Annotated in this window: 215 protein-coding genes, 1 tRNA gene, 8 pseudogenes and 1 riboswitch (1 of these 225 cut by a window edge); of the genes and pseudogenes, 91 read left to right on the top strand and 133 right to left on the bottom strand. The window is 63.3% G+C overall.

Going from position 1 to position 226,024, the window contains the following annotated elements; genetic code table 11:
• Positions 1-36 precede the first annotated feature (36 nt).
• The 22 genes and pseudogenes from BMW89_RS37380 to pncA all read right to left on the bottom strand — a co-directional run bounded on the left by BMW89_RS37380 (position 37) and on the right by pncA (position 28,315).
• Positions 37-1,062: a catalase gene (locus tag BMW89_RS37380; protein ID WP_143062788.1), complete on the bottom strand. Its 1,026-nt coding sequence runs from the start codon at positions 1,060-1,062 to the stop codon at positions 37-39.
• 4 nt (positions 1,063-1,066) lie between these two features.
• Positions 1,067-2,953 (bottom strand): di-heme-cytochrome C peroxidase, encoded by a 1,887-nt coding sequence (locus tag BMW89_RS18940; RefSeq protein WP_143062789.1) that lies wholly within the window; start codon positions 2,951-2,953, stop codon positions 1,067-1,069.
• Positions 2,954-3,543: 590 nt separating this feature from the next.
• Positions 3,544-4,587, bottom strand: a pseudogene (locus BMW89_RS18945) (IS630 family transposase); the annotation flags it as partial.
• Between the two features lie 467 nt (positions 4,588-5,054).
• A complete protein-coding gene (locus tag BMW89_RS18950) occupies positions 5,055-7,109 on the bottom strand; it encodes a tetratricopeptide repeat protein (RefSeq protein WP_143062790.1) in 2,055 nt (684 codons plus the stop codon).
• 62 nt (positions 7,110-7,171) lie between these two features.
• A complete protein-coding gene (locus tag BMW89_RS37385; protein WP_143062791.1) occupies positions 7,172-8,239 on the bottom strand; it encodes a hypothetical protein in 1,068 nt (355 codons plus the stop codon).
• 29 nt (positions 8,240-8,268) lie between these two features.
• Positions 8,269-9,486 carry a S1 family peptidase gene (locus tag BMW89_RS18955; protein ID WP_143062792.1) on the bottom strand — a complete coding sequence of 406 codons (1,218 nt, stop codon included), beginning with the start codon at positions 9,484-9,486 and terminating at the stop codon, positions 8,269-8,271.
• An 811-nt stretch (positions 9,487-10,297) separates the two neighbouring features.
• Positions 10,298-11,495, bottom strand: a pseudogene (locus tag BMW89_RS18960) (IS3 family transposase).
• Positions 11,496-11,852: 357 nt separating this feature from the next.
• Positions 11,853-11,993, bottom strand: coding sequence for a hypothetical protein (locus BMW89_RS37950; RefSeq protein WP_177196164.1), 141 nt, complete (start codon positions 11,991-11,993; stop codon positions 11,853-11,855).
• A gap of 96 nt (positions 11,994-12,089) precedes the next feature.
• Complete coding sequence (locus tag BMW89_RS18965) at positions 12,090-13,085, bottom strand: DUF4062 domain-containing protein (RefSeq protein ID WP_092028535.1); 996 nt, start codon at positions 13,083-13,085, stop codon at positions 12,090-12,092.
• Between the two features lie 252 nt (positions 13,086-13,337).
• Positions 13,338-13,817, bottom strand: a complete 480-nt coding sequence (locus tag BMW89_RS18970) for a hypothetical protein (RefSeq protein ID WP_092028536.1) — start codon at positions 13,815-13,817, stop codon at positions 13,338-13,340.
• Complete coding sequence (locus BMW89_RS18975) at positions 13,814-14,284, bottom strand: hypothetical protein (protein ID WP_092028537.1); 471 nt, start codon at positions 14,282-14,284, stop codon at positions 13,814-13,816. Before BMW89_RS18975 ends, BMW89_RS18970 begins: the two co-directional genes overlap by 4 nt.
• A 717-nt stretch (positions 14,285-15,001) precedes the next feature.
• Positions 15,002-15,328 (bottom strand): hypothetical protein, encoded by a 327-nt coding sequence (locus BMW89_RS18980; protein WP_092028538.1) that lies wholly within the window; start codon positions 15,326-15,328, stop codon positions 15,002-15,004.
• Positions 15,329-15,549: 221 nt separating this feature from the next.
• A complete protein-coding gene (ilvD, locus tag BMW89_RS18985) occupies positions 15,550-17,400 on the bottom strand; it encodes a dihydroxy-acid dehydratase (RefSeq protein ID WP_092028539.1) in 1,851 nt (616 codons plus the stop codon).
• A gap of 291 nt (positions 17,401-17,691) precedes the next feature.
• Entirely contained in the window at positions 17,692-18,552 is an 861-nt protein-coding gene (locus BMW89_RS18990; RefSeq protein WP_092028540.1) for an ABC transporter permease, read from the bottom strand.
• Complete coding sequence (locus tag BMW89_RS18995; RefSeq protein WP_177196165.1) at positions 18,549-19,478, bottom strand: ABC transporter permease; 930 nt, start codon at positions 19,476-19,478, stop codon at positions 18,549-18,551. Before BMW89_RS18995 ends, BMW89_RS18990 begins: the two co-directional genes overlap by 4 nt.
• Entirely contained in the window at positions 19,478-20,470 is a 993-nt protein-coding gene (locus BMW89_RS19000; protein ID WP_092028542.1) for an ABC transporter ATP-binding protein, read from the bottom strand. The genes BMW89_RS18995 and BMW89_RS19000 overlap by 1 nt, the downstream gene beginning before the upstream one ends.
• Complete coding sequence (locus tag BMW89_RS19005; RefSeq protein WP_092028543.1) at positions 20,467-21,450, bottom strand: ABC transporter ATP-binding protein; 984 nt, start codon at positions 21,448-21,450, stop codon at positions 20,467-20,469. Before BMW89_RS19005 ends, BMW89_RS19000 begins: the two co-directional genes overlap by 4 nt.
• A gap of 3 nt (positions 21,451-21,453) precedes the next feature.
• Positions 21,454-23,091, bottom strand: coding sequence for an ABC transporter substrate-binding protein (locus BMW89_RS19010; protein WP_092028544.1), 1,638 nt, complete (start codon positions 23,089-23,091; stop codon positions 21,454-21,456).
• Between the two features lie 30 nt (positions 23,092-23,121).
• Positions 23,122-23,937: a sugar phosphate isomerase/epimerase family protein gene (locus tag BMW89_RS19015; RefSeq protein ID WP_092028903.1), complete on the bottom strand. Its 816-nt coding sequence runs from the start codon at positions 23,935-23,937 to the stop codon at positions 23,122-23,124.
• Between the two features lie 454 nt (positions 23,938-24,391).
• Entirely contained in the window at positions 24,392-26,425 is a 2,034-nt protein-coding gene (locus BMW89_RS19020) for an NAD(+) synthase (protein ID WP_092028545.1), read from the bottom strand.
• 130 nt (positions 26,426-26,555) lie between these two features.
• Entirely contained in the window at positions 26,556-27,671 is a 1,116-nt protein-coding gene (locus BMW89_RS19025) for an alpha/beta fold hydrolase (protein WP_092028546.1), read from the bottom strand.
• A gap of 17 nt (positions 27,672-27,688) precedes the next feature.
• Positions 27,689-28,315, bottom strand: a complete 627-nt coding sequence (gene pncA / locus BMW89_RS19030) for a bifunctional nicotinamidase/pyrazinamidase (RefSeq protein ID WP_092028547.1) — start codon at positions 28,313-28,315, stop codon at positions 27,689-27,691.
• A 268-nt stretch (positions 28,316-28,583) separates the two neighbouring features.
• Between pncA and glk the strand changes: the two genes are divergently transcribed.
• From glk to BMW89_RS37955, 3 genes are all read left to right on the top strand, one after another.
• The gene (glk, locus tag BMW89_RS19035) at positions 28,584-29,570 is read left to right on the top strand and encodes a glucokinase (RefSeq protein WP_092028548.1); all 987 of its coding nucleotides are present in this window, start codon (positions 28,584-28,586) and stop codon (positions 29,568-29,570) included.
• A gap of 148 nt (positions 29,571-29,718) precedes the next feature.
• Entirely contained in the window at positions 29,719-29,922 is a 204-nt protein-coding gene (locus BMW89_RS19040; protein WP_092028549.1) for a hypothetical protein, read from the top strand.
• Positions 29,923-30,069: 147 nt separating this feature from the next.
• Positions 30,070-30,225, top strand: a complete 156-nt coding sequence (locus BMW89_RS37955) for a hypothetical protein (protein ID WP_177196166.1) — start codon at positions 30,070-30,072, stop codon at positions 30,223-30,225.
• A gap of 81 nt (positions 30,226-30,306) precedes the next feature.
• Here the strand turns inward: BMW89_RS37955 and BMW89_RS19045 are convergent, their stop codons facing one another.
• Both BMW89_RS19045 and BMW89_RS19050 read right to left on the bottom strand, forming a co-directional pair.
• On the bottom strand, positions 30,307-30,684 hold the full coding sequence (locus tag BMW89_RS19045; protein WP_092028550.1) for a response regulator: 378 nt from the start codon (positions 30,682-30,684) through the stop codon (positions 30,307-30,309).
• 111 nt (positions 30,685-30,795) lie between these two features.
• Positions 30,796-31,599 (bottom strand): Spy/CpxP family protein refolding chaperone, encoded by an 804-nt coding sequence (locus BMW89_RS19050; protein WP_092028551.1) that lies wholly within the window; start codon positions 31,597-31,599, stop codon positions 30,796-30,798.
• Between the two features lie 488 nt (positions 31,600-32,087).
• On the opposite strand from BMW89_RS19050, the gene BMW89_RS19055 reads away from it, so the two are divergent.
• The 6 genes from BMW89_RS19055 to BMW89_RS37960 all read left to right on the top strand — a co-directional run bounded on the left by BMW89_RS19055 (position 32,088) and on the right by BMW89_RS37960 (position 38,211).
• The gene (locus tag BMW89_RS19055) at positions 32,088-33,428 is read left to right on the top strand and encodes an ABC transporter substrate-binding protein (protein WP_092028552.1); all 1,341 of its coding nucleotides are present in this window, start codon (positions 32,088-32,090) and stop codon (positions 33,426-33,428) included.
• 137 nt (positions 33,429-33,565) lie between these two features.
• Positions 33,566-34,504, top strand: a complete 939-nt coding sequence (locus BMW89_RS19060; protein WP_092028553.1) for a carbohydrate ABC transporter permease — start codon at positions 33,566-33,568, stop codon at positions 34,502-34,504.
• Positions 34,504-35,415, top strand: a complete 912-nt coding sequence (locus tag BMW89_RS19065; RefSeq protein WP_092028554.1) for a carbohydrate ABC transporter permease — start codon at positions 34,504-34,506, stop codon at positions 35,413-35,415. The genes BMW89_RS19060 and BMW89_RS19065 overlap by 1 nt, the downstream gene beginning before the upstream one ends.
• A 6-nt stretch (positions 35,416-35,421) precedes the next feature.
• The gene (locus BMW89_RS19070; protein WP_092028555.1) at positions 35,422-36,522 is read left to right on the top strand and encodes an ABC transporter ATP-binding protein; all 1,101 of its coding nucleotides are present in this window, start codon (positions 35,422-35,424) and stop codon (positions 36,520-36,522) included.
• A gap of 34 nt (positions 36,523-36,556) precedes the next feature.
• Positions 36,557-37,546 carry a hydroxyacid dehydrogenase gene (locus tag BMW89_RS19075; protein ID WP_092028556.1) on the top strand — a complete coding sequence of 330 codons (990 nt, stop codon included), beginning with the start codon at positions 36,557-36,559 and terminating at the stop codon, positions 37,544-37,546.
• Between the two features lie 170 nt (positions 37,547-37,716).
• Positions 37,717-38,211: a hypothetical protein gene (locus BMW89_RS37960; RefSeq protein WP_177196167.1), complete on the top strand. Its 495-nt coding sequence runs from the start codon at positions 37,717-37,719 to the stop codon at positions 38,209-38,211.
• Here the strand turns inward: BMW89_RS37960 and BMW89_RS19085 are convergent, their stop codons facing one another.
• A complete protein-coding gene (locus BMW89_RS19085) occupies positions 38,212-38,709 on the bottom strand; it encodes a DUF1993 domain-containing protein (RefSeq protein ID WP_092028905.1) in 498 nt (165 codons plus the stop codon).
• A 127-nt stretch (positions 38,710-38,836) separates the two neighbouring features.
• On the opposite strand from BMW89_RS19085, the gene BMW89_RS19090 reads away from it, so the two are divergent.
• The 5 genes from BMW89_RS19090 (at position 38,837) to BMW89_RS19110 (ending at position 43,564) form a co-directional block, all read left to right on the top strand.
• Positions 38,837-39,619 (top strand): transporter substrate-binding domain-containing protein, encoded by a 783-nt coding sequence (locus BMW89_RS19090; protein WP_092028557.1) that lies wholly within the window; start codon positions 38,837-38,839, stop codon positions 39,617-39,619.
• 1 nt (position 39,620) lies between these two features.
• On the top strand, positions 39,621-40,115 hold the full coding sequence (locus BMW89_RS19095; RefSeq protein ID WP_092028558.1) for a hypothetical protein: 495 nt from the start codon (positions 39,621-39,623) through the stop codon (positions 40,113-40,115).
• Between the two features lie 191 nt (positions 40,116-40,306).
• Positions 40,307-41,197, top strand: coding sequence for a DUF2147 domain-containing protein (locus BMW89_RS19100; protein ID WP_092028559.1), 891 nt, complete (start codon positions 40,307-40,309; stop codon positions 41,195-41,197).
• Positions 41,198-41,325: 128 nt separating this feature from the next.
• Positions 41,326-43,116 carry a glycosyltransferase family protein gene (locus BMW89_RS19105; protein WP_143062793.1) on the top strand — a complete coding sequence of 597 codons (1,791 nt, stop codon included), beginning with the start codon at positions 41,326-41,328 and terminating at the stop codon, positions 43,114-43,116.
• 97 nt (positions 43,117-43,213) lie between these two features.
• Positions 43,214-43,564, top strand: coding sequence for a hypothetical protein (locus BMW89_RS19110; RefSeq protein ID WP_092028561.1), 351 nt, complete (start codon positions 43,214-43,216; stop codon positions 43,562-43,564).
• Between the two features lie 70 nt (positions 43,565-43,634).
• On the opposite strand, the gene BMW89_RS19115 is transcribed toward BMW89_RS19110, so the two are convergent.
• Both BMW89_RS19115 and BMW89_RS19120 read right to left on the bottom strand, forming a co-directional pair.
• Positions 43,635-44,039, bottom strand: a complete 405-nt coding sequence (locus tag BMW89_RS19115; protein WP_092028562.1) for a (R)-mandelonitrile lyase — start codon at positions 44,037-44,039, stop codon at positions 43,635-43,637.
• A gap of 46 nt (positions 44,040-44,085) precedes the next feature.
• Positions 44,086-44,784: a ribonuclease activity regulator RraA gene (locus BMW89_RS19120; protein WP_092028563.1), complete on the bottom strand. Its 699-nt coding sequence runs from the start codon at positions 44,782-44,784 to the stop codon at positions 44,086-44,088.
• Between the two features lie 246 nt (positions 44,785-45,030).
• Between BMW89_RS19120 and pxpB the strand changes: the two genes are divergently transcribed.
• The 3 genes from pxpB to BMW89_RS19135 are packed head-to-tail and all read left to right on the top strand — an operon-like array spanning position 45,031 to position 47,598.
• Entirely contained in the window at positions 45,031-45,762 is a 732-nt protein-coding gene (gene pxpB, locus BMW89_RS19125) for a 5-oxoprolinase subunit PxpB (protein WP_092028564.1), read from the top strand.
• A complete protein-coding gene (locus BMW89_RS19130) occupies positions 45,759-46,796 on the top strand; it encodes a 5-oxoprolinase subunit C family protein (RefSeq protein ID WP_092028565.1) in 1,038 nt (345 codons plus the stop codon). Before pxpB ends, BMW89_RS19130 begins: the two co-directional genes overlap by 4 nt.
• Before the next feature lie 31 nt (positions 46,797-46,827).
• The gene (locus tag BMW89_RS19135; RefSeq protein WP_092028566.1) at positions 46,828-47,598 is read left to right on the top strand and encodes a LamB/YcsF family protein; all 771 of its coding nucleotides are present in this window, start codon (positions 46,828-46,830) and stop codon (positions 47,596-47,598) included.
• A gap of 112 nt (positions 47,599-47,710) precedes the next feature.
• On the opposite strand, the gene BMW89_RS19140 is transcribed toward BMW89_RS19135, so the two are convergent.
• The 5 genes from BMW89_RS19140 to BMW89_RS19160 all read right to left on the bottom strand — a co-directional run bounded on the left by BMW89_RS19140 (position 47,711) and on the right by BMW89_RS19160 (position 53,549).
• The gene (locus BMW89_RS19140) at positions 47,711-47,863 is read right to left on the bottom strand and encodes a hypothetical protein (RefSeq protein ID WP_014495196.1); all 153 of its coding nucleotides are present in this window, start codon (positions 47,861-47,863) and stop codon (positions 47,711-47,713) included.
• 214 nt (positions 47,864-48,077) lie between these two features.
• Positions 48,078-49,685, bottom strand: coding sequence for a sulfite reductase subunit alpha (locus BMW89_RS19145; RefSeq protein ID WP_092028567.1), 1,608 nt, complete (start codon positions 49,683-49,685; stop codon positions 48,078-48,080).
• Positions 49,682-51,463, bottom strand: a complete 1,782-nt coding sequence (locus BMW89_RS19150; protein ID WP_177196168.1) for a NirA family protein — start codon at positions 51,461-51,463, stop codon at positions 49,682-49,684. The genes BMW89_RS19145 and BMW89_RS19150 overlap by 4 nt, the downstream gene beginning before the upstream one ends.
• Before the next feature lie 335 nt (positions 51,464-51,798).
• Positions 51,799-52,962 (bottom strand): CmpA/NrtA family ABC transporter substrate-binding protein, encoded by a 1,164-nt coding sequence (locus BMW89_RS19155; RefSeq protein WP_092028569.1) that lies wholly within the window; start codon positions 52,960-52,962, stop codon positions 51,799-51,801.
• The gene (locus tag BMW89_RS19160) at positions 52,959-53,549 is read right to left on the bottom strand and encodes an ANTAR domain-containing response regulator (protein WP_092028570.1); all 591 of its coding nucleotides are present in this window, start codon (positions 53,547-53,549) and stop codon (positions 52,959-52,961) included. Before BMW89_RS19160 ends, BMW89_RS19155 begins: the two co-directional genes overlap by 4 nt.
• 111 nt (positions 53,550-53,660) lie before the next feature.
• On the opposite strand from BMW89_RS19160, the gene rimO reads away from it, so the two are divergent.
• Positions 53,661-54,986 carry a 30S ribosomal protein S12 methylthiotransferase RimO gene (gene rimO / locus BMW89_RS19165; protein ID WP_092028571.1) on the top strand — a complete coding sequence of 442 codons (1,326 nt, stop codon included), beginning with the start codon at positions 53,661-53,663 and terminating at the stop codon, positions 54,984-54,986.
• A 99-nt stretch (positions 54,987-55,085) separates the two neighbouring features.
• On the opposite strand, the gene BMW89_RS19170 is transcribed toward rimO, so the two are convergent.
• Positions 55,086-56,057 (bottom strand): hypothetical protein, encoded by a 972-nt coding sequence (locus BMW89_RS19170; RefSeq protein ID WP_244547627.1) that lies wholly within the window; start codon positions 56,055-56,057, stop codon positions 55,086-55,088.
• Between the two features lie 464 nt (positions 56,058-56,521).
• Between BMW89_RS19170 and BMW89_RS19175 the strand changes: the two genes are divergently transcribed.
• Positions 56,522-57,718 carry an acetylornithine transaminase gene (locus tag BMW89_RS19175; RefSeq protein ID WP_092028573.1) on the top strand — a complete coding sequence of 399 codons (1,197 nt, stop codon included), beginning with the start codon at positions 56,522-56,524 and terminating at the stop codon, positions 57,716-57,718.
• Positions 57,719-57,867: 149 nt separating this feature from the next.
• Here BMW89_RS19175 and BMW89_RS19180 read toward each other — a convergent pair whose 3' ends face one another.
• From BMW89_RS19180 to pcsA, 3 genes are all read right to left on the bottom strand, one after another.
• On the bottom strand, positions 57,868-58,842 hold the full coding sequence (locus BMW89_RS19180; protein ID WP_092028574.1) for a quinone oxidoreductase family protein: 975 nt from the start codon (positions 58,840-58,842) through the stop codon (positions 57,868-57,870).
• A 79-nt stretch (positions 58,843-58,921) separates the two neighbouring features.
• Positions 58,922-59,647, bottom strand: a complete 726-nt coding sequence (locus tag BMW89_RS19185; RefSeq protein ID WP_092028575.1) for a TerC family protein — start codon at positions 59,645-59,647, stop codon at positions 58,922-58,924.
• Positions 59,644-60,381: a phosphatidylcholine synthase gene (gene pcsA / locus BMW89_RS19190; RefSeq protein ID WP_244547628.1), complete on the bottom strand. Its 738-nt coding sequence runs from the start codon at positions 60,379-60,381 to the stop codon at positions 59,644-59,646. Before pcsA ends, BMW89_RS19185 begins: the two co-directional genes overlap by 4 nt.
• 129 nt (positions 60,382-60,510) lie before the next feature.
• Between pcsA and BMW89_RS19195 the strand changes: the two genes are divergently transcribed.
• Both BMW89_RS19195 and BMW89_RS19200 read left to right on the top strand, forming a co-directional pair.
• Positions 60,511-61,695, top strand: a complete 1,185-nt coding sequence (locus BMW89_RS19195; RefSeq protein WP_092028577.1) for a UbiH/UbiF family hydroxylase — start codon at positions 60,511-60,513, stop codon at positions 61,693-61,695.
• Positions 61,696-61,873: 178 nt separating this feature from the next.
• Complete coding sequence (locus BMW89_RS19200) at positions 61,874-62,413, top strand: hypothetical protein (protein WP_143062794.1); 540 nt, start codon at positions 61,874-61,876, stop codon at positions 62,411-62,413.
• A 36-nt stretch (positions 62,414-62,449) separates the two neighbouring features.
• On the opposite strand, the gene BMW89_RS19205 is transcribed toward BMW89_RS19200, so the two are convergent.
• Positions 62,450-63,403 carry an AEC family transporter gene (locus tag BMW89_RS19205; protein WP_092028579.1) on the bottom strand — a complete coding sequence of 318 codons (954 nt, stop codon included), beginning with the start codon at positions 63,401-63,403 and terminating at the stop codon, positions 62,450-62,452.
• A 106-nt stretch (positions 63,404-63,509) separates the two neighbouring features.
• Here BMW89_RS19205 and hspQ point away from each other — a divergent pair, with 106 nt between their 5' ends.
• Complete coding sequence (gene hspQ, locus BMW89_RS19210) at positions 63,510-63,842, top strand: heat shock protein HspQ (RefSeq protein WP_092028580.1); 333 nt, start codon at positions 63,510-63,512, stop codon at positions 63,840-63,842.
• Between the two features lie 77 nt (positions 63,843-63,919).
• Here hspQ and BMW89_RS19215 read toward each other — a convergent pair whose 3' ends face one another.
• Complete coding sequence (locus BMW89_RS19215) at positions 63,920-64,747, bottom strand: invasion associated locus B family protein (protein WP_092028581.1); 828 nt, start codon at positions 64,745-64,747, stop codon at positions 63,920-63,922.
• Between the two features lie 272 nt (positions 64,748-65,019).
• Here BMW89_RS19215 and BMW89_RS19220 point away from each other — a divergent pair, with 272 nt between their 5' ends.
• The 3 genes from BMW89_RS19220 (at position 65,020) to BMW89_RS19230 (ending at position 69,682) form a co-directional block, all read left to right on the top strand.
• On the top strand, positions 65,020-66,846 hold the full coding sequence (locus tag BMW89_RS19220) for an extracellular solute-binding protein (RefSeq protein WP_177196210.1): 1,827 nt from the start codon (positions 65,020-65,022) through the stop codon (positions 66,844-66,846).
• 23 nt (positions 66,847-66,869) lie between these two features.
• A complete protein-coding gene (locus tag BMW89_RS19225) occupies positions 66,870-68,372 on the top strand; it encodes an AMP-binding protein (RefSeq protein WP_092028583.1) in 1,503 nt (500 codons plus the stop codon).
• Between the two features lie 86 nt (positions 68,373-68,458).
• Entirely contained in the window at positions 68,459-69,682 is a 1,224-nt protein-coding gene (locus BMW89_RS19230; protein ID WP_092028584.1) for a hypothetical protein, read from the top strand.
• Between the two features lie 67 nt (positions 69,683-69,749).
• Here BMW89_RS19230 and BMW89_RS19235 read toward each other — a convergent pair whose 3' ends face one another.
• The gene (locus tag BMW89_RS19235) at positions 69,750-70,877 is read right to left on the bottom strand and encodes a tetratricopeptide repeat protein (RefSeq protein WP_177196169.1); all 1,128 of its coding nucleotides are present in this window, start codon (positions 70,875-70,877) and stop codon (positions 69,750-69,752) included.
• Between the two features lie 131 nt (positions 70,878-71,008).
• On the opposite strand from BMW89_RS19235, the gene BMW89_RS19240 reads away from it, so the two are divergent.
• Both BMW89_RS19240 and BMW89_RS19245 read left to right on the top strand, forming a co-directional pair.
• Positions 71,009-71,476 (top strand): GNAT family N-acetyltransferase, encoded by a 468-nt coding sequence (locus BMW89_RS19240; RefSeq protein ID WP_092028586.1) that lies wholly within the window; start codon positions 71,009-71,011, stop codon positions 71,474-71,476.
• A gap of 12 nt (positions 71,477-71,488) precedes the next feature.
• A pseudogene (locus BMW89_RS19245) lies at positions 71,489-71,839 on the top strand (GGDEF domain-containing protein); the annotation flags it as partial.
• Between the two features lie 13 nt (positions 71,840-71,852).
• On the opposite strand, the gene BMW89_RS19250 reads toward BMW89_RS19245, so the two are convergent.
• The 4 genes from BMW89_RS19250 to BMW89_RS19265 all read right to left on the bottom strand — a co-directional run bounded on the left by BMW89_RS19250 (position 71,853) and on the right by BMW89_RS19265 (position 77,480).
• Positions 71,853-72,980: an acyl-CoA desaturase gene (locus BMW89_RS19250; protein ID WP_177196211.1), complete on the bottom strand. Its 1,128-nt coding sequence runs from the start codon at positions 72,978-72,980 to the stop codon at positions 71,853-71,855.
• 196 nt (positions 72,981-73,176) lie between these two features.
• Entirely contained in the window at positions 73,177-73,386 is a 210-nt protein-coding gene (locus tag BMW89_RS19255; RefSeq protein WP_092028588.1) for a cold-shock protein, read from the bottom strand.
• Between the two features lie 288 nt (positions 73,387-73,674).
• Positions 73,675-77,193 carry a transcription-repair coupling factor gene (gene mfd / locus BMW89_RS19260; RefSeq protein ID WP_092028589.1) on the bottom strand — a complete coding sequence of 1,173 codons (3,519 nt, stop codon included), beginning with the start codon at positions 77,191-77,193 and terminating at the stop codon, positions 73,675-73,677.
• Positions 77,190-77,480, bottom strand: a complete 291-nt coding sequence (locus tag BMW89_RS19265) for an FAD assembly factor SdhE (protein WP_092028590.1) — start codon at positions 77,478-77,480, stop codon at positions 77,190-77,192. Before BMW89_RS19265 ends, mfd begins: the two co-directional genes overlap by 4 nt.
• 185 nt (positions 77,481-77,665) lie before the next feature.
• Between BMW89_RS19265 and recG the strand changes: the two genes are divergently transcribed.
• From recG to BMW89_RS19280, 3 genes and pseudogenes are all read left to right on the top strand, one after another.
• Positions 77,666-79,774: an ATP-dependent DNA helicase RecG gene (recG, locus tag BMW89_RS19270; protein WP_092028591.1), complete on the top strand. Its 2,109-nt coding sequence runs from the start codon at positions 77,666-77,668 to the stop codon at positions 79,772-79,774.
• A gap of 33 nt (positions 79,775-79,807) precedes the next feature.
• A complete protein-coding gene (locus BMW89_RS19275; protein ID WP_092028592.1) occupies positions 79,808-80,962 on the top strand; it encodes a hypothetical protein in 1,155 nt (384 codons plus the stop codon).
• A 123-nt stretch (positions 80,963-81,085) separates the two neighbouring features.
• Positions 81,086-81,394, top strand: a pseudogene (locus tag BMW89_RS19280) (ATP-dependent DNA helicase RecG); the annotation flags it as partial.
• Here BMW89_RS19280 and panE read toward each other — a convergent pair.
• The 3 genes from panE to BMW89_RS19295 all read right to left on the bottom strand — a co-directional run bounded on the left by panE (position 81,391) and on the right by BMW89_RS19295 (position 83,733).
• A complete protein-coding gene (gene panE / locus BMW89_RS19285) occupies positions 81,391-82,320 on the bottom strand; it encodes a 2-dehydropantoate 2-reductase (protein WP_092028593.1) in 930 nt (309 codons plus the stop codon). The pseudogene BMW89_RS19280 and the gene panE overlap by 4 nt on opposite strands.
• A 94-nt stretch (positions 82,321-82,414) precedes the next feature.
• Positions 82,415-83,242 (bottom strand): helix-turn-helix domain-containing protein, encoded by an 828-nt coding sequence (locus tag BMW89_RS19290; RefSeq protein ID WP_092028594.1) that lies wholly within the window; start codon positions 83,240-83,242, stop codon positions 82,415-82,417.
• A gap of 101 nt (positions 83,243-83,343) precedes the next feature.
• Positions 83,344-83,733: a hypothetical protein gene (locus BMW89_RS19295; protein WP_092028595.1), complete on the bottom strand. Its 390-nt coding sequence runs from the start codon at positions 83,731-83,733 to the stop codon at positions 83,344-83,346.
• Positions 83,734-83,907: 174 nt separating this feature from the next.
• Here BMW89_RS19295 and BMW89_RS19300 point away from each other — a divergent pair, with 174 nt between their 5' ends.
• The gene (locus tag BMW89_RS19300) at positions 83,908-84,438 is read left to right on the top strand and encodes a P-loop NTPase family protein (protein ID WP_092028596.1); all 531 of its coding nucleotides are present in this window, start codon (positions 83,908-83,910) and stop codon (positions 84,436-84,438) included.
• Between the two features lie 302 nt (positions 84,439-84,740).
• Here BMW89_RS19300 and BMW89_RS38415 read toward each other — a convergent pair.
• The 4 genes and pseudogenes from BMW89_RS38415 to glmS all read right to left on the bottom strand — a co-directional run.
• A pseudogene (locus tag BMW89_RS38415) lies at positions 84,741-85,469 on the bottom strand (serine hydrolase domain-containing protein); the annotation flags it as partial.
• A 133-nt stretch (positions 85,470-85,602) separates the two neighbouring features.
• Entirely contained in the window at positions 85,603-86,460 is an 858-nt protein-coding gene (locus BMW89_RS19310) for an NAD(P)-dependent oxidoreductase (RefSeq protein ID WP_092028598.1), read from the bottom strand.
• Positions 86,461-86,566: 106 nt separating this feature from the next.
• The gene (locus tag BMW89_RS19315; RefSeq protein ID WP_092028599.1) at positions 86,567-87,337 is read right to left on the bottom strand and encodes a DUF502 domain-containing protein; all 771 of its coding nucleotides are present in this window, start codon (positions 87,335-87,337) and stop codon (positions 86,567-86,569) included.
• Between the two features lie 89 nt (positions 87,338-87,426).
• Positions 87,427-89,253, bottom strand: a complete 1,827-nt coding sequence (glmS, locus tag BMW89_RS19320) for a glutamine--fructose-6-phosphate transaminase (isomerizing) (protein WP_092028600.1) — start codon at positions 89,251-89,253, stop codon at positions 87,427-87,429.
• 220 nt (positions 89,254-89,473) lie between these two features.
• On the opposite strand from glmS, the gene BMW89_RS19325 reads away from it, so the two are divergent.
• The gene (locus BMW89_RS19325; protein ID WP_092028906.1) at positions 89,474-89,704 is read left to right on the top strand and encodes a hypothetical protein; all 231 of its coding nucleotides are present in this window, start codon (positions 89,474-89,476) and stop codon (positions 89,702-89,704) included.
• A gap of 9 nt (positions 89,705-89,713) precedes the next feature.
• Here the strand turns inward: BMW89_RS19325 and BMW89_RS19330 are convergent, their stop codons facing one another.
• Entirely contained in the window at positions 89,714-89,899 is a 186-nt protein-coding gene (locus tag BMW89_RS19330; RefSeq protein WP_143062796.1) for a hypothetical protein, read from the bottom strand.
• A gap of 44 nt (positions 89,900-89,943) precedes the next feature.
• The gene (glmU, locus tag BMW89_RS19335) at positions 89,944-91,311 is read right to left on the bottom strand and encodes a bifunctional UDP-N-acetylglucosamine diphosphorylase/glucosamine-1-phosphate N-acetyltransferase GlmU (protein ID WP_092028602.1); all 1,368 of its coding nucleotides are present in this window, start codon (positions 91,309-91,311) and stop codon (positions 89,944-89,946) included.
• A gap of 175 nt (positions 91,312-91,486) precedes the next feature.
• On the opposite strand from glmU, the gene BMW89_RS19340 reads away from it, so the two are divergent.
• The 3 genes from BMW89_RS19340 (at position 91,487) to BMW89_RS19350 (ending at position 93,949) form a co-directional block, all read left to right on the top strand.
• Complete coding sequence (locus BMW89_RS19340; RefSeq protein ID WP_092028603.1) at positions 91,487-92,845, top strand: hypothetical protein; 1,359 nt, start codon at positions 91,487-91,489, stop codon at positions 92,843-92,845.
• Between the two features lie 126 nt (positions 92,846-92,971).
• Positions 92,972-93,472 carry a hypothetical protein gene (locus BMW89_RS19345; RefSeq protein ID WP_177196170.1) on the top strand — a complete coding sequence of 167 codons (501 nt, stop codon included), beginning with the start codon at positions 92,972-92,974 and terminating at the stop codon, positions 93,470-93,472.
• Between the two features lie 96 nt (positions 93,473-93,568).
• A complete protein-coding gene (locus BMW89_RS19350) occupies positions 93,569-93,949 on the top strand; it encodes a hypothetical protein (protein ID WP_092028605.1) in 381 nt (126 codons plus the stop codon).
• On the opposite strand, the gene BMW89_RS19355 is transcribed toward BMW89_RS19350, so the two are convergent.
• Entirely contained in the window at positions 93,909-95,468 is a 1,560-nt protein-coding gene (locus tag BMW89_RS19355) for a glycoside hydrolase family 17 protein (protein WP_143062797.1), read from the bottom strand. The genes BMW89_RS19350 and BMW89_RS19355 overlap by 41 nt on opposite strands.
• Before the next feature lie 339 nt (positions 95,469-95,807).
• Here BMW89_RS19355 and BMW89_RS19360 point away from each other — a divergent pair, with 339 nt between their 5' ends.
• The 5 genes from BMW89_RS19360 (at position 95,808) to BMW89_RS19385 (ending at position 100,536) form a co-directional block, all read left to right on the top strand.
• Positions 95,808-96,404, top strand: coding sequence for a beta-1-3, beta-1-6-glucan biosynthesis protein (locus BMW89_RS19360; protein WP_092028606.1), 597 nt, complete (start codon positions 95,808-95,810; stop codon positions 96,402-96,404).
• A gap of 215 nt (positions 96,405-96,619) precedes the next feature.
• Positions 96,620-99,283, top strand: a complete 2,664-nt coding sequence (locus tag BMW89_RS19365) for a glycosyltransferase (protein ID WP_092028607.1) — start codon at positions 96,620-96,622, stop codon at positions 99,281-99,283.
• A 326-nt stretch (positions 99,284-99,609) separates the two neighbouring features.
• A tRNA-Lys gene (locus BMW89_RS19370) sits at positions 99,610-99,685 on the top strand.
• Positions 99,686-99,955: 270 nt separating this feature from the next.
• Positions 99,956-100,186, top strand: a complete 231-nt coding sequence (locus BMW89_RS19380) for a type II toxin-antitoxin system HicB family antitoxin (protein ID WP_092028608.1) — start codon at positions 99,956-99,958, stop codon at positions 100,184-100,186.
• Between the two features lie 56 nt (positions 100,187-100,242).
• A complete protein-coding gene (locus BMW89_RS19385) occupies positions 100,243-100,536 on the top strand; it encodes a hypothetical protein (RefSeq protein WP_092028609.1) in 294 nt (97 codons plus the stop codon).
• 13 nt (positions 100,537-100,549) lie between these two features.
• Here the strand turns inward: BMW89_RS19385 and BMW89_RS19390 are convergent, their stop codons facing one another.
• Positions 100,550-101,200, bottom strand: a complete 651-nt coding sequence (locus tag BMW89_RS19390) for a hypothetical protein (RefSeq protein ID WP_177196212.1) — start codon at positions 101,198-101,200, stop codon at positions 100,550-100,552.
• Between the two features lie 288 nt (positions 101,201-101,488).
• On the opposite strand from BMW89_RS19390, the gene BMW89_RS37965 reads away from it, so the two are divergent.
• The 4 genes from BMW89_RS37965 to BMW89_RS19410 all read left to right on the top strand — a co-directional run bounded on the left by BMW89_RS37965 (position 101,489) and on the right by BMW89_RS19410 (position 103,449).
• Positions 101,489-101,659, top strand: coding sequence for a hypothetical protein (locus BMW89_RS37965; protein WP_177196171.1), 171 nt, complete (start codon positions 101,489-101,491; stop codon positions 101,657-101,659).
• Positions 101,660-102,320: 661 nt separating this feature from the next.
• On the top strand, positions 102,321-102,563 hold the full coding sequence (locus BMW89_RS19400; protein ID WP_092028910.1) for a hypothetical protein: 243 nt from the start codon (positions 102,321-102,323) through the stop codon (positions 102,561-102,563).
• Between the two features lie 164 nt (positions 102,564-102,727).
• Positions 102,728-102,967, top strand: coding sequence for a hypothetical protein (locus BMW89_RS19405; RefSeq protein WP_092028911.1), 240 nt, complete (start codon positions 102,728-102,730; stop codon positions 102,965-102,967).
• Positions 102,968-103,164: 197 nt separating this feature from the next.
• Positions 103,165-103,449: a hypothetical protein gene (locus BMW89_RS19410; protein WP_092028611.1), complete on the top strand. Its 285-nt coding sequence runs from the start codon at positions 103,165-103,167 to the stop codon at positions 103,447-103,449.
• 65 nt (positions 103,450-103,514) lie between these two features.
• Here the strand turns inward: BMW89_RS19410 and BMW89_RS19415 are convergent, their stop codons facing one another.
• The 3 genes from BMW89_RS19415 to BMW89_RS19425 all read right to left on the bottom strand — a co-directional run bounded on the left by BMW89_RS19415 (position 103,515) and on the right by BMW89_RS19425 (position 105,976).
• Entirely contained in the window at positions 103,515-103,904 is a 390-nt protein-coding gene (locus BMW89_RS19415) for an NUDIX hydrolase (RefSeq protein WP_177196172.1), read from the bottom strand.
• A 100-nt stretch (positions 103,905-104,004) separates the two neighbouring features.
• Complete coding sequence (locus BMW89_RS19420) at positions 104,005-105,090, bottom strand: AI-2E family transporter (protein WP_092028912.1); 1,086 nt, start codon at positions 105,088-105,090, stop codon at positions 104,005-104,007.
• Between the two features lie 166 nt (positions 105,091-105,256).
• On the bottom strand, positions 105,257-105,976 hold the full coding sequence (locus BMW89_RS19425) for an outer membrane protein (protein ID WP_177196173.1): 720 nt from the start codon (positions 105,974-105,976) through the stop codon (positions 105,257-105,259).
• Between the two features lie 262 nt (positions 105,977-106,238).
• Between BMW89_RS19425 and BMW89_RS19430 the strand changes: the two genes are divergently transcribed.
• The gene (locus tag BMW89_RS19430) at positions 106,239-106,466 is read left to right on the top strand and encodes a hypothetical protein (RefSeq protein ID WP_092028613.1); all 228 of its coding nucleotides are present in this window, start codon (positions 106,239-106,241) and stop codon (positions 106,464-106,466) included.
• Positions 106,467-106,780: 314 nt separating this feature from the next.
• Here the strand turns inward: BMW89_RS19430 and BMW89_RS19435 are convergent, their stop codons facing one another.
• The gene (locus BMW89_RS19435) at positions 106,781-107,275 is read right to left on the bottom strand and encodes a hypothetical protein (protein WP_092028614.1); all 495 of its coding nucleotides are present in this window, start codon (positions 107,273-107,275) and stop codon (positions 106,781-106,783) included.
• A gap of 116 nt (positions 107,276-107,391) precedes the next feature.
• On the opposite strand from BMW89_RS19435, the pseudogene BMW89_RS37390 reads away from it, so the two are divergent.
• The 3 genes and pseudogenes from BMW89_RS37390 to BMW89_RS19460 all read left to right on the top strand — a co-directional run.
• Positions 107,392-107,487: pseudogene (locus tag BMW89_RS37390) on the top strand (IS5/IS1182 family transposase); the annotation flags it as partial.
• Between the two features lie 762 nt (positions 107,488-108,249).
• Positions 108,250-110,298, top strand: a complete 2,049-nt coding sequence (locus BMW89_RS19450) for an acetoacetate--CoA ligase (protein WP_092028616.1) — start codon at positions 108,250-108,252, stop codon at positions 110,296-110,298.
• A gap of 442 nt (positions 110,299-110,740) precedes the next feature.
• Complete coding sequence (locus BMW89_RS19460) at positions 110,741-111,043, top strand: hypothetical protein (RefSeq protein ID WP_092028618.1); 303 nt, start codon at positions 110,741-110,743, stop codon at positions 111,041-111,043.
• A 5-nt stretch (positions 111,044-111,048) separates the two neighbouring features.
• On the opposite strand, the gene BMW89_RS19465 is transcribed toward BMW89_RS19460, so the two are convergent.
• Together BMW89_RS19465 and BMW89_RS19470 are read right to left on the bottom strand one after the other, a co-directional pair.
• Positions 111,049-111,282, bottom strand: coding sequence for a hypothetical protein (locus BMW89_RS19465; protein WP_092028914.1), 234 nt, complete (start codon positions 111,280-111,282; stop codon positions 111,049-111,051).
• 339 nt (positions 111,283-111,621) lie between these two features.
• Positions 111,622-111,906, bottom strand: a complete 285-nt coding sequence (locus tag BMW89_RS19470) for a hypothetical protein (RefSeq protein WP_092028619.1) — start codon at positions 111,904-111,906, stop codon at positions 111,622-111,624.
• A 194-nt stretch (positions 111,907-112,100) separates the two neighbouring features.
• On the opposite strand from BMW89_RS19470, the gene BMW89_RS19475 reads away from it, so the two are divergent.
• The 3 genes from BMW89_RS19475 (at position 112,101) to BMW89_RS19485 (ending at position 113,712) form a co-directional block, all read left to right on the top strand.
• Positions 112,101-112,688 carry a formyltransferase family protein gene (locus BMW89_RS19475; RefSeq protein WP_092028620.1) on the top strand — a complete coding sequence of 196 codons (588 nt, stop codon included), beginning with the start codon at positions 112,101-112,103 and terminating at the stop codon, positions 112,686-112,688.
• Positions 112,689-112,871: 183 nt separating this feature from the next.
• Positions 112,872-113,222 carry a hypothetical protein gene (locus tag BMW89_RS19480; RefSeq protein WP_092028621.1) on the top strand — a complete coding sequence of 117 codons (351 nt, stop codon included), beginning with the start codon at positions 112,872-112,874 and terminating at the stop codon, positions 113,220-113,222.
• Positions 113,167-113,712: a hypothetical protein gene (locus BMW89_RS19485; RefSeq protein ID WP_177196174.1), complete on the top strand. Its 546-nt coding sequence runs from the start codon at positions 113,167-113,169 to the stop codon at positions 113,710-113,712. The genes BMW89_RS19480 and BMW89_RS19485 overlap by 56 nt, the downstream gene beginning before the upstream one ends.
• 53 nt (positions 113,713-113,765) lie before the next feature.
• Here the strand turns inward: BMW89_RS19485 and BMW89_RS19490 are convergent, their stop codons facing one another.
• Positions 113,766-114,164, bottom strand: coding sequence for a RidA family protein (locus BMW89_RS19490; protein ID WP_092028623.1), 399 nt, complete (start codon positions 114,162-114,164; stop codon positions 113,766-113,768).
• Positions 114,165-114,313: 149 nt separating this feature from the next.
• Here BMW89_RS19490 and BMW89_RS19495 point away from each other — a divergent pair, with 149 nt between their 5' ends.
• Together BMW89_RS19495 and BMW89_RS19500 are read left to right on the top strand one after the other, a co-directional pair.
• Positions 114,314-115,189 (top strand): DMT family transporter, encoded by an 876-nt coding sequence (locus BMW89_RS19495; RefSeq protein ID WP_092028624.1) that lies wholly within the window; start codon positions 114,314-114,316, stop codon positions 115,187-115,189.
• Between the two features lie 195 nt (positions 115,190-115,384).
• Complete coding sequence (locus BMW89_RS19500) at positions 115,385-116,818, top strand: caspase family protein (protein WP_092028625.1); 1,434 nt, start codon at positions 115,385-115,387, stop codon at positions 116,816-116,818.
• Between the two features lie 54 nt (positions 116,819-116,872).
• On the opposite strand, the gene BMW89_RS19505 is transcribed toward BMW89_RS19500, so the two are convergent.
• A complete protein-coding gene (locus BMW89_RS19505; protein WP_349516532.1) occupies positions 116,873-117,838 on the bottom strand; it encodes a LysR family transcriptional regulator in 966 nt (321 codons plus the stop codon).
• Positions 117,839-117,957: 119 nt separating this feature from the next.
• Between BMW89_RS19505 and solA the strand changes: the two genes are divergently transcribed.
• The 5 genes from solA (at position 117,958) to BMW89_RS19530 (ending at position 122,461) form a co-directional block, all read left to right on the top strand.
• Complete coding sequence (gene solA / locus BMW89_RS19510; RefSeq protein ID WP_092028626.1) at positions 117,958-119,127, top strand: N-methyl-L-tryptophan oxidase; 1,170 nt, start codon at positions 117,958-117,960, stop codon at positions 119,125-119,127.
• Between the two features lie 76 nt (positions 119,128-119,203).
• Positions 119,204-120,016 carry a transporter substrate-binding domain-containing protein gene (locus tag BMW89_RS19515; protein ID WP_092028627.1) on the top strand — a complete coding sequence of 271 codons (813 nt, stop codon included), beginning with the start codon at positions 119,204-119,206 and terminating at the stop codon, positions 120,014-120,016.
• 98 nt (positions 120,017-120,114) lie between these two features.
• Entirely contained in the window at positions 120,115-120,858 is a 744-nt protein-coding gene (locus BMW89_RS19520; protein WP_092028916.1) for an amino acid ABC transporter permease, read from the top strand.
• Between the two features lie 116 nt (positions 120,859-120,974).
• The gene (locus BMW89_RS19525; protein WP_502686398.1) at positions 120,975-121,697 is read left to right on the top strand and encodes an amino acid ABC transporter permease; all 723 of its coding nucleotides are present in this window, start codon (positions 120,975-120,977) and stop codon (positions 121,695-121,697) included.
• Positions 121,698-121,708: 11 nt separating this feature from the next.
• Positions 121,709-122,461, top strand: coding sequence for an amino acid ABC transporter ATP-binding protein (locus BMW89_RS19530; RefSeq protein WP_092028629.1), 753 nt, complete (start codon positions 121,709-121,711; stop codon positions 122,459-122,461).
• Between the two features lie 57 nt (positions 122,462-122,518).
• Here BMW89_RS19530 and BMW89_RS19535 read toward each other — a convergent pair whose 3' ends face one another.
• A complete protein-coding gene (locus tag BMW89_RS19535) occupies positions 122,519-122,758 on the bottom strand; it encodes a BrnA antitoxin family protein (protein WP_092028630.1) in 240 nt (79 codons plus the stop codon).
• 3 nt (positions 122,759-122,761) lie between these two features.
• Complete coding sequence (cysK, locus tag BMW89_RS19540; RefSeq protein ID WP_092028631.1) at positions 122,762-123,739, bottom strand: cysteine synthase A; 978 nt, start codon at positions 123,737-123,739, stop codon at positions 122,762-122,764.
• Positions 123,740-123,961: 222 nt separating this feature from the next.
• Between cysK and BMW89_RS19545 the strand changes: the two genes are divergently transcribed.
• Positions 123,962-124,180 (top strand): hypothetical protein, encoded by a 219-nt coding sequence (locus BMW89_RS19545; RefSeq protein ID WP_092028632.1) that lies wholly within the window; start codon positions 123,962-123,964, stop codon positions 124,178-124,180.
• A gap of 13 nt (positions 124,181-124,193) precedes the next feature.
• On the opposite strand, the gene tgt is transcribed toward BMW89_RS19545, so the two are convergent.
• Positions 124,194-125,357 carry a tRNA guanosine(34) transglycosylase Tgt gene (gene tgt / locus BMW89_RS19550; RefSeq protein WP_092028633.1) on the bottom strand — a complete coding sequence of 388 codons (1,164 nt, stop codon included), beginning with the start codon at positions 125,355-125,357 and terminating at the stop codon, positions 124,194-124,196.
• Between the two features lie 230 nt (positions 125,358-125,587).
• Here tgt and BMW89_RS19555 point away from each other — a divergent pair, with 230 nt between their 5' ends.
• The 4 genes from BMW89_RS19555 to BMW89_RS19570 all read left to right on the top strand — a co-directional run bounded on the left by BMW89_RS19555 (position 125,588) and on the right by BMW89_RS19570 (position 129,753).
• Positions 125,588-126,745 (top strand): patatin-like phospholipase family protein, encoded by a 1,158-nt coding sequence (locus BMW89_RS19555; protein WP_177196175.1) that lies wholly within the window; start codon positions 125,588-125,590, stop codon positions 126,743-126,745.
• Positions 126,746-126,873: 128 nt separating this feature from the next.
• Positions 126,874-127,617: a TetR/AcrR family transcriptional regulator gene (locus BMW89_RS19560; protein ID WP_092028917.1), complete on the top strand. Its 744-nt coding sequence runs from the start codon at positions 126,874-126,876 to the stop codon at positions 127,615-127,617.
• A 252-nt stretch (positions 127,618-127,869) separates the two neighbouring features.
• Positions 127,870-128,472 carry a PepSY domain-containing protein gene (locus tag BMW89_RS19565; RefSeq protein WP_177196176.1) on the top strand — a complete coding sequence of 201 codons (603 nt, stop codon included), beginning with the start codon at positions 127,870-127,872 and terminating at the stop codon, positions 128,470-128,472.
• A 243-nt stretch (positions 128,473-128,715) separates the two neighbouring features.
• The gene (locus BMW89_RS19570) at positions 128,716-129,753 is read left to right on the top strand and encodes an aspartate-semialdehyde dehydrogenase (protein WP_092028636.1); all 1,038 of its coding nucleotides are present in this window, start codon (positions 128,716-128,718) and stop codon (positions 129,751-129,753) included.
• A gap of 119 nt (positions 129,754-129,872) precedes the next feature.
• Here the strand turns inward: BMW89_RS19570 and BMW89_RS19575 are convergent, their stop codons facing one another.
• The 7 genes and pseudogenes from BMW89_RS19575 to coaD form a co-directional block, all read right to left on the bottom strand.
• The gene (locus BMW89_RS19575) at positions 129,873-130,268 is read right to left on the bottom strand and encodes a type II toxin-antitoxin system VapC family toxin (RefSeq protein WP_244547632.1); all 396 of its coding nucleotides are present in this window, start codon (positions 130,266-130,268) and stop codon (positions 129,873-129,875) included.
• Positions 130,268-130,576, bottom strand: a complete 309-nt coding sequence (locus BMW89_RS19580) for a type II toxin-antitoxin system VapB family antitoxin (protein ID WP_244547633.1) — start codon at positions 130,574-130,576, stop codon at positions 130,268-130,270. Before BMW89_RS19580 ends, BMW89_RS19575 begins: the two co-directional genes overlap by 1 nt.
• Complete coding sequence (gene queA, locus BMW89_RS19585) at positions 130,573-131,646, bottom strand: tRNA preQ1(34) S-adenosylmethionine ribosyltransferase-isomerase QueA (protein WP_092028638.1); 1,074 nt, start codon at positions 131,644-131,646, stop codon at positions 130,573-130,575. Before queA ends, BMW89_RS19580 begins: the two co-directional genes overlap by 4 nt.
• A gap of 48 nt (positions 131,647-131,694) precedes the next feature.
• The gene (locus BMW89_RS19590) at positions 131,695-132,159 is read right to left on the bottom strand and encodes a peptidylprolyl isomerase (RefSeq protein ID WP_092028639.1); all 465 of its coding nucleotides are present in this window, start codon (positions 132,157-132,159) and stop codon (positions 131,695-131,697) included.
• A gap of 38 nt (positions 132,160-132,197) precedes the next feature.
• Positions 132,198-132,404: pseudogene (locus tag BMW89_RS38420) on the bottom strand (UCP034077 family protein); the annotation flags it as partial.
• Between the two features lie 37 nt (positions 132,405-132,441).
• A complete protein-coding gene (locus tag BMW89_RS19600; protein ID WP_092028640.1) occupies positions 132,442-133,017 on the bottom strand; it encodes a peptidylprolyl isomerase in 576 nt (191 codons plus the stop codon).
• Positions 133,018-133,054: 37 nt separating this feature from the next.
• Positions 133,055-133,552 carry a pantetheine-phosphate adenylyltransferase gene (gene coaD, locus BMW89_RS19605; RefSeq protein WP_092028641.1) on the bottom strand — a complete coding sequence of 166 codons (498 nt, stop codon included), beginning with the start codon at positions 133,550-133,552 and terminating at the stop codon, positions 133,055-133,057.
• Positions 133,553-133,823: 271 nt separating this feature from the next.
• Here coaD and BMW89_RS19610 point away from each other — a divergent pair, with 271 nt between their 5' ends.
• The gene (locus BMW89_RS19610) at positions 133,824-134,084 is read left to right on the top strand and encodes a hypothetical protein (protein WP_092028642.1); all 261 of its coding nucleotides are present in this window, start codon (positions 133,824-133,826) and stop codon (positions 134,082-134,084) included.
• Positions 134,085-134,297: 213 nt separating this feature from the next.
• On the top strand, positions 134,298-136,151 hold the full coding sequence (locus tag BMW89_RS19615; protein WP_092028643.1) for a potassium transporter Kup: 1,854 nt from the start codon (positions 134,298-134,300) through the stop codon (positions 136,149-136,151).
• A 56-nt stretch (positions 136,152-136,207) separates the two neighbouring features.
• Here BMW89_RS19615 and gyrA read toward each other — a convergent pair whose 3' ends face one another.
• Together gyrA and BMW89_RS19625 are read right to left on the bottom strand one after the other, a co-directional pair.
• Positions 136,208-138,952, bottom strand: a complete 2,745-nt coding sequence (gene gyrA, locus BMW89_RS19620; RefSeq protein WP_092028644.1) for a DNA gyrase subunit A — start codon at positions 138,950-138,952, stop codon at positions 136,208-136,210.
• A gap of 357 nt (positions 138,953-139,309) precedes the next feature.
• Entirely contained in the window at positions 139,310-139,807 is a 498-nt protein-coding gene (locus BMW89_RS19625) for a single-stranded DNA-binding protein (protein WP_092028645.1), read from the bottom strand.
• 446 nt (positions 139,808-140,253) lie between these two features.
• Here BMW89_RS19625 and BMW89_RS19630 point away from each other — a divergent pair, with 446 nt between their 5' ends.
• The 3 genes from BMW89_RS19630 (at position 140,254) to uvrA (ending at position 145,191) form a co-directional block, all read left to right on the top strand.
• The gene (locus tag BMW89_RS19630) at positions 140,254-141,015 is read left to right on the top strand and encodes an outer membrane protein (protein WP_092028646.1); all 762 of its coding nucleotides are present in this window, start codon (positions 140,254-140,256) and stop codon (positions 141,013-141,015) included.
• A 249-nt stretch (positions 141,016-141,264) separates the two neighbouring features.
• The gene (locus tag BMW89_RS19635; protein WP_092028647.1) at positions 141,265-141,933 is read left to right on the top strand and encodes an outer membrane protein; all 669 of its coding nucleotides are present in this window, start codon (positions 141,265-141,267) and stop codon (positions 141,931-141,933) included.
• Between the two features lie 282 nt (positions 141,934-142,215).
• Complete coding sequence (gene uvrA, locus BMW89_RS19640; protein ID WP_092028648.1) at positions 142,216-145,191, top strand: excinuclease ABC subunit UvrA; 2,976 nt, start codon at positions 142,216-142,218, stop codon at positions 145,189-145,191.
• A gap of 28 nt (positions 145,192-145,219) precedes the next feature.
• Here uvrA and BMW89_RS19645 read toward each other — a convergent pair whose 3' ends face one another.
• Together BMW89_RS19645 and BMW89_RS19650 are read right to left on the bottom strand one after the other, a co-directional pair.
• Entirely contained in the window at positions 145,220-145,570 is a 351-nt protein-coding gene (locus BMW89_RS19645; RefSeq protein ID WP_092028649.1) for a DUF5615 family PIN-like protein, read from the bottom strand.
• 3 nt (positions 145,571-145,573) lie between these two features.
• A complete protein-coding gene (locus BMW89_RS19650; RefSeq protein ID WP_092028650.1) occupies positions 145,574-145,795 on the bottom strand; it encodes a DUF433 domain-containing protein in 222 nt (73 codons plus the stop codon).
• A gap of 72 nt (positions 145,796-145,867) precedes the next feature.
• Between BMW89_RS19650 and BMW89_RS19655 the strand changes: the two genes are divergently transcribed.
• Complete coding sequence (locus BMW89_RS19655; protein ID WP_092028651.1) at positions 145,868-146,518, top strand: HAD-IA family hydrolase; 651 nt, start codon at positions 145,868-145,870, stop codon at positions 146,516-146,518.
• Here BMW89_RS19655 and BMW89_RS19660 read toward each other — a convergent pair.
• From BMW89_RS19660 to BMW89_RS38425, 4 genes and pseudogenes are all read right to left on the bottom strand, one after another.
• Positions 146,515-146,742: a hypothetical protein gene (locus tag BMW89_RS19660; protein ID WP_092028652.1), complete on the bottom strand. Its 228-nt coding sequence runs from the start codon at positions 146,740-146,742 to the stop codon at positions 146,515-146,517. The genes BMW89_RS19655 and BMW89_RS19660 overlap by 4 nt on opposite strands.
• A 120-nt stretch (positions 146,743-146,862) precedes the next feature.
• Positions 146,863-147,816 (bottom strand): YVTN family beta-propeller repeat protein, encoded by a 954-nt coding sequence (locus BMW89_RS19665; RefSeq protein ID WP_092028653.1) that lies wholly within the window; start codon positions 147,814-147,816, stop codon positions 146,863-146,865.
• Between the two features lie 2 nt (positions 147,817-147,818).
• On the bottom strand, positions 147,819-148,388 hold the full coding sequence (locus tag BMW89_RS19670) for an SRPBCC family protein (RefSeq protein ID WP_092028654.1): 570 nt from the start codon (positions 148,386-148,388) through the stop codon (positions 147,819-147,821).
• Between the two features lie 265 nt (positions 148,389-148,653).
• Positions 148,654-148,866, bottom strand: a pseudogene (locus BMW89_RS38425) (AAA family ATPase); the annotation flags it as partial.
• 270 nt (positions 148,867-149,136) lie between these two features.
• On the opposite strand from BMW89_RS38425, the gene BMW89_RS19680 reads away from it, so the two are divergent.
• The gene (locus BMW89_RS19680) at positions 149,137-151,209 is read left to right on the top strand and encodes a DUF1217 domain-containing protein (RefSeq protein WP_092028655.1); all 2,073 of its coding nucleotides are present in this window, start codon (positions 149,137-149,139) and stop codon (positions 151,207-151,209) included.
• A gap of 117 nt (positions 151,210-151,326) precedes the next feature.
• Here the strand turns inward: BMW89_RS19680 and BMW89_RS19685 are convergent, their stop codons facing one another.
• Positions 151,327-152,190, bottom strand: a complete 864-nt coding sequence (locus BMW89_RS19685; protein ID WP_092028656.1) for a PCC domain-containing protein — start codon at positions 152,188-152,190, stop codon at positions 151,327-151,329.
• A gap of 9 nt (positions 152,191-152,199) precedes the next feature.
• Positions 152,200-153,807, bottom strand: coding sequence for an acyl-CoA synthetase (locus tag BMW89_RS19690; protein WP_092028657.1), 1,608 nt, complete (start codon positions 153,805-153,807; stop codon positions 152,200-152,202).
• Positions 153,808-153,985: 178 nt separating this feature from the next.
• Between BMW89_RS19690 and BMW89_RS19695 the strand changes: the two genes are divergently transcribed.
• The 3 genes from BMW89_RS19695 (at position 153,986) to BMW89_RS19705 (ending at position 155,242) form a co-directional block, all read left to right on the top strand.
• Positions 153,986-154,348: a hypothetical protein gene (locus BMW89_RS19695; protein ID WP_092028658.1), complete on the top strand. Its 363-nt coding sequence runs from the start codon at positions 153,986-153,988 to the stop codon at positions 154,346-154,348.
• A gap of 91 nt (positions 154,349-154,439) precedes the next feature.
• Positions 154,440-154,955, top strand: a complete 516-nt coding sequence (locus BMW89_RS19700) for a DUF3828 domain-containing protein (RefSeq protein ID WP_092028659.1) — start codon at positions 154,440-154,442, stop codon at positions 154,953-154,955.
• An 11-nt stretch (positions 154,956-154,966) separates the two neighbouring features.
• Positions 154,967-155,242, top strand: a complete 276-nt coding sequence (locus tag BMW89_RS19705; protein ID WP_092028660.1) for a GNAT family N-acetyltransferase — start codon at positions 154,967-154,969, stop codon at positions 155,240-155,242.
• A gap of 19 nt (positions 155,243-155,261) precedes the next feature.
• Here BMW89_RS19705 and BMW89_RS19710 read toward each other — a convergent pair whose 3' ends face one another.
• Entirely contained in the window at positions 155,262-156,191 is a 930-nt protein-coding gene (locus tag BMW89_RS19710; protein ID WP_092028661.1) for a tetratricopeptide repeat protein, read from the bottom strand.
• Between the two features lie 103 nt (positions 156,192-156,294).
• Here BMW89_RS19710 and BMW89_RS19715 point away from each other — a divergent pair, with 103 nt between their 5' ends.
• The gene (locus BMW89_RS19715) at positions 156,295-156,570 is read left to right on the top strand and encodes a GNAT family N-acetyltransferase (protein ID WP_092028662.1); all 276 of its coding nucleotides are present in this window, start codon (positions 156,295-156,297) and stop codon (positions 156,568-156,570) included.
• A gap of 51 nt (positions 156,571-156,621) precedes the next feature.
• On the opposite strand, the gene BMW89_RS19720 is transcribed toward BMW89_RS19715, so the two are convergent.
• Positions 156,622-157,017, bottom strand: a complete 396-nt coding sequence (locus tag BMW89_RS19720) for a DUF3597 domain-containing protein (RefSeq protein ID WP_177196177.1) — start codon at positions 157,015-157,017, stop codon at positions 156,622-156,624.
• A gap of 335 nt (positions 157,018-157,352) precedes the next feature.
• Between BMW89_RS19720 and BMW89_RS19725 the strand changes: the two genes are divergently transcribed.
• Positions 157,353-158,261 (top strand): DUF2189 domain-containing protein, encoded by a 909-nt coding sequence (locus BMW89_RS19725; RefSeq protein ID WP_092028664.1) that lies wholly within the window; start codon positions 157,353-157,355, stop codon positions 158,259-158,261.
• A gap of 135 nt (positions 158,262-158,396) precedes the next feature.
• The gene (locus BMW89_RS19730; RefSeq protein ID WP_092028665.1) at positions 158,397-159,221 is read left to right on the top strand and encodes a lytic murein transglycosylase; all 825 of its coding nucleotides are present in this window, start codon (positions 158,397-158,399) and stop codon (positions 159,219-159,221) included.
• A gap of 73 nt (positions 159,222-159,294) precedes the next feature.
• On the opposite strand, the gene BMW89_RS38430 is transcribed toward BMW89_RS19730, so the two are convergent.
• Positions 159,295-159,702, bottom strand: a complete 408-nt coding sequence (locus BMW89_RS38430) for a hypothetical protein (protein WP_244547634.1) — start codon at positions 159,700-159,702, stop codon at positions 159,295-159,297.
• A 644-nt stretch (positions 159,703-160,346) separates the two neighbouring features.
• Between BMW89_RS38430 and BMW89_RS19740 the strand changes: the two genes are divergently transcribed.
• From BMW89_RS19740 to BMW89_RS19760, 5 genes are all read left to right on the top strand, one after another.
• Positions 160,347-160,499 (top strand): DUF1127 domain-containing protein, encoded by a 153-nt coding sequence (locus BMW89_RS19740; RefSeq protein ID WP_092028666.1) that lies wholly within the window; start codon positions 160,347-160,349, stop codon positions 160,497-160,499.
• A gap of 126 nt (positions 160,500-160,625) precedes the next feature.
• Positions 160,626-162,053 (top strand): methylenetetrahydrofolate--tRNA-(uracil(54)-C(5))-methyltransferase (FADH(2)-oxidizing) TrmFO, encoded by a 1,428-nt coding sequence (gene trmFO, locus BMW89_RS19745; protein WP_092028667.1) that lies wholly within the window; start codon positions 160,626-160,628, stop codon positions 162,051-162,053.
• A gap of 7 nt (positions 162,054-162,060) precedes the next feature.
• Complete coding sequence (locus BMW89_RS19750; protein WP_177196178.1) at positions 162,061-163,155, top strand: serine/threonine protein kinase; 1,095 nt, start codon at positions 162,061-162,063, stop codon at positions 163,153-163,155.
• Between the two features lie 69 nt (positions 163,156-163,224).
• On the top strand, positions 163,225-163,809 hold the full coding sequence (locus BMW89_RS19755; RefSeq protein WP_092028919.1) for a CAP domain-containing protein: 585 nt from the start codon (positions 163,225-163,227) through the stop codon (positions 163,807-163,809).
• A gap of 76 nt (positions 163,810-163,885) precedes the next feature.
• Positions 163,886-165,064, top strand: a complete 1,179-nt coding sequence (locus BMW89_RS19760) for an aminotransferase class V-fold PLP-dependent enzyme (protein ID WP_092028920.1) — start codon at positions 163,886-163,888, stop codon at positions 165,062-165,064.
• Between the two features lie 13 nt (positions 165,065-165,077).
• On the opposite strand, the gene BMW89_RS19765 is transcribed toward BMW89_RS19760, so the two are convergent.
• From BMW89_RS19765 to yajC, 6 genes are all read right to left on the bottom strand, one after another.
• A complete protein-coding gene (locus BMW89_RS19765) occupies positions 165,078-166,322 on the bottom strand; it encodes a threonine ammonia-lyase (RefSeq protein WP_092028669.1) in 1,245 nt (414 codons plus the stop codon).
• Positions 166,323-166,367: 45 nt separating this feature from the next.
• Positions 166,368-167,231: a phytoene/squalene synthase family protein gene (locus BMW89_RS19770; protein ID WP_092028670.1), complete on the bottom strand. Its 864-nt coding sequence runs from the start codon at positions 167,229-167,231 to the stop codon at positions 166,368-166,370.
• Positions 167,228-167,611, bottom strand: a complete 384-nt coding sequence (locus tag BMW89_RS19775) for an Mth938-like domain-containing protein (protein WP_092028671.1) — start codon at positions 167,609-167,611, stop codon at positions 167,228-167,230. Before BMW89_RS19775 ends, BMW89_RS19770 begins: the two co-directional genes overlap by 4 nt.
• 61 nt (positions 167,612-167,672) lie before the next feature.
• Positions 167,673-168,704, bottom strand: coding sequence for a protein translocase subunit SecF (secF, locus tag BMW89_RS19780; protein WP_092028672.1), 1,032 nt, complete (start codon positions 168,702-168,704; stop codon positions 167,673-167,675).
• A 10-nt stretch (positions 168,705-168,714) separates the two neighbouring features.
• Positions 168,715-170,319, bottom strand: a complete 1,605-nt coding sequence (gene secD, locus BMW89_RS19785) for a protein translocase subunit SecD (RefSeq protein WP_092028673.1) — start codon at positions 170,317-170,319, stop codon at positions 168,715-168,717.
• Positions 170,320-170,366: 47 nt separating this feature from the next.
• Positions 170,367-170,744 carry a preprotein translocase subunit YajC gene (gene yajC, locus BMW89_RS19790; protein WP_092028674.1) on the bottom strand — a complete coding sequence of 126 codons (378 nt, stop codon included), beginning with the start codon at positions 170,742-170,744 and terminating at the stop codon, positions 170,367-170,369.
• A 182-nt stretch (positions 170,745-170,926) separates the two neighbouring features.
• Here yajC and BMW89_RS19795 point away from each other — a divergent pair, with 182 nt between their 5' ends.
• Complete coding sequence (locus tag BMW89_RS19795; RefSeq protein ID WP_092028675.1) at positions 170,927-171,919, top strand: ATP-binding protein; 993 nt, start codon at positions 170,927-170,929, stop codon at positions 171,917-171,919.
• Between the two features lie 171 nt (positions 171,920-172,090).
• Here the strand turns inward: BMW89_RS19795 and BMW89_RS19800 are convergent, their stop codons facing one another.
• Together BMW89_RS19800 and BMW89_RS19805 are read right to left on the bottom strand one after the other, a co-directional pair.
• The gene (locus tag BMW89_RS19800) at positions 172,091-173,494 is read right to left on the bottom strand and encodes a LysM peptidoglycan-binding domain-containing M23 family metallopeptidase (protein ID WP_092028676.1); all 1,404 of its coding nucleotides are present in this window, start codon (positions 173,492-173,494) and stop codon (positions 172,091-172,093) included.
• A gap of 109 nt (positions 173,495-173,603) precedes the next feature.
• On the bottom strand, positions 173,604-174,254 hold the full coding sequence (locus BMW89_RS19805) for a protein-L-isoaspartate(D-aspartate) O-methyltransferase (RefSeq protein WP_092028677.1): 651 nt from the start codon (positions 174,252-174,254) through the stop codon (positions 173,604-173,606).
• 234 nt (positions 174,255-174,488) lie between these two features.
• Between BMW89_RS19805 and BMW89_RS19810 the strand changes: the two genes are divergently transcribed.
• Positions 174,489-174,860 carry a response regulator gene (locus BMW89_RS19810; RefSeq protein WP_092028921.1) on the top strand — a complete coding sequence of 124 codons (372 nt, stop codon included), beginning with the start codon at positions 174,489-174,491 and terminating at the stop codon, positions 174,858-174,860.
• 3 nt (positions 174,861-174,863) lie between these two features.
• Here the strand turns inward: BMW89_RS19810 and surE are convergent, their stop codons facing one another.
• Positions 174,864-175,631 (bottom strand): 5'/3'-nucleotidase SurE, encoded by a 768-nt coding sequence (gene surE / locus BMW89_RS19815; protein ID WP_177196179.1) that lies wholly within the window; start codon positions 175,629-175,631, stop codon positions 174,864-174,866.
• Positions 175,632-175,801: 170 nt separating this feature from the next.
• On the opposite strand from surE, the gene BMW89_RS37395 reads away from it, so the two are divergent.
• Positions 175,802-176,530 carry a hypothetical protein gene (locus BMW89_RS37395; protein ID WP_143062798.1) on the top strand — a complete coding sequence of 243 codons (729 nt, stop codon included), beginning with the start codon at positions 175,802-175,804 and terminating at the stop codon, positions 176,528-176,530.
• A 94-nt stretch (positions 176,531-176,624) separates the two neighbouring features.
• Here the strand turns inward: BMW89_RS37395 and BMW89_RS19825 are convergent, their stop codons facing one another.
• The 12 genes from BMW89_RS19825 to BMW89_RS19880 form a co-directional block, all read right to left on the bottom strand.
• The gene (locus BMW89_RS19825; RefSeq protein WP_092028680.1) at positions 176,625-177,416 is read right to left on the bottom strand and encodes an outer membrane protein; all 792 of its coding nucleotides are present in this window, start codon (positions 177,414-177,416) and stop codon (positions 176,625-176,627) included.
• Positions 177,417-177,635: 219 nt separating this feature from the next.
• Positions 177,636-178,010, bottom strand: a complete 375-nt coding sequence (locus BMW89_RS19830; protein WP_092028681.1) for a hypothetical protein — start codon at positions 178,008-178,010, stop codon at positions 177,636-177,638.
• 96 nt (positions 178,011-178,106) lie between these two features.
• Entirely contained in the window at positions 178,107-179,438 is a 1,332-nt protein-coding gene (gene serS / locus BMW89_RS19835; protein WP_092028682.1) for a serine--tRNA ligase, read from the bottom strand.
• A 212-nt stretch (positions 179,439-179,650) separates the two neighbouring features.
• A complete protein-coding gene (tatC, locus tag BMW89_RS19840; RefSeq protein WP_092028683.1) occupies positions 179,651-180,463 on the bottom strand; it encodes a twin-arginine translocase subunit TatC in 813 nt (270 codons plus the stop codon).
• Complete coding sequence (gene tatB / locus BMW89_RS19845) at positions 180,460-180,978, bottom strand: Sec-independent protein translocase protein TatB (RefSeq protein WP_092028684.1); 519 nt, start codon at positions 180,976-180,978, stop codon at positions 180,460-180,462. Before tatB ends, tatC begins: the two co-directional genes overlap by 4 nt.
• A gap of 88 nt (positions 180,979-181,066) precedes the next feature.
• Positions 181,067-181,303: a twin-arginine translocase TatA/TatE family subunit gene (locus BMW89_RS19850; RefSeq protein ID WP_092028685.1), complete on the bottom strand. Its 237-nt coding sequence runs from the start codon at positions 181,301-181,303 to the stop codon at positions 181,067-181,069.
• Positions 181,304-181,469: 166 nt separating this feature from the next.
• A complete protein-coding gene (scpB, locus tag BMW89_RS19855; RefSeq protein ID WP_177196180.1) occupies positions 181,470-182,231 on the bottom strand; it encodes an SMC-Scp complex subunit ScpB in 762 nt (253 codons plus the stop codon).
• Positions 182,232-182,252: 21 nt separating this feature from the next.
• Positions 182,253-183,092: a segregation and condensation protein A gene (locus BMW89_RS19860; protein WP_092028687.1), complete on the bottom strand. Its 840-nt coding sequence runs from the start codon at positions 183,090-183,092 to the stop codon at positions 182,253-182,255.
• Positions 183,089-184,117, bottom strand: a complete 1,029-nt coding sequence (gene nagZ, locus BMW89_RS19865; protein ID WP_092028688.1) for a beta-N-acetylhexosaminidase — start codon at positions 184,115-184,117, stop codon at positions 183,089-183,091. Before nagZ ends, BMW89_RS19860 begins: the two co-directional genes overlap by 4 nt.
• Positions 184,118-184,169: 52 nt before the next feature.
• A complete protein-coding gene (locus tag BMW89_RS19870; RefSeq protein WP_092028922.1) occupies positions 184,170-185,696 on the bottom strand; it encodes an SPOR domain-containing protein in 1,527 nt (508 codons plus the stop codon).
• A 141-nt stretch (positions 185,697-185,837) separates the two neighbouring features.
• On the bottom strand, positions 185,838-187,628 hold the full coding sequence (argS, locus tag BMW89_RS19875) for an arginine--tRNA ligase (protein ID WP_092028689.1): 1,791 nt from the start codon (positions 187,626-187,628) through the stop codon (positions 185,838-185,840).
• A gap of 9 nt (positions 187,629-187,637) precedes the next feature.
• Positions 187,638-188,834 (bottom strand): deoxyguanosinetriphosphate triphosphohydrolase, encoded by a 1,197-nt coding sequence (locus BMW89_RS19880; RefSeq protein ID WP_244547635.1) that lies wholly within the window; start codon positions 188,832-188,834, stop codon positions 187,638-187,640.
• A gap of 161 nt (positions 188,835-188,995) precedes the next feature.
• On the opposite strand from BMW89_RS19880, the gene erpA reads away from it, so the two are divergent.
• Positions 188,996-189,340: an iron-sulfur cluster insertion protein ErpA gene (gene erpA, locus BMW89_RS19885; protein ID WP_092028691.1), complete on the top strand. Its 345-nt coding sequence runs from the start codon at positions 188,996-188,998 to the stop codon at positions 189,338-189,340.
• Between the two features lie 5 nt (positions 189,341-189,345).
• Here the strand turns inward: erpA and BMW89_RS19890 are convergent, their stop codons facing one another.
• On the bottom strand, positions 189,346-191,676 hold the full coding sequence (locus tag BMW89_RS19890) for an ATP-binding protein (RefSeq protein WP_092028692.1): 2,331 nt from the start codon (positions 191,674-191,676) through the stop codon (positions 189,346-189,348).
• 134 nt (positions 191,677-191,810) lie between these two features.
• Here BMW89_RS19890 and xth point away from each other — a divergent pair, with 134 nt between their 5' ends.
• Complete coding sequence (xth, locus tag BMW89_RS19895) at positions 191,811-192,608, top strand: exodeoxyribonuclease III (protein ID WP_092028693.1); 798 nt, start codon at positions 191,811-191,813, stop codon at positions 192,606-192,608.
• 33 nt (positions 192,609-192,641) lie between these two features.
• Here the strand turns inward: xth and BMW89_RS19900 are convergent, their stop codons facing one another.
• The 3 genes from BMW89_RS19900 to BMW89_RS19910 form a co-directional block, all read right to left on the bottom strand.
• Positions 192,642-193,463: a tetratricopeptide repeat protein gene (locus BMW89_RS19900; RefSeq protein WP_092028694.1), complete on the bottom strand. Its 822-nt coding sequence runs from the start codon at positions 193,461-193,463 to the stop codon at positions 192,642-192,644.
• Positions 193,450-195,174, bottom strand: a complete 1,725-nt coding sequence (gene ilvD, locus BMW89_RS19905; RefSeq protein ID WP_092028695.1) for a dihydroxy-acid dehydratase — start codon at positions 195,172-195,174, stop codon at positions 193,450-193,452. Before ilvD (BMW89_RS19905) ends, BMW89_RS19900 begins: the two co-directional genes overlap by 14 nt.
• Before the next feature lie 370 nt (positions 195,175-195,544).
• The gene (locus tag BMW89_RS19910) at positions 195,545-195,943 is read right to left on the bottom strand and encodes a MerR family transcriptional regulator (protein ID WP_177196181.1); all 399 of its coding nucleotides are present in this window, start codon (positions 195,941-195,943) and stop codon (positions 195,545-195,547) included.
• An 85-nt stretch (positions 195,944-196,028) separates the two neighbouring features.
• Between BMW89_RS19910 and BMW89_RS19915 the strand changes: the two genes are divergently transcribed.
• Positions 196,029-196,469 carry a hypothetical protein gene (locus tag BMW89_RS19915; protein ID WP_143062799.1) on the top strand — a complete coding sequence of 147 codons (441 nt, stop codon included), beginning with the start codon at positions 196,029-196,031 and terminating at the stop codon, positions 196,467-196,469.
• On the top strand, positions 196,469-196,690 hold the full coding sequence (locus tag BMW89_RS19920; RefSeq protein WP_092028698.1) for a hypothetical protein: 222 nt from the start codon (positions 196,469-196,471) through the stop codon (positions 196,688-196,690). The genes BMW89_RS19915 and BMW89_RS19920 overlap by 1 nt, the downstream gene beginning before the upstream one ends.
• 19 nt (positions 196,691-196,709) lie before the next feature.
• On the opposite strand, the gene BMW89_RS19925 is transcribed toward BMW89_RS19920, so the two are convergent.
• The 5 genes from BMW89_RS19925 to BMW89_RS37980 form a co-directional block, all read right to left on the bottom strand.
• On the bottom strand, positions 196,710-197,288 hold the full coding sequence (locus BMW89_RS19925) for a hypothetical protein (protein ID WP_092028699.1): 579 nt from the start codon (positions 197,286-197,288) through the stop codon (positions 196,710-196,712).
• A gap of 130 nt (positions 197,289-197,418) precedes the next feature.
• Positions 197,419-197,676 carry a hypothetical protein gene (locus BMW89_RS37975; protein WP_177196182.1) on the bottom strand — a complete coding sequence of 86 codons (258 nt, stop codon included), beginning with the start codon at positions 197,674-197,676 and terminating at the stop codon, positions 197,419-197,421.
• A 42-nt stretch (positions 197,677-197,718) separates the two neighbouring features.
• Positions 197,719-198,318: a cytochrome b gene (locus tag BMW89_RS19935; RefSeq protein WP_092028700.1), complete on the bottom strand. Its 600-nt coding sequence runs from the start codon at positions 198,316-198,318 to the stop codon at positions 197,719-197,721.
• A gap of 198 nt (positions 198,319-198,516) precedes the next feature.
• A complete protein-coding gene (locus BMW89_RS19940; RefSeq protein ID WP_092028701.1) occupies positions 198,517-198,729 on the bottom strand; it encodes a hypothetical protein in 213 nt (70 codons plus the stop codon).
• A gap of 236 nt (positions 198,730-198,965) precedes the next feature.
• Positions 198,966-199,142 carry a hypothetical protein gene (locus tag BMW89_RS37980; protein WP_177196183.1) on the bottom strand — a complete coding sequence of 59 codons (177 nt, stop codon included), beginning with the start codon at positions 199,140-199,142 and terminating at the stop codon, positions 198,966-198,968.
• Between the two features lie 164 nt (positions 199,143-199,306).
• A riboswitch (cobalamin riboswitch) is annotated at positions 199,307-199,514 on the top strand.
• Positions 199,515-199,787: 273 nt separating this feature from the next.
• On the opposite strand from BMW89_RS37980, the gene BMW89_RS19945 reads away from it, so the two are divergent.
• Complete coding sequence (locus tag BMW89_RS19945) at positions 199,788-202,103, top strand: TonB-dependent receptor (RefSeq protein ID WP_502686399.1); 2,316 nt, start codon at positions 199,788-199,790, stop codon at positions 202,101-202,103.
• A gap of 12 nt (positions 202,104-202,115) precedes the next feature.
• On the opposite strand, the gene BMW89_RS19950 is transcribed toward BMW89_RS19945, so the two are convergent.
• Entirely contained in the window at positions 202,116-203,852 is a 1,737-nt protein-coding gene (locus BMW89_RS19950) for an adenylate/guanylate cyclase domain-containing protein (protein ID WP_177196184.1), read from the bottom strand.
• A gap of 324 nt (positions 203,853-204,176) precedes the next feature.
• Between BMW89_RS19950 and BMW89_RS19955 the strand changes: the two genes are divergently transcribed.
• Positions 204,177-206,366, top strand: a complete 2,190-nt coding sequence (locus BMW89_RS19955; RefSeq protein ID WP_092028703.1) for a lytic transglycosylase domain-containing protein — start codon at positions 204,177-204,179, stop codon at positions 206,364-206,366.
• A gap of 110 nt (positions 206,367-206,476) precedes the next feature.
• Here BMW89_RS19955 and BMW89_RS19960 read toward each other — a convergent pair whose 3' ends face one another.
• The 15 genes from BMW89_RS19960 to BMW89_RS20030 form a co-directional block, all read right to left on the bottom strand.
• A complete protein-coding gene (locus BMW89_RS19960) occupies positions 206,477-207,448 on the bottom strand; it encodes a tripartite tricarboxylate transporter substrate binding protein BugD (protein ID WP_092028704.1) in 972 nt (323 codons plus the stop codon).
• A gap of 178 nt (positions 207,449-207,626) precedes the next feature.
• Positions 207,627-208,868, bottom strand: coding sequence for a threonine synthase (locus BMW89_RS19965; protein ID WP_092028705.1), 1,242 nt, complete (start codon positions 208,866-208,868; stop codon positions 207,627-207,629).
• A 25-nt stretch (positions 208,869-208,893) separates the two neighbouring features.
• Positions 208,894-210,315, bottom strand: coding sequence for a dihydrolipoyl dehydrogenase (gene lpdA, locus BMW89_RS19970; RefSeq protein WP_092028706.1), 1,422 nt, complete (start codon positions 210,313-210,315; stop codon positions 208,894-208,896).
• Between the two features lie 131 nt (positions 210,316-210,446).
• The gene (locus BMW89_RS19975) at positions 210,447-211,790 is read right to left on the bottom strand and encodes a pyruvate dehydrogenase complex dihydrolipoamide acetyltransferase (RefSeq protein ID WP_092028707.1); all 1,344 of its coding nucleotides are present in this window, start codon (positions 211,788-211,790) and stop codon (positions 210,447-210,449) included.
• Positions 211,791-211,852: 62 nt separating this feature from the next.
• The gene (locus tag BMW89_RS19980) at positions 211,853-212,305 is read right to left on the bottom strand and encodes a nucleoside deaminase (RefSeq protein ID WP_092028708.1); all 453 of its coding nucleotides are present in this window, start codon (positions 212,303-212,305) and stop codon (positions 211,853-211,855) included.
• Between the two features lie 2 nt (positions 212,306-212,307).
• Positions 212,308-212,610 carry a DUF5076 domain-containing protein gene (locus BMW89_RS19985; RefSeq protein WP_092028709.1) on the bottom strand — a complete coding sequence of 101 codons (303 nt, stop codon included), beginning with the start codon at positions 212,608-212,610 and terminating at the stop codon, positions 212,308-212,310.
• Between the two features lie 3 nt (positions 212,611-212,613).
• Positions 212,614-214,011 carry a pyruvate dehydrogenase complex E1 component subunit beta gene (locus BMW89_RS19990; protein ID WP_092028710.1) on the bottom strand — a complete coding sequence of 466 codons (1,398 nt, stop codon included), beginning with the start codon at positions 214,009-214,011 and terminating at the stop codon, positions 212,614-212,616.
• A 29-nt stretch (positions 214,012-214,040) separates the two neighbouring features.
• Entirely contained in the window at positions 214,041-215,063 is a 1,023-nt protein-coding gene (pdhA, locus tag BMW89_RS19995) for a pyruvate dehydrogenase (acetyl-transferring) E1 component subunit alpha (RefSeq protein ID WP_092028711.1), read from the bottom strand.
• Between the two features lie 255 nt (positions 215,064-215,318).
• Entirely contained in the window at positions 215,319-216,674 is a 1,356-nt protein-coding gene (locus BMW89_RS20000) for a glycerophosphodiester phosphodiesterase family protein (protein ID WP_092028712.1), read from the bottom strand.
• Positions 216,675-216,886: 212 nt separating this feature from the next.
• Positions 216,887-218,404 (bottom strand): aldehyde dehydrogenase, encoded by a 1,518-nt coding sequence (gene adh / locus BMW89_RS20005; RefSeq protein WP_092028713.1) that lies wholly within the window; start codon positions 218,402-218,404, stop codon positions 216,887-216,889.
• 279 nt (positions 218,405-218,683) lie between these two features.
• A complete protein-coding gene (locus tag BMW89_RS20010; protein WP_177196185.1) occupies positions 218,684-219,643 on the bottom strand; it encodes a helix-turn-helix domain-containing protein in 960 nt (319 codons plus the stop codon).
• Positions 219,644-219,859: 216 nt separating this feature from the next.
• A complete protein-coding gene (locus BMW89_RS20015) occupies positions 219,860-220,177 on the bottom strand; it encodes an FtsB family cell division protein (RefSeq protein WP_092028715.1) in 318 nt (105 codons plus the stop codon).
• A 227-nt stretch (positions 220,178-220,404) separates the two neighbouring features.
• Positions 220,405-220,956 carry an NADPH-dependent FMN reductase gene (locus tag BMW89_RS20020; RefSeq protein ID WP_092028716.1) on the bottom strand — a complete coding sequence of 184 codons (552 nt, stop codon included), beginning with the start codon at positions 220,954-220,956 and terminating at the stop codon, positions 220,405-220,407.
• A 395-nt stretch (positions 220,957-221,351) separates the two neighbouring features.
• Positions 221,352-222,350, bottom strand: coding sequence for an MBL fold metallo-hydrolase (locus tag BMW89_RS20025; protein WP_092028717.1), 999 nt, complete (start codon positions 222,348-222,350; stop codon positions 221,352-221,354).
• Positions 222,351-222,467: 117 nt separating this feature from the next.
• Positions 222,468-223,460 (bottom strand): AraC family transcriptional regulator, encoded by a 993-nt coding sequence (locus BMW89_RS20030; protein WP_502686395.1) that lies wholly within the window; start codon positions 223,458-223,460, stop codon positions 222,468-222,470.
• 51 nt (positions 223,461-223,511) lie between these two features.
• On the opposite strand from BMW89_RS20030, the gene BMW89_RS20035 reads away from it, so the two are divergent.
• Positions 223,512-224,249 (top strand): SDR family oxidoreductase, encoded by a 738-nt coding sequence (locus tag BMW89_RS20035; protein ID WP_092028718.1) that lies wholly within the window; start codon positions 223,512-223,514, stop codon positions 224,247-224,249.
• 29 nt (positions 224,250-224,278) lie between these two features.
• Here BMW89_RS20035 and BMW89_RS20040 read toward each other — a convergent pair whose 3' ends face one another.
• The gene (locus tag BMW89_RS20040) at positions 224,279-225,415 is read right to left on the bottom strand and encodes a zinc-binding dehydrogenase (protein WP_092028719.1); all 1,137 of its coding nucleotides are present in this window, start codon (positions 225,413-225,415) and stop codon (positions 224,279-224,281) included.
• A 34-nt stretch (positions 225,416-225,449) separates the two neighbouring features.
• Positions 225,450-226,024: the final stretch of a phosphopyruvate hydratase gene (gene eno, locus BMW89_RS20045; protein WP_092028720.1), read on the bottom strand. 709 nt of this gene lie beyond the right edge of the window; 575 of the gene's 1,284 nt are visible here — the last part of the coding sequence; its start codon lies beyond the right edge, outside the window — the gene reads right to left on this strand; the stop codon is at positions 225,450-225,452.

The raw sequence follows: 226,024 nt of genomic DNA on the forward strand, positions 1-226,024 counted from the left end.
TCTGATGCTGGCCTCCGATCCAGCCAGCATCTTGAATCACAAACCGCCGCCCGACGGAATCCCTCCCGATTCAATCAATCGATGAACCGCTCTAGGAAGGAAATAGCGCTTTAATCCCTCCGAATTGCCGGTCAGCGCACCGGCATGCGCGAAGTCCTTATAGTCCGCGACATCAGGTGAGAAAAAAGCCGGATAGTCGATCAAAAGAATGTCGTGTGGCGGTCGCCCCCGCACTGGTGAATCACCTTCGGGCTCGGCGTCGATGATCTTGATTGCCATTCCACGGCCATCGTATCCCGTATCGGGACCCGGTTCGAATGCGCCATTGGAATATCGAATAAGGGCCCTGAACCGCTGTCCCGGTTGGGCAAAGGTACCGACCCGAAGTTGGTCGGGAATATCGGCGTCGATCGCAAATGTCGCCTTGACGCATCCATGCGCCTTGGCATGTGCATCCCGCCGCACCAGCGTCTGATTGCCTTCCGGGTAACGCGCTTTGAGCTCCGACAGCGCTCGCGCGCGAATTTCGGCGATCGACTGCTCTTCGTCGGCGGGCTGCCGCTCCAGTCCTTGAGCACTCGCAATGCCCTCCGACGACGCCAACACGATTTTCAAGGCCATGCCACGGCCATCCATGCCGTTATCAGACCCGGGCTCAAATGGCCCATTCGAAAAACATCCCCACGCCTTGAACTGTTGGCCAGGCTTCGAAACTAGACCGCCCCGAAGACGAGAAGAAATATTGTCACCAACGCCGAATACCGCCTTTGCGCAACCGTGAGCCTTCGCGTGCGCATCACGTCGCACCGAGGGGGCGCCGGACGAATATCGCTTACCAAGCTCGCCCAGCTCCAGCGAAACGATCGATTTGATTGCTTGCTCTTCCAACGGAATTTTTTCTAATTCCAACGATTTGGAACTGCTCAATCCTGCATCCGCCAGGATGAAGAGTAACGCCAACGCAACCGTCACGCGACCGAGCAAGTGTGAACGCAGCCCAAGTCCTTTATTTCGCCGTTTACATCGGCCGACATAGCTCATCCAAATGGCGCGCTTGCTCATTCGATTACAGTGTCTTCAAGTATTCAATAATCTTTCGTCTATCGCCCGGCTCGATCCGACCATAGTTGTGCCCGTCATTCGAATTTCCATCGATAACGCTGCCGTCCGGATAGCGAGTTTGGTAGAGAAAGCTGTTGCCCGGATTCAAGATTTTACCGTCTACCACCTCCTCCTTTTTTCTGACAAATCCAACGTCCTTTGGATCATATTCGCGCGTTCCGACATAAAATTCGGTGCTACGCTCCTCCGGCGGGCTCAACAACTCGTACAGCGTCGGAACAGAACCATTGTGCAGGTAGGGGGCGGTGGCCCAAATGCCGTTCAATGGCCGGCTCGTATATCCCAGGAAAAGCGAGGCTCGCGAAAAACAGGTTTGAAGTTGCGCCGCCTTCTCCGGCGAACGATGCGGATGACCATCGGGCGGGAAAGGAGCGGCAGCATCAACAATGGGCGGACGAGGTATTCTGAAGAATTCTGCCGCCGCCTCTTTGCTTAGAGCCCATTTCTTTCCAACTAACGTGCCTGCGACGGACACTTTTAACAGATCGGAAATTGCGTGCGTTTTCGACAACGGGTCGCCGGTGAAATACGATGAGGGAAAACCCTCGAGAACTCCCGATACCGTTTTACGGTCATATGCATTGCACGCCATCCACGGGTCTGTTCCCGGCGGGGGAATCTTTTGTCCAGTTGCATTAGATCTGCCGCTTCCGTCAAAAAGCGCCATCTCTATCTTTATCGGATTTTCAATGTTAGTGCGATCCCTGACGGCATGGCAACTTTCGCAATGAGCTTTATACAAATCACGTCCTGCATTCGCCAAATCAGCATCGACCGCACCAAAAACCGAAGCCGGCCATTTCGGCGGCAATAGCATTCCGAGCTGCTTTTCCAATGCAACGAGATTACCGACGTTGACGCTCGAATCAAAACCTGAAAGTCCAGGATTAACTTTAGTTTTGACGTCGCCGAAAACGCCGATGACCTCACCTGTGTTGCGTCCCAAGCCCCCGACGTCAATGCCCGCCACCACGTATTTCGAGGCCATGCCGTTGTATTGAACCCGATCAAGCTGCGGAGCGCTCCAGATGAACGGGATGCTCACCGGTGCATCGGATGGATTGCGCCTCGGATTTGACGCGCCGACCAGCAATGCCACCTTGTTATAGATGTGACCGAACGCATCGACGCGCCCGAAGCCGTATCGCAACTCGGTCTTATTCATATTTTCTTCGCGCTCCTGCCATTCTGCAAGTTGCTGGAGCGCAGACTTCAGGTTTTTCCGGCTGTCAGATTTATTCTTGTCCTGAAGAACCCTCTGAGCAAATCGGTCCCATTTATCCGAATCCGAAACGGTCTGCTTAAGAGCTTTATTGAGTTGTTCGATAAAGGACTGGAAATCAGCAAGAGCGGGGCCCCCATCAACGCGAATTTTCCGCCCCTTGTACGATAGTTCAGAGGTGTGACAGGCAGAACAGGTCATGCCGACCCAAGCTTCTGTTTCCGTCTGACCGGGCTTCCATCGCAACTTGGTGCGCTGCAAATCCTTATCGCTGCCTCGGTCGATGACAAATCCCACCGCGAGTTGTTCTCCCCCGGCGGTCTTTCGCGGCAGATAGCCGAATTGGGCTATGTGCTCCGGCTGCATAAAAAGCGCCGGATTACCGGGCTGCTCCAACGCCCGGAGCCAATCAAATGGAATTAGGCGAGAACCTTGCGTTGCCTCGTACCAGAGGACCTGCTGATTCTTCCCCCAGCGCTGGTCCAGTTCAGCCATCGGCGGATCATCTTGCGAGAACGCCAATGGAACCATTTTAGTTTCGATGCAGAGGAGGGCTGCAAATGCCGCGAATAACCTAGCCCGCCGGGAAAAATGAACCTGTCTGGCCATCAAAATATCCCTGCCCTTAAATGGAAATCGCATCCTTTCGAAAAGCGCGTGCAACAAGACTTAAGATCGCACCAGCTAGCCACCGAAGCTATGACACTCGAGCCGCAGTTGTTCGGGTGAACATATACACTCATATCATCTCTGATTGCGCAAGAACTGATTGTGTCGGAAGCCGTTGCGCAGCGCCTTGGCCTGTTTGCGGCGAGAAGTTTGCGGTGTAGACCGCGGGCGCCGGCCAACCGATGTGCGAATGAGGCCACACAGGGTTGTATTCGCATCGCCAATCTTCCAGCGCCAGACGGGCCTACATCAGCGACGTGAACAAGGTCTCGTTCAAAAACTCGTCGCGCATCCGGCCATTGATGGGGAATACGGCCCCGCTCTCTCGGCGCCAGCGCTATGCTGGCGACATCCGTCCCGCTAGCCGGAGCAAGCATCATGTAAGCCGCAACAGTATCGACATGCCCGGTTGCAGCTCGTTGACAACCAGGAGCTTCTCCGTTGTAAACCGCCGCCGGCGGATAACGCTTGGTGATCACTTCCACCTTCAAAACGTCTCGGACATAGCGTATGCCTAGTGGATGGAATCTAACGCTTTGGTGCCCTCTTTTGACGGCGGCGATGATTTTCTTGCGGTTGGCGGTCCATGTGAATGGCTTCGGATCGGCGTTGGTCTCGGCGACGCAGCGGTTGATGGCGGCCTGTGGACGACGGACGACAGCGCGTTTCAGTCGACCGCGGCTGAGCTTGGCGAAAAATCCCTCGACGGCGTTGAGCCGGGAGCACGAGGTTAGTGCGAAGTGGAAGACGAAACGCGGACGGCGATCGAGCCAGGCGCGAACGTTTGGATGCGTGTGAGCGGCGTAGTTATCGAGAATGACGTGGATGATCTTGCCGACCGGCACCTCCGACTCGATGATGTTCAGAAATCGAATGAATTCCTGATGACGATGGCGCTGCATGTTGCGGCCGATCATCGTGCCGTCGAGGACGTTGAGTGCGGCGAAGAGCGTCATGGTGCCATGCCGCCTGTAGTCATGGGTCATGGTTCCGAGCCGGCCCCTCTTCAACGGCGGGCCCGGCTGAGTGCGATCGAGGGCTTGGATCGTCGACCGACAGCACGATGGAGTGAGCGGGCGGATCGACATACAGGCCGACAATGTCGCGCAGCTTGGTGACGAAGTCTGGATCGTTCGAGAGCTTGAACTGTCGGCATCGATGAGGCTGGAGCCCATGCGCCTTCCAGATCCGGCGGACCGCGCTGGCACTGATGCCGCTCGCCCGTGCCATCAGGTCGGCCGTCGAACGGTTGTCTCGATTGGCGGGTGGGCCAACGTCAGCGCGACCACACGCGCGGCCACCTCCGGGCCGAGCCCCGGGATCCGCGAGGGTCGCATTTTGTCTCGCAGGAGGCCGGCGACACCTTCTTCCATGAACCGCTGCTGCTAGCGCAAGACGCAGGTCATGGACGTGCCGGTCTGGCGCATGATCTAGTTAGTGCCGACGCCGTCGATCCTCTGAAGCACGATGGCCGCTCGCCAAGCATGCTTCCGCGCAGAGTTACGGTCTTTGGCGATCGCTTCAAGTCGACGGCGATCCGGACGTGTCATCTTGATGGAAATCCCGGTGCGCATGCGCCAGACCCGCACGCCAGCCAAAGCAATCCCTACACGGGCTCTTACGTTAGGTGGTAGTGACCACTAGGACTATGCCTAGCTCCCCTGCTAACGCCGGTGTCCGATCAAAAGCAGTTCAGTACCCAGTCGTCTGGTCCTCCTTCAGGGCCAGACTCCAGTTCGGCCTGGATAAAACCGCGGGGATAACGTCAATCTTTGACGCTCAGGTCAAATCAAATAGCACTCTGGACAATAGAACACGATCGTTAGGACCGACCCGCCGACCTAACTCTGCCACACGCAGGCAGAAACCAAAGTGTACGCGGTTCAGCAACCGCCTGTTCCTGAGCAGCCGGCATATGCCGGCACTATCTCTACCGCGGCAAAAGCCGCCACTAGTGCTAACGCGACCACGAGAATCTGCCAATAACGCAGCATGGCTATCGCCCTCATCCGAAACAACAAAATACTATCACGTTTTAGCACTACTTCAAGACCTTAGGCTTTCGCCAGACCCGTCCTCTTAGCTCCTCGACGAATTGAATCCTGTCGGCATCCGTAACCTTTTTCGCAATGATTCCATTGACTTGTTCGTTAGACCAATCGAAGCGTTGTGCGGAAGCTCCGTCTGGGACACCTTCAAAATCGCGATATGGTGGTTCCTTCTTCAACGATTCGATCGATTTTTCCGGCTGCGCTAACAAGCTCCCAACGATGCGGATATACGACGCGAGCAAACGCGCATCCGGCAGCCAACGCAGGAAGCTAGACGCATCCTGTCCGCGCTGTTCGAGCAGGTCGTATTCACCCATGATAAGATAACATTCAAGAAGATTAAGCCAACCTGAGGCCGCTACAGTGAGATCCGCAGCATCACTAGGGAGTTTCACCATTCGCTCGTATTGAATGGCGGCGTCGCGATAATCGCCCTGTTGAGCGGCGGCAAGTCCTGTCAGGTAGAAAAGCACACCGCTCTCGTGGTAAGTAGCCGCAAGACCAAAGTTTTCGCGAGCGTCCGTGTAGCGACCAGCAACAAAGTCCTTTCGTCCTAAGGTTTCGTAGGCACCGGCGAGTTGGTCCCTTGCCTCAGCGTCGTTTGGTTTGAGCTCTAGGGCCGAAAGTAGAACCTTTGTCGCTTCCAAGTCCTTCTCTGAGAGCCTCAAATAAATGCCAAGTTGTCTCAGCGACGCCAGATCTTTTTCAAGACCGGGCTGCCGGCGCATTTCTAGGATAGCTTCCGACTTTTTGCCCTCCTGGAATAGCGCACTCGCGATTCCCCGAGTCGCACGCGCCGCATCCGCGTTCCTACTAAGCTCCAGATACAATCTGCGCGCAGTGACAAAATATTCACGCTGTTCCTCTTGCTCTTTGGCCACACTGCCGAGTGCCATGTTCAGTTCAGCACGGTCAACAGGCGTCAACGAATCCTGAGATTCCTTAGCTTTCAAAAACCGGAAACGAGCCAAGTCTGCTGCCTGCTTGCGCAAGAGCACTTTACCAAGCCCTAAGTTAGCGCTCCCGTTCGCAGGATCCTTTGCGAGCAAATCGAACGCCTCAAGTGCAGCGCGTTCATCGGATCGGCCCGATACTACCTGAGCCGATAGAACATCGTCACTCGCTGGCGTAACGGCAATAAGGAATTCGCTAACCTCGGCGGCAAATTCTGAAGTCAACTTCGAGAAAAATGAAACTGACAGTGAGGCGATTTTATACTGCAGTGGCGCTAGACCCCTCTCATAAGAGGGTTGCATCAGCATTACTTTCGGTTGGACCTCAAATTGAGAGTCCGCCAGCCTGACACTAACATTACCGGTCACTACCACCGCAATGTCTGCGTCAAATTTCGAACTCAGCTGACTACAGGATGAAGTGCGTATCGGCAGCTTCGTGGTTACAGCCAGAGATGACGCGATCTGATCCCGTACGAGTGTAGAGAGTTCTCTGGCCGCCCGCTCAAACGGCTCTGGTAACGCGGGGGGCCAAGTGAGGCACCGCACTTCGACCGCTCTTTGTCCAGCCCCCTTCCTTCGCAGGTATGTGAGCGTCTGAGCGGCGAAAGCATCAGCCAATTTGAGTACCGATTGTGTGTCTCCGTTCAAAGGTGCGAACGGACGCTCAATAGATCTACTCTCAACGTCAAGAACATAAGGCTCCACGTTGAGAACGTTGCCCTCTCGCGAAATCCTTCCGCCCAATAAATATTGGCAATTGCTCGCCGCCAGCTCAGTGCGCAGCTGTTCCGCACCGCTCGATTCGCTCAACCTCACCGACGCAGAAGGCAATCTAATATTGAATGCTTTTTCTATAAGCTGCCGCGAAAAATCGGAAGAAACGCTCGTTAGCCCGAAGACCGAAAAATCCGCTTGCTGAGATAGGCTGTATTCCACATTGGCCGCGAAAAGCTGATCGAAATTATTGCGCAAGTTCTGATCGAAATCGCCAAAGTAAGGAAATCGCCCCACGAGCACACGGATCTTTGCATTTGACGGCGCCCCACAAATTTTAAATGATTTCGGTTCCGCAGATTGTGCGTCCGTCAAGCTTCCACAAAACCAGGCACAGCCCGCAGCGAGCACGCCTAGGAGAGAAATGCATCGAACCTTCATCTGCCAGCGCCACATTTCCAATCCTCGGTCAGCGCCGCATCTTGCTTGGTTTTGAAAGCGAAGGCTTGGATATAGTCCACTAGTTTTCCAATTGTCGTTACTTCTAGCATTGCACCAGGATCAGCACAGAAATCCTCAAGTGCAACACTCGAGACTTCTTCAACTTTTCCTACATACAGTTGACGCATGTCCGGCAAACGATCTTCAACTATCACACTCGGCTTTACCTTGCGGCCTATACTTCCCGCCCAAGTGAGATAACCTCTAATTAGGAAATCAGCGTCTTCATAATGATAATCGGGCTTCGACCTGTACCGAGCATCTGTATCCTTGCAAATCTCCTCTGCTTGAGACTGTAGTAGCCGCGCAGTTGATGACCAACCTTTTGTTTGCAGTCGATCCGACAAGTATGACATTAGGTACGTACCTGCTCCCTTGAGCGGGTCATATTCCAAACTCTGTTGAAAGCATTCAACAAAGAATTTATTTTTGATACGAAATTCTGGAAAGAGGTGATTTAGTGCTTTGACTAGCCTCTCGCTCGTATCGACGTCGGGATCCCAGTCTCTTTCTCCCTTGATCACCAGCGCTGTGGGCGAGTATTTCGCAACCCCATCTTCGATAGCCAATTTCGGTACAAAAATAAGACGTCTCGGGCTTCCTGGCTGGTCGCGCAACACTCCATGAAACGACGCTGAATCGGGCAGCAACGAACCGACATACCATTTCAATTGTAGTGCGGATGACGTCCCCTCGCCTACAACTTTAGGTTCGACTATAAGGTAATTGGTAAATCCGAGACGCTGGAGTTGTTCACGGTCGGTAAGCGTGTCCTTCCAATCAGGAACATCCCCAAGGCCGACGTCTATGTCGTTTGGTAATATGTCCCGAATAGTTGTCAGTAAGTCTTGTAGAGCCACAAAAGCGCGCAGCTGCCGATCGCTCGTCTGGTCGAGATGATGCGTTGCCCCCAGAAACATTCGCACTTTTTGCCTTGAGTCACGAGCCTCAGCATGAATCGGCCACAAGATGATGACAATGAGAATTAGAGCAATGCTTGGCATTGTGACCTCGCTGAATGTACGCCAGCGTCTTACCTATTACGGCACGCCTGTGCGGCTTCGTCTCTTACCGCTTTACTGTCGAGCCGACGCAAGAAGCCGTTAATTCGAACTGTTACGTAGCCCTCTTCATTATCCGCTCGATCAAAGGAAACGTTACAATCGACCGGAACTTCCACTACGAAAACATTCGTTCCGTCTAAGCTATATCGCAGCATTCCAGCAAAGCCGTTGCGAACTTGGTCGATGTGCGAGACAAACCCCGCAATTGCATAGCCAGGCCTGCTCAGTCTCGCGTCATATCTAAGCACATCGGAGAATACCTTCTGCTTCGGCCCACACGTGATTCTTCCCTCGTGTGAGAAAGGCTCGCGCTTATCGAGAAGTGCTCGCATCTGCCCGTCAAAGCACAAGTCGCTACTTGCACTTGTTGCAGGTTGATCAAGCACCAATAGGCTTTGCAGGGCGGTTCGAAGTCGCCATATTGGCTTAGCGTAAGGATATCCAGCCGTATAGCGACCGCCACCCAGGTGGATACCAACGACATTGCCTTGAGTATCGAGATACGGACCGCCGCTCATGCCTTCGGCAGTCAAGATTTCCGTTATAATCGTCTCTTCGGGCCCATCCAAACTTGTTACCTTGCCAGAACGGGTCACCCGAGGGTTGCCAAGCGGAAATCCAGCGATAGAGAGCAGCTCGTCCTTCGCAACATTTCGCGTCGATAACGCCAACACGTGATAGCTTTCATCCCGCGGATTTAACTGGATCAGCGATACATCTTGGCCGACATGGTAAACGCATTTCGGAGACAGATCTTTTCCTCCCGCGTTATTCTCTTGTAGCCGTGTCTTCGTCAGAAGGTTTGCGCAACCAGATGGGGGCGCTTTGTCATTACTGAGCTCCGGCAGAACGACGTGCGACGATGTCAGGACATAATGACTGCCAGATAGTCCTTTGACTATGAAGCCTGTTCCGACGCTTGGATCCGCAGCCGCTGACGTTTGCACCTCGATGCGAACAATGGCCGCCGTACGGTCGGACGTCCAAGGATCGCTGAGGGATGCGACATCGCCGGAGAATGCGACGGCGTTGGGCAAGAAGGTTCCCAAGGCAGTCGCCAGAATTACGGTTCTCCGAGCTGTATCCATTTCGAAACCTGAAGAAATTAAGGTCTTCGATAAAATCGACCAAGTACAAACAGATCCCCGCCGCTCAACTTGATTGGCTTTCGATAGATATTCGTACAATAGTTCATATGCGAGTCTGGGTCATAAGCCGTCGTGCCATACTCGGGGCTGAACCCTCCAAAATCGGAATTGCCCGAAAATCGCTCCTTGCATTCTTGTGGAGCATCATCGCGCAATTGCTCGTGCAAGAATCCGACGGCATGAAGAAATTCGTGCACTCCTATGGCGCGTATGCAGTGCTCCTTGTCTGACCTGCACGTTCGAAAACTCTTCTCGAACGTAAAGTTGAGAGTCATGAGAGTTGGCAACTGGACGAACTGAGCAGAATTATCTTGTATCCTGCTACCGTCAGCGTTGCGCTTCCATTGACGCCCAACGTTGCTATGCGGAGTCTCGTCTGCCACGGAAATTTCGATACCGGCCGGCTGGGAGCATTCACCCCAACGGAAGGAGATCGAAGATACACCTGAGACATATTTCTCAACTGCGCCTTGAACCCATTCGATCTCTTCAGTGAACGGCTTGGCGCTCGGATTCCAACAAACTGGAATGGTTGCAGGTGAGTCCCAGATACCGCCAAGATCGACATACCCTTCCGGAGCAATGGTTTGCCTACCCTGTGCCAGCGTTGAATGCGTGGCTCCAACAAATATTAACCAGCAAACGATCGCAGAGATAACGCATTGCTGCGAAATATTGCATGGCAGCATCGCTCGGCAATGTCGGCCGTTCGGCATGACAAACCAAACATCTAAAATGACAGCACTGATATGCTAGTACAGATCGATCATCGGTGACAAGATTACTTTTGGTTGATACGGGCGGGAGCGTCGTAGCTGCCGGACATGTCGGCTGACCTGAGCCCCAAGTTTCATCCAGCGATGAGCAGAACCCTTTGGTTATTTGAGCCTGTTTGGCTCGGTGATGCAACTGGACGGGGCGCGGAGCCCTCGACACAGCGCAGCGTCCCGTCCCGTTGCATGTCGGACGCTGTTAGCCTGGCATAGGTCGATGGCGGCAGGTCGCCGATCCCGCTGTGCGGACGAATGGTGTTGTAATCATCCTGCCATTCGCCAAGCAGTTCGCGAGCATGATCGAGTGTCGAGAACAACGTCTCGTTCAACAACTCGTCGCGCAGTCGTCCATTGAAGCTTTCCACGAAGGCGTTCTGCTGCGGTTTGCCCGGTGCGATGTAGTGTCACTCGATCCGGGTGAGCTGCGACCAGCACAGGATGGCCATGCTAGTGAGCTCGGTCCCGTTTTGTCGCTTACGATCATCATTGGCCGACCTCGCCGGGCGATCACGGCATCGAGTTCACGACCTACCCGAGCACCTGCCAGGGAAGTGTCGGCGACCAATGCGATGCACTCCCGAGTGAAGTCGTCCACGACAGCCAGGATACGAAATCGCCGGCTGTCGGTCAGCGTGTCGCTGACGAAGTCCAGTGACCAGCGCTGGTTCGGTCCCTGCGGCAACGCCATGGGAGCCCGTGTTCCCAGAGCTCTCTTGCGTCCGCCGCGCCGACGAACCTGCAGCTGCTCCTCGGCATATAGCCGCCTCAGCTTCTTGTGGTTGATCAGCACGCCTTCGCTGCGGATCATGAGAAGCAGACGGCGATAGCCAAAGCGCCGGCGTACCGACGCCAGCTCACGCAGCCGGACGCGAATGGTCGCGTCGTCCGGCCGAAGGCTGAGATAACGCACGGAGGACCGATCAGCCCCAATCACTTCACACGCCCGCCGCTGACTGACCTCAAAACTCGAACAAAGGTGAGCCACAGCCTGCCGCCTTGCGACGGGCGTCACCATTTTTTTGAGTTGAGATCCTTCAGCATGGCGTTGTCGAGCATCGCCTCGGCCAACAGCTTCTTCAGCTTCGCATTCTCGTCGGTCAGGATCTTCAACCGACGAGCTTCCGACACATCGAGCCCGCCGTACTTAGCCTTCCACTTGTAGAACGTCGCGCTGCTGATCCCATGCTTGCGGCAAACATCACCGGTCTTGGATCCTGCCTCGTGCTCCCGTAGCACCGTAATGATCCGCTCTTCCGTGAACCTCGACTGCTTCATCTCCGTCTCCCTCAAAGGTGACGGATTCTACTCATTTTTGGCGGAAGTTCAGGGGCTCAGGTCATCCGTCTAAGCTAGCGGTCGTGGCGTACTACCGACTTTACTACCGAACTCGCTGGCACGGGATGAAACGCAACGATACCATCCAGTACGGCAGCTCGCGTTTTGTCCTACTAAACAAGCCCAATCGAGCAATTTCGATACCAGCCGACACGGCGATTCCAGAATTTCAAGACCGGTGCCTTAAACCACTCGGCCACCCTTCCAAGTCAATAGATTCAACCGCTTAGCGGCAGGCCCCGTCGAACGCAATGCGAACAGTCCGCGGTTTGGGGACATGTCGGGGACAAACGTCTCTTAAGGCTTGAGGAAGTCCACCGCAAGCGTGGTCAATGTGCTCGCGAGCCTCTCCTTGGCGGCAGGGCCGCGCTTGCGCTTGGTGTAGTTCCGAAGGAGCACGGCGGGATCGTCGCCGAGGCGCAGAGCGATGCCGATCAAGGTGACGCATTCGGGGATCGTCAGGGTGCCGCGCTATTCCTTTCAAATCTAAATGGAATGATCCGACGATAGTCTTACCTTGGCTGCCGTGAGGAGCTAGCCGTTCGGCTCGCCTTTTCGCCTTGCATTTTTCAGAGCGGCGAACTTCCTCCCTTTGTCTGTGGTCGTCCACGATATGAAAGTCGCTCCGGTGCCACTTCGCCCAGAAATTGGCATCAATAGACCAAGCGCTTCCAACTGCTGTCTAAGCGCAACCACGCTTTCTGGCTCAATCATATAGCTTTGGTTTGCGGTCCATATGTTGGCTAGTTTCGCTGCGGCGTGGCCGAGATGGTGGCGCATTTGTCCTTCCGGAAGCTCCGCCAAGAGTTGATCATAAACAGCAATAAATAAGTCGCCGATGGCGACTTCTAACTTCGTAGGTGATTGCTGACCGGAAACTAGTACGCTCAGGGGCATCGTGTCGTTTGGACCAACGAGCGTTGGATCGAACCCCACGGGCTCCCCTAAGAACTCTGCCAGGCTCGCGCGCAACTCAGCGTTTTCAATTCGCAATCGCTGCATGTCTTGCAGGACCTTTGGATCGACTGCTTGGTCACCTCGTATCCACCCGACGCGCGGCTTTAGATTTGCAGAGTTCGCAACGGCGATTAGCACGTTGGTGGAAAGATCGCTGCTGGCAGACCAAAACTCGACTAGTCTTCCCGTTTGAAGTCGTTCTCGAAATTCTTGGAGACGAGCAGCCTTGGCTGGGTCTTCATCGGTCTTCTCCACCGCGAGTCCGCGCGGGTTCGAGTGCAGAAAGGCCAAGATCGGAATTCCTTTGGAATGCGCATACTCGAATTCCTTCTCGGTAAAACTTTTTCCGTCGCCGGCCGTCGATCCATATCGTCCAGCGACAATCACGACGTAGTAATCGCTGCGATCAATGACACGCTGAATGTACTCTAGTTGTTGCTCGTCGCTTGCGGGAAATAACTCCATACCGGCAGCGAGATATCCCGCTTTCGCGAGGGTATTGGAGACTTGTTGCCTCTCTTTCTTGAGATCGGCAAACGTTGAGCTGATGAAGACTTGATAGACCTTGTCCATATCAACCTATCCGCCGTGCAATCTCAATTCCTGAGGCGCGACCTATTCGAGCCACAACGCTGACACTCGCAAGAATGAACATTGCGAACAACTTTCGCGCGAGGGTCGCTGATCGGTAGAGGCGCGGCTTCATCGACTGGATTTACGGTGACGCAGCACTAAATTCATCACGATAGCCCGATAGCCGCCGACTGCGGCTTCGGTCACTGTTGGGGCGTAGCAATTAAGTGCACCGTAATTCCGAACTCCATGTTACCCCGGCGAGCCCTTTTCGAAGACAGCTTCAACGACTTGATCTTTCGGCTTTTCCGTGACTCGGACCAGCTTCCAGGCTTCATAAAAAGCGAAGGAAGGTGTTGTCGCTGCGACGCCCTTCCCTGTTTCCAGATCGAAGAGCATTTTCCACTTGCGCGTGCGAACCACGATCCCAGCAGTGCCATTCCCAAAACTGACGGAACCAGGGGGCACATCCTGGATCGACCCTGCCACTTTGGGAGAGCCAACGAGACGGCACTCGAGATCCGCCGGTATCACAAAAGAATCCAACAAATGCTCTGCCGACTCAAGCTCAAAGGCGCTGCTGCCTTCGAGATACGTCAGATACGGGTGCTCATTGTCGTACTCCTCGAGGCGCAGTGCGAGCACAAGTGCCGATCCTTTGATGACGTAGAAGAGGTCTCCCACGTTGAGAGTGCTCAGTAATACGGGCGCCGCGGATTTCAGTATCTTCATACTTTTTCTCCCAGCGCAGTCGAATTTATCAATGCGCGGTGCGTTTCTACAAACCAACGTATTTCGTTGAATGTCTCTTTCGTCTGGAGGAGCGACACCAACCTTTGGCCGGCGAGTTCGCTGTCCTGAATCACACGAAATTGGTGAACTAAATAGTGTTTGAGCAAGTTCTTTGAGTGCCCAAAGAACACCCCGTCGCGGAACACTGCGCACGCGATCTCAAGGGCATTGGCAAGATCGGCAAATGCGTGCCGCTTCTGCGCGTCACTTGTGGCAGCGACAAATGCTGACCAGTTCTGTCGAAATGCCTCGCTGAGCGCGATCAGAGAGGCACCGGATCCGGCCTTTTGTGCCAGCGATAACTGCCGCGCGGCATAGAAGAAAGCCAAAATAGCAATTGGCAGACCGAAGATCGTCGCGACACCGGACCAATATTGAATCGCGTCCGATGATGGCAATTCGATCATTCCTTGCCCGACTGCCCTGAGCCCGAGCTTGCCGGAGGAGTTACCGGCTGCTGCTGTTGAGCGGGGACGTGCGGGCTTTGACTCCCTTGTTGGAGGGCCTCGCTCAGATGAGCTGATGTCAGGTGCTTTTGCGCCAACTGCTCTTGAGCGCTAGACTGACCGGATAATTGACTAAACTCGTCTCGAAGATGAGCCGCCGTCATGTGGTGCCTCGAAAGACTAGTGTCGTCGTCCTTTGACATGCCCTACCTCCATCAAATCCATGAGTTCCTTGGACCCAAGGTTAGACCCGAATCAACTGGAACTAGAACGTAATGGCCTGGATCTAACAGGACAAGCCCGCCGAAAAATTCGATCTAATTCAGACACATAGAAACTAAATTGGATAAAGCGGAAGAGCGCGGGCAAATTTCAAGACCGGTGCCTTAAACTGCTCGGCCAGCCTTCCAAACTAGGAATGGTTGTCGCCTAACGTAGTCGACAGCGCGAAGTTGGCGTCCTGCCCCAGACACTCGAGCTGTCAGGCGGGCGTCAGCCTGTTCCCTTAGCCTATCCCCTCGGCAATCCCGGATACCGGCGACAGCTCCCAGGCCGTTGCTGGTTGCGAGGCCCGGTTTGGATTCGCCTCCGTTTCCGGGCCTCGTTTTGCTGTTCCGCAAAAGAAAAACGGCGCCCCGTGAGGAGCGCCGCTCGAGCCCGTTCGTAGCTTCGGTCGCCTCAGTAGCCGCCGCAGGACGCGCAGCCCGTCTGCACCGGGGCGTAATAGGAATATCCCGGCGAAACCATCTCGGTGCGCTGGCGCGTCGCGTATTGCGGCGGGATGCGCTCGTATTGCACGCTCGGTGGCGCCACCATCACGGTCTGCGGCACCATCACGGTGCGGTACTGCGCGGGCGAGCGGTGCGCGACGGTCGCGCCGGGCGAGACCATCACGGTCTCATCGACGGTGCGGTATTGCGGCTGCACATATTGCTGCTGGTAGCAGGTCTGGCACGGCGGCGGCGCGTAGCAATTGTAGCAGCCGGCGGACGCCGCGCCCGTCATCGAAATCGCAGCGACGGCGGTGGAGAAAACAACAGCAAGAGTACGAGACATTATGTGGTGCCCCAGTTGCCCGAAATGGATTTGCGAAGGTCGCTGGCAGCATACGCCGCAAAACCGTGAGCCGCTGAAGTTCGTTGAGGCATCCTTAATGCGAACGGCCGGCTTTCGCCGGCCGTTCAGAACTTGTTGACCATGCGCGCGTGGTGCGAACGCAGCAGCGCTTACTTCCCGCGTCGCTTCACCTCGCGCACCGCGCCGCGCGCGGCGCTGGTGGTGAGTGCGGCGTAAGCTTGCAGCGCGGTCGAGACGTTGCGCTTGCGCGCAGCGGGCTGCCAGGCTGCATCGCCCTTGGCCTCTTCCGCGGCACGGCGCTTGGCGAGCTCCTCGTCGGAGACCTCCAGGCTGATGCTGCGGTTCGGAATGTCGATGGCGATGCGGTCGCCGGTGCGGACGAGACCGATGTTGCCGCCTTCGGCCGCTTCCGGCGACAGATGGCCGATCGACAGGCCGGACGAGCCGCCCGAGAAGCGTCCATCGGTGACGAGCGCGCAGGCTTTGCCGAGGCCCATCGATTTCAAATAGCTGGTCGGATACAGCATCTCCTGCATGCCGGGGCCGCCGCGCGGGCCTTCATAGATGATGACGACGATCTCGCCGGCGACGACCTTGCCGCCCAAGATGGCTTCGACGGACGCGTCCTGGCTTTCGAACACGCGCGCGGGGCCGGAGAATTTCAGGATCGAGGCATCGACGCCGGCGGTCTTCACGATGCAGCCGTCCTGCGCGAGGTTGCCGTAGAGCACTGCGAGACCGCCGTCCTTGCTGAAGGCGTGCGCGAGGTTACGCACGACGCCCTTCTCGCGGTCGGCATCGAGCTCGTCGTAACGGCGCTCCTGGCTGAAGGCGACCTGGGTCGGGATGCCGCCGGGCGAGGCGCGGAAGAAGGTGCGCACCGACTCGCTCTTGGAGCGCTTGATGTCCCAGCGCTCCAGCGCGTCGTTCATGGTCGGCGCATGCACGGTCGAGACCGAGGTGTCGATCAGGCCGGCACGGTCTAGCTCGCCCAAAATGCCCATAATGCCGCCGGCGCGATGCACGTCCTCGACATGCACGTCGGCAACTGATGGCGCGACCTTGCAGAGCACGGGGACGCGGCGCGACAGCCGGTCGATGTCCTGCATGGTGAACTTCACCTCGCCTTCATGGGCCGCCGCCAGCAGATGCAGCACGGTGTTGGTCGAGCCGCCCATGGCGATGTCGAGCGTCATCGCGTTCTCGAACGCCTTGAAGTTGGCGACATTGCGCGGCAGCACCGAGGCATCGTCCTGCTCATAGTAGCGCCGCACGATATCGACGATGGTGTGGCCGGCCTCGACGAACAGGCGCTTGCGGTCGGCATGGGTTGCGACCACCGTGCCGTTGCCGGGCAGCGCCAGGCCCAGCGCTTCGGTCAGACAGTTCATCGAATTGGCCGTGAACATGCCCGAGCAGGAGCCGCAGGTCGGGCACGCCGAGCGCTCGATCACCTTGACGTCCTCGTCGCTGACCTTGGAGTCGGCGGCAGCGACCATGGCGTCGATCAGATCGACTGCCTTGGTCTTGCCCTGCAGCGTAACCTTGCCGGCTTCCATCGGCCCGCCCGAGACGAACACGGCGGGGATGTTGAGCCGCAGCGCGGCCATCAGCATGCCGGGCGTGATCTTGTCGCAGTTGGAGATGCAGACCATGCCGTCGGCGCAATGGGCGTTGACCATGTACTCGACGCTGTCGGCGATCAGCTCGCGCGACGGCAGGCTGTAGAGCATGCCGTCATGGCCCATGGCGATGCCGTCATCGACCGCGATGGTGTTGAACTCCTTGGCGACGCCGCCGGCCTGCTCGATCTCGCGCGCCACCAGCTGGCCGAGGTCCTTCAGATGGACGTGGCCGGGCACGAACTGGGTGAAGGAGTTGACGACCGCGATGATCGGCTTGCCGAAATCGCCGTCCTTCATGCCCGTCGCGCGCCAGAGGCCGCGGGCGCCCGCCATGTTGCGGCCGTGGGTGGTGGTGCGGGAGCGATAGGCTGGCATGGCGGTTTCCGTCCTCGGGTTTGGTCGGCCGGGCGGGAAAATATCGAAGCCGCCTCAGGCCTTTGTGGCCGGATAGCGCACGGGGTGGGTTGGCGCAACGGGAACTTGGGCCGGATGGGGCCGGATCGGCCTATCGCAGGCCTCCCCTGCTCCCGGCGCGGGCTGTGGCGGTGCCCCGGGCGCAGCGCAGCGTGAAACGGTGCGCTGCGCCCGGGGCCCAGGAGCCGTGGAGGTATGGGTCCCGGCTCTGCGGTGCAGCGTTACACGCTGCGCCGCGTCCGGGACAGGAGACTACTGAAGGGTCGGATCGAGCCGGTCGCGCAGCCAGTCGCCGATCACGGACACTGCCAGCGTGGTGATCACGATGGTCGTGGCCGGCGCCAGCATGATCCAGGGCGCCCGGGTCAAATACTCGCGGCCATAGCCGACCATGTTGCCGAGGCTGGTCATCGGCGGCTGCACGCCGAGGCCGAGAAAAGACAGGCCCGATTCCATCAGGATCACCTCGGGGAAGACCAGCGTGGTCGAGACGATCAGGGTCGAGGCGATGTTGGGCAGGATGTGCCTGAGGTAAATCCGGGCCGGCGTCGCGCCAAGCTGGCGGACCGCGGCTGCGTAGCCTTGCGCGTTGGCGGAAATCGCAAGGCCGCGGGCGATGCGGGCATAGCGCTCCCAGCCGAACAGGCCCATCAGGCCGACCAGCAGCGGCAGCGAACTGCCGAAGAAGGCGAGCACTGCGAGCGCCATGATCAGGAACGGCATGCTGGCCTGGAAGTCGGTCAGCATCAGCACGAGTTGCTCGACGGCCCCTCGGAAATGCGCGGCGAGGAAACCGAGCGTGGTGCCGACGATCGCCGAGATCGCGGTCGCACCGAAGGCGATCAACAGCGAGATGCGGATCGAGACGAGCAGCCGCGACAGCACGTCGCGGCCGAGTTCGTCGGTGCCGAGCCAGTGCGCGACATTGCCGGGCGGTGAGAGCCGGTTGCGCAGGTCGAGCTGGGTGAAGCTGTAAGGGGCGATCTTTTCGACGAAGGCGGCGATGACAAGCATCGCGACAATCCAGCCGATTGCGAGCGCGACCGAGACCGGGATCGCGGGCATGCTGATGCGACGGCGAATGGATGTGTCCTTCAGCGTCGCGTCGGTCATGCGTGCGCTCCTTTGGCGCGCAGGCGCGGATCGAGGAAGCCGTAGAGGAAATCGACGACCAGATTGGACGTGACCATGGTCATCGCGACCAGCAGCAGGATGCATTGCACGACGGCGAGGTCGCGATTGGCGACGGCGACGACGAGCAGGCGCCCTACCCCCGGCCACGAAAACACGCTCTCGACAACGACAGCACCTGCGATCAGCGTGCCCACCATGAAGCCCAGGATGGTGACCGTCGGGATCGCCGCGTTCGGCAGCGCATGCGACGTCACCACCTTGCGCCACGGCACGCCTTTTGCGGATGCCGTGCGGATATAGGGCTGTCCCAGCACCTCCAGCATGGCACTGCGGGTGAAGCGCGCAAGTACCGCTGCACCGCCGAGGCTGAGCGTTACGATCGGCAGAATGGCGTGGCGCCAGCTGTCCTGCCCGCCCGAGGGCAGCCAGCCGAGTTGCACGGCGAAGACGAGAACCAGCAGCAGCGCAAGGACAAAGCTCGGCACGGTGAAGCCGGCAACCGCCGTCATCATCACGGCCCGGTCGATTCCCGATCCCCGATGCAGCGCGGCGTAGATGCCGGCCGGAATGCCGAGCACGATCTTGAAGAAGAAAGCCGGCAGCGTCAGCGCCAGCGTTGCCGGAATCCGCTCCAGCACCAGCTCGATTGCGGGCCGCCCGTCGCGCATGGAGCGGCCGAGCTCACCTTTAGCGATGGCGCCGAAGTAATCGAGATACTGGAACCAGATGGGATCATCGAGGCCCCAGGCCTTGCGGAAGGCGGCGAGCACTTCCGGCGGCGCTTCCGGTCCCAGGATCATCAGCGCGGGATCGCCAGAGAGACGCAGCACGACGAAGGCGAAGGTGACGACGAGCACGATCGTCAGCGCCGCGCGGCCGATCCGAATGGCGAAATAGCGCCCCATCACGCCGCGTCCCGCGTTTGAGCTTGCGGCCCCGTCACGAGATGGCAGGCGACCTGCCGGTCGCCGCCGACAGCTGAGAGCGCCGGCACCTCGCTCGCACAGCGCGCGATCGCGCGCGGGCAGCGCGGATGGAAGGCGCAGCCTTGCGGCCGGGCAGCCGGGTTGGGCGGATCGCCAGCGAGCACGATGCGGCCGGCGCTGCGGCGGCCGGGTGCGGGCGAGGCCGAGACCAGCGCCTGCGTGTACGGATGTTGGGGCTGCGCAAAAAGATCGTCGGCACGGCCGATCTCGACGATGCGGCCGAGATACATGACGGCGACCGAATTGCTGATCTGCCTCACCACGCGCAAATCGTGGCTGATGAACAGGAGTGTAAGCCCAAGTTGGGCTTGCAGATCGCAAAGCAGGTTCACCACCTGCGCCTGGATCGAGACGTCGAGCGCGCTGACCGGCTCGTCGCAGACCAGGAAATCCGGCTTCGTCGCCAGCGCTCGCGCCAGCACGATGCGCTGGCGCTGTCCGCCCGAGAGCGCGCCCGGATAGCGCGCGCCATGTGCCGGCGTCAGCTCGACGGCGCGCAGCAATTCGCGAACGCGATCCTCGCGCTCGGCGGGCGTGCCGAGACCGTGAATGTCCAGCGGCTCGCGGATTTGCGTAGCAACCGGCAACCGCCGGTCCAACGCGCCCAGCGGGTCCTGAAAAATCATCTGCATGCGCGCCCGCTGCGCGCGCCACGCTCGCGTTCCCGGCGCAGCCATCGGCTTGCCGTCGAACCTGACATCGCCGTGATCGGGCGGCTCCAGACCAAGCACGATGCGACCGGTGGTCGACTTGCCCGAGCCGGACTCGCCGACGAGGCCGAGCGTTTCGCCCTTGCGGATCGTCAGCGACACGCCATCGACCGCGTGGACGGCCGTAGCTCGCCCGAACATCCCGGAGCGCATGGCGTAGCTGCGCGCGATCGTGGACACCTCGACGAGCGGCGCGCTCATTCGGCGGCGATTCCGAGCAGCGCGCGGCGCGAGGCTTCGGCGCGGATGCAGGCGACGGCGCGATCGTCCGCGATCGGCGCCAGGGTCGGCGTCGCAAGGTCACAGGGTTCGGCCGCGAGTGCACAGCGCGGCGCGAAGGCGCAGCCGCTGGGCATGTGCGCGGGATCCGGCACGGTGCCGGGAATCGCGGTGAGACGGCGGCGCGGTCCATCGAGCGGCGGCAGCGCGCCGATCAGGCCCTGGGCATAGGGATGCACGGGATCGGCGAAGAGCTGATTGGCCGGCGCCTGCTCGACGATGCGGCCGGCATACATCACCGAGACGCGGTCGCAGTTTTCGGCGACGACGCCGAGGTCGTGGCTGATCAGGACCATCGCCATGCTCGTCTCGCGGCGGATCGTGGAGAGCAGCTCCAGAATTTGCGCCTGGATGGTGGCGTCGAGCGCCGTCGTGGGCTCGTCCGCGATCAAGAGATCGGGGTTTCCGGCCAGCGCCATCGCAATCATGATGCGCTGGACCTGGCCGCCGGAGAATTCGTGCGGATAGGCAGAGAGCCTGCGCGTCGCATCGGGAATGCCGACGAGATCGAGCAGCCGTCGCGCTTCCGCCTTCACCGCCTCGCCCGAGAGATCGCGATGCAGCGCCAGCGTCTCGCAGAGCTGCCTGCGGATGGTCAGCACCGGGTTGAGCGCGCTCGCCGGATCCTGGAAGATCATCGCGACCCGCCCGCCCCTGACATGGTCGAGCTCGGATGCTCGCGCGCCGAGGATCTCACGGCCATCGAGCCGGACGGAGCCCGAAACCTTCGCGTGCCGCGGCAACAGGCCCAGCGCGGCGAGCCATGTCACCGACTTGCCCGAGCCGGACTCGCCGACGAGGCCGAGGGCCTCGCCCTTCTGCAAGCTGAGATCGACGCCACGCAGGACCGGCACGCCGTTGAAGGCGACGCTGAGGCCCTCGATGCTGACCAGCGGCGTCACGGCCTAGACCTCGAAATTGCCGGCGCGGAAATCCATCGCGAACGCCGGCGACGCCTTCCACTTGATCGATTTCGGCTTCGCCGTAAACGTCGCGTTCTGGTGCAGCACCGTGTAGGCGGGATCCTCGCGCTCAGCGATTTCAAGCATGCGGGCGAACGCCTTCTTGCGCGCCGCGCGGTCGATCGAGGTCTCTAAAAACTCCGAGAGCGTGTTCAGCTCGGCATTGGTCCATTCGCCGATCTGCTGCTGCTGGCCGTTCGGGCCGTGCTGGGCGACCAGCGACGACACGGGGTCGTTGAAGGCGGCGGAATTCGACCAGTCGCGCACCGCGCGGGTCGGCGCGCGTTCCATGATCTGCGACCAGTTTTCCTTGGTCTCGATCTGGACGTTGAGGCCGACCGACTTCCACATCTCGACCAGCACCTGCGCGGTCGCGACCTGGTTGGTGTAGTAATTGTTGAGCAGGCGATACGGGATCGGATCGCCTTTGTAATTCGCCTGCTTCAACAGATCCTGCGCGAGTTTCGGATCATAGGCCGGTACGCTCCAGTCGGCGTTGAACATGTCGCCGTAGAATTCCCACTGCAGGCCCTTCGGCACCCGGGTACGACCGGCCCACAGGCTGTCGACGATCGCCTGGCGGTCGATGGAATGGGTGAAGGCGCGCCGCACCAGCGGATTGGCGAGCTGGGCGTGGTTCTTGTCGAACACGGTCAGGCGGTGATTGAGGATGGTGCCGCCCTGCACTTCGAACGCGGAATTCTTCTCGATGCCGGCGATCTGGTCCGGCGGGATGTCGCAGGCGAACTGATACTCGCCCGACAGCAGCCCGTTGATGCGGCTCGCGACCTCGGGCACTTCGAGGAAGCGGATGCGCTTGAGCGGCGGACGGCCGCCCCAATATTCGTCATGGGCTTCCAGCGTCAGCGACACGTCGGGCTTGAGCTCGACGACCTTGTAGGGGCCCGTCGTAACAGGCTTGCGCGCCCAATCGAGATAGCTTGCGGATTCGGCCCATGCGCGGCGGTTTGCGATGTCGGAGCCGTAGCGCGACAGCCGGCCCTCGATGGTGACGTCGGGCGTCGCGTTGTAGAAGCGCACCGTGTATTTATCGACGGCGTCGACGCGGACGAGGTCCGGCCAGATCCGGCGGGCAACGGCGGGCACATCAGGCGGCAATTCCTTGCCGGGCTTCGGCATCGGGATCTTCTCAAAAGCCTGGATGGTGGAACGGCTCTTGGCCTCGGTCTCGCCGAACATGCGTTCGCGGCTGAAGGTGAAGACGACGTCTTCGGCGGTCAGCTCGTCGCCATTGTGGAACTTGACGCCCTGGCGCAGCTTCACCTCGACGGTCTGGTCGTCGATGCGGCGCCATTCGGTGGCAAGGCCCGGCACGGCTTCGAGGCTGCCGCGCCAGTTTTTCGAGATCAGGCCTTCCCAGATCGATGAGAAGAACACGCGCTCGCCGACATTGGACTGCTCGCGCAGCACGTCGAGCACGTTCGAATTGGTGACCTTCTGCACGGCGATCGTCACCGACGGACGGTTGTCGGCCTGCCCAATGGCAAAGCGCGGCAGCAGAAGCGTGCCCGCGACAGCGCCGCCGGACTTCAGGATGGTACGACGGGTGAGTTTGCTCATGGCGATAGGCCCTGACCTTTGTGATGCCGGTTATTCAGCGAGACCAAGCGCGGCGAGATGGGCTGCGCCGGCGCGGACGTTGTCGTGGTTGCGGAGTTCGAGGATCAGCCGCGGGTTCGACGTCAGCCGGCCCAGCGCGCGGAACACGGCGACCCAGGGGATGTTGCCCTCGCCCGGCGCCCAGTGCCGGTCGGCAAAGCCGTCGGTGTCCTGGAGGTGGACATGCGTCAGCATGTCGCCGGCGGTCTCGACGTAATAATCGACCGGCGGCGCGCCGGTGGAGATGTGCGCGTAGTTGGCATGACCGGTGTCGAGGGAGACGCGGACCTTGCTGCTTTCAAGCGCCTTGGCGAGCCGCACGCGGTCGCGCGGGTCCTTGTCCTCGATGTTCTCGATGACGATCTCGCAGCCGATGGTTTCGGCGCGCGCGATCACCTCGGCGAGCGTCGCCTTGACGCGTTCGACGATATTGCCGCGATTGTCAGGATAGAGATCGAGATTGTTGTGATCCCAGGTCGTGAACGGCGAATGGATCACCATCTGCGTCGCGCCGAGGAATTCGGCTGCGTCCAGGCCCTGAAGCAGGCGCTTGGTCACCGCCTGGCGGATCAAGGGATCATGGCTGTCGATCTTGAAACCCCAGAACGGGCCGTGGATGCCGAGCCGGCCAGTGTGGCCCGAGAGCATCTGCTTGATCTCGCTCGCGGTGCTGCGCCAGTCGCTGTCGAGCAGGTCGGCGCGGAAGAAGTCCTGGATTTCGAGATCGCGCTGCTTGTCGAGGAGCCAGTCACGATGGGCGGGGATCGATCTGATGGATAGTGCGGCGCCCAACACCGGCTTCGACATGGCTTGCTCCTTGACCGTCAACGATGACAAGGGCAGCGCTAGACCAGTTCAGTGACAGGCCCGTGAAATGCAGGTTCCGTAAGCCGGACGAGATGTGGACATCCCGGGGATCACTTGCATCGATTTCAGGCAGCAGCGAATGCAGCGCGTGCAGGCGCATGCGTCAGCGCGCAGGATCAAGCGATTTTGAGTCCGTAGTGATCCGGAATGGAATCCTAACCATATGTCGCGTACATCGCGGACATCGATCGGCGGCCTTCCAAGGGCATCACCTTCTGATCGCGCACCACGGGGTTGGGGGACCACCTGGGGCGGGGGGTCTAAAGGCTGGGGCAAGGTTACGAGGTCCGGACTCCTAGGCACTCCGGACCTCGTGCTTTCTAGATTGAACGTGATTTCGCGCCGCCGGCCTCATGAGCCGCGCGGCGCGATCTCGTTTAGACCCCCTGCCCGATCACTTCGGCACGTTCCGCTCGAGATCCTCGAGCCAGGCCGCCGCGCTCGAATCCGACGGCGCGCGCCAGTCGCCGCGGGGCGACAATGAGCCGCCGGACGAAACCTTCGGGCCGTTCGGCATCGCCGAGCGCTTGAACTGGCTGAAGGCGAAGAAGCGGCGCAAAAACACCTCCAGCCAGCGGCGGATCTCGGGAAGATCATAGGCCCTGCGCTTGTCGCTTGGGAATGCCGGCGGCCACTCGCCCTTGGCGACATCCTTCCAGGCGTGCTGCGCCATGAAGGCGATCTTGGACGGGCGCATGCCGAAGCGCAGCGTGTAGAACAGGTTGAAGTCCTGGAGCTCGTAGGGACCGACGGAGGCCTCCGTGCTCTGCGGCTTCTCGCCGGGCTTGACCGGAACCAGCTCGGGCGAAATTTCAGCCGACAGGATCGAGGTCAGCGTCTTGTTGACGTCGTCGCTGACTTGCTTCGAGGCGATCACCCAGCGGATCAGGTGCTGGATCAGCGTCTTCGGCACGCCGGCATTGACGTTGTAATGCGCCATCTGGTCGCCGACGCCATAGGTGCACCAGCCGAGCGCGAGTTCGGAGAGATCGCCGGTTCCGATGACGATGCCGCCGTGATGGTTGGCGAGCCGGAACAGATAGTCCGTGCGCAGGCCCGCCTGCACGTTCTCGAAGGTGACGTCGTAGACCTGCTCGCCCTTGCCGAAGGGATGGCCGATGTCCTTCAGCATCTGCGTCGCCGTGGTGCGGATGTCGAGTTCCTGCCACTTGGTCTGCAACGACTTCATCAGCGCCAGCGCATTGGTCTTGCTCTCGCTGCCGGTGGCAAAGCCCGGCATGGTGTAGGCCAGAATGTTTTCGCGCGGCAGGCCGAGCAGGTCGACGGCCTTGGCGGCAACGATCAACGCATGGGTGGAATCGAGCCCGCCCGAGACGCCGATCACGACGCGTTTGGTGCCGGTCGCGCGCATGCGCTGCACGAGGCCGGCGACCTGGATATTGTAGGCCTCGTAGCAGTCTTGCTCGAGCAGGCTCTCGTCGCTCGGCACGAACGGGAAGCGCTCGATCTTGCGCAGGAAGCCGATATCGGCGGCCGGCGGCTTCAGGGCAAAGCTGATCCTGCGATAAAAGCCTTCACGCTGCCGGCGGTTGTCGTCGAACGTGCCCATCAGCGCACGCTCCTGCCTGAGCAGGTCGAGGTCGACGTCGGCAGTGGTGATCTGGCCGCCCTGGCGGAACCGCTCGCCCTCGGCCAGCAGCCCGCCATTCTCGTAGATCGAGGTCTGGCCGTCCCAAGCGAGATCGGTGGTGGATTCCCCAGCGCCTGCCGCGGAATAGACATAGGCAGCAAGGCAGCGCGCCGAGGTCGATTGGCACAGCAGCGCGCGCGAGCGTGCCCGGCCGATCGTGATCGGGCTGCCCGAGAGATTGATCAGCACGCTGGCGCCGGCAAGCGCGAGCTCCGAGGCCGGCGTCACCGGAATCCACATGTCCTCGCAGATCTCAACGCCGATGGTCAGGCCCGGGACATCCTCGGCCGCAAACAGGAGGTCCGTGCCGAACGGGGCATGCAGGCCGCCAAAGGCGATCGTCTCGCCGGCGATGCCGGTGCCGGAGGCAAAATGCCGCCCCTCGTAGAATTCGCGGTAGGTCGGCAAATAGCTCTTGGGCACCACGCCAAGCACGTTGCCGCGATGGATGACGACCGCGCAATTGTAGATGCGATGGCCGAAGCGCAGCGGCGCACCGACGATCAGGACGGTCATCAGTGTCGCAGAGGCCTCGACGATCGCGGCGAGCCCGCGCTCGACCGCATCAAGCAGCGGATCCTGCTTCACCAGATCCTCGATCGCGTAACCGGACAGGCACAGCTCGGGAAACACGGCGACCGCCACCGACTGCTCGTGGCAGGCATTGGCCGCCGTCAGCACCGCCTTCGCATTGGCCGTGGGATCGGCCACATGAGAGGTGGTGACGCAGGCCGCCACGCGCGCAAATCCGTGGGCATAGATCGAGTGGAAAGTCATCGCGTACCCTTAACCTCTTCCCGGCCGGCCGTAGCCGTCAGCTCCGGACCATATGTAACCCATTATGTAGTCCATGGACCTCGCCCCGTGCAGGCCATCCGCCGTCATGCATAACGGATTTGCGCGTCGGTCAGGCGCTGCGGGCGAGCACGCCGGACAGATCGTCCCGCAGCCAATGGGCAATCCGCGGCCAGGCCTGCGCGTGGGTCCGCGCGCCCATGAACAGGCCGAGATGGTTGCTCGGCTCGGAGGCCGCAGCCATGAAGGCCGGCGGCGTGCCGACAAGCCCTGATGTGGCGAGCGCCTGCGTCGCCGGCACCACATCGTCATCGAGCCCGGCCAGCAGGAAGATCGGCGCCTTGACGTCTTTCAGGTCAATCCGGCGGCCGAGCGCGATGAAGTTGCCGACGGCGATCCGGTTCTCCCGGAAAATCCAGTTGACGATCTCCAGATAATAAGTGCCGGGCAGATCGAGGGGCTCGACGTTCCATTGCTCGAAGCGCGCGAGCAGCGCCGCGCCCTCTTCGTTCGAGAGCTCCTTCTGCAAAGCGGCAGCGATATCCTCGCGGCTTGGCGTTTTCGACCAGACGCGTAGCATCTCTTTGCCGCTGACATTGCCGCCGCCGCGCGCCACGAGCTGGTCGTAGACCATGCCGGGAGCGTTGCGGGCGAGCCGCGCCATTGCCGAGTCGATCGATAAATCGACCGGCGCGCCCACCAGCACCAGCCGACGCACCTTGGCGGGAAAGCGAGCCGCGTAGAGCAGCGACAGCCAGCCGCCCTGGCACAGGCCGACGAGATCGACCTGCGCGCCGATCTCATCGATGGCGACGTTGAGATCGGACAGATAGCTGTCGATCGAGAGATAGCGCATGTCAGGCGAGGCGGAGCGCCAGTCGGTCAGGTAGACCCGGTCCACGCCGCCATTTTGCAGCGACTGCACCACGCTGTGCCCGGGCGCGAAGTCGGCGATCAAGGCCCGATGCAGCGCATAGGGCGCGCAGACCAGCGCCGGCTGGCCCGACCGCGCCCGTGAGCAATCGCGCAGGCGCATGGTCGCAAGCTCCAGCGCCACCGTGCTCGGCGTCGTCCACGGCAGGCCACTGTCGCCGGGCTCGGGCGTCCCCCGCTCCATCCACCAGAAACAGGCATCCATGGCGAGCCGCGCCGCCGCAAATGGCCACAGCAGCGGCTCGTCAGCGACGTGATCCGCTTCGTCCAGCTGTCTGCCTGTCTTCTGCGCCACGGTCTATCTCGCACCTCTCACAAGAATGCCTCGAAGCTGATCACCGACATGCCGAGCTCGGCAAAACTGCGATGCGCGGCGGCCACCGATCCGTCGAGATCGATGCCGCGGCAGGCATCCTCGATCACCACGATTTCGAACCCGGCCTTGCGGGCATCTTCCGCCGAGAAGCGGACACAGAAGTCGAGCGCGAGACCCGCGACGAAGACGGTCTTCAGCTCGCGCTCGCGCAAATAGCCGAGCAGGCCCGTCGGCGTCCGGTGGTCGTTCTCGAACAGCGCGGAATAGGAATCGATGCCGCGGCGAAAACCCTTGCGCACCACGAGGTTTGCCCTGGCGACATCGAGCCCTTCGTGGAATTCGGCGCCGGCCGTGCCCTGCACGCAATGCGTTGGCCAGAGCACCTGGGCGCCATAGTCCAGCTCGATGGTCTGGAACGGCTGCTTGCCCGGATGGTTCGGGGCGAAAGAGACGTGATCGCCCGGATGCCAGTCCTGGGTCAGCACCATATTGCTGAATTTTTGGGCGATGCGGTTGATCGCGGGCACGACCTTCTCGCCGCCGGGCACCGCCAGCGCGCCGCCGGTGCAGAAGTCGTTCTGCACGTCGATCACCAGCAGCACGTCGCGGTCGGAAATCTTCATTGCAAGGCCCTGTTCAGCCGTCCGGCGCGACAGGCGCCGAAACGCTTCAGTCCATTGTCGATCTTCCCGCGATGCTTCGCAACACCGACGACATGCGGCGATATCGCGCGAACGGCCATCGATCGTCAGGATGCAACGGTTTGGCTTCGTCCGTGTTGACTAGGGGCAATCAAGCGAGGATTCTCAGAGCCGTCCGCAAACTGCGGGTCGGATCAGGAGTGGAGGAAAGGTTCCCGAAGGCCGGCATGGCCGCGGCAGCCACAAGGTCATGAGTATCGGCAAGACAGGCAAAATTCTTCTCGCCGATATCGGCGGCACCAATGCGCGCTTTGCGTTAAGCCAAGGCGAATCGGACAGCGGCGACCAGCTCGGCCCCATCGACTATGTGAAGGTCGCCGACTTCCCGACCGTCCGGGAAGCCATGGCCGACGTTCTCGCGCGCCGCGCCGATGGCGATCAGCCGAAAAGGGCCGTGCTGGCTGTCGCGGGTCCTGTGACCAACAACCGCTGCGTCATGACCAACAGCCCATGGGTCATCGACGGCAACGAGCTTCAGCCGGCGCTCGGCTTCGACAGCGTCCATGTGCTCAATGATTTCGAGGTGGTGGCTTGGTCCCTGCCCGCCCTGGAGCCCGCCGATCTGATCCCGCTCGGCGGTCAGGATGGCCTCCCCGGCGAACCGCTGCTGGTGGTTGGACCCGGAACCGGCTTTGGCGTCTCCTGCCTGGTCGAGCGCCATGGCGCGCGGCTCGCCGTCGTCACCGAAGCGGGACACGCGACGCTGCCGGCGGAGAACGAGCGCGAAGAGCGCGTGATCGCATGTTTGCGCAAGCGCTTCGGCCATGTCTCCATCGAGCGCGGCGCACTGTCCGGCTCCGGCCTGCAAAGCCTCTACGAAGCGCTGGCCGAGGTCGACGGCGCCGAGGTGCCGCACCGCGACGCGGCCGCCATCACCAAGGCGGCGCTGGACGGCAGTTGTGCGCACAGCCGCGCAACGCTCGATATGTTCTGCGCCGTCCTCGGCTCCGTCGCGGGCAATCTCGCGGTGACCTTCGGCGCCCGCGGCGGCGTCTACATCGCCGGCGGGATCGTGCCGCGCTTCCCCGAGTTCCTTGCAGCCTCGGCCTTTCGCGCGCGCTTCGAAGCCAAGGGACGCTTCCAGGACTATTTGCGCAACATCCCGACCCGGCTGGTCACCAAGCCCGATGCGAGCTTCGTCGGCCTGAAGATGTTCGCCGACCACAATCCGGATTGAGGCGCGGCCGGCTCTGACGTCGTCCGGTCCGTTAACTATGCACAGCTGATTGCACCGAAGGCGGGGTTCCACGCAGGATCGTGCTTGCCCGACTGTTTCCGTTGGGAAACAATTCGCTCAGTGTGTGGCGTAGTTGCGGGGGCGTGGCATGCGTAAGCAGGATCTGGGTTTCGACTATCACCGCTATCACCGTCTGCTGCTCGAGGCGGACGACGAGGACAAGCGGCAGGCGCTGATCGAGCTCTTGATCGAGGAAAAGGCGCGTGACCGGCTGGCCGCGCAGCGCGCCTCGGATCGCGCCGCCATGACGGCGCACACAATCGCTAACGTGCTGAAGAACGGCCGCAACTGAGACTTGCGGGACCGCCCATCACTCGCGGCGAACACGCAAGCGATTGCGATTGCGTTAACGATCCCTCGAAAGCTCGCGTCAAACTTTTTGCTCTAAAAGTTCCCTCACCTGATGCAATTCAGGATCAACACAAAGGGGGGAATGAACATGAGCATGATTTCGCTCGCCGCGATGCCGGCTGCCGTCGAAACGCGTTTTGCCGATTCTGCCTTCAAGACCATCGTGCTGTTCTGCTGCGTGGGCCTGGTCGCCTCGTTCGGCCTGATGGCGCGCGGCATCGATCTCAGCGCCGGCCTGATCTGAGACCGCATCAAGTTCTTCCGTGAAGTGGCCGCCCCGAACGGGCGGCCATTTTCGTTGATAATGTCAGCGTTGCGCCGTCGCTCAGTGAGGCACCTTGGCGATCGCGTCCGGAAACAGCGTGTCGATCATTGCCTTGAGCTGATCGAGGGAAATCGGCTTGCGCAGGATCGGCCTGCGGCGGAGCAAGGACGGCAGCAGCTCCGGCCCGTAGCCGGTGGCGAACAGGAACGGCTTGCCGCGGCGCTCGATCAGGTCAGCGACGGGATCGACGTAAAGTCCCTTCAGATTGATGTCGAGGATGGCGAAATCATATTGCGCGGTCATCGCAAAGGCGCTCGCGTCCCGAACATTGTCCGCTTCCGCGGCGACGTGGTGGCCGAGCTCTTCCACCATGTCCGCCATCATCATCCGGATCAAGGCTTCGTCTTCGACCAGGAAAACGGAGAGTCTGTCCGCCATATCAACCCCGCAATCAGCGTACGAAGCTAATCATACCCCAATTGCGGAGAGGATTCACGAATTCGTGGCGGGCGCCGTTAATTCAGGCGTCCGCCATCCGATTCAACTTGATCAATCCAATCCGCGCTCGTGGCTGAGGCGCACCATCTCCTGGACGAAGACCTGCTTCTGCTTGTCATCGAGGCTCGAATAAAGCGGCTCGGCGGCGTCGGCGACATTGCGCTGGTCGGCGGCGCGGTCGATCAGGAATTGCGATTCGTTGCGCATCTGCTCGATGATGTCATCAGGCGGATCCCGCTTGGCGCGGGTAACCCGCAGGTTGAGCCGCTCTGCACCATTGTGCCCCAAGTAGTGCATAGCGCTCGAGAAGCCGAACCAGTGCTTCTCCTGATCGGGCGTCAGGTTCAACTCCGTCTTGATCCGCTCGATATAGGAATCGCTGTTGGCAACGATCTGCTCTGCGGTCTGTTGCGGCGCGCCGGCCTGGGTGAGGACGGGGACGTCCTTGTTCTCCTGCGGCGCATTCTTGGCTTCCTTGCTCGCCTTGGCGCCCTTGCCCGCCTTTGCGTTCTCCTTGGCACTCTTGGTATCCTTGTCCTTGCCAGCGCCCGGCTGCTTGGAATCCTTGCTGGCGTCCTTGCTCGCATCTTTGGCGGCCGGCGCCGGCTGGCTGCCGCTGTTGTTGTTGACGCCGAGCACGCCGGTGAAGACACCGACCACGCCGCCGATTGCGCCGCCCAGCACGCCGCCGACGGGCCCGGCCGCCTTGTTCCCGGCTGCGGCGCCATCCTGAACGCCCTTGACGAGGCCCTGAGCATGCGCGACCGCGGCTGCGCCGAGCAGCAATCCCACCACGGAGCCCAGCGCGATCCATCGCCGCAGGTGAAGCCGCGCGGGCGGCGCCGGGTTGATCATTCTGGTCTCCATCATCGATCTGATTGGCCTGTCGGGGTGGGAGCCACCCGTCGGTTGCAACTCTATCGTTTCCGCCACTCCGAGGTCCAGACGCAGTCAATCGCTGTCCACGCCCGAAAAGTCTTTCGCGCGAAGCGGTTATGCAGGCTTATTCGAAACTGCGGCGTAATTGCGCACGGATCGTTCCAGGCCGGCCCGCGCGAAGTGTGCGTCGCAAAAGAAGAACGCGCGGTTCATCTCCGGCGCGCGACGCGCGAGGCCCTCCGCGGTCTCAGGCACAACGTTAGTTCTAGACGATAGCCATTCGGATTTCTCGACAGACGCAATCAATCATGATCTGATCGCGCTACCAATTTGCCGCGCCTCGCGTGATTTGCCGCCGGGGCGACGGTGCCAAAAAGAAACTCCGAACGACAAAATCAAAAACAAGAACTCCGAAATGCCAGAGGAAACGCCAGAACAATAAAACACCCAAGCGAGGAAACGAGATGTCACGCAAGACACTGACGCGACGTCAATTTGTGGCTGCCACTGCAATGTCCTCCACGGCGCTGATCGCGGCGCCCTATGTCCGAGGCGCCTACGCCGCCGGCAAACTCTCGATCGGCTTCTGGGACCACTGGGTGCCCGGCGCCAACGATGCCTCCACCGCCCTCGTCAAGGAATGGGGCGAGAAGGAGAAGGTCGAGGTTTCGATCGACTACATCACCAGCAACAACAAGAAGATCGAGCTCACCGCGGCGGCCGAAGCCCAGGCCAAGTCCGGTCACGACATTCTTCAGATGCCGAGCTGGTGGCCGCATGCCTATTCGGAGAATCTCGAGCCGCTCAACGACGTCATGGAGCCGCTCATCAAGCAGAACGGCGAAGTGAACGGCACCGTCAAATATCTCGGACAGTCGGGTGGCAAATGGCTCGCGGTGCCGGCAACGCCGGGCAGCCAGATCAAGGGCCCCTGCTCGCGCATCGATTTGATGAAGAAGCACGCGGGCATCGACGTTCAGGAAATGTATCCAGCAGGCGCGCCGCCGAAGGCGGACAACTGGACGTTGGAGACGTTCCTGAAGGCGGCGGAAGCCTGCCACAAGGCCGGCTTCCCCTTCGGCATCGGGCTCGGCGAGACCACCGACAGCGTCGACACGGCGGGCGCGATTTTCCAGTCATTCGGCGCCGAACTCGTCAATGCCAAGGGCGACGTCACCGTCAAGACCGACGAGGTGCGGCAGGCGCTCGAATTCTACAAGAGGCTGATCGCCGTGCTGCCGACCGATGCGCCGTCCTGGGACGACGCCTCCAACAACAAATGGCTGATCTCGGGCCGTGGCGCGATGATCATGAACCCACCGAGCGCCTGGGCCGTCGCCAAGCGCGACGCACCGCAGGTCGCCGAGCAATGCTGGACGCACGGCTTCCCCTCCGGTCCGAAAGGACGTTTTGCGCCCTTCCTGCCCTACTTCTGGGGCGTCTGGGCCTTTGGCAAGAACAAGGAAGCGGCCAAGAGCTTGCTCGTTCACCTGTCCTCGCCAGCGGCGATCGAGAAGTTCGTCGCGGCGAGCGGCGGCTACGATCTCCCGGCCTACGCGAACATGACGAAGTTCAAGACCTGGGCCGAGGAAGGGCCGCCGAAGGGCACGCTCTTCCACTATCCGGACCCCTACAAGCAGCAGACGATGTCGATCGCCGCGTCACCAGCACCGCCCAAGATCGCGCAGCAGATCTATTTCCAGGCGACGCTGACCAAGATGGCGTTGCGCTTCGCGCAAGGAGAAAAGCTGGACACGGCGCTCGCCTGGGCCGAGGGCGAGTGCGAGGGCTTCATGCGGACCTGAGCCGGGTGTGTGCCATGGCGGTTCATGCCCTCTCGCATGAGCCGCCGAGGCATCCCTCGATCGATCCGCATGCCGAATGAAGCCGAGCGCTGTACCGGCTTCGCCGTTCTACAAGTCCCTGCAAAAAGGCTCACGCCATGGCCGATATCGTCGTCGAGCAAGGTCGTCTCGTCCGTGCTGCGAGCCCGCGCAAGCGGGCCAGCCTCCAGAATGTGCTCGGGCGCAAATCGACCGTGGCGTTCTTCCTGACGCTGCCGCTGATCCTGCTGATCGTGCTGCTGGTGCTCTATCCCGCCTTCTATTCGGTCTATTTGGCGACGCTGAACAAGGCGATGACGAAATTCGTCGGCCTCGGCAATTTCACCTTCCTGTTCAAGCGCGAGACGTTCTGGATGGTGGTGAGGCAGTCCTGCATTTTTGCGATTACCGCCGTGGTCTTCAAGGCGCTGATCGGCTTCATCGTCGCGCATTTCGTCCACAACATTCCGGGCAAAAAGCAACGCAAATGGCGCGGCATGCTGCTGGTGCCCTGGGTGATCCCGCCGGCGATGAGCACGCTGGCCTGGCTGTGGTTGTTCGATCCCTCCTATAGCGCCTTCAACTACACGCTCTCCTTCTTCGGTGTCGGTCCGATCCCGTGGCTCGGTGACACCTTCTGGGCGCGCTTCTCCGTCATCCTGGTCAACGTCTGGTACGGCGCGCCATTCTTCCTGATCATGTATCTGGCCGCGCTGAAATCCGTCCCCGATCAGCTCTATGAGGCGGCGTCGATCGACGGCGCCAATTGGTGGCAGAAGATCTGGCACATCACGCTGCCGATGATGCGCAACATCATCGCGATCACCACGCTGTTCTCGTTGATCGTGACTTTCGCCAATTTCGACATTGTGCGCATCCTCACCTCCGGCGGCCCGCTCGATCGGACCCATCTGTTCGCCACCTGGGCGTTCCAGGTCGGCATCCAGAGCAGCGACATCCCGCTCGGCGCCTGCGTCTCGCTGTTCATGGTGCCGATCCTCGCCGTCGCCGCGATCTTCATCCTGCGCGATGTCAACAAACGTGGGAACGAAGCCTGATGAGCACGCTCGCAATCGACAAGGCGGGACCGACGCGCAAGGTCAAACTCAGCAGCATGAGCCGGGACCGGACATGGGCGCTGCGCTGGTCCTACTTCTTCCTGGTGCTGTTCGCGATCTTCTTCCTGACGCCGCCTGCCTACATGCTGATCACATCTCTCAAGAGCAGCGCGGAGATTTCGGCGGCGACCAATCCGTGGTGGGTGTTTCATCCCACTCTGTCGAACTATGTCGAGCTGCTGACCTCGAACCAGTTCCTGCGTTTCTTCTGGAACTCGTCGATGATCTCGATCATCGTCGTGATCGTGACGATGCTGATCAGCATCCCCGCGGCGTTCGCACTGGCGCGGATGAAGTTCTGGGGCTCTGCCACGCTCGCGACCGGCGTCTTTCTCACCTACCTGGTCCCGGACAGCCTCCTGTTCATTCCGCTGTTCAAGATGCTCGCGGTGATCCAGGAGTTCACCGGCGTCACCCTGCTCAACCGATGGTACGTGCTGGTGTTCATCTATCCGACGCTGACCGTGCCGTTCTGCACCTGGATCATGATCGGCTATTTCGCCTCGATCCCGAAGGAGCTCGATGAAGCCGCCATCATCGACGGCGCCTCATGGCTTCAGACCCTGACGCGAATCTTCATTCCCGTGGCGCTGCCGGGGCTGATCGCCGCGACCATCTTCGCCTTCACGGTGTCCTGGGCCCAATTTCTTTATCCGCTGGTGTTCACGACATCCATCGATCAGCTGGTGCTGCCGGTCGGCATCACCACCACCCTGATCAAGGGCGACGTCTTCAACTGGGGGCAGATCATGACCGGCGCGCTGCTCGGCGCGGCCCCGCCGCTGGTCATCTACGCCTTCCTGATGGACTACTACATTGCCGGCCTCACCGCCGGCGCGACAAAGGGTTGATGTCTCATGGCTGACGTTACGTTGCGCAAGGTCGTCAAGCTCTACGACGATGTCGAAGCCGTGCGCGGCATCGACCTCGATATCTCCGACCATGAGTTCATCGTGCTGGTCGGCCCCTCCGGGTGCGGCAAATCGACGACGTTGCGCATGATCGCAGGGCTCGAGGATATCACCGACGGCGACATCATGATCGGCGGCGACGTCGTCAACGACGTGCCGCCGAAAGACCGCGACATCGCCATGGTGTTCCAGAACTACGCGCTCTATCCGCACATGACCGTCGCGGAGAACATGTCGTTCGGGCTGCGGCTGAAGCACTATCCCAAGGCCGAGATCAACGCGCGGGTGACTGAAGCCGCCCGCCTGCTCGACATTACCGACCTGATCAATCGCAAGCCGAAGCAGCTCTCCGGCGGCCAACGCCAGCGCGTCGCGATGGGGCGCGCCATCGTGCGTAATCCCAAAGTCTTCCTGTTCGACGAGCCGCTGTCCAATCTCGACGCAAAACTGCGCGTGCAGATGCGGATCGAGATCAAGAAGGTGCACCAGAAGGTGCGCACCACCACGGTCTACGTCACCCACGACCAGGTCGAGGCGATGACATTGGCTGACCGCGTCGTCGTCATGAACAAGGGCCGCATCGAGCAGATCGGTACGCCTAACGAGCTCTATCACAAGCCGGCAACGCGCTTCGTCGCCGGCTTCATCGGCTCGCCCGCGATGAATTTCATCCCGTGCCGGCTCGAGGACGTTGCCGGCACAGTTCAGATTCGTCTCACAGACCGTATCGCCTTCCCGCTGCCGCCGGCTCGCGCCGCCCGCTACAACGCGCTGCCGCGCAGCGAGAAGCTGCTGCTCGGCATCCGGCCCGAGCACCTCACGGAGTGGCATGCGCATCTGGAGCCCGGCGTCGAGACCTTCGACACCGTGCTCGACGTCACCGAGCCAATGGGGATGGAGACGCTGGTCTATTTCGGGCTCGACGGCACGCCCGTCTGCGGCCGCGTCGATCCCAACGCAGGCGCTGCGGACGGGGCTCCCATGCGTTTGGCGATGGACCTCAACAACATGCACCTGCTAAACGATGAGACCGGTGTCGTGCTGTGATGCCGGTCCAAGAAACGCAAGCAGGCGGGGAGCAATGGCGACCAACAAGAAGAAGATTTTCGTTACACAAACTTTGTCGCAGGGGGCACGCGCCCTTCTCACCCAGCGGGACGATATCGAGCTCGTCGAGTTTCCCAACCTGATCTCGGCCAAGGATTTTGAGGCCCTGCTGAAAAGCCATGCGCCGGTCCATGGCGTGGCGCTCGGCGCCACCGCGTTCGGCGAGACCGAGCTTGAAGCGTCCGGGGACATGAAAGTGGTGACCCGCATCGGCGTCGGCTACGACGCCGTTGACGTGCCTGCCCTCTCCCGCCGCAAGGTGCCGCTGATGGTTGCCGGCAGCGCCAACTCGCCCTCGGTCGCCGAGCAGGCGCTGTTCATGATGCTGACGCTCGCCAAGCGCGCGCAGGAGATGCACGCCTGCGTCAAGGACGGCCAATGGGCCAACCGGCTCGGCATGCTGCCGTTCGATCTCTACGGCAAGACCGTGCTGATCATCGGCTTCGGCCGTATCGGCACCCGCACCGCCAAGCGTTGCCAGGCGATGGAGATGAAGGTGCAGGTCTACGATCCCTACAAACCCGCCGCCGACATCAAGGCGGCCGGCTGCGAGCCCGTCGCTGATCTCGACGCCGCTCTGCCCAACGCGGATTTCGTCACCATCCACTGCCCGAAGACGCCGGAGACGATCGGCCTGTTCGACGCTGACAGGATCGGCCGGATGAAGCCGAAGTCCTATCTCATCAACACCGCGCGTGGCGGCATCGTGAAGGAAGCGGCGCTGTACGACGCGCTGACGTCCGGAAAACTCGCCGGCGCCGGCATCGACGTGTTCGAGGTGGAACCGCCGCCGGTCAGCAATGCTCTGTTCGCGCTGCCCAACGTCATCATGGCCCCGCATGTTGCGGGCGTCACCGTCGAGGCGGTCCAGCGTATGAGCGAGCAGACCGCGCGCAACATTTTGAGCGTTCTGGACGGCGATCCCATCCGGCAGAACATCATCAATCAGGACGTGCTGGGCTGAGCCGACCGAAGGCCGGGCGGCCTCATCCGCCCGCCTTCGGAACGCCAGAATGCGTCCCATTTTGGTGCAGATCGAGCCCCAACTCAGCCTTAATCAAACCCGCGTAATAAGCCCAGCCGCGGCGGCAGTGGGACAGACTTGCCGGCCGCGTCGAGCTGGAGGATGGACCCTTGTCAGAGATCGACCCGACCGACCAAACGCTGGCGGCTATCGCCAGCATTTTGGAGCACCCCGAGCCTGCTCTCGTCGTTCGTGACAGCGAGGCCGAGACCGAGACGGCGGTCGCTGATGAGCACGTCACTGATGAGCATCAGGCCGCCGGCGAGCACCTGGAGGTCAACGAGCACGAGCATCCCGTGGTCGATGAGCAGCCGCTTGTGCCTGATCACACCGATGCCGACGGTTACAGCAAGGTCGGCCCCGGGCCCATGGTGGCGATCCGCCTCAAATGGACGGTGCATCGCGGCGATGATGGCCAGTACTACGTCCACGAGACCATCGGCGAGCAATCCACGCCCGTGGTCAGCGGCCCCATGACGAGCGAGGCCGCCGTCCATTTCGCCGACGCTCACGCGGACGAAGCACACCATCGCTTCGAGCTGCTGCGCAGCGAGATCTCCGGCCGCAGCTCGCTCGCCGACTACGAACGCAAGGGCGAAGCGTAATTACTTCCTGCCCAGAAAATCCTTCTTCACGAGCTCGACGCCTGCGTGCCGCAACAAATCGTAGGCTGTCGTGACGTGAAAGAAGAACTGCGGGACGCTGTTGGTGAGCAGCAGCGTCCGCCCGGTGAAGGGCATCTCGGTGCCGTTCTTGAGCCTGAAGAAGACCTTCAGCTCCGCTGACGCATCGATCTCGGCGCGCGGCAGGCTCTCAATGAATTCGATCGACGTCGCAATCCGCGCCTGAAGCCCGGCCATGTCGTGCTCCAGCACCGGCAGCGCCACCGGCTCGCACTGCGCCAGCAGGGCCGGCGCGACGGTGGCGTGGCGGCAGGCCTCGCCGATCTGCTGCGCCAGATCATACATGTTCGGCGCCATGCGCATCCCCAGCAGGACGTTCGGGTTGAACTTGCGGGCCTCGGCATAGGCCACGCCCTTGTCGAGCAGGACGGACATGTTGCGCAGGTAAGGCACGAAGAGGCCGACCGAGGCCTCGTACATCGAGATCGTCACCTGAGGGCTTCCTTTCAATTCCGCCTCGCCAGCGGCGGGCATCTGGTCTAAATCCAAGTCTCAAGTGCTGCACAATGACAGCTCGGGCTTGGGTGGAGAAGAGATGATCGTTCGAATGACCGTTCGAATCCTGGCGGCTTTGGCCGTGGTGTTGCTGGCAAGCCTTTCGGCCCACGCGCAGCAGGCGGCGCCCTCGCGCCTCGACGATATCATGAAGCGCGGCACTCTGCGCGTCGGCATGACCGGCGACTACAAGCCCTTCACCTATCTGGACAAGACCACCCAGCAATTCAGCGGCTTCGACGTCGACATGGCCGAAGCCCTCGGCAAGGCGCTCGGCGTCAAGGTCGAATACGTGCCGACGGCCTGGCCGAAACTGATGAAGGATTTTGAGGCCGACCAGTTCGACATCGCCATGGGCGGCGTCTCGGTTACACTCGACCGGCAGAGGAAGGGCTTCTTCTCGATGCCGATCATGCGCGAGGGCAAGACGCCGATCGCGCGCTGCGCCGACACGGCCAAGTACCAGACGCTCGCCGACATCGACAAGAAGGGCACCCGAATCATCGTCAATCCCGGCGGCACCAACGAGCGCTTCGCCCGCGCCAACGTCAAGGAGGCCGACATCACCGTCTTCCCCGACAACACCGTGATCTTCGACGAGATCGCCAAGGGCAATGCCGATCTGATGATGACGGATGCCTCCGAGACCCGCTACCAGCAGAAGCAGCATTCAGGCGTGCTCTGCGCGGTGCATCCGGAAAAACCGTTCGACTTCTCCGAGAAGGCCTACTGGCTCCAGCGCGACATGGCGCTGAAGGCCTTCGTCGACCAGTGGCTGCACATCTCGATGGAAGATGGCAGCTACAAGAAGATTTACGCCGCCTGGTTCGACTAAGATGCGGAGGAAATTGGTGCTCGCGGCCGCGCTCGCAATTGCCGGCAGCGCGTTAGGACAGCCCATTTTCACGCCAGCGAGCGGGCCGGGTTGCAAGGACCAATCCAAGGCTGAATTTGGCCTGTGGACCTGCCCTGGACCGGCCGACTACGTCGTCCGCTTCACCGACGAAGGCAACATCGTCTCGCTCACGATCGCACCAAAGCGTTCGATCGAGAAGGTGCAGGGACCGACGGCGCAATGGCGCGGCGGCGGCAAGGCCTTCGGCGACAAGGTGCAATGGATCGTGCGCTCCGGTGTCCCGAAAGCCGCCGTGATCCGAACCTGGCGCCGGCCGGATGACGATGAGCGCGAAATCCAGGAGCTCTCGGTTTTCGCGATCAATGGCGAGAAGGCCTGCCTCTTTGGTGCGGTCGAGATCCACGCCGACAAGGCCAACGAGGCCGCCCTCGCCCGTGCCGAGCAGGCCGCGGAGGCGCGCTGTCGGGAGAAGTAGCCGGCGGAGCTCACCTCGCGGCGGCTGGTCGCACCGGACCGCCTCGCCCAACTGTGAACCCAGTTCGGCGTTATTGAACCCGAACCCGAGGGAGGACGACTCATACGGACAACAGTGATCTAGATCACTTTCTGCGTTCGAACCGGGGCGTAAGCGTCGGCGCGGGGACCACCTTGTTCAGGAGATGCAAGATGAGGAAGCTGTTGGCCACGGTCGCATTCCTTTTGGCGAGCACCGCAGCGCAAGCGCAGTACAGCTTCGACTATGGCGGGCGCACCATCCGGATCGATCCCGACCGCGGCACAGTGTCGATCCCCGGCGTCTACGACAACACCGGCCAGGGCAAGGCCAGGAAGGCCAAGAGCGACGCCAAGGGCGGCGCTCCGAAGGCAGACCCGCAACAGGCCAAGGTCGACCCGCAACAGCCGGCCAATCCTGCACCGCCCCCCGCACCTGTCGCCGCGCCTCCGGTGGCCGAGCAGGCTCCTGCCCAAGCTCCCGTGGCCGTGGCGCCTCCTGCTCCGCCGGCACCTCCGGCCACTAGCGCAAACAATGCGCCGGCCGAGGAGGCCCTTGTGCCGCCGCCTCAACCCGCTCCAAGCGCTGCCCCGACGGTCGCCGCGGTACCGCCCGCACCGCCGCCGCCGGCAGCCCCGACCGTGGCTGCCGCGCCCCCGGCGCCGCCGCTTCCACCAGCTCCGGCCCCTGCCCCCGTCCAGGCAGCCGCCATTGCCCCGCCGGCTCCCGCAGCGGCCGCCACGCGCGATCTCAATTCACCGCTTGGCGTGTGGCTCACCGAGGAAAAGGAAGGCAAGGTCCGCATCGAGCAATGCGGAGCCAATCTCTGCGGCTATTCGGTCGACAGCAAATCGAACCAGAACGGCGAGCAGGTCCTGATCAACATGAAGCCGGCCAAGGACCAGAACAAGGAACAGAAATGGTCCGGCCGCATCCTCGACCCCAACAACGGCTCGACCTATGATTCCACGGTCACGCTGAAGGGCACCGACCGGCTGCGGGTGCAGGGCTGCGCCTTTGGCGGCATGTTCTGCGGCGGGCAGACGTGGACGAGGCTGAACTGAGTTCGGACTCACACGCACGAGGCGATTTGCGAACACCCGTTCGCGGTGGCAACCTGACAGATATCTTCCTGAGCCCCGGCGATTAGCGTACAGGTCGACAAACGCACGCGCGTTTGTCGAGACCCGTGATGACTTTGCCGCCCCCTCGAAACACCCCCGCCGTGCCCAGGATCGTCATTCCGGGATTTGCGGCCTTCGGTGTTTCGGGCCACTCGTTCAACGAGCTTCTGCATTTCAAGAACGAAAGTCTGAGTATCGGCCTGACGCCCCGGATCCTGGTGCCGCGCGCGACCGACGAACGCATTGCGGCGGAAATCGGTGCGGAGCGTGTGCTGGACATGCTCCCTGCGTTCGAGGTCAACGCCGAGAACTTCGTGTTCTCGACGGCGACATTCGCGGACACCGCCCGTTTTTTTGCTCCGCTGCGCGCCTGGCTGGATGCGGAAGGTCTTGATAGATCCGACATCATCTACTTCCCGCGAGGACACCCGATCCTCATCCGCGGTATCGGCAGGTGGCTCTCGGAGCGGCCGGACGACAAGCGTCCCGCTGTGTTCTTCCGCATCATCGGGGACGAATTGACGGACCTCGACACCGGGCGATTCAAGCCTCGCGCGGCCTTTTACCGGCTGGCGTCGGCCGATCTCGCCGATATGCCAGGCCGAGACTGCGTGTTCTTCCTGGTGAACTCGAAGGCCAAAGCGCGCTCGGTAGCCCGCGTGCTTCGCCGGCGTTCCTTCATGATGCAGCATCATTTCGGCAGGCCGCCCGATACGACGCAGGCGACGGAAGCGAGCGGCCCGACCGTCTATGTGCACGTCAACGGCAGGTCAGGCATATGCCTGACCAATCTCGGCGAAGCGATCAAGCGCGTCCACGCTGTCGAACCCACCGCAAGATTTCTGATCAAGCCTGCCGGCGACATCGCCGAAACAATGGCCGCCCTCGATCTGGTCGATCGTCCTCTCGTCGAAATCCTTCCGTTGCAGGCGACCATGGCGGAGTACTTTGGCAATCTCGCGCGATCTACGCTGGTGATGCTGGCATACGAAGCCCAGCCTTATCGGTTTCTGACCTCCGGCGTTTTCACGGAGGCCGCCAGTCTGGGCAAGCCCGTGATCGTGCCTGATGGCACCTGGATGGCCGAGAAGATCGCGGAGGGCTACGGCGTCGGCCTGTCGTTTGCTGACCATTCGGCGCAAACACTGGCTGAAATCATCTTGGAGGGCCTTCAGCACTCGCACCAACTCGCTTCCGCTGCACAACAACTCGCTCCGCGCCTCGCGGAGGAAACCGGTTTGCGGCGATTTATCGAAACCATGATGTCCCTCTCCCGGACCTCGCCCGACATGGAGCCGGGTTACCAGATTGGCGACGAGATCAATTTCAGCGATGCACTCGATTCACGCGGCTTCGTGGGGAATGGCTGGAGCGAAACCGAACAATGGGGCACATGGACCATCGGCAGCCGCGCTGAACTGTCGGTGAAACTCGGCGCGAAACCGGACAGGCAACTTTTCCTGAATGCTTTCGCCTTCGCCCATTTGCCGCGGCAGAATCATGAGGGCGTGAGTGTCCGCGTCCACTGCGGCGATAGGCAAATAACCGAGTGGACATTCACGCCCGCGGAAGCACAGGGCGGTCAACCGCGCTGGTTCTCGGCGCCGCTTCCCGCTCCCGGGCATCTTGAAGCGGTCTTGAACTTTTCCTTCGAAATCGAAGGCGCGAGCTCGCCCTTTGCCGAGGGATTGAGCCACGACAAGCGGATGCTCGGGTTGGGTGTTTGCAAGCTGTCGATTGCCGAGGTGGCGGAAGGCTCCACGAGCGCGATCGAGCAAGCGGTCGAGCAGGAGCCATCACCACCCGAACCTGAGAACGCCGGCCTGCTCTCCCGGCTGCTGACTCGGGTGCGAGGGTGAGCCACCTCACAGAGGCCTCCCGGGACGTGACCGCTCTCACATCGACCGCTCCAAGCCCATGACAAGGTGCTCGCAGATTCAACCGCAGGGGCTCGTCATGAACGGCTTTCGCAAGTGTCTGTTAGCAACCATCGTCGCCATCGCGTTGCCGGCCGCGCAGGCCAGCGCCAGTACCTTTGACGGCGCTTGGAATGTCCGCATCTCATCCTCGAGCGACACCTGCGGCAACGGCTCGACGGTCTCGATCGGCATCAACAACGGTCAGATCGCGTCGAGCAATGCGATGGTGACAGCGTCCGGCCGCGTGGCCGATGCCGGCAGCATCAACGTCACCCTGAGCACCGGCATCAAGCGCGCGGTTGGCTTCGGTCGACTCAGCGGCACCTCCGGCTCCGGCACCTGGCGCGGCACCATGTGCACGGGAACGTGGACGGCGGAGCGGATGTGAGTTCTCTCCCTGCACCCCGGATCGGCAACGCATCGCCAGAAGGCGATGCGTCTTGTCCGGGGCACGAGAACTAGCCCAGTGCCGCGCCGTAATCTGCGTCCGTCACCGGATCGAGCCAGGTCGAGAACACGCCGTCGAGCGCTTCCTGCATGGCGATATGGCACATGCTATTGTTCGGCGAAGCGCCGTGCCAGTGCAACTCGCCCGGCGGAATCCAGACGGTGTCGCCGGGACGGATTTCCTGCACCGGCCCGCCCTTGGTCTGGACGCGGCCAACGCCCGAAATCACATACAGCGTCTGCCCGAGCGGGTGATGATGCCAGTTGGTGCGCGCGCCCGGCTCGAACGAGACGCGCGAGCAGTTCAGCCGTGCCGGCGCGGGCGCCATAATCACGGGATCCTGCAACACGGTGCCGGTGAAGTGTTCCTTGGGCGCGCGGCGGGTCGGCCGCGTGCCTGCGACGGTGATTTCCATGGGGTCCTCGTTTCCTTGCCGGTTTTCTTGCCTGTTTTGTGGCCTGTTACTTCTTGCTGGCCGCGTAGCGCGCCTTGGTTTCGGCGTTCATGGGATAGAGGCCCGGCAGCGCGGCGCCGTTTTTCACCTCGTTGACGATCCAGGCTTCCATCCGTTCCTGCTCGACGCCCTCATTGAGCACGTGCTCGAGCATCGCCTGCGGGATCAGCACGCAGCCGTCCTGGTCGGCGACAACGATGTCGTTGGGGAACACGGCGACGCCGCCACAGCCGATCGGCTCGCCCCAGCCGACGAAGGTGAGGCCCGCAACGGAAGGCGGCGCGGCATAGCCATCGCACCACACAGGAAGATTGGTGCCGAGCGTGCCCTCGACGTCACGTACCACGCCGTCGGTGACGAGCGCAGTGACGCCGCGCTTCATCATGCGGGCGCAGAGGATGTCGCCAAAAATGCCGGCATCGGTGATGCCCATGGCGTCGACCACGGCGATGCAGCCTTCCGGCATCGCCTCGATCGCAGTGCGGGTCGAGATCGGCGACGACCAGGATTCCGGCGTCGCCAGATCCTCGCGCGCCGGCACGAAGCGCAGCGTGAAGGCCGGTCCCACCAGGCGCGGCATGCCTGGACGCAGCGGACGCGCGCCGCGCATCCAGATGTTGCGCAGGCCCTTCTTCAGCAGGACCGTGGTGATGGTGGCAGTGGTGATGCCGGCGAGGGTCTTGCGGGCTTCGGGGGACAGCGACATGGACGAGAACGAGCTCCGGATGGGCGGGAAAGAACGCGCGCATCTTGCGAGCCGCACGCGTTGCGTCAAGGGCCAAAGGGCCGGCAATAACGCAGGTCCGCAAGGCCGTTATGCGGCACGATAACAAGGCTTTATCGCTTGCCCCAGCATTAATTTATTGGACTTGCGGGCGCATTTACGCGAAGCAGGGACAAAGCGGAACTCAAGGTCGAGCCCCGCATTCCTCAAGGCCCGTTTCGACAGCTCATGGCCGCGACGCTTCCCCCGCCCCGCCTTCTGCCCAGTGGCGACAGTGCCGTCACGGTCGAGTTCAGCCGCACCATCGACGACGCCGCCAATGAGCGCGTGCTCGCGCTCGACAAGGCGCTCGCGGCAAACCCCATCGACGGCATCACCGAGACCGTGCCGACCTATCGCTCGCTGCTGGTGCACTACGATCCCGGCAAGATTGGCTTCGATGCGCTTGGCGAAAAGTTGGTTCCGACTGCAATCCAGCCGCTGCCCCCGGCCACGAAAGCACGGCGCTGGCGCATTCCGGTGGCCTATGGCGGCGAGCATGGCATCGATCTGGAGGACGTCGCCAAGGCGTTGAACACCACGCCCGACGACATCATCGCCCGCCACACCGGTGGCGACTATCGCGTCGCCATGATCGGCTTCACGCCGGGCTGGTCCTATCTCAGCGGCCTCGACAAATCCCTGCAGATGTCGCGGCGGCAGAGCCCACGGCTGTTCACACCATCAGGCACGATCTCGATCGGCGGTATCCAGGCCGGCATCCAGTGCCTGGCCGCCCCGAGTGGCTGGCACCTGCTTGGCCGCACGCCTGTCAGAACCTATCAGCTCCACCGGAATCCGACCTTCCTGACCGAACCCGGTGATCGCGTGACGTTTTTCGCCATCGACCACAAGACCTTCGAGGAACTGGACCGCGCCGCCGAGGCCGGCGAGATCATCGCCGAGCAGGTGACCGCATGAGCCGGCTTGTGATCGCCAGCATCGGACCCGCAAGCTCCGTGCAGGACGGCGGCCGGTTCGGCGCGCAGCGATACGGCCTGACGGTCAGCGGTGCGATGGACCGTCTGTCGCTGGCGGCTGCGAACACGCTGGTCGGCAACGAGCCGTTCGCAGCCGTGATCGAGATCGGCCCGTTCGGCGCCACGTTCACAGCCAAGGACGGCGCCGTGCGCGTCGCCATTGCCGGTGCGCCGCGCAATGCCGACATTGCCGGCAAGCCCGTGGCCATGGACAATTCGGTGACGCTCAAGGACGGCGAGACGCTGACGCTGGGCTTTGCCCGCGGCGGCGCGTTCACCTATCTGGCGATCGAAGGCGGGATCAAAGGCGAGCAGGTGTTCGGCAGCCTCGCGGTGAACGCCCGCGCAGGGCTTGGCAGCCCCTACCCGCGCCCGCTCCAGGCCGGCGATGAATTCACTGTCGATGCCGCGAGCGGCGCGCCGGAGTTGCGCATTGAATTGCTGAAGCCTTCGACAGGCCCAATCCGCGTCTTGCTGGGCCCGCAAGACGACGAGTTCGACGACGCCAACAAGGCGCTGTTCCTCGACAGCGAGTGGAAGATCTCAGCGACCTCCGACCGCATGGGCTACCGGCTCGAAGGCCCCGCCATCAAACATCTGCACGGCCACAACATCGTCTCCGACGGCACCGTCAACGGCAGCATCCAGGTGCCCGGCAACGGCGCGCCGATCGCGCTGATGATGGACCGCGGCACCTCCGGCGGTTATCCCAAGATCGCAACCGTGATCACGGCTGATGTCGGCCGCCTCGCGCAGACCACGGCGGGAACGGCGTTCCGCTTCGAGGCTGTCACCATGGCCGCGGCGCAGGACGAGGCACGCAAATTCGCGCAAGCGATCAAGAACCTGCCCGATCGCCTGCGTTCCTCCGACACCGTCGAGCTCAACATCGAGGCGCTCAGCGATGCCAACGTTGCGGGCTATGCGGTGAGCGCTGTGGACGCCGGGACCTGGCAGGTCACGGCGGAGCCGTAAACCTCAAGACGACCAGACGCGGAGAGCAACCATGAAGACAGTCGATCTCAATTGCGACCTCGGCGAAGGTTTCGGCGCGTGGGAGATGGGCAACGACGCCGCCATGATCGACCTTGCGAGCTCGGTCAACGTTGCCTGCGGTTTTCATGCCGGCGACCCCGACATCATGCGACGGACGGTGGAGCTCGCGAAAGCGCGCGGCGTCTCGGTCGGCGCCCATCCCGGTTACCGCGACCTGCACGGCTTCGGCCGTCATCCGATTGCGGGCCTGAAATCTTCCGAGATCGAGAACCTCGTCGCCTACCAGATCGGCGCGCTGCAGGCGATTGCGACTGCGGCCGGCCACAAGGTCACGCATGTAAAGGCACACGGCGCGCTCTCGAATGTTGCCTGCGAGGACGATATGACGGCCAAGGCCATCGCCGCCGGCATCAAGGCGGTTGATCCGAGCCTGATCTTCGTCGTGCTCGCCAATTCGAAGCTGGTGAAGGCCGGCGAGGACGCCAATCTGCCGCTGGTGCACGAGGTGTTTGCCGACCGCGCCTATGAGGACGACGGCAATCTCGTTTCGCGCAAGAAGCCCGGCGCGGTGCTGCACGATGCCAAGGCGATCGCAGATCGCGTCGTGCGCATGGTGCAGGATGGCGCTGTGGTCTCGGTGACGGGCAAGGTCATCAAGATGCGCACGGATACGGTCTGCATCCACGGCGATACGCATGGTGCCGTTGATATTGCGCGGAGCCTGCGTCAGGCGCTGAAGGATGCTGGGATCGAGGTCGCGCCGTTCAAGCGCCGGGTGTGATCAGAACGGGTGCCGTAGGGTGGATTAGCGAAGCGTAATCCACCATGCTTCAGCGAATGCCGGACGAAGTTGGTGGGTTACGCCTTCGGCTAACCCACCCTACGCGGTCAAGCTAGAACGGGTGCACCGAAAGCGTGCCGAACACGATCGCGGCGATGACGGCGAACGCGCTGTAGAGGCCAACATGATGCATGCTCGCCCCGGTCCGACGCGAGAGCGAGCGTGCGTAGAAGTGCAGCCTGGCTTCCGCCGATAGTTCGCGCATGGTCGATCTCCAACGCCCCATTTGCGGGATTATGAAGGATCGACCCGGGTAGCTGGCAAGACGCCGGCGGAAATAGCGATGCGCCTTCTCTGAAGGCGCCGCATTGCAGGCGCAAATTCTCCTCACGCAAGGGTTCCGAGAATCTTATTCGTTAAGATCCGAGCCAGTTGGAACCGGCTCGGATGACGGCGGGATGACAGCCCGGACTCGGAGCTTAGTACACGTCAGCCTGGAAGCGGCCGGTCTTCTTAAGCTCGGCGACAAAACTGACGGCTTCATCCGTCGAACGCGCGCCGAACTGGGCGACGATGTCGACCAGCGCACGCTCGACGTCCTTGGCCATGCGCTTGGCATCGCCGCAGATGTAGAGATGCGCGCCCTCGGCGAGCCAGGTCCATAATTCGCGACCGACCTCGCGCATGCGGTCCTGCACGTAGAACTTCTTGTCGCCGTCGCGCGACCAGGCCAGCGACAATCGCGTCAACTGACCTGACGTCTTCATGGCGTTGAGTTCGTCCTGGTAGAAGAAGTCGCAATCGCTGCGCTGGTGGCCGAAGAACAGCCAGTTCTTGCCGGGCGCGCCGGTCGCCTTGCGGTCGTGCAGGAAGGCGCGGAACGGCGCAATGCCGGTGCCGGGGCCGATCATGATGACAGGAATCTTCGGGTCCTCCGGCAGCCCGAAGCCGTGAGCCTTCTGCACATAGACCTTGAGCTTGTCGCCCTCGTTGATGCGTTCGCCGAGGAAAGTCGAGGCGACGCCGAGGCGCTTACGCTTGCCGATGATGTAACGCACCGAGTCGATCGTCAGTGACAGCTTTCCGGGCGTCGCATTGTGCGACGACGAGATCGAGTAGAGCCGCGGCTGGAGCGGCTCAAGCGCCTCGACGAAGGCTTCGGGATGCGGTCGCGTGCCCGAAAACTTCTGCAGCGCCGCCATGACGTCGAGCGTCGCGGCATCGCCATCGGGATCCTCGCCCTGCGCCAGCGACCGTGCCTTCTCGCGCTGCGCGCCGCCGGTGATGAAGGAGAGCAGCTCGAACAGCGTATCGGGCGCCGGCGACAACGAGACGTCGTCGATCAGCACCTCGCGCAGCGTCTTTCCGTTGACTTTGGTGGTGTGGGAGGCGCCCAGCAGCGCGATGATCTGGTCGACGAGGCCGACCTCGTTGCGTGCGAACACGCCAAAGGAGTCACCGACCACATAATCGAGCTTGCTCTCGGAGAGGTCGAACTCGACGTGATAGGTTTCCTTCTCCGACTTCCCCTTGTTGAGAAGACGGCGCGACAGGAAGGTCGCGGCGACAGGGTTGTCGCGCGAGCGGCCGGGCTCGGCGATCGTCACCGTCACCGCGGGGGCCGCCACCGCATCCGCCTTGTCGGGCGCCTTGGCCGCCGGCGCCTTGTCGAGATCTTCGTACAGCGACTTCAGCATCCGCGCGGTTTCCTTGCCGCCGGGAACGCAGAGGTTGAGCCGCGCTTCGCTGCGGCCCGCGATCGCCTCCGAATAATCGTTGCAATTGTAGCCGCACTGGCCGCAATCCTGCTGCGCCATCGCCGCCATCATCTTGCGACGGACGGGGCGGCCTTCGGCGAGCTTCATCCGGTCGGCGATCGGCATGGTCTGGTCGTGCCACGGCGATTCACCGTCGTCGCCGTCACCGGCTTGCATGACGGCCGCGCCCTGCTCCGCCGATAGCGGCGTTGCGACATCAGGCGACAGCAGTCCGGCAAAGAAGCCGTTCAGCCAGGAGCGCTGCGCATCGGAGAACGGCGCGCTGGCGGGAATGATGTCGAGTTTCGGCGGGGGTGTGATCTGGTTCATGCGGACACCTGTGCATCGGCAAGCTTGCGCAGCGTCTCGCCGTCATGGCGGCGCGCAAAGGACAGGAAGGTCTCGTCGGGTGACGAGCGATGGGCGATGTAGGCCTTGAGCAGTCCTTCGACCGTCTTCGGCGCGTCTTCGGCCTTGAGGTCGTGATAGACCTCCTGCCCGACGTCCGCATCGGGACCGAACCCGCCGCCGGTGAAGAGATGATAGCCCTCCACCGTGTCGTCTTCATTGATCGGCACGCGCGCGCCGATCAGGCCGATATCGCTGATGTAATGCTGGGCGCAGGAGTGATGGCAGCCGGTGACGTGGATGTTGACCGGCTTGTCCATCTCGACGCGCGGCTCGCACCAGTCGCCGATCTCGGCGGCGTTGCGCTTGGTATTGGACGCGGCGAAGCGGCAGCCGGCGTTGCCGGTGCAGGCGATCAGGCCGGCGCGGATATGCGAGGCCTCGACCGCGAGCCCGATCTGCTTGATGGCAGCAATGGCGAGCTCGACATTCTCGTCGCGCACGCCTGAGATCAGCAGGTTCTGCCAGACGGTCAGGCGGATCTCGCCGTCGCCGAGGTCCTGCGCGACTTTGGCCAGACCCCGCATCTGATCGCAGCTGATCTTGCCGAGCGTCAGCGACACGCCGATCCAGTTCAGCCCGTCCTGCTTCTGCTTGTGCACGCCGATATGCGCCATGCGATCGGCGACAGGCCGCGGCAGAAATGCCTCTTCGGGCACGCGGGTGAACGGCGTCTTCAGCCGCTCCTCGACCAGCTTGAGGAAACCGTCATGGCCCATGGCGTCGAGCACGTATTTCAGCCGCGCCTTGTTGCGGTTGGTGCGGTCGCCGTGCTCGATGAACACGCGCACGATCATGTCGGCGACGGCAGTCGCGTGCTCCGGCTTGACGATGATGTTGGAGTATTTTGCGAAATCCTTGTGCCCGGTGATGCCACCGAGACCGAGGCGGAACCAGATGCCGGGCTCGACACCAAATCCGTCCTTCACCTCGAACGCGGTGAAGGCGATGTCGTTGGTCTCCTCCAGCACCGCGATCTTGCCGGCGCCGTCAAAGGCGACGTTGAACTTGCGCGGCAGCCCGTAGAGCGTGCGATCGTTGAGGATGTGGTAGTGCCACTCGCGCGCATAGGGGCGCGTATCGATCAGCTCCTGCGGGTCGATGCCTGCCGTCGGCGTTCCCGTCACGTTGCGGATGTTGTCGGCGCCGGAGCCGCGCGAGCACAGGCCGAGGTCCTGGATGCCCTCGATCAGCAGAATCGCGTTCTTCGGCGGGATCTCGCGCAGCTGGAGATTGGCGCGCGTGGTGGCATGGCTGTAGGGACCGCAGAGATCGTCGGCGAGATCGGCAAGGCCGGACAACTGCCAGTGCTTCATGATCCCGTTCGGAATCCGCAGCCGGCACATGTAGGAATCCTGCGTCGGCGCGACATAGAAGATGCCGTAATAGCGCCAGCGGAAATTATCCGCAGGGCTCGGCGGCGAATTGTCGGCCGCCTGCTGGCGCAGCCGCGGATAGGCATCGAACGGATGCTCGTCGCGCTTGATTTTTTCCTGGTCGTTGAGCTTCTTGCCGGACGCGATGACCTTGTCCTGCGCCTTGATGTGCAGGGCATCGGGGCCGGTGGGCTCGGCATTCGCCTTGCCGGCACCGCCGCCAAGACCGCGACCGACGCGGCTGATTTGCAAGCCGCTCGTGAAGCCTTCGAGATAGCGTTTCTGCTCGTCGGTGAAGTCGACTGAGACTGTTTCGAGTTTCATGGTCGGTAACGAAGCTCCTGCGGCCACCTGGGTGGTATCGACGGAAAATTGTGCGACCCGCGAGGCACTCGGCTGGCTCTGGATCCAGCTTCGCTACCCAACGGTCCAATCAGCTTCGTTGCTGTGGGACTTGGCGCAGCAGGCAACAATGACAAGCTGGCCGCACTGCAACATACAAGTTGCGTGCCAGCTTCCACGAAATGAAAATATTAGTTATTTCATGTGGTTGAGGGCAGCACCGGAAAACCCCGGTGCTGGAACTCTCACGAAATTCGAGCAGCCCGCTCAAAATTTAGACGAGGGTCCCGAGCGCTCAAAAACGATGCAGGGGCGAATCAAGCCTTCCAGCGCCCGACCTCGAAAGCCTTCAGATGCCCCGAAATGTTGGCGGGATCGAAGGTCGGGCCGGCGAATGCTCCGAACGCCGCGGGAGCCTCATCGGGCGGCCGCTGCCCCAGGGCGGCATCGTAGAGATCGGGCCTGAACACGGCCATCGCGGTCTTGACGCCATCCGGCGTCAGCGCCGTCTGCCCCCAGCGCACCATCTGCGCATAGAGCCAGGCGGCCTGGACCGGATCGGGACGCCCTGCCCCTTCGCGTCCGACCAGCAGATAGCGGCCGCTTTCGCGGAAGGTGCCGTCCGGCGAAATCTTCAGACGCCCGGTAAGCGTTCGCTGGATCACCTCGGCATCGACGCCGATCCGCTCCGGCTGCGCCAGGATCCGCGCCGCCTCGGTCCGGTTCTCCGGATGCTCGATAAACTCGGCCGCCTTCACGGCCGCGCGGACCAGCGCGGCAACCACGTCAGGGTTCGTGTCGGCCCAGGTCTGGCGGACCGCCAAAACCTTCTCCGCCGCGTGCTCGAGAATGTCCGAGACGAAATGCAGGATGTGGCCGATGCCGAGATCGACCGCGATCGAATTCCAGGGCGCGCCGACGCAGAACGCATCGACATGGCCATTGGCGAGACTGTCGACCATGTAAGGCGGCGGCAGCACCACGAGGCGCACGTCCTCGTCGGGATCGACGCCGGCGGCCGCCATCCAGAACCGCAGCTGGTAATTGTGGGTCGAGAACGGGAAGGTCATGCCGAAGGTCAGCGGATCGGCGCCCGCCTTGCGCCGCCTGGCCACCACCTTCGCCAGCGCCTTGGCGGTCGCGAGCGGATCGAAACGGTCGCCGTCGATCTCCTCCATCAATGCGGCATGGAGCGCCGGCGAGACCGTAATCGCATTGCCGTTGATGCCGAGATTGAAGGGCGCCGCGATCGGCACCTTGACGTGGCCGAGCCCGAGCGAGGACGCGATCGCGACAGGCGCGAGCAGATGCGCGGCGTCGAACAGGCCGATATTGAGCTTGTCGCGGACGTTGGACCAGGAGACCTCGCGCACCAGCTCGACGTCGAGGCCTTCGGCGCTGGCAAAGCCCTTGTCGACGGCAATGATCAGCGCGGCGGCATCGACCAGCGGAATGAATCCGATGCGGAGGGGAGCGGTCATTTCAGCATCTCCGACGCGGTGATGATCGACTGGGCGATCTCGCCGATTTTCTTCTTCTCGCGCATCGCGGTGGAGCGCAGCAGTACATAGGCCTCGTCCTCGTTGAGGCCCTTCACCTTCATCAAAATGCCCTTGGCCTTCTCGATGACCTTGCGGTCCTCGAGCTGCGACTTGGTGCGCTCCAGCTCCTCCTGGAGTTTTGCAAAGGCATTGAAGCGGGACACGCAGAGGTCGAGGATCGGCTTGATGCGCTCCTTCTTCAACCCGTCGACGATATAGGCGGACACCCCCGCTTCGACGGAGGCCTGGATCGAGGATGAATCGCTCTGGTCCACGAACATCGCGATCGGCCGCCGCACGGCGCGGCTGACCTGGAACATCGCTTCCAGCACGTCGCGGCTGGGGTTTTCGAGATCGATCACGATGATATCGGGGTCGACCGCATAAATACGGGCGAGCAGGCTCTGCATCTCGCTGATATGGACGATCTGCGTGAATCCGGCTTCCCGCAACCCCTCCTCGAGGATCGCGGCCCGGATCGGGCTTTCGTCGACAATCACGATTTTAGGCGACTGTTCGGCGCTCATTGCTCACTCACCACCCGTGATTCATCCATAGCATGCCGGAGGGGGATGCAAAGGGTTGTAATTATGGGCAATTGGGACTAGCTCAGGCCTGTCAATCAGGCAGATTTGGATATGGATCAGACGGCTGCGCCCAAGGTCAGCTTCGTGTCGCTCGGGTGTCCCAAGGCATTGGTGGATTCCGAGCGCATCGTCACGCGCCTGCGCGCCGAGGGCTACGAGCTCGCCCGCAAGCATGACGGGGCCGACATCGTCATCGTTAACACGTGTGGCTTCCTCGACAGCGCCAAGCAGGAATCGCTTTCGGCGATCGGCCAGGCCATGGCCGAGAACGGCAAGGTGATCGTGACGGGCTGCATGGGCGCCGAGCCCGAGCAGATCGAAGAGGCCTATCCCGGCGTGCTCTCCATCACCGGCCCGCAGCAATATGAGAGCGTGCTCGACGCCGTGCATCGCGCGCTGCCGCCCGCCCACAATCCGCATCTCGACCTGGTGCCGCCGCAGGGCATCAAGCTGACGCCGCGGCACTACGCCTATTTGAAGATCTCCGAGGGCTGCAACAACCGCTGCACCTTCTGCATCATTCCAAAACTGCGCGGCGACCTGGTCTCGCGTCCGGCCAATGACGTGCTGCGCGAGGCCGAGCGGCTGGTCGACGCCGGTGTGAAAGAGCTGCTGGTGATCTCGCAGGACACCTCGGCCTATGGCGTCGATCTCAAATATGCCGAGAGCCCGTGGAAAGACCGCCAGGTCCGCGCCAAATTCCTAGACCTCGCGCGCGAGCTCGGCGAGTTCGGCGCCTGGGTTCGGCTGCAATATGTCTACCCCTATCCGCATGTCGACGAGGTCATCGCGCTGATGAACGAGGGCAAGGTGCTGCCCTATCTCGATATCCCGTTCCAGCATGCGAGCCCGGATGTGCTGAAGGCGATGAAGCGCCCGGCGGCGCAGGACAAGACGCTGGCGCGGATCAAGCGCTGGCGCGAGGAATGTCCGGATCTCGCGCTGCGCTCGACCTTCATCGTCGGCTTCCCCGGCGAGACCGACGCTGATTTCGCCTATCTGCTCGACTGGCTCGATGAGGCCGAGATCGATCGTCTCGGCTGCTTCAAGTATGAGCCGGTTGCGGGTGCGACGTCGAATGCGATCGAAAATCCGGTGCCGGAAGAGATCAAGCAGGAGCGCTACAACGCGCTGATGGCGCGCCAGCAGAAGATCTCGGCGCGCCGGCTGAAGCGCAAGGTCGGCACGCGCCAGCAGATCATCATCGACGAGGTCGGGCCGACGGTTGCGAAGGGCCGCTCCAAGGCCGATGCGCCGGAGATCGACGGCGCGGTCTATCTCACCAGCCGCCGCCCTTTGCGCGTCGGCGAGATCGTCACCGCGAAGATCGAGCGCGCCGACCAGTACGATTTGCACGGCAGCGTCGCGGGGTTCTAGGACACTCCGTCATTGCGAGCGTAGCGAAGCAATCCAGAATCCCTCCGCGGGGACAGTCTGGATTGCTTCGCTACGCTCGCAATGACGATGTGGAGACAATCACACCAGCCATTTCGGCACCCAGCGCTCGGGCCGTGGTGCCCGGGCAAGATCGGCCTGCGCTTCGGACAGTTTTGCCGGCTCGCCGTCGATGGTCGGGTGCACATCGTATTCGAAATTCGGCATGACGCGGCCGTCGGCATAGAGGCCGAATTTCATCGCGTACCACAGCCCGAGCTCAGGCTGTGCCTTCCGCATCTCCTCGCGCAGATCGCGCAGCAGGGATTCGATCGAGGCGGCCTCCTCGAACGGATGCGGTCCGCGCGACAGGACACGCGCCTCGTATTGCTTGCCGACGATCGCGACCTCGAAATGGGTCTTGTCCCAAGGCTTCTTGCCCTTCGGCAGATGGGCGGCGAGCCGCCAGCCGAGCTCGGCCATCAGGCGGTGATTGGCCCAATAGTCTTCGCGATCCCGGCTCCATTTTTCCATGAAGCCGCGGAAGTCGGGCATATCAGGCGCGCCGTCGTCGCACGTCATGGGCTCGCCGACCGGCCGCCCGGCGAGCCATTGCGCGAGCTCGACCGTCTGGCACTCGACCTCGTCATGCGGCTTCAGATCGCTCCAGGCCTTGTCGAATTGCTGCGACGTCAGTTTCTCCAGCAAGGCATCGAGGCTCGGCGCCAGCAGCTCGTAGTCGCCTTCGGAGCCCAGACCGACGATCGGCGGATTGTCTCGATCAAGACCCGCACCATACCAGCCGCCGACGGCCGAGCCGTCCGGCAGCCGCATGAACAGCGAAAACCTGTCGCGCAACGGACTGCCGTCGAAGATCGGCGCCTGATCCGAGAACTGGCCTTGCAGGGAGAAGCAGCCGACGCTGCCCCAGGGGCGCCCGTTCAGCCAATCGGCAAAATCGACCAACAGCAATGGCGCCTCGATGCCCGGCGGAAATGCGCCGCGAATGCTGTCGAGATCGATCGGGTAAGGGGTATCGGACAAGGCTGAAAACTGTCTGGTTGGTCGCGCCATTCTTGGTCTCCACCGTCCGGCGTCCGGTTCGAACCAATCTGCGTCCCTTGATCACAAACGCGCTAGAGGCTCAATGGTTTCGGCGCGGCCATCGAATGAATTGCGATCACAAGGCAGATATCGAGCACGGTTTGCCAGGCTGATCCATGCCGACATTGCCGGCGCATTCGTGCCGTGGAAGCCGCGCATATGAACTGACCGATGCACGCTCGGCGGGTGTTCTGTCAAACGACTGCTTGACAAGGCCCGCCATTCGGCTGTACGGACCCGCCCCATGATCAACTCTCGGACCAACCTGCGCCAAGCCATGCGTCGTCGCTCCCGCGACGATGACGGGTTGCGCCATGTCCGACGACGCCGCTGATCTCCTGACATCAGCTTAGTTTTCGAGAAGGCCGCACCCGCAAGGTGCGGCCTTTCTGCTTTTTGCGCCCCAATTCCACCCGCCTCCAGAGGAGTTCGACATGACCACCGCCACCCATCCGTATGACGCGCTGATGGACATCACTGCACGGCCCAAGGCCGTGTTCGTCCGCGGCGCCGGCTCCTACCTCTGGGACGACAACCGCAAGCGCTATCTCGATTTCGTGCAGGGCTGGGCCGTGAACTGCCTCGGCCACTCCCCGCCCGCAATCGCCGACGTCCTCGCTGCGCAGGCAAAACGGCTGCTGACGCCCAGCCCAGCGTTCTACAACGAGCCGAGCTTGAAGCTTGCCGAGATGCTGGTCGCGAACAGCGCGTTCGAGCAGGTGTTCTTTGCGAACTCCGGTGCGGAGGCCAATGAGGGCGCGATCAAGCTCGCGCGCAAATATGGCAGCCTGCACAGGAACGGCGCGTTCGAGATCATCAGCTTCGAGGGCGGCTTCCACGGAAGGACGCTGGCGACGATGTCGGCCTCGGGCAAAAAGGCGTTCGAGCCGCTGTTCGAGCCAAAAGTTGCCGGCTTCAAGAAGGCGAAGCTGAACGACATCGCCTCGGTCGAAAGGCTGATCAACGACAACACCGTCGCGGTAATGCTCGAGCCGATCCAGGGTGAATCAGGCGTGTGGCCGGCGACCGACCAGTTCCTGAAGGAGTTGCGCGCGCTCACCGAGGCGCATGGCCTGCTGCTTATTTTTGACGAGATCCAGACCGGCATGGGCCGGACCGGAAAGCTGTTCCACTACGAGCACACAGGCATCGCGCCCGACATCATGACGCTTGGCAAGGGCATCGGCGGCGGCGTGCCGCTGGCGGCCCTGCTTGCGACCGAGCGCGCATCCTGCTTCGAGCACGGCGATCAAGGCGGCACGTTCAACGGCAACCCGGTCATGTGCGCGGCGGGATTGGCAGTGCTCGAGGAGGTCGGCAAGCCGGAGTTCCTGAAGGCGGTCACCGAGACCGGCCTGCTGCTCGAAAGCGAGCTGCAGAAAATCTCGGCCCGGCACGGCCTCGGCGGCGTGCGGGGACGCGGCCTGTTGCTCGCGCTCGACCTCAAGCTGCCGATCGCGCCCGCGATCGTCGCGCAGGCGTTCGAGGCCGGCGTGCTCCTGAACGCGCCGCAGCTCGACAGCTTGCGCTTCATGCCGGCGCTGAACGTCACGAAGGGAGAGATCGTCGAGATGATCGATTGTCTCGACGGGATTCTGACGAAAGCGGGTGCGGCACGAAGGGTCGCGTAGGTCTCGTGCCCCGGACGCAGCGCAGCGCGTAGCGGTGCGCTGCAGAGCCGGGGCCCATCTCTCCGCAGCGTCCCGTGCCTCTTCTGGGTCCCGGCTCTGCGCAGCAGCGTTTCACGCTGCAGCGCGTCCGGGACAGGAGAGCGGAAGACCTACGGCTTCAGGATCGACGCGCCCGTCGTCTTGCGGCTTTCGAGATCGATATGCGCTTTCGCGGCGTCTTTCAGCGCGTAGGCGTGGTTGATCGGCACGTGCAGCTTGCCGTTGATGACGGCGGAGAACAGCGTGTCGGCGCCTTCCAGCAGTTCTTTGCGGGTGCCGACGTAATCGTTGAGCTTCGGCCGGGTCGCAAACAGCGAGCCGTGATTGTTGAGCTCGGCGATCGAGAACGGAGGCACGGGCCCCGAGGCATTACCAAACGAGACGAACATGCCGCGCGGCTTCAGGCAGGACAGCGAGCCCGGGAAGGTCGCCTTGCCGACGCCGTCATAGACGACGTCGCAACCTTCGTTGCGGCTGATCTGCTTCACGCGCGCGACGAAGTCTTCCTCGTTGTAGAGGATGACGTGGTCGCAGCCATTGGCCTCCGCAAGTTCGGCCTTTTCGCGCGAGCCGACCGTGCCGATGACGTGGGCGCCGAGCGCCCTCGCCCATTGGCAGGCGAGCAAGCCGATGCCGCCCGCGGCCGCATGGATCAGCACGCGGTGATGCGGCTCGACCTTGAAGGTCTTGTGCAGGAGATACCAGACCGTCAGCCCCTTCAGCATCAGCACGGCGCCCTGCTCGTGGGTGATGTGGTCGGGCAGCTTGACCAGCTTCTCCCAGGGGATGTTGCGCTCGCCGGTATACGCGCCGAGATTGTGGTAATAGGCGACGCGATCGCCGGGATGGAAATTCGTGACGCCCGGCCCGACCGCCATGACCTCGCCCGAGGCCTCGTTGCCGGCGATGAAGGGCAGCCCCGGCGCCTTGTAGAGGCCGGTGCGGTAATAGACGTCGATGAAGTTCAGCCCGACCGCATGCTGGCGGAGGCGCACCTCGCCGGGGCCGGGCGCCGGCACATCGATGCTCTCATAGACGAGGGCTTCGGGGCCTCCGACCTTGTGCACACGGACGGCTTTGGTCATCACCTGACCTCCTCTTCAGCAAGGCTGAGCGAAAGACATCGCGCCCGGCTTGTCAACTCGACGCCCCGAATGGAACGGGCTATTTGCCGGTTTTCCTGCGATTGCGCTTGGCCAGCACGTTGAAGAACTCCACCGCCGCCGAGAACGCAATCGCGAAATAGATGTAGCCGCGCGGAATGTGGAATCTGAATCCGTCCGCAACCAGCGCGACGCCGATCAGCACCAGGAACGCCAGCGCGAGCATTTTCGTGGTCGGATGTTCCGCCACGAATCGCGACACCGGCCCGGACGAAATGTACATGATCAGGCAGGCGATCACGACCGCCGCGATCATGATCTCGATGTCCTGCGCCATGCCGATCGCGGTGATGATCGAGTCCAGCGAGAACACAATGTCGATCACGATGATCTGGACGATCACCCAGAAGAAGGCGCGGCCGGCGGATTTCTGATCGCCCTCGCCGTCATCGGCTTCGACCTCGGCGTGGATCTCGTGCGTCGCTTTCGCGATCAGGAACAGGCCGCCGCCGATCAGGATGAGATCGCGCCACGAGAAGTCGTAACCCGAAAACGAGAACACCGGCGCGGTCAGGCCGATCAGCCAGACCAGCACGCTGAGCAGGATGATGCGGAAGATCAGCGCCAGCGCGAGTCCGATCTGGCGGGCGCGGTGCGCCTGCGGCTCGGGAATGCGCGAGACGATCACCGACAGGAAGATGACGTTGTCGATGCCGAGCACGATCTCGAGCGAGGTCAGGGTCAGCAGCGCGGCCCAGGCCTCTGGGCTGGTGATCAGATGCATCATGCCAAGGATCTTGCCAAGGATCTTGCGAAGCGGATCAACGCGTCGCTGAAGCTGATCCAGAGCGCGATCGCGCACAGCGCAACCGTCACGCCGGTGTCGACGCGAAAATCCATCTTCAGTGCGTAGAGGGAGAGCACGGCCCAGACCGCGATCAGCGACATGGTCAGCCAGCGCAGCCGCACGACGCGGACCGGATGCAGCACATGGAACGGCACGAAGGTCAGCACCACCAGGGCTGCGACCAGCAGCGTCGACCATAGCGGCGGCCAGTGCAGCAGGAACAGGTAGAACGCCGCCGCATTCCACAGCGCCGGAAAACCGCGGAAATGATTGTCGTCCGCCTTCATGCGCAGATCGGCGAAATACAACGCGCTGGTGACGATGATGGCGATGCCAAGCAAGGGTGCCGCGACCGGCAGCAGCAAGCCGCTGGCCACGATCGCATAGGCCGGCACGAAGACATAGGTGACGAAGTCGACCACGAGATCGAGCACATCGCCCGACCAGTTCGGCTGTACATCCTTGACCCTCAGCAGGCGCGCGATGGGGCCGTCGATCGCGTCGATGATCAGGGCGACGCCGAGCCACTGGAACATCCCGGCCCAGTGCTCGCGCACGGCCTCCAGCATCGCCAGCAGCGCGATGGCCGCGCCGAAGGCGGTGAAGACGTGCACCGAGAAAGCCGCCGCGCGCATCGCCGGTCTCGGCTTCAGGGAATCCTCGTGGGTATCCATGGCTCCTGCTATCAGAACGAGACCAGTTTGCACATAAGCCATTGCGGCGCCCGGTCGCACAATTCGTCATAAAATCAGGGAAATATAGGTGGGCTTGAATTTGCCGCTGGGCGTGTCAAATGTCGTTCCATGACAGACGCATCGACACTTTTTGACGCAGCCGTGATCGGCGGCGGACCGGCGGGACTTGGCGCGGCCATTGCGCTGGCCCAGGCGGGCGCGCGGACAGCGCTGGTGGCGCGGCGCCTGCCCTATGCCGACAACCGCACCACCGCGCTGTTGGGCGCCTCCGTCGATCTGCTGGAAAGCCTCGACGTCTGGCCGCGCTGCAAGGACAAGGCGGCAGCGCTCGAGGTCATGCGGCTCGTCGACGACACCGGCCGGCTGTTCCGCAGCCCCGAGGTGCGGTTCTCCTGTCACGAGATCGCGCTCGACGCGTTCGGCTACAACATCGACAACCGCTCGCTGATGCTGGCGCTGGAAGAGCGCGCCGCCGAGCTGCCGGGGATCGTCCGTTTCGACGACGAGGCCGAGAACGTCGTCATCGAGGCCGACGACGTCGCGATCCGCACGACGTCCGGGCAATTCCTCACGGCCCGGCTCGTGGTCGGCGCCGATGGCCGGCGCTCGCTGTGCCGGGAGGCCGCCGGCATCGCGGTGACGCGGCGCGAGCTGACGCAAACCGCGCTGACCTTCAATGTCGGCCACGCGCGGCCACATCGCAATGTCTCGACCGAGTTCCACACGCCCCACGGTCCCTGCGTGTTCGTACCCCTGCCCGGCGACCGCTCCAGCGTCGTCTGGGTCTCGGCACCCGCGGAGGCCGAACGGCTGCGTGGATTGAGCGACGCGGAGCTGGCAGCCGCGGTCGAGAAGCAGTCGCATTCGATCCTCGGCCGCATAAGCGTCGCGCCCGGGCGCAACCTGTTCCCGCTGGCGATCGAACGTCCCAAATCCTTTGGCCGCGACCGTATCGCGCTGGTCGGCGAAGCCGCCCACGTGGTGCCGCCCATCGGCGCCCAAGGCCTCAACCTCGGCCTGCGCGATGCCGCCGATATCGCGCGCCTTGCGGGAGAAGCTATCGCTGCCGGCGAGGATCCCGGCGCGGACGACGTGCTCAAGCGCTACGACCGGGCACGGCGGCCCGACATCCTGAGCCGGACCTTTGCGATCGACATCGCCAACCGCTCTCTGCTCAACGATTTCCTGCCGCTCCAGCCGGTCCGCGCCGTCGGCATGCACCTGCTCGGCGCCATCGGCCCGCTCCGGCGCTTTGCGATGCGCGAAGGCCTGACGCCGACCTGGCGGAAGTGATCAGGCGGCACCGGCGAGGTACGAATTTCGGTCGGATCGATCTGGCCGCAGGCTCGTCCGACCTTCGGCTTGCGGGACTTGGCCAAGTCCGCAAATCCCGATTGATGCGCAATCACAATCCATCTAGTAACAGTTGCATTGTCATAAACAACAGCATTTTTTGCTTGTTGAGGGCGGTGTGCGTATCCCTAAAATAATCATCGCTAGGCAGAAATCGGGTGGGTCATCGCTTTCAGCCAAAGAGCAGATCGAAGAAAACCAGCTTCGTCAGATACATGACTACACTAGGCACAGCTTCCAAACATTTGTTAGCTGGTTCACGGTGTTTGCGACGGTCAACTACGTCGCCTTTGGCTGGATGGTCTCGGTGTCAAACTCGAGCTCATCGACGTCCCCGTTGGTTTCTCCACTGGCTTTGCCCGTTGCTTCGGTTTTCGCCCTTCAAAACGTGCTGGCCTACCTTGGGGCAAATCGAGCCAAGGAGGCCCTTCGGGGGCTGGATCGGAAGGCGAAGGATCTGGAGCATCACGGTGAGATAATTCCGATCGACTCCTATGTTCGCCTGATAGTCCTGATGCGAAGCGGCATTGCCGCCACGGGCATTCTTTGGCTTGGAGTTATCCTTTTCGCGTGCGCGGACTTGAGATTGCATTGGCCGCCGGGATGGCTTCCGGTCGTGATGGAAGTTTGGCAGCCGTTGCGGTCGCTGTTTCACTGACGCCTGACGCTCGATTGTCCTAGCTCTGCGACGCGCTCACGGAAAAGCCAGCCGCCCCGTCTGGATCGCCCACATCACGCTGGTCAGCGTGACCACGGACGCAAACGTCCCGAGCAGAACGGCGACAGATGCGGATTCGATCCAGGCATCGTTTTGCCGGGCGATCACGAACACGTTCAACGCCGGCGGCAGCGACGCCATCAGCACGGCGGTCGCGGCCCAAGGCTGCGCGAACGGACCGAACGCCAGCATCAGGCCGAACGCCGCGAGCGGATGGATCAGGAGTTTTACTGCGATCACGCCCGGCACTTCCCAGGGCACGCGATCGAACGGGCGAAGCGCCACGGTGACGCCGAGCACGAACAATGCGGTCGGAGCCGCCGCGTTCTGGAGGAAGGTGATGGTGCGGTCGAGCGCGACCGGCATCTGGATATGCAGCGACGCGAAGGCCGCGCCAAAGCAGGCCGACATGATCAGAGGGTTGAGCACGATCTGTTTCAGCACGATGCCGAAGGCGTGCACGATCGAGGGATGGTCGCGGTCGGACAGCTCGATCAGCAGCGGCACGATCGTGAACAGGAAGATGCTGTCGCAGCAGAAGATCAGCGCGGTCGGCGCCGACGCCTTGGTCCCGAGCACGGCGAGCGCCAGCCCGGGGCCCATATAGCCGATATTGCCGTAGCCGCCCGAGAGGCCGGCGAGCGTCGCCTCGCGCAGCGTCAGACGGCCAAGAATCTTGCCGACGACGAGCGCGAGCGTGAACGCCGTAACCGTCGCCAGCGTGGTCGCGACCAGGAACGGCGGGTTGTTCAATTCCGAGAACGGCGTCTTCGACATGATCGCAAACAGCAGTGCCGGCAGCGACACGTAGAGCAGGAAGAAGTTCATCCAGGCGAGGCCCGATTCCGGCAGGGATTTGACCTTGCCGCACGCGAAACCAACGAAGATCAAGCCGAAATAAGGTAGTGCCAGATTGAGGATATCGACCATTGATGAAGCGTTTTCTGAAGTTTTGGGGGCTATCCGCCCCTTAAGCGCAGGCTAATTCCAGATGAGGGCACTAGCATCGGCCACAATCCTGGTCTATCGACGGAGGATGATTAAAGCGCGGACCGCCAAATTCCAGATCGGACAGGTCGTGCGTCACCGGATCTTCTCGTTCCGGGGCGTGATCTTCGACATCGATCCGGAATTCAACAACACCGAGGAGTGGTGGCTGTCGATCCCCGAGGAGGTGCGGCCCCACAAGGACCAGCCGTTCTATCACCTGCTCGCGGAGAACGCTGAGTCCGAGTACGTCGCCTATGTCTCCGAGCAGAACCTGCTGCCCGACGAGTCCGGCGAGCCGATCCGCCATTCCCAGGTCGCCGAGATCTTCATCAAGGACAAGACCGGCGGTTATCGCCCACGCAACCCGTCGTTGAACTGAGATTCGCCGCGGGCAAGCGGCCAGCAAAAAAGGCGCTCGAAATGAGCGCCTTTTTCATGTCCGGGATTTGGTCCCGATTACTTCGGTGCGGTCGGAGCGGCGCCGGGGACACCACCACCCTGCTCGAGCTTCTTGCGCTGCTCGTCAGCTTTCTTCTGAAGCTCTTCCTGGAGCTTCTTCTGGTTTTCCTCGAACACCTTCGGATCGGTCGGCGGACCGTCATAGGCCTTCTGGAATTCGCCGGCGAGCGGCAGCGGCAGCGTCAGCGGCGCGCCGTTGGCATTGATCGCCTGAACAACCAGGTTCTGGCCCTTCTTCATGCTGGCGATGAACTCGGGCGTGGCCTCGTAGTCGGACATGCAACCGTTCTGGAAGCAGATCACATACGGGCTCTGCAGCGGCGGATTGCTGTCCACGATGATGCGGGTGCCGTGCACGAGCTGCATGCCGAGCGGCAGCGTCACGCGCAGGATCTTCTTGGGCTCGCCTTCCGGCTCGATGATGACGGCGGCGATGACCGGCTGGCCCGACTCGATGCGGCCGTCCTTGCCGGTGAAGCAGACCTGCTTGGCGTTGGCGTCCTGGCCCTTGAGGCAGAACTTGGTCCAGGGGGCGTAGATCAGCTGGATCTGCTGGTCGGCAGGCTGGGCTGCGCCCTGCTGAGCCGGGGCGCCGGCGGGGGGCGCCTGCTGGGCGGGAGCCTGAGCGGCCGGTGCCGGTGCCGGCGCCTTGGGCGCAGCCTTGGGAGCTGCTTTCGGGGCCGCCTTGGGCGCGGCGGGCGCGCCCGGAGCCGGCGCGGGGGTCTGGGCTTCGGCGGCAAACGGAACGGCCAACACCGTCGCCGTCAACAGGGCGAGAAGTCGCCCGCGCGGCCGGACGGACGCGGCCAAATAACGGAAATTCATTGCAGAAAACCCTTTCTGAACGGGAAGCGCCCGAACCGCTCCGAAACGCCGAACCAAGCCGCTTGGGCGCGGCTCTCTCCCCGTCAATTGAGGCAGATAAGTGACGGGCTCGGCGCTCTTGCGCGATTGCGTGCCTTCTTAACGTGGCCGACGAAAAGATCAATGCCGACAAGCGTCTTTGACCGCGCCTTGAACCGCTCCTTGGCCTGCTCCCAGTAAAACTCCCTGTGATAGGATTCAGGCGCCGCCGATCCTCGAATCACCGTGTGCCGATGTTCATGTTCCAGCGCCTCGTCGAGGGCCCCGGTATCCGCCTTTGCGTCCTTGCCTTCGCGCTCGCGGCTGGGCTTCCGGCTGGTGGCGCGCGCGCCGAGCCGGCCCATGCCATCGCCATGCACGGCAAGCCGGCGCTATCAGCCGATTTCACCCACATGCCCTACGCCAACCCGGATGCCCGCAAGGGCGGCCGGCTGACCTGGGGCATTCTCGGCACCTTCGACAGCCTCAATCCCTTCATCGTGAGGGGATTGGCCGTGCAGCAGATGCGGAGCTACGTCGTCGAAAGCCTGCTGGCGCGCGGCCAGGACGAGCCGTTCACGCTCTACGGCCTGCTCGCCAAGTCGGTCGAGACCGACGACGATCGGACCTTCGTCACGTTCCACCTTGACCCCCGCGCCCGCTTCTCCGACGGCGGACCCGTGCTCGCCGAGGACGTGCTGTTCTCCTGGCAGCTCCTGCGCGACCACGGCCGCCCGAACCTGCGGCAATACTATGCCAAGGTCGCCAGGGCCGAGGCGACCGATCCGCTCACCGTCCGCTTCGACCTCACCGGGGCCAATGACCGGGAGCTGCCGCTGATCCTCGGCCTGATGCCGATCCTGCCGAAGCACGCGGTCGATGTCGCGACCTTCGAGGAGACGTCGTTGACGGGCCCGATCGCCTCGGGTCCCTATCGCGTCACAGCGGTGAAGCCCGGCGCCAGCGTCACGCTGACGCGCAATCCCGATTATTGGGGCCGCGATCTGCCGGTCAATCGCGGGCTCTACAATTTCGACGAGGTCAGGCTCGACTATTTTCGCGAGGCCAACGGCCAGTTCGAGGCCTTCAAGCGCGGCCTGTACGATTTCCGCGTCGAGAGCGAGCCGCTGCGCTGGCACGACGGCTACGATTTTCCCGCGGCGAAGAATGGCGAGGTGATCCGCGACACCGTCAAGCCCGGCGTACCGCAGCCGTCCGAATTCCTGGTCTTCAACACCCGCCGTCCAATCTTCGCCGACATCCGCGTACGCCAGGCCCTGACGCTGCTGTTCGATTTCGAGCTGGTCAACCGCAACTATTTCTTCTCGCTCTATTCGCGGGTCGCCGGCTATTTCGCCGGCTCGGACCTGTCGGCCTATGGCCACCCAGCGGACGCGCGCGAGCGCGAGCTGCTCAAGCCGTTCGCCGCGCAAATTGCGCCCGATATCATGGACGGCAGCTATCGACTGCCTGTAACGGACGGATCGGGGCGCGACCGGACCACGCTGCGCGCGGCGTTAAAACTGCTGTCGGAGGCCGGTTATGACCTGGACGGCACCGTGCTGCGCAACCGCGTGACGAAAGCCCCCTTCGCCTTCGAGATGCTGGTGACGACCCGCGACCAGGAGCGCGTCGCGCTCGCCTTCCAGCGCGACCTCAAGCGCGCCGGCATCGAGCCGAGCGTGCGCGCGGTCGATCCCGTCCAGTTCGACCAGCGCCGGCTCGCCTACGAATTCGATATGATCCAGAATCGCTGGGACCAGTCGCTGTCGCCCGGCAACGAGCAGTATTTCTATTGGGGCAGCGCTGCCGCCGGCAATCCGGGCACCCGCAACTACATGGGCGCCAGGGATCCGGCGGTCGATGCCATGATCGGAGCCCTGCTGGAGGCCCGTGATCATACGGCTTTCGTCTCGGCGGTGCGGGCGCTCGACCGCGCCTTGATCGCGGGCTTCTACACAATCCCACTGTTTAACGTATCCGAGCAATGGATCGCGCGCTGGAATCGGATAGAACGGCCAGAGGCTACCGCGCTGTCCGGCTATCTGCCGGAGACCTGGTGGTCGAAGGGGGAGCCTTAGGGCCAGTCAAGCGAAGTGACGCCGTGAACCAGCCAGCAATATCGCCGACGCTCGACACGCTGTTCCAGCGCACGCTGACGCGGCAGCCGCATGCGCCCGCTTTGCTCGATCCCCTCAACAAGGCGCGCGTGACCGGGCACCAGCCGCGGCGCCTGAGCTATGCCGAGGCCGATACCGCCATCGAGGCGCTGTCGGCCTATTTCGTCGAATCGGGTCTGCCGGCCAATTCGGTCATTGCAATCCAGTTGCCCAACACGGTCGAGTTCGTGCTGACCGTGCTCGCCGCCCATCGCGCCGGCCTCGTCGTCGCCGTGCTGCCGCTGCTGTGGCGCCATGCGGAACTGACCGCCGCGCTCAACCGCACCGCGGCGCGCGCCATCGTCACCATGAGCAGGGTCGACGGCGTCAGCTATGCCGACCTCGCGATGCATGCCGCGGCGGAAGCTTTTTCGATCCGCCATGTCTGCGGCTTCGGTACCGACCTGCCCGAAGGCATGGCCGCGCTCGACGACGTCCTGGCCCGCCCGCCCGGCACCACGCGCGCCGTGATCCAGGACGGACGCAAGGCGGCGATGATCTCCTTCGACGTCACGGCGGAGGGTTTTCGTCCGGTGCCGCGGCCGCATTTCAGCCTGATCGCCGGCGGGCTCGCGATGTCGCTCGAAGCCGACATCAAGCAGGGTGCGACCGTGATGACGGCGTTCACGCCGATGTCGTTTGCGGGGCTCGCCTCCTCGCTCGCGGTGTGGCTGCTCTGCGGCGGCACGCTGGCGCTGCATCATCCGTTCGAGAACGACGTGCTGGAGCAGCAGATCAACGAGCATGAATGCGAGGTGCTGATCGCGCCCGCTCAGCTTGCGCTGCGGCTCGGCGATTCCGACCTTGCGGCGCGGATGCCGAGCCTGCGCAACGTCATCGGCCTATGGCGCGCGCCCGAGCAGGTGGCAACGAGCGAGGCCTGGACCGCGCGGCATGCGCCGCTGACCGATGTCTATCTGTTCGGCGAGGCCGGCTTGTTCGGCGCCCGCCGCGGCGAGGACGGAATGCCTGTGCCCGTCATGCCCGGGGCGCACGGTGCCCCGCGTGAGCAATCGGGCTCCTCCATCGCCGGCGAGATCCTGCTGACGCCGAAGGGCACGCTCGGCCTGCGTGGAGCGATGGCGCCGATCGCGGCCTACGCGCCGCCGCAGCCGGTCGGCGACACGCTGATCGCGCAGCCGCCGCGCGACTATGTCGACACCGGCTATGCCGCGCGGCTGGACCGCCCGAGCGGCGCGATCTGCATCACCGCGCCACCCTCCGGCATCATGGCTGTCGGAGGCTACCGCTTCCTGTCCAACGACCTGCAGGAATGGGCGCGCCGGCTCGGCCAGGGTGCCCTGCTCACCGCGCTGCCCGACCGCCTCTCCGGTCACCGGCTCGCAGGCCGGGCCCAGGACAACGCCCGCGCCCGCGAGGCGCTCAACGAGCTCGGGCTTAACCCCCTGATGGTCGAGGCTTTTCGCGACCGCTCCGGGCCGGTCTAGGCGCAGTTTCGACCCATCCATTGACGCTGCATTAAGGCGACCGGACTAGATTGCGCGGCATCTGTTGCGTGATCAGAGTGTCCTTGATGTCCCAGGCGGGCCCGATCCTGTTTGTGTCCAATGTCGAGCGGCCGCCCTTCATTGCGGCGCTGGACGAGGCTCGACTTTTCCCCGTGGTCGACACCGACTGGGCCAGCGCGGCGCGTGCGGTCGAGCAGGTGCAGCCGGCCGCGGTCCTTGCCGCCATGAACAGTGGACATGAGCCGTATCTGGCCCTGCTCGCCAGGAAGATCGCCGATCAATCGCCTTACCTTCCCTTCGTGGCGTTGGACGCGGCGGGGATGCTGCCGCACAACGCCCTGCCCTTCACCTCACGCGGCGGCAATTCCGATCGCCTGATCGCGCGGCTCCGCGCCGCGCTGCGCATCCGCACCCTTCATGCGACCGTGCTGCGACGGCTGCCGGAAGTGAAAGTCGCGCTGCCCGAGAGCGATCCCGCACGCGACGCAACCGTGCTCCTGGTCGGCCGCGGCGCAGCCTATCCCGCGCTCTCCGTCGCGCTCGGCGAACGCGTCGGCGTCGTCGGCGCGCTCTCGATCGAGGCCGCCGCAAAACATCTCAACACCCGCGATCTCGACGGCGTCGTGCTCGCCGAAGGCTTTACCCCGCGCGTCACCGATGCCTTCCTCACGGTGCTCGCCGAGGACACCCGTTTTCGCACTCTCCCCGTGATCGTCACCGCGCACCAGCTCACGCAGAGCTACGATTTGCCCAATCTCGAGCTGATCCCGGGCGAGCCGGCAAGGGTCGCCGCCAACGCGCTGCCGCTGATCCGCCAGCACGCGATGGAATCCCAGCTGAGCCGCACGCTGCGCTCGATCGATGCCGGCGGCTGGCTCGATCCGCGCAGCGGCCTGCTCACCACGGAAGCCTTTGCCCGCGATTTTGCCAAGGCAGTCGAGCAGGCGCTGGCCCGCGGCGGCGGCCTGTCGGTGGCGCGCTTCGCCTTCGATCCCAATAATCCCCGCGCCCAGCTCGATGCCGCGCGCATTCTCAGCCGCCTGATGCGGCAGATGGATTTTGGCGCGGCCGAGAGGGACGGCTCGGTGATCGTCGTGTTCGCGGAGACCGATTTCCGAACGGCGCACATGATCGCTCGCCGCCTCTCCGCGGTGATGCGGCACACCTCCAACGGCAAGCACGAGATGCGCAGCGATCCCGTGGTCAGCGTGGACTCGCTGTCGCCGTCGGACACGGCGCGGTCGCTGCTGGCCCGGCTGTCGGCCGACGCATCGCGCGCGGCGTCCTGAAGCAGTCGTCAACGAACCTTAGCTAAGTTCAACCCTCGTCCGACCGCTCCGGGCGGATAGCCAAGCGCTAATCAACATACTGATTACATATACGCACGAATTCCCCATCGAACGACCAGTCCTTCCGCCATTCCTCGTTGGCGCTCCTGAGTTGTGAGCGCACGGCCTCATCTTTCAGCCCACATTTGACCTTGATCAAATTGAGAGCGATTAGACTACTGTTTGGGAAATCCAGATTCAATTTGCTGAGAATTTCTTTGGCCTCCGCGTACTGGCCAGCCCTGAAGTATGCATAACCTAAGAAATGTTTCGTTTCAGCGTCGTCATCGGCTAGCTGCAATGACTTTATGTACTGAGAAATAGCGCCCTCAATATTATCTCCAATAAGCTTGTTTCTACCGTTTTGTTTGAGTTGCTCCGCCTCGTTGGGCGCAAGTTCGACTTTCAGGGGAGAAGCCATTGCCTGCACTGCAAAGTAAAGTGCAGTCTCCGGTGCTCGTATGCCGTAAGCTTCAATTGGCTCCCTGACTCTGAGGGAAAATTCTATCGACCGAAATCCCGGAGTGTCGATCTGAATCCTAAACAGCCTTCCGTATGTTTGAACAAGCGGAATACGAAAACTTCTGATCCTGAAAATTGAAATCGGCTCGTATGACCGCTCGTTTCGAATTGTCACAATGGATTCTGGCATTACAGCCATATTTTGTAGATTCTTGAGAACCACGTACGCTGTGCCTGCTGGAGCAGCATCATCTTCGGGTTGGCCATTCGCGGCAAAGGCGCTTTCGAAAATTAGCGAGGAAGACTTTTGCTTTGTTAGCAACGTTCCGCCCTGTACCGCGGTCACATCCGCGATTTGATTGATCGTGCCCGGAGTGACAACACTAAATGCTGCCAGCAAAGCGCAAGATCTCAGGAAAGCTTCTGCTCGATCTTTGAGCTCGAACAGCCAGCAAACAAACAAACTTGCTAGAACGACGAAGAAGATTGCGATTAAGATAGGGCTCGGTCCAGGCGGAGGGGATCCGCTTGGAAAACACAATTTTCCCAAACCATTTGCGAGCTTGAATATAGTTCCGTCATTCGGATTCTTTGTAAAATCGATAATGCTTATAAGGGCACCGGAGCCCGCGCCAGCCGCAACTAACTCCCACCTCGTAGGCTTACGCGGCGACTGCGCAACAACATCTGACATTTCAGCCCCAAAAACGAAAAAGGCTCGTTGAACCTTCCGTATCCAACACCCTGTAATAAACATCGTAACACTAGCACTACGTCCGTAGACAATGCCATATCCTCCGACTGCGCAAAAGAAGGGTGGTCACTATGGACATGCTTGTAAAGCTCTACAGCCTCCCGAAATCCGATGAAGCCTTCGCAGCTCTAACCCGCACCGGAATCGGTATTCGGCGTTCCCTGCCCCCGGAGAAGCATAAAGTCGTTAGCTGGGTGCTGAAGCAATTCGGTCCAGGATGGGCAAGTGAGGTGGAGATTGCCTTCTCTCACCAACCTGTCGGCTGTTTTGTCGCTTACGAAAGGACTAAGTTGCTTGGCTTCGCCTGCCACGATGCAACTTGCGCAAATTTCTTCGGTCCAACAGGCGTCGATCCGTCGGCTCGAAATTGTGGAATTGGCAAAGCGCTGCTATTTGCATGTCTGGGGGCGATGAAACATCAAGGTTTTGCGTACGCTATCATCGGAGGCGTGGGGCCGACAGAGTTTTACTCGAAAGTTGTAGGAGCGATCGCCATCGAGGGGTCTGAGCCTGGCATCTACAGTGGACTGTTGTCATAGGTGCAAATCGCTCAGCAGGCGCTGGCCCGCGGCGGCGGCCTGTCGGTGGCGCGCTTCGCCTTCGATCCCAATAATCCCCGCGCCCAGCTCGATGCCGCGCGCATTCTCAGCCGCCTGATGCGGCAGATGGATTTTGGCGCGGCCGAGAGGGACGGCTCGGTAATCGTCGTATTCGCCGAGACCGATTTCCGCACGGCGCACATGATCGCTCGCCGCCTCTCCGCGGTGATGCGGCACACCTCCAACGGCAAGCACGAGATGCGCAGCGATCCCGTGGTCAGCGTGGACTCGCTGTCGCCGTCGGACACGGCGCGGTCGCTGCTGGCCCGGTTGTCGGCCGACGCATCGCGCGCGGCGTCGTAGTCATCCGCCGGCGCTAGCCGCCATTCGTCCCTGGTCGCGCGTTGGTCGCCAGAGCGGGCGTGGCGAGTAGAAAGCCAACGGTCTCGCTCAGGCGTTCGTAGGCACGGTCGACGATGTCGTCCAGGGATATCGTCTTGGCAAACATTCGTTGTGCTTCAGCCAGCAGCTGGTCGCGCGTCGGCATGCTCGACAGACGCAGATCGGCACGTTGCTGCAACAGCGCGATCGCGTCCCGCACCGACAATTCGGTCTCGTGGATCGACGTCCTGATCGCAAGCGCGATGTGTTCCGGATTGAAGCGAGCGGCGAGCTGCTCGGCCGCCTGCTTGACGACGCGCGATCCCAACCGATGCTCGTTGCGCAGGACCTGACTGGGCGGCATCTTCAAATCCCGGACGATCCCGAGCCAGGACAGGGCCACCAGGATATAATAGGTGAAGTCAATCTCGTACCAGTAGAAGCCCTGCCGGGCGCTGGCCTGATAGGCGTGGTGATTGTTGTGCCACCCCTCGCCCATCGTGAAGAAAGCGAGCAGCCAGTTGTTGCGGGAATCGTCACCCGTCACATACCGCCTGCGCCCATGAACATGTGCGAGGGAGTTGATGCAGAACGTGGCGTGATACACCAGCACGGTGCTCCAGAGGAATCCGACCACGAGTCCCGACCACCCGGCGATCAGGAAACAGAGACCCGCGAGCACGAATGCCGGAAGAAGCTCCAGCCTGTGCAGCCACATCAACTCGGGATAGGCCGCCAGATCCGACACTTTCACGAGATCAGTCGCATCATGCTGCCGGTAGAAGATCCAGCCGAGATGACTGTAGACGAAGCCCTTGTGCCGGGGCGAATGCACGTCATGCGCCGTATCGGAATGAAGATGGTGATGGCGATGTTTGGCAGCCCACCAGAGCACGCTCTTCTGGGCGCTGCTCTGGGCAAGGAAGGCGAGGATGAATTGAAACACCCGGCTGGTCGCATAAGCCCGATGCGAGAAGTACCGATGATATCCGGCGGTGACCGCAAACATGCGCAACCAGTACAGAACCGCGCAAATTGTGACGGCCTGCCACGAGATGCCCGACCAGATCGCCGCGACGCATCCTGCGTGGACCAATATGAACGGCAGAACCTGCGGATACATGACGTCGTCGTGTTCGTCGTCGTGGCTCTGGCCTGAATCGATATTGACAGACACGCTCGCGACCTCAGCTGTCGGCGGGCCACCCCGCAATTGGTGTAAAAAAACCCGCGACCGGTAAACCAGACGCGGGTCGAAACAACCAGAAGCTCTGCCAGTACATCCGTGGTCAAAGCAACATAGTGCTGATTGCGGCAGCCTATTCGGCGCGCAGATTATCGGCAGCAGACTTGCCGGTCCGGCGGTCCGCGACGATTTCGAAGGAAACCTTCTGCCCCTCGTTGAGGGTGCTCAAACCGGCGCGTTCAACGGCGCTGATATGAACGAAAACATCCTGGCTTCCCTGGTCCGGCTGAATGAAGCCGAAACCCTTTTGGCTGTTAAACCACTTCACAGTTCCCGTCGTCATGGGGTCGTCCTTTAAGAAAGATATGGTTTTAGAACTGCACTCAAGAGCACAGTCGGAGAATTCGAGATCTGGAGGGAGGGTCGTCAGTCAGGCACGCTATAAGCGGCCAGGCCAAGTCGTTCGGCCGAAACTCGATCGGGCTAATATGCCTGCTGTTCGCTCATTCCGCAAGGGGCCATATGTCGCTGTTTTCGGACCCAGATACCGCCTCGATGCCCTGGAGGTCAGGGTTTTGGCTCTGCGGGGCGGGATTTCACGCTGCGCTGCATCTGGAACCGGATGGCTCGGCTATGCCGCCTTCTTGCTCCCAGCGAGCTGCGCCAGTTGCCGCATGATCTCGGTGGTGCCGGCGAGGCGCTCTTCCGGCGTCTCCCAGTCCTGCAGGAACACCACCTTCATGTCGGGCCGCACCTTGGCAGCCTGGCCATGGCTCTTGATGAACGACACCAGCCGTTCGGGATCGGCGAAGGAATTGTCGCGGAAGGAGATGACGGCACCCTTCGGGCCGGCGTCGATCTTGCCGACATTGGCCCGGCGGCAGAACGCCTTGATCGCGGCGACCTTGAACAGATAGCGCACCTCGTCCGGCAGCACGCCAAAACGGTCGCGCATCTCCGCGCCGAAATTCTCGATCTCTTCCTCGCTGTCGAGGTCGGCCAGACGCCGGTACAGCGACAGCCGCACCGAGAGGTCGCCGACGTAATCCTCGGGGATCAGCACGGGCATGCCGATCGTGATCGACGGCGACCAGCGGTCGGCAGCGGGCTCGGAGACGCCGGCCTTGAGGTTGACAATCGCCTCCTCCAGCATCGACTGATAGAGCTCGAAGCCGACCTCCTTGATGTGGCCGGACTGCTCCTCGCCGAGCAGATTGCCGGCGCCGCGGATGTCGAGGTCGTGCGAGGCAAGCTGGAAGCCGGCGCCGAGCGTCTCCAGCGATTGCAGCACGGTGAGCCGGCGCTCGGCTTGTGCCGTGATCTTCTGCTGCGCCGGCAGCGTGAACAGCGCATAGGCCCGCAGCTTGGAGCGGCCGACGCGGCCGCGCAACTGATAGAGCTGGGCAAGGCCGAACATGTCGGCGCGGTGCACGATCAGCGTGTTGGCGTTGGGGATATCGAGGCCGGATTCCACGATGGTGGTGGACAGCAGGATGTCGAACTTGCCGTCGTAGAACGCGGTCATGATGTCCTCGATGACCGCGGGCGGCATCTGCCCGTGCGCGACCGCGACCTTCATCTCCGGCACGTTCTTGTCGAGGAAATCCTTGACCTCGGCGAGATCGTCGATGCGCGGCACCACGTAGAACGCCTGGCCGCCGCGATAACGCTCGCGCAGCAGTGCCTCGCGGATCATCAAGGGATCATGCGGGGCGACGAAGGTGCGGACCGCGAGGCGATCGACCGGCGGTGAAGCAATGATCGAGAGCTCGCGGACGCCCGTCAGCGCCAATTGCAACGTGCGCGGGATCGGCGTTGCCGACAGCGTCAGCACGTGCACCTCGGCGCGGAGCGCCTTCAGCCGCTCCTTGTGAGTGACGCCAAAATGCTGCTCCTCGTCGACGATGACGAGTCCGAGGTCGCGGAACTTGATCGCCTTGCTCAGCAGCGCATGGGTGCCGACGACGATGTCGACCGAGCCGTCGGCGATCCCCTTCTTGACCTCGTTGAGCTGCTTGGTCGGAACCAGGCGCGACGCCTGCGCCACGTTCACCGGAAAGCCCTTGAAGCGCTCGGTGAAGGTCCGGTGATGCTGGCGGGCCAGCAGCGTGGTCGGCACCACGACAGCGACCTGCTTGCCTTCGAGTGCAACGGCAAAAGCCGCGCGCAACGCCACCTCGGTCTTGCCAAAACCGACGTCACCGCAGATCAACCGGTCCATCGGACGACCGAGCTCGAGATCCTTCAGGGTGGATTCGATGGCGCCGAGCTGGTCCTCGGTCTCGTCGTAGGGGAAGCGCGCGCAGAACTCGTCGTAGACGCCCTGCTGCACCGGCATTTTTGGCGCCTCGTGCAGATGGCGCGCGGCGGCGATCTTGATCAGCTCGCCCGCGATCTCGCGGATGCGGTTCTTGAGTTTTGCCTTGCGAGTCTGCCAGCCGGAGCCACCCAGGCGATCCAGCTCGACCGTGGTCTGGTCGGAGCCGTAGCGCGACAGCAGCTCGATGTTCTCGACCGGCAGGAAAAGTTTTGCGTCCGCGGCATAATGCAGTTCGAGGCAGTCATGCGGCGCGCCGGCAACGTCGAGCGTCTGCAAGCCGATGAAGCGGCCGATGCCGTGGTCGGCATGGACGACGATGTCACCGGCCGTGAGGCTCGTCACCTCCGAGATGAAATTGTCGAGCTTGCGGCTGGCCTTGCGCGGCCGCACCAGGCGGTCGCCAAGGATGTCCTGCTCGCTGATCAGCGCAATCTCGTCGGTCTCGAAACCGCTCTCCAGGCCGAGCACGGCAAGCATGGTCTCGTTGCGCGGGGTTGCCTGCACCGTCCGCCAGCTGTTGACGCTGGTCACGGGGGTGAGCTTGTGGTCGCGCAGCATCGAAATCATACGGTCGCGCGAGCCTTCGGTCCACAGTGCGATCACGACCTTCTTGCGGCTCGTCAGCAGCCCATGCACATGAGCGACGACGGCCTCGAACACGTTGACCTTGCTGTCGTTGCGCTCCGGCGCGAAATCGCGGCCCTTGCGCGCGCCGGCATCGACGACATTGGCGCCATCGGCCGGCACCGAGAACTGCGTCAACCGCGCCAGCGGGATGTCGCCAAGACGCTTGCCCCACTCCTCTTCGGTCAAATAGAGCCGGTCGGTCGGCAGCGGCTTGTAGATCGCCCCGCCTGCCCGATGCTCCAATGCATCACGCCGGGCCTCGTAATAATCCTCGATCTGCTTGAAGCGCTCGCGGACGGCGTCCTCGGCCTGCGGCTCGATCGCGACAGCTGCGCCTTGCAGATAGTCGAACAGCGTGTCCATCCGATCCTGGAACAGCGGCAGCCAGTGCTCCATGCCGGGATGGCGTCGGCCTTCGCTGACGGCCTCATACAGCGCATCGTCCCGCTCGGGCGCACCGAACTCGGCGACATAGCCCATGCGAAAGCGGCGGATGGTGTCGGTGACGAGCTGGAATTCCGAGATCGGCACGAGATTGAGCGCGCGCATGTCCACCAGCGTGCGCTGGGTCTCGGCATCGAAGGTGCGGATCGATTCAAGGCTGTCGCCGAAGAAATCGAAGCGGACGGGCTGTTCGAGGCCCGCGGGAAAGAGGTCGAGAATGCCGCCGCGGACGGCGTATTCGCCGGGCTCGCGGACGGTCGAGGAGCGGTTGTAGCCGTTGTGTTCGAGCCAGGCGACGATGGTGTCCATCGGCACGACGTTACCGGGCGCGACCGACAGCGCCTGCGCCGCGACAAGCTCGCGCGCGGGTACGCGCTGCACGATTGCGTTCACCGTGGTCAGCACGATCAGCGGCTTATCGCTGCCGGTGAGCGAGGCCAGCCTCGCCAGCGTCGTCAGTCGCTGGGCGAGAATGCCGCCATGCGGGGAGACGCGGTCATAGGGCTGGCAGTCCCAGGCCGGAAAGGTCAGCACCGGCAGATCCGGCGCGAAAAATTGCAGCGCGCGTTCGAGCTGCTGCATCCGCGCACCGTCGCGGCAGACCACCGCAAGGCTGACAGCCGGCTTTTTCGGCCGCGCCGCAAGGGCACGCGCCAGATCGGAGACGACCAGGCCCTCGGCACCTTCCGCGACATTGGCAAGCGTCAGCGCGCGGCCGGGCGTGAGCAGCTCGGCCGGCGACTTCAAACCCGGTTTCATAAATTGCCGTCCGTAATCGGGAACGCCTTGATGCGGGCAAACAGTGCGCCGGTGACATCAGGTGGCAACAGCTTGTCACCAATGATGGCAGCATAGAGGTCCGGATCGGGCTCTTCGAGCAGGGTCTCGAGCTCGGTCAGCTCGTCATCCGACAGATTGCCGATCTCGGCATCGGCGAAACGGCCGAGGATCAGGTCCATTTCGCGCGTGCCGCGGTGCCAGCAGCGGAACAGCAGCCGCTTGCGGCGGTCGTCCAGCCCGTTGCTCGAACGTGTCGTTCCCGTCATGTCTCAGATCCAGTCAAACGCCGAAAGCCCGGGCGTGCCGGGCGGGGGTGATATAGCCATTGGAACGGCCGGTGTCAGCCCTCGATTTGGCATGGCCCGATACCCGCGTGCGGGCACGAAAAAAGCCGTGGATGCCCGGCAGAAAGCCGGGCATGACGGGGCGAAACGATCCTAGATTCGCATCCATGCGCCCGAGCCTCCTCAATCCGCTGTTTGCTCCCGTGACCAGCCTGCCCGGCGTCGGTCCGAAGCAGGACAAGCTGTTGCAATATCTGCTCAGCCGCAACGAGACGCCGCGGCTGGTCGATCTGTTGCTGCATCTGCCGAGCCAGGTCATCGACCGCCGTGCCAGGCCAAAGATCCGCGACGCGGTCCAGGGAACCATGGTGACGCTGGAGGTCACCGTCGATCGCCATCGCCCGCCCCCGCCGCGCAATTCGCGTGCGCCATATCTGGTCTATGCCAGCGACGATACCGGCGACGTGGTGCTGACGTTCTTTCGTGCCAAGCCGGGCTATGTCGAGAAGCTGCTGCCGATGGGCGAGAAGCGTTACGTCTCCGGCACGCTCCAGACGTATGACGGCATTCCCCAGATCGTGCATCCCGACCGCGTGCTGGACGAGGAGGCGATCTCAAAGCTCTCCGGCATCGATCCCGTTTATCCGCTGACGGAAGGCCTGGCACTCGGCTCGCTCCGCCGCGCGGTCTCGCAGGCACTCCTGAAGCTGCCGGCGTTGCCGGAATGGATCAGCCCGGAGGTGATGCGGCGCTGCAATTTTCCGCCGATTGCTGAGGCGCTCAATCGCGTGCATCAGCCGGTCGAGCTGACGGACATTCTGCCCGAAAAACCGTTCTGGTCGCGTCTCGCCTTCGACGAGCTGCTCGCCGGCCAGCTCGCACTCGCCCTGATCCGCGCGCAGCTGCGCCGTCCGGCCGGCGTGCGCAACGCCGGCGACGGGCATCTGCGCAACAAGATCATCGACGCCCTGCCCTATGCGCTGACGTCATCCCAGCGCGACGCTGCCGCCGCGATCGCCAGCGATCTGCAACAACCTGTGCGCATGCTGCGCCTGCTCCAGGGCGACGTCGGCTCCGGCAAGACCGTGGTGGCGCTGCTCGCTGCTGCCGCCGTCACTGAGGCCGGCAAGCAGGCCGCGCTGATGGCCCCGACCGAAATCCTGGCGCGCCAGCATATCAAGACCATCGCGCCGCTCGCCGAGCGTGCCGGCATGCGGGTCGCGATCCTCACCGGCCGGGAAAAGGGTAAGGAGCGGCGCGAGCTGTTGGCGCAACTCGAAGCCGGCGAGATCAATCTCCTCGTCGGCACCCATGCGCTGATCCAGGACGATGTGATTTTTCGCAATCTCGCGCTCGCCATCGTCGACGAGCAGCACCGCTTTGGCGTGCGCGAGCGCCTTGCGCTGACGTCCAAGGGCGAAGCCGTCGACGTGCTGGTGCTGAGCGCGACGCCGATTCCGCGAACGCTGGTGCTGACCTATTTCGGCGACATGGATATCTCCGAGCTCCGCGAAAAGCCCGCGGGTCGCCAGCCGATCGAAACCCGCACCATCTCGATGAGCCGGCTCGGAGAGGTCACCGACAGCATCGGCCGCGCCTTGGAGGCAGGCAAGCTGGTCTACTGGATCTGCCCGCTGGTCGAGGAATCCGAGGCCGAGGGCACCGAGCACCTGACCAACGCGACCAAGCGTTTCGAGAGCCTGCAAAAACGTTTTGGCGACCGCGTCGGCCTCGTTCACGGCCAGATGAAGGGCACCGAGAAGGACCGCGTGATGGGCCAGTTCGCCGCCCACGAGATCGGGCTGCTGGTCGCCACCACCGTGGTCGAGGTCGGCGTCGACGTGCCGGCCGCGACCATCATGGTGATCGAGAACGCCGAACGCTTTGGCCTCGCCCAGCTGCACCAATTGCGCGGCCGAATCGGGCGCGGCTCGGAGGCCTCGACCTGCCTCCTGCTCTACTCGGAGCCGCTTGGCGAGATGTCGAAAGCGCGGCTGAAGGTGATCCGCGAGACCACCGACGGTTTTCGCATCGCCGAGGAGGATCTGAAGCTGCGCGGCGAAGGCGACGTGCTGGGTGTGCGCCAGAGCGGCTTGCCCGGCTACCGCATCGCGCGCCCGGAAGTCCATGACCAGCTCATCACCCAGGCCCGCGACGAGGCGCTGCGCATCCTCAAGGACGACCCGAAGCTGAAGGGCGAGCGCGGCGAGGCGCTGCGGTGCCTGCTGTATCTCTACGAGCGGGACGAGGCGATCCCGCTGATCGGGGCGGGTTGAGCTGATACGGCTGTGGATGGGGAGACGTAAGAAATGCTGAAGGTGCTGGCAGGCAATCTCTCCGCCCCACTCAACATCGATGGCTTACATTTAGCTAGGTATCTTGAGCGCAGCGACGCGATATTTCAGTCGCTATGTGACCACCTCTTGCTCCATGACAAGATCCTGATCCCGGTACAAGATTATCTTGCGGCCACCGGCTTGCTAATGCTGGTAGGAGAAGCAAATCTCGCGACATTGATCGCCGAGGACAGAATTGGATTCGTCCGCCTGCGGGGCTCTCTTGGCTATGTACAAGGAAATGGCGACGGAACCGTTGTTGCATACATGGATCCGAGTGGGCAACGACCGGACTGTTCACCCGTGCCGGAGTCCATATCCGCGGCGCTTACTCACGCGCAGTGTCCCCCCAAGAATCGACAGCGACTCATAAACGTTATCTTCGCTGGCACAAGCGAACTTGAAATGGCAGCGGTATCGGGTGCCACTCAGCTGGACACCATTTCAGATCTAAAGCAAACGTCTCTGTGGAAGGATGAGTTTGCCACCGCCAATCCAGCGCTCTTAGACCTACCCGGAATGCCCTCCATGCAAGTTCGCGTGCTTGGACCGGGTACCAAGGTTGAAACCGACCCAATCGATGCTTGCCTGGCACTTCATCTTGTAAACATCGAACTGTATCTCGCGCGTCACTTTCAATGCGAGAGCACGCATACCGCATCGCCGATAGCAGACTCGATCGCCTTGAAGCTGGCTCGTTTAACAAATGGCCAAGCATCTGGTGAGTTAGCTTGGCGTTTTCTAAGCTATTCGAGCGTCCCGTCGATTTCACGAGCGATTATCGATGATGAAGCCGCCTTCGCGAAGTTTATCAAGCTATCCGGCAGCCAGCACGCACGAGCGTTTCGACAGTGGTTTCACAGCCATCGGAACCTAAGTGAGAAGGAACTGGTTACGGCTTACGTCGATATCCTGCAGGATACGCCAATGGCTCAAACGCCTACTGCGAAGACCATCAGAATTGCCGCTTCGCTTGGTTTGGGCGCTATTGGCTTGGGAAGTTTGATGGATGTGGCCAGTAGCGTGACGGACAACTTTGTCATCGATAAACTCCTTCGAGAGCCAAGCGTGCGGTTTTTTGTTCAAGACCTCAGGAAATTCTCCAACCGCATTAGCCGGCGGCAATGATCAAGTCTGTTTATATGGGAGTGCCTTGGAAAAGAGGCTGACGTCGCCCAACGGAGAGGCCCACGGCTTCTCCTCGATGGTTAAGTGAGATCGAGCAGAATCTCGCGGCTCGAGAGGCTGCGGCCGCTTGGCGAGATGTCGAAAGCGCGGCTGAAGGTGATCCGCGAGACCACCGATGGTTTTCGCATCGCCGAGGAGGATCTGAAGCTGCGCGGCGAAGGCGACGTGCTGGGCGTGCGCCAGAGCGGCCTGCCCGGCTACCGCATCGCGCGCCCGGAAGTCCACGGCCAGCTCATCGCGCAGGCCCGTGACGAGGCGCTGCGCATCCTGAAGGAAGATCCAAAGCTGAAGGGCGAGCGCGGCGAAGCGCTGCGCTGCCTGCTGTATCTCTACGAGCGGGACGAGGCGATCCCGCTGATCGGAGCGGGTTAGCCGGCCGCTCTCTGCCGCCCGACTTCGTAGGCCGCCACATGCGCCCGGGCCAAATCCAATAGCGGCGTGTCGATGCCGAGCGCACGGGCGCGATTGGCCATATCGCCCAGGATATGCTCCGCCTCGGTCATCGAACCGCGCTCGATATCGCGCAGCATCGAGGCCTTGAGCGGCGAGTCCAGGGTGGTGAACAGTTTTCGGTCAAACTCGATGAACGGAGCGCGTGGCTCAAAACCTGAAGCCGTCGCGACGGCGCAGCATTCCGCGAACAGGCGGAAGATCGATTGCTCGCCGTTCGGCACGGCCAGGATGTCGCCGACACTCGCGCGCATCAGGCAGGTGATGCCCGCGAGCGTCGAGAGCTGGACGAACTTCTCCCACATGTCCTGCATGATCGTTTCGCTGGCGCGCACGTCGATACCGGGGACATGGAGCAGCGCTTCCAGAGCCAACGTGCGCTCGCCCAGCGAACCCGTGATCTCGCCGAAGACAATCGTCTGATTGGCCATGAACTGAACGACACGACCATCCCCGTCGAGCCCGGCACTGACATTCGCGAGGCCGCCAAGGACGCAGCTCGCGCCAAATCGCGCGATCAGGGCGTCAATATGTTTCAATCCGTTGAGTATCGGCAGAATCATCGTGCTGGCGCCTACGGCCGGGGCAAACTGGCTCATCGCGTCGTCCAGCGAATAGGATTTGACGCCGACGAGCACGACGTCGAACGTCTCCTTGAGGTCGTTCGCCACGGCGATTTTCGGCTGCACGGCAAAGTCGCCATGCGGGCTCACGACCTGCAAACCATTCTGCCGCAATTGCTGCGCCCGCTTCTCGCGCACCAGAAAGGTCACGTCGCCACCCGCTCGGACCAGACGCGCTCCGTAATAGCCGCCAAGCGCGCCCGCGCCGATTACCAGAACTCTCATTCGAACTCCCATTGCATGCGGCGACCATTCTTGTCATTGCGAGCGCGGCGAAGCAATCCAGAATCTTTCCGCGGAGGGACTCTGGATTGCATCGCTACGCATGCGCGCGCAAGAACCTGCCGTGCTCTGCCTCGGTCGCATCGTTGGCGGGAAACATGCACTCGAGCCGCAGCTCTTCCGCCGTCACGGTCTGCGGCGTTCCGACCGTCGTGATCAGGGAGAAATAGTCGAGTGTCACCCCATCCTTGACGAAACTGAGCGGGATCATCGGCATCGCATCGGAGGCCGACGGCGCGCGCCATTCCGGCTTCACGCCGGGGTATCGCGACAGCTCCTCCAGCAGCGCCTTCGTCCTTAAATCGACGACATGCCCGACCGCCTCGCGATGGACCCGTGCCAGCAGGCCGCGGGCGGTCTGTGGCCAGTTCGCGATGAAGGGACGCATGCCATCGGGATCGAACATGAGGTGCAGCAGGTTTCGCGGAACGGGACGTGCCGACATGTCGATGAAGCAGTTGAACAGCTCAGGCGCGGCCTCATTGGTCATCAGCACGTTCCAGTAGCGATCCATCACAATCGCTGGAAACGGCTCATGCTGGCGCAGCATCCGTTGCAGGGCGCGGTTGATGCTCATCATGGCGGGCGCCTCGAGCGCGGGATCGGAGTAAGTCGGCGCGTAGCCGGCAGCCAGCAGCAGCTCGTTTCGCTCGCGCAAGGGAACGTCGAGGGCCTGGGCAAGATCGAGCAGCATCTGCCGGCTCGGGATGCTGCGGCCGCTCTCGACGAAGCTGATGTGCTTCTGCGAAACGCCGGCATCGAACGACAGATCGAGCTGGGTCTTACCGCGAATGTCCCGCCATTGACGCAACAGCGCGCCCGCAGACGTCGCGCGTGCCCTGAGGGCGCCGGCGGTCGCTTTCATTGTCGAACGATCCTTCCCTTGGACGGTGCCGTGCCGTCAACGCGCGAGCGTCGGTGCCTCGGATCACCCGAGGCACCATTTGGGTTGCCGATGGCGGACAATCAACCGAAGGCGACGGGCCCCACTGCACCCACCCAGTGCCGCACCTTGGTGTCGTCCCGCTCGTCCATGTAGAAAAAGTGCGTCATCGTCGGATGCACCGTCTTCATGGAACCATCGTTGGGCGTCATGTCCACGACGCCGCGAAACACCTTCAGCCAGCCCGCATCCCAATATTCGGTGACGTGATGCCGCGCAGTGAAGCCGGTGTCGATGAAGGCCTTCAGATTGGCGCGGATCGCCTCGCGCCCCTTCCAGTCGGCGACGCCGAGATTGCAGACGGCGTCCTCCACGAAGCAGTCGAAACCCGGCCCGAAGGTCTTGTCATCGATCTCCTTCCACATGTCGAGCAGCCATTGCGGCGGCTCCTTCTTCGTAAACACGGCTTGCATGTCTCTCTCCTCATGCTGTGACACACGCCCGGCAGGAACCTCGAACGCGTCCCGGCGGGTGGATGAGCGGGAGACTAGTCAGGCTGCGGATCGGCTCAATTACATGCGAGGTAATAAAGCGAGTCCGGAAGGCCTGACCTTTCGCTGATGCCAATTTCGTGAAACCTTCCCACCATGCGCCGGATCATCGTCGTTGGCTCCCAGGGAAGCGGAAAGACCAGCCTCTCCCGGAATCTCGGACGAAAGCTCCGATTGCCCGTGGTGCATCTCGACGTGCTGTACTGGCAGCCGGGCTGGAAGCCATCCGACACGGCAAGCTTTCGGACACGCGTTGCGGAGGCGACCTCGGGCGATGCATGGGTCGTCGACGGCAGCTTCTCTGGGCTGGCGTTCGACCTCACACTTGCGCGTGCCGAGCTTCTGGTCGTCATCGACCGCCCGCGCTGGCTCTGCCAATGGCGCATTCTCTGGCGCTCGGCCTTCGATCGCGACACGACGCGGCCCGATCTGCCCGAGGGGGGCCCGGAACAGTTCGACTGGAGATTGATGAGGGAGGCGTGGCGCTACGAGGTGGCGCGCGCGCCCGTCATCGAGGCCGAACGCGTGCAATACGGCCCGGATGTTCCGGTCGTGCGCCTGAGACGGGACCGGGACATCGCGAATTTTCTGGATTCCGTTTCAGCGCAGCTCAGAGACTGTCCGTGATGCATCCTTTGAAGTCGCGGGCAAAATGTATCGGTCCAGGAGGTCCAGCTCGGGAGCGACCATGTATTTGGATTGCCGGGACGCGTTGAAGACGACAACCATGTCGAGCGAGCGGATGACGATGATCTTCTGGGAATTGAAGCCCTTCGCAGCAACCCATTGAACGTCGCGGTCCTTGTCCGGTGATCGACCAAGCCACCACTGATATCCATAGCCACCAGAGAGCGGCTCATCCGTCTCGATCTGCTCAGCCGTCGATGATCTACCCAGGACGCCGGAACGATCTGCTGCCCCTCCCAAACGCCACGGTTGAGAACAAGCTGGCCGATTTTCGCCCAGTCGCGAGGGCGTAGACTCAGCCCGTTGGCCGACGCCGGAAGACCGCTGAACGGATCTTGACGCCAATTCACATCTTTGATGCCAAGCGGCGCGAACAGGTTTTCCTGAGCGAGAACATCGACGGTCTTTCCCGTGACCTTCTTCAGGATAGCTCCAATAAGCTCCGTTTCCCCGTCGCTGTACGCGAAAGAGATACCGGGAGCTTTGCTGGAGCCCAATCCCGCTGACATCGTCAGGAGATGGCGAAGGGTGATGGGGTCCTTGTCGGGCATACGGAGATCGGCATTGTCCGGAAAGTACGAAACAACCGGCGTGTCCAGATCCTTGATCAGGCCGCGATCCATGGCGATTCCGACCAGCAGCGAGACCACGCTTTTGGTCATGGAATAACCGTTGTGCCGAGTAGTCGCGTCGAAACGCGAGTAGTAGCGCTCGTAGACGAGCACGCCGTGACGAACGATGACGATGTCGTCCACGTTGGCGAGCTTGCCGCCGCTGATGCCGTCGTCCATCGCGCAGAGCAGTGTCGCATTCAACCCCTGCTTTTCCGGCGCGGTCATCGTCCATCCGTCATGGATGTCCGCGGGAATGCCGCAGCTCGATGCGGCTTCGGCTCCCGACGCGATCTGAACTCCGACAGGACTCAAAGTGAAGGCGCACAACGCCGCGACGACACTACCCCATGCCCGCATGTGAGATTCTCCGCGACCATTCCCCGCGACGGCCAATCAAGAGTTGGCGTTGCGCCTGTGTCCCTTTTGCGGCGCCGTGGACTTAAAAGGTGCTCAAACTGGCTGCGCAACGCCTGATTGTTGAGCAGCTGTCCTAGGCTTTTTTCTTCGCGATGCTCGCGGCAAACGCTTTCATCAGGTCAGCATCGATCGCTTCGCCTTTCGCGTCCGCGGCGAGGTGCTCGAACCATTTCGCAAAGCCCTCGTAGATCTGGCTCGCCGGATGATCAGCGCCGAGGAAGCCGGAAATCTCCCGCATCTCCGCAACCCAGCGATAGGCTTTTGGAAGCATGTCCGGCAGCGCGACTTCGAGCCGCGCCAGAATCGCGGGCTGGCTCAGCGCGAGCTCGTCGCGCAGCGCATCCGCGGCGCCTGCTTTCGTGGCCGCGACCACCATGGCCGAGCTGATTCCGGCGAGGCCCTTGACGATACCGGCGTAAGACATTTTGAGCGCCGAGGCTGCACCGACCGGACCTTCGACGATCCGCACGTCGAGGCCGAAATCTTTCAGCACCGCGACGTCTTTGGCGTGCTCGCCGGACACATAGAAAGCCGGGCTCTTACCGCCGGGCTGCGGCGGGAAGCCGATGATGCCGCCATCCACGAACGGCGCCTGTGCCGAGCCGATGATCGCCTCAATCCGCTGCACCGTGTCGACGTTGACCGCGTTGCAGTCGACCACGAGCGGCTTGCTGGCGCGCCGCACGATCAGCGCGGCCAGGCGTTCGGCCAAAGCCACGGCTTCGCCCGGCGGCACGATCGAGAGGATGATGTCGGCGTCCGCGATCGCCTCGTCCTCGGCGCCGACCATGCCGGCATCCGCGGCGCGTTTCAGCGTCGCTTCGCTCCGCCCCTTCAACGACGTCAGCACGCGCGCGCCGTTTTCGCTCATGCGACGGGCCACGGCGCTGCCCATGGCGCCGGGGGCGAGAATCGCTATGGTTTTGGACATCGTGCACTCCAGGTCGAATTCCGAGCGAGGCGCTCAATTCAACCGGAACACTAGCAGAGGACGAAACTGCTTTGCGTGAATGCGGCCATCCCGCAGGGGAATGGCCCTACTCCACCTTCGCAGGCTGGGGCCGGAGCGCCGACGCATTGGCGATGCGCGCGGCATTCGCCATGCCCGCGAGTGCGGCTGCCTTTTTCGGATCGGGCGCCGCGCCCGGCTGCACCACGCCGGCCGACATGATCAGAGTCGCGGCATCCTCGGTGCTCAAGTCGACCTCGACGATTTTGCTTTTGGGCACGTAGAAGAAGAAGCCCGTGGTCGGGTTGGGCGAGCACGGCAGAAACACCGAGACATGCTCCTCCTGTCCCGGCAGGCTGCGCGCGACCTCTTCGTTCGGCGACTGCGAGATCAGCACAATCGACCACATGCCCGGCGAGGGAAATTCGACCAGGCCGACTTTGCGGAAGCTCGAGCCCTTGCCCGAGAACAGCGTCTCGAACACCTGCTTCAGGCCGCGGTAGATGGCGCGCACCGCCGGGATGCGGCCGAGAAACGTCTCGCCGACGTCGACCAGCGTCCGGCCGATCAGATTGGCGGCGAGGAAGCCGACCAGCGTCAGCGTGAAGAACGCGACAATCAGTCCCCAGCCGGGAATGACGTAGGGCATGTAGGTTTCGGGCCGATAAGCCAGCGGAATGAACGGCCGCACCACGCCGTCAACCCAGGTGACGAACCACCAGACCAGATAGACGGTGATCGCGATCGGCCCCGTCACGACGAGGCCGGTCAGAAAATAGTTGCGGAAGCGGCCCATCAGGCCGGTATGCGGTTCCGGCGCGGGATCAAGCGGCGCAGGCGCGTCGTCGCGGGTGGTCATTCTGGTTCCAGGTCGGTCGCAGCACTCAAGCTAGGGTCTTCTAGCAGGTTTTGAAAGAGTACCTAGCGTTCCGGCCTGATCCCTTGTGCCTATTCCACGGTCACCGATTTGGCGAGGTTGCGCGGCTGATCCACGTCGGTGCCCATGATAACAGCCGTGTGATAGGCGAGCAGCTGCACGGGGACGGCATAGACCATCGGCGTGAAGGCTGCCGCCATGTCGGGCATGACGATGGTGACGAGGGACTCGACGGTCGCCTCCTCCGCGCCCTTGGCGTCGGTCATCAGGATGATCCTGCCGCCGCGGGCGGCGACCTCCTGCATGTTCGAGACGGTCTTCTCGAACACGCGGTCGTAGGGCGCGATGACGACGACCGGCATGGTCTCGTCGATCAGCGCGATCGGGCCGTGCTTGAGCTCGCCGGCGGCATAGCCTTCGGCGTGGATGTAGGAGATCTCCTTCAGCTTCAGCGCGCCTTCGAGCGCCAGCGGGAAGCTGGTGCCGCGGCCGAGATAGAGCACGTCGCGCGATTTCGCGATCTCGCGCGCCAGCTTCTCGATCTGAACCTCGGTGGTGAGCGCGGCCGACATCAGACGCGGGATTTCGACGAGGCCATGAACCAGCTTGGTCTCGTCCTCGTCGGACAGTTCGCCGCGGGCCTTGCCGGCTGCGATCGCAAGATTTGCCAGCACCATCAGCTGGCAGGTGAAAGCCTTGGTCGAGGCAACGCCGATCTCGGGGCCGGCCAGCGTCTGCAGCACGGTCTCGCTCTCGCGCGCGATCGTCGAGGTCGGCACGTTGACGATGGCCACCGTGTGCACGCCCTCGGCCTTGGCGTAGCGCAGCGCAGCCAGCGTGTCCGCGGTCTCGCCCGATTGCGAGATGAAGATCGCAAGATCGCCCTTGCGCAAGGGCGCCTCGCGGTAGCGGAATTCGGAGGCGACATCGACCTCGACCGGCACCCGCGCAAAGCGCTCGAACCAGTATTTTGCGACGAAGCCGGCATAGCTCGCGGTACCGCAGGCCGTGATGTTGATGCGCTGGATGTTCTTGAAGTCGAACGGCAGCTTGACCGGCAGCGAGACGCGCTCGGTCGCCATGTCGACATAGCGCGCCAAGGTGTGGCCGACCACTTCCGGCTGCTCGTGGATCTCTTTCGCCATGAAATGACGGTAGTTGGCCTTGTCGACCAGCGAGGTCGAGGCGGCGTGCTTGATCTTCTCGCGCTGGACGGCGTGGCCGTCCTTGTCGAAGACCGTGGCGCTCGTGTGGGTCAGCACGACCCAGTCGCCGTCTTCCAGATAGCTGATCGTGTCGGTGAACGGGCCAAGCGCAATGGCGTCGGAGCCGAGATACATCTCGCCGTCGCCATAGCCGATCGCAAGCGGCGGGCCGTTGCGGGCGCCGATCATGAGGTCGTCTTCGCCGGCGAAGATGAAGCCGAGCGCGAAGGCGCCGCGCAGCCGCGCCAGCGTCAGCTTCACCGCTTCCACGGGCTTGTTGCCGCGTGTCAGCAGATCGTCGACGAGATGCAGCACGATCTCGGTGTCGGTCTGAGTGTGGAAGACCGTACCCTTCTTCTCGAGCTCCTCGCGCAGCTCGCGGAAATTCTCGATGATGCCGTTGTGGACCACGGCGACGCGCTCGGTCGCGTGCGGATGGGCGTTGTTGACGGTCGGCTTGCCGTGGGTGGCCCAGCGGGTGTGACCGATGCCGGTCGTGCCCTTGAGCGGCTCGGCTTCCAGCCGCTTCTCCAGATTCTTCAGCTTGCCCTCGGCGCGGCGGCGCTCGAGATGCTTGCCTTCGAGCGTGGCGACGCCCGCGGAATCGTAGCCGCGATATTCAAGACGTTTGAGCGAATCCACCAATTGCTCTGCAACCGGTTCGCGCCCGAGAATGCCGACAATCCCGCACATGCGGATCAATATCCCCCAAATCGTCGAAAAATCGCCTAAACGACGCGCTCGGTTTTTAGCGAAGTTCCTAAGGAACCAGATACTCAATAATTATTGCTGATTGAGACAGCGCGGGCTCGCGTCCTGCGTCGACTGCGTCGATTTGGTCGGCGTTAAACCGCGTGGATTAACTTGTTGTCAACAAATTTGGCCAACGATTTCCCCTGAGGGAGATATGGCCATGAAAGGCTCGTCCGACCGCAAGGGTCTGTCATCGACGTTGGTGCGCGCAAGCGAGACCACAGGCACGCACCTTGCGCATTGGCCGCCGCCACAGCGCGCCATGGAGCGAGGCAAGGAAAGCAAGCCTGTCCTCATGACGCAGGCAGCCGGCGAACCGGTAAAGCGCGCCAGGCCGCGCGGCTGGCGCTTGACGCGCGCGATGGTCTCGGACGTCGCAGACGACGACTAGCGGCGCGCCTCACCACCCCAGCACCAGGGCAAAGACGAGGAAAACGACGAACGCCCAGAACGCTATTCCGGTGAACAGCGATGCGATCTCGTTTGGCCGGCGCTCGCTGAACTGTTCCAGCACCCATTGTCCCGGCGGCGTGATGACGCGATTGACGAGGAATGTGATGGTATCGTCGATGAAGTCGTCGTCCACGAGCACGCCCCTAGCGACACCGATCAGGGATCGGCACGCGCCGCTCATTTCTCCGGCTTCTTTTCCAGCTTCTTGCCCCGCGTCTTCATCTCGCGATAACGCGCCGCGCCGCCTTCCCTGATGGTCTGCGGGCTGCGCTCCAGCGCCATCGCGTCGTCGGGCACGTCGCGCGTGATCACCGAGCCCGAGCCGATATAGGCGCCGTTGCCGATTTTCACCGGTGCGACCAGCGAGGAGTTGGTGCCGACGAAGGCGCCCTGCCCGATGACCGTCTGGTGCTTCCTGAAGCCGTCGTAGTTGCAGGTGATGGTGCCGGCGCCGATGTTGGAGTTGGCGCCGATGGTGGCGTCGCCAATGTAGGAGAGATGGTTGACCTTGACGCCGGCCTCCAGCGTCGCCGCCTTGGTCTCCACGAAATTGCCGATCCGCGCGCCGTCGCCGAGCGAGGTGCCGGGCCTTAAGCGCGCATAGGGGCCGATCGAGACGTTCTTGCCGAGCGTGGTCTGCACGATGTGCGAGAAGGAATGGATCACGCTGCCGTCGGCGATGGACACGCCTGGGCCAATCACCACGAACGGCTCGATGGTCACGTCTTTGCCGAACGATGTGTCGGCGGACAAGTAGACAGTCTCAGGGGCGATCAGTGTGACGCCGGCCTCCATCGCCGTCTTGCGCAGCCGCGCCTGCATCACGGCTTCCGCTTCCGCAAGCTGCGCCTTGGTGTTGATGCCGCGCACCTCGTCCTCGCTGGTCTCGATCACCACGGACTCCCATCCCTGCTCGCGGACGATGCCGACCGCATCCGTCAGATAAAATTCGCCCTTGGAATTGGCATTGCCGATCTTGTCGAGGATTTCGAGCGCGCGGCGTCCGTCGATCGCCATCACGCCGGCATTGCACAGATTGATCTTGCGCTCGGCATCGTTGGCATCAGCCTGCTCGCGGATCGCGACCAGGCGGGCGCCCTCGACGATGAAGCGGCCGTAGCCGGTGGGATCGGCGGCACGAAAACCGAGCGCAGCAATCGCAGCGCCCCTGGCGAGCGGCGCGCGCAGCCGCGCAAAAGTCTCGGCCGAGATCAGCGGCGTGTCGCCGAAGGCGATCAGGAGATCGTCCACACCGCGCGCGATCGCCTCGCGCGCCGCCAGCACGGCATGCGCGGTACCGAGCCGCTCGCTCTGCACGAAAGTGAGTGCGTCGGGCCGAATGCGCTTCGCCTCGTCCGCGACGGCCTGATGGTCGGGACCGATCACGACGGCCAGCGACGTGCCGGTTCCCTTAGGTGCGGCGGCGAGCACATGGGCGAGCAGCGTCTGGTGAGCGACCGGGTGCAGCACTTTCGGCAAGCTCGATCGCATACGCGTGCCTTCGCCGGCGGCGAGCACGATCGTGAGGCTGGAACGGGCGGTCATCGAAATCCTGTCAGATACGGCCGAATCAATGGGCGCGGCAGGCGGAAGGCCGCCCTCATGCTTGCTGCCTTGCTACCCCCGCAAACGCCCGGAGTTCAAGTGCGACACGCTTTTCCTGTTAATGTTCCTTGATTGATTCGGGGGAAGCCGGACAGGGGCTGGGCACTTAACGTTCATGGCAAAGGATTCCGACCCACTGGCGGACGCCTTCGGCGACAAGGAGACCGGCGGGCTGTTCTCCGGACTTTTGGCCGAAGAAAGCTCGTTCGACCGCCGCATGATGTGGCGGCTGGGCTCGTGGGGCGTGGCCGCCGTCGGCGCCGTCGTGCTCGCGGTGTTCGCCAACCAGGCCCAACTCGGCTGGCGCCGCGACCAGGTCGCCTCCGCCGATCTCGCGCGCCAGGCCGACCGGTTGCAGATGCTGACCAAGGAGAGCCAGAACGAGGCTCGACGTCTCGCCTCCGCGATCGAGACGCTGAACACCGATCGCGACCGGCTCTATTCGCGCGTCACCGTGCTGGAGCAAGGGCTCGATTCCGCCACCGGCGCGATCGCGAAACAGAACGCAGTGACGCCGCAGGCCTCCGCAGCGAAGCCGCAGGACGCCCCCGGTCTGGTTGGACCGCCAGCCCCCACTATCGCGCCGGTCGCCTCGACGCCGGCACCAGCGAGCGACAAGCCGCGCGCGGAGGCCGCCAAGGAATCATCGAAGGAAACTTCGAAGGACGCCGCCAAGGAGCCGGCAGGCCCGCCGCCGCAGACTGCGGCTGCCGCTTCGCTCGTGCAGCAGTCACCCATGACGACGTCGGCGCTGCCGATGCTTCCGCTGGTGCCGTCCAAGTCGATCATGGCGCCGCCCGATCCGGCCGCGTCGAAACTGGTTCAGCCCGATACGAGCGAGAAGAAGCCCGAGCCGGCGCCCGCCCCGACCGAAGTCGCAGCCGTGCCAGCCAAGCCGCCGGAGGCAGCCGAGAGCGAAGCGCCTTCAATTGCGGTTCAACAGACTCGCTTTGCGATCGATCTCGGCGGCGCCAACTCGCTCGATGGCCTGCGCGCGCTCTGGCGCGGCGTGAGCAAATCCAATCCGGAAATAGCGGCGCTGCGGCCGATCATCATGATCAAGGAAGGCACCACCGGCCTCGGCATGCAGCTTCGCCTGGGTGCCGGCCCGCTGATCAACGCCGCCGCCGCGGCAAAGCTCTGCGCCGGCCTCGCCGAAAGCGATCGCCATTGCGAGACCACCGTGTTCGACGGCCAGCGCCTGTCACTGCGCGGCGGATCGGACAAGGGACAAGAAAAGTCTCAGGACAGGGTTTTGGAGAAGAACTCCGAGAAGACCCAGGATTCGGTGCCGCAAGCCGAGACGGCGCCTGCGCCCGCCGCCAAGCCGGACAAGCATCGCCGCGGTTATTCGTCAAAGCGCTCATCGAAGCGCGAAGAGCCGGCGCCGGCACCAGCGGCGCAGCCGGCAGCAGCAGCCAAGCCGGAGACGGCGTCTGCGGGATCGACATTGTCGTCGTTCTTCAGGCGATAGAGAATTCGCAATTTGCGGAACGATTGATCGCAGGCCCCAATTCAGCGTCTTCTATTTTTAAGTCGCCCATTTGAGAAGGAATTGCTTTCAATGCGCGGATTGAAATTGTTTGTCGTCGCTGCCGGAATGACCATTGCATCGAGCGCGCAGGCAGCCCCCCAGAGCTTTTACGGCAAGACGTTGCGTGTCAGCTGGAATGAAGCGCGGAGCCAGCGCGTACAAGGCGAAGGCGCCTTCAAGTCGGTCTCCATCCCGCTCTCGTTCACCGTCTATGTCAGCACCAAAGGTCAACTGTTCAAACGCCTGACCTCGACGACGGCGAACGGACGCACCTCGGGGTCGAAGGATCGTGTCGGCGACAGCGGAAGCGGTGCCGACGGCGCCGGTGCCGTGACCTTCCAGGGCAACACCCTGATTTCGACCGCCAACAATCACGGGCTCGGCCGCCGGATCCGCGTCACGTTCGACGGCGGGTCGTCATGCAGCGCCGAAGTGCTGACTGGCAAGTCCGGCGGCGGCGCGGCAACGGTGCGCAGCAACGCGACCGGCAAGATGCTCGAGTTCGAATCCGTTTCGGCAGGACCGGCATCCTGCTCGGTTCAGGAGGGCAACGTCTTCGCCAACTAGACGGCGATAGCTTTGCTCCGGTTTGGTCCACACGGGTCAGGAGAATTATCGACCTCCCCTGTTGCCCCCTCCCTTCTTCCCGACCATATTGCGCCCATGACAAAAAAGCCCTTCCGCCTCACGCCCTACCAGGTGCAGTTCCTGCTCGTCGTCGGCTTCGCATCCGTCGGCTATGCGCTCTATCTGCGCTATCTTGGCATCGAGAACTCGACCGTCGGGCTCGCCTGCGACGCCGGCCTCCAGACGTTGATCTGCAAGGCGCGCTCGGTCTCGACGGTGCTGTTCAAGAATTCGGTGTTCGGGATTGTCGCGCTGGTGGCGGCGACGCTGAACCTGATGCGGCCGTCGATCGTGCTCCTGACCGTCGGCATCATCGCCGCCGGCCTCGGCATCGTGCTCTACAATGTCTTGCTGGCGGGCCTTGCGATCGGCCTGTTCATTCTTGGATTTGCTCGGCCCGCGCCCGCCACAGCGTGAACGCGAACAAGAGATAGATCGCGCAGGTCCACAGCGACTGCCAATTGTCGCGGCCTTCGTTGATCAGCACAAAGACCGCCGACAGCGCGAGCACGCCCGCAAACACCGCTTCCGCGATCGGACGCTGGCCGATCTGCGGCCGGTTCAACATCAGCAACGCGAACGGCACCACCGCCATCGTCAGCGAGGCGTAGGGGAAGTCGTGGTAGCGCGGGTCGAACACGAAGCCGAGCGCGGTCTCCGCCGCGATCACCGCGCTCACCGCCAGCGTCAGGCCGAGCACGGCCGTGAGCTTCGACCATTTGCGGCCCTCGCGCGGACCGAGCAGGTCGAGGAAGGTCGGCAAGCTCCGGCCGATCACCATCGCCTGCGCGCAGAAGATCGGCGATAGGATGCCGGCCAGCAGCAGCGCTCCCCAATGCAGCCAGCCCGCCCAGCCGTAGCTCTCGTAATACATCTTGTCGGCGCCGATCCCGAGCAGGATGCCCGCCGACGTCGCCGAGATCGCCACCCCGAGCCAGGCCGAGAAGCGCGGCGTCCACGGCCGCCTGCGCAGCGTCAGGCCGGCGACCGCGAACACCAGCACGCACAGGCTCATGCCCGCGCCCATGTACCATTTCCAGTAAGGGAAATTGCTGATCGGCTGGCCGGGCGGATATTTCAGGTTCCGGCGCACCGAGTCATACAGACCCCAGTAACCGCCGACAGTGCCTTCCAGCTTGCGCTTCCATGGCTGGTCGTAGGACTCGATCAGATTGACGCGGAATTTCTGCGCCTTTGCCAGGCTGAGGATTTCCGAGACCACGCGCGCCTGGTTGGTACGCGACGGCAGCGCGCCCTCGCGCATGCGTCCTTCGCTGGGCCAGCCGGTTTCGCCGATCAGGATCTCTTTGCCAGGGAATGCCACCGCCATGCGCTCGCGGATCGCCTCGACATGGCTTGCTGCGAACTTCGCCTTGACCGGAAAATCCTCCCAATAGGGCAGGATGTGGATCGTGACGAAGTCGACGGCGTCGTAGACCTCGCGATTCCTGAGCCAGTACTCCCAGACGTCGGCATAAGTGACGGGCACGCTGACCTGGGCCTTCACCGAGCGGATGATGGAGACGAGGTCGGTGGTCGTCATCTCGCCGCGCAGCAGCACCTCGTTGCCGACGATGACCGCGGTGATGATTCCGGGGAAATCCTTGGAGAGGCGGACCGCCAGCGCAGCCTGCTCAAGATTCTTGGAGCGGTTGCTGGAGAGCCAGATGCCTTGCAGCACCTTCAGCCCGCCGATCCTGGCGGCGATCGCCGGCACCTGGTCGAGCCCGTTCTCCATCGAATAGGTGCGGACGCAGTCGGTGATCTCCTTGAGCTGGCGCAGATCCTGCTCAATCTGGTCGGCCTCGATATGGGTCCATGCGTTCAGCGGCGACTGCTCGCCGCGGAACGGCGCGTAGGAGACGCACTGAACCTTGTCGGCGGGATCAATCGGGGCGCGCGCGAGCGTGATCGGCGTGGCCAGCCACCACCACACGGCAGCAATCGCACCCAGTGAAACGAGCAGAAGCGCCAGTGGCGTACGAAGAGAAATAGGTTCCGTCCTCCCGAGGTGCCGTCGATTACCTGCTCGCACGCCGTCTGCCAAGGGGTGTCACCGGGGTGGCGCCCGCTCCCCCAAGGAATTTACCTGAGCAATTTACCTGCGGCCGTTCGACAGAGGCCTAGGATCGTGACTTTGCTGGACAAAATTCGAAATACAGGTCATGGGATTTTGCGGGACTTTTCCGCCGCATTGGAGACCCATTTGGACGCCATCAGCTAGCGCGTCCGCGGGATCCTGGCGCCGGCGGTGAGCGGAGAAATTGGGGAATTCATGCGGCAACGGGTGCGTCAGTCACGAAATGCGGTCCTGCGGCAGTTCGCCGCCACCTTGGCCGTCTCCTCCCTTCTGGCTCTGGCCGGCCTCGCTAGCGCCTCCGCCCAGAGCGGCACGCCCGCCCCCGACCAGAGCAAGGCAGCCGCCCAGCCTGCCGACGCCGCCGCCAAGGACGCCGCCCAGAACCAGCGCCGCACCGACGAGTTCGCCGAAGCCGCCCAGGTCATCAACGGCCCGGCCGGCAATCCCGAATGCGTCTGGCTCGGCCGGCGCGTGGTCCGTCTGATGTGGCGGGATGACCTCGATACCGCGTTCCGACATCTCGACCTCTATGACCGCTTCGGCTGCCCCGGCGGCCACATCCAGGCCGCCTTCCGCTGCCTGACCCGGTTCGGCGGCCAGATCGATCCCAAGGTCGCCGAGACCCTGGACAGCCGTGTGCACGCTTGCTGGATTAATCCGGCCTCCCAGCCGCAGCAGGCGGCGGCCGCGGCCTCCCAGCCGGCAGCGCCGACCACAGGCAATTCGCAAGCCCCGCAGCCGGCCGCGAGCCCCTCGCCCGCGGCAAGCCCATCGCCGGCGCCCCCGAAATAATTGCGGATCGTTTCAGCTGCCGTTCAGGAACGATCGGCGATAGAGACGGTTGGCACTGCCGCACACTCCGAAACTGTCATGCCCTCATACGGTCATGAGGCCATGACAGTTGTGAAACCGCGCGGCAGAGGTATGCTCCCTTTGCCGCGGACTCGGTCGGATCTCGGGGTCGGATCCGCTTCCCTGCCACCTCAGCCCCTTTTGGTTTAGCCGCGATGCGCGTTGTCGCCGCCGTTCTGTTGCTCGTGTCCCTGCTTCACGCCGGGCTGTGGGGAGTCCTGCGCGACAAGGAGCCCGCGCCTGACTTCAAGGGCCTGTTGCCGAGCCTCTCCTACACTCCGTTCGAACCCGGCCATGTCGTCGACAACAACGTCGATCCCGACAAGATTCGCGCCGACATGAAAAAGCTCTCCACCATCACGCGTGCCATCCGCTCCTACTCGGCGACGGAAGGCAACGAGTTGGTGCCGCCCATCGCCGCCGAATTCGGCATCAAGGTCACGGTCGGCGCCTGGATCGACAAGGACCCGGATCGCAACGAGCGCGAGATCAAGGCCGCCATCGAGCTCGCCCGCAAGAACAGCAACGTCAACGGCGTCGTCGTCGGCAACGAGGTGATCTACCGCGGCGAGCAGAAGGTCGAAGACCTCATCGACATGATCAAGAAGGTGAAGGGCGCGGTCCGCGTGCCCGTGACCACCGGCGAGATCTGGAACATCTGGCGCGACAACCCCGACCTTGCCTCCAACGTCGACTTCATCGCCGCCCACGTGCTGCCCTATTGGGAAAACTTCCGCTCCGACCAGGCGGTCGACCAAGGTGTCGACCGCTACAATTTGCTGCGCAATCTGTTCCCCGGCAAGCGCATCGTGATCGCCGAGTTCGGCTGGCCGAGCCAGGGCTATAACCTTCGCAGTGCCGATCCGGGTCAGTTCCAGCAGGCGCTGACCTTGCGCAATTTCGTCAGCCGCGCCGAAGCCATCGGCATGGAATACAACATCGTCGAAGCGATCGATCAGCCCTGGAAATACTTCGAAGGCGGCGTCGGTCCCTACTGGGGCATCCTCAACGCCAGCCGCGAGCCGAAATTTGCCTGGACCGGCCCGGTCGAGAACCCCGACTATTGGAAGCTGATGACGATTGCGCTCTTGGTCGGCGTCCTCTTGTCGCTGCCGATCCTGCGGCTGGAGCAGCCGACCGCGAGGCAGGCATTTTTGCTGTCGGCGACTGCTAACGGCGTCGGCACCTGGGCTGCCATCGTGTTCGCGTTCTGGAACGGGCACTATTTCATCTTCGGCTCGGCGTTCGCGCTCACGCTCGGCATGATCCTGCTTGTTCCGCTCGTGCTGATCGCGATGGCGCGCATCGACGAGATCGCGGCTGTCGCCTTCGGCCGGCCGCCGCAACGGCTGCTCGCCAAGAGCAAGCCGGTCGAGAACGTCCCCGAGAATTACTATCCAAAAGTCTCGATCCACATCCCCGCTTATTTCGAGCCGGTCGAGATGCTGAAGCAGACGCTCGATGCGCTGTCGCGACTGAACTATCCGAACTACGAATGCGTGGTCATCATCAACAACACGCCCGATCCGGCCTTCTGGCAGCCGATCCAGGACCATTGCCGCGCACTCGGTGAACGCTTCAAGTTCATCAACGCCGAGAAGGTGCAGGGTTTCAAGGCCGGCGCGCTGCGCATCGCGATGGACCGCACCGCCGTCGATGCCGAGATCATCGGCATCCTCGATGCCGACTATGTCGTCGACCCCGATTGGCTGAAGGACCTGGTGCCGGCTTTCGCCGACCCGCGCGTCGGCCTCGTGCAGGCGCCGCAGGAGCATCGCGACGGCGATCTGTCGATCATGCACTACATCATGAACGGCGAATATGCCGGCTTCTTCGACATCGGCATGGTCCAGCGCAACGAGGTCAACGCCATCATCGTGCACGGCACGATGTGCCTGATCCGCCGCGCCGCGATGGACATGGCCGGCGGCTGGTCGAGCGACACGATCTGCGAGGACTCAGATCTCGGCCTTGCGATCCAGCAGCTCGGCTGGACCACGCACTACACCCGCCACCGCTACGGCCAGGGCCTGCTCCCCGACACCTACGAGGCCTTCAAGAAGCAGCGTCACCGCTGGGCCTATGGCGGCCTCCAGATCGTGAAGAAGCACTGGCGCAACTTCCTGCCCGGCAAGAGCCGGCTGACGCCCGACCAGAAGCGCGAATACGGCCTGGGCTGGCTGAACTGGCTGGGCGCCGAAAGCCTCGGCGTGGTCGTGGCGCTGCTCAACCTCGTCTGGGTGCCGATCGTCGCCTTCGCCGACATCGCCATCCCCGACAAGATTTTGACGCTGCCGATCATCGGCGCCTTCGTCGTCTCGCTCGCACACTTCCTGTCGATGTACCGCGCGCGCGTCGCGATCAAACCCGGCCAGATGCTGGGCGCCATGATCGCCGCGATGAGCGTGCAATGGACGGTGTCGCGCGCGGTGGCGCAGGGCCTCATCACCGAGCACATCGCGTTCGCGCGCACCTCCAAGGGCGGCCTCAGCAGGATGTCGATCGAGTTCCAGGCATTCTGGGAGGCCGTGATCGGCACCTTGCTCCTGGTCGGCGCCGGCGTGCTGGTCGCCTCCAACAGTTTTCGGCAGATCACCGAGATCTACATCTTCGCAGGCGTCCTGGTGCTGCAAAGCCTGCCGTTCCTGGCCGCGGTCGCGATCGCCATCCTCGAGCTCAGCCGCATCAACTCGTTCCAGTTCTGGCGCGACAGCGCGATCCGCACTGCCGAGCTGATCGGCCTGCGCCCGGTCGCGCTGCCGACCCCCGGCAGCACCGCACAGCCGGTGCCGAGCGAGGTGCGGCGGGAGGCGAACTGACGGCAGGACGGCCCTCCGGCGCGAGCAAGACGTTCGCGCTGACACACCAATGCCGCTGTTCGACGTGGATAGCTGCCCGCCAATCGGGTTGAGCATCCGGGCCTAAGCGGCGGATAGCGCACGCAAATCCCCGCTCCTGCCACGAGTTTCGGCAGCCACTCCCGCTATTGACCTCCGCAGCCACTCCCCCTACACAGCGCGGGCCGAAAGCATGATCCGGAAACAGCCGGTTTTTCCCCGCGACGCAAGTTACGCGCAGCGGCAAGACATGCTTCTCAAATGTCCGAACACGATGGCAACCTCTTCGAAGCCATCAGCGGCCATGGGAGCGCGTAGCTCAGCCGGTAGAGCACGTGACTTTTAATCACGGGGTCCTGGGTTCGAGCCCCAGCGCGCTCACCAAATGCCTTCTCTCAAGTGGAAGGGATACTTGTCGACGTGAGCCGTACCACCTTGGAGGACATGGAGCGAAACCCGTCTGGATGGCGTATCCAGGATGTGGATGCGATCTGCGTCGCGCACGGCGCGAGATGTGTGCCCCCACGGGGCGGTGGCTCCCACTACAAGATATCGAAACCAGGCAAGGTTGAGATTTTGACAGTACCTTTCAAGCGACCGATTAAGCCGATATATATCAAGAAGCTGGTGGCCTTCCTGCGAGACTGAGAACCGATGGGCGAGCGTCCGCACTACAAGATCATTATCGAACCGCTCTCAGAGGAAGATGGCGGCGGATTCGTTGCGACCGTTCCTGATCTCCCCGGCTGCATGTCTGATGGCGCAACCGAATTTGAGGCTGTGCAAAACGTCCAGGACGCGATCACATGCTGGATTGAAGCGGCCGAAGAGAACCACCGTCCGATTCCCGTTCCATCGCACTTGCGACCAGCTGCGGCGGGTTAGAAGTTCGCTTTCAATCGGCGCGATGTTATGCTCGTCGCAGAACCTGGAGTGTCTCGATGCGCAAAATCGTTGTCGCCGTCATGCTTGCCCTGATCGCCGCCCCCGCGCTGGCGCAGGACCATGTTCAGCAGTATGGCGAACAGCCCAAGGAGAAGACGGAGACGGAGAAGGCGGACGACGCTCGGGCTGAGCGCGCCTATCAACGCTCCCTCAACAATGTTCCGGACCAGAAGGCGGTCGATCCGTGGGGAACTGCCCGCGGCGATGATACATCGAAGAAGTCGGCCGCGCCGGCCAAGCCGGCGGTGAAGCATTCGTCCAAGGCCAAGAGCGGCAGCACCGCCAATTAGTCTCGACGCGCCCTCAGCTCTCCGGCGCCAACACCGCAGCCGGCACACTCAGCGGCGCCCCCCCAACCGAAACAGGCCCGGCAGACTTCGGCTGCCGAACCATCCGCTTGCGCATCGCTGCGGAGAATCCATAGCGCGCATGCGCTTTTCGGATGGAGGACGTGACGTCCGACATCATTGCGCTCTGCAGCGTATCGATCTTCGCGATGAGCGTGGACAGCTGCGAAGATATCTTCCTCACATCGACCCGTTCGTCCGTGATGCTCTGTCGCAGAGACAGCAGCACCATTGAATCCTGCTGCACGAGAGCCGCATTTTGCTGCAACGCTTGGCTGTTCTCCTGCAGCGAAGCGGTGTGTTGCTGCTGGGCCGACTGAATGTCCTTCAAGGCAGCGACAACCGGATCCGGTTTTGGCGCGGAAGCTTCCAGGCGCGGCAACAATTCAGCCCAACTGCTGACATTCAGCGACGTAAAATCGGATGGCGATGTATAGATGGCCGCCGAGCCATTGATGGCCAGGGCACACACCGACAGTGCCAGGACCGATTTCCGGCTGGACCGCTTGATCGGTACTGGAGCTTCCGCGGGTTCCGGCGCTGCGGCTGCGAGCGCCAGTGCTGCGGGGTCGAATTGTTCGACGAGGCCTTGCGCTTCCGATGTCATGGTCACGTGTATTGACCCCAAATGAGCGAGCAAAAGGAAGCCGACGCCGGAACGTCCTCGCGACGACCCCTTTACGCAGCACCCACCTACACAACTGTTTAAAATTGTGGGCTTTTTGGCTTAATTCCAGGTTAGCGAAATGGCCGCCTGGCATGCCCACCCATCCCGGCCGAATACGGGGTCTGCGCGATGGAACTGGAAATGGGGACAGCCTGCTCGAAGTGCCCCAAAAGCCGCAAGACAACGCCCTCAAAAGGTGTAGGATTCGAGAAAATCAGGAGGAGCGGCATGTTTGAAATCAACGGTTTCGACACGGCAGGCGTCGTCAGCCTCAAGCGGGCTTCACTCGCCGCCGCCCTGAAGAAGGCCAGAGAGCTTATCCAGGACGGTTGCTGGGACGTTCAGATCGTTGATCCCATGGGCCGGGTTTACACCTCGTTTGAGGAGCAAGCGGCTTAGCCGCCCGACCTTCGCAGCCTTTCAGAAAGCCGCCATCCGATCGCGCTTCGCGCGCTCTGGCTGTTGCGGTGATCCAAACGAAAACCCCAGCGCTTGGTGGAGCGCTGGGGCGTTTTCAAAATATCAATCGGTAAAGCAATGAGGCGTTGTTAGCAGCGGTCTCGACAATTGCTTGTGAACTGGTTCACACGGCTCCGCCGATCTTGCGACTTCCCGGTGGCTATCCGCCTCGGCCGACACTGGACGAGGCGCTGTTGAGCCAGCGCTGCGTTGCTTCGTCGCTCCAGCCGGGGACGGCGAAGCGCGCGCGAGAATTCACGTCCGTGCCGCGACCGGTGACCGGAGGATGGCGTTTCGCGGAATCGCGCGCACGAGCCTGATGCACCGTTGCGGCGCTTGCGGACGTGCACAGGACGATCAAGAGGCCCATGGCCAAGACTGAGCGCATCCTATCGGCTCCAATCGAGCAACTGTTCGGGCCTATGTGATGCGCCAGCCGTCCCACCGCAATCTGACGCGGCTTCACACCTCAGGGAGCGAAGGCAACGCGATTGCGAAGCCGCGAACCGCCGCTCCACTTCCGCGCGCCATGCCGTTGCCAATCAACCCGTTTGGGAGCACGCTCTCTCCAGGCGCGCAGACGCCGCTCAGGGAGAAAGTCATGAAGGAACCGGGCCTGGATGGTCGCCACCGGGACAAGGATGGCGCGATCAGCAAGAAGCACGGCAACACGCTGGTCGGTACGTTGCGCAAGATCTACGGCAAGGGTTTTGCGGCCGGCTATCCGGACACGAGCCAACTCAGCGAAGTCTTGCAACAATTGAACGAGACGTCGCTGAGCCAGTTGCGTCGCGATCACGACACCGGGCATCTCGGGCACAAGATCGACCACGCCCCGAAGTAACGGCTTTTCGCCCGGCCCAATATCAGGTGGTTGAAACCAGCTCCGCTGCTTGTCACCGATGGCACCTTGGTGCCTGAGGCGGAAGCAGATACCGGCAAGCTCTCAGCCACCGTTTGAGCGTTCGGGCACGCAGCGCTAGGATGAGCCTTTTTCCGGAGGCTCATTTGAAACAGCTCATTATCATTGCCGCCGTTGCACTCGCCGTGACGGCTCCCGCCCGCTCACAGGCGCTGGTCGATCCCAACAAGGTTGCCCCCGAATACCGCGAGGCGGCCGAGAAGCGCCGGGCCGAGCAGATACGTCAGCGCGAATGCGCGCTGAAGGCCGATCTGGAGAAGGTGCTGCCGAGGGATCGCACCGCCTATCTCACCCATTGCCTGGACACGATCGCGGCCAAGCAATAGCGGCGGCGAAATCAACGCCGGCGTTGCCGCTGCCGCCCATTGCGGCGGACCGGTGATGCTTGTCGTCCGTTCTCTCGAACAAGCCGATCCCATCTGGTGCAGCAGGCCTGCCATTCAATCCGCTGGAGCATTCAAGCTTTCTTCAGGATTTTGGGATCAGCTGGCCGTCCATTTTCAGCAATCATTGTCGATGGCGCATGAGCTTCGTCCAGATCCAGTGCACGCGGTGCAAGGGCATGTTCCGCGATCGCGCCGGGCTGTTGCAGGACGGCTATTCCCGACAATGTCCGAGCTGTGAGGTCGTCCTGTTCTTCGCCGAGGACGCACCGCATCCCTTCATCAAGCGCGCGATGCGCAATGCGCGCAAGGCCCGCAAGGAGCAGCGCGAGGCCGAAGCCGCGAGGCTCGCCGCGCCGCAGCCGCAAGCAGCCCCGTCGCGGCGATTTGCCGGACGTGCGCGCACGGCACAGAGATCGGATTAGAGGCCGGACGAGCGCGGTCACCTCGGGCAAAGCTTGCGCGATTTGTCGCACCCACGCCGCGAGCTTCAGCGCCCCTGCTTCCGCGGAAACAGGCGATCACGGATGTAGCGCGAGGTCGGCGTCAGCCGGAGACCGCGCGGCTTCTGCCAGGCGGCGCGGTCGATCTCGTTCTTGTCGCCGATCGCGAGCCTGCCCTTGGCGCCCTTGGCGATGAAGATTGCGTCGCTCATCTTGCGGCCGGAGCGCTTGTTCCTGGCCGTGACTTCCTTCCAGAGGCTGATCCGGCCGAGCTTCAGCTTGGGCAGCTCTTCCTTGATCTCCCGCCGCAGGCAGTCCTTGTCGGACTCGCGCGCGCGTTTGCGGCCGCCAGGGAACATCCACAGGCCGTCCGACCGGCGTCTGACCAACAATACCTTGCCGCGCTTCGCTGCAACCAGCTTGGAAGACTTCGCCATTACTATTCGTAGGCTCGAAAATAGAATCTCGCCTATCGTAACTTGTCTAGCTGAATAGACAAGTTCGGCCGGGGCCTTGATCACAGCCCGTGCAGAGCGCTCAGCCCTCGCTCGCCCCCGCCCGGTCCTCCGTCCTGATCCAGGCCATCATCATCTCCCAGGCCACCGACAGGATGATCGGCCCGATGAACAGGCCGACGATGCCGTGCGCGAGCGTGCCGCCGATCACGCCGACGAAGATCACGATGGTCGGCGTGGTCAGGCCGCGCCCCATCACCAGCGGCTTCAACATCGTGTCGAGGAAGCCGACGACGACCAGAAACACGGTGAGTAGCAGCGCCGTGGTGACGTCCTTGGCGGTCCAGATCCAGATGATGACAGGCAGCAGCACGAGGAAGGCGCCGATCTGCACGATAGAGAGCAGCAGCACGATGAAGGCGAGCAGGCCGGCGCTCGGCACGGCCGCGAGCTTGAAGCCGATGCCGGCAAGCAAGGCCTGCACGATGGCGACGCCGATCACGCCTTGCGCCACAGCGCGGATGGTCGCGCCTGCGAGCCCCAGAAAATGCTCGCTCTGCTCGGGCACGATGCGAAACAGGAAGCCGCGGCCGGCCGCGACCAGCCTCGGCCCATGCGGGAACAGGAAGCCGGCCACGAACACCGAGACCAGAAACTGGAGCGTTCCGAGGCCGGCGTCGCCCGCGAGCGACAATAACGGCCCCGCCAGCGGCTGGAGATAGGGCGCCACCTCGCGCAGCACCGCGCGGATGTTGTTGTAGGCCTGCTCCCAGAGGTCAAAAAGCCAGGGACCGACCAGCGGCCACGATTTGAGCTGCTCCGGCGCCGACTGCAGCGCGAGATCGCCGGTGCCGAGTTGGCGCGCCAGCTCGTGCACGCCGTCGACCGCGCTGATGCCGAGCCAGGTCGCCGGGCCGATGACTATCCCGAGCGTGATCAGGGTGAGGATGACCGCCGCGGTCTTGGGCCGGCCGCCGAGCAATTTGGCGACCCAGCTGAAGGCCGGGTAGAAGGCGACGGCGAGCACACCGCTCCAGGCCAGGATCGGCACGAAGGGGCGGATGATCAGGAACGTCCAGATGATCAACAGGCCGAGCAGGCCGAGCCGGATCACGAGCTGGATGATGTCCTGTCCCGTCAGGAGCTGGCGGAGGCTTTTCACGGGCAGGGCTTTCCTTGCGGCATCACGCGGACTCCGGCACTGGCACAGCCCCGGGTTATTGCCAGCCCCGCCCCCGCCGTCAAGACGACGGGGCTCCTTGCCGCTTTCACGCCATCGGGCCGCTGCGCCGCCCGGCACGGCGTCCGGCGCCGCCGGGCGGGCTGATGGCCCCCTAGAAGTGATAGTTCACGCCCACCGTTCCGGTCTGAATGTTCAGCTTCACATTGGCGGGCGTCGCCACGAGGTTGCCGGTCGTCACCGGCTGCTCGCTGATCGCACCAAAGCCCATGTAGTTGTATTCGGCCCGCACCGACCAGTTCGGCATGAACATCCACTCGACGCCGCCGCCGGCAAGCCAGCCGGTGCGGTTGAAGCTGCCCGAGGCCGAGCCGGCGAGCGCGCCGGCAAGGCCGTTATTGACGTAGTATTTGTCGCGGGTGAAGGCTGCACCGCCCTTGGCGTAGAGCAGCACGCGGTCGAAGGCGACACCGAAGCGGCCGGCGACCGTCGCGATATAGTCGTTCTTCAGCGAGAACACGAAGCCGGCGCCGCCGCCGAACGGGCTGTTGCTGCTCAGCTTGACGCTCGACCAGGCGCCGGTGCCTTCGAGGCCCACCACGAAATTGCTGATCTGGTAGTTGCCGCCGATCTGGCCGCCGGCCACACCGCCACTGGCCGTGACCGAGCTCCAGGTCGCCGCCGGATCGGTCGGGTCCATGCCGGACCATTTACTCCACGCGCCGCCGCCATGGGCGCCGATATAGAAGCCGGTCCAGCTGAAGATCTGAGCCGCCACCGGCGCCTTCACCGGCGCTGGCGCAATGATGTCAGCGGCAAATGCCGGCGTTGCCAGCGACAGCAGCGTAGCCGTCAGAACAAGCTTCTTCCCCATGACCCTAACCCCCATTGACTTGCACCCGCCCGAACGGGGCGACGGGTGAAATCTAGCTGCGGGATCGGAGGGGCGCTTGGACCGGTCGGCGGTGCGATCAGGACTGACGGGCGCTGCATAAACCGGGAAAATCCTGCAATGCCCGCGACCCGAGCCGGGTTTGCCTAACACCCATTAACCGGATTTTTGTGGGCCGGTTTACGCCGATGCAAAGGCTCGTATCTACCTTTGGCGTCGAGGTCCCAAAAACACTTTCGGTACAATGGCCAACAGCATCTGGACGACCGAAGAATTCACCTGCCCGGGTTGCAGCATGAACTACGCCGCGACAAGGGAGGAGCACAGCGAAGCGCATTCCGGCAGCTTCAAGTGCAGCATCTGTAGCGGCGTGGTGCACAGCTGGTCGGGGAAGCATCATTTCTTCGGCTGGCAAGCGGTGAAGACGAAGCCGCTTGTTTTCGGAAGGCGCTGGGCGGGAGTGGAGTGGTAGGCTGAGGCAGAGCAAGAGCTAAGCTTCGAGACAGCTGCTCAGCCAAGCCGATCCCTTTCCGATCTCATGGCGAACGAAATCGGACAACACTTGCCGCATGTCGTGATCGTTGCGCTTACGACCTCCTCTTCCAGCCAGAGCCAGCCAAGCGATGTGTCTGTGTCGAAGCGTGTCGAACGCCACGCGGCTCGGCATGCCCCAGCGTTTCGGCGCGTCGCGATGTCCGCTTTGCTCCGATACCGACCGCCTTTGCGCAGCCACAGCGAATGTCGCGATGGGCCAGAAGCGGACCCACCTCGAATATTGGGCTTAGTCTATTCTGGACCAATACCAGGTAGGCGGCACTCACGAGCCCCGAACTCGTTTTTGAAGCACTTTGTAGCATCATGAATTGTCATTTGTTTTGCGAAGAATTCTTTGGACCAGTCGAGCGCGTTGGCTTTCTGGATTGCTTTCAACACAACCCCATGCTGCGGATCGTTTCCAAGCGTTCCTAGAACAATCCCCTGCCCAATGCCGACGCCAACCTGGGGGCAGTCTAATTTGGTCACAAATATCTTCACATACCTGGCATCGATCGATCCCTTGATCACTCGATCCACTCGCGCCTGTAGCTCATTTCCGCTATCTCCGTAGATCGTCGCTTCGACGACAATCGGCGCGTCGATGTCGGTCGGGACACGCTCGAAGAAGATGCCGGTCTTGTATTCTACTGTACCGAAACAAGCCACAGCGCTAGTGCAGGCAACGCAATAAGCGATGAAACATACAGCCCATGTGCGCATATTGCGAAGCCCGTTGCTGATCATCGCGCGATGATGCTCATTCTCCGCAATATCCGCAATGGGTCACTCTCGACGGTTTCGGCTAAGTCTGTAAGTTGGTGTCCGCTTCTGTCCAAGACCGCCGAATCCCAGACCTGGAACTGCGGTCTCGCCTGAACGCTGGGTCAATGCTGCTTGCAGATCGTAGCTACGACGCCGACTGGATCAGAGAGCCTGCTATGAACAAGGGCGCGTGGAAATACACGGAGGGTCCACGAGTTAGCCGCCCGTCGGGCAAAACACCCGCGCAAATTCTCCACCCCGCTTGTCAATCCTCCCCAGCAAATATATTCCACTTTACCGAAATTCGGATTTATCGTATCGACGAAACACCATGGCCCGAGACAAGGGGCGGATCGCGATCGTCACGAACCGTGGGCCAGGGAGCGATGGACGCGACGGCGTCGGGCGTGGCGAGCTTTGCAGGGCGGGAAACCGTGAGCAGGAGCTCTCGCGCCGACGACACGGCGCTGACAGCGCCTTCGCATGGCTTCGGGCGTGAGCACACGCCAGCGCTCGAAGTCCCAGCGAAGACGTGCGCGGACGGCCAAGTCGTGTGGTCCTGACGCCCGGGGTCTGTGCGTCAAGTCCTGTGGTGATGTAGCCGCCCGACCGGGCGCGCGCATCAGCCATCCGCAGGGCGACGGGGGCAATAGTGCATCGCTCCCCGGGGAGAGCACGAAGTACGCCGTAAACCATCGCGCAGGGAAGGCCGAGCATCGGCTGAGCCTGTGGTCCACCCCGTGTGCATTTTTACGGCGCACGGATCGCGGGTGCCGCCGGCGCCCGGCCTTCCCTGCGCCCTTGTTTCGACAGGGGCAAAAGGACAACGCAAGACTCGGGCGAAACATGCCGCGAGAATGCGATGTCATGTCTGCAATTCGGTCATCAACGCGCGACTTCTGTTACACCGCGACACCGGATAAACTCCCCCTCCCCGCAACTGAAGTCGACACGCAATGACTGCTCCCTTCGTTCCCCAGATCGCCCTCTACCGCAACTGGCTTGCCACGCAGCGCGGCCTCTCCTTCGCCAATTACGAGGAGATGCGGCAATGGTCGGTGCGCGATCTCGATGCGTTCTGGCGCAGCATCTGGGACTATTACGATCTGCAATCGCCGACGCCGTTTGCGGCCGTGATCACCGAGCGCAAGATGCCCGGCGCGGTCTGGTTTCCCGGCGCGCAGGTGAACTACGCACGGCAGGTGTTTCGGCATGTGGACGCGGCGCATGCCGCCGGCCTGCCCGCGATCGTCAGTTGTGGCGAGGACGGCAAGCTCAACGAGACGAGCTGGCCGGAGCTGCGGCGAAAGGCGGCTGCGCTCGCGCTGCATCTACAGGAGAAAGGCATCAAGCCCGGCGACCGCGTCGCGGCGTACCTCCCCAATATCCCCGAGACCATCATCGCCTTCCTCGCAAGCGCCAGCATCGGCGCGGTCTGGAGCGTCTGCGCGCCCGACATGGCCGCGCCCGCCGTGATCGACCGCTTCAAGCAGATCGAGCCAAAGGTGCTGATCGCCTGCGATGCCGTCACCTATGCCGGCAGGCGCCATGATCGGCACGATGTCGTCGCTGAACTGCGACGATCACTTCCCACGGTCGCGCATGTCATCCTGCACAGTGAGGCTGGTGCGGTCGCCGCGCCCGATGCCCTGCTCTCCGATATCACCGCGAAGACCGGCGCTGCGATCGACGCGTTCGAGCCAATGTGGCTGCCGTTCGATCATCCGCTCTGGATCGTCTATTCCAGCGGCACCACCGGCCTGCCGAAGCCGATCGTGCACGGCCATGGCGGCATCGTCATCGTGGTGCTGGCGCTGCTCGGCCTGCACAACGACCTCGGCTGCTCCTATCACCCAAACTCGTTCGGCGAGCGCTATCACTGGTACTCCTCGACCGGCTGGATCATGTGGAATTCGCAAATCGGCGGCCTGCTCAGCGGCACCACCTGCTGCATCTTCGATGGCAGCCCCGGCGGCGCCAGAGACAAGCCGGACTGGACCACGTTGTGGCGCTTCGTCGCGCAGTCGAAAGCGACCTTCTTCGGCGCGGGCGCAGCGTTCTTCGCCAATTGCGCCAAGGCCGAGATCGACCTTGCTGCCGCCGGCGATCTGTCGCTCCTGCGCTGCCTCGGCTCGACCGGCTCGCCGCTCAGTGCCGACACGCAGGCCTGGTTCAACGAGCGCTTTGCGGCGCTGTCGAAGGTGAACGGCAGCACGGCACAGGCCGACATCTGGTGGGCGAACATTTCAGGCGGCACCGATTTCGCCGGCGCCTTCATCGGGGGTAACAGAGAATTGCCGCAGACGCCGGGCGCGATGCAGTGCCGTCTGCTCGGTGCCGCCGTCGAAGCTTTCAGCGAACAGGGCCGCGCCGTCACGGGCGAGGTCGGCGAGCTCGTCTGCACCGAGCCGATGCCCTCGATGCCGCTCTATTTCTGGAACGACCAGGGAGATGCGCGCTATCGCGCCAGCTATTTCGAAACCTATCCGGACAATTTTGACGGCAGCGGCCGCGGGCCGGTGTGGCGGCACGGCGACTGGCTCAAGGTCGACCTTGATGGATCCTGCATCATCTACGGCCGTAGCGATGCCACCATCAACCGCCACGGTCTGCGGATGGGCACGAGCGAACTCTATTCCGCGATCGAGGCGCTGCCGGAGGTGCTGGATTCCCTCGTCGTCGATCTCGAATATCTCGGCCGCGACAGCTACATGCCGCTGTTCGTGGTGCTGCGCGAAGGCACAGCCTTCGACGCTACGATGCAGGCAAAGATCAACAAGGCGATCGAGGCCGGTCTGTCACGGCGCTTCCTGCCGAACGAGATTTTTGCCGTCGCCGAGATCCCGCGCACGCTTTCCGGCAAGAAGCAGGAGTTGCCGATCAAGAAGCTGCTGCTCGGCCAGCCCGTGGAAAAGGTCATCAACAAGGAGGCGATGGCCAATCCCGCCTGCCTCGACTGGTATCTCGCCTTCGCGCGCGATTATCTCGCCAAAACTGCGGCATGAAAGACCGCGCCGTGAGCCTCGATCAGGCGCCTCCGAAATTGGACGGGTCGAGATTCCTGTTCTCCGACGGCGGGATCGCTGGGTGGCCGGGAAACTTGTACCAGCCGGGCGGCACCGGCGCGTCCTCGGCCGGACGGACAACAATGGGATGACGCGGGTGAACGCGATGTGCCGGCGCCGCAGCGGCCGGCGCCCACGCTGAAATCAACAAGACCAAGACCAGGACAGACCGCATTGCATCGGCTCCAAACGTCCACCCAAGCGGTCATGTGGTGCGGGAACCACGCGGTGCCCACGCATTCGCGGCGTCACGATCGGTCACATCGACGGCATTGCGGATGCCGAGAGCGCGCCGGATCGACCCAATTGCGCCAATGGCGTTTGCACTCCGTTCACCGATCGCCGCTAGATCAGGATAGTTCCTCCGCGACGAACAGCTGACATGGCCGACCTCAACGCCGTCCTCACCAGGCTCAACGACCGTCTGCTCCGCCTCGAGGGCGAGCTGTTCGTGCTACGCTCGCTGGCGCGTGCGACGCTGACGGCGGGCGACGACCATGCGACGCGGATGCGCAAGCTGGTCGAGGCCGCAAAGATCGCGCTCGACGACGAGGCCAAGCGCGAGCTCGACAAGCCCACACGCAAATATGTCGATGCGGCAACCGCGCTGGTGGAAGAACTGCTGGTGGAGCCGACCCAGGCGCGACCGTTGTTCACCGTCATCGACGGCGGCCGGCGCGACTGAACGCTTCAGATCGGACGTGTCGAACTGAAATTCGCGGCTTCGGCCTTCAACCGGCTGAGGCCCGCCTCGATGATTGCGATCTCCTCGTCGATCTTGCCGATCGGCAGGCTGAAATCATAGCCCGACCTGCTCTTCAGATCGACCGCGAGCCGCTGCCTGTGCATCATCAGCTCGTCGAGCCCACGGCGGTTCTTCAGACGCACATAGGCGTCCACGATCTGCTCAATTGCGCTCGGCATGAAATCGGTCCCGGCGAAAAAAACCGCGCGGCGCACCCACGCCGGCGGGATATTTTCGGTGTCGCGGTACGCAATACAAATCCGCGACGGATTCGTCGATACGCCCGGTTAGTTGAGAACGTATTACCGTCTGATGATTTCGTGATGCGCGGCATGAAAAAGCCGCTGGCGTGATCACGCCAGCGGCCAAAGCCGGGTTCGAAAACGGATCCGGAATGAAATTTGGCCAGCCCCGGTGTGCGCACGTTCTAACCGCACACAGCGGATTCATCTGTTAAAAATGAAACAGAGGAACCGGCGAATCCATCATTTGCTACCGACCGTGGCCGCGCGGCAACGCTAATCGACAACGCAAAAATACTTGCGCGGCACCCTGCGGTAGGCGCTGTAGCGGTAGTACGGCCTGTAGGCGTAGCCGCGATAGAGCGCCGGCGGCTCCTCGCCGTAATAGGCGCGGTGGTAGAAATTGTAGGGAACCCCTTCAGTGCAGCGATAGGCATCCCAGGTCGGACCGATGAAGGGCGCGACCCCGGTCTCGGGCGGGACCGCAGGGTACGGCCCGCCGGCGTGGGCCGGAGTGACCGCGATCAGTGCGACGAAAAGGACAAACAACGCGCTTCGCATGCACTTGCTCCCAAAGCCGGTGCCGTGCGCGCATGGAAGCACCGGAACGGCCGGCCGTGCAATCGCGGAGTTCGGCGCGCCGTACGCGCGCCCCGCGCATTGTTGATAACCGGCGCAAACGGCGCGCGGGTGGTGACAGGGCGTACCGACGTGTTATCGGGGGTTGACGCAGTTGCGAGACGGATTGGACACCCATGCGCATTACCCTTGTCGGCTCCCGCCATTTCGGCGTGACCACCCTGAACATGCTCCGGGAACACAGCGTCTCGATCGTGCGGGTCGTGGTGGCCGATGCCGAGGATCGCCTCGCCGCAACCGCCAGCGCGGCCGGCATCGAGGTGGTGGTCCAGGCCAATCCGAAGCTGGTGATGGCCTCCGAGATCGCGCCCGACACCGACCTGATCGTCACGGCGCATAGCCACGCCCGGATCGGCAAGGACGCGCTCGCTGCGGCGAAGCTGGGCGGGATCGGCTATCACCCCTCGCTGCTGCCGCGCCATCGTGGCAAGGCCGCGGTGGAATGGACCATCAAGGAAGGCGATCCGATTGCTGGCGGCACGATCTACCATCTCGCCGACCGCATGGATGCCGGCGCCATCGCCGCCCAGGAGTGGTGCTTCGTCAAGAAAGGCGAGACGGCGCGGGAACTTTGGGAGCGCGCACTCGCCCCACTTGGGCTCAAATTACTGGCCGATGTGATCGACTACGCCAAGGTTCACAAGGCGCTCCCGTCCAAGACTCAGGACGAGCAATTCGCGACTTCGGCGCCAAGCCTGTCCTGAGTCTCTCCTGAAGTTTACCCTTAACGTGAAGCCGCGTTGATTTTGCTTCGAAAATTGGAGCCGGAAACGCAAATAAACCATTGTTTCCACAGGAACAATTTTCGCTTTGGCATTGCAACAAATTTCCGTCACATTTGGTCCAGATAAGCGACAGCATATCAGACACATTCAAGGACGGAATTCATGCGTTTTGCTCGCATTGCGGCGTTCTGTGCCGCTTCAATTTTCTCCGGCACCCTCGCCGCTCCCGCCTTCGCCCAGACCCCGTATGACGGCAATTGGCAGGTTACAATTGTCACCAAGAGCGGCACCTGCGAGCCGACCGCAAGTTCCTTGCTGACGGTTGCCGACGGCAGGATCACCGCCCCCGGCGCTAACGTTTCCGGCACCATCGGTAGCGGGGGACTTGTGAAAGTTTCGATCAATGGTGCATATGCAAACGGTCAACTCAGCGGCAACGCCGGATCGGGGAAGTGGAATGGAGCATCTGCAGGCATACCGTGCAGCGGGCGGTGGGAAGCATCGCGCCAATAAGCAATTCGGAACCAGCGTCCCAGGCCGGCGGCTGCTGATTGCGGCCGCCGTTTTGTTTGCGGCGGGATTCGCCAACTCTGAAAGCAACGCCCAGTCCAGCCCGTTTGCCCCACTCGCCGGCAGCTGGAGCGGCGCCGGCACCGTCACGCTGGACGACGGCTCGACCGAGCGGATCCGCTGCCGGGCCAAATACAGCCCGATCGGACCGACCATGGAGATGTCGCTGACCTGCGCCAGCGATGCCTACAAGTTCAACCTCGGCGCCAACGTCAGGGCTGAAGGCGGGGCCGTCACCGGCAGTTGGTCCGAGGCCAGCCGCAATATCTCCGGCTCGCTCCAGGGCCGCGGCGCCGGTGGAAACTACGAGCTGCTCGCCTCGACCGCCGGCTTCAACGCCAACATCGCGCTCAAGACCAGCGGCAGCAAGCAGAGCGTGACGATGCGCGCGGACAGCCAGTTCCGCGGCGCCAACATCCAGCTGTCGAAATAAGACGACGGCACCGTGACGCGATCAAAAGACCCGGCGACCTCGCCGGGTCTTTTTTATGCGCTGGGCACGAACGCCGTAACTTCGATCTCGACCTTGGCCCGGTCGTCCACCAGACCGCCGATATAGAGCAGCGTCGAGGGCGGGAAGTTGCGCCCGAGAGTCTCCTTCCACGCCGCGCCGATGCCAGCACCCGCGGCCTCATATTCACTGCGGCTGGTCAGGTACCAGGTCAGACGAACGATGTGCTCGGGACCGGCGCCGGCCTCGCCCAGCAGCTTGATGATCCGCTTCAGCGCGGCCCCGACCTGCGTCGCCATGTCGGGCGCGTAATTGCCGGTCTCGTCGCCGCCGGTCTGCCCGGCCAGCACCACCCAGCGGCCCGGACCTTCCGCCACGACGCCGTGAGAAAAGCCGCGTGGTTTTTTCCATTCGGCCGGCTGCAAGATTTGCATGAGCGAAGATCTCCCGATTTTCTCGTTGTTCGACGACGGCTTAGCACGCCGCGCTGCATCGCTGCATCCGTAGATTTGGCCGTTGCAAACGGCAGTGATGTCGCCGATACCGGCCTCCCCTCAGGATTTTCGCTCTCACATCTTTCCCGATGAGCACGACACCGTCCAAATCGATGGCCGCACTGTGGATGGCCGGCTGGCTATCGCTGACGCTCGTCATGGCCGTCGCGGGACGCGAAGCCGTGCGCGAAATGAACGTCTTCCAAGTGATGGAGGTGCGTTCGCTGGTCGGTCTCTGCCTGCTCTATCCGATGATCCGGCGCGCCGGCGGCTTTGCAAGGCTCCAGACCCGGCGACTGCCCCAGCATATCGCGCGCAATTTGATCCACTATGTCTCACAGCTCGGCTGGTTCTTTGCGCTGACGTTGATCCCGATCGGCCAGGTGGTGGCGATCGAGTTCACCATGCCGATATGGACCGCAATCCTCGCTGCGAGCTTTTTGTCCGAACGCATGACGTCTTGGAAAATCGCAGCGATCCTGCTCGGGCTCGTCGGGGTCATCGTCATCGTGCGGCCTTCGACCGGCGAGATCAATCAGGGACAGTTGATCGCACTCGGCGCGGCGATCGGCTTCGGCGTCTCGATGGCGCTGGTCAAATCACTGACCCGCACCGAGAGCGCGCTCGCGGTCCTGTTCTGGATGCTGGTGGTGCAGTCGGTCGCGGGAGTCCTGCCGGCGCTCTACGTCTGGGCCTGGCCGCCCGGCCACATCTGGGGCTGGGTGATGGTGATCTCGGTCTGCGGCACGTTCGCGCATTACTGCCTCGCCAGTGCGATGCGCTATGCCGACGCCACCGTCGTGGTTCCCATGGACTTCCTCCGGGTTCCACTGACCGCGACCGCCGGCTGGCTGCTGTATTCCGAGCGGCTCGACGCCTGGACCGTGCTCGGCGCGGCGCTGATCCTGTGCGGCAATCTCCTGAATTTGAAACCGGCGCCGCCGGTTCCCGCCCGCGCGCAGTGAACCCGCGCACGGCCTCGCGCGACAAACAAAATGGTCGAGCGTGATTTGGATCACGTTGGAGGGGCATCCCAGCGTGCAACACTCGGCCGCAAAGCAATATGTGGCTGTGTTTTGCTTGCACGGGGCCGGGCGATTTCGTGTAAGTTTGGTGCCAGTTTGTTGCTGCCTGCAATTCGATTCTGTTGGGGATTTCAGATGCGCACTCTCACCCTCCTCGTTTCGCTGATGTGCATGGCGCTGTCGGTCAGCGCCGCCAAGGCCGACCGCCGCGTCGCTTTCGTCGTCGGCAACGGCGCCTACAAGAACGTCGCGCAATTGCCGAACCCGCCGATCGACGCCAAGGCGATGGCATCGACGCTGCGCAATGTCGGCTTTGAGGTGATCGAAGGATCCAACCTCACCCGTGACCAGATGACGGAGAAGCTGCTCGACTTCGGTCGCAAGGCCCAGGGCTCAGATGTCGCGGTGTTCTATTACGCCGGCCACGGCATCGCCGTCGGCGGCTCCAACTATCTGCTGCCGGTCGATGCCGACATCAAATCGGAAATGGACGTCAAGCTCGGCGCCGCCATCAACATCGACCTGACGCTCGACCAGACCATGGGCGACGCCAAGGTCAAGCTCGTGTTCCTTGATGCCTGCCGCGACAATCCGTTCGCCGCCAAGATCAAGTCGAACTCGGCAACCCGCAGCGTCAACGTGCAGAGCGGCCTGGCCGAGATGAAGTCCGGCGAAGGCACGCTGATCGCATTCGCCACCGGCCCGGGACAGACCGCGCTTGACGGCCAGGAGGGCAACAACAGCCCGTTCACCCGCGCGCTGATCGACAACATCACCAAGCCCGGCATCGAGATCCAGCAGGCGATGACCTCGGTGCGCGCCCAGGTCAACGAGGAGACCCACAAGGGCCAGCTTCCCTGGGGCCACACCAATTTGATCGGCGCGGTCTATCTCAACCAGGCGCCGACGACCCAGGTCGCCAACGCGGCGCCGACCGCGGCGAGTGTCGTGCCGCCGGCTGCAACCAGTGCCAGCTCGGATTCGGCCAATGTCGAGCTCGAGTACTGGCGCTCGGTGAAGGAGACCAACAAGCCGGAAGAGCTCAACGCCTATCTCTCCTCCTATCCGAACGGCCAGTTCAAGGCGCTGGCGCTGGCCCGTATCGCCGCGATCCAGAACGGTCCGTCGACCACGACCCGCAACCTCAATGCTGGCGTGGATCCCGCCACCTTCACCGATGACGCATCCCAGCTCACCGAAGACCAGATCGGCCTGGACAAGGGCCAGCGCCGCGACGTGCAGCGCCGCCTGACCGGGCTCGGCTTCGACACCAAGGTCACCGGTGCCTTCAGCGAGGATACCCGTACGGTGCTCAAGCGCTGGCAGGCCGCGCGCGGCTATCCGTCGACCGGCTACCTCAACAAGTTCCAGCACAAGGCCCTGCTCACCGAGATCGTGGCGACCGCGCCGGCCACCGCGAGCGAGGACAGCGGCGAAAAGCGCGCTCCCCGCCGTGCTGCCGCACCGGCCAACAATGGCGGTGGCGGCCATCGTGGCGGCGGCGATCCCGGCGCGGCCTTCATGGGCGGCGTCGTCGGCGGCATGATGGGCGGCATGTTCCGCCGCTGAGGCAAAGGCCTCGCTCCCAAATAAAAGCCCGGCTCGCGCCGGGCTTTTTGCTTGCTAGTAATCTTGGGTGAACCAGGGCACGAGCGTCCGGATGCGCGGCATCGCCTGCGTCGTAATGCTCGACCGAGCCATCTCTGCGATGCGCGGCGCCAGTGATGAGAGATCGCCACGGCGTGTCACCAGAAGCAGCTCACGAAAAAATCCGGGGCCCGGCAGAGGGAGAGCGCTGACTTGACCAGCGTGAGCGAGCCCTTGCAACAGACACAGCGGCGTCGTGATCGCCACGCCCATCCCGGTGGCGACCATGGCGACCAGGCTGTCCGAGGTGTCAAACTCAAAGGCCCGCGGCGGGCGAATGCCCAAACGGCTCAGGTGGCGCTCGACCTGAGCACCTGCATAGGAACGCTCGCTGTACCGGACCAGGCGATGCCGGGTCAGGATCTCCCGCAAATCAAGGTCAGCAAATTCGGCTTCCAATCCGCGCGGCACCACCAGCAGATTTGGCTCGCGGTAGAATGGGAAGCGCTCGATATCATACAGGTCATCCATCGCATCGCATGTGATCGCCGCGTCGATCGTTCGGTGGACCAGCGCCTCGGCATGCGAGTGAGCAAGGCCCGACCAAACGGACAGACTCAGTGCGACCTCGCCCGTCATGAGCTCCTTGACGAGGTGTGCGCCGACCGTGGCGGCATAGGAGTCGATGAGGCCGAGCCTCAGATCGACGCGTTCAGGCAGTTTCGCTGCGTCCCGGAGTGCGCTGAGTAATGCGTCAAAGTCGCGATTCAGGTCGCGAACACGGCCAGCAAGGATGCGGCCTGCCCGCGTCAGTGTAAGCGGCCTCCGGCTGCGGTTGAAGAACGCGACACCGATCGAAGCCTCGGCCCGCCGCACAGCCTGAGAGACCGCTGATTGCGTCATCCCGAACTGACGGGACGCCTGAAGCATGCTGCCGGACTCCGCGACGGCCGCGACAATCTGCAAGCTTCGCAAGTCTGGAATGGGTGGCGTCATATCCATAACTTAAGCAGAAGTCATATTAACATGCAAATTGGCTTCATCATATGAATTATCCTTGTAGGAGAGCCGCATCCGAAAGCAGAATTCCGACCGTCCTAACAATTAAGCAGTCCCGATCGATGAGCGAGAAAGCGGATATTCTGGTGATCGGCCTCGGTGCCATGGGCAGCGCGGCGCTCTATCAACTGGCCAAGCGAGGGGTCAAGGCGGTCGGCCTCGATCGCTTCGCCCCACCCCACACGATGGGATCCAGCCACGGCGAAACCCGCATCACCCGGCAGGCGGTCGGCGAAGGCCGCGACTACGTGCCCCTGGTGCTCGATACCCACCGGATCTGGCGTGAGCTCGAAGCCGAGACGTCTGCCGAGCTGCTGAACCCGTGCGGGCTCGTCGTCATGGCGCCCGGCGTCGGCGAGACGTCGCACCACGGCAAACCCGATTTCGTCGCACGCTCGATCGCAGCCGCCCGGGACTTCGGCATCACGCATGACGTGATCGACGGGCGAGAAGTGGCTCACCGCTTCCCGCAATTCCTGAACCTCGAGGGCAACGAAAAGGCCTATTACGAGCCCGGCGGCGGATACGTTTTTCCGGAGCGCTGCATCAAGGCGCAATTGACGCGCGCGGAGCAGCTCGGCGCAACGATACGCAACGGGGTCGAAGTTCTCTCAATCGCGCAGAAGGGCTCCATTGTTGAGGTGGAAACGTCGTCGGGCAGGTTCGAGGCGGACCAGGTCGTGGTGTCCGCAGGAGCATGGAACGCTCATCTGCTCGGCGCGCCGTTTGACCGCGTGCTCTCGGTGAAGCGGCAGGTGCTGCATTGGTACGAGCTCGACGACACGAGCGCGTATCGCGCCAACGCCCCCGTGTTCATCTGGATGCATGGTGCGACGGACGTCGACTACCTCTACGGCTTCCCGCCTTTGCCTGGCGATCATCGCCTCAAGGTCGCGACCGAGCAGTACGAGACCAGCACGACGGCCGACACCATCGACCGCACCGTCGATCCGAAGGAGTCGGCTGCAATGTACCGGAAGCACGTCGAGGGGCGGCTGGCCGGCGCCACGCCGCGCGTCGCGCAGGCGGCCGCCTGTCTCTACACTGTGACGCCCGATCGGGGCTTCATCATCGACCGGCATCCCGACCAGGACAGAGTCTTCGTCGTCTCGGCCTGCTCGGGCCATGGCTTCAAGCACTCGGCCGGAATCGGAAACGTCGCGGCCGCGATGATGACCGACGGTCGAAGTGCGATCGACCTCACTCCATTCTCCGTGTCCCGATTTTCCTGACGTTTGGCACGAACTTTGTATCGCAGAAGAGTACGCTCAACGCTTGTCATGATTGCAATTCTGGAGGTGTCTTCCGATGAAGAATCTGGTCCGTTCCATGATGGCAGGTGCCGCGGCGCTGCTGATGCTCGGCGGCGCTCAAGCAGCTGACGGCGTCGATGCCATCAAGCAGCGCGGCACGTTGAATGTCGGCGTCAAGGCTGACTACAAGCCCTTCGGCTTCCGCGATCCCACGGGCAACGTGGTCGGCATCGAGCCGGATTTTGCCGCGGACATTGCCAAGCGCCTCGGCGTCAAGCTCGAGCTCGTTCCGGTCGCAGCCTCGAACAGGATCGAGTTTCTTCAGCAGGGAAAGATTGACCTGCTGATCGCGACCATGTCCGACAGGCCGGAACGCCGCCGCGTCGTTCAGGCCATCGAACCACTGTATTATTCGGACTACGTGAATATCCTTCTCAACAAGAAGGCCGGCATCAAGGACTGGGCCGACCTCAAGGGAAAACCCGTCTGCGCCACGTCGGGAGCCTGGTACAACAAGGACGTCGCCAAATCCTACGGCCCCGAGATTGTTGCGTTTGACGGCTCGGAGAAGCCTCTGTTCGCCATGAAGCAGGGCAACTGCATCGGCTATGTCTACGATCAGACCTTCCTGCAAGGCAAACTGCTCGAAGACGAGTGGAAGACCGACTACGACCTCCCGCTAAAAGGCGTTCTGCCATCGCCATGGATGATCGCCGTCGCGCTCGACAACACCAGCCTTCAGAAGCTTCTCGAAGATACGACGAAGGACTGGATGAAGACCGGATTCATCGTGGCAGCTGAAAAGAAGTGGGGTATTACGCCGACCGAATACTCGCTCTCCATGCACGAGCAGTACAAAGACAAATAGACGCGTGAAGCGGAGCGCCAGGACCACCTCGCGCTCCGAACAAGTCGAACCAATGCACTGATACGAGGCATCGCCTCAACACCTCGGTGTCGCGCAACATGCAGGCAATCGGCGACTGGTTTCAGCGGCTCTACGAGACGACGGGGCTGAATTTTTCCGTTTTCTACGATGCGTACGATTGGGGCCGCTACGTCGGCGGCCTCAAGATGACGCTGCTTCTGAGTATCACGACCATCGTGCTGAGCCTCATCATCGGCGCGGTTGGCGCCTTGATGCAGGGCAGTCCGTCGATGTTGCTGCGGCTGCCCGTCAATGCTTTCGTCGTGGTGTTCCGCAACACGCCCCCGCTGGTCCAGCTTTTCTTTTTCTATTTCGGCCTCGGCACCATGCTTCCGGCCGTCGAGGCGGCGGGCATGCGCGTTCCGCTGCTGAGCAACGTTCAGTGGGCCATCATTTCGCTGTCGCTGTTTGCGGCCGCCTTCAACGTCGAAATCTTCCGCTCCGGAATTGAGGCGGTGCCGAGGACGACGATCGAAGCCGCGGAGGCGCTCGGGTACACGCGCCTCAAGGCTTACGTTCATATCGTCCTTCCCCTGGCCATTCGCGTTTGTCTTCCCGCACTGAACAACAACCTCGTCAACCTGCTCAAGACGACCACCCTCGCCTACGCGATCGCCGTTCCCGAAACGCTGTACGCGGTCAAGCAGATCTGGTCGGAATCGCAGAATGTTTTCGAAATGATGGTCGTGTTGCTTGCGACCTACGGCATCCTCGTCGGGATCCTCGTCTGGCTGATGCATCGCTGGGAGCGGGCGATGCATATCCCCGGTTATGCGCGATGAAGACAGCCGGCTCCGAGCAGAGGCTTGCCGTCCTTCTACCGTATCGTCCCGCGCCGACCCGGATGTCCATTCGGATCGGCCCGCTGCCCGCGGCGATCCTCTGTTTCTGCGCCGTCATGGCTGCATCCACGGCGTGGGCGCAGACCGGACCGACGATGCTGTCGCCGCTGCAAGTCATCGTGAAATGGTCGCCGCTGTTATTGCGCGGGTTCGCCTTCAACATCCTGATCTCCCTGATGGCCATGCTGCTGGGGACCATCGCCGGGCTTGGCCTGGGTCTCGCTTTGTTATCGGAGTCCCGGCTACTCGCCGCCGCCAGCTGGCTCGTCACGCAATTCTTCCGCAACGCGCCGTGGCTGGTGCTGCTGTTCTTCGTCATGTTTCTGGTGCCCTTCCAGGTCACCCTGTTCAAGACGACCATCCCCTTGCCGGACTGGATCAAGGCGACGGTCGGCTTCGCCCTGCCCGTCATGGCAAATGTCGCCGAGGTCGTGCGCGGCGCGGTCCGCTCCATTCCGTCGACGCAATGGGAGGCGGCGGAATCGCTCTCGTTCACGCGGCGGCAGACGATGTGGCTGATCATGCTGCCACAGTGCATCAAGCGCATGCTGCCGCCCTGGATGAACATCTATGCGATCGTCGCGATGTCGACGGTGCTCGCATCAATCGTGGGTGTTTCAGAAATGCTCACCCTGACGGCGCAGGTGCATGCCGCCGAAGGCGGCAGACCGGAGTTGTTCGCGCCGCTCTACGGCTTCGCGCTGCTATGCTTCTTCCTCTACTGTTATCCGATCAACATCTGGACCGCTCGTCTCGAGCGCCGGTTCCGCGTACGCTGAGGAAACAGAGCATGGCCACGAGCTGGACTCCGGATCAGCCCATCGTTCAATGCGTCGATGTCAGAAAGTCATTCGGCGCCCTCGAGGTCCTGAAGGGCATCAGCCTGTCGGTCCGGAAGGGCGAGGTGATCTGTATCATCGGTCCGTCCGGATCGGGGAAATCCACGCTGATCCGCTGCATCAATGCCCTTCAACCGATCTCGTCCGGCAGCATTCAGATCGAAGGCATCGAGGTGTCCGATCCCAGACTCGACAAGCTGGCGCTGCGCCGCAAGGTCGGGATGGTGTTTCAGCAGTACAACCTCTTCCCGCACAAGACCGCGCTTCAGAACGTGATGATGGCGCCGATCCATGTTCTCGGCCAGAAACGCGCCGAGGTCGAAGCGCGCGCCCGGGCGCTCCTCGCCAAGGTGCGGCTCGCGGGGAAGGAGGACACCTATCCCGGTGAACTCTCCGGCGGACAGCAGCAGCGCGTCGCCATCGCCCGCTCGCTGGCGATGCGGCCGGACATCATGCTGTTCGACGAGGTGACCGCCGCCCTCGATCCGGAAACGGTCAAGGAGGTTCTGGTCACCATCCGGGAGCTTGCCGAGGACGGGATGACGTGCATTCTCGTCACCCATGAAATGAACTTCGCCCGCGAGGTCGCCGATCACGTCTACTTCACCGATCGCGGTGTGATCGTCGAACACGGGCCGCCGGCAACTTTGTTTACGGCGGCCAAGGACGAGCGAACGCAGCAGTTTCTGTCGCAGGTCCTCTGAGTTCGCCGCCAGGATTCCCGAGCGCGCCGGCTTTCGGCGCACTCTGGCAAGCTTACGCTACTTCCCCGCAGCCTTGCGCAGCGCCTCGTTGATGCGGTCCTGCCAGCCGGGACCGCCCGCCTGGAAATGCTCCAGCACGTCCTGATCGATCCGCAGCGTGACCTGCTCCTTGATCCCCGGCGCCACGTTCGGCTTCGGCGGCGCCACGGCGACCTTGGCGGTCACCTTCTTGAACGCCGCCTCGGCCTCCGACCGCGCATCGCCAAGCGTACGCGGTCGCCTCGGTTGATCCGCCATATCCTAGATTCCCTCAAACAGAGCCGTCGAAAGATACCGCTCGGAGAAGGACGGCACGATAGCCAAAATGGTTTTTCCCGCAGCTTCCGGCCGCTTGCCGATCTCAAGCGCGGCCGCGATCGCCGCGCCCGAGGAGATGCCGCCGGGAATGCCCTCATGCCGCGCCAGCGCGCGCGCGGTCTCGATCGCCGTCGTCGAGTTGATCTTCACGATCTCGTCGATCACCGAGCGGTCGAGGATGTCAGGGACGAAGCCCGCGCCGATGCCCTGGATCTTGTGCGGCGTGTGCTGGCCGCCCGACAGTACCGGGCTCTCCTCCGGCTCGACTGCGACGACGCGCAAGGAAGCCTTGCGCGGCTTCAGCACCTGGCCGACGCCGGTGATGGTGCCGCCGGTGCCGACGCCTGCGACGAAGAAGTCGATGTTGCCGCCGGTATCGTTCCAGATTTCCTCGGCAGTGGTGCGACGATGGATCTCGGGATTGGCGAGGTTCTTGAACTGCTGCGGCATCACCGAGTTCGGCGTCGTCTTCAACAACTCCTCGGCGGTGGCGATCGCGCCCTTCATGCCTTGCGCCGCCGGCGTCAGCACCAGCTCGGCGCCGAGAAACGCCAGCATCTTGCGCCGCTCGATCGACATGGATTCCGGCATCACCAGCTTGAGCCGGTAGCCGCGCGAGGCCGCCACGAAGGCGAGCGCGATGCCGGTATTGCCGGAGGTCGGCTCGATCAGCACGGTATCGGGCTTGACGATACCGGCCTTCTCCATGGCGATGATCATGGCCGCGCCAATGCGGTCCTTCACGCTCGCGGCCGGATTGAAATATTCAAGTTTTGCCAAAATCGTCGCGTTCACGCTGTGCATGGCCGGCAGGCGGCGCAAACGCACGATCGGCGTGTCGCCAAAAGCATCGACGATCGAGTCATAGATCCGACCGCGGCCGGGTTGGTGCGCTGCACCCGTGGGGGACGATGCGTCCATGATGAACTCCCTGTGACGATGATTTGCGCTTCTATCGCAGCCTTCCCGCAGTTACGGACAGCTTGCGGCGACACGCAAGCGACAATGCGGCACATGTTAAATACGCTGCATCGCAAAATCGCGTGAGCTTTAATTAGCAGAAAACCAACGCATTTGTGTTGCGACCTCGTCAACTGATTCTGCTTATGTTAGACTTACGTCTCAAGCAGGGAGGTCACCACGATGTCAGCGATTGCTGAAGTGTTGTCGACCGTCGCGCCGACCCGCGATCCGCGTTGTAGCGAGTTGCCCACCTGTCCCGTCTGCGCCGACTCCATGGTCGCCGCCGAAGCTTCTGCGTACGTGTCGGACCACGTGATCAGCTACCTCTGGACCTGCGACACTTGCGGCTACGGCTTCGTGACCAAGCACGCTGTCAAGCAACGGATTGTCTGCAACTGACGCCTGTCACGCCTTAGCGCGGGGCGATGTCGCCCCTCGCCCAGTCCTCGCGCGTACGCTGATAGAACTCGCCGAACGTTCCGTGTGCGATCGCGTCCCTGATGCCCTGCATCAGGAACTGGTAATAAGCGATATTGATCTCGGACAGCAGCATCGCCCCCAGCGTCTCGCCCGCCTTGACGAGATGATGCAGATAGGCGCGCGCGTAGTTGCGCGTCGACGGCCATGAGCTGTCTTCGTCGAGCGGGCGCGGATCGTCGGCGTGGCGCGCGTTGCGCAAATTGACCTGGCCGAAGCGGGTGAAGGCGACGCCGTGGCGGCCATTGCGCGTCGGCATCACGCAATCGAACATGTCGATGCCGCGTTTGACGGCTTCGAGGATGTCGTCGGGCGTGCCGACGCCCATCAAATAGCGCGGCCGCTCTTTCGGCAGCATCGGCGCGGTCTCGTCGATCATCGCCAGCATCACCGCCTGCGGCTCGCCGACGGCAAGGCCGCCGATCGCATAGCCGTGGAAGCCGATCTCGACGAGCCCCTCGGCGCTGGCATGACGAAGCTGCGGGATGTCGCCGCCCTGCACGATGCCGAACAGCATGTAGCCGTCGGGGGCGCTCTCGAACGCGCGTTTGCTGCGCTCGGCCCAGCGCAGCGACAACCGCATCGCGCGCTCGATGTCGTCGCGCTCGGCCGGCAGACGCACGCATTCGTCCATCTGCATCGCGATATCGGAGCCGAGGAAGCGCTGCACCTCGATCGAGCGCTCCGGCGACAATTCGACCTTGGCGCCATCGATATGCGAGCGGAAGGTGACGGCGTGCTCTGTGACCTTGCGTAGATCCGACAGCGACATCACCTGGAAGCCACCGGAATCCGTCAACATCGGCCCGTTCCAGCCGGTGAATGTCTGCAAGCCGCCGAGTGCTGCGATCCGCTCGGCGCCGGGGCGCAGCATCAGATGATAGGTATTGCCGAGCACGATGTCGGCGCCGGCATCGCGCACCTCGCGCCAGTGCATGCCCTTCATGGCGCCGGCGGTTCCGACCGGCATGAAGGCCGGCGTCCGCACCACGCCATGCGGCGTCGTCAGGCGCCCGGTGCGCGCGGCGCCATCGGTGGCGAGCAGCTCGAAATGATTGGGAAGATCGGTGTTGGGCAGATCGGTGTCAGGGAGATTCATGGCGGTGCTTATTGCGTGTCGGCAGAGGCCGATCAACCCGCTCGCAGCGGTCCTGCGTCAGACTGGGACACATTTGGCGCGGACTTGATGGCTGCCAAGGCTTGTTAAATAAAACGATACAGTGTAGTTTTATGTCGGGGGCTGGATGAGATGCCGCGGCGCGTTGCCGGCGGCGGTAGATGCGTGATCGCCAGCCACCGACAATGCCCCCCGCTTCATGTTCGACTGAGATGTCCGGCCCCTCGCATGGCTGGATAAGACAGACAGGCACCCGTCTGACCACATGGCTGGTCCTGACCTGCATCCTTGCACTCGGCGCCTGCACCTCCCTGCCCCGCACGCCCTACACGGCCGCTGAGGCCAGTACATCGCGCGTGCTCGATATCGACGGCCTCAGGCGCTACGCCGACGATCCGATCACCAAATTCAGCTTCGAGAAGGACACCAGCACCGCCACGAAGTCCTACCTCGCGCTCTCCGGCGGAGGCGCGGACGGCGCCTATGGCGTCGGCGTGCTCAACGGCTGGAGTGCCGCCGGCACCCGCCCGAGCTTCTCCGTGGTCTCCGGCGTCAGCACCGGCGGCCTGATCGCGCCCTTTGCGTTCCTTGGACGCCAATATGACGACACGCTGAAGGACGTCTACACCAGCGGCATCGCGGAGAGCCTCCTGAGCGATCCCAGCATCATGCGCGTGCTGTTCGGCTCCGGCCTGTTCGGCAATACGCGGTTGCGCGAGCTCGTCGCACGCTATGTCGGGCCGGAGATCCTGGCGCAGGTCGCGCGCGAAAACGCCAGGGGACGAAGGCTGCTGATCGTAACGACCGATCTCGACACCCAGCGCACCGCGATCTGGGACATGGGCAAGATTGCCGCGGTCGGCACACCCGAAGCGCTCAAACTGTTTCGCGACGTGATGGCGGCTTCGGCAAGCATTCCGCTGGTATTCCCGCCGATCATGATCGACGCCGAAGGCCAGGGCCGCAGGTTTCAGGAGATGCACGTCGACGGCGGCGTGACATCGCCGGTGCTGACGTTGCCGGAGGCCCTGCTGTTCCAGGATAGCCGCCTTCCGGGCACCGCGAAGATGGACATCTACATCCTCGTCAACAAGAAGATCGAACGCAATTTCGAGCTGGTGTCCAACAGCACCATCGACGTTGCCTCGCGCAGCCTGTCGGCGATCACGCAGTCGCAGACCCGCTCGATCATCTTCTCGACCTATGATTTCGCCAAGCGCAACCGGCTGGGTTTCCACCTCTCCTACATCGCGCGCGATTATCCCGCGCCGCCCTCGGAAGGGTTCGACACCGCCTATATGCGGGCGCTGTATCAGTACGGATATGAGAAGGCCGCATCCGGCCAGGCGTGGGCTTCGACGCTGCCGTGAACGCTCGTGACGGAACGAGGCCCTGCTGATACCGTTGACGATACGGCCAATTCGGCCAGATTCGCGATGACGCCCCCGCTCCTGCGCGATATAGAGCAATGACGAGCAACGCGCAGGAATCAATGGGCATGGGATTGACTGCGACGAGGACAAAACCGGCGGCGCGGCGCGAGCTGCCGAAATCGCGCGGCGGCCGACCGACCAAGTCCGCCGCGATCGAGCGCGACCAGCGGCTGATTGAGGTCGCCACCCGCCTGTTCCTGGACCGCGGTTTTGATGCGACCTCGCTCGATGCGGTCGCAGAAGCAGCACGGGTGAGCAAGCCGACCGTCTATTCCCGTTATGGCGACAAGCGCGGCCTGTTTGCGGCCGTGCTGAGGCGCGAGATCGCGCGCTGGCTCGCGCCGCTGTCGGCGGCAGCTGAGACGCAGCTCTCCAGCGCCTCGGACATCTCCGTCGAGCAGCGGCTGGTCGAGATCGGGCGCGAGATGCTGACCTTCACCTGCGGGCCTGACGCCGTCGCGTTCAGCCGCATGATGACGTCACAGGCCATCAACTTCCCCGACATCGCCAAGCTCGGCAAGGAAGAAGGTTGGCTGAAAGCCGTCGCCACCACGGCGCGCTTCTTCGACCGTCTGGTAACGCAAGGCGCGCTCGACGTCGACGACACGACGATCGCGGCAGAGGTCTTTCTCGATGTCGTCGTCGGTCACACCCACCGCATGGCGACGTTCGGGACGGCGCTGGAGCTGAAAGACGCGGAAAAGCGGATGCGCGCCGCGATCAAGCTGTTTCTGGCCGGTGCGCTGGGTCCGGCCGACCGCGTCCAGCCTCCCCCCAAGAGCACACCGCGCCGGCGTTCGTCCCGCTGACAATTCCGTGAGGTTGCGATCTATCCCCTGGGGGAACACGCCCTCGCAATTGACCAAAATAAAACGATACGGTATGGTTTAGTTATAGGCGGCACGGACCGCTTTTTTCACCAGCCCCAAAAGAGGTCCGTATCGCTGAGATCGCCGCGGCGGGTACAGCCCGCCACGACGCTCCGCGGCCGGCCGACGCCCAAGGTCGGCCGCGAATTCTTTACGATCATCCGGCACACTCGTTGGCCGAGGGTTTCGAGCATGACGACCGCCAAACGATGGACTTCGCAACTGCTTGCGATCGCCTTGCCCGCGCTGCTGTTCGCAGCGCCCGCGCAGGCGATCGTGACCACGGGCACGCCGACCGCGCTTCGCAGCGACACAGATGGTGACACCGAGGCGGACCGCCAAGCGGTCAGCCGCGAAATCGAACGATTCCGCAGCTCCTCGATCTCGATCAGCCAGGCCATGGCGATTGCGGAAGCCCGCCACGCCGGCGCCACGACGGCAGATGTGAGTTTCGACGGCGCTTCGGGCGTGCCGGTCTACCGGGTGAAAACCCTGCACAACGACCGGATCTGGCGCCACACCATCAATGCCACGACCGGCGAGCTCATCGGCGGCGAAGCCGCCCTTCCCATCGCCGAGCTCGACCTCGACGATCGCAACAACCTCGCAGCGCTCGGTGCGATCAGGCACCGCCTCGCGGATGCCGTGCATGTTGCCGAGCGCGCCGCTTCGGGCAAGGCGATCAGCGGTGGCCTCGTGCGCGAAGGCGGCCGGCTCAATTTCGCGATCGTCGTGATCAGCGGCGACGACCTCAAGGAGGTCATCCTTGAGCCGCCGGGCGCCCGGACGAAGTAGCGACGGGTCCCGGCTGGGCGGCCACAATCTCGCCGAAAAGCCATTGACGGGCGCAAAACTCTCCCGCATAAGTCGCCGCCATGTTCACGACCACCAAACGCGCGACCAAAACCACCACGGCCTTCGGGGCCCGGGGAGGCGTGCGCGTGTAGTCGTCGACTAAAACGCACTAGCTCTACCGAAGCCCCGCCTTAAAGGTCCGGGGCTTTTTTGTTGTCTAAATCTCAGCTCAACCGAAATGGAATGGAGGACACAGTGAGTAACGATCCCGTCGTCGCGATTGTCGGCGTCACCGGTGCGGTGGGCGCCGAATTCATCGCCACCATGGACAAGCGCGGCTTTCGCGTCGGCAAGCTCAAGGCGCTCGCAAGCGCCCGCTCAGCCGGCAAGACGGTGTCGTTCCGCGGGCAAAACATCGTCATCGAGGAGCTGACCGAGCGCGCCTTCGAGGGCGTCGATATCGCGCTGTTCTCGGCCGGTGGCAGCATCTCGAAGAAGTTCGCACCGATCGCGGTCAAGGCCGGCGCCGTCGTGGTCGACAACTCCTCCGCCTTCCGCATGGATCCGAACGTGCCGCTGGTGATCCCCGAGGTCAACGGCAACCGCATCCGCGACCACAAGGGCATCATCGCTAACCCGAACTGCGCCGCGATCACCGCGCTGGTGCCGCTCTGGCCGATCCACCAGAAGAACCGCATCAAGCGCGTGATCATCTCGACCTACCAGGCAGCCTCCGGCGCCGGCGCCGCCGCGATGGAGGAACTCGTCGAGTCCACCCGCGCCAACCTCAACGGACAGGTCTATACGCCCAAGGTGATGCCGCACCCCTACGCCTTCAATCTCTTCAACCACAACACCGCGGTCGATCCGGAGACCGGCTACAACGACGAAGAGACCAAGGTCATCCAGGAGACCCGCAAGATTTTCGAGGACGACAAGATCGCCATTGGCGTGACCTGTGTCCGTGTGCCGGTGCTACGCGCCCATTGCGAGGCCATCACCTTCGAATGCGAAAAGCCCATCACCGAGGACCAGGTTCGCGCCATCATGGCACGGGCGCCCGGCGTGAAAATCGTCGACGATCGCGTGAAGAACTACTTCCCGATGCCGATCGACGCCTCGGGCCAGGACGACGTCCTGGTCGGCCGCATCCGCAAGGACCTCAGCGATCCCTCAGGGCATTCGATCTCGATGTTCGTGGCGGCCGATCAGCTACTCAAGGGCGCGGCGCTGAACGCCGTGCAGATCGCCGAGCTGCTGCCGCAGCGCGTGATGGCGTAACGCTGGAGTCGTATGGTGGGCAAAGGCACGCAAGCGCCGCGCCCACCATATCTCTCCAGCCTTCAAGAACGATGAGGGGCACGCCTCGCTTTGCCCACCCCGGACTTGACTGCACAAGGTCAGATAAGCGCCGGTGCAATATCCGTTTGGCTAAAATCGCTGCCCTTGAACAGCAGTGGCTGGGAATGCGCCTTTGCCAGCGCATAGGCGGCACAATCGATAATGTTCAGCTGCGCTGGATGCCCGCTGCCTTTGCCAAAGCGCCGAAACGCATCAAAGGCGACTTGCGCCATGTCTCGGTCAAACGGTACCACGACGATCCCCGAGGTCTCGAGCAACTGGTCAAAAAACTCCACGGCCTCCGACCCGAAGCGAGCGGAGAGCACGATTTTAGTTTCGAGTGCAGCCACTGCCGACATCGAAAGTTTGTCTGCATTTAGCATGGCGTCGCGATAGCGAGCCCCATCCGGCTCATTGGTGATCGTCGCAATTATCGCAGACGTATCTAAGACCATCAGGACGGCAATCCGAACTGGTCATATCCAACGATTTCTTCCGCTGGCCGGGGATCGAGCACATGCAAGCGGGATGTTCGCTCAAAGAAGGAATTCGAGGCAGTTCGCCTGTCCGCCGAGGCTGGCCAAGCCACACGAGACAGACGCTCCTCGATGGCGCGCTCCAATGCCGTCTCGATATCTTCGCCAGTAAGCCGGGCGAGACGCTGGGCAAGTTCATCAACCTTCGCAGAACGGATATTCATCGGCAGCTCGGTTTTCGTACCCGCAACGTCCAGTAATGTACCACAACTGTCCCGCCCGGTCACTCCCGTTCCCGGAACAACAAACACGCATCACCATACGAATAAAACCGGTAGCCGTTCGCGATCGCGTGCGCATAGGCCTGCTGCATCGTCGCGAGGCCCGCGAAGGCCGACACCAGCATGAACAAGGTCGACTTCGGCAGATGGAAGTTCGTCATCAGCACGTCGACGGCACGGAAGCGATAGCCGGGGGTGATGAAGATCGAGGTCTCGGCCGCGAAGGGCTCGATGGTGCCGTCCTCAGAGGCGGCGCTTTCGAGCAGCCGCAACGACGTCGTGCCGACGGCGATGATGCGGCCGCCATTGTTCCGCGCGGTGTTGAGCCGCTCCGCCGTCTCGACCGAGATCGTGCCCCACTCGGCATGCATCCTGTGGCCTTCGGTGTCGTCAACCTTCACCGGCAGGAATGTGCCTGCCCCGACATGCAGCGTGATGCGGTTGATGCCGACGCCGCGCTCGCGCAACGCTTGCTCCAGCGCTGGCGTGAAATGCAGGCCCGCGGTCGGCGCTGCAACCGCGCCTTCATTGGCCGCGAACATGGTCTGGTAGTCGGCGAGGTCCTGATCGTCGGGCGTGCGCTTGGAGGCGATATAGGGCGGCAGCGGCGGGCTGCCGAGATCCGCGATGGCCTGATCGAGCGCCGGGCCGTGGAACGAGAATGACAGCGTCACCTCGCCCTCGGTGCCCTTGGCCTCGACCTCGGCGTCGAGATGGCCGAGCAGGCAGACCTTTCCTTCATTGCCGAAACGAATGCGGTCGCCGGCTGTGAGCTTTTTCGCTGGCTTCACCAGCGCCTGCCAGCGCGAGCCATCGAGACGCTTGATCAGCGTCGCCTCGATCTTCGGCTCGGTCTCGCGGCCGATGCGGCGGCCCTTGAGCTGTGCCGCGATCACCTTGGTGTCGTTGACGACGAGCTGATCGCCGGCCCTCAACCATTGCGGCAGGTCGGCGATGGTCTGGTCGCGCAGCGCGCCGGTCTCCACGACCAGCATTTTTGCGGAGTCGCGCGGCTGCGCTGGGCGCAAGGCAATGCGCTCGGGCGGCAGGTCGAAATCGAAGAGGTCAGTGCGCACGGTTGGTACCTTGTCGTGCCCCGCCGGAGCGGGGCACAACGGCAGGCGTTACTCGGCGTCCGCGGCCATCCGCGCCTTGACGATCTTGTCCGGGTTCTGGACCGGCTCGCCGCGCTTGATCTTGTCGACGTTCTCCATGCCCTCGGTGACCTTGCCCCACACCGTGTACTGGTTGTCGAGGAAGCGGGCGTCGTCGAACACGATGAAGAACTGGCTGTCGCCGGAATCCGGGCTCGCGGCACGGGCCATCGAGGTGACGCCACGCACATGCGGCTCCTTGTTGAACTCGGCCTTCAGCTTCTGGCCCGAGCCGCCGGTGCCGGTGCCCTGCGGGCAGCCGGTCTGCGCCATGAAGCCCTCGATCACGCGGTGGAACACGATGCCGTCGTAAAAGCCCTCACGGACCAGCTCCTTGATGCGCGCGACATGGCCGGGCGCGAGGTCGGGGCGCATCTCGATGGTGACGGGGCCCTGCGTGGTCTCGAGGATCAAGGTGTTTTCGGTGACGCTCATGCTCGTCTCTCTTGTGTTGGAGGTGAAGTCTTGTCAGGTCAAACTTTGCGGCTACGGAACTGGATCGCGAACGGACGTCCCGCGGCGGCGCCGGCCATTGCATCGGTAAATGGCATCGGCGTGCAGCGTTGCAACGCCTCCATCACCGCGATCCGGTATTGCAGCCGGTCGTTGTCGGAGGCCTCCGCGGATTGATAGGTAATCCTCGGACGGCCCAGAATGTTTCCGGCCCGGTTAAAGCTCAGGCGTCACGGCGCGCCATGAGCCTCTCCTTGCCCTCTCCTATTTGATGTCGGAGGCGACCTGCACCTTCACCATCTTGTCGGGATCGGTGACGCTGCCGCTGGGCGAGCCGGCCGGTGCCTTCTTCAGCTTGTCGACCACGTCCATGCCCTGCACGACCTCGCCAACCACGGTGTACTGGTTGTCGAGGCTGCCGCCGTCGGCGAACATGATGAAGAACTGCGAGTTGGCGGTGTCGACGCTGTCGCCGCGCCGGGCCATGCCGACGATGCCGCGTGCAAAATGCACCTTGGAGAATTCCTGCTTCAGGTTCGGGTATTTCGAACCGCCGGTGCCGTTGAACTTCTCGCCGTCGCCGGTCTGAGCCATGAAGCCGTCCATCACGCGGTGGAACGGCACGTTGTTGTAATAGCCCTCGCGCGCGAGCTGCTTGAGGCGCTCGGCGTGCTGCGGCGCCAGATCGGTGCGCAGCTTGATGACGATGCGGCCCTTGGTGGTGTCGATGACGAGCGCGTTGGCCTTGTCCAGGTTCGCCGGCAGCTGCTGCGCGACCGCAGGGACCGCACTGAAGAGCGCGACAAACATCGTGGCAAGAATTGCGAGACGACGGATCATGAGAACTCCGGATCAGATGAGATGAAGAAGAGCGCCGTTATCCGGCGAATTTGGCCTTGAGCAGGCTTGCTACGAGCGGCGGCACGAACGTCGAAACATCTCCGCCCATCCCTGCGATCTGGCGCACCAAAGTGGCGGTGATCGGGCGGACCATGGGAGAAGCCGGCAGAAAGACCGTGTGCACCTCCGGCGCCATGGCCTCGTTCATGCCGGCAAGCTGCATCTCGTAATCGAGGTCGGTGCCGTCGCGTAAGCCCCGAATCATGATGGTCGCGCCATGCTTCCGCGCCGCGGTCACGGACAGATCGTCAAACGTCACAGCTTCCAGCGCACAGCCGGCCTGGGCCGCCACCGGCCCGCAGACGTCCAGGAGCATCTTCAGCCGCTCCTCGGTCGAGAACAGCGGCTTCTTGCCGGGATGGACGCCGACCGCGACCACCAGCCTGTCGCACAGGGGAACGGCATGCCGGACGACGTCCAGATGGCCGTTGGTGATGGGGTCGAAGGAACCCGGATAAAAGGCGATGCGCGGCATGGCCACCCTCCTACCGCGCCCGGCCCGGCCCGGCAAGCCGGGGAGGTTCCTTGCCGGTTTCTTGTCGGTTTCTTGCCGATTTTTCCGCCAATCCCTGTCGGAAGGGCCCGGATTGTTTCGTCCTAGGGGCAGCCACGAAACAAACCGGACCGCGAACGAAACCATTTCCCGTATCCGCGAAGACGTCCGGAAACTGGCCATGGTTACTAATCTGCCCAACGAACGACGGGCCGCGCACTGGGCGTAGCGGCCGCATCACAGGGGACCGTCAATGATCAAGGCTCTTTCAGCGATCGCAATTGCTGCGTGTGTTGCTACTGCCCTCACCCTCCTGCCGGGCTTTGCACCGACCGTGGAAGCCAGCGTGCCGCAGCCGCTCGCCAAGGCCGACCGGCTCGACATTCGCACCATTGGCAAGGACTGCTCGCAGCAGGCTTGGCCGAATTTCGAAGCGTCCTGCCTGCGCCGTGCCGGCACCAAGACCAACGCTGTCCGCGAGGCTCGCCTCGTGACCGCCGACCGCACGCCGTAGGCTCTGTCAGTTTCGCGTCAGGTACTCCCCGATATAAAACCCAAGACAAAACCCAAGACAAAACCGATGGATATTTGCGACGTCCCGTCGCAGAGTGGGTGATGCTCGCGCTCGTCGGAATGGCCCGGCGGGCGCGATCCCATCGGGGGGTCGCTTTTGTCCAGTACGCCCGCAGTCGCTTCCGGCCATCACCCTGATCCGCTGCCGATTGCCATGACGATGGGCGCCCTCGGGGTGGTCTATGGCGATATCGGCACCAGCCCCCTCTACGCCCTGAAGGAAGCCGCCAAGGCGGCTGCCCATGGTGCGACAGTCGCTCCGGAAGCTGTCCTGGGCGTTGCCTCGCTGATCCTCTGGGCCCTGCTGCTGATCATCTCGCTGAAATACGCGCTGCTGATCCTGCGCGCGGACAACCGCGGTGAAGGCGGCATCGTCGCGCTGCTGGCGCTGCTGCATGCGCGCCACGCGCAGCCCGGCACCTGGCGCGCGCATCTTCTGGTCGTTGGCCTCATCGGCGCCGCGCTTCTCTACGGCGACGGCGCGATCACACCGGCGATCTCGGTGCTGTCAGCCATCGAAGGTCTCAAGGTCGACGCCCCCTCGCTCGCGCCTGTGGTGGTGCCCATTACCATCGCCATCCTGGTCGGGCTGTTCATGATCCAGAAACAGGGCGCCGGCTTCATCGGCCGCATCTTCGGGCCTGTCATGCTGGCCTGGTTCATCGTGCTCGCCGCGCTTGGCATCCACGGCATCGTCAAGGCGCCGGCGGTGCTGGCGGCGCTCAGCCCGCTCTATGCCTTCGACTTCCTGATCCACCAGGACTTTCACGTCTCCTTCGCGATCCTCGGCGCCGCCTTCCTCGCCGTGACCGGGGGCGAAGCCATGTACGCCGACATGGGCCATTTCGGCCGCCTGCCGATCCGGCTCGCCTGGTTCGCGATCTGCCTGCCCGCGCTGGTGCTGAACTATTTTGGGCAGGCCGCACTTCTGATCACCGATCCGACGATGATCGAGAACCCGTTCTTCCAGCTCTGCCCTGATTTTCTGCACTATCCGCTGGTGGCCTTCTCCGCGGTCGCAACCGTGATCGCCTCGCAGGCAATCATCTCCGGCGTGTTCTCGCTGACCCAGCAATCGATCCAGCTCGGCTTCCTGCCGCGAATGCAGATCCGCCACACCACCAGCGATGCGATCGGCCAGATCTACGTGCCGCTGGTGAACTGGCTGCTCGCCGCCGCAACGCTCGGCGCGGTCCTCAGCTTCGGCACCTCGGAGGCGCTGGCCGGCGCCTATGGCATCGCGGTGTCGCTGCTGATGGCGATCACCACATTGCTCGCCGCCCTGGTTGCCATCCAGTGGGGCTATTCGCCGTGGCTGGTCGTCGCCGTCAACGGCTTCTTCTTCGTGATCGACGTGATCTTCTTCTCCGCCAATTCGATCAAGCTGTTTGAGGGCGGCTGGTTTCCGCTGCTGCTCGCAGCCCTCGTCGCCTTCATGATGATGACCTGGCGCAGCGGCGTGAAGCTGGTCGAAGCCGCACGCGGAAAACTGCGGCAGCCCGAGGAGGACCTGATCGAGACCGCGGTGAACAAGTGCAGCGCCAGGCTGCCGGGCACCGCCGTGTTCCTGGCGTCGGCGCCGAACGGCGTGCCGCTGGCGCTGACGCAATTCGTCAAGCACAACCACGTCCTGCACGAACGCATCATCCTCGTCACAGTGCTGATCGAAGAATCCCCGCACGTCACCGAGACGGACCGCGCCGAGGTGATCGAGATCATCACCGGCATCACCCGCGTGGTCCTGCATTACGGCTTCATGCAGAACCCGACGATTTATGAGGGACTGACGCTCGCTTGCCGCCAGGGCAAGCTGCCCGGCATCGACCTCTCCGACATCACCTATTATGTCGGCCGCGAGACCATCATCCCGAGCGAGGACATTCCCGGCATGTGGGTCTGGCGCGAAGCCCTGTTCGCCTTCCTCCAGCGCAACGCCGAACGCTCGGCGGCGTTCTTCGGCGTGCCGACCAAGCAGGTGGTGGAGTTCGGCACGGAGTTGGAGATTTAGAGAAGTTCGTAGCCCGGATTGAGCTGCGCTCCATCCGGGTTACGAGGGGTGACGTATCACTCCCCGTTTGACTCGCCACTCGCCCCGTTCCCGCTCTCCGCCTCTTCCGTGATGTGCTCGACCGAGACGACGTGCTCGTCCTCAGCCGTGTCGAACACGATCACGCCTTGCGTCGAGCGGCCGGCGACGCGGATGCCTTCGACCGGGCAGCGGATCAGCTGGCCCTTGTCGGTGACCAGCATGATTTGATCGGCATCCTCGACCGGGAAGGACGCGACCAGGTTGCCGTTGCGGTTGTTGACGCTCATGGCGACGATGCCTTTGCCGCCGCGGCCCGTGGTGCGGTATTCGTAGGACGAGGTCCGCTTGCCGAAGCCGTTGACGGAGACGGTGAGCACGACCTGCTCGGCCGCCGACATCTCGGCATAGCGCTCCTGGGCGAGCTGGAAGCTGCCGGAGGTCTCCTCGGCCTCGGCATCCGCCGTCGGCTCCTCGGCCACAGCTTCGCCGGCGACCGCGCGGCGCATCTTCAGGTAAGCCGAGCGCTCGTCCGAACTGGTCTCGACGTGGCGCAGGATCGCCAGCGAGATCACCTTGTCGGCGTCGGCAAGCGCGATGCCGCGTACGCCCATCGAGGTGCGCCCGGTGAACACGCGCACGTCGGTGACGGGGAAGCGGATGCACTGGCCGGCGGCGCCGGTCAGCAGCACGTCGTCGCGCTCGGTGCAGATCTGCACGTCGACGATCGCTTCGTTGTCGTCGAGCTTCATCGCAATGATGCCGGAGCGGCGGACATCGACGAAGTCGGACAGCTTGTTGCGCCGGACGTTGCCGCCTGTCGTGGCGAACATCACATCGAGGTTGCCCCAGGTGGATTCGTCCTCCGGCAGCGGCATGATGGTGGTGATGCGCTCGCCCTGCTCCAGCGGCAGGATGTTGATCAGCGCTTTGCCGCGCGCGTTCGGCGCGGCCATCGGCAGGCGCCAGACCTTCACCTTGTAGACCTGACCGCGCGAGGAGAAGAACAGCATGGGCGTGTGCGTGGAGGCCACGAACAGGCGCGCGACAAAATCCTCGTCGCGCGTCTGCATGCCGGAGCGGCCCTTGCCGCCGCGGCGCTGCGCCCGATAGGCCGAGAGCGGCACGCGCTTGACGTAGCCGGCGTGCGAGACGGTGACGACCATGTCCTCGCGCTGGATCAGGTCCTCGTCCTCGACCTCGCCTTCCTGCTCGATGATGACGGTGCGGCGCGGCGTCGCGAACTCGGCCTTCACCTCGGCGAGCTCGGTCTTGATGATATCAAGCACGCGGGCACGCGAGCGCAGTATGTCGAGATAGTCGCTGATCTCGACGGCGAGCTTGGAGAGCTCCTCGCCGATCTCGTCACGGCCGAGTGCGGTGAGGCGCTGGAGGCGCAGATCGAGAATGGCCCTCGCCTGCTCCATCGACAGCCGGATTGTGCCGTCTGCGCTGATGCGGTGACGGGGATCGTCGATCAAGGTGAGCATGTCCTCGACATCCCGGGCCGGCCAGTCGCGCGACATCAGGGTGTCGCGGGCCGTGCTCGGGTCGGGCGAGGTCCGGATCACGCGGATCATCTCGTCGATATTGGCGACCGCGATGGCAAGACCGACCAAAATATGCGCGCGATCGCGCGCCTTGGCGAGCAGGAACTTGGTGCGCCGCGTGACGACCCGCTCACGGAAATCGACGAAGATCGCCAGCAGGTCCTTCAGATGCATGATCCGCGGACGGCCGCTGTCGAGCGCCACCATGTTAACGCCGAAACTCGTCTGCAGCGGCGTGAATCGATAGAGCTGATTCAGCACCACGTCGGGCACGGCGTCGCGCTTCAACTCGATGACGACGCGGTAACCGTCGCGGTCGGATTCATCGCGCAAGTCGCCGATGCCCTCGATCTTCTTTTCCTTGACCAACTCGGCGATGCGCTCGACCATCGTCGCCTTGTTCACCTGGTAGGGAATCTCGGAGATGATGATCGCCTCGCGCTCCTTGCGGATGGTCTCTATCGCGACCTTGCCGCGCATCATGACCGAGCCGCGGCCGAGGTGATAGGCGGCGCGAATGCCCTGCCGTCCGAGGATGACGCCGCCGGTCGGGAAATCCGGTCCCGGAACGATGTTGATGAGCTCGTCGATGGTGAGCGCAGGGTTGTCGATCAACGCGACGCAGGCGTCGATGACCTCGCCGAGGTTGTGCGGCGGGATGTTGGTGGCCATGCCGACCGCGATGCCGCCGGCGCCGTTGACGAGCAGGTTCGGGAACTTGGCCGGCAGGACCGACGGTTCGGTCTCGTTGTTGTCGTAGTTCGGCTGGAAGTCGACGGTGTCCTTGTCGATGTCGGACAGCAGAGCCAGCGCCACCTTCGTCAACCGCGCTTCGGTGTAACGATAGGCAGCCGGGGGATCGCCGTCGACCGAGCCGAAATTGCCCTGACCGTCGATCAACGGCACGCGCATGGAGAAGTCCTGCGCCATCCGGACCATGGCGTCGTAGATCGATTGGTCGCCGTGCGGATGATATTTACCGATGACGTCACCGACCACGCGCGCCGACTTGACGTACTTCTTGTCGGGCGTGTGCCCCTGCTCGTTCATCGAGTAGAGGATGCGGCGATGCACCGGCTTCAACCCGTCGCGCGCATCGGGCAGCGCACGCGCCACGATCACGCTCATGGCGTAATCGAGGTACGACTTCTTCATCTCCTCGTAGATGGAAACGGGGCGAATGTCGGAGGGTTGCGCCGGCTGGTCGCCGGGCTTGTTGTCGTCGTCGGCCAAAGGGGAATCCGGTGAAATTTTATCTGGGAATCATATAGCGCATCGAGACCCTGATAACCACCCTTGCAAGCTCTTGGGAAGCGGTTTTTCCGTTTGTTTTTCCAACAACTTAAGGCCTTGCAAGCGGCGCTTGGACGGCCCCGGAAGCGTCCCTCCGAAATCACCTTGGACACCCCGGTAAATCGCGCGTCGAATGCATCCCGTCAGCCCGTTTGCCCTGGCACAATCCAAGCTCACCCCCAACATGAAGCGGGCCCGGAAATCCCGAGCCCGTCCTGCCGATTAGTTGGATTTGCTCACACGACGTGAGAAGCGCCGCCCAATCGAGCAGGCGCGTTCCCGTCGTTTGGTCCGTTCTCAGAACGGGATGTCGTCGTCCATGTCGTTGCTGCGGCCACCACCGCCGCCAGCGGCCACGGCGCGGCGCGGCGCGCTGCTGACGGGACCGGAGGAGCCGAAATCACCGCCCGGCTCGTCGCCGAAGCTGCCGCCTGCCCCGCCGCTACGGCCGTCGAGCATCGTCAGGGTCGAGTTGAAGCCCTGGAGCACGACCTCAGTCGAATACTTCTCGACGCCGGCCTGGTCGGTCCATTTGCGGGTCTGGAGCGCGCCCTCGATGTAAACCTTGGCGCCCTTCTTCAGGTACTGCTCGGCAACCTTGCAGAGCCCCTCGTTGAAGATCACGACGCGGTGCCACTCGGTCTTTTCCTTGCGCTCGCCGCTGTTCTTGTCGCGCCAGGTCTCCGAGGTGGCGATGCTCAAATTCGCGATCGGCCGCCCGTCCTGGGTGCGGCGGATTTCAGGATCCTTGCCGAGATTTCCAACCAGAATGACCTTGTTGACGCTTCCCGCCATCGCCGCTCTCCACTCCAAATGCCACTGAATTCATAAGGCCGGGCCGCGCCCAGCGGTCCTCTGCAACCTGTTGAGGCGACCCTATACGCTTGCGAGGACCGATCAGCCCATCAGCCCTCAGGTTATCCCCATATATAGCATCGCTCGACGGTTTGTTCCAGATTTGTTCTTGCGGGCAAGAGCGCTGAATGTGGGGGCCCGATCGGGCTCCTGTCCCCAGGAAAGGCTCGCGTCGGATGGCCCTCTGCCGGGTTCCCGCGGAGGAGAAAAACCGTATAACATTCATCGAGTTGCATATTATTCAGTCGGCTACCGAGTGTTGCATTTCGGAGACGGACTCTGCCCTCTTGTTCGGCTACGGTTGAGTCGGAATTAGTTTGCACGGGCGTCGCGCCTGATCACCGCTTCGGGGATTTCAAGAAGCGGACGAAACTGGGGAGACTGCAATGAACAAGATTTTGATTGGTGCAATCGGCGCCGTGGCGTTGGGCCTGTCGGCTCCCGCAAGCGCTGCGGATCTCGCGGCACGTCCCTATACCAAGGCGCCGCCGATGATCGCCGCCATCTACGACTGGAGCGGCTTCTACATCGGCATCAACGGCGGCGGCGGTTCGAGCCACAAGTGCTGGGACTTCGTCTCGCCGACCCTCGGCACACTCGTCGCTGATGGCTGCCACAATGCAACCGGCGGCACGGTCGGCGGCCAGGTCGGCTACCGCTGGCAGTCCGCCAATTGGGTGTTCGGCCTCGAAGGCCAGGGCAACTGGGCCGACTTTTCGGGCGACAACGTCGGCACATTCAACGGCGCCCAACGCGACCGCTCCAAGATCGACGCCTTCGGCCTGATCACGGGCCAGGTCGGCTATGCCTGGAACAACGTGCTGTTCTATGTGAAGGGCGGCGCCGCGGTGGTTGCCGACAAGTACAGCATCTTCACCGCGCCCGGCTTCGCCGGTGCCGGCACCCTGCTCGCTTCGACCAGCGAAACCCGCTGGGGCGGCACGGTCGGCGCCGGCTTCGAGTTTGGCTTCGCGCCAAACTGGTCGGTCGGCGTCGAGTACGACCACATCTTCCTGGGCAACCGGACCCTGACGCTCAACACGCCAGGCGGCGCTGCCTTCCAGAGCGATCGCATCAAACAGGACGTCGATATCGGCCTGATCCGCGTGAACTATCGCTGGGGCGGTCCGGTGATCGCGAAATACTGATATCCCTCTGATATCATTTTGAGATCAAAGGCCGGCCTCGCGCCGGCCTTTTCGTTTTCCTGTGTGCAGTTCCTGTGTGCAGGAGGAACAGTATGTCAGCTACTGTTACGTTTTGCATCTGTTGTGGCTTTTGAGAGACACAACTTGCAGCTTTACTGGTGTAGACCGACGGCAGTTGGACCAACGCGTCCGCTGCCCTTCCAATGCACGGAAGGCAATATCAGAAACCGGGACTGGGATTTGTTGAAAATGAAGAAGGTTTTGTTGGCTTCGGCCTGTTTGTTCGCTCTCGCCGCTCCGGCTTCGGCCGCCGATCTCGCGGCGCGCCCCTACACCAAGGCGCCGGTGGCTATGGCCTCGGTCTACAACTGGACCGGCTTCTACCTCGGTATCGTCGGTGGCGGCGCCTGGGAAGATTCGAGCAGCCCGCGCATGCAGGGCGGCTTCGTCGGCGGCACCGCCGGCTACAACTGGCAGACCGGCAACGTCGTGTTCGGCGTTGAGGCTGATGGCGCCTGGGCCGACGTCAACGCCTCGGCGTCCGCGCTCGGCATCACCGTATCCTCCAAGACCGACGCGCTCGGCACCGTCCGCGGCCGCATCGGCTACGCCGTCAACCAGGTTCTGTTCTACGGCACCGGTGGTTACGCCTGGATCGACAACAAGCTCAGCGTCAGCGCGCTCGGCCTGACCGTCTCCGACAGCAAGTGGCACTCCGGCTGGACCGTCGGCGCCGGCGTCGAGGCGTTCATCGCTCCGCAGTGGTCGATCAAGGGCGAGTATCTCTATCGCAGCCTCGGCGGCGAGACGTACTTCTCCGGCATCGGCGCTCCCATCAACTCGGGCTCGCTCAACTTCCACACCGTGCAGTTCGGCGTGAACTATCACTTCAGCGGCCCCGTGGTTGCGAAGTACTGAGTTCAGTACTTAGCTTCAACGCCATTCGCGTACGAAAGGCCGGCCTTGTGCCGGCCTTTCTGTTTGTCGTGCACGTTTCGCGCGGTTCCCCCTTCCCCGCTCCTGCCAGATGCCGCCAGCGCACCAACAATCCGTTGACGATTCGCAAGTCCCACTGGAAATCTGCCCCCGTTCTTCCTACGTTCGCTGACAACCCCATCGGCGCCGATCCCGGTTCCGGGCGAAGCGCGCCTTTATGTTGGCGCGATCGCGCACCTTTGGGATTCCTTGAGGGCAACCCGGATGGATGAAGTGATCAAGGCGAAGCGCCAACAGCAGAACGCAGGCTCCAGCCGGCACGCAATTACGATCCGCGGCGCGCGCGAGCACAACCTCAAGAACGTCGACGTCGAGATTCCCCGCGACAAGCTTGTGGTGTTCACCGGCCTCTCCGGCTCCGGGAAATCCTCGCTCGCCTTCGACACCATCTATGCCGAAGGCCAGCGCCGCTACGTCGAATCGCTGTCGGCCTATGCACGCCAGTTCCTGGAGATGATGCAGAAGCCTGACGTCGACCAGATCGACGGCCTGTCGCCGGCGATCTCGATCGAGCAGAAGACGACCTCGAAGAATCCCCGCTCGACCGTCGGCACCGTCACCGAGATCTACGACTACATGCGCCTCTTGTGGGCGCGCGTCGGCGTGCCCTATTCGCCCGCCACCGGCCTGCCGATCGAGAGCCAGACCGTCTCGCAGATGGTGGACCGCGTGCTGGCGCTGCCGGAAGGCACGCGCCTCTATTTGCTCGCGCCGGTCGTGCGCGGCCGCAAGGGCGAGTACCGCAAGGAGCTCGCCGAATGGCTCAAGAAAGGCTTTCAGCGCGTCAAGATCGACGGCACCTTCCATGAGCTTGCGGAAGCGCCAACGCTGGACAAGAAATTCCCGCACGACATCGACGTCGTCGTCGACCGCATCGTGGTGCGCGCCGATATCGGCCAGCGCCTCGCCGAAAGTTTTGAGACTGCGCTGAAGCTCGCCGAGGGCCTCGCCGTGGTGGAATACGCCGACGCGCCGGCGGCGGCGCCTGCCGAAGAAAAGAAGAAGACCGCAAAAATCCACGACAAGAGCGGCCCCGAGCGCATCCTGTTCTCGGAAAAATTCGCCTGCCCGGTTTCCGGCTTCACCATTCCGGAGATCGAGCCCAGACTGTTCTCGTTCAACAACCCCTACGGCGCCTGCCCCGCCTGCGGCGGCCTTGGTGTCGAGCAGCACGTCGACGAGGACCTCGTTATCCCCGACAAGGAGCTCGCGATTGGCAAGGGCGCGATCGCGCCCTGGGCCAAGTCGTCGTCGCCCTACTACGTGCAGACGCTGACCGCGCTCGGCAAACACTACAAGTTCACGCTGACCGCCAAATGGAAGGATCTGCCGAAGAAGACGAAAGACGCGATCCTCCATGGCTCCGGCGAGGACGAGATCAAGTTCTCCTACGAGGACGGCGTCCGCTCCTACGACACCAAAAAACCGTTCGAAGGCGTCATCACCAACATCAACCGCCGCTATCGCGAAACGGAAAGCGAGTGGGCGCGCGAGGAACTGTCAAAGTATTTCCACGACGTGCCCTGCGGAGGCTGTAACGGTTTCCGGCTCAAGCCCGAGGCGCTCTGCGTCAAGATCGGCAGCAAGCATATCGGCGAGATCTCGGAGATGTCGGTGAGGGGTGCCGGCGAATGGTTCGAGACCGTACCTGATGCGCTGAATGCACAGCAGAACGAGATCGCCGGCCGCATCCTGAAAGAAATCCGCGAGCGCCTGACCTTCCTGCTCGACGTCGGCCTCAATTACCTCACCCTCGCGCGTTCCTCCGGGACGCTTTCCGGCGGCGAGAGCCAGCGCATCCGCCTGGCCTCGCAGATCGGTTCGGGCCTCACGGGCGTGCTCTACGTGCTGGACGAGCCCTCGATCGGCCTGCACCAGCGCGACAATGCGCGCCTGCTCGACACCCTCAAGCGGCTGCGCGACCTCGGCAACACGGTGATCGTTGTCGAGCACGACGAGGACGCCATTCTCCTCGCCGACTACGTGCTCGACATCGGCCCCGGCGCCGGCATGCATGGCGGCCACATCGTCGCCGAGGGCACGCCCGCCGAGATCATGAGCAACCCGAAATCGCTGACCGGAAAATACCTGACCGGCGAGCTCGAGGTCGAGGTGCCCGAGCGGCGTCCGCCGAACCATCGCCGCACCATCAAGGTGGTCAACGCGCGCGGCAATAACCTCAAGAACGTTACCGCGGAAATTCCGCTCGGCCTGTTCACCGCCGTCACCGGTGTCTCCGGCGGCGGCAAGTCGACGCTGCTGATCGACACGCTCTACAAGGCCATCGCGCGCAAGCTGAACAATGCCAGCGAAGGCGCAGCGCCGCACGATCGCATCGAGGGTCTCGAGCATATCGACAAGATCATCGACATCGACCAGTCGCCGATCGGCCGCACCCCGCGTTCCAACCCTGCGACCTATACCGGCGCCTTCACGCCGATCCGCGAATGGTTTGCAGGGCTCCCCGAAGCCAAGGCGCGCGGCTACGAGCCCGGCCGCTTCTCCTTCAACGTCAAGGGCGGCCGCTGCGAGGCCTGCCAGGGCGACGGCGTCATCAAGATCGAGATGCACTTTCTGCCAGACGTCTACGTCACCTGCGACGTCTGCAAGGGCAAGCGTTACAACCGCGAGACGCTCGAAGTGCTGTTCAAGGGCAAGAGCATCGCCGACGTCCTCGACATGACCGTCGAGGAAGCCGCCGACTTCTTCAAGGCGGTGCCGCGCGTGCGCGAGACGTTCCAGACGCTGCACCGCGTCGGCCTCGACTACATCCACGTCGGCCAGCAGGCGACCACCCTGTCGGGCGGCGAAGCGCAACGCGTCAAACTGGCAAAAGAACTGTCAAAACGCGCCACCGGCCGCACGCTCTACATCCTGGACGAGCCGACCACCGGCCTGCACTTCCACGACGTCAAGAAGCTGCTGGAGGTGCTGCACGAGCTGGTCGCCCAGGGCAACACGGTCGTCGTCATCGAGCACAATCTCGAAGTCATCAAGACCGCCGACTGGGTCATCGACCTCGGCCCCGAAGGCGGCGACGGCGGCGGCGAGATCGTGGCGTGGGGCCCGCCGGAAGATATCGCAAAGGCACCGCGGAGCTATACGGGGAAGTTTTTGGCGCCGGTGCTGAAGAAGGCAAGGAAGCCGAAGCGGCGGAGCACGAGCGAGGCGGCGGAGTAACGCGCTGCCGCCACGGTTCTCCGCCACTTTATAGGAGACGAGATCGAAAACGGACCTCATCTATCACGATATAACGCCCGAAGAGTCCCTGCCCGAACTCGGCGATGGCCTCCAGTAGCCGTGCCTTCGCAAGTTCTCGATTTTCCGGATCGATGCGCAGAAGGATCAAGCCCGGAACGGCTTGCCCGCGGCGAAAGACAAGCTCGCCGAAATCCTTGTCAGCGGTGAGGAGAAGACGTCCTTCCCGGGACGCCAGCGCAATAACCGCCACATCGCCCAGGCTGGCAGCAAATTCGGCGATGTAGCGCACATCGTGACCGGCACCGCGAAGCCCCCGCACCAGGGAGGCCGCGACGCACTCGTCCGCGAGCCAAAGCACGATTCAGCGATAAATGATGTCTTCGTCAGCCAAATAGTCGGCCGCGAAGGCCTGCGCTGCCCGAATATCATCTGGAGTAAGCCGCGGGTGCTCCGAGATGATGGCCTCGGCGGTCATACCCGCGCCCAGCTCGCGCAACACCAATTCGACCGGCACACGCGTCCCGCGGATCACGGGCTTGCCGTCCATGATCACCGGGTTGATTTCAATTCGCTCGTGCCGCATGGCTGTCCTCGAACTCTACCCGATAATAGCACGCGATATCGCGTTTGTCAGCGAACTCCAAAACCCTCCCCCATGCCCTACTCCCTTGCCATCTTCGATCTCGACGGCACGCTGGCCGACAGCTTTCCGTGGTTCCTGCGCACCATCAACGATGTCGCCGACCGCTTCGGCTTTCGCCGCGTGCGGGATGAGGACGTCGAGGGGCTGCGGCATGCCTCGACGCGCGAGATCCTCTCTCGCCTCGAAGTGCCGCTGTGGAAGCTGCCGGCGATCGCGCGGCATGCACGGCGGTTGAAGGCGCAAGCCGCGGCGGAGATATCGCTGTTTGCGGGCGTCGAGACGATGCTGCGAACGCTGGCCGGAAGCGGCGTGCAGCTTGCGCTGGTGACATCCGACAGCGAAGCCAATGCGCGCGAGAAGCTTGGGCCGACCGCCGCGCTGTTCGCGCATTTCGACTGCTCGGCGTCGGTGTTCGGCAAGCCCGCGAAATTCCGCCGGGTCATCCGGCGCGCGGGGGTCGCACCGGGCAAGGTCATTGCGATCGGCGACGAGGTCCGCGATATCGAGGCGGCGCGGGCCGTGGGGATTGCCTGCGGCGCGGTGTGCTGGGGCTATGCGGCGCCGGCGGCGTTGCGGGCGCTTGCGCCGGACCTTGTTTTCGAACGCATCGACGACGTTGCGCCGGTGCTGCTGTCGAACGTCAGGGAGCCGACGCCGACCTAGCTGCTGCGCGGCGGCTCGTGCTTCTCCATTGAGAGCGCGATCCGCTCCAGATAGCCGTTCATCCGCCGGTTCTCGGCGAGCTGCTGCTCGTAGAGGTCGATCAGGCTCACGCCCGACTTGCTGCGAGCCTGCATTCCGGCCCGCCGCGAGAACCAGAACCACACCCCGATCAGCACGAGAAACGGCAACCAGGACAGCGCAAGCTCAACCACCCATTTTTCCATCAGACACGTCTCCACTTCCGCCGCTCGCAAGTCGGCGCATGACAACAATCGTGGATAGCATCTGTCGGCTCAGCGCGACATCCGGTTCGATGCGCGGATTGTGATTGGTGCCGTGGCCCCCTACTCCGTCCTGCGCAAGAACGCCCCGAACGCGCGCGGGCCGTCGCCGGTCTTGACCTCGCCGATCTTCTTCAGCTCGGCAGCGTCGATGATATCCAGCGTGTTGCTCTCCCAGCAGGCGACGATGATGCGCTTGCCGTCGGCGGTGGCGGCGATGCCTTCGGGATAGTCGCCGACATTGATGCGCTTGACCGGCTTCAGCGTCGCGAGGTCGAACACGCTGACGGTGCCGCCATATTGGTCGGTGACGAAGCCGCGGCCCAGCGTCAGCGCCACCGCATAGGGACGCATCCCGACCGGCACGCGGGCGATCTCGGTGCCAGCGGCAATGTCGATCACGGAGACGTCGTCGGAGCCGACATTGGCGGTGTAGGCGCGCCTGCCCTCGGCATCGATGGTGACGCCAAACGGACGGGTGCCCACCTTGATGATCGCCTTGCGCTCGCGAGTCACAGTGTCCACCACCGAAACACCGTCATCGTCGCGGTCCGCCGAGAGCAGCAGTCTTCCATCAGGCGTCACCGCAAGCCCCGATGGCGAGGCCCCGACCGCGATGCTGCCTGTGAAGCTGCGCGTGGCTGTATCGATCACCCGCACCGCCGCCGCATACCAGTCCGCGACATAGACCGTCTTGCCATCGGGCGCCACCGCAATGCCGAGCGGCCCGCCGCCGACATCGATCCGCCCCGCGACCTGCCGCGTGGCCGCGTCCACCACCGTCACCGCCTTGGCATCGGGGCTGGTCACATAGGCAAAGCGTCCGTCCGCGCTGACTGCGACGCCGGCCGGCTTGCCGCCGATCGGGATGGTTGCCACGCTACGCGCGGTCGCGAGGTCCACGACCATCAGATTGTCGCTGAGCTGGTTGGTGACGAACGCCTCCTCGGCGCACGCGCTGCCGAAACCGGCAGCGCAAAGGTTGGCAGCGAGCGCCGCCAGGACCAGAGTCCGCACGGTCAGCTTCCGCTCTCGATCTTCTTCTTCAGCGCCTCGAGACCGGTCTTGTAGAGGCCGCTCACCGCAGTCTTGGCGGCCTCGTCGCTCAGCTCCGGCGGCGGATCGTTGTTGGGAAAGCCGCGGTAGAACGCGCCGGCCCATTCCAGCGTCGAGCCCTTGCCGTCAGCACTCGGCGTCACCGTCAGCGTCGAGGAATAGTTGGTGACTGGCAGTACCTTCACGTCCACGGTCGTGATCCGGTAGGAATAGGTCATGGCGGCCGCATCGAATTTGTAGAGCTCCTCGTCGACGGTGGCGCCGCCCGTCAGCGTCAGCTTGCGTGTCGCGCCGATCTCATTGCCCTTGTCGCCCTCGGTCTTGGTCACCGGCGGCAGCCAGCTCATGTCCTGGAAATTGCCGATCGCCGCCCACACCTTGGCTGGCGCTGCGTTGATCTCGATGGATTCCCGCACCTTCTGCCGGGTCGGCCCATGCGCCCAAACCGGGGCAAAAGCCGCCGTCAAAACCGCCGCGCCCGCAGCCGTCAGCGCTGCAGCCACGACCGTGCGCCGTCCAATCGTCACCCTCATCTCGTTTCCTCATGCGTCTCATTGATCGTGCGCGACTTGAGGCGCGCTGGGATCATGGTAGCGCATTTTAGGGCCGAGGGGAGACCCGTTCGTGGCGACGTTGCGGCGGAGGAGCTGACCTCGGTCGTACGAACGGGATCGTCCGTAGATTGAGACTGAGCTGATGCCACATACTCCGTCATTGCGAGCGCAGCAAAGCAACGACGACGGAGAGAGCGAATGTCCGTCACTTCTCTCGATCATTCCGCCAGCGTCGCCTCCACGAACCCGCGCAGATCGTCGACTCCCCGGTGCCATTCTCTCCGACGATGATCGTGATGGCGGCCTCGAAGTTGAGCTCGAAATCATCCGGAAAGATCGGCAGGCAAAACGGATAAGCCTCGCGATCGCGAACTTGCGACGGGGCGAGCCAGACTCGCTTCAGGTAGGGCGGCGCCGGAAGGTTGATCGTTCGACCGCTTCTTCGGCTCGTGCCCAGCTTTCAACTCGCCCCGATCGATCTTTTGACAAGAACATAACAGGAACACAATCTTCACGAAAGCCGCACCTGAGAAACATACAGAAACAAATCGAAACAGACTCAATATGCGTCGCTTGGACGAACACTAAAATCGAAGATTGTGGGCCAGAATCGCCCCAGGAAAACCTAGCTACGAGACCGCTTGCTGACATGAGGTCAGCCCCCACCTCGCGACCCCGGCAATGATTGACGGACGTCCGGGACCGTAAAGCCCGCGAGGAATGCGCGATGGTATCAACGTATTTCGGTTACAACTACATCACGCGCAATCTCCAGCAGTCCCTGACGAAAGTTGAACAGCAACCGGACGTGGCGCGAGAGGCCGCCTATTACAAAGCCAACATCGGCAAGGTGAAGACCGTCGACGATTTTATGAAGGATTATCGACTGTATCACTATGCAACGAAGGCATATGGCCTGGACGACATGGCATACGCCAAGGCTTTCATGAAAAAGGTGCTGGAGAGCGATCTCACCGACCCAAAAAGCTTCGTCAACAAGCTGGTGGATCCGCGTTACCGGGAATTTGCCGCGGCATTTTCCTTCAACGGCAGTGCAACGCCGGTTGCGCAATCAGGGACCCAAACCGATGAGATGATCGGTCTGTACACGGCGACCAAGAAGAGCCAGGTCGATGCAGCAACAGACGACTCGAATTACTACAGCGCCACAATCGGCAATATCAGCAGCGCAGACCAGCTCCTGAACAACGACCGTCTCCGCAACTACGTCTATTCGGCATACGGGATTGATCAAAGCAAGTGGCCGGCTGCTACGATCAGCCAGGTCCTGCGCAGCGATCCATCCGATCCGAACAGCTACGTCAACACCACCTTCACTTCTCAATTGAGCGGCCTCAACGCCCAGCTTGCTCAGGCTCAATCAGATGCCAGCGCCGCAAACCTGAAGATCACCGACTACACCACCCAACTATCGCAGCCGGGCGCCGACGTGCCCCAGTTGAACGTTCAGATCCTGGTCGAAAAGTATCACCTGGAATTATCTACGAAAAGCATCTCCGGTCTCAACGACCAGATAGCGACGATTGGCGGGTTTGTAGGCTTGGCCGGCGCGTTCGAGTTTTCGCCCGATGGATCGCTTCCCGCAGGTGTACCTGCGCAGACTGCCGCAAATGTCGCACTGACGAAAAAGCAGTTCGACGACAGCAAGGCCGCCGTCTATTCGGCGGCAAGCCCGATCTTCGAAGCCGTAGCGATCAACCAATTCAGGACGGACCTCCTCAAGATCAATTCGGTCCAGGCGTTCGTGTCGACACCGGGCGTGTATAATTTCGCGCTGGGCGCCGTCGGCCTCGATCCCGAAAAGGTCTCGCAGGCCACCATCAAGGCCGTCCTCGAAAGCGACCTCAGCGATCCCAAAAGCTACGTGTATACTCTCAAGGACGATCGATACGTTCAGCTCGCCCATGCCTTCAACTTCGATGCAAAGGGCAATCTGACCACCCCCCTGGTGGCGCAGGACTCTGCCGAGGTCCTCCAGATTGCGCAGGCCTACGTCATTCAAGCGGTGAAGAGCGCAAGCACGGCGACCCCTCAGCAGCAGAAGGCAGTACGGGCACAAGCCACGCAGGATGCGACGGATTATCAGGGGGCGATCGCAGGCATTGAGAGTGTTTCCGATCTTCTTGCAAACAGGCCGATGGTCGATTTGATTCTCCTGGCCAAGGGTTTGGACCCCAGGAAGGTCAGCACCGATTTCCTCACGAAGATCTTCGCTTCAGATCTGAACAATCCCAAGAGCTTCGCGAACACGCAGAGCGATCCTCGCTATGCCGAGATCGTCGCGTCGTTCAATTTCGACAGTAAGGGCGACGTCGCGCGTCTTCCGATGATGGGTCCCCAGAAGCGAGATCAATTCCGGGAAACACAATCGAACTATCTCGAGCAAAGCCTTGAGCAGCAGCAGGGGGATACGAATCCCGGCGTGCGCCTGGCGCTATATTTCCAGCGAAAGGCAGGGGACATCACGTCCGCATACGACATCCTTGCCGACAAGGCTCTTTCGGAGGTGTTCAGAACCACTTTCGATCTGCCGGATGCGATGGCGGCGATGCCGATCGATCAACAAGCCAAGTTCGTGGACAGATTCATGAAGATCAAGGACCTGTCCGATCCCGCGAAGGTTGAGAAGCTGTTGAACCGTTTCTCCGCCATGTATGACATCAGAAACAGCCAGAGTACCGGTCAGGGCCAATCGCCCTTGCTCAACCTCTTTCAGGGATCGAGCTCAGGCATAAGTGACGCGACGTACCTGGCCATTGCCAAGCTAGGTGTTCGCTGATGATCGCTCGCAGAAACTAAAGCGCGATGAGATTGGGATGAATCGTCATCGCGCTTTAGGTTGTTGTTTGCGCATGATCTTTTCGGAAAACCGCTTCGCACTTTTCCGGATCATGCTTTAGCCCAACACCTCGAGCACCAGTTCCATGGTCATCAGCACGGGATTGTCGCCACGGATCAGACGGCCCTCGGCAATGCCGCCGGTGTAGTCGATCAGGGCAACCTCGAGCACAGCCTCCAGCGCGCCGGACGAGCCGCCGGGCGCAATCGTGCCGGCTGTTATCGCGAGCTCCGTCGCGAACGGCTCGGTCACGCCGCCATGGGCGAAGCGCGCGCCGATGGTGGAGCCGACGCCGCCGTGAATCTTCGCGCGCGAGATGCCGCGCGTACGGCAGAACTGTTCAAGGCAACCGGCGAAATCCTGATTGGGCCGCAGCCGTAACGCGAAGGCGCGAGTCGTCGTGCGCGCTCCGTTGCTCGCGGCCGCGACCGGGCCGAACAGCTTGAAGTTGGTCTCGGGATCAGGATCAGCCGTGAACATTGCACCATCGATCCCGAAGGCCTCCACAGCAAAAGGTTCGGCGACAACAGTCTCGTCCGGCATCATGTGGCCGCCGCTCGTCTTGTCGTCCGCCTCGGTCCAAAGCCCATGGCAATGAAAGAACGGCGCACCGTCGCGCATGCCGAGCGTCATGCTTCCGAGCCTCGTGCGCGTTACACCCATGGGCCGATAAGTATCGCTGTAGAACGCCGCATTCTGGCCGGTCTTCGACAGCGCCGGCATGACATAGGCAAACGGCCCAAGCGTACCGTGGCCGAAACTCAGCACGCCACTCGCAAAACCTTCCGCGGCAAAACCGCGGCGTACGGCTTCGAGCAGCGGCAGACCTGCTTGGAGCGTGAAAGAGAAGGCGCGTCCCCTCGCCTCCACCCATTGGATGCGTTCGGCGACGGGCGCGCCCGGCTGCTTGATATTCCGCATCACGTCCGCTCAGCCCGTCTTGGTCTTGTCGAGATCGAGCAGCCCGCGCGCCTCGAGCTCGTCACGCACCATGCGTTTCGGCACCTTGCCATAGCCGGATTTCGGCAGCGCTTCCCAGAAGAAGAACCGTTTCGGCATCTTGTAGCGCGGCACCTTCGGCAACAGGAACGCCGCCATCTCGGCCTCACTCACCGGTGTCTCGCCGTCGCGCGCGACGCAGACGGCGATTCCGACCTCGCCCCAGGTCGCATCGGGCACGCCGAGCACGGCGACCTCGCCGATCGCGGGATGCGTCAAAATCTTCTCCTCGATCTCGCGCGGATAGATGTTGGAGCCGCCGGAGATGTACATGTCGGAGGCGCGGCCCGTGATGTAGACAAACCCCTCCTCGTCCATATGGCCGAGATCGCCGGTGCGGAACCAGCCGTTGCGGAATGCCTTGGCGTTGGCTTCAGGGTTGTCGTAGTAGCCGGCAAGCACCGCAGGGCCGATCACGCAGATCTCGCCGCTCTGGTTCGCCTTGAGCTCGCGGCCCTCGTCGTCCTGGATCGAGACCTGCATCCCGGTGCGCTCGAAGCCGCAGGTGCCGATCTTGGCATGCGGGCCGTCCTCGGGATCGTGCAGCGCCGCCGGCAGCACCGTGATGTTGCCGGTGACCTCGCCCAATCCAAAGTACTGCACGATGACCTTGCCGAGCTTCTTCAGCGCGGTCTTCTGATCCTCGCGATACATCGGCGCGCCCGCATAGATCACGTGACGCAGCGAGGAATGATCGTATTTGTCGACCGCGGGGTGCTCGACCATCATCTTCAAAATCGTCGGCACCGTGAAGAGATTGCTGACCCGATGCGCCTCGATCAGGCGGAACGCCTCGCTAATGTCGAATTTCTCGCTCGGCAGCAGCACGGTGCACACGCCGCGCGCGGTCTGCACCAACTGATGCACGCCGGCGCCATGCGACAGCGGCGCCACCACCAGCGAGGCATCCGCTTCGGTCACGCCGGGGGTGAGATCGGCAAGATGATTGGTGACGACAAAGCCCATCTGGCCGTGGGTCAGCACCGCGGCCTTGGAACGGCCCGTGGTCCCGGAGGTGAAGAAGAACCAGCAGGGATCGTCGTGCTCCACGGCAACATTCTCGACCACGCGGCCTGCCTGCGACGCGATAGCGTCCGCCACCGAGCGCTCGCCGAACGCGGCCTCGCCGTCGAGGCTCCAGGTGAATTCCAGCGCGCCGCCGCTCACGGCCGCTGCATGCTCGGGAAAATCGACGTGGCACAGAAACGCCTTCGCGCCCGAGGCCTCGGCGAGATAGGTGACCTCATCGGGCATCAGGCGGAAATTGGTGGGGACCCAGACCGCGCCGAGCCGGAACGCGGCGAACATCGAGAAGAACATCTCGTCGCCATTCTTGGAATGGACGAGGATGCGGTCCCCCCTCGCGATGCCGCGTGCGGCGAGCGCCGCGGCCAGCGCCGAAACCTGCGCATCGATCTGGTGCCACGTCCAGGATCTGTCACCCCAGACGAAACCGGGACGCGCGCCATGCCGCCGCGCATTCTGGGTCAGCATGTGAGCGAGATTCATGACGCGGCGGGACATGCGCAGTGGCTGCATGGGGCTTCCTCTTCGGGTGCGGATGGCGCACGAGCCACCCGCTCATTGCAGCCCATTTATCGCGATCGCCTGCGGCATCGCAAGGCCGGTGGCGAGAGCGGAACCATCCGCTCGTTCAAGGAATCTTAAACATGATCGGCGCAACCTTCATCAGTTCTCGCGTACAGAGTGCCGCATCATGGTCAAAGCGCCCGCCTTCCTCCTGTTGTCGCTGGCGCTCGGTGGATGTGCCGTGGCCCCGCAAGCGCATCTCGCCTCCGATCCCGCCTTCAAGCCTGCGCGCTATGCCTGGGACGGCGCCGGCGAGAATCCCAATCAACCGCGTTCCGGGCCCTCGCGTGCAATGCGCGCCGCAGCTGGCTCCGAGCGCAACAGGTCGCAAGCCGGACTTGCGCCCTATTCGAAGGAATGGTGGCAAGCGCAGGACGGCATCGAGGCCGAGCGGGACGCCAAGGTCAACCGCTCCCTCGTCATCTGCCAAGGCTGCCTCCACCCGCAGCCGCAGGTGGAAGATTCCAGGCTCGCCAAAGCGACCGATTGAACCGGACGGCCTGCACATCGGTCTACAGAGATACGCGCTGACGCCGGCCGCTCGGGCCTTGCGTCGCACGCCGTCATCTCAGGGACAATCCATGCTCACCCGTCGCACCTTCGTCGCCGCCTCTCTGCTTGCCACGGCCTCCCCGGCATTCGCCGTGATGCCCGCCGCGAGCGATCCCGTCACCATCCTGACCGCGATCTACACCCGCGCGGCCAAGGGCAAAGGCGATGGCGGCGGCGCCTTCGTCATCGAGACCAAGGCGGCCAAGGCGCAATATCTCTCCAAGGCACTGAACGGGCTGTGGGCCAAGGCGGACGCGCATACGCCGAAGGGCGACGTCGGGCCGATCGATTTTGATCCGGTCACCAATTCGCAGGAACCGGACGTCAAATCGTTCAAGGTTGACGCGGAGAAGATGGAGGCCGACAAGGCGATCATCGCGGTGACCATCACCGGCCACCGCAACGACCGCAAACCCGCTGATCAGATCATGCGTTACGACTTCGTGCGCGAAGCCAATGGCTGGCGGATCGACGACATCAAGGGCTCATCCGACGGCGAAGCCTGGTCGATCCGCAAGATGCTGACGGATTCGCTGAAGAGCTGACCGGAGACGACATGAGCGAAATCATCGACAACAGGGCCCATCACCGCTTCGAGCTGGAGGTCGAGGGCCATCTTGCGACCGAGCATTACAAGCTCGACGGCAAATTCATCACGTTCGAACACACCGACGTGCCGAAGGAGCTCGGTGGCAAGGGCGTCGGCGGAAAGCTCGTGCAAGGCGCGCTCGATCAGGTTCGCGCCGCCGGATTGAAGCTGATCCCGGAATGCCCTTTCGTGAAGGCGTGGATCGAGAAGCATCCGGAGTATCAGGATCTGGTGAAGCTCTAACCTCCGTCATTGCGAGGAGCTACAGCGCCCCAAGCCTCTTCAGCTGTTCCTGCGCCGTCTGCAAGCCCGGCTTCAACTCCAAGGCCTTCCTGAAATCGGCAATCGCGCCCTGCTTGTCGCCGAGCCGCAAGCGGGCCTGGCCGCGGTTGCTCCACGAGAACACATCAGACGGATCATATTGCAGCGCCTTGTCGTAGTCGGAAAGGCCGCCCTTGGTGTCGCCCTGGAAGAGCCGGATCATGCCGCGATTGCGCCAGCCGCGCGCGTCGGTCGGCGCGATGCGGATTGCCTCGCCATAATCGGCGGCGGCGCGGTCGAGCTGCTCGCTGTCACGATAAACGTTGCCGCGGTCGATATAGCCAATCAGATCCGGAGCAAGCTTGATCCGCATGCTGTAGTCGGCGAGCGCATGCGCCATGTCGTGCCTGCGGTAAGACATCAGGCCGCGATTGGCGTAGGCCATGGCATAGTTGGGATCGCGCTTGATCGCGGCGTCGAAGTCGGCAAAGGCGCCGTCGAGATCGCTCTTGTTGAAGCGGGACTCGCCGCGATTGTTGTAGGCCAGTGCGAGCGCCGGATCGAGCTCGATGGCCCGGTCGTAGTCGGCGATGGCGCGATCATAGTCGCGCTTGAAGCTGTAGACGCGGCCGCGGTTGTTGTAGGCGCAGGCATAGGCCGGATCGAGCCTGACGGCTTCGTCGAGATCGGATAGCGCGGCGTCGAGCTCGCGCTTCTCGGTGAGGCCATAGCCGCGGTTGCAATAGGCGCCGGCGAGCCTGCGGCCTGTCTCGCTCTTGGTATCGATCACGGTCGAGCAGGCCTTGACCCGCTCGTCCGGCGAGCTGGTCAGTCCAACGCAGGCCTCCCAGGCCGGACCGCCTTCGGCCGCAGCCGGGCTCGTGAAGGCAAGCGCGGCAAGCAACGCCATGAGGCTGAGCGGGACACGCATTTTCCGGATATCTCCCCTGCGGCAACCTCTCTTGGTCGCACCTTGGCAAGCGCCGGTTCAGGCGCCTAGATCAGGAACACGCAGCGCTTCGGAAGGATCTTGCATGGCGGCATCGGTACGCGACAACAAGGACAGGAGCCGCTTCGAGCTCGATGTCGGCAGCGAGCTTGCCTTCGCCAATTACCGGCTGACGCCCTCGGCCGTGATCATCACCCACACCGAGACGCCGCGCGCGCTGCGCGGCCGGGGCATCGCCTCCGAACTGGTCAAGGGTGCGCTGGACTTGATCCGCCGCGACGGCAACAAGGTGATCGCCGGCTGCGGCTTCGTCGTCGACTATCTCGACAAGCATCCGGAGGATGCGGACCTCGTCGCCTGACGCAAAAGGGCCCGCGCAAGCGCGGGCCCTTGGCAACGACCTAGAGGTCGGTCAGTGCTTGATTTCCGGCGGCAGCTTGCCGCCATTGGCGGCGAGCTTGGACATCACCTGCTTGTGCAGCCAGACGTTCATGCTGGCCGAGTCGTTCATGTCGCCGCTGTAGCCGAGCTCCTTGGCGAGGTCCTTGCGCGCGGCAAGGCTGGAGTCGATGTCGAGCGCCTTCATGAGGTCGACGATCGAGGTGCGCCACTCCAGCTTCTCCTTCTGGGCAGCGACCAGCTTGTCGACGATGGCCGCGACGTCCACGGTCGCGGCGGGGGCCGCGCCGGGTGCCGACGACGGCGCGCTCCCTGCGGGCGCGCCGGGCGACGGTGCGCTGCCTGCGGGTGCGGCGGAAGCAGGACTGCTGCCGAAGATCGCGCCCATAATTTTCCCGAAAATGCTCATGTCTGCTCCCCGAAAAGGATCCGTTGGAAGGGCCTTGAGTGGCACTTATAGACGAAGTTTCTGCGTTGCGCCCGCGGAGTTCTGCGAACCCATAACCAGCATCAGCTTATCTGCGGCGAAATGACGGCCGAATGACATATTCGAGGTTGCACCGCGGCATCGAATTTCACCCAAGCGTGAGGGACAGGACTCGGAATTGGGAGTAGCCTCTGCGCTCAACTCGCGAGCCCGTCCGGAATTCGCGTCTGGTTGGAATCGCGAAACTCAGAGAAGAGCGGCCGCTTGCGCCGTTTGCCGGCGCCGGATTCGGCTGCCCGGCAAGGGAGCTAGCGACGATGGCCACACTCTACCAGGGCAATGTCCCCACTGTAGGCCAGCCCATTGATACGGCTGGACCTGTCATCCGCACCATCCAACTGTCCGACCTGCACGACGCGCTCAAGCGCGGCTGGGAGGATTTCAAGGCGGTTCCGAGCCACGCCATTATCCTCTGTGTGATCTATCCCGTGTTGGGCCTCGTGATCGCGCGCATAGCGATGGGCTATTCGGTGCTGCCGTTGCTGTTTCCGCTGGCCGCCGGCTTTGCCCTGATCGGCCCATTTGCGGCACTCGGTCTTTATGAACTCTCCAGCCGGCGCGAACGCTATGAAGAGGCCAGCGCCTGGGATGCCATGGAGGTGCTGCGCTCGCCATCGTTCGGCGCCATGCTCGGCCTCGGCACGCTGCTGCTCGCCCTGTTCGTGACCTGGGTTGCAACTGCGCAGGCGATCTATGTCGCGGCGTTCGGTTATGAGGGGGCGTCCGGGATCTCGGATTTCATGACGCGCGTGCTGACCACCCGGCAGGGCTGGTGGCTGATCGTGGTCGGCTGTGGCACGGGCTTCCTGTTCGCACTTGCCGCGCTCTGCATCAGCGCCGTTTCGTTCCCGTTGATGCTCGACCGACATGCCGGCGCGTTCGAGGCGATGGTGACGTCGCTGCGCGTCGTCGCCAAGAACCCGGTGCCGATGGCGGCCTGGGGCCTGATCGTGGCGGCGCTGCTGGCGCTGGGCACCATCCCGGCCTTCCTCGGCCTCGCCGTCGTCATCCCCCTGCTCGGCCACGCCACCTGGCATCTCTACCGCAAGGTGATCGTCTCCGATCCCGGTGCACGTCCGGTGCCGCCCCCGCCGCATCGCCCGCGCAAGCCGGCCGCCGACTTCCCCGCCAACCTCTTCCCGTGGCGGAATCGGACGGACGCCTGACGAACTCGTGACATGCGATCTTGCCCGGGTACGGCCCCGGGCAGGATTTCGCACTGTCATACGCCTTGCTTTGGCCGCGGTTACAATCAAGATTGCCGCGCCGGCCAGACCACTTCACGGAATCAATTTACTCGAATGACCCCGACGATTTCTCGTCTCGCTCTCGCAGCCCTCGCCCTCTCCGCGTCAATCCTGTCCGCCCAGCCAGCTCTCGCGACTGTTGCCTGTAGCTCGGGCAATTTCGACGCCTGGCTTGCGGACTTCAAAACCGACGCCGCCGCCAAGGGCGTCTCGCAGCAGGCCATTGCATCGGGGCTCGCCGGTGTGACGCTCGACCAGGGCGTGCTCAACCGTGACAAGTCGCAAAAGGTCTTCACCCAGACCTTCGAGGAGTTTTCCGGCCGCATGGTGCCGCCGCGGATGACGCGCGGCTCCAACATGATGAAGCAATACGGCTCGGTGCTGTCGCGCATCGAGCAGACCTATGGCGTGCCCGGCGAGGTGCTGGTCGCAATCTGGGGGCTCGAGACCGATTTCGGCGTCAACACCGGCAAGTTCGCAACCATCCGCTCGCTGGCGACGCTGGCCTATGACTGCCGCCGCTCCGAGCAGTTTCGCGGCGAGCTGATGGATGCGCTGCGCATCGTCCAGCGCGGCGATCTCGCGCCCGCCGACATGAAGGGCGCCTGGGCCGGCGAGCTCGGCCAGACCCAGTTCATGCCCTCGTCCTGGATGAAATATGCCGTCGATTTCGACGGCAACGGCAAGCGCGACCTGCTGCACAATGCGCCCGACGTGCTCGCCTCCACCGCCAATTACCTCGCCGGCTACGGCTGGCAGAAGGGCAAGGACTGGCAGCCTGGCGCTCCGAATTTTGCGGTGATCCAGCAGTGGAACAAGAGCGAGGTCTACTCCAAGACCATCGCCTACTTCGCCACCCAGCTTGCACGCGCCCCTTAAATAGCGTTCGGCAAAACGCGTAGGGCCGATCGCCCGGCGACCGGCCCTCTCTTGGATTGCGTTACCTACCCGTTTACTTGGCCATGGTGGCGTGCATCGCCTTGTTCAGGTGCATGCCGCACACACCCATTTTACCGTTGAGCAGCGAGTCCTGCGCAGCCGTGATCTCCTTTTCGGCGACCCACTTGCTGTCGCCATCGGCCATGGCCTCGATCGCACTCTCCGTCTTCTCCAGATTGGCCCCGCTGCAACCGCCCATGGTGTGCTTGGCAGCCTGGGCCGGCGCGACGGCGAATGCGACGGCGGCAATTGCGATAACCCCGAGTAACTTCGTCATGATGTTACTTTCCTTCTCTTGTTCTTGGACAGCACCAGCGACATTGCCGGAATCTGCGACACGACTTTGCTGCCGACGCGGCAACTTGCCGCAATAAATTCCCCGCGAGAATTGCGTGATGTTGCGCACGGCGCAGAGCCGCATGCGAAATTTCTGATTTTCATTACAACTTTGTAATCATGCTTTGCACGTTCGGCGTGCGTGCAGCGCACCAACGATTCATGCCGGTCGATCTGGGGCGAGACCACGCGCGCAATGAGCCTCGCGATCCGCGTATGGCCAGCGCCCGCGCGACGGCGCACATGCGCCTCCGTGGGTAGACCGGCATATCCGGCTTTCGCCCGGCCACCACGATGGATCCCGCCAGCGCCAGCTCGGCGAATCGCGGTCGGCACCTTTTCCCTCGCGAGTCGGAACCGATCTCATATTATGAATAATTACTCACTCTTACAAATGACGGCTCATGCGATTCGCGCATGCGAGACTTGGGCTTACAAGCTGCTACATCGCCTTGCGGGTCACGAGAACGTAACCTATTTCCACCCTCATCGGAACCGCACGCATTGCCATAAACCCGTGATTTCACGGCCTTTTATTGCAATACGCGGGGGCTTCCGCCCAGCTGTTGGGCAGGACTGCCAACAGGTTAATCGGTCCTTACCGATGCCATGCGTTGACCGCTTAGCTGCATCGCAACATCGGAACTTTCGCACTGCACCACTCTCATCTATATTCATTTCAACGATGAGGCCCGGGCAAGGGTTGAATCGAACTACAGGAGACTACCAATGCTGCTCTCGCTTATCCGTATGGTTCAGGCTTTCCGCGACTATCAGCGCAATGTTGCCGAGCTGTCCCAGCTCAGCGATCGCGAACTGGCCGACATCGGCCTCGATCGCTCGGACATCCCGCGCGTTGCCGCCGGTCAGTATCAGGGCTGATATCGTTCAGTCCTTAACCGGTCGAACCGATGACGCCCGCCTCGTGCGGGCGCTGTCGTTTTCAGCGGCAGAAAACTCGATCTCGGCGATTTCACTGGCCGCCGAAAAGCGCTACCTGTCCGCCCCATGACAGGACTCCAATCTAATACCGTGCACGTCATCGGCGCCGGCCTTGCCGGTTCCGAAGCCGCCTGGCAGGTGGCGAAAGCCGGCGTACCCGTGGTGCTGCACGAGATGCGGCCGGACCGCATGACCGAGGCGCACCGCACCGACGGGCTCGCCGAGCTAGTCTGCTCCAATTCGTTCCGTTCGGACGACGCCGCCAACAACGCCGTCGGCCTGCTCCATGCGGAGATGCGCCGGCTCGGCTCGCTCATCATGCGCGCGGCCGATGCCAACCAGGTGCCCGCAGGTGGCGCACTGGCGGTCGACCGCGACGGCTTCTCGGCGGCCGTCACCAAGGCGCTGCACGACCATCCCCTCATCGAGATCGCCCGCGGCGAGATCGCAGGCCTGCCGCCGGCCGACTGGGGCAACGTCATCGTTGCCACCGGCCCCCTCACCTCCGCGCCGCTGGCCGACGCCATCCGCGAGCTGACCGACGAGAACGCGCTCGCCTTCTTCGACGCGATCGCGCCGATCGTGCACCGCGAGTCCATCGACCTGTCGGTGGCGTGGTTCCAGTCGCGCTACGACAAGGTCGGCCCGGGCGGCACCGGCGCCGACTACATCAACTGCCCCATGAACAAGGAGCAGTATGAAGGCTTCGTCGCCGCGCTGATGTCAGGCGAGAAGACCGAATTCAAGGAGTGGGAGACCAACACGCCCTATTTCGACGGCTGCCTGCCGATCGAGGTGATGGCGGAGCGCGGCCCTGAGACGCTGCGTCACGGTCCGATGAAGCCGGTCGGCCTCACCAATCCGCACGATCCCACGACGAAGGCCTACGCGATCGTGCAGCTGCGCCAGGACAACAAGCTCGGCACGCTCTACAACATCGTCGGCTTCCAGACGAAGCTGAAATACGGCGAGCAGCAGCGCATTTTCCGCACCATTCCCGGCTTGCAGAACGCCGAATTCGCCCGCCTCGGCGGCCTGCATCGCAACACCTTCCTCAACTCGCCAAAGCTGCTCGATAGCCAGCTGCGCCTGCGCGCCCAGCCGCGGCTGCGCTTCGCCGGCCAGATGACGGGCTGCGAGGGCTATGTGGAGTCCGCGAGCGTCGGCCTGATCGCCGGCCTCTATGCCGCAGCCGACGTGCGCGGCGAAACGCTGGCGTGTCCTCCGGGCACGACAGCGCTCGGGTCGCTGCTCGGCCACATCACCGGCGGCCATATCGAGATCATCGAGCCGGGCACGCGCTCGTTCCAGCCGATGAACATCAATTTCGGCCTGTTCCCGCCGCTCGCAAGCGCCCCGACCAAGAAGCCGGACGGCACGCGCCTGCGCGGCAACGAGAAGACGGTGGCCAAGAAGCAGGCGATGAGCGCGCTGGCGTTGGCCGATCTCGATCGCTGGATCGCCGATCATTTGCGCATTGCCGCCGCCGCGTGAGTTTTCGATGAACCTTCCCAAAGACGACGCCGCAACCCTGTCGGCGCGCTGGACCGAGGGCGTGCTGCTCAAGCGCGACGTGTTCTCGACCGTCGAGCGCGGCCGCTTCCGCGGCGATGGCGGCGAGGTCGACGCCGTGCTGCGCCGGCTCGATGAAGTGCCGTGGTGGTCATTCCTGCTGGCGCGCCATCTGTTCGCGCGCGAGAAGCACGCGCTCGTGCTCGCCAAAGGCCTGAACGTCGGCCCCGAGCTGCTGTGGGCTGGCCGTCGCGCGCTGGCGCGCGGCTTCGTCGACGGCGTCGCGCTGCATCTGGCAAAACCGCATGGCGACCTCGCCTATTTCCGCTCGGCCAAGGTGGCGCTGCGCCGGTTGCGCCGCGCCGGCATCTGCCACAACGATCTTGCCAAGGAGCAGAACTGGCTGTTCGGCCGCGACGGCCTCGCCTATGTGACCGACTTCCAGCTTGCGGCCTGCTTCAAGCGCCGCGGCCGGCTCTATCGCATCCTCGCCTATGAAGACCTCCGGCATCTGCTCAAGCACAAGCGCTCCTATGCGCCGGAGGCGCTGACGCCCCGTGAGCGAAAAATCCTGGCCAAAAAGTCCTTCGCCGCGAGCCTGTGGCTTGCGACCGGCAAGAAGGTCTATCGCGCGATCACGCGCGGCCTGTTCAACTTCACCGACCGCGAGGGCGGTGGCCGCCGGCTGGTCAACGATGCGCCGGTACTGGCGGAACTGATCCGCAAGAACCCGGCCGTGCGCGACACCGCCATCGTCGCGTTTGCCGACCGCCGCTCCGGCGTCGGGCTCTACGCCTTCGTCGAGGCGGATCAGGCCACGCTCGAAGGCCAGCTCCGCAACGAGCTGACCGCTGCGAAAGGTCCAAAACCGCCGGAACACATCCAGGTCGTGCATGCGCTGCCGCGTGACACCAGCGGCAAGCCGCGCACCGAGATCCTCCAGCTGGTTGCCATGAACCAGCTCGACCTGATCGAGCCGATGATGAAGAGCGACCAGGACCGCGCCTTCCTCAAGGACATCCTGGAGCAGCGCAAGAACCTGCGCGACCGCTTCAATTTCGAGGCGGACCTGCCGGCGAGCTGACGGGCCACGCCTTGAAGCGTCCACATTGGCGATGGAGAAGCGGTCGCACAAACGCGGGCTGGCGGGATGATGGGCACTCGGGGGACGATAACGCATCGTGTGGCTGGCGGCCTGATCGCCGGCCTTCTGATGCTGGCCGCCGCGCCCGCCAGGGCAGAATCCCCGGCCGAGCAGATCTCCAGCTTCCGCCTCAAGCACGGTGAAGTCCGCGTCGTCCGCGATTCAACCCTCGACCGCATCGCCATGGACCAGGCGAAGGCGATGGCGACGAAGGATGATCTCAGCCACGACGCGCTCGGTCCGTTCAATCGCCGCGTCGCACCGGCCGGCGCCGGCCGCGCCGCCGAGAACATCGCCTATGGCTACGATAATTTCGAGAAGACGCTGGGTCAGTGGATCGCCTCGTCCGGGCACCGCAAGAACCTGCTGCTGCACAACGCCTCCCGCGTCGGCATCGCCAGCGCCAAAAATGCCAGCGGCAAGCGCACCTATTGGGCCATGGTGATTGCCGGCGACTACGAGCCCAAAGGCAAGGACAAGGGCAAAGGCAAGAAGGACGGGGAGCCGCTGGTCGCCGTGAAGCGCGAGGCCGCGCCCACCAGCAAGCCCAAATCCAGCGGCTGCCACATCAAGCTGCTCGGTCTCTGCATCTGATTGCTGCCGGACATCTTGTTCGCATTCCTCAACGCGTCTAATTCATGCGCAGAGATCGCGATAGATGGAGGCGTTGTTGATCAACATCGACCAAATTCGTGCCGACACGCCGGCCGCCTCCCGACTCGCATATCTCCACAATGCGGGCGCCGCTCTCATGCCGACGCCCGTCGTCACGGCGATGAAAGGGCATATCGATCTGGAGAGCGAGATCGGCGGTTACGCCGCTGCCGACCACGAGTCCGATCGCCTTGAAGCGGTCTACGGCTCCGTGGCCCGCCTGCTCAATGCCGCGCCCGACGAGATCGCACTGATGGAGAACGCGACGATCGCCTGGCAGATGGCGTTCTACGCGCTTCCGTTTCGCAAGGGTGACCGCATTCTGACCGCCGAGGCGGAATACGCCGCCAACTATGTCGCCTTTCTTCAGGCCGCCAAACGTACAGGTGCGATCATCGACGTGGTGCCGAGCGATGCCAGTGGCGAGCTTGACGTTCACGCGCTCGAACGCATGATCGACGAGCGCGTCAAACTGATCGCCATCACCTGGGTTCCGACCAATGGCGGGCTGGTCAATCCCGCAGCCGCCGTCGGCAAGATCGCGCGTGCGCACGGCATTCCCTATCTGCTCGACGCCTGCCAGGCGGTCGGCCAGATGGAGGTCGACGTCGAAGCGGTCGGCTGTGACATGTTATCGGCCACGGGGCGCAAATTCCTCCGCGGCCCGCGCGGGACCGGCTTCCTCTATGTCCGCCGACCGCTGCTGCAACAACTCGAGCCGCCCATGATCGACCATTTTGCTGCGCCCTGGGTCTCGCGGGACGCCTATCAACTACGCGACGACGCCCGCCGTTTCGAGACCTGGGAGAACAATTACGCAGCCCGGCTTGGTCTCGGCGTCGCTGTCGATTATGCCCTCGCGATCGGCCTCGATCCAATCGAACAGCGCTGCCGCTTGCTTGCAGACCGTCTTCGCAACGGCCTCGCCGCCATTCGCGGCGTCACCATTCGTGACCTCGGCCGCGCGCCGGGCGCCATCATCAGCTTCACGATGGACGGGTATGAGGCGAAGGCCATCGTCAGCAGTGCCGCTGCGGCCGGCATTACGATCGGCGCGTCAGATCCCGCAAGCACCCGCATCGATGCCGAAGTCCGCGCATTGCCACCGGTCGTGCGGGCATCGCCGCACTACTACAATACGGAGGCCGACATCGACCGGCTGATCGGCCATATCGGGGGCTTGGCGCCGCTATAGCGACCTGAGCCACTCATGTGCAGCGCGCGCTCAATCCGGATGCGCTGAGCTTGGCCATGACCTCGTCGAGATGCGCGCTGTCGCGGGTCTCGATGACGAGTTGCAGCAACGTTGCCTTGGCGGGCAGGTCGGAGAAGGTCCGCTGATGCGAGACCTCGATAATGTTGGCGCCCGCCTCGGCGAGCAGCGATGCGACGGCAGCCAATTGGCCGGGCCGGTCGGGGATGTCGAGCGACAGCTGCGTCAGCCGTCCCTCACGCGCAAGCTCGCGCGTGAGCACGGAGGCAATCAGTCGCGTGTCGATGTTGCCGCCGCTCAGGACGAGGCCGACCTTCTGGCCGGCGAAGCGGGAAGGATCGGACATCAGCGCTGCGAGGCCGGCGGCACCGGCGCCCTCGACGACGGTCTTCTCGATCGAGATCAGGGTCGCGAGCGCGCGTTCGAGCTCGGCTTCATTGACCAGCGCAATGTCGTCGACGAGGCGGCGGACGATTTCGGTGGTGATCTTGCCCGGCGATTTCACCGCGATGCCTTCGGCGAGCGTATCGCCGCGCGCCGGCAGATTGCCACCATGGACGGCATTGTACATCGAGGGATAGAGCCAGGCCTCGACGCCCAGAATCCGCAGTGACGGCTTGATCGATTTGGCGGCAATGCTGATGCCGCTGATGAGGCCGCCGCCACCGATTGGGACGATCAGCGTGTCGAGTTCCGGCACGGCCTTCATCATCTCCAGCCCGATGGTGCCCTGTCCTGCGATGACAAGCGGATCATCGTAGGGATGGACGAAGATCATGCTACGGGCTTCGCCGTGGCTGCGCGCATAGGCGGCCGCCTCCTCCAGCGTCGCGCCCGTCACCACGACCTCGGCACCGTGGTGCCTGGTATTCTCGACCTTCACCATGGGCGTGCCGACCGGCATCACGATGGTGGCGGGGATGCCGAGCCGCTTGGCGTGATAGGCAACGCCTTGCGCGTGGTTGCCCGCCGACATCGCGACGACGCCACGCGCACGCTCCTCGGCCGTCAGCGCGGTGAGGCGGTTGAGCGCACCGCGCTCCTTGAACGAGGAGGTGAACTGGAGGTTCTCGAATTTCAGCCAGACATCGCAGCCGCAGATGTTGCTCAGCGTGCGGCTGTAGCTACAGGGCGTCTCGACGACCGCGCCGCGAATGGTGTCGGCGGCGGCATGAATGTCGCGAGGCGCGACCGGCAAGCCGCTGAGATCGGACGACATGCTTTGGGACAACTCAGCCATAGGACAGCATAGAGCATTTGCCCGGCTCGGGCGATAAGCCAACTGCTATTTGGTAAATTCCCGCGATCGTGAAGCCCGCCACAGCGTCCACAGCGTCCGCAGCCGCGACGAAGGCTGCGGCGCAAACGGATTGCGGCCGGGTTGCGACAAGCGCTTGAGGTCGGCCTGCGCCTGTGCGAGCGGCAGAAACGCGGGACGCACCGATGCCGGCACCTCCGCCAGCAGCGACAAGGCTGTGGTCAAATGCTGCTGCGCCTCGCCCGCGAGCTGCTCCAGCACGGCGCGCAGGTTCGGCGTCTCATTGCCAGAGAACAAATCCTCCATCTGGCAACCATGGTTCGCCAGCACCTGCTGCGGCAGGAACAGCTGCCGATGCGCGGCATCGCGCGGCAGATTGGCGATCACCTGCACGATGCCCTGTGCCAGCCCGGCATGACGGGCAAGATGCTCGACCGCCTCCGACGGCGGCGCCATGATCCGGGCCGCCAAGCCGAACAACGCCGAGGACGTCGCGGCCAGATAGCCCTCCAGCGCCGTCAGCGTCGGCATCGGGTCGTTGTAGAGGTCGAACTGATGCTCATCGACCAGCAGCGACAGCGGCTCGACCGGCAGGCCGAAATCGCGCACCGCACGCAGCAGCTCGGCCGCGACCGGATTACCCTCGGCGCTGCCATGGACGAGGCCCGAGAACAGGTCGGTCCACCATTGAAAGCGGATCTCGCCGGGCAAGGGCTGGCTGACCTGATCGCGGACGCGGACGATCTCGACATTGAAGGCATAAAGCGCCAGCAGCGCACGGCGCTCGGCGGCGGGCGCGAACAACGTCGCGGCATAGCGCGGAAAATCGTGGCCGCGCACGAGGTCGGCGCAGAAGGTCACGGTATCGGGCGGCGGCGCAGCGCTGCTCATGGCACGGCGATCAGCGCGGCAGCGACGCGGCGCCGTTCGCCGATCATGATGTTGTAGGTGCGCACTGCGGGACCGGTCTGCATCGTGTCCAGCACCACCCTCACCGCCTTCAGCGCCTGCCGCAGCTGCGGCGGCGGCAGCCAGAGCCCGGTTCCGGTGCCGACGAGGAGCGTGTCAATGCTGTTCGCAGCCGTGAACACCCGGTCCAGCGAATAGCGGTCGATCTTGGTCGGATCGGTCACGTCCCAAGCCCAGATCGCGTCGGGCAGGCACAGCAGCGATCCCCGATGCGACATGCCTGCGAAGGCAAAACCGCCCTTGCCGTAGGCCTCGATCGGCGCCGAGCGCGGGAAATGCGGTGCGTTGGGATCGCCGGCCATCAGTTTCGTCCGAATGAGCTCAATGCCCTCGCAAACGCATGCGAGGGCAATGCGGTTCGGATCATGCCTTTTTTTTCTTCGCCGGCGTAGCCGTATCGGGCGCGTCCTCGCGATGTTCGCCGACGCCGAGATAGATCAGGATCGGCGCCGCGATGAAGATCGAGGTGTAGGTGCCGACCAGCACCACGCCGAACATCATCACCGCCGTGAAGCTGTGGATGGCATGACCACCGAACAGCAGCAGCGCGAGCAAGGCCAGCGTCACGGTGAAGTGGGTGATGATCGAACGCGACAGCGTCGAGTTGATGGACTCGTTGAGCAGCTGCGGCATCGGCATCTTCTTGTAGCGCCGCAGCATTTCACGGATGCGGTCGTAGATGACGACGGTGTCGTTGAGCGAATAGCCGAGAATGGTCAGGAGTGCCGCGATGCTGGTGAGGTCGAAATCCACCTGGCTCACCGACATGAAGCCGATCGTCAGCACGATGTCGTGCACGTTGGCGATCATGGCGCCGAGCGCGAATTGCCATTCGAAGCGGAACCAGAGATAGATCAGGATCGATACGATCGCGAGCATCAGGCCAAGCATGCCGTACGCCAGCAATTCGCCGGCGACGCGCGGACCGAGCACCTCGACGCGACGATAGTCGACGGAATCGCCAAGCGCGGTGCGCACTTTCTGCACCGCCTCCTGCTGCGCCTTGTCGCCGCCGGGCTGTTCGGCAACGCGGATCAGGACATTCAGGACATCCGCGGGACCGCCGCCGAACTGCTGCAACTGCACCTCGCCGAGGCCGAGCGTGCTCAGGGTTGCGCGCATCGACGCAATGTCGGTGCCGCCGGACTTGGCCTGCACCTCGAGCAGCGTGCCGCCCTTGAAGTCGATACCGAGATTCAGGCCGTGGGTGAAGAACAGCGTGATGGCGATGATCGACAGCAGCGCCGAGATCGGGAAGCTGATGCGCCGGAAGCGCGTGAAGTCGAAATGCGTATCGTCCGGGACGATGCGCAGCGAGGGCAGCAAGCCTAGGGCCGCGACCACGGTGAGAACGGCGATGAGGACGCCGAGCCCGATGAGAACGGTGTGAGTCACAATCAGGCTCCTAGATCGGCACGCTCTGCGGCCGCTTCCACCGCACCCACCCGGCGACGATCAGCCGGGTCATGGTGAAGGCGGTGAACACCGTGGTGATGATGCCGATACCGAGCGTCACGGCGAAGCCGCGCACCGGGCCGGTGCCGATGTAAAACAACACCGCGGCGGCAATGAAGGTCGTGATGTTGGAATCGAGGATGGTCGCGAGCGCCCGCTTGAAGCCGGCATCGATCGCCGAGATCGCGTTGCGGCCGCCGCGCAGCTCCTCACGGATGCGCTCGTAGATCAGCACGTTGGAATCGACCGCGATGCCGACGGTGAGCACGATGCCGGCGATGCCGGGCAGCGTCAACGTGGCGTTGAGCAGCGACAGCAGGCCGAAGATCATGGCGACGTTAATGGCCACCGCGATGTTGGCAAACACGCCGAACAGCCGGTAGGTCAAGAGCATGAACACGATGACCAGGATCGAGCCGACATAAGCCGCAAGCTCGCCCTGCTCGATCGAATCCTGGCCGAGGCCCGGACCGACGGTGCGCTCCTCGACCACCGTGAGCGGCGCCGGCAGCGCGCCGGCGCGCATCAGGATCGCGAGATCGTTGGCGGACTGGACCGTGAAGCTGCCCGAGATCTGTCCCTGCCCGCCCGTGATGGGCTCGTTGATCCTGGGCGCGGAGATCACCTTGTTGTCGAGCACGATCGCGAAGGGCAACCCAACATTCTCTTGTGTGGCCTGCGCGAACTTGCGCGCGCCAGACGTATTGAACTTGAAGCTGACGACCGGCTCACTCGTACGCTGGTCGAAGGTCGCCTGAGCATCGATCAAATCGCCGCCCGCAACCAGCACCTGCTTCTTGACCACGTAGCCGGGCGGCGGCGGCACGGCGGCCGGCAGGAACTCGGAGTCCGGCGGCAAGCCGCCCTGCTGCGCTTGGTCCGCCGGCACCGAGGGATCGACCATGCGGAATTCCATCTTCGCGGTCTCGCCGAGCAGCTTCTTCAGGCGGGTCGGATCCTGAAGACCGGGGACCTGGACCAGGATGCGGTCGTTGCCCTGGCGCTGGATGACAGGCTCGACCGTGCCGAGCTCGTTGACGCGGCGCTCGACGATCTGGATCGACTGCTCGATGGTCTTGCGCATGCGCTCGATCATCGCGGCCTGCGGGACGGTCAGGCGGATCACGCCGCCGCCGGCATCGGTCACCTCGAGGTCGCGCTGACCGCTGGATCCCACCAGTCCGCCGAGCGGCTGGGCCAACTCGCGCAGCTTGGCGAGCGCCGGCTGAAAATCGGTGTCCTTGGTGATGCGAACCTCGGCCGCGTCGTTGCGCACGGTTACGCCGCCGGTGAAGCCGATTTTGGCATCACGCAGCGTTCGGCGAACGTCGTCGCGGACCTGGTCCAGCCGCTCCTTCTTCACATAGGCGGAGTCGACCTCGAGCAGCAGATAGGAGCCGCCCTGGAGGTCGAGGCCGAGCACGAGCCGGCGCTGCGCCCAGGAGGGCCAGGTCTTGACCTGCGCCTCGGGGAAAAAGTTCGGGACCGCGCAGAGGCACACGATCAGCGCCGTCAGGATAATCCCGAGCGCCTTCCACCGCGTGAAATACAACATCGACTGGACCTGTCAGATCAGGAGACTGGAGAGACTCGCGGAAGCACTCACTTCGACGCGGCGTCGTCCTTGGCGGTTTCCTTGGCGCTATCCTTGGATTCCTTGGCCGGCTCGCCCTTGGCGCGCACGCCGGAGACCATCGAACGCATCTGCCGCACGCGCACGCCGTCGGCAATCTCGAACTCGATCTGGTCGTCGTCGACGACCTTGGTGACCTTGCCGACGAGGCCGCCCGTGGTCACCACGGTGTCGCCGCGGCGGATGTTCTTCACGAGATCGGCGTGGTCCTTCACCTTCTTCTGCTGCGGACGCAGAATCAGGAAGTACATGATCACGAAGATCAGGGCGAACGGCAGCAGCGACATCAACATGCTGTTGGTGTCGCCGGCGCCCGCGGCCTGGGCATACGCAGGGGTAATGAACATTCGGACGGTCCTCGTGGAAACGGGGGAAAGCCGGTCAGGGCCTCGAAGGCGACCGGTTCGGTCAAATTCGCGCGGACTATAGCGGCCATTGCCCCAATTGCAACGCTGCCAGACCGTCGATTTGGCCACCTTGCGGCGCGCCCTCAGGCCCGATAAAGGCTGCATTCTCAGGAACTTCGGACATGCCCAAAAAACCAAGCAAAAGCCCGGCCGGCAAAGGCCCCCGTACCCTTGCCAGGAAGCCTGCCCGCGTCGCGGCAAAACGCCCCAAGGGGGCCGTCGCGTCGGCGTCCAAGTCGGCCCCCGACCTCTCCCAGGAGCGCATCGTCCGCGCGCTGGAGACCATTGCGGCGCACCTTGCCGCCCAGGGAAAGCCGGCCGACGAGCGCGAGTCGTTCAAGCAGGCCGACGCCTATGTCTGGCATCCGGACGGACGCCTTGCAGCGGTGCCTCGGGTCAGCCGCGTCGAGCTCTTTCTCCTCAAGGGCGTCGACCGGATGCGCGACATCCTGATGGAGAACACCGAGCGCTTCACCAATGGGCTCCCCGCCAACAACGCCCTGCTCTGGGGGGCGCGCGGCATGGGCAAGTCGTCGCTGGTGAAGGCCGCGCATGCCAGCATCAACGCGAACCGCAAAGCCGCCGACAAGCTGAAGCTGATCGAGATCCACCGCGAGGACATCGAGAGCCTGCCCGCGCTGATGGAACAGCTGCGCGCTTCCTCGTTCCGCTTCATCGTGTTCTGCGACGACCTCTCCTTCGACGGCAATGATGCGTCCTACAAGTCGCTGAAGGCCGTGCTCGAAGGCGGCATCGAGGGCCGGCCCGAGAACGTCATCCTCTACGCCACATCAAATCGCCGCCATCTGCTCGCGCGCGAGATGATCGAGAACGAGCGCTCGACCGCGATCAATCCCGGCGAAGCGGTCGAAGAGAAGGTGTCACTGTCGGATCGCTTCGGCCTCTGGCTCGGCTTCCACCGCTGCAGCCAGGACGAATATCTCGCCATGGTGCGCGGCTATTGCAGCCATTTCGGCATCAAGGTCGATGACGAGGCGCTGGAGCGCGAGGCGCTGGAATGGTCGACCACGCGCGGCTCCCGCTCGGGCCGCGTCGCTTGGCAGTTCGTGCAGGAGCTGGCAGGACGGCTGGGTGTGAAGCTGACGGGGACGTAAGGCTCGCTGTCAGCCCACCCATAACTGTCATTCCCCGCGAAAGCGGGGAATCCAGTACGCCGCGGCTTATCGGCAAAAAATAAATGTCTCTGGAATACTGGATCGCCCGGTCGAAGCCGGGCGATGACAGCGTGCTCGTGGTGATAGCGCGCTCCGAACTGAGCCCGCGCCTCACGCCCCGTTCAGGAATTGAAGCGGGTCAACCGGGCTCGATCCCTTACGGATCTCGAAGTGGAGCTGCGGCGACGCCACCTCCCCGGATTGACCCGACTTGGCAATGACCTGACCGCGCTTGATGGTATCGCCGCGCTTCACCAACAGCTCACTCGCATGGGCATATGCGGTGACGTAGCCGTTGGAGTGCCGAACCAGGACCAGATTGCCGTAACCTTTCAGCTCGTTGCCGGAATAGGCAACGACGCCGTCTTCAGCCGCCTTGACCGGCGTACCCTCGGGCACCGCGAGATTGATGCCGTCATTGGACTTGCCGTTGGTCTTGGCGCCGTAGGTCGTGACCACCTTGCCGCGCACCGGCCAACGGAAGGTCGGCAGCGCGCTGGTGGTCTCCGCAGCCTTCGCCGATGTCTCGGCGGGCTTCTCTTCGACATTGGCCGTGGCCTGGGCCAGGCGAGCGCTCTGCGCAGGTGCTGCGATCGCGGCCATCCTGGTGGCAGGCGCAGGCGCGGCCGCAACGGGCTGGAGCGTCCCCGCGACAGGAGCAGCCCCAACGGGAGCCGCCGCAACCGGTGCCGCAAGGGCAGCAGTCTTTGCGCCGGGCACGGTCAGCCTGGTGCCAAGCTTGAGCTTTGCCGACGGATCGAGGCCGTTGGAGCGAGCGAGCTCAGCCGACGAGATATGGTTCTTGCGGGCGATGCTGGCGAGTGTATCGCCATGATTGACGAAGTGCATGCTCGACGGCGCAGCCATGACCGCGACCGGCTTCGCAGCAGGCGCCATCGCGGGAGCTGCCGCGACGGGAGCCATCAACGGCGCGGGCACGGCCGCCGTTGCGCCCGGATGCGGAATGATCAGTTGCTGGCCGGGCGAGAGCGCGCGCGGACCTTTGTAGCCGTTGGCGGCAAGGATCGCCTGCGGCGTGACGTGATAGCGCTTGGCGATCACGTCGAGCGTGTCGCTGGTGCCGACGATGATCTTGGTCCCGCCGGCCGGCTGGGCAACCGCGACCGAGCGCGGCGGCACGGTGGCCGTGGTTTCAAGATGCGGCTGCGCCGGGGGCGCGTAGGAGCTGACGCCGCGCCCGCCACCGGACACGCCGCCACCTGCCGCAACGGGATAGGATTGCGGCGCGGACACTGCCGGCGGCGGCAAGGGCTGCGACTGGTAATAACCGGACTGGGTCTGCGGCCGCGCATATTGCGGCAGCTCACGCGGCTGCTGCGGCGGCGCCTGCTGCACCGACCCGGTCTGTTCGGACGAGAAGGGATTGGAGAAGTTTGACTGGGACAGCCGCGACTGCATGTCGGCGCTGCACCCTGCAAAGCTGAACGAGATCAGCGCCAAGACCGCAACCTGCGGCACGCGGCGCGAGTTAAGCAACTCGGCGACAACAGACATGGTTACTCACTCGTACGCAACAGAACTGGTCTTTTAAGTAAACACGTCGCGAGTAAATAACGGCTTAACCCTCCCAATAAGATGTTGGCGGCACAGCCGATCCGGAATTCTACAGCTCCCGCGCCACCCCCGGCAGCGCCGGCACGAAGCGGACCTCGACGAGTTCCTTGCGCTCGATCCCGGTCTCGGTCCGGGTGAGCCGGATCAGCGTCTGCACACCCTGATGCGGGCCGACCGGGGCGATCAGGATGCCGCCGACCTCGAGCCGCTCAACCAGATTCTCCGGAAGCTGCTCCACCGCGGCGGTGACGATGATGCGGTCGAACGGGCCGATATTGGACGCCAAATTGAGACCGTCGCCGAGCATCACCTCGACATTGTGACAGTTCAGCTTTTCGAGCCTCGCCCGCGCGGCATCGGCGAGCTTGCGGTAGCGCTCGACCGTCAGCACCTGGCCTGCCAGCCGCGACAGCACCGCCGCCTGATAGCCGGAGCCCGCGCCGATCTCGAGCACGCGATGCTGCTTCCGGAGCTGGAGCTGCTCGGTCATGTAGGCGACGACGAAGGGCTGGCTGATGGTCTGCCCGCAGGCGATCGGCAGCGCGCTATCGCGGTAAGCGCCCTCGCGATCGGCCTCGTCGACGAACGCGTCGCGCGGCACCTCCTCCATGGTCCGCAGCACCGCCTGGTCGCTGATGCCCCGACGCCTCAGCGTGAGCTGAAACATCATCTTTTCCGGCGGGTGCTGATGGGAGGTCATCGTTGCCTGTATCGTCTCGTCAGGTCCGGGGGCGCGTCGCGAAGGCCCGGGCAAGAATCTTGTTCCTGCTCAGGAACACATGATAGCCTCTGGCTGCAATATTTGACCATAAATTGGCTTGCAGCTGACGGGCCGCAAGGGACCGATTTCGGGTGTCCGTTCGCCGAAACGCGCATTGCGTCGATTCGTGTTATCTGCGAACGTTTTTCGGGAATGGGCAAGGACTCAACGACTATGACCGCAACAGGGCTTTCCGGCCGCTCTGTATTCCTCGTCGAGGACGAGGTGATGATCAGGATGATGGTCGCGGATATGCTCGAAGAGCTCGGCTACAAGGTCGCAGCCGAGGCCGGCGACATCACCGAGGCGTTGCGGCTCGCCCAGGCGACCGAGTTCGACATCGCCATTCTCGACGTCAACGTCAACGGCAAGGTCATTTCGCCGGTCGCCGACGTCATCAAGGCGAAGGGCTGCCCGTTCATCTTCGCCACCGGCTACGGCTCCTCCGGCCTGCCCGAGCAATACCGCGACCGGCCCGCGCTTCAGAAGCCGTTCCAGCTCGACGCGCTTGCGAAGACCATCGAAGCCGCGCTTCGCGGCAGCTAGCCGCTATTTCAGCGTCGCACTCAGCGCCTCCGAAAACGCCTCGTTGGTGCGGTCGAGCCGGAGCGGCGTGACCGAGACGTAGCGCTCGCGCAGTGCCGCCAGATCGGTGCCTTCGGCAGGCGTATCCATCATCGCTGCGCGCTCAAAACCGATCCAGAAATAGGGATTGTTGCGGCCGTCCCTGCGCTCATCGATCCTGAGGAAGCCGAGATTGCGCTTGCCCTGCCGGGTGACGCGGATGCCGAGCACATCCTCCGGCGCACAGGCCGGGAAGTTGACGTTGATGACGGTGTCCCTGGGGATGCCGGCCTTGATCACCTTGCGCAGGATGTCGGGCCCGAATTTGCGCGCGGTGTCCCACAGCGGCCGGTCCCGGGTCTCGACGCTGAATTCCTGCGACAGCGCGAATGACGGTATCCCCAAAATGGTGCCTTCCAGCGCGCCGGCAATGGTGCCGGAATAGACCACGTCCTCGGCAACATTGCGGCCCTTGTTGACGCCCGACAGCACGAGATCCGGCGGCTTGGTGCCCAAGATGTGCCGCGCGCCCATGATGACGCAATCGGTCGGCGTGCCGCGCACGGCGAAGTGCCGCTCGCCGACCTCACGCAGGCGCAAGGGGTCGTTCAGCGACAGCGAATGCGACACCCCGGACTGGTCGAGCTCGGGCGCGACCACCCAGACGTCGTCGGACAGCGCCTTGGCGATCTCCTCCACGACCTTGAGGCCGGGAGCGTGAATGCCGTCGTCGTTGGTGCAGAGGATGCGCATGCGAAAGGTCGATTCCTGAAGCCGTTTGAGCCGTATTATCCGGCTGGAGCCCATCAGGCAAACCGGATGGCGCCAGGATTTGGGCAGAGCGCATCTGTGATCTAGCTCATTGCGGCGGCGCAGCACGAAGCCCTATTTTGGGTCCATATTCCGAGGCGACGGGACACCGAATGACCCGCTTTGCTGCCCTCATCTGTCTTGGACTTGAACTCGGGCTCGGGCTCGGCCTGATCGCGCTCGCGACAGGGCCGGGACAGGCCCAGGATTCAGGGGCCTCAGACCGCTGCTTCCCCTGGCAGGAGTTCCGCAACGGCAACTGCATCGCCAAACCGACTTCCGCTGCTCCAGCGCCGCCACCCGAGGTGCAGGCCCCGAGCCCAATCCCTGACGGACCCGAACGCAGCGGGCCGCCCACTCCGCCCCCGCCAGCCCCACTCCGCGCGCTGATCACCATCACCTGCATCGGTGGCACCGCGAGCAACGGAGAGTGCGCCTGCCCGGCCGGCTTCCAATTGATTCCGGCCAGCGCAGATCCCGGCGGCACCTGTGTTCGAACCAATGCGGAGAACTGCCAGGGCGGCGCGTTGACGGTCGCCGGCGAATGCCTCTGCGACGGCCAGGTCACGATGTCCGGACAGGTCTACGATCTCGAATTGTCGCGCGGCAAATGCGTGCCTAAACGCTGTCCGCGCGAAGTCCCGTGCCTCACGCCGGCCACGAAGCCGGAGAGCGATGCATCGCCAAGACTGTCGTCGGATGAGCCCGAGCGGCCGCACGCTTGCGCCAAGGGCATGGTCGCGACACGCCACGGCTGCGTGCCGGCACGGCACCGATCGCAGCCGATCAATCCGGGCTCGTACTTTCGGGCGCCGAACTATCCAAGTCCAATGCACTACTAGTCTACTCGCCCGCGATCTCAAGACGTCGGCAGAGATGTACCGAATGGTTCGCGGCGACGCCGGGCAAGGTCGCGCCTCCCTGCGGCAGCCCGGTTCACCACGCCCCAAGGTGATAGTTCACGCCAGCGCGAACGATGTTTTCCTTGAACCGCCACGTGTAATCGACACCAGGGTTCACGCCACCGCAATTGCAGCGACCGAAGACCGTGGAGCTGCCCAGGTCGAGATAGAGATATTCGACTTTCGCCGACCAGTTTCGTGCGAACATCCATTCGGCCCCACCGCCGGCCGCCCAGCCGAGCTTGGTCTGATCCAGGCTACCCAGACTGTGCAGGCCGATGTCGCCGCGATTGACGGCATCTCCCGTCGCCTTGAGCCCGCCATAGGCCGCGCCGGCGGTGCCGTAGAGCAGGAGATCAGGGGTGACCGAAAAGCCGACACGGGCCCGCGACGTGCCGAACCAGGAGATTTTCTGATCAGTCGTGAGTGACGTCCCGAGGGTCGGCGCGGCTATGCCAGGATTGAACAGCGGAGCGATCGAAGCCGACCCGGAAATTCCACTGCCCTGAATATCGGTTTCCAGTCCGAACACCGCCTGTCCCCACTGGAAATTGTAGCCGAGTTGCGCACCGCCAATCGCGCCCTTCGAATGCACCCCGGGGCGTTCGTTGTTGAGGTTGAACGCGCCGGGCGGAAGGAATACGGCGTCGACCGAACTGTCGCCCCATCCATAGCCGACGTTGCCTCCGACATAGAGACCCTGCCACGAGCTGGCTGGCACAGCCATCACCGGCGCCTTGGCGTAGCTGCGCGGCGCCATATCGGCGGCCAGTGCCTGAGCCGTACCCAGCGCGGCGATGACGGATGCGAGAAGAATCTTTTTCATGACGGCCTCAACCTTGAATCACGTAGTTGCGGCCTCACCGGTACCCGCACCCGGTCGTCGGTGAACATCGTTCGATCGCACGATATTTTAGGATTCAAGTGATCGCGGAGATGCTTTGGTTGCGGATGTGGTCCAACAGACACACTGCTTTGCGTGGATGAACCGCGCATGATCCTTTCGGAACACCGCTGCGCACTCTTCCGGATCACGCGATAAGGTCTAGCGGCGGATACGCCATTGCGGCAGGAAGCGCGCGAGCCGGCCCTCGGCGTGCAGCTGCATCGCCGGCACGACCGCGCTCACGATGGGCGCCTCGATCACGCCGAGCGTCTTCAGTTGCGCCACGATCGGATCCGACTCCGGCGCCTCGACCGCTATCATGGGAAAACGTTCACGTGCCGTCGTCAGCGCCTGGTCGAAGTCAGCAGCGTTCACACCGGGCTTGGCCCGCCGGCTCTGGACGAGATTGTTGTCCCAGAGCCGGGCGACATCGATGTCGAGCACACCGCGCAGGCGCTGGTCGACGGCCTGGATGCCAGCACCCGTCACCGCCCATTGTCGGCCGACCCAGAAGATGTCGCGGTGCAAGGCCATGAACGGTCGGTTCGCGTTGACGGGTGGCCGTCAGGATAACCGGCCGCCCGATCTTCGCAACCAAACGTTTCCGTCGTTACAGTCCGGCAACGAGTCCTAGTCGCGCGCGACCACCTTCAGGCCGCCCATATAGGGCTGGAGCACGTCGGGGACCGCGATCGAGCCGTCCTCCTGCTGATAGGTCTCCATGACAGCGATCAGCGCGCGGCCGACCGCGGTGCCGGAGCCATTCAGCGTGTGCACGAAGCGCGGCTTGCCGTCCGGCCCGCGCGAGCGCGCATCCATGCGCCGCGCCTGGAAATCGCCGCAGACCGAGCAGCTCGAGATCTCGCGGAACGCCCCGCCCTCGCCCTGCCCGGGCATCCAGACCTCGATGTCATAGGTTTTCTGCGACGAGAAACCCATATCCCCTGCGCAGAGCGTCATCACGCGATAATGCAGGTCGAGCTTCTGCAACACCTGCTCGGCGCAGGACAGCATCCGCTCCATCTCGTCCTTGCTGGTCTCAGGCGTCGTGATCGAGACCAGCTCGACCTTGGTGAACTGGTGCTGGCGGATCATGCCGCGCGTGTCGCGCCCCGCAGCGCCCGCCTCGGCGCGGAAACACGGCGTCAGCGCGGTGAGCCGCATCGGCAATTGCTTCTCGTCGAGGATGGATTCGCGGACGAGGTTGGTGAGCGCGACTTCCGCGGTCGGGATCAGGCCGAGGCGCTCGGTCTTCAGCCGCTCGAGATCGGGGGCTACAAGGAGCTCGCCGCTGATCGCCCAGAACTGATCGTCCTCGAATTTCGGCAGCTGTCCGGTGCCGAACATCACCTCGTTGCGAACCAGCAGCGGCGGATTGATCTCGGTGTAGCCGTGCTCATTGGTGTGCAGGTCGAGCATGAACTGGCCGATCGCGCGCTCCAGTCGCGCCAGCCCCTTCTTCAGCACGACGAAGCGCGCGCCGGAGAGCTTTGCCGCCGCCTCGAAATCCATGTAGCCGAGCGCGGTGCCGAGATCGTCATGCAGCTTTGGCGCAAAGCTGTAATTGCGCTTGTTGCCGAACACATGGTGCTGGACGTTGCCGTGCTCGTCGACGCCATCGGGCACTTCGTCGAACGGAATGTTCGGGATCGCGGACAGCTCTTTCATGAGCTCCTCGTCCGCGGCTTTCGCGGCCGCCTCGAGCTCGGGCATCGTGGTCTTGAGCTCGGCGACCTCGGCCATCAGCTTGGCCGCGCGCGCATCGTCCTTCGCCTTCTTGGCGTCGCCGATTTCCTTGGAGGCCGCATTGCGCCGCGCCTGCGCCTGCTCCGAGGCCAGGATCGCCGCACGCCGCGTCTCGTCGATCGCGAGCAGCGAGGCCGACAACGGCTTCAGGCCGCGCCGGGCGAGGCCGGCGTCGAAGGCTTGCGGATTGTCGCGGATCGATTTGATGTCGTGCATGGGAGCGGTCCTGGATCAGCGCGTAAACATACAGCGACGAACGTTGTACGTCAGCGCGCTCCCCCTAGCATAGCTGTCATCGTCCGCGAAAGCGGGCGATCCAGTATTCCAGAGACGGGACTGATTCTCCGAGGAGGGGCCCGCGGCGTACTCGATTCCCCGCTCCAGTGCGCAATTGCGCACAAGGCGGGGAATGACAGCGAACCTAGCCCCTACTCCGCCGGATTGGCCGGCGTCGAGACGTCGGTGCCCGAGGCCTTCGAGGCAGCCGCCTTCTTCTCCACCATCGACACCGCGATGATCGAGCCCTCGTAGAGCAAGAGCAGAGGAATCGCGAGCGAGCACTGGCTGATCACGTCGGGCGGCGTCAGGACGGCGGCGATGACGAAGGCGATAACGATGAAATAGCGCCGCTTCTCGCGCAGCATCTTTGAGGTGACGATGCCGATCCGCCCGAGCAGCGTCAGGATCACCGGCAGCTGGAAAGCGATGCCGAACGCGAAGATCAGCGACATCATCAGCGACAGATATTCGCCGACCTTCGGCAATAGCTCGATCTTTGCGGTCTCGTCTCCGCCGAGCTGCTGCATGCCGAGCGAGAAGCGCGCCAGCATCGGGAACACAACGAAATAGACCAGCGCCGCTCCGAGCACGAAGAAGAACGGTGTCGCGACCAGATACGGCACGAAGGCGTTCTTCTCGTGCTTGTAGAGCCCGGGCGCCACGAACATGTAGAGCTGCCCCGCCACGATCGGGAACGAAATGAAGGCCGCGCCAAACATCGCCAGCTTCAGCTGGGTCAGGAAATATTCCAGGAACGCCGTGTAAATCAGCTTGGCGTTTCCGGGATCGCCGACGGCCAAGACATATGGCCACACCAACACGTTGAATATCTGCTTGGCGAAGAAGAAGCAGAAGATGAAGGCAATACCGAACGCCAACAGCGCTTTGATCAGCCGCGAGCGCAGCTCGATCAGATGATCCATCAAGGGGGCTTTGCTGGCCTCGATATCGGCGTCGCTCATGACGCTTTGACGTCCTTGATCGCCTCGGATGGTGCGGTGTCTTGAATCGCAGTGTCCTGTGCGACCGGTGCCGGCTCGATCTCACGCGTGATGGCGAGCGGTTCGTTCACCGCCGCGTGCGCCTCGGCCTCCACAAAGGTCTCTGGCGTCGGCGCTTCGGGTGTCGTTGGGGTAGCCGGCGGTTCAACAGCGGTGGTGGCCGTCGTCTCGGCCGGCTTGTCCAGCGCATCGACGCGGAGCGCGTCGCTGACGTCCTTCTGGAGCGAGGTCATCAGACCACCGCCGGCAAAGCCGGACGCGGCTTCCTTGACCTCGTCAAAGCTCTTCTTAAGGTCGGCCATCTCGGCCTCGCGCATCGCTTCCTGGAACTGGCCCTGGAATTCGGCGGCCATCTTGCGGGCCTTGCCCATCCACTGCCCGACCATGCGCAGCACGCCCGGCAGCTCTTTCGGGCCGATAGCGACCAGGGCCACGACCCCGATCAGAATCAGTTCACTCCACCCGATGTCGAACATGAGGTCTTCCGTTCACGCGAAGCCACGACCGGCCCAATCCCCCACGCGCAGGATCAGGGCCGCTATCCGCGTCTCGCGTGCTCCTGGCTCAGACGGCTTTGCTGCCGACGTCGGACCGCGCCGCGGTCGGCGCGGCATTGTGCTCGATCGACTTGGACGGCTCGGCGGGCTTGTCGGCGACCTTGTCGTCGTCCTGCATGCCCTTCTTGAACGCCTTGATGCCCTGCGCGACGTCGCCCATCAGATCCGAAATCTTGCCGCGGCCGAACAGCAGCAGGACGACTGCGATCACCAGGATCCAGTGCCAAATGCTAAGCGAACCCATCCTGCAACCCTCCAAACACACATGGCCGGGGACCCGGCCGATCTTCCCGGAAACCTAGGCGCGGCAGGCCTCAAAAACAAGGACCAAGGCAGCGCCAATTCGCTGTTGGCGCTACGTAATCTTGCCTAGTGTTAACTGGTCGCAGGGGCCGGTAAAACGCAGGACGTCAGTCCTCGCTGCCGCCCTCGCCGCCCTCATTGCCGCCTTCCGGCGTCTCTTCGGGCGTCTCGGGCTCGACCGCAGGCGCCAGCGCCAGATCGAGGTCCTCGCCGGGTTCCAGCGGATCCTCGTCCTCACGCAGCTGCGGGTCATCGGACGGCGTCGGCACGCTGAATCCGGTCGGCAGACGCGAATCCAGGAGACCCGTGCCCTTCAGCTCCTCCAGGCCCGGCAGATCGCCGAGCTGTTCCAGGGTGAACTGCGACAGGAAGTCCTCGGTGGTTCCGAAGGTCAGCGGCCGGCCCGGCGTCTTGCGGCGGCCGCGCGGCTTGATCCAGCCGGTCTCCAAGAGCACGTCGAGCGTGCCCTTCGAGGTGATAACGCCGCGGATTTCCTCGATCTCCGCGCGCGTCACCGGCTGGTGATAGGCGATGATCGCCAGCACCTCGATCGCAGCACGTGACAGACGGCGGGTCTCGGTGCTCTCGCGCGTCATCAGCCAGGCGAGATCGCCGGCGGTGCGGAAGGTCCACTTGTTGGCGACCCGCACGAGATTCACACCACGCAACGAATAATCGGCCTGCAGCTGCTCGAGCGCGGCCTTGACGTCGACGCCATCAGGCATGCGCTTGGCGAGCGTCGCGGTATCCAGCGGTTCATTCGAAGCAAACAGCAGCGCTTCCAGCAGCCGCAATTCTTCGGGACGTGCCTGGGACTCGTTCTCCATCGGCTCGGCCTCTTCTACCCGCACTTCAGCCAGGCTTGCCATGGCAGATTCTCCTTGTTGCACTTAAGCGACCGGCGCATCGGGCGCAGGAGCTGCGTCCATGACCGGCTTGGAACGCCCCTTCCGGAAATAGATGGGCGCAAACGCTTCTTTCTGGTTCAGCTCGAGCTGACCTTCACGCACCAGTTCGAGCGCAGCAGCGAAGCTCGAGGCAAGCACCGTCGCGCGCTGCGTCGGATCGGCGACGTGCCGGAGCAGATAGTCGTCGAGAACGCCCCAGTCGTCCTGTTCGCTGATGCTGCCGACCAGCCGCTCAAGTGTGGCGCGCGCCTCGGCGAGCGACCACACCGTGCGCTTGGCCAGATGCACGCTCGCCAGCACGCGCGACTGGCGCTGCGAGGCATAGGCGGTGAGCAAATCGTACAGCGTCGCGGTGTATTTCGGATGCCTGATCTCGGCGATCTGCTCCGGCTCGCCGCGCGGAAAAATGTCGCGCAGCAATTGCTGCCGGTTCATCAGCCGGTTGGCGGCTTCGCGAATGGCCTCCAGCCGGCGCAGCCGGTTGGCGAGCGCGGTCGCCATTTCTTCGGCGCTCGGACCTTCCGCGCTCGGCGGCTCCGGCAGCAGCAGGCGCGACTTCAGGAAGGCGAGCCACGCCGCCATGACGAGGTAGTCGGCGGCAAGCTCCAGCCGGATCTTTCGCGCGGCTTCGATGAAGTGGAGATATTGGTCCGCCAGCGCCAGGATCGAGATCTTGGCGAGATCGACCTTCTGGTTGCGAGCAAGCGCGAGCAGCAGGTCGAGCGGGCCCTCATAGCCCTCGACGTCCACCACCAACGCCGGTTCATCCTCGGCGAGCTCTGCGGGCCGCCCGGTTTCGAACGATAGGATTTCTGCGGTCATGCGGATGCCGTGTTTGCCCGTGCGATCAATGCGTCCAGCTCAGTGCGTGCGGCCGCCCGGTCGAACGACTGCGGCGCCTTGCGTGCGGCGAGCGCGGCTCTCGCGCGCTCCAGCGCTCTGCCCGACAATTCAGGCGTCTGAGCGGCGACCTCTCGCATTTCCTCGATGTTGCCGTTGCAATGCAGGGCCATGTCGCAACCGGCCGCGAAGATGGCGCGGGACCGTTCGGCGATATTCCCCGACAGCGCGTTCATCGACACGTCATCACTCATTAACAAACCTTGGAACCCGATCACGCCGCGAATCACCTGAGCAATCATTGTCGCAGATGTCGTCGCCGGATGGGCGGGGTCGACCGCGCTAAACACAACATGTGCAGTCATGGCCATCGGCAGATCGGCCAGCGGCTTGAACGCAGCAAAGTCGGTTCGTTCGAGTTCGTCTCTGGGCGTATCGACGGTCGGCAGCTTGAAATGGGTGTCGACAGTGGCGCGACCATGGCCGGGAATGTGCTTGAGGACCGGTAGCACACCGCCCTGTTCCAGCCCCTCGGTGACCGCGCGAGCGATCGCTGCGACCTTGCCCGGTGAGGTGCCGTAGGCCCGGTTCCCGATGACGGCATTGGCGCCCGCCACCGGCACGTCAGCCAGCGGCAAGCAATCCACGGTAATGCCGAGATCGGTGAGATCGGCCGCGATCAACCGGGCGCTGAGGCGCGCTGCGGTGAGCCCGAGCGCCGAATCAGTGTCGTACAAGGTCGAGAACACGGCGCCCGGCGGATAGGCCGGCCAATGCGGCGGGCCCAGCCGCTGCACTCGTCCCCCCTCCTGGTCGATCAGGACGGGCGCATCGGGGCCCTCTGCAGCCGCCCGCAATTCCGCAACCAATGCAGCAACTTGAGCCGGGGTCGCGACATTGCGCTTGAACAGGATGAAGCCCCATGGGCGCTCACCGCGGATAAACTCCCGCTCGGCGGCGGTCAGTTCCGTTCCGGAAACGCCTGTTATGAAGGCCCGCGTGCTCATAACGGCCGATTAACCCTGCCCCGTCAGGGGGTCAAGGAATCGGCGGATAATACTACGGGATAAAGCACTGCCCGCCGGCGGCCATCAGCTCCTTACAGAACTGCGAGGCCTCCTGGCGCGTCCTGTAGGGGCCGACCAACGCACGGTACTTGACCTTGCCATCGGACAATTCGGTCCGCCTGATCACCGCCGAGCGTGAGCCCAGAACCGATTGATATTTGCCCTGCGTCACGCGGTACGATTCCCTGGCTGCGGCTTCGGTATCCTGAGACGAAACCGACACCATGACGCCTTGGGTCTCGGGAGCAGCGCTTGGCGCGATCTGGGTGGGATTGGTGGCAGCCATCCGCTGCGGCGGCTCCGCGGGCGATGCCTGCGGCGCCAGCGAGAGCGGCTGGTTGGCGCTGGCATTGGCCGAGGTCGGCGGCGTACGCGGCGCTGCGACCGGCTTCGGCGGAGCTGCCGGCTTGGCAGCCGATTGCGGCGTGGCGCTATCGGTCTGATCGCCCTTCACGGCGACAGTCCGGACCGGGCGCGGCGTGGTGGCCGGCATCGTGCCGTTGCTCGGGATCGGACCTGCGCTTGACGGCGGCAAATTGGACGGCGACACGCTCGCCACCGGCGGCGGGTTCGCATTCTGGTTCAGCGCCGGGAACACGACGCGGGGACCGCTCGCCCTGGCGTTGACGTCGACAGGCGCTTCCTCGCGCGGCACGATCTTCTCGGTGCCGTCGCCGGTGACCATGCGATCCGGCACCTTGGCCGAGGAATCCGTCGGCGCCGGCACGATCTTGGTCGGGGTATTGTCGGCCTTGATAATCGGCGGCTCGCCGCTGCGGGGCGAGCCCACATAGGTCTTGTAGGCGAAGGCAGCCCCCGTCCCGACCACCGCAAGCGCCAGGATCGCCGCGACCGTCATCATGCCGCCGCGCGACTTGTTCGGCTGGTCGAGATCGGCTTCGGGATAGTCGCTCTGGAACGCGTAAGGGTCATCAGGATAGGCGGGATCGCGCTGATAGTCCTGCTCGCCTGCCTCCAGCCGCCCATAGAGCGCATCGTCGTAGCGCTCCGGATCGGGCTGCGCATACGGCTCCTGATAGGCCTGGTCCTGATACGCCTGATCGGGCTGCTGATAAGCCTGATCCTGGTAGGCTTGAGCCTGGTAGGCGTGGTCCTGATAGGCCTGAGGCTGATGGAAATCGGGCTCGGGCGCGGTCGGCTGGGCGGAATAGCGATGCAATGGGTGAACCGGGTTGACTGAGACGGGATAGTCGGGCTCCGGCGCGGGGGCCGGCTGCGGCTGCACGTTGGCGCGCCGCATCCACGAGGGCGGACCGGGCGGAGGCGGCGAGGCATAGTCCTGCGGATCATCGTCCTGCGGATAGTCGTGATCCTGATAGCTCTCGGCGGGCGCTGCCGGCGGCTGCGCGCTCGGCTGTCCCTGCGCTGCGAATGGATCGGTCTGCCCGATCAGGCGGGCGAGTTCGGCCAAGGGATCGCCTTCCGCTTTCCCATGCTGGTCGACACCGCGACCATAGTCATCGGAGGGAAGCGGTCTGTCGTAATATCGATCGGCCATCGTGATGATGCGTCCCTTCGGGAAAACCGCGCGCCCCTCGACCAAGGCGCGGCTTTCGACCCACAAGGCTGTCAACCAAGTCTAAGCGATCCGGCTTCTGCCGGTTACCCCCAAAATTCCCCTTAAGTAGTTCGCCCCAAACTACCGCATCTCGTCCGGGGCATGGACGCCGAGGATGGCGAGGCCCGATGCCAGGACAGAGACGACGCCCTGGACCATGGCCAGTCGCGCCTTCGTTAGATCTGCATCATTATTGATAATGAAGCGTAAATAGGGCATATCGCGCCCCTTCGTCCAAAGTGCATGAAATTCGCTCGCTAAGTCATAGAGATAGAAGGCAATTCGGTGCGGTTCATGGGCACTGGCGGCCGCTTCCAGCATGCGCGGAAAAATTGCGAGGCGCTTGAGAAGATCAAGCTCCACCGGGTCCGACAGCCGCTCCACCGCCGACTCACTGAGCCATGCGATGCGCTTGCCGGCATCCTCGGGGAGCTCCGGGAACACCTCCGCCCGCGCGTTACGAAAGATCGAGTGGCCGCGGGCGTGGCCGTACTGGACGTAAAACACCGGATTGTCGCGCGACTGCTCCATGACCTTGGCGAGGTCGAAGTCGAGCACCGCATCGTTCTTGCGGTAGAGCATCATGAAGCGGACAGCGTCCTGGCCGACTTCATCCACCACCTCACGCAAGGTGACGAAGTCCCCGCTCCGCTTCGACATTTTCACCGGCTCGCCGTTGCGCAGCAACTTCACGAGCTGGACGATCTTGACGTCGAGCGCACCCTTGCCTGACGTGGTGGCCTTCACGGCCGCCTGCATGCGCTTGATGTAGCCGCCATGATCGGCGCCCCAGACGTCGATCATCTCCGCAAAACCACGGTCGAACTTGTTCTTGTGGTAGGCGATGTCGGAGGCGAAGTAGGTGTAGGAATTGTCCGACTTGATCAGCGGACGATCGACATCGTCGCCGTAAGCGGTCGCCTTGAACAGCAGCTGCTCGCGGTCTTCCCAATCCTCGACCGGTGCGCCCTTCGGCGGCGGCAGGCGGCCTTGGTAGATGTCGCCCTTGGCCTGCAGGAAATCGATGGTCTCGGCAACCTTGTTGTTGCCGCTCTCGATCAGCGAGCGCTCGGAGAAAAACACGTCGTGGCGGATGTTGAGGGCGGCGAGATCACCCTTGATCTCGTCCATCATCATCGCGATCGCCTTGGCGCGCACCGTCGGCAGCCACGCAGGCTCGCTCATCGCGAGCAGCTTGTCGCCGTGCTCTTTCGCAAGTGCTGCACCGACCGGCTTGAGATAGTCGCCGGGATAGAGCCCTTCCGGGATCGCGCCGATGTCCTCGCCGAGTGCCTCGCGATACCTGAGGAAGGCAGAACGCGCGAGTACGTCGACCTGCGCGCCGGCATCGTTGATGTAGTATTCGCGGGTGACGTCGTGGCCGCCGAACTCAAGCAGGCTCGCCAGCGCGTCGCCGAACACGGCGCCGCGGCAATGGCCAACATGCATCGGCCCGGTCGGATTGGCCGAGACGTATTCGACATTGACCTTGGAGCCGCCGCGGACGCGGCCGTAATCGGCCCCCTCGCGCAGCACTGTCCGCAGCGCCTCGGCCCAGGCGGCCGGCTGCAGCGTCAAATTGATGAAGCCGGGTCCGGCGATATCGACCTTGGTGATCAGCGCGTCAGCCCGCAGCCGCTCGGCGATCTGCTCGGCGAGATCGCGCGGCTTCGCCTTTGCCTCTTTCGCAAGCACCATGGCGGCGTTGGTCGCCATGTCGCCATGGGAGGGATCGCGCGGCGGCTCGACCACCACGCGGGAGAAATCGATGCCCTCGGGCCAGTTGGCGTCCGCCGCGAGCGCGCGGCAGACGGCGTGCACGCGTGCGAGCACGTCGGCGAACAAATGCGGTGCTGAGGATGTGTCGGGCATGGTCGCCGCCTAACGCAAATCCGGGGTCGAGTCAAAGAGCCGCTGGTGCTCGGTCAGGGCGAAACGGTCGGTCATTCCGGCAATGAAATTGCCGATCCGCCGGGCCCGGTCGCCCTCATGATCCGCCTCCGCCCCCAGCAGCCATTCCGGCGGCAGCTGGTCCGGCGATTTCAGGTATTTTGCAAACAAGTCGAACAGGATCTGCTCCGCCTCCCCCATCACCCGCATCACCCGCTTGTGGCGGTACATGTGCTGGTAGAGGAAGCGCTTGATGGCGGCCTCCTCCTCGGCGACTTCAGGCGGGAACGCGATCAGCGCCCGGCTCTGCTGGCGGACGTCCTGGGCCGATTGCGGTTTCACGGCGGCGAGGTTCCTCTCGGCTTCCGTAAACACCGCGCCGATCAGATGCGAGATCAGCTCGCGCACCAGCTCAGCACCGCGCCTGAAATCTTCGAGGTCAGGATAATGCGCCGAGGTCTCGGCGATGATTTCGGCGGTGAGCGACATCACCTTGAGGTCGTCGAGATGGAACAGGCCGGCCCGCAGGCCATCATCGATGTCGTGGGCGTCATAGGCGATGTCGTCGGCGATCGCGGCGACTTGCGCCTCAAGCGAGGCAAAACTCCACAATTCGAGATCGTAGGTCTTGATGTAGTCGGCGATCCCGACGGGAATGCCGTGTTCGCGATAGCGCCCGACCGGCGCGCCGCTGCGATCGGTCAGCGGGCCGTTGTGCTTGACGATGCCTTCCAGCGACTCCCAGGTCAGGTTCAGCCCGTCGAACTCGGGATAGCGGTGCTCCAGCGAGGCCACGACGCGAAGCGTCTGGGCGTTGTGGTCGAAACCGCCAAATTCCCTAAGGCAGGCATCCAGCGCCCGCTCGCCGGCGTGCCCGAACGGCGGATGGCCGAGATCATGGGCGAGCGCGAGGGTTTCGGTGAGATCCTCGTCCAGCCCAAGCTGCCGGGCCAGCGCGCGGGCGATCTGCGCCACCTCCAGCGAATGGGTCAGCCGGGTGCGGTAGTGGTCGCCCTCATGGAACACGAACACCTGGGTCTTGTACTTGAGGCGGCGGAACGCGGTGGAATGGATCACCCGGTCGCAATCCCGCCGGAACGGGCTCCGGGTCCGGCTCGGCGGCTCCGCGACCAGCCGGCCGCGGCTGCGGTCGGGATCGCAGGCAAAGGGCGCGCGGGGGGCTGCCATTCCGACGGACACGGCGAATTTAGTCCCTATCCATTTGATTCTGCGTATGGTGGCACTTAACTATGCCGGACGCGCGATACCAAATGAATTGGGCAGGTGAATTGACCACGTGAACCTGACAAGTGAATTTGGTATGACCGCGGGACTATCGGAGACGAGCCATGACGACTGACGTGACGACGACTGACGTGACCATCAGTGACCGCGCCGCGCGCCGGATTGGGGAGATCCTCAAGGGCGAAGGCACCGGCGCGATGTTGCGCATCTCGGTCGAGGGCGGCGGTTGCTCCGGCTTCCAGTACAAGTTCGACATCGACCGCGACCGCACCGACGACGATCTCGTGATCGAGCAGGAGAGCGCGGTGGTGCTGGTCGATTCCGCCTCGCAACCGTTTTTGGCGGGCTCGCAAGTCGATTTCGTCGACGACCTGATCGGCGCCTCGTTCCGCGTCAACAATCCGAACGCGACGGCGTCCTGCGGCTGCGGGACCAGCTTCTCGATCTAACGCACTTACGCGCCGGTGATCAGCCTTTCCTCGTCCGTCCACTCGACCTCGACCGGCATCAGTCCTGGCTGCAGCGGCGCGCCTTCTGATGCCAAATGGCCATCCAGCGCGCGCAGCAGGGCTGCCGTCAGCGCGGGCTTGCGCAGCGGCTTCGCGAGAAAGTCTGACATCCCCGCCTCGCGGCAAATCTTGACGTCTTCGGGGAAGGCGTTGGCGGTCAACGCGATGATCGGCAGGGCCTCGAAGCGCCCACCCTGCGCGCGGATCGCCCGGGTCGCGGCAAGGCCGTCCATGTCGGGCATGCGCACGTCCATCAAGACGACATCGTAATCGCCTTCGGCAACCGCCTCGACGGCCTGGACGCCGTCGGTGACGACACGCAGCTCGACGTCGAAGGCACCGAGCATCTTGCTGACGACCATGCGGTTGACGGCATCGTCCTCGGCGACCAGCACCTTCAGCGGCCGATCAAGCTCGGCGATCCGCTCCTTCAGCTCGTCTGCTTCATCGCGGGCCGCCGCCTGATCGGAGGCCTGCGCCTGGCTCCAGGGCAGCACCAGCGTGAAGCGGAAGGTCGAACCTTCGCCCGGTGTCGAGGTAACGCCGATGGTGCCGCCCATCTGCTCGATGATGCGCCGGGAGATCGCAAGTCCAAGCCCGGTGCCGCCGAAGCGGCGGCTGATCGAGGCATCGGCCTGGGCGAAGTCGCTGAAGAGCTGCCCGACCTTGTCGGGGGCGATGCCGATGCCGCTGTCGGTCACGGTCCATTCGACGGTCGCGAGCAGATCGCGGCGCGCCTGACAGGTCGCCGCTATCGTCACCTCGCCGGCATCGGTGAACTTCACCGCGTTGGAAGCGAGGTTGAGCAGGACCTGGCGGATGCGCGCGACGTCGCCGCGCAGCGTCGGCGGCAGATTCGGGTCGAGCACGACATTGACCGCAAGCCCCTTGCTCCTGGCCCCTGCCCGCACGACGGTCGCGACCGTTTCGACCAGCGTCTGCGGGGCGAAGTCGACCGCCTCGAACGTGAAGCGGCCGGCCTCGAGCTTGGAGAGGTCGAGGATGTCGTTGAGAATGCGCTGGAGGTTGTCGCCGGACTCGCGGATCGTGGTGACGGCCTCGCGCTGCTCCGGATCGAGTTCGGTTTCGAGCAGCATGCTGGCAAGGCCGAGCACGCCGTTCATGGGCGTGCGGATCTCGTGGCTCATCACCGCGAGGAAATTCGACTTGGCGCGGCTCTCTGCCTCGGCCTTTTCCGCGCGCCAGCGCTCGGTGACGTCGCGGCCGAAGCCGCGATAGCCGAGGAACTGGCCGTCACCGTCGTAGGCCGGCTTCGCCGTGAACGACCACAGCCGCGCCTCGCCGCCGGCGACGACCCTGAGGTTCATTTCGTGCAGCGGCTCGGCGTGCTCCATCAGGCCGACGATGTTGTAGGCGGCGCTCTTGTCATCGGGACACAGCATGTCGAGCACGTCGGCGAAGTGCGTTCCTTTCAGCAGTGGCAGCGGAAGCTGCGCGACGTCGGCGAAGCGCTGGGGCACGTCGACCAGATGCCCCTCGGCATCGGTCTGCCATAGCCAGTCGCTGGCGTTCTCCTGAAAATCCTTCAGCAGCAGCGAGATGATCTCGGTCTGTCGTTCGAGCTCGAGCTGGGCCTTGAGATTGCCGAGAAACAGATTGCCTTGCGAGACGATGTTGCGCGCCATGAAGAATGCGAACAGCATCAGGAACATCGCTGTCACCAGATACGGCCCGGTGCCGCACAGCAGCAGCGCGCCGGCGCAGCCGACCGTCATAGTGGCGAGATAGACGAGACCGGCGCGCGGGAAGGTCGAGAGCGTGAAGGCGCCTCCCGACATCATGCCGACCATCAGACAGGCCAGGATGAGCTGGCTGGTCGGCTCGATGCGGCTGAACAGAGCCAGCGGCAGCGTGCCCCAGATCGCGGCGAGGAAGAATGCCTGCCGCAGCATATGCCGGGCGGCGCGGGGCGAGGCCTCCTGCGGCGGGTTCCGGTACGAGCGCCGCCACGCCCGCACTGCGAGCGAGGCGGTGGCGGCAAGCGTCATGCCCCAGATCGCGAGGAAGTCGTTCCAGCCCTTACCCCAGAACAGGATCAGCACGATGGCGACGTTGAGCAGGGTGACGGCCATCGTCACCGGAACCAGCCGTGTCACCGCGTCGATCTGCTTGGCGCGAATCCGGCGCATCTCGCGCTCGCTGAGATCGGCGGTCAGGCCGTCCTCGATCTCGAAGCCGCCGAGCCAGTATAGGAACGCCCCGATCAGGCCGTCGCGCGGCTCGCCTTGCTTCATGGATTTGTCCGGCCATCCCATTCGAAAAACCTTTTCGGTATCAATGGCCCGCGGCCTGCTTAAGCCCGGTTAATTTTGTGGGAGATTTCGCGGCGTCCTTGACGGGCACGTTTGCAGTTTGTTCTAACCATCGCCCCTGCCCGGAGCCCACCGACATGACCATCAGAGTAGCCACCTGGAACGTGAACTCGGTCCGGCAGCGGATCGATCTCCTGCTGACCTGGCTCAGGGAGTGCCAGCCGGACATCGTCTGCCTCCAGGAGATCAAATGCGTCGACGAGGCGTTCCCGCGGCTGGAGATCGAGGCGCTCGGCTACAACGTGGTCACCCACGGGCAGAAGACCTTCAACGGCGTCGCCCTGCTGTCCAAGCTCAAATTCGACGAGACCAAGTCGGGGCTCGCCGGCGACGACGAGGATGCCCATGCGCGCTTCCTCGAGGGCGTGGTGACGCTCAAGTCCGGCGTGCTGCGCATCGCCTGCCTTTACCTCCCCAACGGAAATCCGGTCGGGACCGAGAAATATCCCTACAAGCTCAAATGGATGTCGCGGCTTCTTGAGTATTCGAAGGAGCGTCTTAAGACCGAGGAGCCGCTGATCCTCGCAGGCGACTTCAACGTCATCCCGCACGCCCGCGACGTCCACAATCCCGCCGCCTGGACCGAGGATGCCCTGTTCAAGCCCGAGACGCGGGAGAGCTTTCAGTCCTTGCTGGGCCTCGGGCTGACCGACGCCCTGCGGGCGGTCACCGACGAGCCGGGGCTCTACACCTTCTGGGACTACCAGGCTGGCGCCTGGCAGAAGAACCACGGGATTCGGATCGACCATCTGCTGCTGTCGCCGCAGGCCAGCGATAAGCTCGCCAATGTCGGCATCGACAGCTATGTGCGGGCCTGGGAGAAGCCGTCGGACCACGTGCCGGTGTGGGCGGATCTGGATCTCGAGGCGGCGTAAGGCCGCCTCTCCGGGTTACTCGCGGCGGGCTTCTTACTCGCGGCGGCCCTGCACCCACTGTTCCAGCATTTGCAGGCACATGGCGCGGTCGTCGTCGGAGGCCTTGGAGAAGGCGCGGTTGTAGCTTTCCTTGATCCAGGTCTCGTCGCTGCCGGCGCTGTCACGCGCCAGGGTCAGCCACATCAGGCCGCGCGCGGCCTGCCGCGGCAGGCGGTCGCCGGTGAACAGCATCTGGCCGAGCAGCGCCTGGGCCTCATGCTGGCCCTTCTGGGCCGCAAGGCCGAGCCAGCGCGCGCCATAGCGGAAATCCTCGCGCGAGGCGTCCGGCGTCTTCAGGTACAGCCGCGCGAGATCGTACTGCGCATCCGCATTGCCGAAATAGGAGGCCGCGTAGGAGAACATCTCCCGCGCCCGGTCCTGGTCCGGCTTGATCTTCGAGTTCGGAATGCCGGCCAGATAGTAGCGGCCGAGCGCGACGAAGGCGTTGGCCACGACCTGCGCCTGAGGCGCCGACGGGCTGTCATCGGCATGCGCGTTGGCGATCCGGTTGAAATAGTCGAACGCGCGCAGATCGTCCTGGGCGACGCCGTCGCCATTGGCATACATGCGGCCGAGCTTGAACTGGGCGCCGGGATGGCCGCCCTCGGCGGCATATTGCAGGGCGCTGAGCGAGGTGTCTTGGGTCGCTGCCGGCACCTTGCTGCGCACGGTCCCCGCAGCGCCCGGCAAGGTCGTCACGACAGGGATGGTGGCGTCCTTGTTGTTGGCCGGCGAGCCATCGAAGGCGAACGCCGGAGCGGCCAGCGCACTGGCCCCCAACACAAACGCAACTATTGCACGCCTAGATGTCCGCATAGCACTGTTTCTCGTGCGCGCCGCCCGGATGGGTCACTGCCCCCCCGACTGCTGGTCCAACCTGCTGAGCATATTTCCAGAGCGCGCCCGTCGTGTGGTTAGTCGCGCGAGCGGTCCATTTGGTCTTGCGCTGGGCAAGCTCCTGGTCGCTCAATTTTACGTTAAGGATCCCGTTGTCCGCGTCGATCTCGATGATGTCGCCGTCCTCGAGCAGCCCGATCGGGCCGCCGATGGCGGCTTCCGGCCCGACATGGCCGATGCAGAAGCCGCGGGTGGCGCCGGAGAAGCGACCGTCGGTGATGAGCGCGATCTTGCCGCCCATGCCCTGGCCGGTCAGCGCCGCGGTGGTCTGGAGCATTTCCCGCATGCCGGGACCGCCCTTGGGGCCCTCGTAGCGGATCACGATGACTTCGCCTTCTTTGTAGGTCCGCTTCTGGACCGCCTCGAACGCGTCTTCCTCCCGGTCGAAGCATCGCGCCGGACCGGTAAACTTGAGGTTGGACATGCCCGCGACTTTCACGATCGCACCTTCTGGCGCCAAATTGCCCTTCAGACCGACCACACCGCCCGTGACGGTGATCGGCTTGTCTGCCGGGTGCACCACATCCTGGTGCGGATTCCATTTCACGCTTTTGAGGTTTTCGGCGATCGTTCGACCGGTGACCGTAATGCAGTCGCCGTGGAGAAATCCGTTGTCGAGCAGCGTCTTCATCAGAAGCGGTATGCCACCTACTTCAAACATGTCTTTGGCGACATAACGGCCACCCGGCTTCAAATCCGCGACATAAGGTGTCTTTTTGAAGATTTCGGCCACATCAAACAGGTCGAACTTGATGCCGCACTCATGCGCGATCGCAGGCAGGTGCAGTGCAGCATTGGTCGAGCCACCAGACGCTGCGACGACGGCGGCGGCGTTCTCAAGCGCCTTGAGCGTGACGATGTCGCGCGGCCGGATGTTGGACGCAATCAGCTCCATCACCTTCTCGCCCGCGGTCGTGCAGAAGGCGTCGCGAATTTCATAGGGTGCCGGAGCACCGGCCGAGTAAGGCAGAGCGAGGCCAATGGCTTCCGAGACGGTCGCCATGGTGTTGGCGGTGAACTGCGCGCCGCACGCGCCCGCCGAGGGGCACGCCACGCGCTCGATTTCGTCGAGATCCTCGTCCGACATGGCACCGACCGAGTGCTTGCCGACGGCTTCGAACATGTCCTGCACGGTGACCTGCTGCCCGCGGAAATTGCCGGGCAGGATCGAGCCGCCGTAAATGAAGATCGAGGGAACGTTGAGGCGGACCATCGCCATCATCATGCCCGGCAGCGACTTGTCGCAGCCGGCAAGCCCGACCAGGGCGTCATAGGCATGACCGCGGACGGTCAGCTCGACCGAGTCGGCGATGCATTCACGCGACGGCAGCGAGGAGCGCATGCCGTCATGGCCCATGGCGATGCCGTCGGTGACGGTGATGGTGCAGAATTCACGGGGGGTGCCGCCGGCCGACGCGACGCCCTTCTTCACCGCCTGCGCCTGGCGCATCAGCGAGATGTTGCAGGGAGCGGCCTCGTTCCAGCACGAGGCGACGCCGACGAAAGGCTGGTGGATCTGCTCGGTGGTCAGACCCATGGCGTAGAAATAGGACCGATGGGGCGCGCGCGTGGGGCCCTCCGTCACGTGACGGCTCGGCAGCCTCTGCTTGATGTTGGTCTTCGCGTCCATCGCGACCAGTTTCCTTGGCGAACCCTTGTCAGACCCGGAACATCACACCCAAGATTTGAATCGACCTTGGGATTTCCCGTCGCCTGCAAAGGGCAACCACAGCCCTAGAACATTAGAGTGATTTTATTCATGTTCGGGTGTGGCCAAAAAGCGGCGTTGATGCGAACGACCAGTGATGAGGGTTAAATCCGCTGTGAGTGTTGCGAAGACAGCACAATCGTTACCGGGAAGACACGGGCGTGGCTACCGCGATACCTTCGTAGAGATGACGATCCACAACCCAGGATTTTGCGAAGGATGCCATGCGCCTTGTTGGCCCGCGACAACGGGCGCACGCAAGTGAGTCGTCCCTCTCTCCACGTCGTCCGGGCTACGTGCCCCCGCGACCCGGCTGTAGGATCACACAGTCCGGCGCTGCACTTCCGCAGCATGTCGTCTCGCAGCCGCTGACCAGCGCGGCCACTGTCGTCTCCAGCGCACGAAGCTCTGCGATCTTCCTCCTGATCGAGCCGAGGTGCTTCTCAGCAAAACTCTTCGTGTCGTTACACGGCAGCCGTTGCTGCACCGAGGCGAGGATGTCGCGCGTCTCATCGATCGAGAAGTCGAGCTCGCGGCAGTGTCTGACGAGATTGAGCGCCTTGAGGGCTTGGCTGCCATAGATGCGCTGGCCGCCCTGGCGCGCCGGTGGCGCGAGAAGACCGATGCTCTCGTAGTAACGGACGGTGGGGACCGACACGCCGGCCGCTTTGGCGAGGACGCCAATTCTCATGCAAGCTCTCACTTTTCGCTTGAACCTCAAGTGGCTTGAGGCCGTAGCGATCTGATCCATGACGCACAAGCTCGAGGAGAATCACATGAGCGTTATTGGACCGTCCTGCAACCTCCCCTCCGAAACGTCGCCCGGTTGCGGCTGCGCGGCGAAGACCGAGCCGGGCGGCGGCAAGGCCGCGGGCACGGCGGTTGCGACTGCGGTTGTCGCTGCAGCCTGCACGGTATGCTGCGTGCTGCCCTTCACATTGCCTGCTGTGGTGCTCGCCAGCGCGGGAAGTGTGATCGCCGTGCTCGACCATGCACACGGGTTGATGACGAAATTGTCGATCGCCGTGGTGCTCTGCGCCTGGGGCTGGATCGTGTGGCGATCGCGAACGACGGGCTTGAAAATTCGATCCACGGTACTTGCCGCGATGTGCGCGGCGACCGCGCTGACCGCGACGGCCGCGCTGTGGCCGGTGATGGAGTCCAGCGTCTTCCACGCCGTCGGCGCCGTCAAGAAGCCGAAGCCGCCAGCGAGCTGATGGACGCTCTCGCAATCTTCGGGCTGCTGTCGGTCAGCGCGATGCTGCTGTTCTACGCACTCGAGCCGCGCGGGCCGCATTATGTGCTGGCCTTCGCGGCGGCGTGCGCGCTCAGCGGGATTTACGGCTTTCTCCAGGGCGCGTGGCCGTTCGGATTTGTCGAGACGGTGTGGACGGCGGTCGCCTTCCGCAGGTGGGCGAAAATCCGGTCATCACCATGACCGGACCTTGGAGTCTTGCTTATGCGTTCCGCATCGCGCGCCCGAACGGATCGACGAGCCGCACAATCTCGCAGACAGCGACGAGGCCGGCGAGCCAGACGGCGCTGGTCAGCCCAATGCGTGTGACGATAGCCGCAGTGAAGGCGCCCTCTCCGCCAAGGAACGGCGTCGCGGCGAGCAGCGCGAGCTCATAGACCGCGTAGGCGGCGACAAACGCGATCGCCAGCATCAGCGGCGTGCGGCCCTGCGGCAGCATGCGGAGGATGGTCGACGCTGCGGCGGTCGCAAGAAGTGCCGCAGCGCCAATGACAAAACCCCAGGCGATGGTGCTGCCGTCGACGGGATAGTGCAGCACGCCAAAACCAATGCTCTGGTTCACGAGCCAGGCGCCGGCGACGACGAGCAGCGCCGGGCGCAGCGGCAGCATCGCGGCCGCAACGACGGCGAACGCAGCAAACGGCGTCGCACAGGCAAGCGCAAAACTCGCGAGTGCGCACGACACCGTCAGCAGCGCAAAGCAGAACATCGGCGCTAGGCGCGGCGCGACAGGATGAAGGCGGAAACGGTCGCTACGAGGCGAAAGCATGTCGGCAGTCATCGATAATCTCCCGACCGCCATCCTAGCACATGGAGACAAGGGCCTCGACATGATTTGTATACGAGGAGTGACCCGGGCTTGGCGGAAATGCACTGGGATAGGCCCGGTTCCAAATCGGGGTCGCGGAGCCCTACGTCCGTCCTCGCGGGCGCTGGGCCTGCGCCCAGGCCATGCTGACGTCGCGCGGCGGGACCTCCAGGCGCCGGATCGGTGTTAGCTCGCCAGAGGCCGAGACGATCGCGGTCTCCTCGCGGCGGCAGCGCGGACATACGAAACGAACCTCGTGCGGAGACGCCGACCAACTCGAACGCTTCACATTGGCCGCCATCGGCCAGGCCTCGCAATGCGAGCATGACACCAGAAAGCGACCGGGATCGAGCATACCCATTCCATCGGACTCCGCGTCCTGCCCGCCACTGCAATGATTATCCTATGTGAATCGTTCCGGTCGCTGGACACGGTCGGTCGTCTGGCTCGAGAGGTTCCCCGATCGCGGCCACATCCGCGCCAGCGTGCCGTCGCGCATCACGACAGCGTGCCAGAGCGTCGCCGCGATGTGCAGCGCCACGGCGGCGTAGACGAACCAAGCCAGCATATCGTGCGAGACCTCGCCGGCATGTGCAATCACGGGATTGTCGGCGACCAGCCGCGGCCAGCTGAATATCCAAAAGTACTTCAGCGAATAGCCGCCTGCCGAGGAGAACGCATAGCCGGTGAGCGGCATCGCAAACAGGATGGCATAGAGCGCCACATGATTGAGCCGCGCCGCAAGCAGCACCAGAAATCCGAACGACGACGGTTCGGGCGGCGCCTTCGTCGCCAGGCGCACCATCAGCCGCAGCACCGACAGGAACAACAGCGTCATGCCGAGCGATTTGTGAACCTCGAGCAGTTCGCGCCGCGGCGAAGTGCCGGGCGGCTGGAGGCCGCAATAGAGGCCGATCAGCATGGCTGCGATGAAGAGCACCGCGGTTGCCCAGTGAATCCTGCGGAGCAGCGGTAGATAGGCCGTCGTCGCGTCCACCGGCATCAGGCTTCATCGGCGACGGTGTCGCCTTCCGCCAGGCCCCAGGACGCGGCGCTGTCGATCTCAAAGCTTGCGAATTTCACAGGATGGCCCCTCGCTCCGGCCAACCCATATCAGGTCGCGTTGGCCGGGACGATGCCCGCAGGAGATGGCGCGGTTGCGAACTTTGCAACGATGCTGGCAAACCGCCCGATCACGCCCTCAGTGCGCGCCCTTAAGGGTGCAGGCGGTGCTGCAGGTCACGGTGTTGCCGTTGCCACACGACTTGCAGGCGGCCACGCACTGGTTCATGTCGCGGGGATTGTAGGCGCTGTAATTCCGCGCCAGGCAGGCTGCGGTGGAGCCCGTGATGTCCTGCTCCTGGTTACAGGCCGCCGTCATGAGCGCGAGGATGAGGACCGCAACGACACGCATGGGATCGCCCTGCAAAAGCCACCGTCAAAGCGACGTTCTCAAGGGCAAGTTGCGCTGCAACGAACCCCGGCATTCCCATCGCGAGGAACGACGCCACATGGCATGCCTCGCATCCAGATCAAGGATGAGCGCCAAACGTTAAAAACGGCTTTCAGGCGCGCGGCCCTGCGATGGTTCCGCGCATCATGCAGCGGTTTGCATGTCCGAGGCTTACGTCACGCCTCAAGCAGCGGCCTTTAAGCTACAGCTTTGGTCGCAACAGCGCGCCGCGTCTCGTTCGCCAGCTCGTAATAGTGCTCGGCGAGCTTGAGATAGAATTCGCGCCTGGTGCTGTCGGTGGCGAGCTTGGTGATCAACTCGCATTCGGCGGTGAGCGTCTCGAACCGTTCCAGCCTGTCCTCAAGTTCTGTCATCGGCGTGTCCCCATCAAACGCCTCAAGGACACGTAACCTAAGCCCGGGAAATAGGTCACGGCGAACATCGTTATGGAGTAGAATCTTTTTTGGTCGGAAAGACACACTCGTTGCGCGCGTTGCTCTGTCGGGCCGGTAGGATATTGACGCGCCTCCCGCCGGATGCCAATTTCGTGAACGGTAGTGCCCGCAAGGGCTCTCCAAGGGAATGCGGTGCGTCCGTCCCGGCGGACAATTCCGCGGCTGCCCCCGCAACTGTAGGCGGATAGCCGACGACCAAATAAACCACTGGAGCCCCGCTTGGGCCTCTGGGAAGGTGGTCGAAGGCGATGACCCGCGAGCCAGGAAACCTGCTGCCAGCCATGAGTCACGCGCGAACGCATTGGGCGGGGTGCCCCGGTGTCGGAAGAGTAGCCGGTGCATCTGCCGCCAGGGGCGAAGGCAGTCTGCTAAGGCAACCGCGGTGACGGTTTGTTTGCGTCGCCGCAGAGCGTTGTCGTGCAGAATTTTCATTTCGGGTCCGGCATTGCGCCGGAAGCTTCGCGTGTTCGTATCGGCATCTCACAGGGACTAGCGGGCCAATTTCGGCGCACCAGGCCTGCCCTGCTCGCCTTGCTGCTCTCGACATCCCTGTCCTCCGTGGCGATGGCGCAGACCGCGGTTCGCGGCGCCTCGCAGGAAGTTGGCCCTGTGATCGTTTCACCGCCCGCGCCAAGACCGGCTCGTGCCGCCAGATCCGACAATCAGCGGCCAGCGACGGCACGCCGCGCCGCGGGACGCAATCGTCCCGTTCCAGCCGTCGTCGCGCCCCGACCGTCGAATACCCCGGTGCAGACACCGCTCAACACGGCCGTCGTGACCGACGTCGGCTCCCGGCTTGGCATCACAGCGCGGGAAACGCCGGCGACCGTCGAGGTCATCGGCCAGCAGACGATGCAGGATCTGGGCATCAGGACGACGACCGATGTCGCCAAGGCCGCCGTCGGCGTGACCGGCGGCGATGCACCCGGCGCGCCCGCGATCTTCTCGATGCGCGGCTTTTCCGGCGACCAGCTCACCACGCTTTACAACGGCATCCCGATTGGTCCGTCCACCATGACCGGCCGTCCAATGGACACCGCCAATTTGCAGCAGGTCGAGATCATCAAGGGACCGGACTCGCTGGTGGCGGGCCTGGGCGCGACCGGCGGCGCCGTCAACTACGTCACCAAGGCGCCGCACACCGGGCCTGTTATCAACGAGGCCTTCACGTCCTACGATTCTTTCCACGGCTACCGCGCCGGTTACGGATCGGGCGGCAGCACGCTGATTGGCGGACTCGACTACCGCTTCGATATCAGCCATTCCAACGACAAGAGCTTCATCGACGACACCTATTCGAAGCTCAGCAACGTCTCGGGACAATTGAACTACCGCGTCAACGACAGCCTGAAGATCTGGGGCGCGGCCGAATACAAGCAGGACAAGGACCGCTTCTACTGGGGCACGCCGCTGGTGCCCGCGAACGCGCCCGGCATCGTGCCCACGAACGGCATCGTCTCGGGCCAGTGGACCAACTACTATCTCAACGGCCACAGCGGGACGCTCAACCCGGTCACGATCGACGCGCGCACGCTGACCACCAGCTACAACGTGCTCGACAATCATAGCGGCGCCAGCGAGCTGTGGCTGCGCAGCGGTTTTCAGTGGGACATCACCAACAACATCTCATTGAAGAGCCAGGTCTACGGCTATGATGCGCACCGGCACTGGTTCAACAACGAGATCTCCTCATTCGACGATTCCGGGCCGAACAACGTCTATCGCGAGCGGCTGGCGCTGGACCACGCCCAGCGGCTTTACGGCAACATCACCGACCTCGCCGTCAACTCCAACCTCGGCGGCATGGACAACCGCTTCGTCGCCACGGTCATGGCGAGCAGCTCGCAGTTCAACGTCTCGCAGGACACGCTGTTCTTCTCGGACACGGTCGACCTGGTCAATCCGGACCGCGGCCTCTACGGCCCGCGCAGCGACGAAAAGATCTATACGCACCTGAACACGACCTCGCTGTCGTTCGAGGACCGGCTCAAGCTGACCTCGACCTTTGCGCTAATCGGCGGCATCCGGTTCGAGGACATCGAGCTGTCACGGACGCGCTTCTCGCCGGACGGCGCGCTGCGCACGGACCGCGGCTACCCGTTCTCGAAGACGTTCAACCCCGTCACGGGCCGTGTTGGATACACTTGGGAGATCACCCCGGGCGTCATGCTCTACAGCCAGTATGCGACAGCGGCGGATCCAACGGTCGCCAACATCTTCATCCTCGCGCCGCAGGTGCCGCTGCTGCTGACGACATCGCGGACCTACGAAACAGGCGTGAAGCTGCAATCGGCTGACAAACGCGCCGAGGCGACATTTTCGGCCTTCGACATCGAGCGCAAGAACGTCTACGTCCCCGAGAGCGGCATCGTCTTCAACGTCGCCGGCAAGATGGCGTCGAAGGGTGTCGAGATCGCCGCCGCGGTCAACCCGGTCGCCGGCCTGAAGGTTTGGGGCAACGTCGCCTTCGTGCAGTCGCGCTTCATCGACTTCAGCTATGTCGACGGCGGCGGCGTGCTCCAGTCCTATTCAGGCAAGACGCCGCCCAACGTCCCGAACTTTATCGCCAATGCCGGCGCGTCCTATCGCTTCGACACCAAACTGCCGGTGGAGATCGGCGGCCTCGTTCGCCACGTCGGCGACCGCTTCAACTTCCAGGACAATCTGGTCACCATGAACGCCTACACGATCTTCGACGCCTTCGCGTTCGTCGATATCCCGAAGGCGTATTTCCCCGGCGTCGACCAGACCCGGATCAGCTTTCGCGTGAAAAATCTGACGAACAAGCTCTACGCGGCCTGGGGCGATCCTGGTTACACCGACCAGATCATCCTCGGCGCACCGCGCAGCTATGAGATGGCCGCGTCGTTCAAATGGTGAGGCGGCGGCAGCCTATTTTTGCTCCAGCCGCCAGGCGCCGTCCCAGCCCGCGTCCGGCGGATTGGTCTCGAACTGCGCGATGCGGGCAAGCAGCGTGCGCGAGGGGCCGTCGCCGGGGACGGCTTCGAGCGCCGCATTGAAGGCGGTGCGCGCATCGTCGAAGCGCTGTGCGCGATAGGCGGTGAGACCTTCGGCGTAATGCGTGCGCAGGCTTTCCTGGGGAACACTGAGCCCGTGTGCCTTGCTCATCACCTCGAAGATTGCTTGCGACGCGCTCTGGCCGGCGACCGCGAGGCGATCGATCTCGCGCAGCTCGAGCTGTGCGCCGATCGCATCTGCGGTCGCCTGCGAGATCAGGATGCGGGTGCCGTAGACTTTGTTGACGGCTTCCAGCCGCGAGGCGAGGTTCACGGCATCGCCCATCACGGTAAAGCTCATCATCAGTTCGGAGCCGATGCTGCCGGTCAGGACCTCGCCGGTAGCAATACCGATGCGCAGATCGCACGGCGCGGGCATGGCGCGGATGCCCAGGAGATCCGGCAATTGCTTCTGCAGTGCGGGCACCTGGTCGGCCATGTCGACGGCGGCGAAGCAGGCGAGCAGTGCCGGCTCGTCTTCCTCGATGAAGGGCGGGCCCCAATAGGCCATGATCGCGTCGCCGATATATTTGTCGATGACGCCGCGGTGCGTCCTGATCGGAGCGGACATCACGGTGAAATAGTGATTCATCACCTTGACGAGGCCGCGCGGCGTCATGCCCTCGCTCATCGAGGTAAAATTGCTCATGTCGGAAAACATGATGGTCATGACTCGCCGCTGGCCGTCGATGGCCACGTCCGGGCGGTCGATCAGGCCTTGCACCACTTTGGGATCGATGTAGCGGCCAAACGTCTCGCGGATGCGCTCGTTGTGCCGGAGCTGCTCGGTCATCCGGTTGAAAGCCGCGGCGAGTTCGCCGATTTCATCATGGGTGGACACGGTGATGGTCTTGTCGAAGCGGCCCGCCTCGACCTCGCGGGTGCCGGCGAGCAGCAGCCGCACCGGGCGCGTGATGCCGCCGGACACCATGAGCGCAAACACAAAGCCGACGACGGCCGCAAGCAACGTCACGACGCCCGAAACGACGATAGCCTGATGCTGACGGCCGATCACCTGAGAGGTCGAGAAGAAGACCTGCGTCAGCATGTCGGCGCGGATCGCATCGACTTTCCGGTTGAACGCGGCGCGCAGCGTGTCGAGCTGCTCCAGCGTGCCGCGGGCCTCCGCCATCTGCTTGGCGTCGACCTGCTTGAGCAGTTTCGCGTTGCCTTCGTCCAAATCGCGCCGCAACTCGCTGACGGCGGTTTCGATCCGGACGTCGAGCCGTGCCAGCGCGGCATTGTCGGAAAAAGTGCTGGGATCGTCGATGATCGCGTTGATGAGCTTGCGAGCGGTCTCGGCTTCTTCCTCGAACTTGCGGTCCAATCCCTCGAAGTCGCGAAGCCGCGCCGCGTAAGCCTCCTCGTCGGACGGCGCCCCCATCCTGGCCATGACCATTTGCCGGAGCGCCAGCGCCCGCTCCAGCGAGCGGATATTGGCGCGTGCCAGATGACTATAGGCCGGGATGTATCGGTTGCTCAGCTCGCCCAGCAGGACGCCGACCTGGCTCGACATCACCATCGACAGGATCGAGGTGACGACCATCAGGACGATCAGTCCGAGGGCGATGCCGACGATTTTGCGCCGGATCGTCTGATTGAAAAGCGGCATGGGTGTGGGGCAAGGGCTGAAAGGAGGCTTGATGGAACTCAATACACCGGATTTGGCCGTGGGAACACGCGCAATCTGGCCATCTGTGGCGCCGAGAGCCGTCCGCAACCGTCGCGGGAGCCCTATTCGTTAACAAAGGTTAAGAACGCTGCTCTATCCCCCGTTGCACAAGTTCCCGCGTTCCATCGGTATTTTGCCGCATTGTTGCGGGAGCGTGAGGAATCCGAAACGATGCCGTGTCATCGTTTTTGATGTCGTTTTGATTCTCGAGCCGCATGTCGTCGCGGACTTTGGTTTGTACTGGTTTCGCAGGGGGACCACGCAATGAACCAGTGCCTACGCTCGCTCGCGTGTGTCGTTGCCATGGCCGCCTTGGCGCTTCTCCCGACGGAGCTGGCGGCGAAGAGCAAGTCATCAGCGCCGAAAAAAACGCATGAGGCCAAAGCCGGCAAGCAGCGCCATGCTGCGACCGGCAAGCACGGCAAGCATGCCGAGGCCAAACGCAAGTCGAAGAAGCAGGATGACGAGCCCGCGGACAAGCCGGCGGCGCCGCCGCTGACCGGCGACCTCGCCGCGCTGAAGGACGCGATCGATCTCGCGCGCAAGGGCAAGACCGACGATGCGACCGCCGCACGCGACCGTATCGCTGACCCTGCCGGACAGAAGCTCGCCGACTGGTTCATGCTGCGCCATTCCGAGAGCACGGCACCTTTCAAGCGCTACGCCGCCTTCGTCGTCGCCAATCCGGACTGGCCGAGCAGCGCACTTTTGCGCCGCCGCGCCGAGGCGCGGCTGTGGCAGGAGAAGAGCGACGCGGCCATTGTGCACAAATTCACGATGGACCGCCCGACCAGCGCCAAGGGCAAGTTCGCGCTCGCCCGCGTGCTGCTGGCTGAAGGCGATAACGACAGGGCAACGCGCCTCGTCCGCGACGCCTGGCGCTCGGAGGAATTGTCCGAACGCAGCGAGGAGGAGTCCTACGAGGCGTTCCGCGATCTCTTCACCGCTGAGGATCACCGCGCCCGCATGGACAAGCGGCTCGGCGCCAAGGACTATGCCGGCGCAAGGCGCGCGGCCAAGCGGCTCGGCGAGGATGCGCTCGCGATCGTGAAAGCCTGCTCCGCCGTCACCGGCAAGGCCAGCAAGGCCAAGGACTATCTCGACGACGTCTCGACAGAAGCGCGCCGCGACCTCGGCTATGTCCTCTGCCGCGCGCAATGGCATCTCCAGAACGACCGCATCGACGACGCGGCCGAGGTGATCCTGGCCGCCGCACCCGACACGATGGCGGCGCAGGACACGGATGCGTGGTGGCGCGAACGCCGCCTGCTGGCGCGAAAGCTGCTCGACCAGGGCAAGTCTAGGACGGCCTACGACGTGGTGCGCGCCGCAGCGATCCCGGCGATGGAGGTCTACCGCGTCGACTATCATTTCATGTGCGGCTGGATCGCGCTGCGCTATCTCGACGATCCCAGGGCGGCGATGGTGCATTTCGCCGCGATCGACGAAGGCTCGCCCAATCCGCTCGCGCTGTCGCGCGCGCATTACTGGCGCGGCCGCGCCGCCGAAGCGATGGGCGCGACTGCGGACGCGCAGCTGAGCTATCGGACCGCGGCGCGCTATCCGACCGCCTATTACGGCCAGCTCGCCCGCGCCAGGCTTGGCCTCGACCGGATCGAGCTGCGGCCGCCCTCGCCCGTGCTGGCCTCAGCCGACGCGCCGCCATCGGATGAGCGCGTGCGCGCCGCCGAGATGCTCTACGGCGTCGGCGAGCGCGACATGGTGTTTTACTACGCCGAGGATTTCGCCAAGGAGAGCACCGACGTCGCAGCGCTCGAAGCACTCGGCGAGCTCGCCGGCCGGCGCAACGACGCGCGCGTGATGCTGGAGGTCGGCAAATCGGCGCTGGCGCGCGGGCTCGCGCTCGACCATTACGCGTTCCCGACCATCGGCATCCCCGAGCACAAGCAGGTCGCGCCCGCGATCGAGACCAGCGTGATCTATTCGGTGGCGCGCACCGAAAGCTCGTTCGACCAGCGCGACAAGTCGTCCGCCAATGCGGTCGGCCTGATGCAGGTGACGCCGGAAGCGGGCCGCGATACCGCAAAGCGCTTCGGCCTAACCTACGATTGGGACAAGATGGTCTCCGATCCCGTCTACAACACGCAGATGGGCGCGGCCGAGCTCAGCGCGCTGCTGTCGGAATATCGCGGCGACCAGATCATGACCTTCGCCGGCTACAATGCCGGCCGCGGCCGCGTTCGCGAATGGGTGCAGGCGCACGGCGACCCCCGCGACCCCAAGGTCGATCCGGTCGACTGGGTCGAGCGCATCCCGCTCTCGGAGACGCGCAACTACGTCCAGCGCGTGATGGAGAACGTGCGGGTGTATCGCGCAAGGTTCGAGGGCAGCGGCGCGGTCGCCGGCAAGAGCGACGAACGCGTGGTGGCGAAGGATGCCAGCGCCGCCCCGCGCGCTGCCGCGACGCCGGTGGGATTTAACGGGTCGGAATAGCGAGCTTCGTAGGGTCGATTAGCCGGAGGCGTAATCCACCTCTTCTCGCGCGGCAAAGAACTTGGTGGATTACGCTTCGCTAATCCACCCTACGCAGCTACGAGACCCCCTCATTCCACCGTGATGTTCGCCGCCTTGATGATCGGCCACCATTTCGCGATTTCGGCCTTTTGCCGCGCGCCGAGCGCCTCCGGGGTGAGCTGATCCTTCGGCGTCATCTCGAGGCCCTGGCTTTCGAGCTGCTTCTTCACGGCGGGATCGTTCAGCGCCTCCACGGCGGCAGCATTGAGCCTGGTGACGATCTCCTTCGGCGTGCCCTTGGGCACCCACAGGCCCGACCACAGCGTCATGTTGAAGCCTTTCAGCCCCGCCTCCTCCGCGGTCGGAATCTCCGGCGCCGAGGCGAGGCGCTTGTCGTCGGTGACGGCGTAGGCGCGGATGGTGCCGGCGCGGACCTGGTTGATGGAATTGGAGGTCTGGTCGACGATGACGTCGATCTGGCCGGCGATGAGATCATTGAGCGCAGGCGCCGTGCCGCGATACGGCACATATTGCAGCTTGATGCCGCTGACGCTCTCGAAATAGACGCCGGCGATATGGCTGCCGGAGCCCGCGCCGGCGGTCCCGGCGGTCGGCGGCGACGGCCGCGATTTCAGCCACTCCATCAGCTCTTTCAGCGAGGTCGCAGGCACCGCGGTCTTACTGACGACGATCATGGGGTTGCTGGGCAAGAGCACCACCGGCTCGAGATCGGCGACGAGGTCGTATTTGAGCTTGTAGACGGCACCGTTGGCGACATGGGTGCCGAGATGGCCGAACGAGATCGTGTATCCATCCGGCGGCGACTGCACGGCGCGGCCGACGCCGATCGAGCCGCCCGCACCGGTGACGTTCTCGATCACCAGCGGCTGGCCGAGCGAGGTCCGCATCCGCTCTGCAAGCACGCGCGCCATCGCATCCGACGGGCCGCCGGCGGCGAAGGGAATAATGATTGTGATGGGATGCGAGGGATAGTCGTCGGCGCGCGCAGCACTTGCAACAGCGAGAATGCCGATCAGCCCGGCCCAGACCGCGTTCTTCATGGTGGTCTCCTCGACGATTCTTGTTTTTCTTTACCTCGCCCCGCTTGCGGGGAGAGGTCGAATTCGTGCGCAGCGCGAATTCGGGTGAGGGGGTACAGGTCTCACGAATATCTCATTCGCGGAGAGAGGCCCCTCACCCCAACCCTCTCCCCGTAAGAACGGGGCGAGGGAGAAGAAGCTAGAACTGCGTGTAGTCGATCGGCTTGTGGCGATCGAGCGTGCGGTCGACCTTCGGCAGCGGGTACTTCAGCCCGGTCGCGCAGTTGAACAGCATGACGCGTTCGGTCTTGCTGACGCGGCCGTCGGCGAGGCTGTCCTTGTAGGCGGCGTAGGTCGCGGCGCCCTCGGGGCAGAGCAGCAGCCCCTCCTCGCGCGCGACCTCGTTCAGCGCCGCCGAGATCTTGTCATCATCGACCGCAATGGCAAAGCCCTTGCTCTGCCGCACCGCGCGCAGGATGAGGAAATCGCCGATCGCCTGCGGCACGCGGATGCCCGACGCGATGGTGTGGGCGTCCTCCCAGCGCGTCGCATGCTCGGTGCCGGCATCATAAGCGCGCACCATCGGCGCGCAGCCGGAGGCCTGCACCGCGACCATGCGCGGGCGCTTGCTGCCGATGAAGCCGATCTTCTCGAGCTCGTCAAAGGCCTTCCACATGCCGATCAGGCCGGTGCCGCCGCCGGTCGGATAGAAGATCACGTCGGGCACGTCCCAGCCGAGCTGCTCGGCGAGCTCCAGGCCCATCGTCTTCTTGCCCTCGATGCGGTACGGCTCCTTCAGCGTCGAGGTGTCGAACCAGCCGACTTTTGCTTTGCCCTCGCCGACGATCTTGCCGCAATCATCGATATAGCCGTTGACGCGGTAGACGGTCGCGCCCTGCAGCTCGATCTCGCTGACATTCACCTCGGGCGTATCGGCCGGGCAGAAGATCGTGGTCTTGATGCCGCAGGACGTGGCATAGGCCGCGAGCGCCGCGCCGGCATTGCCGTTGGTCGGCATCGCCATGTGCTTGATGCCGAGCGCCTTGCCCATCGACACCGCCATCACCAGGCCGCGCGCCTTGAACGAGCCGGTCGGCAGCCGCCCCTCGTCCTTGACGATGATCTCGCCGCCGCCGAGCTTCTTCCCGAGCTTCGGCAGCCGGATCAGCGGCGTCGTGACCTCGCCGAGCGAGACGATGTCCTGGCATTTGCGCACCGGCAGCAGCTCGCGGTAGCGCCACATGTCGGCGGGGCGCTGGCTCAGTGCGTCCTTGGTCAGCGCCTTCTTCACGCCGGCGAGGTCGTAGCGAACGAGTAGCGGCTTGCCGGCCTTCGACAGATTATGGATCTGGTCGGCCGGATAATGATCGCCCTCCATCGCGCATTCCAGATGGGTGACGAAGGACGGGCGTTCGATGGTGAGGTTATCGTTGTCTTTCACGATTATTCCTTCGTGTTGCCGAGGTTCAAATGTTCAGTACGCGCCCATAAGCATCCAGCACGGCTTCCTTCATCATCTCCGACAGCGTCGGATGCGGGAACACCGTGTGCATCAGCTCTTCTTCCGTGGTCTCCAGGTTCATCGCGACGACGTAGCCCTGGATCAGCTCGGTCACTTCGGCGCCGACCATGTGGGCGCCGAGCAGCTGGCCGGTCTTCTTGTCGAAGATCACCTTGACCAGACCCTGGTCCTCGCCGAGCGCGATCGCCTTGCCGTTGCCGACGAAGGGGAAGCGGCCGACGCGGATTTCGCGGCCATTCTCCTTGGCCTTGGCTTCAGTCAGACCAACCGAGGCGACCTGCGGCTGGCAATAGGTGCAGCCGGGTATCAGCAGCTTGTCCATGGGGTGCGGATGCAGGCCCTTGATCGCCTCGACGCAGATCACGCCCTCATGCTCGGCCTTGTGCGCGAGCATCGGGGGACCAGCGACGTCGCCGATGGCGTAGATGCCGGGGATGTTGGTCTTGCCGTAACCGTCGATCACGATGCAGCCGCGGTCGGTTTTGACGCCGAGCTTTTCGAGGCCGAGATTTTCGATGTTGCCGACCACGCCGACCGCCGAGATCACGCGCTCGAACTCGGTAGTCACAGGCTTGCCCTTGCCGTCGTCGATGGTGGCAACGACGCTGTCGGCCTTCTTCTCGAGTTTTGTCACTTTGGTCGAGGACATGATCTTGATGCCCTGCTTCTCCAGACGCTTGCGCGCAAGGCCGGCGATCTCGGCATCTTCGACCGGCAGGATCTGCGGCAGCACTTCCACCACGGTGACGTCAGAACCCATCGTGTGGAAGAATGAGGCGAACTCGATGCCGATCGCGCCGGAGCCGACCACCAGCAGCGATTTCGGCATCTTCTCCGGGACCATCGCTTCAAAATAGGTCCAGATCAGCTTCTTGTCGGGCTCGAGCCCCGGCAGCACGCGCGGGCGCGCGCCGGTCGCGACGATGATATGCTTGGCCTGATAAGCCCCCTCGCCGAGCGTCCCTTTGGGACCTTCGACGTCGGACTTCTTCACGGTGACCTTGCCGGGCGCATCGATCGAGGCGGCGCCCCAGATCACGCTGACCTTGTTCTTCTTCATCAGGAAGCCGACGCCGTCGTTCAGCCGCTTGGAGACGCCGCGCGAGCGCTGCACCACCGCTTTCGGATCGAACGAGACGTTGTCCGCCGACAGGCCGTAATCCTTGGCATGCTGCATGTAGTGGTAGATCTCGGCCGAGCGCAGCAGCGCCTTGGTCGGGATACAGCCCCAGTTCAGGCAGATGCCGCCGAGATAGGATTTCTCGACAATCGCAACCTTGAAACCAAGCTGAGCGGCCCGGATCGCGGTGACATAGCCGCCGGGACCGGAGCCGATGATGATGACGTCGAAGGATGTGTCGGCCATTGCGGCTCCCATTCAACTGAACTTCGTAGGGTGGGCAAAGCGAAGCGTGCCCACCGCCTTCCAACGCTATGAAATAAGGTGGGCACGGCGCTTCGCGCCTTTGCCCACCCTACGTATGCACGGTCCGCTTCTCACACCATCATCATGACGGGATTTTCGATCAGCTGCTTGAAGGCGCCGATCAGCTCGGCGCCGAGCGCGCCGTCGATGGCGCGGTGATCGCACGACAGCGTCACGCTCATCATATGCGCGATCTCGATCTTGCCGCCGCGCACCACGGGCCGCTCCTCGCTGGTACCGACCGCAAGGATGGTCGCATGCGGCGGGTTGATCACGGCGGTGAAGTGGCTGATGCCGAACATGCCGAGGTTGGAGACGGCGGTGGTGCCGCCCTGGTATTCCTCGGGCTTCAGCTTGCGCGAACGGGCGCGCGCGGCAAAATCCTTCATCTCGTTGGAGATGGTCGAGAGCGTCTTGGTCTCGGCCTTGCGGATGATCGGCGTGATCAGGCCGCCGGGCATCGCGACCGCAACGCCGACGTCGGAATGGTGGTGCTTGACCATGCCGCTTTCGGTCCAGCTGACATTGCAGTTCGGGATCCTCTGCAGCGCCACCGCCATCGCCTTGATGACGAAGTCGTTGACCGAGATCTTGTAGAGCGGCTTCTTTTCCTTGTCCTTGGGAGCCGCCGCGTTGATCTCCTCGCGCGCGGCCATCAGCTTGCCGATGTCGCAGTCGATCGTGAGGAAGAAATGCGGGACGTTCTGGATCGACGCGGTCAGGCGCTGCGCGATGGTGCGGCGCATGCCGTCATGCGGGACGACCTCGTAGGAGCCGGGCTCGAACAGCGACAGGATCTGCTTGTCCGACATGGTCGGCGCGGCCGAGGGCGCGGATGAAGGCGCCGCGGCGGGGGCCTTGAGGCCCTTGCCGGACTTGGCCTGCTCGACGTCGCGGGCGACGACACGGCCGTGCGGGCCGGTGCCGGTGACCATCGCAACGTCGACGCCGGAATCCTTTGCGAGGCGGCGCGCCAGCGGTGAGGAGAACACGCGGCCGGCATGGCCGTTGCTCTGCACGGCCGGTGCTGCGGCCTGCGGCGCGGGTGCGGCGGCGGGCGGCGGAGCGGCCTTCGGGGCGGCGGGCGCCGGCGCAGCAGCGGGAGCCTCAGCAGCTTTCGGAGGCGCGGCCGACGCACTGGGCTTGGCAGCGCCAGCCGCCTTCACGTCCTCGCCTTCGCTGGCGAGCACCGCGATCACGTCATTGACCGGCACATCCTGCGTGCCCTCAGGCACCAGGATTTTGGCGATCGTGCCCTCGTCGATGGCCTCGACCTCCATGGTCGCCTTGTCGGTCTCGATCTCGGCGATGATATCGCCGGATTTGACCTTGTCGCCTTCCTTCTTCAGCCATTTGGCGAGGTTACCCTTCTCCATCGTTGGCGAGAGAGCGGGCATCAGGATGTTGATGGGCATGCTGACCTCAAGAAGAACTTTGCAAAAATTCGTCCCCGAAAGTGAGAACGAACAGACCAGATTTAGTTGCCGATGTCGCCTTGCCAGAGGCGCTCATTGGCAGGAACGGAACGCCAATTCTTCATCATGGTGATGGAGCGGTCGTCGGCAAGATCGATCCAGGGGATGCCGAACTTGTCGAGAATGTCCTTGGATCCCTCGAAGGTGACGGATTCCCCGATCACCACCAGCTTGACCTTGAACAAAGCGAGCGCGCCGGCACACATCGAGCATGGCGACAGCGTGGTGTACATGATTGTGTCGTGGAACGAGATCGCACCGGCCTCGCGCAGGCAGCTCATCTCGCCGTGCAGGATCACGTTGTTTTCCTGCACACGATTGTTGTGGCCACGGGCGATGATCTTGTTCTCGCGCGTCAGCACGGCGCCGATCGGCAGGCCGCCCTGCGCGATCGAGTCCTGCGCCTCGCGGATCGCCTCGAGCATAAAATCGAAATGGTAGGATTCGATCGCCACGGTCAGTGCCCCTTGCTGCGCGGCGTCGTAGTGCCGGTGTCCGTCGGACGCTCGATCTCCGCCTGGAACATCTCGATGATCCGGTTCAGGGCGTCTTCCTCGGTATATTCGCTCTCGCGCGCATAGGCGCGCGCAGCGTGGCGGGCGAGATCGACCAGCAGCAGCCCCCACATGTCGGGCTCCTCGAAGGCCCGCTGGAACGCCATCGACAGCCCGCCGTCCAGCACGAATACGCGCAGGATCTCGACCGCATCATCGCGGGCGAGAACGTCGGGTGGCAATGGCTGCTCCTTCGGGCCCGTCATGGCCTACCTGTAGCAGACAGCTTTGGCAGCCTCGACCACTTCCGCCACGGAGGGCAGCGCCAGCTTCTCCAGGTTCGCCGCATAAGGCATCGGCACGTCCTTGCCGGACACGCGCGTAACAGGCGCATCCAGATAGTCGAAGGCGTTCTCCATGATGCGCGCGGCGATCTCGGCGCCGACGCCGCTCTGGGCCCAGCCCTCTTCCACCGTCACGGCACGGCCGGTCTTCTTGACGGAGTTGATGATGGTCTCGGTGTCCATCGGGCGCAGCGTGCGCAAATCGATCACCTCGGCCTCGATGCCGTCCTTGGCGAGCTCGTCGGCGGCCTTGAGCGCATAGCTCATGCCGTTCGACCAGGAGATCAGGGTGACATGGCTACCGGAGCGCACGATGCGCGCCTTGCCGATCGGGATCACGAAATCGTCGAGCTTCGGCACTTCGCCGGTGTGCCCGTACAGCATCTCGTTCTCGAGGAAGATCACCGGATTGGGATCGCGGATCGCGGCCTTGAGCAGGCCCTTGTAATCGGCAGCCGAGAACGGCGCGACCACCTTCAGACCGGGAACGCTCGAGTACCAGGCCGAGTAATCCTGGCTGTGCTGGGCGGCGACGCGCGCAGCCGCGCCGTTCGGGCCGCGGAACACGATCGAGCAGCCCATCTGGCCGCCGGACATATAGAGCGTCTTGGCGGCGGAGTTGATGATCTGGTCGATCGCCTGCATGGCGAAGTTGAAGGTCATGAACTCGACGATCGGCTTCAGCCCGGTCATGGCGGCACCGACGCCGACGCCGGCAAAGCCGTGCTCGGTAATCGGGGTGTCGATGACGCGCTTGGCGCCGAATTCCTGGAGCAGGCCCTGGGTCACCTTGTAGGCGCCCTGATATTCGGCGACCTCCTCGCCCATCACGAAGACGTCGGGGTCGCGGCGCATCTCTTCGGCCATCGCGTCGCGCAGCGCTTCGCGGATGGTCTGGGTGATCATCTCGGTGCCTTCAGGCACTTCCGGATCGGGCTCGGCGGCAGCCTGCGGCGCGGGCGCAGCCTTTGTCTCTGAAGACTTGGCTGCCGGCGCTTCGGCCTTTGCAGCGGCCGGCGGCGCAGACTCTGCGGCCGGCTTGGCCGGCGCGGGCGCTTTCGCGAGATCGGCCGCGCTCTCGCCATCCGCCAAAATGGTCGCGATCGGCGTGTTGACGGGAACGTCGGCGGTACCTTCGGCGATCAGGATCTTGCCGAGCGTGCCCTCGTCGGTCGCCTCGACCTCCATGGTGGCCTTGTCGGTTTCGATCTCGGCGATCACGTCGCCGGACTTGATCGTCTCACCCTCTTTTTTCAGCCATTTGGAGAGGTTGCCCTTCTCCATCGTGGGCGACAACGCGGGCATCAGCACTTGAATTGGCATATCGGCTCCAAAAGAAAGCTTGCGCGCGTTCAGCGGTAAACGTCGGTCCAGAGCTCGGCGGCTTCCGGCTCGGGATCATGCTGGGCAAAGTCGGCGGAGGCGTTGACGATGTCGCGCACTTCCGCGTCGATCGCCTTCAGATCCTGCTCGCTGACCTTGGCCGCGAGCAGGCGGTTGCGCACCTGCTCAATCGGGTCCTGATCATGGCGAACCTTCTCGACCTCCTCGCGCGTGCGATATTTTGCAGGGTCGGACATCGAGTGACCGCGATAGCGGTAGGTCTGCATTTCCAAAATCATCGGCCCTTTGCCGGAGCGGCACCAGGCTGCGGCTTCGTCGCCGGCGGCCTTCACGGCGCGGACGTCCATGCCGTCGACTTGCAGGCCGGGAATATTGAAGGACGCGCCGCGCTTCGAAAAATCCTGCTGCGCCGAGGCGCGCGAGACCGCGGTGCCCATGGCGTAGCGGTTGTTCTCGATGACGTAGATCACCGGCAACTTCCAGAGCTCGGCCATGTTGAAGCTCTCATAGACCTGGCCCTGATTGGCCGCGCCATCGCCGAAATAGGCGACGCTGACATTGTCGTTACCACGATAGTGGTTGGCGAAGGCCAGACCCGTGCCGAGCGAGACCTGGGCGCCGACGATGCCGTGGCCACCGTAAAAGTGCTTCTCCTTGCTGAACATGTGCATGGAGCCGCCCTTGCCCTTGGAATAACCGCCGCGGCGGCCGGTGAGCTCGGCCATGACGCCGTTGGCCTCCATGCCGGTGGCCAGCATATGGCCGTGATCGCGATAGCCGGTGATGATCTGATCGCCCTGTTTCAGGGCCATCTGCATACCGACCACCACGGCCTCCTGGCCGATATAGAGATGGCAGAAGCCGCCGATCGCACCCATGCCGTAGAGCTGGCCGGCCTTTTCCTCGAACCGCCGGATCAGGAGCATCTCGCGGAGCGCCTTGAGCTCCTGCTCCCTCGTGAATTCCGGGGGCGAGCCGCCGTCGGTCTTGTCCTGTGCAGCGCCTGCGGCGGCTTTCTTGGGTGCGGCCATGGGAATTCCGGGTCAGAGAAAACTTTCGTCCTCTCTAACCCAGTTCAAACGCCGTTGGAAAGCACCACGGCAGCATGGCACGACTTTCATTATGCCGCACTGCAACGTGACCGAAATTTTGCAAAACCTTTGGGCTTGATCAGGCAACTTTAGCTCACCCGCCAACGAAGCAGGCACGAGCAGCCGAGGTGACGAAATTCGGACCCGCTCATATGCGGGTCCGAGCCCTCGCGCGTGTCCGATTCGCAGCGCCTCCTACCAGCCGAGCTCGCGCAAATATGCTGCGCGGGCGGCAACGCCGGTATGCGTAAAGTCGGTGAAGACCCCGTCGACGCCGAGACGGAAGAATTTGAGATATTCAAGGCTGGGATCGCCGCGATAATCGGCAGCGAGGTATTTCTTCTCGTTCCGGAACGTGAAGACGTGCACGAACAGACCAAGCTTGTGCGCATCGGCGATCAGGCTGGTTGCCTCCTGCGTCGAAGCGTCCGGCGTCGATCCCTTGGTGGGCGTGCCGTCGGCGTTGCTGTCCTTCCACGGCGCGATCTTGAGCGGAACGATATAGGCCTTCCACGGTCCGATGGCGTCGGCATAGGTCTTGATCTCGGCAAGGCCCTCGGGGGTCAGCATCGCATCATACAGGCGCGCATCGCCCGACACCGTCCAGTCGAACGGACGCGAATTGGTGATGTTGTTGAGGAGAACCTTGCCGGTTTTGAAGTCGATGCCGTTGCCGTCGACGAGTTGCACCTGCCGCGTCTGAAGGCCGTGGCTGCGCATATATTTCAGGCTGCCGGGCTCGAAGCTCTGAACCAGGATCGGCGCGTCCTTGGTATTGAGGCCATTGTCCTTGATGATCTTGATCAGGGCATCCTCGAGCGGATGGCTGCCGGCCGCGCCGCAGCCGTTCGCAATCGCCTGGGCATTGTTCCAGGTCGGGTTCTTGGTCTCGGGATAGACGAGGATGGAACGCCCGGTCTCCTTGCTCCTGGCCTTGGCGATGTCGATGACATCCTGGAAGCTGATGACCGGGAATTTGCCGTTGAAGACTTTGGGCCGCTCGTTGGCCGCATCATAGGTGGTGCCGCCGATCCAGCCCTTCAGCTCGGCCATGGTGAAATCGGTGATCGACCAGTCGTTGGTGTGGTCCTCACCATCGACGATCAATGACTTCAGCACTGATTTTGGATCGGCCGGATCGGTGAGATCCGTCAAATAGTCGCTCGGCGTGCTGGCGGAAGCTGGCGCCTTGATGCGCACGCCTGATACCGTGCGCTTGCGCGCCGCCACGGCCGCATTGGTCTTCGCCACCTCGGCAACGTTGGTATTGTCGCTGAGCCAGGGGTTATGACGCACGACCAGGACGCAATCCTTGGTCAGGTGCAAATCCTCTTCGAGCGCATCGGTCCCGAGCGCCGCGGCGAGGTCGTACGACGCCTCGGTCTCTTCAGGCACCAGTCCCGGCACGCCGCGATGTCCGAGAATCAGCGGCGCTTTTCCGTCGACGGTCAGGAAGGGTTTTGCGCCTGATGGCGCCGGGCCGGATTGTGCGACGGCCATCGACGGCGCAAGCAAAGCCAGGGCCGCCGCGCCGAGCAGCATCGCTCCCATACGTTTTGTCCGTCCTGATCCACCGTTCCGCATCACCAAGCCTCCGTCTTTGCCCGGCCTCGCTTCGAATGCCACGGGCGCCGAACCGAATACGGCCGACGCTGTCGTATTGTCTCAAGACTCTGACAAAGGGATGACGACGGAACGGGCGGCGCAGAGTTGCGCCGCCCTCTCCTGCTCGATCAGATCTTGCTCGATCAGATATTGCCCGATCAGAAAAAGCCGAGCTTCTTCGGGCTGTAGCTGACCAGGAGGTTCTTGGTCTGCTGGTAGTGATCGAGCATCATCTTGTGGTTCTCGCGCCCGACGCCCGACTGCTTGTAGCCGCCGAACGCCGCATGCGCGGGGTAGGCATGGTAGCAGTTGGTCCAGACCCGGCCGGCCTGGATCGCCCGGCCGAAGCGGTAGCAGCGGTTGGCATCGCGGCTCCAGACGCCGGCTCCCAGGCCATAGAGCGTGTCGTTGGCGATCGCGAGCGCCTCGTCGTCGGTCTTGAAGGTCGTGACCGAGACGACGGGGCCAAAAATCTCCTCCTGGAAAATTCGCATCTTGTTGTGGCCCTCGAACACCGTCGGCTGGACGTAGAAGCCACCGGAGAGATCGCCGCCGAGCTCGGCACGACTGCCGCCGGCCAGCACTTTCGCGCCCTCCTGCTTGCCGATGTCGATATAGGAGAGGATCTTCGCGAGCTGCTCGCCCGAGGCCTGCGCGCCGATCATGGTGTCGGCCACACGCGGATCGCCCTGCTTGATCGCGGCGACGCGCTTGAGCGCCCGCTCCATGAAGCGATCGTAGATATCAGCGTGGACCAGCGCCCGGCTCGGACAGGTGCAAACCTCGCCCTGGTTCAGCGCGAACATCACAAAACCTTCGATCGCCTTGTCGAAGAAATCGTCGTCCTCGGCGGTGACGTCGTTGAAGAAGATGTTCGGCGACTTGCCGCCCAACTCCAGCGTGACCGGGATGAGGTTCTGGCTGGCGTACTGCATGATCAGCCGGCCCGTCGTGGTCTCGCCGGTGAAGGCGATTTTGGCGATGCGCGGGCTGGAGGCGAGCGGCTTGCCGGCCTCGAGGCCAAAGCCGTTGACGATGTTGAGGACGCCGGGCGGCAGGAGATCGCCGATGATCTCCGCCCAGACCATGATCGAGGCCGGGGTCTGCTCGGCCGGCTTGAGCACGACGCAATTGCCGGCGGCGAGCGCTGGGGCGAGCTTCCAGCAGGCCATCAGCAGCGGGAAGTTCCAGGGGATGATCTGGCCGACGACACCGAGCGGCTCGTGAAAATGATAGGCGATGGTGTCCTGGTCGATCTCGCCGATCGAGCCTTCCTGGGCACGCACCACGCCGGCGAAATAGCGGAAGTGGTCAATGGCGAGCGGCAGGTCGGCGGCGCGCGTCTCGCGGATCGGCTTGCCATTGTCCCAGGTCTCGGCAATCGCAAGGCGCTCGAGATTCTCTTCCATGCGGTCGGCGATCTTGTTCAGGATCGCGGCGCGCTCGGCGACGCTGGTGCGGCCCCAGGCGGCCTTGGCGGCATGCGCCGCATCGAGCGCGGCCTCGACGTCCTGCGCGTCGGAGCGCGCGATCTTGCAGACGATCTGGCCGTTCACCGGCGAGGCATTGTCAAAATACTTACCGGAGATCGGCGCTGCGAACTTGCCGCCGATGAAATTGTCATAGCGTTCCGCGAAGGGATTCTGGGTCACGCCCAGGAATTCCACCTTGTTCATTGATCACTCCCGATGTTGCTGTTTGCGCAATTCGTCGTGTGGTCACGACTTGCGCCGACGATGTCGCGGGAGATGTCTTCTGTCAGCCCGGGTGGAAGCGATGGCCGGGTAGACCTGTCGCAGTTCTGCGACAGTCGTGGGCAAGGCAAGGGTCTCGATGGAACGCTCGCAGCCTCCACATCGTCATTGCGAGCGCAGCGAAGCAATCCAGAGTCCCTCCGCAGAAAGATTCTGGATTGCTTCGCTGCGCTCGCAATGACGGCTGAGAGGTCGGTGGTCCTAATGGTTCAGCTCGAACCGCTTGAGCTTCCGGTGCAGCGTCGCACGGCTGACGCCGAGAGCTTTTGCGGCGGCCGAAACGTTGCCGCCCGCGCGGAGCAGCGCCCGCTGCAGCACGGCGCGCTGGCCGCCGGCGAGGTGGTCACACGCGGCATCGCCGCCGAGCAGATCGGCCGCGGGCACCGGCTGCAACGCCCTGCCCGGCGCGATCCCTAATCCCGCCCGCGCAGACCGGGTCGCACCGATCACGAGATCATCCGCATCGACTGCGACGAGGCCGATGGACTGGCCGTCCGCACCTTGCGTCAGCACGATGCGGGCACGAGCAAAAGCCTGGCGAAACAGGTCGGCCTCGATGCGCCTTGCCGCCTCGCTCGCCGCAAGCGCAATCAGATTGGAGAATGCGTCGGTCCGATCGGCGCGGCATGAGGAGACATCGAGCACACCGGCAAAGGCCGCCACGTGGTCGTAGATCGGAACGGCAGTGCAGCTCAGAAGCGTATTGCGGGTAAAGAAGTGCTGGTCGCGGTCGATCGTCAGTGGCCGCTGCTCGACGACGCAAGTCCCGATGCCGTTGGTGCCCTCATGCTCCTCGCTCCAGAGCGCACCGGTCCACAGGCCCCAGGATTGGAACGTCGCGTCATCCGCCGAGGTGCCGCGACGATCGACCGGCACCCCCTCGCCGTCGGCGAGCAACACGCAGCAGCCGGCGGCGCCGACCGCGTGATAGAGCCGATCCATCGCGCCCTGCGCAGCAGCAAGCAACGGCGCGATGCGCTCGCGCGCCTCGCGAAGTTCCGCTTCCGCCAGCCGCTCCGGCAGGCAGTGCCCGGAGGGATCGAGATGATGCAATCGGGACGAACGGCGCCAGGAGGCCACGAGCGCGGAACGAGCCGCCTGGCCTGATGCAATGGCGGCCTCGACACGAGCCGCGTGATGCTGGGGGGCTTGCCCATTCATCACCGTTTCCTCCGGGTGGCAATCTAGGACGTGCCGACGCCGCCTGATTGATCTCTGTCAATCTTGAAGGCCAGCGCACCGAACAAGCCATGCCCCCGCGGGCGCCGTTCCGTCAAGGCGGCAAGGCGACTGCGGCCCTGCAACTTTCGATGCGATGACGAAGGGAGCAGCCGGTCTCGCAGGCTTTCGATACCGGTTTCGAACCGCGCGGAGCTGCTAGTTCTGAGGGATCATCCGGACGAGATCGTGCGGATTGACATAGTCGAGCTGGAACCGTGCCCGCTCGTCCAGCATGTCAGGATCAATCCTGGCGGAACGCAGCAGCGAGACGCGCTGCTCGCTCCGGGCGCGCTCGCGTTTGAGCTGCGCCAGCTCGCTGGTCAGCGCGATGATCTCCTGGTCGAGTTCCTGGCGGGCGTTGAGGCCGTATTTGCCGGTATAGGCGTTGACCCCGAAATAGCCGACGATAGCGGCCGCCATCGCATAGAGGGCAAGGCCGGTCAGGATCGATTTCAGGCGCGCGCGGGAGACCATCCTGGGAAGATGGGGCAGCTTGGTTAAGGGAGTGTTGATTTCCCCTACCCGACCACGCTTCCAGACCCTCATGGTGAGGAGGCGCGAAAGCGCCGTCTCCGGACGATGCTTCGCATCGCCGGGAGAACCATGAAGGCCCGGTTCTCGCCCGCGGCCATCCTTCGAGACGACCGCTTCGCGGTCTCCTCAGGATGAGGGCTTACTACACGGACCGCGGGCGGTTTACGTCAGCCGTGGTGCTTCGCGACGTGCGCGGCGAAGGCGTCGATATAGGCCTGGAGCACCGGCTTCAGAGAGTCCTTGGTCAGGTTGCCGTCCGCATCGAAGGCGTCGCCGACCGCGTTCAGGTAAATCTCCGGCTGTTGCATGATCGGGCCGGTGATGCCCGGCAGAATGTTCTGCAGCGTCTTTGCGGCACTGACGCCGCCGAGCGGACCCGGCGAGTTCGAGACGATGCCAACCGGCTTGCCGTTGAAAGAGCTCTTGCCATAGGGGCGCGAGGCGACGTCGATGGCGTTCTTCAGGACGCCCGGGATCGCGCGGTTGTATTCGGGGGTGATGAAAATGACGCCGTCGGATTTCTGGAGCTTTTCACGGAAGGCCAGCCAGTCCGCGGGCGGCGCGCCCTCGAGGTCCTGGTTGAAGAACGAGATGCCCGCCGGCGTCATGACCTCGAGCTTGAGCGAGGCCGGCGCGAGCTTTGCCAGCGCGTTGGCGATCTTCAGCGAAAAGCTGTCCTTGCGCAGGCTGCCGGCGATCACGACGATGTTGTAGGCCATGGATTGTCCTTGGAGGCTTGAGTGGGAGTGCCGGGCGGCACTTAAGCGATCCGGATCGATCGATGCAAGTGCATGAACCGGTCCGGTTTGGAAACGCTGAGTTTCTCGAAAGCAGATGGTCGAGCCTGTAGCCCGGATGGAGCGATACGCAAAGCCGCTCACCGGCGCGCCTGCCCACCATCCAACAATACTCCTGTTTTGCCCGACGGGTCAAGTTTTGATTCGGTATCCCCGAATTTTGAAATCGCTAGCGATTTCTACTGTGCATGGGGTTGTTTTCGACTTTTTTGTTTGGACGGGCCGTTCCGCAGGGTGCCGGGCAGGCGCAACCGCCGATCCAAAACAATCAGGCCGCCAATCGGCGGCCTGATCTTCAGCGCAAGTTTGTGGTCCGGTCAGATCGTCGGATTCCACGCCGACGGGATCAGGCGATATTTCGCGCCGTCCTTCTCGACATGGCCGACCGAGGGGAAGGTGAAGTGGAAGCCGATCACGGTCGCCTTCTCTGCTGCTGCCATGTCGTAGAATTTATGGCGCGTCTCCTGCGCCATCGCGGCATCGGTGTCGAACACCACGTGCCAGTCCGGATTGCGCAGGAAGAATTCCGGAATGTTGGTGACGTCGGACTGGATCAGGACCTTCGCATCGCCCGAGGCGACCGCGAACGAGGTGTGGCCAGGCGTATGGCCGGGCGTCGCGATCGGGGTGATGCCCGGCGCGACCTCCTTGCCCCACTCGTACTTCGTCACCTTGGATTCGAGGCCGGCAAAGGTCTTCTTCACGTTGGCAAAGTAGTTCTTCATCATCGGGTTGGACTCGGCCTTGGCCGTGTTGTCCTCGCTGGTCCAGAACTCCCAGTCCTTGCCCGGCACCATGATCTCCGCATTCGGGAAGGCGAGCGCGCCGTCAGCCAAACGGATACCGTTGGTATGGTCAGGATGCAGATGCGACAGCAGCACGACGTCGATGCTCTTGGGATCGACACCGGCGGCCTGGAGGTTCTGCAAGGTGCGGCCGACCGCGCCCTTGCTCGGCTCGAGATTGGCAACGCCGTTGCCGGCGTCGATCAGCACCAGCTTGGAGCCGGTGTTGATGAGCTGCGGGTTGAACGGCACCGTGACCATGCCCTTCGGCATGTAGGCGGCATCAGCGGCGGCCAGCGCCTCGTCCTTGGACGCGTTGACGACGAACTTGTCGGGCATCGGGAAAGTGCGCGCGCCGTCATTGATCGAGGTGCATTCGTAGCTGCCGACCTTATAGCGATAGAAGCCCGGCGCCTGCGTGCCGGCTTGCGGCACTGCGGCATTGCCGGCGGTCGGCCGGAGGCCGGTCACGGCGGCCGCACCGAGGGCGGCGGCGCCTGCGAGCAGATGACGGCGATTGAGATCGATCATGGAGAGGTCCCCTTCTGAGCGCCTTGCGCTTTTCCGCTTTGAATGGCGGCGGAATAATCTCCCGCTTCGCTCAGAAGGCAAGACCTTCTTTCGGTGACGTGCGGTCGCACGCCCCGATTATTTATTCGGGACGTCGGGGAATTTTTCGCCCGCGGCCTGTCCACGCCAGTATCGCTTCGGTGCATGGCCGTAGACTCGTTTGAAGGCATGTCCGAAGGCGCTCTCCGACGCGTATCCCAGCTGCGCGGCAATTGCCGAAACGGTCGCTCCACGTCGCAGCCGATCGCGTGCAAGGCGCATGCGCCATCGAAGCAGGTAGTCGAGCGGCGCCAGCCCCACCAGCGACTTGAACCGCTTTGAAAACGCGGATCGCGACATGGCGATCGCGTCGGCCAATGCGTCCAGGGTCCATGGATGAGCGGCGTTGTCGTGCATCAGCCTGATTGCCCGGCCGATCCTGGCATCGGCCAGCGCGTTGATCCATCCAAGACCCTCGCCCGCACCCTGATCCAGCGCCGCGCGGATCACCTGGACGAGCAGGACGTCGGCGAGCCTGTCGGTGAGGACGGCCGCTCCGATTCCTGTCCCCCTGACTTCAAGGTCGAGAATCTGGAGCGTGGAATGAATGACGGATGCCGACGGGCTGCGCGATGGTATGAGCAGAAAGCGAGGGAGCGCATCGAGCAGCAACTCGGCGTCAGACACCTCGAAGCCGAAACTCCCGGCGAGCAGAACGGTATCGCAGCCCGCATGACGCGCGACATCCGACCGCGTCCAATCGAACGCCGCCACACCGTCTTCGGGAGCGAGGAGTTCGTCATTGGCAAGAACGTAGGCGGGCGCATTGGCCAGAAGAAAACAATCACCGGCGACAAGCCGATGATGGGCTTCGTCGCCAAAATCGATCCAGCAATCACCTCGAAGGACCGCGCCGAACTTCAGGGCGGGTTTTGCCGGGAACCGGTACGACCAATTGCCGCCCGCCTCGAACCTCGTGCAACGCGCAGCGCGAACGTCCAGGAGCGAGAAGACCTGAGACAGCGGGTCCGAGCGGTTGTCCAAGGTCTGATCCGATCTCGACGATTTTCGAGCGCTTCGAGCATAGATCATCCTCGCTTCCGATGCGAAGTTCATCTTGAAACAAACTGGATGAAACACCCTATGACAGGCATCGCGGGCAAGGTCATCGCCATCACAGGCGCCAGCAGCGGAATTGGCGACGCCACCGCCCGGCATCTCGCAGAACGTGGCGCCATCGTGGTCCTCGGCGCACGGCGCTCCGAGAGGCTGGAGACGCTGGCCGCGAGCATCGCGTCGAAGGGCGGCAAGGCGTCGTATCTCGTCACCGACGTCAGGCGACGCGAGGATGTCGCCAGGCTCGTCGGACTCGCAACAGACCGATACGGGAAGTTGGACGTCATGATCAACAATGCGGGGATTGCGCCGATTTCACGTCTGGACGATCTGAGGGTCGACGACTGGGTCGACATGATCGACGTGAACGTGAGAGGCGTGCTCTACGGAATCGCCGCAGCCTTGCCCGTCTTTCGTCGTCAGGGCTTCGGCCATTTCATCAACACCCTGTCGACCGCCGGCATCAAGATCCTTCCGACCATGGCCGTCTACGCGGGCTCGAAGAACGCCGTCAGGGCGATTTCCGAAGGGCTTCGTCAGGAGGCCGGACCATCGCTTCGGGTGACGACCATCTCCCCCGGTTATGTCGACACCGAACTGCCGTCTTCCATGACGGATTCCACGTTACGGCAGCAGGGGCAGGCAAGCATGAAGGCGATGGCCATTCCGGCAACCGCTATCGCGGAGGCGATGGCCTTCGCGATAGCGCAACCGGATAATGTGGATGTCGGCGAGATCGTTATCCGCCCGACCGCTCAGGCCTGAATTCGATCAGGCCCGGACGCCCTCGCACGTCACGACTTGTTCGGGTTGATGAGGAATTTTTCGCCGGTGGCCCGCTTGGCGTAGACCACGATGTTGGCGGGATCGAGCGCCTCCTGAAGCGACACCACCTTGGTGTAGTGGCTGGCGAAGGTGGTCTTCAATTCGTCGACCACGCGCTGGCGCAGCCTGGCCCCGTCCGCCTGCCCGATCTTCATCAGGAACGGAAACAGTAGCCAGCCGCCGACGCCCCAGGCCATGCCGAAACCGCGCGGCAGCTCGATCGGGCGGATGTCGAGCCCGCCGTAGACATAGACCTGCTTGTGCACGTTGGAGCCGTAGCGGCTGTATTCCTTCGCGGTCTTGTTGATCGCGACTTCCATGCAGTTGAGGATGTCGCCGGCAAGCTTGCCGCCGCCGATGGCGTCGAAGGCGATGGTGGCGCCGGTCTCGACCAGCGCGGCCGTGAGATCGTCGAGAAAGGTCGGCGCGCTGGAGTCGACGACGTATTTGGCGCCGATCTTCTTCAGGATCTCGGCCTGCTCCTTGCTGCGCACGATGTTGACGAGCGCAATGCCGTCCTTGATGCAGATCTTGTTCAGCATCTGACCGAGATTGGAGGCAGCCGCGGTGTGCACCAGCGCCTTGTGACCCTCGCGCCGCATGGTCTCGGTCATGCCGAGCGCGGTGAGCGGATTGACGAAGCAGGAGGCGCCCTCCGCAGGCGTGGTGCCTTCAGGCAGCGGCAGGCACTCGCGCACTTTCAGGGTGCGGTACTGCGCGTACATCGCGCCGCCGATCATGGCGACGGTCTTGCCCATCAGCGCCTTGGCGGCATCCGACGAGCCGGTCTTGATGACGACGCCGGCGCCCTCGTTACCGACAGGCATGGATTCGTCGAGCCGTGCGGCCATCGCACGCATCGCGCCTTCCGGAACCTTGGCGGTGATGACAGGCGCCTCTTTCGTACCGGAGGCCTTCGCCGTGCTCATGTCGGCGGCGCCGACGAGCAGGCCGAGGTCGGAGGGGTTGATCGGTGCCCCCTCGACGCGGACGACGACCTCGTCCGGTCCGGGCTCGGGGGTCGGCACATCGAGCAGCGAGATTTCCAGCTCTCCGCTCTTCTTGATCACCGAACGCAGTTGCAGGCCGGTCTTGCCGTCGCTCATGTCGATCCTCCCCTGTATTTGTTAAAGCGCTGGCTTACGCCAGCGCCTTCAGTGCCGCCTTGCCGCCGTAGAGCGCCTGCTTGCCGAGCTGCTGCTCGATACGCAGAAGCTGATTGTATTTGGCGGTGCGATCGGAACGCGCAAGGGAGCCGGTCTTGATCTGACCGCAATTGGTGGCGACCGCGAGGTCGGCGATGGTGGAATCCTCGGTCTCGCCGGAGCGGTGCGACATCACCGAGGTGTAGCCGTTCTTGTGCGCCATCTCAACGGCGGCGAGCGTCTCGGTCAGCGTGCCGATCTGGTTGACCTTGATCAGGATCGAGTTGGCCCGGCCGGCCTTGATGCCTTCGGCAAGACGCTTGACGTTGGTGACGAAGAGATCATCGCCGACGAGCTGACACTTCTTGCCGATCAGATCCGTGATCTCCTTCCAGCCGTCCATGTCGTCTTCCGACATGCCGTCCTCGATGGTGACGATCGGATAGCGGCCGACGAGATCGGCGAGATATTTGGCCTGCTCGGAGATCGAACGGGTCTTGCCCTCGCCTTCATAGACGTATTTGCCGTCCTTGAAGAACTCGGTCGAGGCGCAGTCGAGGCCGATCACGA

It is taken from the genome of Bradyrhizobium sp. OK095 (genome assembly GCF_900109945.1).
In the GTDB taxonomy this organism is placed as follows: domain Bacteria; phylum Pseudomonadota; class Alphaproteobacteria; order Rhizobiales; family Xanthobacteraceae; genus Bradyrhizobium.

Excerpts from the sequence above, each read along its gene's own strand:
- BMW89_RS37380 (WP_143062788.1), bottom strand. The coding sequence starts at position 1,062 with ATGAGCAAGCGCGCCATTTGGATGAGCTATGTCGGCCGATGTAAACGG.
- BMW89_RS18940 (WP_143062789.1), bottom strand. The coding sequence starts at position 2,953 with ATGGCCAGACAGGTTCATTTTTCCCGGCGGGCTAGGTTATTCGCGGCA.
- BMW89_RS37385 (WP_143062791.1), bottom strand. The coding sequence starts at position 8,239 with ATGCCAAGCATTGCTCTAATTCTCATTGTCATCATCTTGTGGCCGATT.
- BMW89_RS18965 (WP_092028535.1), bottom strand. The coding sequence starts at position 13,085 with ATGGACAAGGTCTATCAAGTCTTCATCAGCTCAACGTTTGCCGATCTC.
- BMW89_RS18970 (WP_092028536.1), bottom strand. The coding sequence starts at position 13,817 with ATGAAGATACTGAAATCCGCGGCGCCCGTATTACTGAGCACTCTCAAC.
- BMW89_RS18975 (WP_092028537.1), bottom strand. The coding sequence starts at position 14,284 with ATGATCGAATTGCCATCATCGGACGCGATTCAATATTGGTCCGGTGTC.
- BMW89_RS18980 (WP_092028538.1), bottom strand. The coding sequence starts at position 15,328 with ATGACGGGCGCGGCGTCCGCCGGCTGCTACAATTGCTACGCGCCGCCG.
- ilvD (WP_092028539.1), bottom strand. The coding sequence starts at position 17,400 with ATGCCAGCCTATCGCTCCCGCACCACCACCCACGGCCGCAACATGGCG.
- BMW89_RS18990 (WP_092028540.1), bottom strand. The coding sequence starts at position 18,552 with ATGACCGACGCGACGCTGAAGGACACATCCATTCGCCGTCGCATCAGC.
- BMW89_RS18995 (WP_177196165.1), bottom strand. The coding sequence starts at position 19,478 with ATGGGGCGCTATTTCGCCATTCGGATCGGCCGCGCGGCGCTGACGATC.
- BMW89_RS19000 (WP_092028542.1), bottom strand. The coding sequence starts at position 20,470 with ATGAGCGCGCCGCTCGTCGAGGTGTCCACGATCGCGCGCAGCTACGCC.
- BMW89_RS19010 (WP_092028544.1), bottom strand. The coding sequence starts at position 23,091 with ATGAGCAAACTCACCCGTCGTACCATCCTGAAGTCCGGCGGCGCTGTC.
- BMW89_RS19015 (WP_092028903.1), bottom strand. The coding sequence starts at position 23,937 with ATGTCGAAGCCGGTGTTGGGCGCCGCACTATCCATCAGATCGATCCCC.
- BMW89_RS19020 (WP_092028545.1), bottom strand. The coding sequence starts at position 26,425 with ATGACTTTCCACTCGATCTATGCCCACGGATTTGCGCGCGTGGCGGCC.
- pncA (WP_092028547.1), bottom strand. The coding sequence starts at position 28,315 with ATGAAGATTTCCGACCGCGACGTGCTGCTGGTGATCGACGTGCAGAAC.
- glk (WP_092028548.1), top strand. The coding sequence starts at position 28,584 with ATGAGTATCGGCAAGACAGGCAAAATTCTTCTCGCCGATATCGGCGGC.
- BMW89_RS19040 (WP_092028549.1), top strand. The coding sequence starts at position 29,719 with ATGCGTAAGCAGGATCTGGGTTTCGACTATCACCGCTATCACCGTCTG.
- BMW89_RS37955 (WP_177196166.1), top strand. The coding sequence starts at position 30,070 with ATGAGCATGATTTCGCTCGCCGCGATGCCGGCTGCCGTCGAAACGCGT.
- BMW89_RS19045 (WP_092028550.1), bottom strand. The coding sequence starts at position 30,684 with ATGGCGGACAGACTCTCCGTTTTCCTGGTCGAAGACGAAGCCTTGATC.
- BMW89_RS19050 (WP_092028551.1), bottom strand. The coding sequence starts at position 31,599 with ATGATCAACCCGGCGCCGCCCGCGCGGCTTCACCTGCGGCGATGGATC.
- BMW89_RS19055 (WP_092028552.1), top strand. The coding sequence starts at position 32,088 with ATGTCACGCAAGACACTGACGCGACGTCAATTTGTGGCTGCCACTGCA.
- BMW89_RS19060 (WP_092028553.1), top strand. The coding sequence starts at position 33,566 with ATGGCCGATATCGTCGTCGAGCAAGGTCGTCTCGTCCGTGCTGCGAGC.
- BMW89_RS19065 (WP_092028554.1), top strand. The coding sequence starts at position 34,504 with ATGAGCACGCTCGCAATCGACAAGGCGGGACCGACGCGCAAGGTCAAA.
- BMW89_RS19070 (WP_092028555.1), top strand. The coding sequence starts at position 35,422 with ATGGCTGACGTTACGTTGCGCAAGGTCGTCAAGCTCTACGACGATGTC.
- BMW89_RS19075 (WP_092028556.1), top strand. The coding sequence starts at position 36,557 with ATGGCGACCAACAAGAAGAAGATTTTCGTTACACAAACTTTGTCGCAG.
- BMW89_RS19085 (WP_092028905.1), bottom strand. The coding sequence starts at position 38,709 with ATGTACGAGGCCTCGGTCGGCCTCTTCGTGCCTTACCTGCGCAACATG.
- BMW89_RS19090 (WP_092028557.1), top strand. The coding sequence starts at position 38,837 with ATGACCGTTCGAATCCTGGCGGCTTTGGCCGTGGTGTTGCTGGCAAGC.
- BMW89_RS19095 (WP_092028558.1), top strand. The coding sequence starts at position 39,621 with ATGCGGAGGAAATTGGTGCTCGCGGCCGCGCTCGCAATTGCCGGCAGC.
- BMW89_RS19100 (WP_092028559.1), top strand. The coding sequence starts at position 40,307 with ATGAGGAAGCTGTTGGCCACGGTCGCATTCCTTTTGGCGAGCACCGCA.
- BMW89_RS19105 (WP_143062793.1), top strand. The coding sequence starts at position 41,326 with ATGACTTTGCCGCCCCCTCGAAACACCCCCGCCGTGCCCAGGATCGTC.
- BMW89_RS19110 (WP_092028561.1), top strand. The coding sequence starts at position 43,214 with ATGAACGGCTTTCGCAAGTGTCTGTTAGCAACCATCGTCGCCATCGCG.
- BMW89_RS19115 (WP_092028562.1), bottom strand. The coding sequence starts at position 44,039 with ATGGAAATCACCGTCGCAGGCACGCGGCCGACCCGCCGCGCGCCCAAG.
- BMW89_RS19120 (WP_092028563.1), bottom strand. The coding sequence starts at position 44,784 with ATGTCGCTGTCCCCCGAAGCCCGCAAGACCCTCGCCGGCATCACCACT.
- pxpB (WP_092028564.1), top strand. The coding sequence starts at position 45,031 with ATGGCCGCGACGCTTCCCCCGCCCCGCCTTCTGCCCAGTGGCGACAGT.
- BMW89_RS19130 (WP_092028565.1), top strand. The coding sequence starts at position 45,759 with ATGAGCCGGCTTGTGATCGCCAGCATCGGACCCGCAAGCTCCGTGCAG.
- BMW89_RS19135 (WP_092028566.1), top strand. The coding sequence starts at position 46,828 with ATGAAGACAGTCGATCTCAATTGCGACCTCGGCGAAGGTTTCGGCGCG.
- BMW89_RS19140 (WP_014495196.1), bottom strand. The coding sequence starts at position 47,863 with ATGCGCGAACTATCGGCGGAAGCCAGGCTGCACTTCTACGCACGCTCG.
- BMW89_RS19145 (WP_092028567.1), bottom strand. The coding sequence starts at position 49,685 with ATGAACCAGATCACACCCCCGCCGAAACTCGACATCATTCCCGCCAGC.
- BMW89_RS19150 (WP_177196168.1), bottom strand. The coding sequence starts at position 51,463 with ATGAAACTCGAAACAGTCTCAGTCGACTTCACCGACGAGCAGAAACGC.
- BMW89_RS19155 (WP_092028569.1), bottom strand. The coding sequence starts at position 52,962 with ATGACCGCTCCCCTCCGCATCGGATTCATTCCGCTGGTCGATGCCGCC.
- BMW89_RS19160 (WP_092028570.1), bottom strand. The coding sequence starts at position 53,549 with ATGAGCGCCGAACAGTCGCCTAAAATCGTGATTGTCGACGAAAGCCCG.
- rimO (WP_092028571.1), top strand. The coding sequence starts at position 53,661 with ATGGATCAGACGGCTGCGCCCAAGGTCAGCTTCGTGTCGCTCGGGTGT.
- BMW89_RS19170 (WP_244547627.1), bottom strand. The coding sequence starts at position 56,057 with ATGGCGCGACCAACCAGACAGTTTTCAGCCTTGTCCGATACCCCTTAC.
- BMW89_RS19175 (WP_092028573.1), top strand. The coding sequence starts at position 56,522 with ATGACCACCGCCACCCATCCGTATGACGCGCTGATGGACATCACTGCA.
- BMW89_RS19180 (WP_092028574.1), bottom strand. The coding sequence starts at position 58,842 with ATGACCAAAGCCGTCCGTGTGCACAAGGTCGGAGGCCCCGAAGCCCTC.
- BMW89_RS19185 (WP_092028575.1), bottom strand. The coding sequence starts at position 59,647 with ATGATGCATCTGATCACCAGCCCAGAGGCCTGGGCCGCGCTGCTGACC.
- pcsA (WP_244547628.1), bottom strand. The coding sequence starts at position 60,381 with ATGGATACCCACGAGGATTCCCTGAAGCCGAGACCGGCGATGCGCGCG.
- BMW89_RS19195 (WP_092028577.1), top strand. The coding sequence starts at position 60,511 with ATGACAGACGCATCGACACTTTTTGACGCAGCCGTGATCGGCGGCGGA.
- BMW89_RS19205 (WP_092028579.1), bottom strand. The coding sequence starts at position 63,403 with ATGGTCGATATCCTCAATCTGGCACTACCTTATTTCGGCTTGATCTTC.
- hspQ (WP_092028580.1), top strand. The coding sequence starts at position 63,510 with ATGATTAAAGCGCGGACCGCCAAATTCCAGATCGGACAGGTCGTGCGT.
- BMW89_RS19215 (WP_092028581.1), bottom strand. The coding sequence starts at position 64,747 with ATGAATTTCCGTTATTTGGCCGCGTCCGTCCGGCCGCGCGGGCGACTT.
- BMW89_RS19220 (WP_177196210.1), top strand. The coding sequence starts at position 65,020 with ATGTTCATGTTCCAGCGCCTCGTCGAGGGCCCCGGTATCCGCCTTTGC.
- BMW89_RS19230 (WP_092028584.1), top strand. The coding sequence starts at position 68,459 with ATGTCCCAGGCGGGCCCGATCCTGTTTGTGTCCAATGTCGAGCGGCCG.
- BMW89_RS19235 (WP_177196169.1), bottom strand. The coding sequence starts at position 70,877 with ATGTCAGATGTTGTTGCGCAGTCGCCGCGTAAGCCTACGAGGTGGGAG.
- BMW89_RS19240 (WP_092028586.1), top strand. The coding sequence starts at position 71,009 with ATGGACATGCTTGTAAAGCTCTACAGCCTCCCGAAATCCGATGAAGCC.
- BMW89_RS19250 (WP_177196211.1), bottom strand. The coding sequence starts at position 72,980 with ATGTATCCGCAGGTTCTGCCGTTCATATTGGTCCACGCAGGATGCGTC.
- BMW89_RS19255 (WP_092028588.1), bottom strand. The coding sequence starts at position 73,386 with ATGACGACGGGAACTGTGAAGTGGTTTAACAGCCAAAAGGGTTTCGGC.
- mfd (WP_092028589.1), bottom strand. The coding sequence starts at position 77,193 with ATGAAACCGGGTTTGAAGTCGCCGGCCGAGCTGCTCACGCCCGGCCGC.
- BMW89_RS19265 (WP_092028590.1), bottom strand. The coding sequence starts at position 77,480 with ATGACGGGAACGACACGTTCGAGCAACGGGCTGGACGACCGCCGCAAG.
- recG (WP_092028591.1), top strand. The coding sequence starts at position 77,666 with ATGCGCCCGAGCCTCCTCAATCCGCTGTTTGCTCCCGTGACCAGCCTG.
- BMW89_RS19275 (WP_092028592.1), top strand. The coding sequence starts at position 79,808 with ATGCTGAAGGTGCTGGCAGGCAATCTCTCCGCCCCACTCAACATCGAT.
- panE (WP_092028593.1), bottom strand. The coding sequence starts at position 82,320 with ATGAGAGTTCTGGTAATCGGCGCGGGCGCGCTTGGCGGCTATTACGGA.
- BMW89_RS19290 (WP_092028594.1), bottom strand. The coding sequence starts at position 83,242 with ATGAAAGCGACCGCCGGCGCCCTCAGGGCACGCGCGACGTCTGCGGGC.
- BMW89_RS19295 (WP_092028595.1), bottom strand. The coding sequence starts at position 83,733 with ATGCAAGCCGTGTTTACGAAGAAGGAGCCGCCGCAATGGCTGCTCGAC.
- BMW89_RS19300 (WP_092028596.1), top strand. The coding sequence starts at position 83,908 with ATGCGCCGGATCATCGTCGTTGGCTCCCAGGGAAGCGGAAAGACCAGC.
- BMW89_RS19310 (WP_092028598.1), bottom strand. The coding sequence starts at position 86,460 with ATGTCCAAAACCATAGCGATTCTCGCCCCCGGCGCCATGGGCAGCGCC.
- BMW89_RS19315 (WP_092028599.1), bottom strand. The coding sequence starts at position 87,337 with ATGACCACCCGCGACGACGCGCCTGCGCCGCTTGATCCCGCGCCGGAA.
- glmS (WP_092028600.1), bottom strand. The coding sequence starts at position 89,253 with ATGTGCGGGATTGTCGGCATTCTCGGGCGCGAACCGGTTGCAGAGCAA.
- BMW89_RS19325 (WP_092028906.1), top strand. The coding sequence starts at position 89,474 with ATGAAAGGCTCGTCCGACCGCAAGGGTCTGTCATCGACGTTGGTGCGC.
- glmU (WP_092028602.1), bottom strand. The coding sequence starts at position 91,311 with ATGACCGCCCGTTCCAGCCTCACGATCGTGCTCGCCGCCGGCGAAGGC.
- BMW89_RS19340 (WP_092028603.1), top strand. The coding sequence starts at position 91,487 with ATGGCAAAGGATTCCGACCCACTGGCGGACGCCTTCGGCGACAAGGAG.
- BMW89_RS19345 (WP_177196170.1), top strand. The coding sequence starts at position 92,972 with ATGACCATTGCATCGAGCGCGCAGGCAGCCCCCCAGAGCTTTTACGGC.
- BMW89_RS19350 (WP_092028605.1), top strand. The coding sequence starts at position 93,569 with ATGACAAAAAAGCCCTTCCGCCTCACGCCCTACCAGGTGCAGTTCCTG.
- BMW89_RS19360 (WP_092028606.1), top strand. The coding sequence starts at position 95,808 with ATGCGGCAACGGGTGCGTCAGTCACGAAATGCGGTCCTGCGGCAGTTC.
- BMW89_RS19365 (WP_092028607.1), top strand. The coding sequence starts at position 96,620 with ATGCGCGTTGTCGCCGCCGTTCTGTTGCTCGTGTCCCTGCTTCACGCC.
- BMW89_RS19380 (WP_092028608.1), top strand. The coding sequence starts at position 99,956 with ATGGGCGAGCGTCCGCACTACAAGATCATTATCGAACCGCTCTCAGAG.
- BMW89_RS19385 (WP_092028609.1), top strand. The coding sequence starts at position 100,243 with ATGCGCAAAATCGTTGTCGCCGTCATGCTTGCCCTGATCGCCGCCCCC.
- BMW89_RS19390 (WP_177196212.1), bottom strand. The coding sequence starts at position 101,200 with ATGACATCGGAAGCGCAAGGCCTCGTCGAACAATTCGACCCCGCAGCA.
- BMW89_RS37965 (WP_177196171.1), top strand. The coding sequence starts at position 101,489 with ATGTTTGAAATCAACGGTTTCGACACGGCAGGCGTCGTCAGCCTCAAG.
- BMW89_RS19400 (WP_092028910.1), top strand. The coding sequence starts at position 102,321 with ATGAAGGAACCGGGCCTGGATGGTCGCCACCGGGACAAGGATGGCGCG.
- BMW89_RS19410 (WP_092028611.1), top strand. The coding sequence starts at position 103,165 with ATGAGCTTCGTCCAGATCCAGTGCACGCGGTGCAAGGGCATGTTCCGC.
- BMW89_RS19415 (WP_177196172.1), bottom strand. The coding sequence starts at position 103,904 with ATGGCGAAGTCTTCCAAGCTGGTTGCAGCGAAGCGCGGCAAGGTATTG.
- BMW89_RS19425 (WP_177196173.1), bottom strand. The coding sequence starts at position 105,976 with ATGGGGAAGAAGCTTGTTCTGACGGCTACGCTGCTGTCGCTGGCAACG.
- BMW89_RS19430 (WP_092028613.1), top strand. The coding sequence starts at position 106,239 with ATGGCCAACAGCATCTGGACGACCGAAGAATTCACCTGCCCGGGTTGC.
- BMW89_RS19435 (WP_092028614.1), bottom strand. The coding sequence starts at position 107,275 with ATGATCAGCAACGGGCTTCGCAATATGCGCACATGGGCTGTATGTTTC.
- BMW89_RS19450 (WP_092028616.1), top strand. The coding sequence starts at position 108,250 with ATGACTGCTCCCTTCGTTCCCCAGATCGCCCTCTACCGCAACTGGCTT.
- BMW89_RS19460 (WP_092028618.1), top strand. The coding sequence starts at position 110,741 with ATGGCCGACCTCAACGCCGTCCTCACCAGGCTCAACGACCGTCTGCTC.
- BMW89_RS19465 (WP_092028914.1), bottom strand. The coding sequence starts at position 111,282 with ATGCCGAGCGCAATTGAGCAGATCGTGGACGCCTATGTGCGTCTGAAG.
- BMW89_RS19470 (WP_092028619.1), bottom strand. The coding sequence starts at position 111,906 with ATGCGAAGCGCGTTGTTTGTCCTTTTCGTCGCACTGATCGCGGTCACT.
- BMW89_RS19475 (WP_092028620.1), top strand. The coding sequence starts at position 112,101 with ATGCGCATTACCCTTGTCGGCTCCCGCCATTTCGGCGTGACCACCCTG.
- BMW89_RS19480 (WP_092028621.1), top strand. The coding sequence starts at position 112,872 with ATGCGTTTTGCTCGCATTGCGGCGTTCTGTGCCGCTTCAATTTTCTCC.
- BMW89_RS19485 (WP_177196174.1), top strand. The coding sequence starts at position 113,167 with ATGGAGCATCTGCAGGCATACCGTGCAGCGGGCGGTGGGAAGCATCGC.
- BMW89_RS19490 (WP_092028623.1), bottom strand. The coding sequence starts at position 114,164 with ATGCAAATCTTGCAGCCGGCCGAATGGAAAAAACCACGCGGCTTTTCT.
- BMW89_RS19495 (WP_092028624.1), top strand. The coding sequence starts at position 114,314 with ATGAGCACGACACCGTCCAAATCGATGGCCGCACTGTGGATGGCCGGC.
- BMW89_RS19500 (WP_092028625.1), top strand. The coding sequence starts at position 115,385 with ATGCGCACTCTCACCCTCCTCGTTTCGCTGATGTGCATGGCGCTGTCG.
- BMW89_RS19505 (WP_349516532.1), bottom strand. The coding sequence starts at position 117,838 with ATGGATATGACGCCACCCATTCCAGACTTGCGAAGCTTGCAGATTGTC.
- solA (WP_092028626.1), top strand. The coding sequence starts at position 117,958 with ATGAGCGAGAAAGCGGATATTCTGGTGATCGGCCTCGGTGCCATGGGC.
- BMW89_RS19515 (WP_092028627.1), top strand. The coding sequence starts at position 119,204 with ATGAAGAATCTGGTCCGTTCCATGATGGCAGGTGCCGCGGCGCTGCTG.
- BMW89_RS19520 (WP_092028916.1), top strand. The coding sequence starts at position 120,115 with ATGCAGGCAATCGGCGACTGGTTTCAGCGGCTCTACGAGACGACGGGG.
- BMW89_RS19525 (WP_502686398.1), top strand. The coding sequence starts at position 120,975 with ATGGCTGCATCCACGGCGTGGGCGCAGACCGGACCGACGATGCTGTCG.
- BMW89_RS19530 (WP_092028629.1), top strand. The coding sequence starts at position 121,709 with ATGGCCACGAGCTGGACTCCGGATCAGCCCATCGTTCAATGCGTCGAT.
- BMW89_RS19535 (WP_092028630.1), bottom strand. The coding sequence starts at position 122,758 with ATGGCGGATCAACCGAGGCGACCGCGTACGCTTGGCGATGCGCGGTCG.
- cysK (WP_092028631.1), bottom strand. The coding sequence starts at position 123,739 with ATGGACGCATCGTCCCCCACGGGTGCAGCGCACCAACCCGGCCGCGGT.
- BMW89_RS19545 (WP_092028632.1), top strand. The coding sequence starts at position 123,962 with ATGTCAGCGATTGCTGAAGTGTTGTCGACCGTCGCGCCGACCCGCGAT.
- tgt (WP_092028633.1), bottom strand. The coding sequence starts at position 125,357 with ATGAATCTCCCTGACACCGATCTGCCCAACACCGATCTTCCCAATCAT.
- BMW89_RS19555 (WP_177196175.1), top strand. The coding sequence starts at position 125,588 with ATGTCCGGCCCCTCGCATGGCTGGATAAGACAGACAGGCACCCGTCTG.
- BMW89_RS19560 (WP_092028917.1), top strand. The coding sequence starts at position 126,874 with ATGGGATTGACTGCGACGAGGACAAAACCGGCGGCGCGGCGCGAGCTG.
- BMW89_RS19565 (WP_177196176.1), top strand. The coding sequence starts at position 127,870 with ATGACGACCGCCAAACGATGGACTTCGCAACTGCTTGCGATCGCCTTG.
- BMW89_RS19570 (WP_092028636.1), top strand. The coding sequence starts at position 128,716 with ATGGAGGACACAGTGAGTAACGATCCCGTCGTCGCGATTGTCGGCGTC.
- BMW89_RS19575 (WP_244547632.1), bottom strand. The coding sequence starts at position 130,268 with ATGGTCTTAGATACGTCTGCGATAATTGCGACGATCACCAATGAGCCG.
- BMW89_RS19590 (WP_092028639.1), bottom strand. The coding sequence starts at position 132,159 with ATGAGCGTCACCGAAAACACCTTGATCCTCGAGACCACGCAGGGCCCC.
- BMW89_RS19600 (WP_092028640.1), bottom strand. The coding sequence starts at position 133,017 with ATGATCCGTCGTCTCGCAATTCTTGCCACGATGTTTGTCGCGCTCTTC.
- coaD (WP_092028641.1), bottom strand. The coding sequence starts at position 133,552 with ATGCCGCGCATCGCCTTTTATCCGGGTTCCTTCGACCCCATCACCAAC.
- BMW89_RS19610 (WP_092028642.1), top strand. The coding sequence starts at position 133,824 with ATGATCAAGGCTCTTTCAGCGATCGCAATTGCTGCGTGTGTTGCTACT.
- BMW89_RS19615 (WP_092028643.1), top strand. The coding sequence starts at position 134,298 with ATGACGATGGGCGCCCTCGGGGTGGTCTATGGCGATATCGGCACCAGC.
- BMW89_RS19625 (WP_092028645.1), bottom strand. The coding sequence starts at position 139,807 with ATGGCGGGAAGCGTCAACAAGGTCATTCTGGTTGGAAATCTCGGCAAG.
- BMW89_RS19630 (WP_092028646.1), top strand. The coding sequence starts at position 140,254 with ATGAACAAGATTTTGATTGGTGCAATCGGCGCCGTGGCGTTGGGCCTG.
- BMW89_RS19635 (WP_092028647.1), top strand. The coding sequence starts at position 141,265 with ATGAAGAAGGTTTTGTTGGCTTCGGCCTGTTTGTTCGCTCTCGCCGCT.
- uvrA (WP_092028648.1), top strand. The coding sequence starts at position 142,216 with ATGGATGAAGTGATCAAGGCGAAGCGCCAACAGCAGAACGCAGGCTCC.
- BMW89_RS19650 (WP_092028650.1), bottom strand. The coding sequence starts at position 145,795 with ATGCGGCACGAGCGAATTGAAATCAACCCGGTGATCATGGACGGCAAG.
- BMW89_RS19655 (WP_092028651.1), top strand. The coding sequence starts at position 145,868 with ATGCCCTACTCCCTTGCCATCTTCGATCTCGACGGCACGCTGGCCGAC.
- BMW89_RS19660 (WP_092028652.1), bottom strand. The coding sequence starts at position 146,742 with ATGGAAAAATGGGTGGTTGAGCTTGCGCTGTCCTGGTTGCCGTTTCTC.
- BMW89_RS19670 (WP_092028654.1), bottom strand. The coding sequence starts at position 148,388 with ATGAGGGTGACGATTGGACGGCGCACGGTCGTGGCTGCAGCGCTGACG.
- BMW89_RS19680 (WP_092028655.1), top strand. The coding sequence starts at position 149,137 with ATGGTATCAACGTATTTCGGTTACAACTACATCACGCGCAATCTCCAG.
- BMW89_RS19685 (WP_092028656.1), bottom strand. The coding sequence starts at position 152,190 with ATGCGGAATATCAAGCAGCCGGGCGCGCCCGTCGCCGAACGCATCCAA.
- BMW89_RS19690 (WP_092028657.1), bottom strand. The coding sequence starts at position 153,807 with ATGCAGCCACTGCGCATGTCCCGCCGCGTCATGAATCTCGCTCACATG.
- BMW89_RS19695 (WP_092028658.1), top strand. The coding sequence starts at position 153,986 with ATGGTCAAAGCGCCCGCCTTCCTCCTGTTGTCGCTGGCGCTCGGTGGA.
- BMW89_RS19700 (WP_092028659.1), top strand. The coding sequence starts at position 154,440 with ATGCTCACCCGTCGCACCTTCGTCGCCGCCTCTCTGCTTGCCACGGCC.
- BMW89_RS19705 (WP_092028660.1), top strand. The coding sequence starts at position 154,967 with ATGAGCGAAATCATCGACAACAGGGCCCATCACCGCTTCGAGCTGGAG.
- BMW89_RS19710 (WP_092028661.1), bottom strand. The coding sequence starts at position 156,191 with ATGCGTGTCCCGCTCAGCCTCATGGCGTTGCTTGCCGCGCTTGCCTTC.
- BMW89_RS19715 (WP_092028662.1), top strand. The coding sequence starts at position 156,295 with ATGGCGGCATCGGTACGCGACAACAAGGACAGGAGCCGCTTCGAGCTC.
- BMW89_RS19720 (WP_177196177.1), bottom strand. The coding sequence starts at position 157,017 with ATGAGCATTTTCGGGAAAATTATGGGCGCGATCTTCGGCAGCAGTCCT.
- BMW89_RS19725 (WP_092028664.1), top strand. The coding sequence starts at position 157,353 with ATGGCCACACTCTACCAGGGCAATGTCCCCACTGTAGGCCAGCCCATT.
- BMW89_RS19730 (WP_092028665.1), top strand. The coding sequence starts at position 158,397 with ATGACCCCGACGATTTCTCGTCTCGCTCTCGCAGCCCTCGCCCTCTCC.
- BMW89_RS38430 (WP_244547634.1), bottom strand. The coding sequence starts at position 159,702 with ATGCGGCTCTGCGCCGTGCGCAACATCACGCAATTCTCGCGGGGAATT.
- BMW89_RS19740 (WP_092028666.1), top strand. The coding sequence starts at position 160,347 with ATGCTGCTCTCGCTTATCCGTATGGTTCAGGCTTTCCGCGACTATCAG.
- trmFO (WP_092028667.1), top strand. The coding sequence starts at position 160,626 with ATGACAGGACTCCAATCTAATACCGTGCACGTCATCGGCGCCGGCCTT.
- BMW89_RS19750 (WP_177196178.1), top strand. The coding sequence starts at position 162,061 with ATGAACCTTCCCAAAGACGACGCCGCAACCCTGTCGGCGCGCTGGACC.
- BMW89_RS19755 (WP_092028919.1), top strand. The coding sequence starts at position 163,225 with ATGGGCACTCGGGGGACGATAACGCATCGTGTGGCTGGCGGCCTGATC.
- BMW89_RS19765 (WP_092028669.1), bottom strand. The coding sequence starts at position 166,322 with ATGGCTGAGTTGTCCCAAAGCATGTCGTCCGATCTCAGCGGCTTGCCG.
- BMW89_RS19770 (WP_092028670.1), bottom strand. The coding sequence starts at position 167,231 with ATGAGCAGCGCTGCGCCGCCGCCCGATACCGTGACCTTCTGCGCCGAC.
- BMW89_RS19775 (WP_092028671.1), bottom strand. The coding sequence starts at position 167,611 with ATGGCCGGCGATCCCAACGCACCGCATTTCCCGCGCTCGGCGCCGATC.
- secD (WP_092028673.1), bottom strand. The coding sequence starts at position 170,319 with ATGTTGTATTTCACGCGGTGGAAGGCGCTCGGGATTATCCTGACGGCG.
- yajC (WP_092028674.1), bottom strand. The coding sequence starts at position 170,744 with ATGTTCATTACCCCTGCGTATGCCCAGGCCGCGGGCGCCGGCGACACC.
- BMW89_RS19795 (WP_092028675.1), top strand. The coding sequence starts at position 170,927 with ATGCCCAAAAAACCAAGCAAAAGCCCGGCCGGCAAAGGCCCCCGTACC.
- BMW89_RS19800 (WP_092028676.1), bottom strand. The coding sequence starts at position 173,494 with ATGTCTGTTGTCGCCGAGTTGCTTAACTCGCGCCGCGTGCCGCAGGTT.
- BMW89_RS19805 (WP_092028677.1), bottom strand. The coding sequence starts at position 174,254 with ATGACCTCCCATCAGCACCCGCCGGAAAAGATGATGTTTCAGCTCACG.
- BMW89_RS19810 (WP_092028921.1), top strand. The coding sequence starts at position 174,489 with ATGACCGCAACAGGGCTTTCCGGCCGCTCTGTATTCCTCGTCGAGGAC.
- surE (WP_177196179.1), bottom strand. The coding sequence starts at position 175,631 with ATGCGCATCCTCTGCACCAACGACGACGGCATTCACGCTCCCGGCCTC.
- BMW89_RS37395 (WP_143062798.1), top strand. The coding sequence starts at position 175,802 with ATGACCCGCTTTGCTGCCCTCATCTGTCTTGGACTTGAACTCGGGCTC.
- BMW89_RS19825 (WP_092028680.1), bottom strand. The coding sequence starts at position 177,416 with ATGAAAAAGATTCTTCTCGCATCCGTCATCGCCGCGCTGGGTACGGCT.
- BMW89_RS19830 (WP_092028681.1), bottom strand. The coding sequence starts at position 178,010 with ATGGCCTTGCACCGCGACATCTTCTGGGTCGGCCGACAATGGGCGGTG.
- serS (WP_092028682.1), bottom strand. The coding sequence starts at position 179,438 with ATGCACGACATCAAATCGATCCGCGACAATCCGCAAGCCTTCGACGCC.
- tatC (WP_092028683.1), bottom strand. The coding sequence starts at position 180,463 with ATGAGCGACGCCGATATCGAGGCCAGCAAAGCCCCCTTGATGGATCAT.
- tatB (WP_092028684.1), bottom strand. The coding sequence starts at position 180,978 with ATGTTCGACATCGGGTGGAGTGAACTGATTCTGATCGGGGTCGTGGCC.
- BMW89_RS19850 (WP_092028685.1), bottom strand. The coding sequence starts at position 181,303 with ATGGGTTCGCTTAGCATTTGGCACTGGATCCTGGTGATCGCAGTCGTC.
- scpB (WP_177196180.1), bottom strand. The coding sequence starts at position 182,231 with ATGGCAAGCCTGGCTGAAGTGCGGGTAGAAGAGGCCGAGCCGATGGAG.
- BMW89_RS19860 (WP_092028687.1), bottom strand. The coding sequence starts at position 183,092 with ATGACCGCAGAAATCCTATCGTTCGAAACCGGGCGGCCCGCAGAGCTC.
- nagZ (WP_092028688.1), bottom strand. The coding sequence starts at position 184,117 with ATGAGCACGCGGGCCTTCATAACAGGCGTTTCCGGAACGGAACTGACC.
- BMW89_RS19870 (WP_092028922.1), bottom strand. The coding sequence starts at position 185,696 with ATGGCCGATCGATATTACGACAGACCGCTTCCCTCCGATGACTATGGT.
- argS (WP_092028689.1), bottom strand. The coding sequence starts at position 187,628 with ATGCCCGACACATCCTCAGCACCGCATTTGTTCGCCGACGTGCTCGCA.
- BMW89_RS19880 (WP_244547635.1), bottom strand. The coding sequence starts at position 188,834 with ATGGCAGCCCCCCGCGCGCCCTTTGCCTGCGATCCCGACCGCAGCCGC.
- erpA (WP_092028691.1), top strand. The coding sequence starts at position 188,996 with ATGACGACTGACGTGACGACGACTGACGTGACCATCAGTGACCGCGCC.
- BMW89_RS19890 (WP_092028692.1), bottom strand. The coding sequence starts at position 191,676 with ATGGGATGGCCGGACAAATCCATGAAGCAAGGCGAGCCGCGCGACGGC.
- xth (WP_092028693.1), top strand. The coding sequence starts at position 191,811 with ATGACCATCAGAGTAGCCACCTGGAACGTGAACTCGGTCCGGCAGCGG.
- BMW89_RS19900 (WP_092028694.1), bottom strand. The coding sequence starts at position 193,463 with ATGCGGACATCTAGGCGTGCAATAGTTGCGTTTGTGTTGGGGGCCAGT.
- ilvD (WP_092028695.1), bottom strand. The coding sequence starts at position 195,174 with ATGGACGCGAAGACCAACATCAAGCAGAGGCTGCCGAGCCGTCACGTG.
- BMW89_RS19910 (WP_177196181.1), bottom strand. The coding sequence starts at position 195,943 with ATGAGAATTGGCGTCCTCGCCAAAGCGGCCGGCGTGTCGGTCCCCACC.
- BMW89_RS19915 (WP_143062799.1), top strand. The coding sequence starts at position 196,029 with ATGAGCGTTATTGGACCGTCCTGCAACCTCCCCTCCGAAACGTCGCCC.
- BMW89_RS19920 (WP_092028698.1), top strand. The coding sequence starts at position 196,469 with ATGGACGCTCTCGCAATCTTCGGGCTGCTGTCGGTCAGCGCGATGCTG.
- BMW89_RS19925 (WP_092028699.1), bottom strand. The coding sequence starts at position 197,288 with ATGACTGCCGACATGCTTTCGCCTCGTAGCGACCGTTTCCGCCTTCAT.
- BMW89_RS37975 (WP_177196182.1), bottom strand. The coding sequence starts at position 197,676 with ATGGGTATGCTCGATCCCGGTCGCTTTCTGGTGTCATGCTCGCATTGC.
- BMW89_RS19935 (WP_092028700.1), bottom strand. The coding sequence starts at position 198,318 with ATGCCGGTGGACGCGACGACGGCCTATCTACCGCTGCTCCGCAGGATT.
- BMW89_RS19940 (WP_092028701.1), bottom strand. The coding sequence starts at position 198,729 with ATGCGTGTCGTTGCGGTCCTCATCCTCGCGCTCATGACGGCGGCCTGT.
- BMW89_RS37980 (WP_177196183.1), bottom strand. The coding sequence starts at position 199,142 with ATGACAGAACTTGAGGACAGGCTGGAACGGTTCGAGACGCTCACCGCC.
- BMW89_RS19945 (WP_502686399.1), top strand. The coding sequence starts at position 199,788 with ATGGCGCAGACCGCGGTTCGCGGCGCCTCGCAGGAAGTTGGCCCTGTG.
- BMW89_RS19950 (WP_177196184.1), bottom strand. The coding sequence starts at position 203,852 with ATGCCGCTTTTCAATCAGACGATCCGGCGCAAAATCGTCGGCATCGCC.
- BMW89_RS19955 (WP_092028703.1), top strand. The coding sequence starts at position 204,177 with ATGAACCAGTGCCTACGCTCGCTCGCGTGTGTCGTTGCCATGGCCGCC.
- BMW89_RS19960 (WP_092028704.1), bottom strand. The coding sequence starts at position 207,448 with ATGAAGAACGCGGTCTGGGCCGGGCTGATCGGCATTCTCGCTGTTGCA.
- lpdA (WP_092028706.1), bottom strand. The coding sequence starts at position 210,315 with ATGGCCGACACATCCTTCGACGTCATCATCATCGGCTCCGGTCCCGGC.
- BMW89_RS19975 (WP_092028707.1), bottom strand. The coding sequence starts at position 211,790 with ATGCCCATCAACATCCTGATGCCCGCTCTCTCGCCAACGATGGAGAAG.
- BMW89_RS19985 (WP_092028709.1), bottom strand. The coding sequence starts at position 212,610 with ATGACGGGCCCGAAGGAGCAGCCATTGCCACCCGACGTTCTCGCCCGC.
- BMW89_RS19990 (WP_092028710.1), bottom strand. The coding sequence starts at position 214,011 with ATGCCAATTCAAGTGCTGATGCCCGCGTTGTCGCCCACGATGGAGAAG.
- pdhA (WP_092028711.1), bottom strand. The coding sequence starts at position 215,063 with ATGGCCGCACCCAAGAAAGCCGCCGCAGGCGCTGCACAGGACAAGACC.
- BMW89_RS20000 (WP_092028712.1), bottom strand. The coding sequence starts at position 216,674 with ATGGGAGCGATGCTGCTCGGCGCGGCGGCCCTGGCTTTGCTTGCGCCG.
- adh (WP_092028713.1), bottom strand. The coding sequence starts at position 218,404 with ATGAACAAGGTGGAATTCCTGGGCGTGACCCAGAATCCCTTCGCGGAA.
- BMW89_RS20010 (WP_177196185.1), bottom strand. The coding sequence starts at position 219,643 with ATGAATGGGCAAGCCCCCCAGCATCACGCGGCTCGTGTCGAGGCCGCC.
- BMW89_RS20015 (WP_092028715.1), bottom strand. The coding sequence starts at position 220,177 with ATGGTCTCCCGCGCGCGCCTGAAATCGATCCTGACCGGCCTTGCCCTC.
- BMW89_RS20020 (WP_092028716.1), bottom strand. The coding sequence starts at position 220,956 with ATGGCCTACAACATCGTCGTGATCGCCGGCAGCCTGCGCAAGGACAGC.
- BMW89_RS20025 (WP_092028717.1), bottom strand. The coding sequence starts at position 222,350 with ATGATCGATCTCAATCGCCGTCATCTGCTCGCAGGCGCCGCCGCCCTC.
- BMW89_RS20030 (WP_502686395.1), bottom strand. The coding sequence starts at position 223,460 with ATGATCTATGCTCGAAGCGCTCGAAAATCGTCGAGATCGGATCAGACC.
- BMW89_RS20035 (WP_092028718.1), top strand. The coding sequence starts at position 223,512 with ATGACAGGCATCGCGGGCAAGGTCATCGCCATCACAGGCGCCAGCAGC.
- BMW89_RS20040 (WP_092028719.1), bottom strand. The coding sequence starts at position 225,415 with ATGAGCGACGGCAAGACCGGCCTGCAACTGCGTTCGGTGATCAAGAAG.